This window comes from Acidovorax sp. 99 (assembly GCF_003096455.1).
Lineage (GTDB): Bacteria > Pseudomonadota > Gammaproteobacteria > Burkholderiales > Burkholderiaceae_C > Acidovorax > Acidovorax delafieldii.
The window spans coordinates 1-223,101 of record NZ_QEKU01000001.1 but is presented as its reverse complement, the minus strand read 5'-3'; the positions used below and the strand labels follow the sequence as shown (position 1 = coordinate 223,101).

Annotated in this window: 215 protein-coding genes, 9 tRNA genes, 4 pseudogenes and 1 riboswitch (1 of these 229 only partly in view); of the genes and pseudogenes, 139 read left to right on the top strand and 89 right to left on the bottom strand. The window is 63.7% G+C overall.

Features of this window, described 5'->3' with window-relative positions:
- The 4 genes from C8C95_RS01160 to C8C95_RS01145 all read right to left on the bottom strand — a co-directional run.
- Positions 1-543: the beginning of a M14 family zinc carboxypeptidase gene (locus C8C95_RS01160; RefSeq protein WP_207780555.1), read on the bottom strand. 1,332 nt of this gene lie to the left of the window's left edge; the window shows 543 of its 1,875 coding nt (coding positions 1-543); the start codon lies at positions 541-543; the stop codon falls past the left edge of the window.
- Between the two features lie 138 nt (positions 544-681).
- Complete coding sequence (locus tag C8C95_RS01155; protein ID WP_108499337.1) at positions 682-1,770, bottom strand: endonuclease/exonuclease/phosphatase family protein; 1,089 nt, start codon at positions 1,768-1,770, stop codon at positions 682-684.
- Between the two features lie 45 nt (positions 1,771-1,815).
- Entirely contained in the window at positions 1,816-2,520 is a 705-nt protein-coding gene (locus tag C8C95_RS01150) for a nucleoside-diphosphate sugar epimerase (RefSeq protein ID WP_116747361.1), read from the bottom strand.
- A complete protein-coding gene (locus tag C8C95_RS01145) occupies positions 2,432-4,228 on the bottom strand; it encodes a DEAD/DEAH box helicase (RefSeq protein WP_116747360.1) in 1,797 nt (598 codons plus the stop codon). Before C8C95_RS01145 ends, C8C95_RS01150 begins: the two co-directional genes overlap by 89 nt.
- Positions 4,229-4,526: 298 nt before the next feature.
- Between C8C95_RS01145 and ettA the strand changes: the two genes are divergently transcribed.
- Positions 4,527-6,188, top strand: a complete 1,662-nt coding sequence (ettA, locus tag C8C95_RS01140; protein ID WP_056064117.1) for an energy-dependent translational throttle protein EttA — start codon at positions 4,527-4,529, stop codon at positions 6,186-6,188.
- Positions 6,189-6,247: 59 nt separating this feature from the next.
- Complete coding sequence (locus tag C8C95_RS01135; protein ID WP_056064115.1) at positions 6,248-8,776, top strand: DUF1631 family protein; 2,529 nt, start codon at positions 6,248-6,250, stop codon at positions 8,774-8,776.
- Between the two features lie 69 nt (positions 8,777-8,845).
- Here C8C95_RS01135 and C8C95_RS01130 read toward each other — a convergent pair whose 3' ends face one another.
- From C8C95_RS01130 to C8C95_RS01120, 3 genes are all read right to left on the bottom strand, one after another.
- On the bottom strand, positions 8,846-10,267 hold the full coding sequence (locus C8C95_RS01130) for a TAXI family TRAP transporter solute-binding subunit (RefSeq protein ID WP_056064112.1): 1,422 nt from the start codon (positions 10,265-10,267) through the stop codon (positions 8,846-8,848).
- Between the two features lie 216 nt (positions 10,268-10,483).
- Entirely contained in the window at positions 10,484-10,981 is a 498-nt protein-coding gene (locus C8C95_RS01125) for an EF-hand domain-containing protein (protein WP_116747359.1), read from the bottom strand.
- A gap of 9 nt (positions 10,982-10,990) precedes the next feature.
- The gene (locus C8C95_RS01120; protein ID WP_056064106.1) at positions 10,991-11,788 is read right to left on the bottom strand and encodes a lectin; all 798 of its coding nucleotides are present in this window, start codon (positions 11,786-11,788) and stop codon (positions 10,991-10,993) included.
- Between the two features lie 237 nt (positions 11,789-12,025).
- On the opposite strand from C8C95_RS01120, the gene C8C95_RS01115 reads away from it, so the two are divergent.
- Positions 12,026-13,609: an EAL domain-containing protein gene (locus C8C95_RS01115; RefSeq protein ID WP_165836500.1), complete on the top strand. Its 1,584-nt coding sequence runs from the start codon at positions 12,026-12,028 to the stop codon at positions 13,607-13,609.
- A gap of 39 nt (positions 13,610-13,648) precedes the next feature.
- Here C8C95_RS01115 and C8C95_RS23975 read toward each other — a convergent pair whose 3' ends face one another.
- Complete coding sequence (locus tag C8C95_RS23975; RefSeq protein ID WP_116747357.1) at positions 13,649-15,238, bottom strand: methyl-accepting chemotaxis protein; 1,590 nt, start codon at positions 15,236-15,238, stop codon at positions 13,649-13,651.
- Positions 15,239-15,540: 302 nt separating this feature from the next.
- Entirely contained in the window at positions 15,541-16,398 is an 858-nt protein-coding gene (locus C8C95_RS01105) for a LysR family transcriptional regulator (protein WP_116747356.1), read from the bottom strand.
- Between the two features lie 84 nt (positions 16,399-16,482).
- On the opposite strand from C8C95_RS01105, the gene C8C95_RS01100 reads away from it, so the two are divergent.
- Positions 16,483-16,863 (top strand): tautomerase family protein, encoded by a 381-nt coding sequence (locus C8C95_RS01100; protein WP_116747355.1) that lies wholly within the window; start codon positions 16,483-16,485, stop codon positions 16,861-16,863.
- A 138-nt stretch (positions 16,864-17,001) separates the two neighbouring features.
- Here the strand turns inward: C8C95_RS01100 and C8C95_RS01095 are convergent, their stop codons facing one another.
- The 8 genes from C8C95_RS01095 to C8C95_RS01060 form a co-directional block, all read right to left on the bottom strand.
- Positions 17,002-18,009, bottom strand: coding sequence for a P1 family peptidase (locus C8C95_RS01095; RefSeq protein ID WP_116747354.1), 1,008 nt, complete (start codon positions 18,007-18,009; stop codon positions 17,002-17,004).
- Between the two features lie 77 nt (positions 18,010-18,086).
- A complete protein-coding gene (locus C8C95_RS01090; protein ID WP_116747353.1) occupies positions 18,087-18,458 on the bottom strand; it encodes a copper-binding protein in 372 nt (123 codons plus the stop codon).
- Entirely contained in the window at positions 18,455-19,003 is a 549-nt protein-coding gene (locus C8C95_RS01085) for a DUF411 domain-containing protein (RefSeq protein ID WP_233584231.1), read from the bottom strand. Before C8C95_RS01085 ends, C8C95_RS01090 begins: the two co-directional genes overlap by 4 nt.
- A gap of 16 nt (positions 19,004-19,019) precedes the next feature.
- Positions 19,020-19,526 carry a cupredoxin family protein gene (locus C8C95_RS01080; RefSeq protein WP_116750092.1) on the bottom strand — a complete coding sequence of 169 codons (507 nt, stop codon included), beginning with the start codon at positions 19,524-19,526 and terminating at the stop codon, positions 19,020-19,022.
- Positions 19,527-19,540: 14 nt separating this feature from the next.
- Entirely contained in the window at positions 19,541-20,923 is a 1,383-nt protein-coding gene (locus C8C95_RS01075; RefSeq protein ID WP_116747351.1) for a copper oxidase, read from the bottom strand.
- Between the two features lies 1 nt (position 20,924).
- On the bottom strand, positions 20,925-22,352 hold the full coding sequence (locus tag C8C95_RS01070; RefSeq protein WP_116747350.1) for a TolC family protein: 1,428 nt from the start codon (positions 22,350-22,352) through the stop codon (positions 20,925-20,927).
- Positions 22,349-22,807 carry a hypothetical protein gene (locus tag C8C95_RS01065; protein WP_133246197.1) on the bottom strand — a complete coding sequence of 153 codons (459 nt, stop codon included), beginning with the start codon at positions 22,805-22,807 and terminating at the stop codon, positions 22,349-22,351. The genes C8C95_RS01070 and C8C95_RS01065 overlap by 4 nt, the downstream gene beginning before the upstream one ends.
- 104 nt (positions 22,808-22,911) lie before the next feature.
- The gene (locus tag C8C95_RS01060) at positions 22,912-23,421 is read right to left on the bottom strand and encodes a hypothetical protein (protein WP_116747348.1); all 510 of its coding nucleotides are present in this window, start codon (positions 23,419-23,421) and stop codon (positions 22,912-22,914) included.
- A gap of 228 nt (positions 23,422-23,649) precedes the next feature.
- On the opposite strand from C8C95_RS01060, the gene C8C95_RS01055 reads away from it, so the two are divergent.
- Entirely contained in the window at positions 23,650-27,174 is a 3,525-nt protein-coding gene (locus tag C8C95_RS01055) for an EAL domain-containing protein (RefSeq protein ID WP_243415608.1), read from the top strand.
- 43 nt (positions 27,175-27,217) lie between these two features.
- Here the strand turns inward: C8C95_RS01055 and C8C95_RS01050 are convergent, their stop codons facing one another.
- The 3 genes from C8C95_RS01050 to C8C95_RS01040 form a co-directional block, all read right to left on the bottom strand.
- Positions 27,218-27,856, bottom strand: a complete 639-nt coding sequence (locus C8C95_RS01050; protein WP_116747346.1) for a YitT family protein — start codon at positions 27,854-27,856, stop codon at positions 27,218-27,220.
- 185 nt (positions 27,857-28,041) lie between these two features.
- A complete protein-coding gene (locus C8C95_RS01045) occupies positions 28,042-28,923 on the bottom strand; it encodes a DUF3703 domain-containing protein (protein ID WP_116747345.1) in 882 nt (293 codons plus the stop codon).
- A 3-nt stretch (positions 28,924-28,926) separates the two neighbouring features.
- The gene (locus C8C95_RS01040; RefSeq protein ID WP_116747344.1) at positions 28,927-29,589 is read right to left on the bottom strand and encodes a cation transporter; all 663 of its coding nucleotides are present in this window, start codon (positions 29,587-29,589) and stop codon (positions 28,927-28,929) included.
- Positions 29,590-29,662: 73 nt separating this feature from the next.
- On the opposite strand from C8C95_RS01040, the gene C8C95_RS01035 reads away from it, so the two are divergent.
- The 4 genes from C8C95_RS01035 to C8C95_RS01020 all read left to right on the top strand — a co-directional run bounded on the left by C8C95_RS01035 (position 29,663) and on the right by C8C95_RS01020 (position 32,825).
- Positions 29,663-30,127 (top strand): Cd(II)/Pb(II)-responsive transcriptional regulator, encoded by a 465-nt coding sequence (locus tag C8C95_RS01035; protein WP_116750091.1) that lies wholly within the window; start codon positions 29,663-29,665, stop codon positions 30,125-30,127.
- A 157-nt stretch (positions 30,128-30,284) separates the two neighbouring features.
- Positions 30,285-31,085, top strand: a complete 801-nt coding sequence (locus tag C8C95_RS01030) for an ABC transporter permease (RefSeq protein WP_116747343.1) — start codon at positions 30,285-30,287, stop codon at positions 31,083-31,085.
- 40 nt (positions 31,086-31,125) lie between these two features.
- Positions 31,126-32,139 carry an MlaD family protein gene (locus tag C8C95_RS01025; RefSeq protein WP_116747342.1) on the top strand — a complete coding sequence of 338 codons (1,014 nt, stop codon included), beginning with the start codon at positions 31,126-31,128 and terminating at the stop codon, positions 32,137-32,139.
- Between the two features lie 107 nt (positions 32,140-32,246).
- Positions 32,247-32,825, top strand: coding sequence for a hypothetical protein (locus tag C8C95_RS01020; RefSeq protein WP_207780635.1), 579 nt, complete (start codon positions 32,247-32,249; stop codon positions 32,823-32,825).
- A 139-nt stretch (positions 32,826-32,964) separates the two neighbouring features.
- Here the strand turns inward: C8C95_RS01020 and C8C95_RS01015 are convergent, their stop codons facing one another.
- The gene (locus C8C95_RS01015) at positions 32,965-33,342 is read right to left on the bottom strand and encodes a hypothetical protein (protein ID WP_082522467.1); all 378 of its coding nucleotides are present in this window, start codon (positions 33,340-33,342) and stop codon (positions 32,965-32,967) included.
- Between the two features lie 147 nt (positions 33,343-33,489).
- A complete protein-coding gene (locus C8C95_RS01010) occupies positions 33,490-33,675 on the bottom strand; it encodes a hypothetical protein (protein ID WP_056064060.1) in 186 nt (61 codons plus the stop codon).
- A gap of 962 nt (positions 33,676-34,637) precedes the next feature.
- Between C8C95_RS01010 and C8C95_RS01005 the strand changes: the two genes are divergently transcribed.
- From C8C95_RS01005 to C8C95_RS23450, 11 genes are all read left to right on the top strand, one after another.
- Entirely contained in the window at positions 34,638-35,876 is a 1,239-nt protein-coding gene (locus C8C95_RS01005) for a site-specific integrase (RefSeq protein ID WP_116747341.1), read from the top strand.
- A gap of 254 nt (positions 35,877-36,130) precedes the next feature.
- Positions 36,131-36,337 carry a hypothetical protein gene (locus C8C95_RS01000; RefSeq protein WP_116747340.1) on the top strand — a complete coding sequence of 69 codons (207 nt, stop codon included), beginning with the start codon at positions 36,131-36,133 and terminating at the stop codon, positions 36,335-36,337.
- Positions 36,338-36,441: 104 nt separating this feature from the next.
- Positions 36,442-36,669: a hypothetical protein gene (locus C8C95_RS00995; protein WP_116747339.1), complete on the top strand. Its 228-nt coding sequence runs from the start codon at positions 36,442-36,444 to the stop codon at positions 36,667-36,669.
- A 120-nt stretch (positions 36,670-36,789) separates the two neighbouring features.
- Positions 36,790-37,800 carry a hypothetical protein gene (locus tag C8C95_RS00990; RefSeq protein ID WP_133246196.1) on the top strand — a complete coding sequence of 337 codons (1,011 nt, stop codon included), beginning with the start codon at positions 36,790-36,792 and terminating at the stop codon, positions 37,798-37,800.
- A gap of 723 nt (positions 37,801-38,523) precedes the next feature.
- A complete protein-coding gene (locus C8C95_RS00980) occupies positions 38,524-40,680 on the top strand; it encodes a hypothetical protein (RefSeq protein WP_133246195.1) in 2,157 nt (718 codons plus the stop codon).
- Between the two features lie 141 nt (positions 40,681-40,821).
- Positions 40,822-41,034, top strand: coding sequence for a helix-turn-helix domain-containing protein (locus C8C95_RS00975; RefSeq protein ID WP_243415607.1), 213 nt, complete (start codon positions 40,822-40,824; stop codon positions 41,032-41,034).
- The gene (locus C8C95_RS00970) at positions 41,031-41,258 is read left to right on the top strand and encodes an AlpA family phage regulatory protein (RefSeq protein WP_116747336.1); all 228 of its coding nucleotides are present in this window, start codon (positions 41,031-41,033) and stop codon (positions 41,256-41,258) included. Before C8C95_RS00975 ends, C8C95_RS00970 begins: the two co-directional genes overlap by 4 nt.
- The gene (locus tag C8C95_RS00965; protein WP_116747335.1) at positions 41,255-41,605 is read left to right on the top strand and encodes a hypothetical protein; all 351 of its coding nucleotides are present in this window, start codon (positions 41,255-41,257) and stop codon (positions 41,603-41,605) included. Before C8C95_RS00970 ends, C8C95_RS00965 begins: the two co-directional genes overlap by 4 nt.
- A 585-nt stretch (positions 41,606-42,190) precedes the next feature.
- On the top strand, positions 42,191-42,634 hold the full coding sequence (locus C8C95_RS00955) for a hypothetical protein (protein WP_243415606.1): 444 nt from the start codon (positions 42,191-42,193) through the stop codon (positions 42,632-42,634).
- A gap of 10 nt (positions 42,635-42,644) precedes the next feature.
- Complete coding sequence (locus C8C95_RS23455; protein ID WP_133246194.1) at positions 42,645-42,851, top strand: hypothetical protein; 207 nt, start codon at positions 42,645-42,647, stop codon at positions 42,849-42,851.
- Positions 42,852-43,161: 310 nt separating this feature from the next.
- The gene (locus tag C8C95_RS23450) at positions 43,162-43,446 is read left to right on the top strand and encodes a hypothetical protein (RefSeq protein WP_133246193.1); all 285 of its coding nucleotides are present in this window, start codon (positions 43,162-43,164) and stop codon (positions 43,444-43,446) included.
- A 20-nt stretch (positions 43,447-43,466) separates the two neighbouring features.
- Here the strand turns inward: C8C95_RS23450 and istB are convergent, their stop codons facing one another.
- The 3 genes from istB to C8C95_RS00940 all read right to left on the bottom strand — a co-directional run bounded on the left by istB (position 43,467) and on the right by C8C95_RS00940 (position 46,226).
- Positions 43,467-44,213, bottom strand: coding sequence for an IS21-like element helper ATPase IstB (gene istB, locus C8C95_RS00950; protein WP_066785918.1), 747 nt, complete (start codon positions 44,211-44,213; stop codon positions 43,467-43,469).
- Positions 44,210-45,748: an IS21 family transposase gene (istA, locus tag C8C95_RS00945; protein ID WP_116747334.1), complete on the bottom strand. Its 1,539-nt coding sequence runs from the start codon at positions 45,746-45,748 to the stop codon at positions 44,210-44,212. The genes istB and istA overlap by 4 nt, the downstream gene beginning before the upstream one ends.
- Positions 45,749-45,944: 196 nt before the next feature.
- The gene (locus C8C95_RS00940; protein WP_207780553.1) at positions 45,945-46,226 is read right to left on the bottom strand and encodes a hypothetical protein; all 282 of its coding nucleotides are present in this window, start codon (positions 46,224-46,226) and stop codon (positions 45,945-45,947) included.
- A gap of 35 nt (positions 46,227-46,261) precedes the next feature.
- On the opposite strand from C8C95_RS00940, the gene C8C95_RS00935 reads away from it, so the two are divergent.
- Complete coding sequence (locus tag C8C95_RS00935) at positions 46,262-47,170, top strand: hypothetical protein (protein ID WP_133246192.1); 909 nt, start codon at positions 46,262-46,264, stop codon at positions 47,168-47,170.
- A 6-nt stretch (positions 47,171-47,176) separates the two neighbouring features.
- Here the strand turns inward: C8C95_RS00935 and C8C95_RS00930 are convergent, their stop codons facing one another.
- The gene (locus tag C8C95_RS00930; protein ID WP_243415605.1) at positions 47,177-47,659 is read right to left on the bottom strand and encodes an HAD domain-containing protein; all 483 of its coding nucleotides are present in this window, start codon (positions 47,657-47,659) and stop codon (positions 47,177-47,179) included.
- Positions 47,660-47,743: 84 nt separating this feature from the next.
- Between C8C95_RS00930 and C8C95_RS00925 the strand changes: the two genes are divergently transcribed.
- Positions 47,744-48,046: a helix-turn-helix transcriptional regulator gene (locus tag C8C95_RS00925; protein WP_207780552.1), complete on the top strand. Its 303-nt coding sequence runs from the start codon at positions 47,744-47,746 to the stop codon at positions 48,044-48,046.
- On the opposite strand, the gene C8C95_RS00920 is transcribed toward C8C95_RS00925, so the two are convergent.
- Entirely contained in the window at positions 48,043-48,483 is a 441-nt protein-coding gene (locus tag C8C95_RS00920) for a hypothetical protein (protein WP_116747333.1), read from the bottom strand. The two genes, C8C95_RS00925 and C8C95_RS00920, sit on opposite strands and share 4 nt — an antisense overlap.
- A 177-nt stretch (positions 48,484-48,660) precedes the next feature.
- Between C8C95_RS00920 and C8C95_RS00915 the strand changes: the two genes are divergently transcribed.
- The gene (locus tag C8C95_RS00915) at positions 48,661-49,098 is read left to right on the top strand and encodes a helix-turn-helix domain-containing protein (RefSeq protein WP_116747332.1); all 438 of its coding nucleotides are present in this window, start codon (positions 48,661-48,663) and stop codon (positions 49,096-49,098) included.
- Positions 49,099-49,314: 216 nt separating this feature from the next.
- On the opposite strand, the gene C8C95_RS00910 is transcribed toward C8C95_RS00915, so the two are convergent.
- From C8C95_RS00910 to C8C95_RS00885, 6 genes are all read right to left on the bottom strand, one after another.
- The gene (locus C8C95_RS00910) at positions 49,315-49,749 is read right to left on the bottom strand and encodes an EamA family transporter (protein ID WP_116747331.1); all 435 of its coding nucleotides are present in this window, start codon (positions 49,747-49,749) and stop codon (positions 49,315-49,317) included.
- A 15-nt stretch (positions 49,750-49,764) separates the two neighbouring features.
- Positions 49,765-50,088, bottom strand: a complete 324-nt coding sequence (locus tag C8C95_RS00905; protein WP_066785905.1) for a DUF190 domain-containing protein — start codon at positions 50,086-50,088, stop codon at positions 49,765-49,767.
- A 9-nt stretch (positions 50,089-50,097) separates the two neighbouring features.
- Entirely contained in the window at positions 50,098-50,484 is a 387-nt protein-coding gene (gene crcB, locus C8C95_RS00900) for a fluoride efflux transporter CrcB (RefSeq protein ID WP_066785901.1), read from the bottom strand.
- 18 nt (positions 50,485-50,502) lie between these two features.
- Positions 50,503-50,841: a DUF190 domain-containing protein gene (locus C8C95_RS00895; RefSeq protein ID WP_066785900.1), complete on the bottom strand. Its 339-nt coding sequence runs from the start codon at positions 50,839-50,841 to the stop codon at positions 50,503-50,505.
- Between the two features lie 9 nt (positions 50,842-50,850).
- Positions 50,851-52,164 (bottom strand): voltage-gated chloride channel family protein, encoded by a 1,314-nt coding sequence (locus C8C95_RS00890; RefSeq protein WP_116747330.1) that lies wholly within the window; start codon positions 52,162-52,164, stop codon positions 50,851-50,853.
- 95 nt (positions 52,165-52,259) lie between these two features.
- A riboswitch (Fluoride riboswitch) is annotated at positions 52,260-52,336 on the bottom strand.
- A gap of 22 nt (positions 52,337-52,358) precedes the next feature.
- Positions 52,359-52,754 carry a LysR family transcriptional regulator gene (locus C8C95_RS00885; RefSeq protein ID WP_066785898.1) on the bottom strand — a complete coding sequence of 132 codons (396 nt, stop codon included), beginning with the start codon at positions 52,752-52,754 and terminating at the stop codon, positions 52,359-52,361.
- Positions 52,755-52,906: 152 nt separating this feature from the next.
- On the opposite strand from C8C95_RS00885, the gene modA reads away from it, so the two are divergent.
- The 4 genes from modA (at position 52,907) to C8C95_RS00865 (ending at position 56,893) form a co-directional block, all read left to right on the top strand.
- Entirely contained in the window at positions 52,907-53,698 is a 792-nt protein-coding gene (modA, locus tag C8C95_RS00880; RefSeq protein ID WP_116747329.1) for a molybdate ABC transporter substrate-binding protein, read from the top strand.
- Positions 53,699-53,716: 18 nt separating this feature from the next.
- Positions 53,717-54,382: a molybdate ABC transporter permease subunit gene (modB, locus tag C8C95_RS00875; protein ID WP_116747328.1), complete on the top strand. Its 666-nt coding sequence runs from the start codon at positions 53,717-53,719 to the stop codon at positions 54,380-54,382.
- A complete protein-coding gene (locus C8C95_RS00870; RefSeq protein ID WP_116747327.1) occupies positions 54,379-55,521 on the top strand; it encodes an ABC transporter ATP-binding protein in 1,143 nt (380 codons plus the stop codon). Before modB ends, C8C95_RS00870 begins: the two co-directional genes overlap by 4 nt.
- 115 nt (positions 55,522-55,636) lie before the next feature.
- The gene (locus C8C95_RS00865; RefSeq protein WP_066785890.1) at positions 55,637-56,893 is read left to right on the top strand and encodes a putative Na+/H+ antiporter; all 1,257 of its coding nucleotides are present in this window, start codon (positions 55,637-55,639) and stop codon (positions 56,891-56,893) included.
- Between the two features lie 24 nt (positions 56,894-56,917).
- Here the strand turns inward: C8C95_RS00865 and C8C95_RS00860 are convergent, their stop codons facing one another.
- The 4 genes from C8C95_RS00860 to C8C95_RS00845 all read right to left on the bottom strand — a co-directional run bounded on the left by C8C95_RS00860 (position 56,918) and on the right by C8C95_RS00845 (position 60,126).
- Entirely contained in the window at positions 56,918-57,343 is a 426-nt protein-coding gene (locus tag C8C95_RS00860; RefSeq protein WP_066785885.1) for an EamA family transporter, read from the bottom strand.
- Between the two features lie 46 nt (positions 57,344-57,389).
- Positions 57,390-57,710, bottom strand: a complete 321-nt coding sequence (locus tag C8C95_RS00855) for a multidrug efflux SMR transporter (RefSeq protein WP_066785884.1) — start codon at positions 57,708-57,710, stop codon at positions 57,390-57,392.
- A gap of 68 nt (positions 57,711-57,778) precedes the next feature.
- A complete protein-coding gene (locus C8C95_RS00850) occupies positions 57,779-58,636 on the bottom strand; it encodes a universal stress protein (RefSeq protein WP_066785880.1) in 858 nt (285 codons plus the stop codon).
- Positions 58,637-58,647: 11 nt separating this feature from the next.
- Positions 58,648-60,126: a SulP family inorganic anion transporter gene (locus tag C8C95_RS00845; protein ID WP_066785878.1), complete on the bottom strand. Its 1,479-nt coding sequence runs from the start codon at positions 60,124-60,126 to the stop codon at positions 58,648-58,650.
- A gap of 537 nt (positions 60,127-60,663) precedes the next feature.
- On the opposite strand from C8C95_RS00845, the gene C8C95_RS00840 reads away from it, so the two are divergent.
- The 7 genes from C8C95_RS00840 (at position 60,664) to C8C95_RS00805 (ending at position 65,127) form a co-directional block, all read left to right on the top strand.
- Positions 60,664-60,945, top strand: coding sequence for an AlpA family transcriptional regulator (locus tag C8C95_RS00840; protein ID WP_347707477.1), 282 nt, complete (start codon positions 60,664-60,666; stop codon positions 60,943-60,945).
- Complete coding sequence (locus tag C8C95_RS00835; RefSeq protein WP_116747325.1) at positions 60,942-61,409, top strand: hypothetical protein; 468 nt, start codon at positions 60,942-60,944, stop codon at positions 61,407-61,409. The genes C8C95_RS00840 and C8C95_RS00835 overlap by 4 nt, the downstream gene beginning before the upstream one ends.
- Positions 61,410-61,412: 3 nt before the next feature.
- Positions 61,413-62,177, top strand: a complete 765-nt coding sequence (locus tag C8C95_RS00830; protein WP_133246191.1) for a hypothetical protein — start codon at positions 61,413-61,415, stop codon at positions 62,175-62,177.
- Positions 62,178-62,242: 65 nt separating this feature from the next.
- A complete protein-coding gene (locus C8C95_RS23615; protein WP_165836499.1) occupies positions 62,243-62,944 on the top strand; it encodes a hypothetical protein in 702 nt (233 codons plus the stop codon).
- A 391-nt stretch (positions 62,945-63,335) separates the two neighbouring features.
- Positions 63,336-63,845 carry a hypothetical protein gene (locus C8C95_RS00815; RefSeq protein ID WP_116747321.1) on the top strand — a complete coding sequence of 170 codons (510 nt, stop codon included), beginning with the start codon at positions 63,336-63,338 and terminating at the stop codon, positions 63,843-63,845.
- Positions 63,842-64,669 (top strand): hypothetical protein, encoded by an 828-nt coding sequence (locus C8C95_RS00810; protein WP_116747320.1) that lies wholly within the window; start codon positions 63,842-63,844, stop codon positions 64,667-64,669. Before C8C95_RS00815 ends, C8C95_RS00810 begins: the two co-directional genes overlap by 4 nt.
- 29 nt (positions 64,670-64,698) lie before the next feature.
- Positions 64,699-65,127 carry a hypothetical protein gene (locus C8C95_RS00805; protein WP_133246190.1) on the top strand — a complete coding sequence of 143 codons (429 nt, stop codon included), beginning with the start codon at positions 64,699-64,701 and terminating at the stop codon, positions 65,125-65,127.
- Between the two features lie 1,680 nt (positions 65,128-66,807).
- Here the strand turns inward: C8C95_RS00805 and C8C95_RS00790 are convergent.
- The 3 genes from C8C95_RS00790 to C8C95_RS00780 all read right to left on the bottom strand — a co-directional run bounded on the left by C8C95_RS00790 (position 66,808) and on the right by C8C95_RS00780 (position 68,367).
- A tRNA-Ser gene (locus tag C8C95_RS00790) sits at positions 66,808-66,897 on the bottom strand.
- An 85-nt stretch (positions 66,898-66,982) separates the two neighbouring features.
- Positions 66,983-67,900 carry a stomatin-like protein gene (locus C8C95_RS00785; RefSeq protein WP_056746586.1) on the bottom strand — a complete coding sequence of 306 codons (918 nt, stop codon included), beginning with the start codon at positions 67,898-67,900 and terminating at the stop codon, positions 66,983-66,985.
- Between the two features lie 41 nt (positions 67,901-67,941).
- Positions 67,942-68,367, bottom strand: a complete 426-nt coding sequence (locus C8C95_RS00780; RefSeq protein WP_099730573.1) for an NfeD family protein — start codon at positions 68,365-68,367, stop codon at positions 67,942-67,944.
- A 146-nt stretch (positions 68,368-68,513) separates the two neighbouring features.
- On the opposite strand from C8C95_RS00780, the gene C8C95_RS00775 reads away from it, so the two are divergent.
- Together C8C95_RS00775 and C8C95_RS00770 are read left to right on the top strand one after the other, a co-directional pair.
- A complete protein-coding gene (locus C8C95_RS00775) occupies positions 68,514-70,880 on the top strand; it encodes an arginine/lysine/ornithine decarboxylase (RefSeq protein WP_056064046.1) in 2,367 nt (788 codons plus the stop codon).
- A gap of 180 nt (positions 70,881-71,060) precedes the next feature.
- The gene (locus tag C8C95_RS00770; protein WP_116747316.1) at positions 71,061-71,621 is read left to right on the top strand and encodes a fasciclin domain-containing protein; all 561 of its coding nucleotides are present in this window, start codon (positions 71,061-71,063) and stop codon (positions 71,619-71,621) included.
- A gap of 95 nt (positions 71,622-71,716) precedes the next feature.
- Here the strand turns inward: C8C95_RS00770 and C8C95_RS00765 are convergent, their stop codons facing one another.
- On the bottom strand, positions 71,717-72,580 hold the full coding sequence (locus C8C95_RS00765; protein WP_116747315.1) for a DNA ligase: 864 nt from the start codon (positions 72,578-72,580) through the stop codon (positions 71,717-71,719).
- Between the two features lie 95 nt (positions 72,581-72,675).
- Positions 72,676-73,476 carry an enoyl-ACP reductase FabI gene (fabI, locus tag C8C95_RS00760; protein ID WP_015014680.1) on the bottom strand — a complete coding sequence of 267 codons (801 nt, stop codon included), beginning with the start codon at positions 73,474-73,476 and terminating at the stop codon, positions 72,676-72,678.
- Between the two features lie 104 nt (positions 73,477-73,580).
- On the opposite strand from fabI, the gene C8C95_RS00755 reads away from it, so the two are divergent.
- The 4 genes from C8C95_RS00755 to C8C95_RS00740 all read left to right on the top strand — a co-directional run bounded on the left by C8C95_RS00755 (position 73,581) and on the right by C8C95_RS00740 (position 79,309).
- On the top strand, positions 73,581-75,380 hold the full coding sequence (locus tag C8C95_RS00755) for an extracellular solute-binding protein (protein ID WP_116747314.1): 1,800 nt from the start codon (positions 73,581-73,583) through the stop codon (positions 75,378-75,380).
- Positions 75,381-75,499: 119 nt separating this feature from the next.
- Positions 75,500-76,534, top strand: a complete 1,035-nt coding sequence (locus C8C95_RS00750; protein WP_116747313.1) for an ABC transporter permease subunit — start codon at positions 75,500-75,502, stop codon at positions 76,532-76,534.
- A 22-nt stretch (positions 76,535-76,556) separates the two neighbouring features.
- Positions 76,557-77,603 (top strand): ABC transporter permease, encoded by a 1,047-nt coding sequence (locus C8C95_RS00745; RefSeq protein WP_116750085.1) that lies wholly within the window; start codon positions 76,557-76,559, stop codon positions 77,601-77,603.
- Positions 77,600-79,309 (top strand): dipeptide ABC transporter ATP-binding protein, encoded by a 1,710-nt coding sequence (locus tag C8C95_RS00740; protein ID WP_243415604.1) that lies wholly within the window; start codon positions 77,600-77,602, stop codon positions 79,307-79,309. Before C8C95_RS00745 ends, C8C95_RS00740 begins: the two co-directional genes overlap by 4 nt.
- Before the next feature lie 130 nt (positions 79,310-79,439).
- Here C8C95_RS00740 and C8C95_RS00735 read toward each other — a convergent pair whose 3' ends face one another.
- Entirely contained in the window at positions 79,440-80,039 is a 600-nt protein-coding gene (locus tag C8C95_RS00735) for a lipocalin family protein (protein ID WP_056064024.1), read from the bottom strand.
- Between the two features lie 329 nt (positions 80,040-80,368).
- Here C8C95_RS00735 and C8C95_RS00730 point away from each other — a divergent pair, with 329 nt between their 5' ends.
- Positions 80,369-80,992, top strand: a complete 624-nt coding sequence (locus C8C95_RS00730; RefSeq protein WP_207780551.1) for a hypothetical protein — start codon at positions 80,369-80,371, stop codon at positions 80,990-80,992.
- A gap of 63 nt (positions 80,993-81,055) precedes the next feature.
- Here C8C95_RS00730 and C8C95_RS00725 read toward each other — a convergent pair whose 3' ends face one another.
- Positions 81,056-81,406 carry a FlxA-like family protein gene (locus tag C8C95_RS00725; protein WP_056064021.1) on the bottom strand — a complete coding sequence of 117 codons (351 nt, stop codon included), beginning with the start codon at positions 81,404-81,406 and terminating at the stop codon, positions 81,056-81,058.
- Between the two features lie 69 nt (positions 81,407-81,475).
- A complete protein-coding gene (locus C8C95_RS00720) occupies positions 81,476-82,375 on the bottom strand; it encodes a LysR substrate-binding domain-containing protein (protein ID WP_116747311.1) in 900 nt (299 codons plus the stop codon).
- A 125-nt stretch (positions 82,376-82,500) separates the two neighbouring features.
- On the opposite strand from C8C95_RS00720, the gene C8C95_RS00715 reads away from it, so the two are divergent.
- From C8C95_RS00715 to C8C95_RS00680, 8 genes are all read left to right on the top strand, one after another.
- Positions 82,501-83,490, top strand: a complete 990-nt coding sequence (locus C8C95_RS00715; protein ID WP_116747310.1) for a tripartite tricarboxylate transporter substrate binding protein — start codon at positions 82,501-82,503, stop codon at positions 83,488-83,490.
- Positions 83,491-83,522: 32 nt separating this feature from the next.
- Positions 83,523-84,434 carry an alpha/beta hydrolase gene (locus C8C95_RS00710; RefSeq protein WP_116747309.1) on the top strand — a complete coding sequence of 304 codons (912 nt, stop codon included), beginning with the start codon at positions 83,523-83,525 and terminating at the stop codon, positions 84,432-84,434.
- A 33-nt stretch (positions 84,435-84,467) separates the two neighbouring features.
- Positions 84,468-85,886 carry a 3-isopropylmalate dehydratase large subunit gene (leuC, locus tag C8C95_RS00705; protein ID WP_116747308.1) on the top strand — a complete coding sequence of 473 codons (1,419 nt, stop codon included), beginning with the start codon at positions 84,468-84,470 and terminating at the stop codon, positions 85,884-85,886.
- Complete coding sequence (gene leuD / locus C8C95_RS00700) at positions 85,883-86,548, top strand: 3-isopropylmalate dehydratase small subunit (RefSeq protein ID WP_116747307.1); 666 nt, start codon at positions 85,883-85,885, stop codon at positions 86,546-86,548. Before leuC ends, leuD begins: the two co-directional genes overlap by 4 nt.
- Positions 86,549-86,722: 174 nt before the next feature.
- Positions 86,723-87,577, top strand: a complete 855-nt coding sequence (locus C8C95_RS00695; RefSeq protein ID WP_116747306.1) for a hypothetical protein — start codon at positions 86,723-86,725, stop codon at positions 87,575-87,577.
- A 23-nt stretch (positions 87,578-87,600) separates the two neighbouring features.
- A complete protein-coding gene (locus C8C95_RS00690) occupies positions 87,601-88,080 on the top strand; it encodes a hypothetical protein (RefSeq protein ID WP_116747305.1) in 480 nt (159 codons plus the stop codon).
- Positions 88,081-88,207: 127 nt separating this feature from the next.
- The gene (locus C8C95_RS00685; RefSeq protein ID WP_116750084.1) at positions 88,208-89,443 is read left to right on the top strand and encodes a hypothetical protein; all 1,236 of its coding nucleotides are present in this window, start codon (positions 88,208-88,210) and stop codon (positions 89,441-89,443) included.
- Entirely contained in the window at positions 89,428-91,644 is a 2,217-nt protein-coding gene (locus C8C95_RS00680; RefSeq protein WP_116747304.1) for an ATP-binding protein, read from the top strand. The genes C8C95_RS00685 and C8C95_RS00680 overlap by 16 nt, the downstream gene beginning before the upstream one ends.
- A gap of 115 nt (positions 91,645-91,759) precedes the next feature.
- On the opposite strand, the gene C8C95_RS00675 is transcribed toward C8C95_RS00680, so the two are convergent.
- Positions 91,760-92,653 (bottom strand): LysR family transcriptional regulator, encoded by an 894-nt coding sequence (locus tag C8C95_RS00675; RefSeq protein WP_116747303.1) that lies wholly within the window; start codon positions 92,651-92,653, stop codon positions 91,760-91,762.
- Between the two features lie 105 nt (positions 92,654-92,758).
- Here C8C95_RS00675 and C8C95_RS00670 point away from each other — a divergent pair, with 105 nt between their 5' ends.
- From C8C95_RS00670 to C8C95_RS00635, 6 genes and pseudogenes are all read left to right on the top strand, one after another.
- A complete protein-coding gene (locus C8C95_RS00670; RefSeq protein ID WP_116747302.1) occupies positions 92,759-94,123 on the top strand; it encodes an acyclic terpene utilization AtuA family protein in 1,365 nt (454 codons plus the stop codon).
- A 14-nt stretch (positions 94,124-94,137) separates the two neighbouring features.
- Entirely contained in the window at positions 94,138-94,500 is a 363-nt protein-coding gene (locus C8C95_RS00665) for a hypothetical protein (protein ID WP_116747301.1), read from the top strand.
- A 46-nt stretch (positions 94,501-94,546) separates the two neighbouring features.
- On the top strand, positions 94,547-95,539 hold the full coding sequence (locus tag C8C95_RS00660) for a tripartite tricarboxylate transporter substrate binding protein (protein WP_116747300.1): 993 nt from the start codon (positions 94,547-94,549) through the stop codon (positions 95,537-95,539).
- 173 nt (positions 95,540-95,712) lie between these two features.
- Positions 95,713-96,027: pseudogene (locus tag C8C95_RS00655) on the top strand (hypothetical protein); the annotation flags it as partial.
- Between the two features lie 270 nt (positions 96,028-96,297).
- A pseudogene (locus C8C95_RS00645) lies at positions 96,298-96,597 on the top strand (hypothetical protein); the annotation flags it as partial.
- Between the two features lie 277 nt (positions 96,598-96,874).
- Positions 96,875-98,371 (top strand): annotated as a pseudogene (locus C8C95_RS00635) (alpha/beta hydrolase domain-containing protein); the annotation flags it as partial.
- 174 nt (positions 98,372-98,545) lie between these two features.
- Here C8C95_RS00635 and C8C95_RS00630 read toward each other — a convergent pair.
- The gene (locus C8C95_RS00630) at positions 98,546-99,439 is read right to left on the bottom strand and encodes a LysR family transcriptional regulator (RefSeq protein ID WP_116747299.1); all 894 of its coding nucleotides are present in this window, start codon (positions 99,437-99,439) and stop codon (positions 98,546-98,548) included.
- 124 nt (positions 99,440-99,563) lie between these two features.
- Between C8C95_RS00630 and C8C95_RS00625 the strand changes: the two genes are divergently transcribed.
- Positions 99,564-100,430 carry an MBL fold metallo-hydrolase gene (locus C8C95_RS00625; RefSeq protein ID WP_116747298.1) on the top strand — a complete coding sequence of 289 codons (867 nt, stop codon included), beginning with the start codon at positions 99,564-99,566 and terminating at the stop codon, positions 100,428-100,430.
- Positions 100,431-100,449: 19 nt separating this feature from the next.
- On the opposite strand, the gene C8C95_RS23610 is transcribed toward C8C95_RS00625, so the two are convergent.
- Positions 100,450-100,812 (bottom strand): hypothetical protein, encoded by a 363-nt coding sequence (locus C8C95_RS23610; RefSeq protein ID WP_165836498.1) that lies wholly within the window; start codon positions 100,810-100,812, stop codon positions 100,450-100,452.
- Positions 100,813-100,885: 73 nt separating this feature from the next.
- Here C8C95_RS23610 and C8C95_RS00615 point away from each other — a divergent pair, with 73 nt between their 5' ends.
- A complete protein-coding gene (locus C8C95_RS00615) occupies positions 100,886-101,080 on the top strand; it encodes a hypothetical protein (protein ID WP_116747297.1) in 195 nt (64 codons plus the stop codon).
- Between the two features lie 3 nt (positions 101,081-101,083).
- Positions 101,084-101,740, top strand: a complete 657-nt coding sequence (locus C8C95_RS00610; RefSeq protein WP_116747296.1) for a DsbA family protein — start codon at positions 101,084-101,086, stop codon at positions 101,738-101,740.
- A 78-nt stretch (positions 101,741-101,818) separates the two neighbouring features.
- Here C8C95_RS00610 and C8C95_RS00605 read toward each other — a convergent pair whose 3' ends face one another.
- The 3 genes from C8C95_RS00605 to C8C95_RS00595 form a co-directional block, all read right to left on the bottom strand.
- Positions 101,819-102,385 (bottom strand): ATP-binding protein, encoded by a 567-nt coding sequence (locus C8C95_RS00605; protein WP_243415603.1) that lies wholly within the window; start codon positions 102,383-102,385, stop codon positions 101,819-101,821.
- Positions 102,386-102,597: 212 nt separating this feature from the next.
- The gene (locus tag C8C95_RS00600; protein WP_116747294.1) at positions 102,598-103,563 is read right to left on the bottom strand and encodes an alpha/beta hydrolase; all 966 of its coding nucleotides are present in this window, start codon (positions 103,561-103,563) and stop codon (positions 102,598-102,600) included.
- 235 nt (positions 103,564-103,798) lie between these two features.
- Positions 103,799-104,743: a LysR family transcriptional regulator gene (locus C8C95_RS00595; RefSeq protein WP_116750083.1), complete on the bottom strand. Its 945-nt coding sequence runs from the start codon at positions 104,741-104,743 to the stop codon at positions 103,799-103,801.
- Between the two features lie 117 nt (positions 104,744-104,860).
- Between C8C95_RS00595 and C8C95_RS00590 the strand changes: the two genes are divergently transcribed.
- On the top strand, positions 104,861-105,253 hold the full coding sequence (locus tag C8C95_RS00590; RefSeq protein WP_116747293.1) for a 4-oxalocrotonate tautomerase family protein: 393 nt from the start codon (positions 104,861-104,863) through the stop codon (positions 105,251-105,253).
- 63 nt (positions 105,254-105,316) lie between these two features.
- Positions 105,317-105,790, top strand: a complete 474-nt coding sequence (locus tag C8C95_RS00585) for a cupin domain-containing protein (RefSeq protein WP_116747292.1) — start codon at positions 105,317-105,319, stop codon at positions 105,788-105,790.
- 419 nt (positions 105,791-106,209) lie between these two features.
- Here the strand turns inward: C8C95_RS00585 and C8C95_RS00580 are convergent, their stop codons facing one another.
- Positions 106,210-108,099: a DUF262 domain-containing protein gene (locus C8C95_RS00580; RefSeq protein ID WP_116747291.1), complete on the bottom strand. Its 1,890-nt coding sequence runs from the start codon at positions 108,097-108,099 to the stop codon at positions 106,210-106,212.
- Positions 108,100-108,436: 337 nt separating this feature from the next.
- On the opposite strand from C8C95_RS00580, the gene C8C95_RS00575 reads away from it, so the two are divergent.
- From C8C95_RS00575 to C8C95_RS00465, 23 genes are all read left to right on the top strand, one after another.
- A complete protein-coding gene (locus tag C8C95_RS00575; RefSeq protein WP_116750082.1) occupies positions 108,437-109,636 on the top strand; it encodes an ROK family transcriptional regulator in 1,200 nt (399 codons plus the stop codon).
- Positions 109,633-111,123, top strand: coding sequence for a sugar ABC transporter ATP-binding protein (locus C8C95_RS00570; protein WP_116747290.1), 1,491 nt, complete (start codon positions 109,633-109,635; stop codon positions 111,121-111,123). Before C8C95_RS00575 ends, C8C95_RS00570 begins: the two co-directional genes overlap by 4 nt.
- Positions 111,104-112,165, top strand: a complete 1,062-nt coding sequence (locus C8C95_RS00565) for an ABC transporter permease (protein ID WP_207780550.1) — start codon at positions 111,104-111,106, stop codon at positions 112,163-112,165. The genes C8C95_RS00570 and C8C95_RS00565 overlap by 20 nt, the downstream gene beginning before the upstream one ends.
- A gap of 193 nt (positions 112,166-112,358) precedes the next feature.
- Positions 112,359-113,339, top strand: coding sequence for a substrate-binding domain-containing protein (locus tag C8C95_RS00560; RefSeq protein ID WP_116747289.1), 981 nt, complete (start codon positions 112,359-112,361; stop codon positions 113,337-113,339).
- Positions 113,340-113,452: 113 nt separating this feature from the next.
- Positions 113,453-114,463, top strand: a complete 1,011-nt coding sequence (locus C8C95_RS00555; protein WP_116747288.1) for a sugar phosphate isomerase/epimerase — start codon at positions 113,453-113,455, stop codon at positions 114,461-114,463.
- 57 nt (positions 114,464-114,520) lie between these two features.
- On the top strand, positions 114,521-115,684 hold the full coding sequence (locus C8C95_RS00550; protein ID WP_116747287.1) for a Gfo/Idh/MocA family oxidoreductase: 1,164 nt from the start codon (positions 114,521-114,523) through the stop codon (positions 115,682-115,684).
- Between the two features lie 678 nt (positions 115,685-116,362).
- Positions 116,363-117,220, top strand: a complete 858-nt coding sequence (locus C8C95_RS00545; protein WP_110961226.1) for a prepilin-type N-terminal cleavage/methylation domain-containing protein — start codon at positions 116,363-116,365, stop codon at positions 117,218-117,220.
- A 22-nt stretch (positions 117,221-117,242) separates the two neighbouring features.
- Positions 117,243-118,076, top strand: coding sequence for a prepilin-type N-terminal cleavage/methylation domain-containing protein (locus C8C95_RS00540; protein ID WP_110961227.1), 834 nt, complete (start codon positions 117,243-117,245; stop codon positions 118,074-118,076).
- Positions 118,077-118,139: 63 nt separating this feature from the next.
- Positions 118,140-119,066, top strand: coding sequence for a prepilin-type N-terminal cleavage/methylation domain-containing protein (locus tag C8C95_RS00535; protein WP_116747286.1), 927 nt, complete (start codon positions 118,140-118,142; stop codon positions 119,064-119,066).
- On the top strand, positions 119,067-119,570 hold the full coding sequence (locus C8C95_RS00530; RefSeq protein WP_116747285.1) for a hypothetical protein: 504 nt from the start codon (positions 119,067-119,069) through the stop codon (positions 119,568-119,570). It begins immediately after the preceding gene.
- Complete coding sequence (locus C8C95_RS00525; protein ID WP_116747284.1) at positions 119,567-120,880, top strand: hypothetical protein; 1,314 nt, start codon at positions 119,567-119,569, stop codon at positions 120,878-120,880. The genes C8C95_RS00530 and C8C95_RS00525 overlap by 4 nt, the downstream gene beginning before the upstream one ends.
- The gene (locus tag C8C95_RS00520) at positions 120,877-121,464 is read left to right on the top strand and encodes a hypothetical protein (protein WP_116747283.1); all 588 of its coding nucleotides are present in this window, start codon (positions 120,877-120,879) and stop codon (positions 121,462-121,464) included. The genes C8C95_RS00525 and C8C95_RS00520 overlap by 4 nt, the downstream gene beginning before the upstream one ends.
- Positions 121,465-121,596: 132 nt before the next feature.
- Positions 121,597-123,387 carry a pilus (MSHA type) biogenesis protein MshL gene (gene mshL, locus C8C95_RS00515; protein WP_116747282.1) on the top strand — a complete coding sequence of 597 codons (1,791 nt, stop codon included), beginning with the start codon at positions 121,597-121,599 and terminating at the stop codon, positions 123,385-123,387.
- Positions 123,388-123,443: 56 nt separating this feature from the next.
- Complete coding sequence (locus C8C95_RS00510) at positions 123,444-124,394, top strand: tetratricopeptide repeat protein (protein ID WP_165836497.1); 951 nt, start codon at positions 123,444-123,446, stop codon at positions 124,392-124,394.
- Entirely contained in the window at positions 124,391-125,896 is a 1,506-nt protein-coding gene (locus C8C95_RS00505; RefSeq protein ID WP_116747280.1) for an ExeA family protein, read from the top strand. Before C8C95_RS00510 ends, C8C95_RS00505 begins: the two co-directional genes overlap by 4 nt.
- Positions 125,880-127,625, top strand: a complete 1,746-nt coding sequence (locus tag C8C95_RS00500; RefSeq protein ID WP_099730536.1) for a GspE/PulE family protein — start codon at positions 125,880-125,882, stop codon at positions 127,623-127,625. Before C8C95_RS00505 ends, C8C95_RS00500 begins: the two co-directional genes overlap by 17 nt.
- A gap of 22 nt (positions 127,626-127,647) precedes the next feature.
- A complete protein-coding gene (locus C8C95_RS00495) occupies positions 127,648-128,916 on the top strand; it encodes a type II secretion system F family protein (RefSeq protein WP_116747279.1) in 1,269 nt (422 codons plus the stop codon).
- A 331-nt stretch (positions 128,917-129,247) separates the two neighbouring features.
- The gene (locus C8C95_RS00490; RefSeq protein WP_133246188.1) at positions 129,248-129,661 is read left to right on the top strand and encodes a hypothetical protein; all 414 of its coding nucleotides are present in this window, start codon (positions 129,248-129,250) and stop codon (positions 129,659-129,661) included.
- A complete protein-coding gene (locus tag C8C95_RS00485) occupies positions 129,661-130,446 on the top strand; it encodes a prepilin-type N-terminal cleavage/methylation domain-containing protein (protein ID WP_116747277.1) in 786 nt (261 codons plus the stop codon). Before C8C95_RS00490 ends, C8C95_RS00485 begins: the two co-directional genes overlap by 1 nt.
- A gap of 244 nt (positions 130,447-130,690) precedes the next feature.
- Complete coding sequence (locus C8C95_RS00480; protein ID WP_243415601.1) at positions 130,691-132,790, top strand: hypothetical protein; 2,100 nt, start codon at positions 130,691-130,693, stop codon at positions 132,788-132,790.
- Positions 132,787-134,016 carry a type II secretion system protein gene (locus C8C95_RS00475; RefSeq protein ID WP_116747275.1) on the top strand — a complete coding sequence of 410 codons (1,230 nt, stop codon included), beginning with the start codon at positions 132,787-132,789 and terminating at the stop codon, positions 134,014-134,016. Before C8C95_RS00480 ends, C8C95_RS00475 begins: the two co-directional genes overlap by 4 nt.
- Positions 134,013-135,323, top strand: a complete 1,311-nt coding sequence (locus C8C95_RS00470) for a prepilin-type cleavage/methylation domain-containing protein (RefSeq protein ID WP_116747274.1) — start codon at positions 134,013-134,015, stop codon at positions 135,321-135,323. Before C8C95_RS00475 ends, C8C95_RS00470 begins: the two co-directional genes overlap by 4 nt.
- 27 nt (positions 135,324-135,350) lie before the next feature.
- Positions 135,351-136,082 (top strand): prepilin-type N-terminal cleavage/methylation domain-containing protein, encoded by a 732-nt coding sequence (locus C8C95_RS00465; protein ID WP_116747273.1) that lies wholly within the window; start codon positions 135,351-135,353, stop codon positions 136,080-136,082.
- Between the two features lie 80 nt (positions 136,083-136,162).
- Here C8C95_RS00465 and C8C95_RS00460 read toward each other — a convergent pair whose 3' ends face one another.
- Positions 136,163-136,513, bottom strand: a complete 351-nt coding sequence (locus tag C8C95_RS00460) for a hypothetical protein (RefSeq protein ID WP_116747272.1) — start codon at positions 136,511-136,513, stop codon at positions 136,163-136,165.
- 287 nt (positions 136,514-136,800) lie between these two features.
- The gene (locus C8C95_RS00455; RefSeq protein WP_116750080.1) at positions 136,801-138,294 is read right to left on the bottom strand and encodes a PLP-dependent aminotransferase family protein; all 1,494 of its coding nucleotides are present in this window, start codon (positions 138,292-138,294) and stop codon (positions 136,801-136,803) included.
- 141 nt (positions 138,295-138,435) lie between these two features.
- On the opposite strand from C8C95_RS00455, the gene C8C95_RS00450 reads away from it, so the two are divergent.
- From C8C95_RS00450 to C8C95_RS00395, 12 genes are all read left to right on the top strand, one after another.
- A complete protein-coding gene (locus C8C95_RS00450; RefSeq protein WP_116747271.1) occupies positions 138,436-139,248 on the top strand; it encodes a c-type cytochrome in 813 nt (270 codons plus the stop codon).
- Positions 139,249-139,262: 14 nt separating this feature from the next.
- Positions 139,263-140,543 carry a cytochrome c gene (locus tag C8C95_RS00445; RefSeq protein ID WP_116747270.1) on the top strand — a complete coding sequence of 427 codons (1,281 nt, stop codon included), beginning with the start codon at positions 139,263-139,265 and terminating at the stop codon, positions 140,541-140,543.
- 59 nt (positions 140,544-140,602) lie between these two features.
- Positions 140,603-141,004 carry a thioredoxin family protein gene (locus C8C95_RS00440; protein WP_116747269.1) on the top strand — a complete coding sequence of 134 codons (402 nt, stop codon included), beginning with the start codon at positions 140,603-140,605 and terminating at the stop codon, positions 141,002-141,004.
- Positions 141,005-141,204: 200 nt separating this feature from the next.
- The gene (locus C8C95_RS00435; RefSeq protein ID WP_116750079.1) at positions 141,205-144,558 is read left to right on the top strand and encodes a DEAD/DEAH box helicase; all 3,354 of its coding nucleotides are present in this window, start codon (positions 141,205-141,207) and stop codon (positions 144,556-144,558) included.
- Between the two features lie 376 nt (positions 144,559-144,934).
- Complete coding sequence (gene rimP / locus C8C95_RS00430; protein ID WP_056063893.1) at positions 144,935-145,531, top strand: ribosome maturation factor RimP; 597 nt, start codon at positions 144,935-144,937, stop codon at positions 145,529-145,531.
- Between the two features lie 80 nt (positions 145,532-145,611).
- Positions 145,612-147,096, top strand: a complete 1,485-nt coding sequence (nusA, locus tag C8C95_RS00425) for a transcription termination factor NusA (RefSeq protein ID WP_056063891.1) — start codon at positions 145,612-145,614, stop codon at positions 147,094-147,096.
- Positions 147,097-147,120: 24 nt separating this feature from the next.
- Positions 147,121-149,994: a translation initiation factor IF-2 gene (gene infB, locus C8C95_RS00420; RefSeq protein WP_056746494.1), complete on the top strand. Its 2,874-nt coding sequence runs from the start codon at positions 147,121-147,123 to the stop codon at positions 149,992-149,994.
- An 18-nt stretch (positions 149,995-150,012) separates the two neighbouring features.
- Complete coding sequence (rbfA, locus tag C8C95_RS00415; RefSeq protein ID WP_008904004.1) at positions 150,013-150,384, top strand: 30S ribosome-binding factor RbfA; 372 nt, start codon at positions 150,013-150,015, stop codon at positions 150,382-150,384.
- 3 nt (positions 150,385-150,387) lie between these two features.
- On the top strand, positions 150,388-151,389 hold the full coding sequence (truB, locus tag C8C95_RS00410) for a tRNA pseudouridine(55) synthase TruB (RefSeq protein WP_116747268.1): 1,002 nt from the start codon (positions 150,388-150,390) through the stop codon (positions 151,387-151,389).
- A complete protein-coding gene (gene typA / locus C8C95_RS00405) occupies positions 151,386-153,209 on the top strand; it encodes a translational GTPase TypA (RefSeq protein ID WP_056063883.1) in 1,824 nt (607 codons plus the stop codon). The genes truB and typA overlap by 4 nt, the downstream gene beginning before the upstream one ends.
- A gap of 70 nt (positions 153,210-153,279) precedes the next feature.
- Positions 153,280-154,155, top strand: coding sequence for a DMT family transporter (locus C8C95_RS00400; protein ID WP_056063881.1), 876 nt, complete (start codon positions 153,280-153,282; stop codon positions 154,153-154,155).
- Complete coding sequence (locus C8C95_RS00395) at positions 154,152-155,246, top strand: enoyl-CoA hydratase/isomerase family protein (protein WP_116747267.1); 1,095 nt, start codon at positions 154,152-154,154, stop codon at positions 155,244-155,246. The genes C8C95_RS00400 and C8C95_RS00395 overlap by 4 nt, the downstream gene beginning before the upstream one ends.
- Positions 155,247-155,286: 40 nt before the next feature.
- On the opposite strand, the gene C8C95_RS00390 is transcribed toward C8C95_RS00395, so the two are convergent.
- The 4 genes from C8C95_RS00390 to smpB all read right to left on the bottom strand — a co-directional run bounded on the left by C8C95_RS00390 (position 155,287) and on the right by smpB (position 157,873).
- Positions 155,287-156,192, bottom strand: coding sequence for an anti-sigma factor (locus tag C8C95_RS00390; RefSeq protein ID WP_116747266.1), 906 nt, complete (start codon positions 156,190-156,192; stop codon positions 155,287-155,289).
- A 23-nt stretch (positions 156,193-156,215) separates the two neighbouring features.
- Positions 156,216-156,773 (bottom strand): RNA polymerase sigma factor, encoded by a 558-nt coding sequence (locus tag C8C95_RS00385; RefSeq protein ID WP_056746488.1) that lies wholly within the window; start codon positions 156,771-156,773, stop codon positions 156,216-156,218.
- 34 nt (positions 156,774-156,807) lie between these two features.
- On the bottom strand, positions 156,808-157,179 hold the full coding sequence (locus C8C95_RS00380) for a hypothetical protein (protein ID WP_116747265.1): 372 nt from the start codon (positions 157,177-157,179) through the stop codon (positions 156,808-156,810).
- 220 nt (positions 157,180-157,399) lie between these two features.
- Entirely contained in the window at positions 157,400-157,873 is a 474-nt protein-coding gene (gene smpB / locus C8C95_RS00375; RefSeq protein ID WP_056746487.1) for an SsrA-binding protein SmpB, read from the bottom strand.
- Between the two features lie 130 nt (positions 157,874-158,003).
- On the opposite strand from smpB, the gene C8C95_RS00370 reads away from it, so the two are divergent.
- Positions 158,004-158,444 carry a type II toxin-antitoxin system RatA family toxin gene (locus C8C95_RS00370; protein WP_108500088.1) on the top strand — a complete coding sequence of 147 codons (441 nt, stop codon included), beginning with the start codon at positions 158,004-158,006 and terminating at the stop codon, positions 158,442-158,444.
- Entirely contained in the window at positions 158,437-158,802 is a 366-nt protein-coding gene (locus C8C95_RS00365) for an RnfH family protein (protein WP_116747264.1), read from the top strand. Before C8C95_RS00370 ends, C8C95_RS00365 begins: the two co-directional genes overlap by 8 nt.
- Before the next feature lie 42 nt (positions 158,803-158,844).
- Here C8C95_RS00365 and C8C95_RS00360 read toward each other — a convergent pair whose 3' ends face one another.
- The gene (locus C8C95_RS00360; RefSeq protein ID WP_056746481.1) at positions 158,845-159,372 is read right to left on the bottom strand and encodes a DUF4124 domain-containing protein; all 528 of its coding nucleotides are present in this window, start codon (positions 159,370-159,372) and stop codon (positions 158,845-158,847) included.
- Positions 159,373-159,480: 108 nt separating this feature from the next.
- On the opposite strand from C8C95_RS00360, the gene guaB reads away from it, so the two are divergent.
- The 6 genes from guaB (at position 159,481) to C8C95_RS00330 (ending at position 165,211) form a co-directional block, all read left to right on the top strand.
- Entirely contained in the window at positions 159,481-160,956 is a 1,476-nt protein-coding gene (gene guaB / locus C8C95_RS00355) for an IMP dehydrogenase (RefSeq protein ID WP_055398151.1), read from the top strand.
- Between the two features lie 92 nt (positions 160,957-161,048).
- Positions 161,049-161,306: a type II toxin-antitoxin system prevent-host-death family antitoxin gene (locus tag C8C95_RS00350; RefSeq protein ID WP_116747263.1), complete on the top strand. Its 258-nt coding sequence runs from the start codon at positions 161,049-161,051 to the stop codon at positions 161,304-161,306.
- Complete coding sequence (locus C8C95_RS00345; RefSeq protein WP_116747262.1) at positions 161,303-161,737, top strand: type II toxin-antitoxin system VapC family toxin; 435 nt, start codon at positions 161,303-161,305, stop codon at positions 161,735-161,737. The genes C8C95_RS00350 and C8C95_RS00345 overlap by 4 nt, the downstream gene beginning before the upstream one ends.
- Positions 161,738-161,749: 12 nt before the next feature.
- Entirely contained in the window at positions 161,750-163,366 is a 1,617-nt protein-coding gene (guaA, locus tag C8C95_RS00340; RefSeq protein WP_108500092.1) for a glutamine-hydrolyzing GMP synthase, read from the top strand.
- Positions 163,367-163,444: 78 nt separating this feature from the next.
- Entirely contained in the window at positions 163,445-164,035 is a 591-nt protein-coding gene (locus C8C95_RS00335; RefSeq protein ID WP_116747261.1) for a 2'-5' RNA ligase family protein, read from the top strand.
- Positions 164,036-164,140: 105 nt separating this feature from the next.
- Complete coding sequence (locus C8C95_RS00330) at positions 164,141-165,211, top strand: DUF6352 family protein (protein ID WP_116747260.1); 1,071 nt, start codon at positions 164,141-164,143, stop codon at positions 165,209-165,211.
- 100 nt (positions 165,212-165,311) lie between these two features.
- Here C8C95_RS00330 and putA read toward each other — a convergent pair whose 3' ends face one another.
- The gene (putA, locus tag C8C95_RS00325) at positions 165,312-169,058 is read right to left on the bottom strand and encodes a trifunctional transcriptional regulator/proline dehydrogenase/L-glutamate gamma-semialdehyde dehydrogenase (protein WP_116750078.1); all 3,747 of its coding nucleotides are present in this window, start codon (positions 169,056-169,058) and stop codon (positions 165,312-165,314) included.
- A gap of 139 nt (positions 169,059-169,197) precedes the next feature.
- On the opposite strand from putA, the gene C8C95_RS00320 reads away from it, so the two are divergent.
- The 3 genes from C8C95_RS00320 (at position 169,198) to rlmD (ending at position 171,582) form a co-directional block, all read left to right on the top strand.
- Positions 169,198-169,671, top strand: coding sequence for an Lrp/AsnC ligand binding domain-containing protein (locus C8C95_RS00320; protein ID WP_116747259.1), 474 nt, complete (start codon positions 169,198-169,200; stop codon positions 169,669-169,671).
- A gap of 92 nt (positions 169,672-169,763) precedes the next feature.
- Positions 169,764-170,060 (top strand): hypothetical protein, encoded by a 297-nt coding sequence (locus tag C8C95_RS00315; RefSeq protein WP_116747258.1) that lies wholly within the window; start codon positions 169,764-169,766, stop codon positions 170,058-170,060.
- Between the two features lie 58 nt (positions 170,061-170,118).
- Positions 170,119-171,582, top strand: a complete 1,464-nt coding sequence (rlmD, locus tag C8C95_RS00310; protein ID WP_116747257.1) for a 23S rRNA (uracil(1939)-C(5))-methyltransferase RlmD — start codon at positions 170,119-170,121, stop codon at positions 171,580-171,582.
- A 78-nt stretch (positions 171,583-171,660) separates the two neighbouring features.
- On the opposite strand, the gene C8C95_RS00305 is transcribed toward rlmD, so the two are convergent.
- Together C8C95_RS00305 and C8C95_RS00300 are read right to left on the bottom strand one after the other, a co-directional pair.
- Positions 171,661-172,035 (bottom strand): hypothetical protein, encoded by a 375-nt coding sequence (locus C8C95_RS00305; RefSeq protein ID WP_056063836.1) that lies wholly within the window; start codon positions 172,033-172,035, stop codon positions 171,661-171,663.
- A 113-nt stretch (positions 172,036-172,148) separates the two neighbouring features.
- The gene (locus C8C95_RS00300; protein WP_015014565.1) at positions 172,149-172,844 is read right to left on the bottom strand and encodes a Bax inhibitor-1/YccA family protein; all 696 of its coding nucleotides are present in this window, start codon (positions 172,842-172,844) and stop codon (positions 172,149-172,151) included.
- A gap of 222 nt (positions 172,845-173,066) precedes the next feature.
- Between C8C95_RS00300 and C8C95_RS00295 the strand changes: the two genes are divergently transcribed.
- Positions 173,067-173,474, top strand: a complete 408-nt coding sequence (locus C8C95_RS00295) for a heme-binding protein (RefSeq protein WP_015014564.1) — start codon at positions 173,067-173,069, stop codon at positions 173,472-173,474.
- A gap of 251 nt (positions 173,475-173,725) precedes the next feature.
- Here the strand turns inward: C8C95_RS00295 and C8C95_RS00290 are convergent, their stop codons facing one another.
- The 9 genes from C8C95_RS00290 to C8C95_RS00250 form a co-directional block, all read right to left on the bottom strand.
- Positions 173,726-173,950 carry a hemin uptake protein HemP gene (locus tag C8C95_RS00290; RefSeq protein ID WP_056065088.1) on the bottom strand — a complete coding sequence of 75 codons (225 nt, stop codon included), beginning with the start codon at positions 173,948-173,950 and terminating at the stop codon, positions 173,726-173,728.
- A 293-nt stretch (positions 173,951-174,243) separates the two neighbouring features.
- Positions 174,244-174,657 carry a biopolymer transporter ExbD gene (locus C8C95_RS00285; RefSeq protein ID WP_015014562.1) on the bottom strand — a complete coding sequence of 138 codons (414 nt, stop codon included), beginning with the start codon at positions 174,655-174,657 and terminating at the stop codon, positions 174,244-174,246.
- Between the two features lie 3 nt (positions 174,658-174,660).
- Entirely contained in the window at positions 174,661-175,377 is a 717-nt protein-coding gene (locus C8C95_RS00280) for a MotA/TolQ/ExbB proton channel family protein (RefSeq protein ID WP_056063831.1), read from the bottom strand.
- 25 nt (positions 175,378-175,402) lie between these two features.
- Positions 175,403-176,092, bottom strand: coding sequence for an energy transducer TonB (locus C8C95_RS00275; protein ID WP_116747256.1), 690 nt, complete (start codon positions 176,090-176,092; stop codon positions 175,403-175,405).
- 103 nt (positions 176,093-176,195) lie between these two features.
- Entirely contained in the window at positions 176,196-176,468 is a 273-nt protein-coding gene (locus C8C95_RS00270) for a (2Fe-2S)-binding protein (RefSeq protein WP_015014559.1), read from the bottom strand.
- Between the two features lie 136 nt (positions 176,469-176,604).
- Positions 176,605-177,747, bottom strand: a complete 1,143-nt coding sequence (locus C8C95_RS00265; protein WP_116747255.1) for an alpha-hydroxy acid oxidase — start codon at positions 177,745-177,747, stop codon at positions 176,605-176,607.
- Between the two features lie 115 nt (positions 177,748-177,862).
- Positions 177,863-178,555: a Fe2+-dependent dioxygenase gene (locus C8C95_RS00260; protein ID WP_056063818.1), complete on the bottom strand. Its 693-nt coding sequence runs from the start codon at positions 178,553-178,555 to the stop codon at positions 177,863-177,865.
- Positions 178,556-178,621: 66 nt separating this feature from the next.
- Positions 178,622-180,844 carry a TonB-dependent siderophore receptor gene (locus tag C8C95_RS00255; protein WP_116750077.1) on the bottom strand — a complete coding sequence of 741 codons (2,223 nt, stop codon included), beginning with the start codon at positions 180,842-180,844 and terminating at the stop codon, positions 178,622-178,624.
- Positions 180,845-181,114: 270 nt separating this feature from the next.
- Entirely contained in the window at positions 181,115-181,435 is a 321-nt protein-coding gene (locus C8C95_RS00250) for an SWIB/MDM2 domain-containing protein (protein WP_015014555.1), read from the bottom strand.
- Between the two features lie 434 nt (positions 181,436-181,869).
- On the opposite strand from C8C95_RS00250, the gene rraA reads away from it, so the two are divergent.
- The gene (rraA, locus tag C8C95_RS00245; protein WP_056063808.1) at positions 181,870-182,391 is read left to right on the top strand and encodes a ribonuclease E activity regulator RraA; all 522 of its coding nucleotides are present in this window, start codon (positions 181,870-181,872) and stop codon (positions 182,389-182,391) included.
- A 67-nt stretch (positions 182,392-182,458) separates the two neighbouring features.
- On the opposite strand, the gene C8C95_RS00240 is transcribed toward rraA, so the two are convergent.
- Complete coding sequence (locus tag C8C95_RS00240; protein ID WP_116747254.1) at positions 182,459-183,424, bottom strand: DMT family transporter; 966 nt, start codon at positions 183,422-183,424, stop codon at positions 182,459-182,461.
- Positions 183,425-183,463: 39 nt separating this feature from the next.
- Between C8C95_RS00240 and C8C95_RS00235 the strand changes: the two genes are divergently transcribed.
- The 12 genes from C8C95_RS00235 to C8C95_RS00180 all read left to right on the top strand — a co-directional run bounded on the left by C8C95_RS00235 (position 183,464) and on the right by C8C95_RS00180 (position 194,373).
- Positions 183,464-183,886, top strand: a complete 423-nt coding sequence (locus C8C95_RS00235) for a gamma-glutamylcyclotransferase family protein (protein ID WP_116747253.1) — start codon at positions 183,464-183,466, stop codon at positions 183,884-183,886.
- Positions 183,887-184,138: 252 nt separating this feature from the next.
- A complete protein-coding gene (gene aceA / locus C8C95_RS00230; RefSeq protein WP_055402695.1) occupies positions 184,139-185,470 on the top strand; it encodes an isocitrate lyase in 1,332 nt (443 codons plus the stop codon).
- Positions 185,471-185,786: 316 nt separating this feature from the next.
- Entirely contained in the window at positions 185,787-187,706 is a 1,920-nt protein-coding gene (thrS, locus tag C8C95_RS00225) for a threonine--tRNA ligase (protein WP_116747252.1), read from the top strand.
- Between the two features lie 81 nt (positions 187,707-187,787).
- On the top strand, positions 187,788-188,396 hold the full coding sequence (gene infC / locus C8C95_RS00220; protein WP_082522461.1) for a translation initiation factor IF-3: 609 nt from the start codon (positions 187,788-187,790) through the stop codon (positions 188,394-188,396).
- 183 nt (positions 188,397-188,579) lie between these two features.
- The gene (gene rpmI, locus C8C95_RS00215) at positions 188,580-188,783 is read left to right on the top strand and encodes a 50S ribosomal protein L35 (RefSeq protein WP_008904041.1); all 204 of its coding nucleotides are present in this window, start codon (positions 188,580-188,582) and stop codon (positions 188,781-188,783) included.
- 26 nt (positions 188,784-188,809) lie between these two features.
- Positions 188,810-189,169 carry a 50S ribosomal protein L20 gene (rplT, locus tag C8C95_RS00210; RefSeq protein WP_005795139.1) on the top strand — a complete coding sequence of 120 codons (360 nt, stop codon included), beginning with the start codon at positions 188,810-188,812 and terminating at the stop codon, positions 189,167-189,169.
- Between the two features lie 101 nt (positions 189,170-189,270).
- Positions 189,271-190,323 (top strand): phenylalanine--tRNA ligase subunit alpha, encoded by a 1,053-nt coding sequence (pheS, locus tag C8C95_RS00205; protein WP_056063795.1) that lies wholly within the window; start codon positions 189,271-189,273, stop codon positions 190,321-190,323.
- 72 nt (positions 190,324-190,395) lie between these two features.
- Positions 190,396-192,843 (top strand): phenylalanine--tRNA ligase subunit beta, encoded by a 2,448-nt coding sequence (pheT, locus tag C8C95_RS00200; RefSeq protein WP_116747251.1) that lies wholly within the window; start codon positions 190,396-190,398, stop codon positions 192,841-192,843.
- Positions 192,844-192,868: 25 nt separating this feature from the next.
- Complete coding sequence (locus C8C95_RS00195) at positions 192,869-193,195, top strand: integration host factor subunit alpha (RefSeq protein WP_056063789.1); 327 nt, start codon at positions 192,869-192,871, stop codon at positions 193,193-193,195.
- 97 nt (positions 193,196-193,292) lie between these two features.
- Positions 193,293-193,727 (top strand): MerR family transcriptional regulator, encoded by a 435-nt coding sequence (locus C8C95_RS00190; protein WP_116747250.1) that lies wholly within the window; start codon positions 193,293-193,295, stop codon positions 193,725-193,727.
- A gap of 30 nt (positions 193,728-193,757) precedes the next feature.
- Positions 193,758-193,834 (top strand) — tRNA-Pro (locus C8C95_RS00185).
- 227 nt (positions 193,835-194,061) lie between these two features.
- The gene (locus tag C8C95_RS00180; protein ID WP_056746726.1) at positions 194,062-194,373 is read left to right on the top strand and encodes a single-stranded DNA-binding protein; all 312 of its coding nucleotides are present in this window, start codon (positions 194,062-194,064) and stop codon (positions 194,371-194,373) included.
- Between the two features lie 81 nt (positions 194,374-194,454).
- Here the strand turns inward: C8C95_RS00180 and C8C95_RS00175 are convergent, their stop codons facing one another.
- From C8C95_RS00175 to C8C95_RS00140, 7 genes are all read right to left on the bottom strand, one after another.
- Positions 194,455-194,637, bottom strand: coding sequence for a hypothetical protein (locus tag C8C95_RS00175; RefSeq protein ID WP_056746441.1), 183 nt, complete (start codon positions 194,635-194,637; stop codon positions 194,455-194,457).
- A 382-nt stretch (positions 194,638-195,019) separates the two neighbouring features.
- Positions 195,020-195,095, bottom strand: a tRNA-Thr gene (locus C8C95_RS00165).
- 11 nt (positions 195,096-195,106) lie between these two features.
- Positions 195,107-196,114 (bottom strand): class 1 fructose-bisphosphatase, encoded by a 1,008-nt coding sequence (locus C8C95_RS00160; protein ID WP_063460605.1) that lies wholly within the window; start codon positions 196,112-196,114, stop codon positions 195,107-195,109.
- A 23-nt stretch (positions 196,115-196,137) separates the two neighbouring features.
- Positions 196,138-198,894 (bottom strand): aminopeptidase N, encoded by a 2,757-nt coding sequence (gene pepN, locus C8C95_RS00155; protein ID WP_116747248.1) that lies wholly within the window; start codon positions 198,892-198,894, stop codon positions 196,138-196,140.
- Positions 198,878-199,552: an HAD family phosphatase gene (locus C8C95_RS00150; protein WP_056746407.1), complete on the bottom strand. Its 675-nt coding sequence runs from the start codon at positions 199,550-199,552 to the stop codon at positions 198,878-198,880. Before C8C95_RS00150 ends, pepN begins: the two co-directional genes overlap by 17 nt.
- 9 nt (positions 199,553-199,561) lie before the next feature.
- Positions 199,562-200,666, bottom strand: a protein-coding gene (gene prfB / locus C8C95_RS00145) for a peptide chain release factor 2 (protein ID WP_099730502.1) whose coding sequence is annotated in 2 segments (ribosomal slippage) — positions 199,562-200,584 and positions 200,586-200,666 — 1,104 coding nt in all. Because the reading frame shifts where the segments join, the coding sequence is not laid out codon by codon here.
- A gap of 201 nt (positions 200,667-200,867) precedes the next feature.
- Entirely contained in the window at positions 200,868-201,776 is a 909-nt protein-coding gene (locus C8C95_RS00140; RefSeq protein WP_116747247.1) for an alpha/beta hydrolase, read from the bottom strand.
- 157 nt (positions 201,777-201,933) lie between these two features.
- On the opposite strand from C8C95_RS00140, the gene C8C95_RS00135 reads away from it, so the two are divergent.
- Positions 201,934-202,995, top strand: coding sequence for an aldo/keto reductase (locus tag C8C95_RS00135; protein WP_116747246.1), 1,062 nt, complete (start codon positions 201,934-201,936; stop codon positions 202,993-202,995).
- A gap of 93 nt (positions 202,996-203,088) precedes the next feature.
- On the opposite strand, the gene C8C95_RS00130 is transcribed toward C8C95_RS00135, so the two are convergent.
- From C8C95_RS00130 to C8C95_RS00125, 3 genes are read right to left on the bottom strand one after another with little or no spacing between them, the layout of a single operon-like run.
- Complete coding sequence (locus C8C95_RS00130; RefSeq protein ID WP_116747245.1) at positions 203,089-204,513, bottom strand: M20 family metallopeptidase; 1,425 nt, start codon at positions 204,511-204,513, stop codon at positions 203,089-203,091.
- 25 nt (positions 204,514-204,538) lie between these two features.
- Entirely contained in the window at positions 204,539-204,706 is a 168-nt protein-coding gene (locus C8C95_RS24040) for a hypothetical protein (RefSeq protein WP_347707476.1), read from the bottom strand.
- Between the two features lie 18 nt (positions 204,707-204,724).
- A complete protein-coding gene (locus tag C8C95_RS00125) occupies positions 204,725-205,537 on the bottom strand; it encodes a tripartite tricarboxylate transporter substrate binding protein (RefSeq protein WP_347707475.1) in 813 nt (270 codons plus the stop codon).
- A gap of 177 nt (positions 205,538-205,714) precedes the next feature.
- Here C8C95_RS00125 and C8C95_RS00120 point away from each other — a divergent pair, with 177 nt between their 5' ends.
- The 3 genes from C8C95_RS00120 to plsY all read left to right on the top strand — a co-directional run bounded on the left by C8C95_RS00120 (position 205,715) and on the right by plsY (position 207,987).
- Positions 205,715-206,674 carry a LysR family transcriptional regulator gene (locus C8C95_RS00120; protein ID WP_116747244.1) on the top strand — a complete coding sequence of 320 codons (960 nt, stop codon included), beginning with the start codon at positions 205,715-205,717 and terminating at the stop codon, positions 206,672-206,674.
- A gap of 71 nt (positions 206,675-206,745) precedes the next feature.
- Entirely contained in the window at positions 206,746-207,237 is a 492-nt protein-coding gene (locus tag C8C95_RS00115) for an aminoacyl-tRNA deacylase (protein WP_056063754.1), read from the top strand.
- 57 nt (positions 207,238-207,294) lie between these two features.
- Entirely contained in the window at positions 207,295-207,987 is a 693-nt protein-coding gene (gene plsY, locus C8C95_RS00110) for a glycerol-3-phosphate 1-O-acyltransferase PlsY (protein WP_116747243.1), read from the top strand.
- Positions 207,988-208,021: 34 nt separating this feature from the next.
- Here the strand turns inward: plsY and C8C95_RS00105 are convergent, their stop codons facing one another.
- Genes C8C95_RS00105 through C8C95_RS00095 form a run of 3 tightly spaced genes read right to left on the bottom strand, consistent with a single transcriptional unit; the run spans position 208,022 to position 210,315 of the window.
- On the bottom strand, positions 208,022-209,041 hold the full coding sequence (locus tag C8C95_RS00105; protein WP_056063748.1) for an HD domain-containing phosphohydrolase: 1,020 nt from the start codon (positions 209,039-209,041) through the stop codon (positions 208,022-208,024).
- A gap of 16 nt (positions 209,042-209,057) precedes the next feature.
- The gene (locus tag C8C95_RS00100) at positions 209,058-209,828 is read right to left on the bottom strand and encodes a retropepsin-like aspartic protease (RefSeq protein WP_243415600.1); all 771 of its coding nucleotides are present in this window, start codon (positions 209,826-209,828) and stop codon (positions 209,058-209,060) included.
- 1 nt (position 209,829) lies between these two features.
- Positions 209,830-210,315: a YajQ family cyclic di-GMP-binding protein gene (locus tag C8C95_RS00095; protein ID WP_056063745.1), complete on the bottom strand. Its 486-nt coding sequence runs from the start codon at positions 210,313-210,315 to the stop codon at positions 209,830-209,832.
- An 85-nt stretch (positions 210,316-210,400) separates the two neighbouring features.
- Here C8C95_RS00095 and murB point away from each other — a divergent pair, with 85 nt between their 5' ends.
- Positions 210,401-211,474 (top strand): UDP-N-acetylmuramate dehydrogenase, encoded by a 1,074-nt coding sequence (murB, locus tag C8C95_RS00090; protein ID WP_116747242.1) that lies wholly within the window; start codon positions 210,401-210,403, stop codon positions 211,472-211,474.
- A gap of 219 nt (positions 211,475-211,693) precedes the next feature.
- Here murB and argG read toward each other — a convergent pair whose 3' ends face one another.
- The 4 genes from argG to C8C95_RS00070 all read right to left on the bottom strand — a co-directional run bounded on the left by argG (position 211,694) and on the right by C8C95_RS00070 (position 214,780).
- Positions 211,694-213,031: an argininosuccinate synthase gene (gene argG, locus C8C95_RS00085; RefSeq protein ID WP_056063739.1), complete on the bottom strand. Its 1,338-nt coding sequence runs from the start codon at positions 213,029-213,031 to the stop codon at positions 211,694-211,696.
- Positions 213,032-213,116: 85 nt separating this feature from the next.
- Positions 213,117-213,434: a pyrimidine/purine nucleoside phosphorylase gene (locus tag C8C95_RS00080; RefSeq protein WP_015014470.1), complete on the bottom strand. Its 318-nt coding sequence runs from the start codon at positions 213,432-213,434 to the stop codon at positions 213,117-213,119.
- Positions 213,435-213,598: 164 nt separating this feature from the next.
- Positions 213,599-214,261, bottom strand: a complete 663-nt coding sequence (locus C8C95_RS00075; protein WP_056063736.1) for a glycine zipper 2TM domain-containing protein — start codon at positions 214,259-214,261, stop codon at positions 213,599-213,601.
- A gap of 135 nt (positions 214,262-214,396) precedes the next feature.
- On the bottom strand, positions 214,397-214,780 hold the full coding sequence (locus C8C95_RS00070) for an arsenate reductase (RefSeq protein ID WP_116750075.1): 384 nt from the start codon (positions 214,778-214,780) through the stop codon (positions 214,397-214,399).
- 61 nt (positions 214,781-214,841) lie between these two features.
- On the opposite strand from C8C95_RS00070, the gene folC reads away from it, so the two are divergent.
- The 14 genes and pseudogenes from folC (at position 214,842) to C8C95_RS23785 (ending at position 222,940) form a co-directional block, all read left to right on the top strand.
- Complete coding sequence (folC, locus tag C8C95_RS00065) at positions 214,842-216,167, top strand: bifunctional tetrahydrofolate synthase/dihydrofolate synthase (RefSeq protein WP_116747241.1); 1,326 nt, start codon at positions 214,842-214,844, stop codon at positions 216,165-216,167.
- Positions 216,168-216,189: 22 nt separating this feature from the next.
- On the top strand, positions 216,190-217,032 hold the full coding sequence (locus tag C8C95_RS00060; RefSeq protein WP_116747240.1) for an SPOR domain-containing protein: 843 nt from the start codon (positions 216,190-216,192) through the stop codon (positions 217,030-217,032).
- 25 nt (positions 217,033-217,057) lie between these two features.
- Positions 217,058-217,546, top strand: a complete 489-nt coding sequence (locus C8C95_RS00055; RefSeq protein WP_116747239.1) for a CvpA family protein — start codon at positions 217,058-217,060, stop codon at positions 217,544-217,546.
- A gap of 78 nt (positions 217,547-217,624) precedes the next feature.
- Positions 217,625-219,130 carry an amidophosphoribosyltransferase gene (purF, locus tag C8C95_RS00050; protein WP_056746391.1) on the top strand — a complete coding sequence of 502 codons (1,506 nt, stop codon included), beginning with the start codon at positions 217,625-217,627 and terminating at the stop codon, positions 219,128-219,130.
- A 144-nt stretch (positions 219,131-219,274) separates the two neighbouring features.
- Positions 219,275-220,696, top strand: coding sequence for a glutamate--tRNA ligase (gene gltX / locus C8C95_RS00045; protein ID WP_116747238.1), 1,422 nt, complete (start codon positions 219,275-219,277; stop codon positions 220,694-220,696).
- Positions 220,697-220,761: 65 nt separating this feature from the next.
- Positions 220,762-220,837: transfer RNA gene (locus C8C95_RS00040), tRNA-Ala, on the top strand.
- 32 nt (positions 220,838-220,869) lie between these two features.
- Positions 220,870-220,945 (top strand) — tRNA-Glu (locus tag C8C95_RS00035).
- Positions 220,946-220,998: 53 nt separating this feature from the next.
- Positions 220,999-221,075: transfer RNA gene (locus tag C8C95_RS00030), tRNA-Asp, on the top strand.
- 65 nt (positions 221,076-221,140) lie between these two features.
- Positions 221,141-221,216, top strand: a tRNA-Ala gene (locus C8C95_RS00025).
- Between the two features lie 37 nt (positions 221,217-221,253).
- Positions 221,254-221,329, top strand: a tRNA-Glu gene (locus C8C95_RS00020).
- A 53-nt stretch (positions 221,330-221,382) separates the two neighbouring features.
- Positions 221,383-221,459, top strand: a tRNA-Asp gene (locus tag C8C95_RS00015).
- A gap of 295 nt (positions 221,460-221,754) precedes the next feature.
- Positions 221,755-222,246, top strand: a pseudogene (locus C8C95_RS23970) (MASE3 domain-containing protein); the annotation flags it as partial.
- 70 nt (positions 222,247-222,316) lie between these two features.
- Positions 222,317-222,649 (top strand): MASE3 domain-containing protein, encoded by a 333-nt coding sequence (locus C8C95_RS23965; protein ID WP_279323189.1) that lies wholly within the window; start codon positions 222,317-222,319, stop codon positions 222,647-222,649.
- Positions 222,650-222,736: 87 nt separating this feature from the next.
- The gene (locus C8C95_RS23785; protein WP_243415599.1) at positions 222,737-222,940 is read left to right on the top strand and encodes a hypothetical protein; all 204 of its coding nucleotides are present in this window, start codon (positions 222,737-222,739) and stop codon (positions 222,938-222,940) included.
- Positions 222,941-223,101: the final 161 nt, after the last annotated feature.

Here is a 223,101-nt window from a genome sequence, read left to right as displayed (position 1 = left end):
GCCCTGGATGGGCTCGCCGCGTTGCGAGGTGCCAATCTGCAGCAACTGCGCGCGTGTGCCGCCACGGGGCACGCCGTCGCTCAGCCCGCGCAGCCATTGGCCCAGCTCGGCATTGGTGGTGAAGGCCCTGCGGTCGGCACCCAGGCCGGGTGTGCTGTAGACCACAGAAGGGTTGGGGAACCGCGCGGCCACCGCATCGCCATAGGGCGGCGCCATGGGCGCCTCGTCGCGCACCAAGAGCGGCGCGGACGGGGGCAGGGGGCTGGCCACCACGGCAGCCCGTTGTGGCGGCAGCTGCGAGGGCGTCTGCTGTCCCAGCGGTGCGGGTACCACCGTACCTTGTTGTACGCGCGGCAGTGGCGCGGGGGCGCTGCGCTGCTGGGCAGTGGGGGTGGATGGCCAAGGGGGCAGCGGGGTGCTGCCGCAGGCTGTCAGCAGCAGTGCTGCCAGCGTGGCCGGGGCGGCCCAGCGCGCAATCCGTGGTTCAGGACGGGAAAGCGGGGCAGTATCGGCGCTGCGGCGCAGGAAATTGTGCTGGGTCATGGTGTGGGCTGCCAGAGAGAGCCCCTGGTGTGGGGCGAGTGGGGCGCTTTGTACGTGGATGTTACCTGCGCGCACCCGCCTCTCATTGTCAGCGTACATCCCGTTGCAAACCCGTGGCGCCCTGGGCTGCCGCAGTGATCAGCGAGGGGCGTCACTGGGTGCGCTAACGTCGGTCGGCGGCGGCGAGATGCTCTGGGCCAGAGGAGAACTGGGCAGTTTCAGGCGCAGCAAGGCGCGCACAAAGCCGTGGTCCGAGCGCGTGCGGTCGCGTCCCTCATGCAGGTGGTCGTTGAAATAATCCACCCGGCGCACATCGCCCACGCTGTTGCGCCCATTGGGAAGGAACTCCTCGCTGACCAGGATCTGGTCCAGCACATAGGGCGCGCCCTGGTGGATGTGGGAGTAGGCCACGTCCTTTTTCAAGGCGAAATCTCCCTGCAGGTCGTACGCATTGAACAGGGCCACATCACGGGCTGACCGGTCGTAGGCGATGTCGGTGGTGGCGCAGATCAATTGCGTGGTCACGCTGTCGGGGGTGTCGTTGAAGTCGCCCAGCACCACCAGGGGCACGCTGGTGCGGTGCAGTAGGTCGATCACCAGGCACCGCAGCGCCATGGCCTCGGCGCCGCGCATGATCAGCGAGCGCAGCGATGCCAGTGCGACCACCTTGCGGTCGTCCCTGTCCTCGGTGGGCTGGCCTAGGGCATCCTGCAGAAATTTGGGGCGCTTGGATTTGAGGTGCGCGGTAAGGACGTTGAGGGTTTGGCCATGCTTCATCCGCAACGTGGCCACGAGGGGTGGGCGCTCGAAACGCGTGTGTTGGCCAATGCCAGGCACATCCACCTGAAAGCCCGGTGGGAAGTCGGCAAAGGACTGCAATGCCTCGACCTTGAGCCGCGTGGCCAGGCCCACACGGGGCGTTCCCTGTGCGCCCTGTTGGGTGTCGTTGTTCTCTGCCCCTGGCACGGCGACAAAGTCGTAGCGCAAGCCACCCCGACCCAGCGCCCCTTTGAAGGCCGCGTCGTCCCAGACCTCCTGCACCGCCAGTACATCGGCGTTCAGTGCCCGAAAGCGCTCGCCCAGCCAGGTGATCTTGCGTTCAAACTCGGTCTGGCTGTAGGGGTCCTGGTTCTCGTAGAACAGGCGTCCCGGATTGGCCAGGTTGAGCACATTGCAAGTGGCCACCATGAGGGTGTCCAGCGGTTGGGGGAGTTCGTTGGGGCGCATGAAGGGCGTGCAGCGTAGGCGGGGTCACGACGGCTGCACCCTGTATCAACTGGCCTGCAGCGCGCGGCCGGACAGCACTTGCAGCCCGGGTCGGCCCAACTGTACGGCACGGACGAGCGCACGGGCCACCTCCGCCCCGGGGCGGGCACGGTAGTTGGCGGGCAGGAGCGGGTTCAGCCACTGAAACAGTTTGAGCGACAGGGACTCCGCGGGCCGGTGGGCCTGTTGCAGCGCCCGGCGTTCGCCCATCAGCAGGGATGGGCGTGCAATGACCAGCGTCTCAAAACCCAGCTGCTGAAGGTCGCGCTCGACCTCACCTTTGACGCGGTTGTAAAAAATGCGCGATTGCGCATTGGCCCCCATGGCGGTGACCACGCCACAGCGGGTGGCGCCCGCCGCGCGCGCTGCGCGGGCCGTGGCCATCACGGCGTCATAGTCCACCGCACGGAACGCGCTCTGGCTGCCGGCTGCAGCCATGGTGGTGCCCAGGGTGATGTAAACATCATCGACGTGCGGCAAGGCGGGCATCGCCGCAAAATCCACCGCGTGCAGTTGCAGGCGGGGATGGTTCAGCGCTGGCGCACGCCGCCCTTTGGCGTGCAGCACATGGATGCTGGCGCCCGCTGCGTCCGTGGTGTTGGCAGGGGGCGCTTTGCGCGTCTCAGCGGTTAAAAGAGCCGCGAGGACCGCCTGGCCCACGAGGCCCGTTGCCCCGGCCACCACCGCCACCCGTGCCTGATCCGCCACCATGGCCGCCACCTCCAGAGTTGCGATACCCGCCACCACCACCACCGCCGCCACGGCGGCCGCGTTCAGCCATGCTGTCCACGCTGGTGCGCATGGGGTCGGGCTGACCGCCCGCACCATGGCCCGAGCTGCGATGGCCTGGGTTGCTGTGACCCAGGTGTGTGCCCAGGTGCGCATTGGCGCGGGGGGGTTGTGCGTCATCGTAGCGATGACCACCGCCGCCTTCGGGGCGTGGGCCTCGGCTGCGCGCAGGTGCCTGGGTGGCGCCGTCACGGGCACCACCCCGACCACCACCCTGGCCTCCGCGGCCGCCGCCGGCTGGACCCTGGGCGTTGCGTGGAGCTCCGCCACCGGAACGGCCACCACCGCCACCACCGTTGCCTGCACGGGGGCCGCGCTCCCCACCTTGGCCGCCGCCCTGGCCTGCCTTGTTGGTGCGGATGCGCTCCATCATTTCGCTGCGGGCGGCCTTGGCGGCTGCCTGCATCACATCACGGCTCGGGGGCTTGCCTGCGCCGCCCCAGATGGTCTGGCGGCCCATGGCGATGGGTTCCGCCTTCTCGCCGGGTTCTGGGCCAAAACCTTCGATCACTTGGACAGGAATCTGCTGCTTGGTAAAGCGCTCGATGTCCATCATGAAACCTTCTTCGTCCATGCAGACCAGGCTCACGGCTTCGCCCGTAGCGCCTGCGCGGCCCGTGCGGCCGATGCGGTGCACGTAGTCTTCGGAGACGTTCGGGATTTCGTAGTTGACGACGTGCGGCAGGTCATCGATGTCGATGCCACGTGCGGCGATGTCGGTGGCCACCAGGGCACGGATCTCGCCACTCTTGAAGCCCGCCAAGGCCTGCGTACGGGCACTCTGGCTCTTGTTGCCGTGCAAGGCCATGGCCTGCACACCGTTCTTGGTCAGGAACTCGGCCACGTTGTTGGCGCCGAACTTGGTGCGCGTGAACACCAGCACCTGGCTCCAGTTGTGTTGCTGGATGATGTGCAGCAGCACCTGCTTTTTCTTGCCGCGGCCCACGGGGTGGATCACTTGCGAAATACGCTGCACCGTGGTGTTGCGCGGGGTGACCTGGATGCTTTGCGGGTTCTTGAGCAGGGTGTTGGCCAGCTCGCGGATCTCGTCGCTGAAGGTGGCCGAGAACAGCAGGCTTTGCTTGTCCTTGGGCACCAGGGCCAGCACCTTCTTCACGTCGTGGATGAAGCCCATGTCGAGCATGCGGTCGGCTTCGTCAAGCACCAGCACCTGCACGGTGGAGAGGTCCAGGAAGCCCTGTTGCTGCAGGTCCAGCAGACGGCCAGGGGTGGCCACCAGGATGTCCACGCCGCGCTTGATGCGGTCGATCTGCGGGTTCATGCCCACACCACCGAAGACCACGGTGGAGTTGATGTCCAGGTACTTGCCGTATTCGCGCACCGATTCTTCGACCTGGGCTGCGAGCTCACGGGTGGGGGTCAGCACCAGGGCGCGGATGCCCTTGCCGCCAAACTTGTTCTTGGGTGCCGTGCCTTGCGAGAGGCGGTGCAGCATGGGCAGGGTGAACGCAGCGGTCTTGCCGGTGCCAGTCTGCGCGCCGGCCAGAAGGTCGTGGCCTTCCAGAACGGCGGGAATGGCCTGGGCCTGAATGGGCGTGGGGGTTTCATAGCCCGTTTCGTGCACGGCCTTCAGGATGGCAGGAGCCAGGTTCAGTTCGTCAAATGTCATGTCGTTGGATGCGCCCGTCCGGGGCGCTGGGTATCCGCCTGTCGTGCAACCGGGAGGTTGCTGAGCCAGTCTCAGGCTGATGAGGTTCAGGATTGGGAGCCCGGAAGCGTGTCTTCCTTCGTCCCCAGCAGTGTGCTGATGTGGCGGGCAACTGGAGCCCACAACGGGGGTATTGTCGCATGGACCGATAATCTAGGGTTTGAGAGCGCGTTCGGCGTCTTTTTGGAATGCTCCAAATGGCCCTCTGAACCTGCTCGGATGCAGACTTCCTGCCCACTTTCGCAAGCTAGAACCCTCCATGGCCCAATACGTTTATTCGATGAATCGCGTCTCTAAGACCGTGCCGCCCAAGCGGCAGATCTTGAAGGACATCTCCCTGAGCTTTTTCCCGGGCGCCAAGATTGGTGTGCTGGGTCTGAACGGCTCGGGCAAATCCACGCTGCTCAAGATCATGGCCGGCGTGGACAAGGAAATCGAAGGCGAAGCCATTCCGATGCCGGGCATCAAGATCGGCTATCTGCCCCAGGAGCCTCAGCTCAACTCGGAGCACACAGTCCGCGAAAGCGTGGAAGAGGCCATGGGCGAGGTGTTTGCCGCCAAGGCCAAGCTGGAAGAGGTGTACGCCGCCTACGCCGAGGCCGATGCAGACTTTGACGCACTGGCCGCTGAACAGGCTCGCCTGGAAGCCATCATTGCGACGGCGGGGACTGACTCCGAGCACCAGCTCGAAATCGCTGCCGATGCCCTGCGCCTGCCTCCTTGGGACGCCAAGGTCGGGCTGCTGTCTGGTGGCGAAAAGCGCCGCATTGCGCTGTGCCGCCTGCTGTTGTCCAAGCCTGACATGCTGCTGCTCGACGAACCCACCAACCACTTGGACGCTGAATCGGTGGACTGGCTGGAGCAGTTCCTGCACCGCTTTCCGGGCACCGTGGTGGCCATCACCCACGATCGCTACTTCCTCGATAACGCCGCGGAGTGGATTTTGGAACTGGACCGCGGCTACGGTCACCCCTACAAGGGCAACTACAGCACCTGGCTGGACCAGAAGCAGGCCCGTCTGGAATCTGAAAACAAGGGTGAGGAGGCACGCGCCAAGGCCCTGAAGAAGGAACTGGAATGGGTGCGCCAGAACGCCAAGGGCCGTCAGGCCAAGAGCAAGGCGCGTATCGCCCGTTTCGAGGAACTGAGCGACTACGAATACCAAAAGCGCAACGAAACCCAGGAAATCTTCATTCCTGTGGCTGAGCGCCTGGGCACCCAGGTCATTGAGTTCCACAACGTCACCAAGTCTTTCGGCGACCGTGTGCTCATCGACAACCTGTCCATGACCATCCCTGCGGGTGCCATCGTGGGCATCATCGGTCCGAACGGGGCCGGTAAATCGACCCTGTTCAAGCTCATCGCGGGCCGCGAGCAGCCGGATAGCGGTGAGGTGGTGATCGGCTCGACCGTGAAGATGGCCTTTGTGGACCAGCACCGCGATGCCCTGTCGGACGACAAGACCGTGTGGGAAGACATCTCCGGCGGCCTGGACATGATCAACATCGGCAAGTTCACCATGGCCAGCCGTGCTTACGCCGGGCGCTTCAACTTCAACGGTGGCGACCAGCAAAAGAAGGTGGGCATGCTGTCGGGCGGTGAGCGTGGCCGTCTGCACTTGGCCAAGACACTGATTGCTGGCGGCAACGTGCTGCTGCTGGACGAGCCTTCGAACGACCTGGACGTGGAAACCCTGCGCGCGCTGGAAGACGCTTTGCTCGAATACGCGGGCACAGTGTTGGTTATCAGCCACGATCGCTGGTTCCTGGACCGGATCGCCACGCACATTCTGGCCGCCGAAGGTGACAGCCAGTGGACGTTCTTTGACGGCAATTACCAGGAGTACGAGGCCGACAAGAAAAAGCGGCTGGGTGAAGAAGGTGCAAAGCCCAAGCGGATGCGTTTCAAGGCCCTCAAATAAAGGCCGAGGTCAAGTAGGATTGCATCTGGAAACCTCTTGTCCGATTCCTCCCTCCCACCATGTCCCTGCCCGCATCGCGTCTGAGAGCCGTTTTCCGCGCCTGCGTTGTCAACGCCGTTCGCGGTGGCGAGGCCTTGATGGGGCAGCTCGTCAAGGTCACCCAAAGTGCCTTGACTAGCGAGGAGTCGGCCAGCCGCAACATCCAACAGCGCAATTTGTTCAGTGATGCACTGCGGCTGCTCAACGAGCACGAGGCTGCGCTGGTCAAGGGCTATCCCATGGCCTTGCTGGAAATATTTGCCGAAGGCCCTGCGGTAGCCAAGGGGCGCAGTTCGGCCGATGACACCGGCATGGACTTTGGCGAGCTTTCGCTCATGGACGAAAGCGAGATGCAGGCCCAGGTGGAACTGTCCAAGGCCCAGCAGTCTGCGCTGCATGCTACCGACGCCGTACTGGCCGAACTCAACACCCTGGTGAGCGCTGCGCAAGGTTTGCGCAGCGTGCAACCCGAGCGCAACCCTCTGCGGCCCGAGAGCTACATCCGTGCATTGCAGCAGGTGGTGGGTGAGACCGGCGTCTCGGCCGAGGTACGGCAGCTGTGGATGCAGCACATGCGCGACCTGCTCGGGAAGCTGCTGGCCGAAGAATACAAAAAAACCGCCCAGAGCTTGCGTGAGCATGGCGTACAGCCGGTGGGCTACGCAGTGCTGGGCACGCCTGCGGGCGGCGGTCGCGGCCAAGGCACCGGTTACGGTGGGTCTGGCTATGGCGGGCCCGGTACGGGTTACGGGGGCGGTTATTCCGGGTACGGCCCCTCAATGAACGCGCCCATGAGCGACTATGGCAACACAGGTTATGGGCGTGGTATGGGTCCCAGCACAGGCTGGAGCGGCGACTCCCAGCAGGGTGCCATGGTGCCTGTGCCCGTGGACGCTGCCGAAGAGGCATTGCTCACGGTCGGCATCCTGCGCCAGATGTTGGCGGGCGGTGATCCATTTGCCCCTCCTCCGGTCTACGGCGCCGTGCCCGCACAGGCGGTGGTCATGCCCAGCGGCGCGGGTCAGCCGGGCTGGGTGGACCCCCGCGCGGGAGCCGCCAGCGCTCAGTCATCGTTGGCCGGGGGCTACTACCCGTCGGGTGCGGCCGCTGAAGCGATTGAAGACATGGCGCAGCTGGAGCGCCTGGTGGGCCGTCTTGCCGGTGGGGGCACGGTCAGCCAGGCGGGCTCTTTGCCCGTGCCTCTCGCAGGCTGGCGTGGGCCTGGCGTTGCGCCGGTGGTCTATGCAGCCATGCCCATGGAGGCTGCTACCCAGTCCACCGCCATGGCGGTGGAGGTGGTGGGGCGCATGATGGCCAACATCTCCCAGGACGCCCGTTTGCTGCCCCCTGTGCAGCAGGCCGTCAAGAGCCTGGAGCCTGCGCTCAAGCAATTGGTGCACCACGACGGCCGGTTTTTTACCGACAGCAGCCACCCTGCGCGCCGCCTGCTTGACGAGCTTACGCAGCGCAGCTTGGCATTCACCGCCGAGACAGAGCCTGGCTTCAGCCGCTTCATGCGACTGGTGACCGAGGCTGTGGGCCACCTGTCTGCCCATGAGGTCAAGGACGCGGGGCCGTTCGACACCGTGCTCAAGGCGCTGCAGTCTGCCTGGGACACCCAGGAGCAAAAGATCAAGGCCCAGCAGGAGGCCGAGCAGAAAGCCAAATTGCAGGCGGAGCAGCGCGAACTGCTGGCCGAGAAGATCGCAGCCGATATCCGCAAGCTGCCGGATGTGGACAAGGTGCCGTCGGACGTGCTGGATTTTGCGGCGGGCCCCTGGGCTGACGTGGTGGCGCTGGCGCAGGTGATGCGCAGTGACGATAGCCAGGAAGATGACCCCAGCGGTTACCTGGCGCTGGTTCCGGTGTTGCTGTGGACTGCGCAGCCTGACCTCACGCGCCAGGAGACGGACCGGCTCAACGAAGCCATCCCCGGCCTGCTGGCCAAGCTGCGCAAGGGCCTCAAGACCATCAACTACCCGGCGGTGCAGACCAGCGCATTCTTGCAGCGGCTTGTGGCGTTGCACCAGGCCGCTTTTGAAAAACCGGCTCCTGCCCCAGTGTCCGCCCCTGCGGGAGAGCCCGAAGTGGCCCCGGAGGCGACAGAGCCGTCCGAATCGGCAGAGGCGTCCGCTCCTGCACCGCAGGACAGTGCCCAGGCGCCGCTGGACACCCCGGACCCTTACGCTGATTTTGTCATCGGGGCCTGGGTGGAGCTGGTGACCAATGGCCGGGTGGTGCGCACCCAGCTGACCTGGGCCAGCCCGCATGGCACCCTGTTTTTGTTCACTGCGCCGGATGCCAGCACCCAATCCATGACCCGCCGCATGCGCGACAAGCTGGCGGCCGAAGGCTCGCTGCGCGTGGTGCCGGCCCAGCCGCCCAAGCCTGCCAAGCCTGCGATCCGCGCTTCGGGCTCTACGGAAACGGGCGGGGCAGATCGCAAGTCGTCCGAGGGCCGTACGGGCTTCGGCTCCAAAATGGCGCCGCTGTCCAAATCCGCCCCCCTGGCCCCGGCTTCGGGTGCCAAGTCGCCCAAGAATCGCTGATCGCACAGACACGCGCGCTGCGCGTGCCACCTTGAGGCCGCGAGCGGCCTTGTGCAGCTGTAGAGCTGGTCAACGCCCAGTTCCTGCTGCACTCCCTGTTTCCGTCACGCTATTGTTCGTCATCCCTTCGCCCGGCGTGCTGTGGTCAGCAGATCCACCAGCCCCTTCCGACGCGCGCAGCAGTTTTTTGCGCACCAGGTGGATGTGGTTGCGCAGGGCATACAGCTCGTCCGCGTACGACAGAGGCACGCTCACCTTTTCGGCCTGGGCTTCCAGTCCGTCGAGGGTGCGCAGCAGGGTTGAGGGGTCGCTTTTGCCCATTTCCAGGTCGTTTTCGATCTCGCGCAGGCGGCCATACCAGCGAAACACCCGCGACCGCACGCGGAACTGGTAGAGCGGCGGCACGATGCGCGACAGCGGCAGCATGATGGCCAGCAAGATGCCCAGCACCAGCCACATGCGCTCAATCAGGTTGGCCATCCAGAACGGCAGGTAGCGTTGCAGCATGGGCACCGGCTCGTTCATGGCGCGGTCGCCCTCCTTGGCAATCGGCAGCTCGCTGCCGCGCGTGTTGGGAAACTCACGCGCCCGGTTGAACCAGCCTGCGCCGCTGTGCAGCTTTTGTGCGTTCTGGGCAAACAGGGTCAGTAGGGCGGGGTGCGTGCCGTCGCGCGCCAGCAGGGACGTGGTGGTGGCCACGAGCCGAACATCGCGCTGGGGCACGTTGGCCGCGAGGTCCACCACCCCGCGTGGCAAGGTCACGGGGGTGAGAAACGGAAACCGCCGTGCGTAGGCCTCGTGCTGCGCAAAATCCAGCAGCTGCACGCCAGGCGTTTGCAGCAGCATCTGCACCATCAGGGATTCAGGCGCCGAGGCAAATACCAAGGCGTCGAGCCTCCCCGCCAAAAACTCCACCGTCGCGGGCGTCTGTTCCAGGCGCGATAGCTTGACTGCGCTGGGCTCCACCTTGTTGGCCTGCAGCAGCCGCTCGATCAGCGTGGGCACGCCGCTGCCCTCCGACCCCACATTGACCCGCCAGCCGCGTAGCTGCCGCAGGCCATCGAGCCGGGGTGCGTTGTGCATGCGCTCTGCTGCATCGGTGCGGTAGAACAGCCACAGCGGCTCTACAAACAGGCTGCCCAGCGATACTAGGTTGTCCGGATCATCGGGTTGCAGTTCGGCTGTGCCACCCTGTACAAAAGCGACATCGGCCTGGCCGTCGCGCAGAAGCTGCAGGTTGTGCGATGAGCCCTCGCTGGGCAGCAGAACCACATCAATGCCGTCGGCCGCCAGCGCCTTCTGGTAGCGCTTGCCAAACTCCTCATAGGCACTTTGGGCAGGGCCTGTGGCCAGGGTCACCGTCTTGGGGGGATTGGGGTTGAGCCACCAATAGGCCAGCACCAGCAGCCCGACCGCCAAGAAGGCGAGGGGGCCTGCTGACACAATCAGATCGCGCAGAGTGAGGAAAGTGTTGCGAAAGGCCTGGGGCATGGGGGATGGACAAACAGAGCGAAACGGGGCGGCGGTATGCCTGGATGGGGTGACGCGGCCCCTGGGTGGACCCGGAGCCATATCTCGCTATCAGCGAGCCGGTGGATTATCCAGGCAGGCGTGGCGGCGACGCGCACCAGCTCCGGGCATCCCGCACCGGGAGTCGCCCAGGTCTCAGATAGCTGGAGGACTGAAACCGCCGGCCAGCGAGGGCTCCTACTGCGGCAGGCGCCTGCGTTGGCGCTCATAGGCCATGCATTCCTGCAGCGAGAGCATGTCGTTCTGGTCCACATCCGCTGCCTCAAAGTAGGCCATGCGTGCCTGCACCACCTCCTTGAACGACAGCTTTCCGTCCCCGTCCTTGTCGGCTGCCGCCAGCCGCCTCAGTTGGCCTTTGCCGATGCGGGGCAATTGGCCCAGCTGGGAGAGATGGACGTAGCCCTCTGCATCGGGCCCCAGGCTGTGCCAGCTCTGCACGATGTCCTGGTGGAACTCGTCCAGCGACACGTTGCCGTCATGATTGAGATCGGCTGCCGAGCAGATGGCCTGCAGCCGGTGGGTGAGGGTTGGCGCCACCGGTTTGTGCGCCTTGGCAGGGCGTGGTGGCGTGGTGGGCGACGATATGGAGGTGTCGGCCGCATTGGCCGCGTGCGTCGTTGTTGCCAGCACCAGGGCGCAGGCGCCTGCACAGATCCAGTGAAGAGTTGTTTGCATGGGACCTCCTTACCACCACCAGCGTTGGCTGGGGCTGCGGTTGCAGGGCCAGACCATGGTGTGTGCCCCAGGGCGGACCTGGCCTGCGTCTACATCCAGGCATTTGCCGGTGAGCTGGCTCACGATCTGCCCGCCCAGGGTCGACCAGCTCTGGCTACGCGAGCCCGAGCAGGACCACAGCACCACCCGTGCACCGTCCCGTGGGTCGCCACGGTCCACGTCCACGCACAGGTCGCGCACCCGGATCTCGCCGCCGCGCCCCACCGCAAAACGCTGGGACGCTGTCCCGTTGCATTCGTACACCTGCAGGGTGGTGCCGGGCTGGAATTTGCCACCCCTCACGTCGAGGCACAGGCGGCCGTCCACCCGGATCTCGCGCCCCCAGTCCCCGCCCTGGCCGGGGTAGTCCGGGTACTCGGGGCGACGGTCGTTGTCGTGCCGGTTGTGGTTGGCCAGCAACGCGATGCCGGCAATGGCCGCCACGGCCGCCACAGCTGCTCCGGCATTGGAGCCGCTGCTGCTACCGGATGCATAGGTGCGTGTGATCTTGAAACGTCCCCCGCAACCACCGTTGGTCCACAGCTCGCGATTGGTCAGGTCGTAGCCCCAGGTGCGGTTGAAGCGGCAGGCCCCCTGGGTTTGTTCCACCAGATCCACCTGGGTCACGTCGTCCGCGAGGCGGTAGGAGGTGTAGCCGCCGCTGGACTGCAAATCCACCAACTGGTCCTGCGCCTGTGCCGCCGGGGTGCTCACGAGCAATGGCAGGCATAGCAGCCATGCATGTTTCCGAAAGGCCTGGTCTCTCATGGGTTCACTCTCCTTGTTCCGATCAGGGGCCATGGGGATGGGTGTAGTGCCGTGGGCCCCGGCCCAGGGCACCAACCGTCACCGGCATCATAGGACGGTCTGATGCTTGTGCGCCCGGCGACAGGGGCGCCATCGGTTGAAATCTCGCTGGAGCAGCGGGGGCTGTTCGTGCATGATGGCATCGCGCTGGGGCAGCCCCTTGTCTGCCTGTGTACTACCCACCCACTGCCGTGTCCGATGAAACGCTTCTATGTCGTTGCCTCCATCCCACTGCTGCTGGCGGCGCTCATCCCCATTGCTGCATCCCTGTGGGTGGCCCACCGCCAGGCCAAGGAAGACCAGGTCGCCTATCTGACCTCGTTGGCGGACGAGGTGCTGCGACGCGGCGTGGCCTCGCGCCAGCAGCTGGTGGCGGCGCTCAACGATCTGGACGGAGATCCGCACCCCGCTTGCAGCCAGGCCAGCCTCACACGCATGCAGCAGCTGGTGGGCACCTCGTTCTATCTGCAGGGCATGGGGGCGGTCAGGGACGGAGCGTTGGTCTGCAGTACCCTCACCGCGGGCAATGAGGTGGTACCGCTCACCGGCAACCACATGGTCACCTCGACGGGTATCTCCACCTGGATTGGCGCCCGCCTGCCCTTTGCCCCGGAGCAGCCTTTCAACATCTACGCCCGCAACGGCCATGCGGTGATCATTCACCCGGGCATCGTGATTGACATGCCTGTGCTTCATGCGGATGTCGCGCTGGGGCTTCTGATCAGCACGCCCCGCGCGCTGATCCGGTCCAAAGGTCCGCTGGATACCCGGTGGCTGAACCTCTACACGCCCCATGTGAACAACGTGGCTGAAAGCGAGACCCACTACATCGTCTTTCGGGTGTCGAAGGAAAACAATGTGGCGGCGGTCGCGGCGGCTCCCAAGGCGCTGGCCCACGAAGGGCTCAAGGCCCAGGCGCTGATCCTGGCACCCCTGGGGCTGGTGGCCAGTGCCCTGTTTGCGCTGGGCGTGGCGATGCTCACCCGGTGGCAGTTGTCGCCACGCGTCAGACTGCGGGCGGCCCTGCGCCGGCACGAGTTCTTCGTGCTCTATCAGCCCATCGTGGATCTGGAAACCGGCCAGTGGGTGGGGGCGGAGGCTCTGCTGCGCTGGCGTCGCCGCAACGGCACCCTGGTGCCCCCGGATGAATTCATTGCAGAAGCGGAGAAGGCCGGTGTGATCGCGCACATCACGCGGTACGTGATGGATGTGGTGCTGGCCGACTTGCCCGAGATGCTCAAGGCACGCCCGGGTTTTCATGTGAGTTTGAACCTCTCGCCCCAGGATCTGGTGGCCGACGGACCCGTGCAGTACCTGCAGCGGCGCTTCAGCGCCATGGAGATGCCGCCGGGCGCGCTCATGCTGGAGGTTACCGAGCGCGGGCTGGTGGACATCGAGGCTGCACGGCCCGCGCTACGGGCTGCGCGGCAGATCGGTGCATCGATTGCGCTGGATGACTTCGGTACGGGTTACTCCAGCCTGTCCATGCTGGAGTCCATCGACATCGACACCCTCAAGATTGATCGCATCTTCATCGCCAGCATCGGCGCGCAAGCCGCCATCAGCCCGGTGACTACCCACATCATCGAAATGGCCCACATGCTCAAGCTGGCACTGATTGCCGAGGGCGTCGAGACTCAGGACCAGGTGGACTTCCTGATTGCCCGGGGTGTGCGCCAGGCCCAGGGTTGGAAGTTTGCCCGTGCCATGCCGCTGAATGATCTGCTGGCCGGCATGCGCCCGCAGCCAGCCGTTTCACCACGTGGCTCGGTGCAAGATTGATCCCGCCCCGTTGGATGGCGCGGCAGGGGATGGGGGACGCTACTTGATCAGCAGCGCCGATCCGCTGCCGTGAATACGAAACACCGCCACAGCACTCACAAGGTCATCGGCCTGCCCACGCAGGCTGGATGCAGCAGCAGCCATCTCCTCCACAAGGGCCGCATTCTGCTGCGTGGCCTGGTCCATCAGCGTGACGGCCTCGCTCACCTGCGTGACCCCCGAGCTTTGCTCAGAGCTGGCAGCACTGATCTCCCCCATGAGGTGGGTGACGTTGCGTATGCTGGCAACCACCTCTGTCATGGTGTGGCCGGCCTTGTCCACGAGAGCCGTGCCGTGTTCCACGCGGCCGACACTTTCCGTGATCAACTGCTTGATCTCCTTGGCCGCAGCCGCGCTGCGCTGGGCCAGGTTGCGAACCTCGCTGGCCACCACGGCAAAGCCCCGCCCCTGGTCACCGGCACGGGCAGCCTCCACGGCCGCGTTCAGCGCCAGGATGTTGGTCTGGAATGCAATGCCGTCGATCACGCTGATGATGTCATTGATCTTGCGGCTGGAGTCGTTGATGTCCTTCATGGTGGCCACCACCATGGCCACCACGTCACCGCCTTGTTGCGCAACGGTCGACGCTGAATGCGCCAGGCGGTTGGCATGAATCGCGTTGTCTGCGTTCTGCTTCACGGTGGAGCCCAGTTGCTCCATGGAGGCAGCGGTTTGCTGCAGCGCGCTAGCCTGTTGTTCCGTGCGCATCGACAGGTTGTGGTTGCCTTGCGCGATCTCGGCGCTGGCGGTCGATACGCTTTCTGATCCCTGGCGCACCCCTGCCACCAGGTTGGAAAGACTCAGCCGCATGGCTTCCATCGAAGTGACTACCGAAGCAATTTCGTTCTTGCCCTGCGCCACCAGTGGGGTGGCCAGGTTGCCCCGCGCAAACTCCCGCGTCGCCTGGCTTGCCTCGTTCAGGGGCCGGACGATGGAGCGGGTGGTGGCCACACCCAGCACGCAGGCAAACACCACCATGGCCACGCTGAGCAAGACCAGCTGTAGCCGCAGCGATTCAAACTGGCGCATCGATTCCTGGCTGGCACGTTTGCTGATGGCGTCGCTCTCGGCCAGGAAGGCTTCGATGTCGGCCACCAGCCTGGTCAGCAGGGGGCGGCATTGCTCGTTGATTTTCTTGATCGCCGCATCTTTTTCCCCTTGGCTCCCCAGTCGGGTGATCTCCAGCGCCACGGGGCCATAGGCCGCTTCGGTGTTCTTGATCTGGGCCAGCAGCTTGTTGAGGGGGGCGGTTTCAGGCGGGCCGACCTTGAGGGCATCTTCGACTCCCTGGAGTGCCTTGCCCATGCCTTCATGTGCGACTCCAATGCGACGTGTTTCCGCGTCGGCATCTTCCTTGGAGCCCGCGATCACCAGGTTGCGGGCAGACACGGCCCTCGCATTGGCTGTATCCAGCACCCGGTTGCCCAGGCTTTTGATCACGTTCAGGTGATTGACCTGGTTGTCCAGGCTCTCCTGTGTCATGGACTCGCCACGGATACCCATGATGGCGACCAGGATCAGTGCACAGGTCAGGACAACATATCCAATACCAAGACGCGTCTTGATGCTCAGGTTCTGCAGGACATTCATGCGATGGACCCTCCAGCTGGTGATACGGGATGAGGCGCTTTTTCGGAGCACGCAGGAGCGGCAGGAAACCGGTGTTTACCATTTCGTAACGTGGGGCGCAACACGTTGCCACCGCCACCCTGCGGCGTTCTGGCGATATCGATGCGGCGGTGCGCAGCCGCCGCCTTGGGCGCACGATGGTGCACAGGCCCTGATCTTCTGGGGGTTCCGGCGCGCGTCAAGAAGTTTTTGACCGAAAGGTGCGGATGGCGCGCTGGGCGCCCTGCGTGTGCAGGGGTAAGCGAGGGCGGGCGTGACCCGCCCTAACCGCGCACCGCACTTCTGAATGCGGCAGACAGTGCTGCAATGGCATCGCTGGGTCGGCCATCCGGGGCCCGGCTGTGAAGCACCACCGGCAGGCTTGGCAGTGCAGGAAGCCCAAGCCGGGCACCTACGTCCACCGCGCCCCAGGGCAACATGCGGGGTGCCAGTGCGGCTACGCCCAGCCCTGCAACAACGGCTGCGGACACTGCCGCCACGCCGCCGCCCACAAACACCTCGCGCCAGGGGATGGCGGCTGCATCCAGCAGTTTTCCAGCCATCGCACGCACGCCGCAGGGCTCTGCCAGGGTGGCCAGCGGCAGGGGGTAACCAGTGCGGTGCTGCCAGTGCGGCGCGGCAAACCAGCCAAATCGCTCTTCGGCCAGCACTTCGCCATCGCTGCGCCCGGCATGCATGCGGACCATGGCCGCGTCGAGTTCGCGCCGGTCAAAGCTTTGCAGCAGGTCGCCCGACGAGCCGATCCGGATGTCGATCAACAGCTGAGGGTCTTGTGCGTTCATGCGAGCAATCAGTGCAGGCAGTTCAGGCCCGGCGACGTGGTCACTGATGCCGATGGCCAAACGCTGCGGTGCTTCACCCAGTGCAGCCAGGGCACGCTCATGTGCAGCAAGCAGTGCGCGGCCATGGTCCAGGAAGGCGGCTCCCTGGGCTGACAGTTCCACATACCGGGGGGTGCGCTCCAGCAGCCGGGAGCCCAGCCGGTCCTCCAGCCGCTTGAGCTTGAGGCTCACAGCGGCCTGGCTGGTCTGCATGGCCTCGGCTGCTCGGGTAAAGCTCTCCAGCTCGGCAACACGGACAAAAGCCTCGACGGCATCCAGATCCAGAGGGCGTTGCATGATATGTTTTTGTTATTTTTGATATAAGTATCAATAGCATATCAATATGGATAGCATGGCACCAGCTTTTTCACAAAAGGACCCTCCATGCCGCTCATCCACATTGCCATGCGTGCTGGCAAGCCCGCTGCCTACCGGCAAGCGATTTTCGACATGCTGTACCGCGCCATGCGCGAGACCTTCAATGTGCCCGAGGACGATCAGTTCATGACCCTGACCGAGCACGATGCCGCGAATTTCCGCTACAGCCCGTCGTACCTGGGTGTGGCACGCAGCGACGATGTGGTGTTCATCCAGATCACTGCCAACAACACACGCACGCTGGAACAGAAGAAGGCGCTGTTTCAGCGCATCGCCCAGCTTCTGGGCGAAAGCCCTGGCCTCAGGCCGGAAGATGTGTTCGTGAACATTGTTGAGGTGGCCAAGGAGAACTGGTCCTTCGGCCACGGGCTGGCGCAATACGCCTGAGGGCTGGCGCGGGGGGCAGAAATCGCCAGCTCCAGGGCATGGGACGAAGCCGGCAACAGACGCCAGTCAACGCCAGCCGGTGCCAACGGGAAGGAGACGCCACGCACTGTCTGCGTGGCGCATGCCGATTTTTGCGCTTCAGCCCAGATCGGCGGCCGAGGGCAGGTACAACCCCTCGGCGGTAGTGATGGCGCGCGCAGCCCGTGCTGCCCGCGCCGTGGCGATGGCTGTGGCCTCGGCCGCCATGGTGGCCAGCACCATCATGCCCGGGCTCTTGCCGCTGCGGCCCGTGCCCAGGCTGAAGAGGGTGTCGCCGTCCGACATGGTGTGCACGGGGTTGATGCTGCGGGCCAGCCCGTCGTGCGCGGCCACGGCCAGGCGGTGGGCCTGCACCTTTGTGATGACCGCGTCAGTGGCGACCACACCGATGGTGGTGTTGGTGCCCGCCAGCAGGGGCTGGGGCGGGTCGCCGCGCAGCAGGGCGCGGCGCGTGTCGCGCAAACGCAGGCCGTCGTCGGTGCGGGCCCCGGCAATCACTTGCGCGGTGTCGGGGTCGATCACGTCGCCCAGCGCATTGCAGGCGATGAGGGCACCCACCGTGACGCCGTCCACGGTGACGGAGGCGGTGCCGATGCCACCCTTCATCGCACGCTGGATGCCAAAAATCTTGCCCAGCGCCGCACCGGTGCCCGCGCCCACGTTACCTTCGGCCGGGTCTGCGGTGGAGGCGGCCTCGCATGCCGCGTAGCCCGCCGCAGCATCGGGGCGCACGCGCATGTCGCCCACCAGCAGGTCGAACAGCACGGCGGCGGGCACGATGGGCAGGCGGCCCACGGCCACGTCGAAACCCACGCCGCGCTCTTCCAGCCAGCGCACGGCGCCGGTGGCGGCATCCAGCCCCCAGGCGCTGCCGCCCGCGAGCATGATGGCGTGCACCTTGTCCACCAGGTTGGAGGGGTGGAGCAAATCCGTCTCGCGCGTACCGGGTGCGGCACCGCGCACATCCACCCCGGCCACAGCGCCCTCGCGGGTGATGATGACGGTGCAGCCCGTGGGGCGGCGGGTTTCGGTGAAGTGGCCGACCTCGATGCCGGCCACGCGAGTGATGCTGCCAGCGTCGCCAGCCAGTGTGTTGGAGGAAGTCATGGCCGTTGATTATGGTGCCCTGGGGCAGGGCGACAGTTGCGCAGCATCAGGGCCCTGGCGCTGCACGTGGAGTCGCGTCAGGGCGCTTTCTCGATCCGTTGGACGTGGTAGGCACCGCTGACCTGTTCGGCCCGAAAGCGTACCTTGTCACCCGGTTTCAGGTCGCCGACTACGCTGGCGTCTGCCACGCGGAACACCATGGTCATGGGCGGCATCTCCAGGTTCTTGATCTCTCCGTGTTTGAGGGTCAGGCGCAGGGTGCGCGGGTCCCAGCGGGTGATTTCGCCTTCGCTCAGCTCCGCCTGTGGCGCGGACGGTGCGGTGGCGGCGGGGTGGTGGCTGCTGTGGCTGTCTGCGGCAGCCCCTGCGGGCGCCTGCGCCAGGGCTGGCCCTGCAACCAGGACAAACAGGGCGGCAGCCAGCGGGATGGAGAAGAAGTGCTGGGTCATGTGGATGCCTTTTTGTTGTAGCTGTTGAAGATGCGCGTGCTGCCGTCGTGGGCCACCAGCAGCACGTCGTACGGGTCGCGCCGGTCGCCATACACGGCGCCGTCCATGCCTGGCGATCCCACGGGCATGCCCGGCACGGCCAGGCCCAGGGCCTTGGGCTTTTGCTGCAGCAGCTTGCGCACATCGCTGGCGGGCACGTGGCCTTCCACCAGGTAGCCGCCCACCAGCGCGGTGTGGCACGAACCCAGTTTTGGCGGCAGTCCCAGGCGGGCACGCACGGCGTTGTTGCCGGTGGCATGCACCTTCACGGTAAAGCCGTTGGCTTGCATGTGGTCCACCCAGTCCTGGCAGCAGCCGCAGTTGGGGTCTTTCCACACTTCCAGCGGTGTGGGCGTGTTGGTGGCGGCGCGGGACCCAACCGGCAGCAAAGCGACGGCCAACCCCGCGCCCAGCAGAGGCAGAGTAGTGGCCAGCCATTGGCGGCGGGCAGGGCTGGGGAGCGCGGTCATGGATGCGGATGCAGCCCGAGGGCGTTGGAGGGTCATGGTGTTTCTCCTGGCGTTATGGATGGCGGGGCAGCACGGTGATGGTGCCGGTCATGCCGGCCTGGTAATGGCCGGGGATGAGGCAGGCAAAGTCAAAGCTGCCTGCGCGGTTGAAGTGCCACACGATGTCGCCGGCCTTGCCCGCCGCCACATGGGCCATGTAAGGCTCGTCGTGTTCCATGCCCGGGTGCTTTTTCATCATCTCGGCGTGCTGGTCCAGCTCCGCCTTGGTGCCGATCACGATCTCGTGCAGCACCTGGCCTTTGTTCTGTGCGCGCAGCCGCACGGTGTCGCCCTCGCGCACTTCGATGTGGCGGGGGCTGAACCGCATGTCGTCGCCCATGCGCACGGTGATCGTGCGGCGCACCTGCTGGGCATCGCCTGCAATGCCCCAGTCTTTTTGCTCTTTGACCACGGGGGCTGTGGAGGTGCGGTGGGGCATGTTTTCATGCCCATAGGCAGAAAAAGTGCCGAATGCGCTAGTGCATATTGCCCAGGCAGCTATGAATTTAATAGTGTTCATGGTGATCGTTGGCATCAATGTTGGTGGCCGCTGGCAGCGGGCTTGCGTGCATTGGCCGCGCCTGGGGCGGTGCCTGGGGTGTCGGTGCGTGCAGGGCGTGGTGTGGCGGCCGGTGCGCCTTGCCATTCAAAGGCCTGGGTGCCGCGTGGCTGCCTGAAGTCGCCGGGGTCGGCATAGCCGCCTGCGGGTTGGTCAGCGCGCACCTTGAGCGTGGTGAACATGCCGCCCATCTCCAGCGGGCCGAAGGGGCCGGTGCCGGTCATCATCGGGAAGGTGTTGTCGGGCAGCGGCATCTCCATGGAGCCCATGTCGGCCATGCCGCGCTCGCCCATCACCATGTAGTCGGGCACGATCTTCTGGATCTTGCCGACCAGGCCCCGGTGGTCCACGCCGATCATGGTGGGCACGGCGTGCCCCATGGCGCCCATGGTGTGGTGGCTCTTGTGGCAGTGCAGGGCCCAGTCGCCGGGTTCGTCGGCTATGAACTCCACCTGCCGCATCTGTCCTACCGCCACGTCGGTGGTCACCTCGGGCCAGCGCGCGCTTTTGGGCACGGGCCCGCCGTCGGTGCCGGTCACTTCAAACTCGTGCCCGTGCAGATGGATGGGGTGGTTGGTCATGGTGAGGTTGCCCACGCGGATGCGCACGCGCTCGCCCTGGCGCGCCACCAGCGGGCTGATGGCGGGGAACACGCGGCTGTTCCAGCACCAGATGTTGTGGTCCAGCATGGTGTTGACCTTGGGGGTCATGCTGCCAGGCTCCACGTCAAAGGCGTTGAGCAGAAACGCGTAGTCGCGCTGCACCTTGGCGATCTGCGGATGGCTGCCCTTGGGGTGGGTGATCCACAGGCCCATCATGCCCATGGCCATCTGCACCATCTCGTCGGCATGCGGGTGGTACATGAAGGTGCCGGGGCGGCGCGCCACAAACTCGTACACGAAGGTCTTGCCGGGCTGGATGGCGGGCTGGGTGAGGCCACCGACGCCGTCCATGCCGTTGGGCAGGCGCTGGCCGTGCCAGTGGATGGTTGTGTGCTCGGGCAGGCGGTTGGTGACGAAGATGCGAACGCGGTCGCCCTCGACCACCTCGATGGTGGGGCCGGGGCTCTGGCCGTTGTAGCCCCACATGTTGACTATGAAGCCGGGCGCCACCTCACGCACCACGGGCTCGGCCACCAGGTGGAACTCCTTGACGCCCGCGTTCATGCGCCAGGGGGCGGTCCAGCCGTTCAGGGTGACCACGGGGTTGTAGGGGCGGCCGGTGGGCGGGTGCAGCGGTGGCGCGGTGTCGGCGCTGGACTGTGTGGCGGGCTCGGGCAGCGCGGCCAGGGCCACGCGGCTGACGGAGGCTGCGGCCACGGCCGTGGCGGCGCCAGAAAAGAAATTGCGGCGATTCATGTCAGTGGCCTTGTGGGGGGGTGGAGGCTGCGGCGCCGGAGGCGAGGCCCTGCAGTGCGCCGGGCGAGGTGCCGGTCAGCGCCAGTTGCAGGTCGGTCTCGGCCAGCCAGAAGTCGCGCTGCGCTTCGATGGCGTTGGCCACGGCCTGTGTGCTGTTGCGCGCTTCGGCCAGCATGTCCCACACGCTGGCCAGCATGCCGTTGTAGCGCAGCGTGGTCTCGTCGGCGATGAGCTGGCGCAGGGGCACCACTTCAGCCTGCTGCTGGCGCGCCAGGTCGAGGGCCGTGCGGTAGGTGAGCCAGGCGGCGCGCACCTCGCTGCGGGCGCGCACGGCGGTGTCTTGCAGCTGGGCGGCGCTTTGCTCCACCTCGGCCTGGGCGCGGGTGCGGGCTGCACCACCCCAGTCGAACAGGGGCAGGGGCAGCTCGATCTCCCAGCCGCGCTTGATGTCGCTGCGGCCGGTGTCACGTTCGGTCGCGGTGTTGCGGCTGTATGCCAGCCCAATGTCACCAAACACGGCGCCCGCACGGCTCCAGCCCTGGCGCGTGGCCTGGGTGTCCAGCTGGCGGCGGGCAGCTTGCATGTCCAGCCGCTCGCGCAGCGCGGAGGCTTCGATGCCATCGGCGGGTAAGGCGGTGGTGGGCAGGGGCGGCAGTTGCTGGGCCAGCTGGTATTGGGTTTGCTGCCCCCACAGGCCCATGCGGCGGTTGAGCTGCTCACGCTCGGTGGCGGCGGCCAGGCGGGCGCGGGCACGCTGGCGGGTGGCCTCGTGCAGCACGGCCTGTTCGCGGGCTTGTTGCAGGCGGCTCCAGTTGCCCACCTGCGCCATGCGGCGCGCCAGCTCGGCCCCGGCCTCGGCGGCTTCCACCATGCGGTCGTGCGTGGCGGCCACCTGCTCGGCCGCCACCGCCCGCAGCGAGGCGCGGCGGGTGTCTGCGGCCAGTTGCACCACGTCCTGCGCGGCCTGCAGCGTGGCAATCTGCAGGCGCTCGGCCTCGCGCTGGGTGCGCCAGGGCAGGGTGATGAGGTCCATCAGGCCAAAGGCCAGGGTGCGTTCGATCTCGCGTTCCTGGCTGTTGGTGAAGCGCCCCAGGGTCAGGTGCGGGTTGGGCAGCGTGATGGCCTGCACCCGCTCGGCATCGGCCACGCCCAGCGCGGCCAGCCGGGCTTGCAAGCCGGGGTTGTTGAGCAGGGTAATGCGTACGGCGGCGTCTTGTGTCAGGGGTTGTGCGAGCCAGCCGTCGATGGACTGCTGGGCCTTTGCGCGGGCGCTCGGGTCCATCGCGGGCAAGGCCGCCTGGGGCACACCGGCGGTACGGCCCGCAGTGAGGGCCGCGACATCACTGCGCAGGCCATCGGGCGACACGCTGGCGCAGCCCGCCAGCAGGGCGGCGGCAGCCAGTATGGAGAGGCGATGGGTGCTGATCATGGCTTGCCCTTCTGCTCGGGGTGGTGGGCGGGGTGGGCACTCCCTGGGCTTCCGTGATGCATTTCATGGCGTGTGCCGTGCTGCTTCCCATGCGGCATGCCCTGGTGGTGGTGTGGCCTGGGAGCAGCCGTGGAGGCTGCGGGCGTGGGAGAAGGTGCCGAGCCTTTTTGCGCCTCCCAGGCCACGATGTCCGCATGGCCGCGCGGGAAAGCGCCCACGGCCTCGTGCGCCTGGCGCCAGGCCTGGGGTGTGGGCAAGGCGTCCACCAGCGGGGGTTGCGGCGGCATGGCCGTGTACGGCAGGGGGGCCGTGAGCGCATCGGCGCGGGTAGCGTCGGATGCAGATGGGCCATGGGCTTGCGCCAGCAAGGGCGACAACAGGGCAAGACAAGCCAATCGCATCGGCCACGATGGCCCGGGCGACGGCGAGGAGAGAAAAATGGCAGGGGCGCGCATGGCGATCTCCAGACAACGAACGAAAAAACACGGCGCTGCCGCCCGATGGGCCCCGTGTCTCGGGGTCAGTCAGGCAATGGCAGACGCACTTCGGGCGTCGGAGATCAGGCGATGGGTGGTTTGATGGCCAGCGCTGCGGGGGCGCTGTCAAACTGCGCGGAGGCCAGGGGCTGCAGGGCTCCGGCGGGCAGGGGGGCGGGGGTCAGCGATGCGGGCAGGCCCAGCATGGCCGAATGGCAGATTTCGCAGGCCGAGCAACTGGCGCTGTGGTGGTCGTGGTCGTCGCCCGATTTGCAGCCCGCATCGGGGTTCTGGCAGGCCGCAGAGTGGCTGGCGGTGTGGTCGATGCCGGGCTCAGCGGCGGGGGCGCCATGGTGGGCATGGGCGTCGGCGGGTGCCACGCCCTCCGCCTGCGCAAGGGTTGCGGAATGATCGTGGGGATGGCCCTGGTCGTGGTCGTGGGCCATGCCTTCCGCCGTGGGCTGATGGGCCTCGGTGTGCTGTGCGGCGCCTGCAGGAAGCAGCGGAGCCACAATACCCGCCGCCATGGCCGTGCCCGTCAGGCCCCGAAGGACCAGCACCACCATCAGCAGGAAGAAAAAGCCGCGACGCATCCTTCAATGATACGGCGGAGCCGCTCAAGGTTCCGCAGGTAACCACTTTCTGGCGCTGCGGGCAACCCTGCGCAAATCGTGAATGCCTTTTCCAACCATGGGCAGTAACATGTGACGAAACATGTCTGCCCGTTTGTCAGCGGCTGTCGGCAGATATGTGCTCAAGCGTTCTTTCTCTTGCACAGAAAGGTCGGTATGCCCTCATGGGTCGCTGGAATGTGGAGCACCTTGTCCGCGCGGATTCGCTGGCTGGTGCTGTGGGCCACGCTGCCAGCGGTGCTGCTGGTGGTGTACCAGGCACGGGCCCACCGCACAGACGCGATTGCTGTGGCAGAAGAACGCGCGCTGCAGACCCTGCAGTCGGTGGCTGGCACCCAGCAGCGGCTGATCCAGAACACCCGCCAGTTTCTGCAGCAGCTGGCCGCCATGCCGCAGGTGCACGACCCTTCAGCGTCCCAGTGTGGGCGTTACCTGGCCGAAGTGCTGTCGCTCAATGCCACCTACGTCAACATTGGCGTGCCACGGGCGGACGGCGAGCTGCTGTGCAATGCGCGTCCGCTCAAGGCGCCTGTCAACGTCGCCAACCGCCCATATTTTCAGCAGACGATTTCGGGGCGGGACTTTGCGGTGGGCAGCTTCCAGGTGGACCGTGCCGCCCAGGTGGCCAGTGTCAACTTTGCCTACCCGGTGATACCGCCCGGCACGCAGGAGGTGGTGGCGGCCGCCGTGGCGGTGGTGTCGCTGGAGTGGTGGAGCCGGCGGCTCACCGACCTGGGGCTGCCGGACGGCGCGGTGGCCCGGGTGTCCGACCCTGAGGGGCGCGTGCTGGCGCGCTACCCGCCCGATGCCAGCGAGCTGGGGGCTCCATTTGCCGATGGCGAGTTCCGCGCCCTGGTGCTGCAGACCCCGCAGGGGCAGCGCCAGCGCACGCGCGCGGATGGCACCCCTGAGCTGGTGGTGTTCCAGCCACTCATCGAGGCGGGCGGTAAACCCGTGGCCACCATGAGTTTGACGGTGCCGCTGGACAACTTGTACGCCGAAGCCAACCGCCGCATGTGGACCGAGATGGCGTTCTTGCTGGGGGGCCTGGTGCTGTCATTTGCCGTGGCGCAGGTGGGCGTGCGGCGCGGCGTGATGCGGCCCCTGAGGCGCCTGATGCACGCCACGGACGAGCTGGCCGAGGGGCGCTATGTATCGCGCGTTCCCGCCACGGGCCTGCAGGAGCTGACCGAGCTGGGCCGCCGGTTTGACCGCATGGCCCTGACGCGACAGAAAGCCGAGGCCGAACTGCGCCAGAGCGAAGAAAACCTGGCCATCACGCTGCTTTCCATCGGCGATGGCGTGATCGCCACCGATGCGCAAGGCCGCATCACCCGCATGAACGTGGTGGCCGAGCGCCTGACAGGCTGGCCGTTGGCACAGGCCATGGGCCAGCCGTTGCCCGAGGTTTTCCACATCGTCAACGCCGGCACCCGCGAGCCGCAGATAGACCCGGTGCAGCTGGTGATGGACCGGGGCCAGGTGGTGGCATTGAGCAACCACACCACCTTGCTGGCCCGGCATGGCGCCGAGTACCACATTGCCGACAGCGCCGCCCCCATTCGCAACGCGCAGGGGCAGATCGTGGGCGTGGTGCTGGTGTTCAGCGACGTGAGCGAGTCCTACCGGGTGCGCCGCAAGCTGGAGGACAACGAGGCGCGGTTTCGCACCCTCACCGCGTTGTCGTCCGACTGGTATTGGGAGCAGGACGCGCAGTTTCGGCTCACGCATGTCGAAGGCCGGGCCGATGACCGGGTGGTGCAGGAGGCCGCGCTGCACATGGGCAAGACCCGCTGGGAGCTGGCCGCACCGGGCATGAGCGATGCGCTGTGGGAAGAGCACCGTGCGCTGCTGGAGCGCCACCAGGAGTTCCGCGACTTTGAGTTCGAGCGCCGCGACCAGCAGGGCTGCTCGTACTGGGTGTCCATCAGCGGCACGCCCGTGTTTGATGACGACGGTGTGTTTTGCGGCTACCGGGGCGTGGGCAAGGACATCTCGGCCCGCAAGCGCGACGAGAACGAACTGCGCATCGCCGCCATTGCGTTCGAGTCGCAAGAAGGCATGATCGTCACCGACGCGGACACGCTCATCCTGCGCACCAACCGTGCGTTCAGCCGCATCACCGGCTACAGCGCCGACGAGGTGGTGGGCCGCAGCACCAGCCTGCTGGCCTCGGGCCACCATGACAAGGCGTTTTTTGATGCCATGTGGGCCAGCCTGGCCAGCACCGGCGAGTGGAAGGGCGAGTTGTGGAACCGCTGCAAGAGCGGTGAGGTGAACCTGCACTTCATGGCCATCACCGCCGTCACGGACCAGCACAGGGTACTGACGCACTACGTGGCCACCCTCAGCGACATCACCCAGCGCGCGGCGGCGGCGCGGGAGATTGAGCACCTGGCGTTCTACGACCCGCTCACCCACCTGCCCAACCGCCGCCTGATGATGGACCGCCTGCAACAGGCGTTTGCCACCAGTGCGCGCGCGGGCCTGCAAGGGGCTCTGCTGTGCCTGGACCTCGACCACTTCAAGACCCTGAACGACACCCTGGGCCACGACATGGGCGACGTGCTGCTGCAGCAGGTGGCCCAGCGGCTCACGGCCTGCGTGCGAGAGGGCGACACCGTGGCGCGGCTGGGCGGCGACGAGTTTCTGGTGCTGCTGGAAGACCTGGGCGCCCTTGCCACCGACGCGGCCGAGCAGGCGCAGGCGGTGGGTGAAAAAATTCTGGCCGCGCTCAACCAGCCCTACCAGCTCGCATCGCACCATGTGCACAGCACTACCAGTGTGGGCGCCGTGCTGTTCAGCGGCCAGGGACAGACGGTGGAAGATGTGGTCAAGCATGCCGACCTGGCCATGTATGCCGCCAAGACCGCAGGGCGCAACGGCATCCGCTTTTTTGACCCGCGCATGCAGGCCGCCGTCACTGCCCGCGCGGCGCTGGAGAACGACCTGCGCACGGCGCTGGAACAGGGCCAGTTCACGCTGCACTACCAGGTGCAGGTAGGCTGCGGCAAGCATGTGGTGGGGGCCGAGGTGCTGATCCGCTGGAACCACCCGGCGCGCGGTATGGTGCCGCCGTTCGAGTTCATCCCGCTGGCCGAAGAGACCGGGCTGATCCTACCTATCGGGCTGTGGGTGCTGCAGACTGCCTGCACCCAGCTGCGCCGCTGGCAGGACGACCCGGCCACCGCCCACCTGCAACTGGCGGTGAACGTGAGCGCCCGCCAGTTCCGCCAGGCCGACTTCATGGAGCAGGTGGTGGCCGTGCTGCGACAGACCGGCGCGCGGCCCGACCGCCTGAAGCTGGAGCTGACCGAGAGCCTGGCGCTGGACAACGTGGACGACACCATCGCCAAGATGAACGCGCTGCGCGCGCTGGGTCTGCGCTTTTCGATGGACGACTTTGGCACCGGCCAGTCGTCGCTGTCGTACCTGACGCGGTTGCCGCTGGACCAGCTCAAGATCGACCAGAGCTTTGTGCGCAACATCGGCATCCAGCACACCGACGCGCTCATCGTGCAGACCATCATCGGCATGGCGCAGAGCCTGGGCATCGACGTGATTGCCGAGGGGGTGGAGACCGAGGCGCAGCGCGCGTTTCTGGAGCGCCACGGCTGCACGCTGTGGCAGGGCTACCTGTTCAGCCGCCCGGTACCCATCGAGGTGCTGGAGCACCGGCTGCACAGTGGGCTGGGCTGGCAGGTGTCCACGTAGAAGGTGTGTCTCTGCAGGGCGCTCAACCGCCCTTGGCCGGGGCCTACACCGCCATGTAGCGGCCCGGCCGGTGGTTCATGGCCAGCACCAGGTTGAGCGCCACGGCGCCCGCAATGGACCAAGCCACGCGCACGGGCTCCACCGTCCACAGGGCCAGCAGCACGATGCAGCAGTCCACCGCCATCTGCACCTTGCCTGCGCGCCAGCCGTAGCGGTCCTGCAGGTACAGCGCCGCAATGCCCACGCCGCCCAGGCTGCAGCGGTGGCGGAACAGCACCAGAAACCCCGTGCCCGTGATCAGCCCGCCCGCAATGGCGGCATACAGCGGCTGCAACTGCGCGAACTGCAGCAGTTGCGACTGCAGCTCGGTCAGCAGCGACAACAGCAGCACCGCGATGAAAGTCTTGACGGTGAAGGCCCGGCCCAGCTTGCGCAGCGCCAGCCAGTAAAACGGCAGGTTGAGCACAAAGAAGATCTTGCCAAAGCCGATGCCCGTGGCGTAGTGCAGCAAAAACGCCAGCCCCGCCGTGCCACCTGTGAGCAACCCCGCGCTGGTGAAAAACGCCACCCCCACCGAGATGAGCAACACCCCGGTGAAGATGGCCACGGCGTCTTCCGTCAGGCTGTGGGGCACGCCCAGCGGGGCAGGGGTTGCGGGGGCGGCAGGGGCGCGGGAGGGCATGGGCGACAAGCAAAAGGAATGAGGGCTGTGCCCGCGGCCCCCGGGGCAGAGGGCGGCGCACAGGTTGTGGATTGGACCATGCAAGCCCCATGCCGGGCTTGTCGTGCGTCAAATTCCGGGTGCCCGGCGGCCGCACTGTTCGTTGGTTGTTTACTCCTGATTTGATAGCTGTAAGCGCTTATAGATCAAGCGCTATCGCCAGTTTTTTGCAGAAATGGGACGGGCTGCAGGCGCGCAGCGGCCATGGCCCCGTCAATCAGCCGCGTGATGTGTGACTGCGGCGCCATAGGCGCCAAGGCACTCACCCGTGCCCGCCCCGTGTTGCCAATGGGCAGCCGCGCCAGCGCATGGCCCAGCGGCACCAGGGCCAGCCGCAGCACCTGTCCACCGGACTCGCGCAGGTCGCGCAACTGCAGGGCGTAGCGCAGCATGGCTGTGTGCGACCGCCAATGCAGGGACAGCGTGGTCTGCCCCAGTACATGCGCGGCCTCCAGCCAGCGCCAGCGGGTGGCGGGCGGTGCGTCGGCATCGCTCGCAAATGCTGCCAGCAGGTGGTCGAACGCGCGCTGCGTGTGCAAGGGGGCAGCCATGGGATCTGCCGCGTGGCGCGCCGCCAGCTGGCGCCAGCGCCGCTGTCGGTGCCGGTAGAACACCTGGGCAAACGCCGCGCTCAGGGGCGTCATCAGCCAGGGCAGGTGGCGCGCGACCACGTCGATGTCGTCGGTATAGAGCGTGCGGCCGTCCGGCAGCGGCTGCAGCGTGATGCGGTGGTCCCAGCGCCGCATCAGCGTGCCCTCGCCGTTGTCGCGCAGCGTGGGCCATGCGCCGGACTGGGCAGATGGCTCGATGGAGATGCGCACGGTTTGGGAGCCCATGGGCAGCAGCCCCAGCAGCCGCATCTGCAACGGCAGATCACCGGGAGACCAGTGGGTGGGCCAGGGCGCGCCGCCAGGGCGCTTGAACCGCACCAGAGGCGCCGTGATGTGGCGAAACACAGCGGTGCTTTGCAGTTGCGCAGCCACCCATTCGGGCGGTGCATGGAGCGGTGTGGACAGGCGTACGCGCATGGATCAGTGCCCGTGTGCTGCGGGGGCGCCGGCGGTGCTGGCCAGCTCCTGCCGCGCGTGGCGGATCACGCTCCAGCCGCCGCTGATGGCCAGGCCGGCCATGATGGCTGCCACCACCAGGTCGGGCCAGGCCGTGCCTGTGCCCAGCACCCCCAGCGCAGCGGCCATCACGGCCAGGTTGCCCAGCGCGTCGTTGCGCGTGCACAGCCACACGCCGCGCATGTTGGCGTCACCCTCGCGCCAGGCGTAGAGCAGGGCGGCCACACCCAGGTTGGCCGCCAGCGCCAGCAGGCCCACGCCACCCATGGTGAAGGGCTCGGGCGGAACCCCTTGCCACACCCCCCAGGCCACCCGGCCGATCACGAACACGCCAAACGCCAGCATGCTGGCGCCTTTGAGCAGGGCGGCGCGTGCGCGCCAGGTCAGCGCCATGGCCAGCACCCACAGCGACAGGCCATAGTTGGCCGCATCGCCCAGAAAGTCGATGGCGTCGGCCAGCAGCGACGCCGAGCCCGAGTGGGTGCCCGCGCCCAGTTCCACCACAAACATGGCGGCGTTGACGACGAGCGCAATCCACAGGATGCGGCGGTAGCGCGGGTCTGCGCTGGCGGGGGCATCGTGGCTGTGGCCGGGGGCGCTGTGGTCGTGATGGCAATGGGCGGACATGGTGTTTTCTCCTGGCGGTTTTGGAAAGCGATGGCATCATTGGAAACCTTAAAGTCACTTGAAGGTCAAGCCCATGGATCCCCACGCTGCACACTTCCGCATTGGCGAGGCCGCCCAGCAGTCCGGCGTGTCGGCCGCCAACATCCGGTACTACGAAAAAGAGGGGCTGCTGCCGCCCGGTGCGCGCGGCGACAACAGCTACCGCCTGTACAGCAGCGCCGACGTGCACCAGCTGCGTTTCATCCGCCTGTGCCGCGCCATGGACATGTCGCTGGACGAGGTCAGGACCTTGCTGGCGCTGGACTGGGACAGCAAGACCGACTGCCACGCCGCCTGCGACACGCTGGATGCACACCTGGTGCATGTGCGCACCCGCCTGGCCGAGCTGCAGGCGCTGGAGGCCGACCTGCAGGCGCTGCGCAGCCGTTGCGATGGCGCGGACGCCACCTGCCACATCATCGAAGCACTGCATGCGCGGGCTGACGCGCAGCCCATGGGCGTCAACGCCCCTCCCGGCCAGGGCAAGCGCCATGTGTGAGCAGTTGTTGTACGGCGTGGCTGCGTGTGTGCTATTTGCTATCTAATTGATAGCTGCTTGGGCATATGTTTGTAGCGCTATCGCCCGAAAATGGCCCAAATATCTCCAGACGCCTGCCATGGGCTGCCCTGGCGCATGCCCCCGCTATGATCCGCCCATGATCTCGCGCCTTCACGGCCTCTCCCTGCCCGAACGTGTGTGGAACACGGCGCGGCGCTGGGCGGTGGCCTGGTGGCGCATCCTGTATCTGGGCGCGGTGGTGCTGGTGCTGGTGTTGTCGCCGTCCAGCTACGGCAAGGGCACCCGCCGCGCGCTGGCCCGGCACCTGTATCTGGACACGGCGCCGGTGCTGCTGGGCTTCACGGTGCTGGCGGCGCTCATCAGCCTGGTGCTCACGCGCATTGTTGTGGTCACGGCGCTGAGCTACGGGCTGTCGCGCTATGCGCTGGAGATGGTGATCCGCGTGCTGGTGCTGGAGCTCATCCCGCTCACAGCCGCCTTGTTTGTGGCCATGCGCTGCACCATTCCCAACGGCTCGCAACTGGCGCACCTGCGGCTCACGGGCCGGTTCGAGGCGCTGCGCCGCCAGGGCTCTGACCCCGTGCGCATCGAACTGCTGCCCCGCGTGATTGCCGGGGTGTTTGCCTGCGTCACGCTGGCTGCGCTCAGTTGCGTGGTGGCGCTGGTGCTGGCGTACCTGGGGGTGTACGGCTTCAACATGGCGGGGCTGCCGAGCTACACGCGCATGTTCGGCCAGGTGTTTTCGCCCAGCGTGACCATGGTGTTTGTGCTCAAGACCCTGTTCTTCAGCCTGGCCGTGGCGCTGATCCCCATGGCTGCCGGGCTGTATGACAGCGGCGAACGCACCCAGCCCGACTCGGAACTGGGCGGCCTGGCCCGCATGTTTGCGGTGCTGCTGCTGATCGAGGTGGCCTCGCTCATGGGCAACTACTACTGACGGCCCGCGCCGGTCGCACCCACCCGCATAAACCCACGACATGAACGACCATCCTCCTCACCCATCGCATGGCCCCGCCGGGGCCGACGCGCCTCCGGTCGAGACCCTGCGCCCGGTGGCCTATCTGGAACTCAAGGCTGCGGCGCTGCTGCTGTTCACCCTGGCCCTCATCGTGGGTTCGGGCCTGTACCTGTTGTATGCGCGGGGCGCTTTTGAGCCCACGCAGACGCTGGTGCTGACGGCCGATGACTCCGAGGGCGTGGTAGTGGGCATGGACATGACCTTCTCGGGCTTTCCCATTGGCCGCGTGCGGCGCATCGAGCTGGCCGAATCGGGCAATGCCCGCATCCTGGTGGATGTGCCCCGCAAGGACGCGCACTGGCTGCGCGAGTCCAGCGTGTTCACGCTGGTACGCGGTCTGGTGGGGGGCACCAACATCCGGGCGTACTCCGGCATCCTGACCGACCCCGCACTGCCCGATGGCGCCGTGCGGCCGGTGTTGCGCGGGGATGCCACGGCGGAGATCCCGCAGCTCATGGCCACCGCGCGCGAGCTGCTGACCAACCTGAACGCCCTGACGTCGCCCGACGCCGCGCTGGGCAACACCCTGATCAACGTCAAGGCCCTCACGGAGCGCCTGAACGGGCCGGGCGGCGCCCTGGGCGTGCTGATGGGTAACGAAGCCGATGCGAAGAAGATTGTGGCCACGCTGGAGCGCACCAACGCGCTGCTGGCGCGCCTGGACGGCATGGCCGCCCGCGCCGACAAGCAGGTGTTTGGCAGCGAGGGCAACAAGGACGCGCTGGTGCCTGAGGTGCGCGCCACCGTGGCCCAGTTCAATGGTTTGTTGTCCGACACCCGCACCAGCCTCAAGAAGGTGGATGCCGTGCTGGTGGAGGCCCAGGCCATCGGCGCCAATGCCCGCGAAGCCACGACGGACTTGGGCGCGCTGCGCGCCGAGGTGGAAAGCAATCTGCGCAAGGTGGAAAGCCTGGTCAACGAGATCAACCGCAAATGGCCCTTTGCACGCGACACGGAGTTGAAGCTGCCATGAACCCCTCTGCTGCACCTCGTTTGCGGGCTGCATTGCGGCTCCTGTCCATCGGCTGTGCCTTCGCATTGGCTGCGTGTTCCCGCCAACCCCCGGTGCCTGACTGGCAGATGAATGCCCAGGGCGCGTCCCAGAAGGCCATCGAGGCCTACCTGTCCGGCAACGCGCGCGTGGAGAAGCTCGAATGGGACCGGGCCCGCGCCGAAGTGGCGCGCACGGGTCGCCCCGATCTGATGGCGCGCCTGGAGCTGATGCGCTGCGCGGCCCAGGTGGCGAGTCTGGTCACTGAACCGTGCGAGCGTTTTGAGGCCTTGCGCTCCGACGCCGCAGCGCCCGAGCAGGCCTACGCCGACTATCTGGCGGGCCGCGTGCAGGCCGGCCAGGTGGCTTTCTTGCCACCGGCGCAGCGTGCGGTCGCCACGGCAGGCAACGCTGCCAGCTTGGCGGGCATTGCCGACCCCCTTTCGCGCCTAGTGGCGGCGGGCGTGTTGTTGCAGACGGGGCACGCCAGCCCCGCAGTCATCACCACAGCCACCGACACTGCGTCCGCGCAGGGCTGGCGCAGGCCGCTGATGGCATGGTTGCTGCTGCAGGTGCAAAGGGCAGAGGCTACCGGGGACACTGCGGCAGCCGACGCATTGCGCCGTCGCGTGGGGGTGGTGGAGCAGTCGGGGTCTACGTCTCGATAGCGTTGGCCGCCACGCTAGGGAGGAGGCCGGTAACGAGCGGTGGCGGGGGCACAAAAAGCTGCCCCAGTTGCTTCAGCAACCGCTACTCAAGCCATTGACCAGGCTGCCAGAAGCTGCATTGCCGCTGCTGGTGGCGTCGTCAGCGCAGGCGAGCCTGCAACTGGGTCTCGATGTCGTCCCGCTCCATGGCGAACTGCTGGGGGCTGATTTCGTTGGACTCCAGCTTGCGGGCTACAGACAGCAGCAACACGGTGTTTTCAAGGCGCGTGTCCTGCTGCAGCGAGGGGGGCAGGGCGGTGAGGCGGTCAAAGCTTTGCTTGTAAAGCTCGCTCCAGCTCATGGCCCCTGCCTGCGCCTGGGCCCTGGCACCGTCGTACCAGCGCGAGAACTCGTCCAAGGCATTGTCGCGGGGGCTTGAACAGCCCGCCACAGCGGCCAGCAACACCATCGAGCCCCAGAATTTCGGGGAGTGAATCAAGAAAAAACGGTTTGCAGAGATGCGAAAACGTGTGGTCACGATCGTCCTCCATTCCAGAATGCCACCGAAAAGTCCCGGTGTGCAGCGCCGAATGGTACTCCGATGCTATGCTTTTTGCTACTGTGTTGCTGTTTGGACCCACACGCGCTGCAGCGCAGCGCCAGCCACTCCTGCACGCATCACAACTCAGTGGTCCAGAAAGCTGGTGGACAAAATCTGGTCGAGCCCGGTAAGCCCGTGCGACATCGAATCCACAGACTGCACGGCCACGTCCGGCATCAGCAATGACACCGCCGCCAGCACTGCCAGCACCACGGTTCCGATGAACGCTATCAACGCGCGCGCTCCCGGCGGTAAGGAATGGCGTTTCATGGTGAAGTCCTTTTGAAAAAAGGGGTGGGGGCCGCAATGACCTCCCGGCGCAACCTCAATGGCTGCTGGCTAGGATTTCAGCAAAGTGCCGCAGTTCCGCGTGTAAGACAAGTGCCATAACAGGGCTCCATGGGCAACTGTTACGGCCTGTTGCCTTTACAAACCTGCCAGAAACGTTCCGCGCCTTGCAAGCGTCCGGAGGTCCGGTTCAGGGCCTTGAGTGGGAGGCGGATGGAGTGCTAAGCGGACGAACTGCTGAGGGCTCCCGTGGAGCCGTCCAGCGGTCATCGCGGCATGCATAGATCAGGGCGCGGGCGTCTGAATCCACGCGGTGATCTGGGCAATGGCCTCCTGCTCGATGCCAATGAAGCCGTGCCAATCTTGGCCAGCACACTCATCAGCGACGGGGTAGGTGCAGCCATGGACTACCGTCAGCTTTTTGACCGGCGCCCGCGCCAGCCCTCTCAGAATGGCGGGCGTGTCGCTGGCCTAGCAGTGTCTGCAGCCGTCCCTGGCATGGTGGTAGATCAGCACCGGGACCTGTATGGCCTGCAGGTCCTGTGTGGGCACTGCACCCGGTGTGCTCCTGCGCACCACGCTGAGGTCAGCACCAGCCCCGCAATCGCTGGGTCGTTGACATGAATGGCCATGGCTGTCGCAGACACTGTCAGGCGCCGAGCGGGGCGCACAGTCGCTGATGTTCAGCCCAAAGCGCCGGGGTCCTGTGTGCAAAAAGCCAGCCCCCACAACAAAAAACCCAGGTGACCGGAATCACCTGGGTTGATATGTGGCGGAGAGGGCGGAAGCCATTTTTCTGCATCATAAAGTCTCTTTTCGTCTCACTTTTGCCATCTTCCCTATGGGAAATGCTCGTCTATCGCTTCATAATGAATCAAGATGGCTCAGAAGTTCGCACCTAAACTGATGGGTGTGAGGATGGGTTAACTGATTGGGGGTTTTAGATGGCAAGAAGAGCTAAACCTTTAAGCGCTTTTAGCGTTGCTCGATTAACAGAGCCTGGACTGCACTTCGTTGGTGATGTGCCGGGGCTCGCGCTGCAGGTGCTTCCAAGCGGTGCAAGAACGTGGATTCTGCGGGCGATGATGGGCACCAAACGCCGTGACATGGGCTTGGGCGGGTATCCGGCTGTGACCCTTGCAGGTGCGCGCGATGCGGCCAGGGTTGCGCGCGCCAAGATTAAAGAAGGCATCGACCCCATCAATGAGGCCCGAGCAAAGCAAAGTGCGCTTCGTGCCTCGGCTAGTTCTGCTATTTCTTTCGAGGAATGTGCGGAGCGCTTCGTGGCTTCTCACTCAGCAGGGCTGAAAAACGCCAAGAGCGAAATGCAGTGGCGTAACACGCTGGCGAAATATGCCTACCCGGTTATGGGGAAACTCTTGGTCCGCGATGTGTCGATGACCCACGTCTTGCAGGTGCTGGAACCTATCTGGCACACCAAAACCGAGACGGCTTCGCGCTTGCGTGGACGCATCGAGGCGGTTCTGGATTGGGCTACGGTGCGCGGCTACAGGGATGGAGCGAACCCAGCGCGGTGGAAGGGGCACCTGGATAAAGCGCTGCCTGCCGCTGAAAAAATATCGAAGACCAAGCACCACCCCGCGCTGCCGGTCTCCGATATCGGCGCATTCATGAAGAAGCTGCGGACCTTGGACGGGGTTGGAGCGAGTGCCCTCGAATTCCTCATCCTCACAGCCACCCGCTCAGGGGAGGTGCGTGGGGCTCAGTGGTCCGAGTTTGATTTGGCTGCGGGGTTGTGGACTATTCCCGCAGAGCGCATGAAGATGAAAAAGCCCCATCGGGTTCCGCTCTCATCCAGGGCGGTGGAGTTGGTCAAAGCACAGCCCAAGCGCTCAGATTCTGAGTATGTCTTCGCCGCCTTGCGCGGGGGGATGCTGTCGGATATGACACTGAACGCGGTGGTGCGACGCCTGGAGGCCCCGGCAGTCCCACATGGCTTTCGCTCTACCTTCCGGGACTGGGCCGCTGAGCATACGAACTACCCGCGCGACGTTGCCGAGATGGCGCTGGCCCATGCAATCGGTGACAAGGTGGAGGCGGCCTACAGGCGGGGCGACCTGTTCCAGAAACGGGCGCGGATGATGGCGGACTGGGCAGCGTTCTGCGATATCGTCCAACCCCCCGGGGCGGTCATTCCCATCAATCGTGCGAGCGAAGCCTAGAGGGGCGGAATGGTCAAGGTTTGGGTAACTGGGCCCTGTGGATAACTTTCTCAACTGAAATGCTTAAATTTTCATCATTGTGGAAGATGGCGCTAGGCCCTTGTGCAGCCTTGTTTTCCGAGCTTGGCGCGTGAAGTTGTCCACAAGGGGATTCAGATACGACGGGCGTTATGTTCAATAGTGTGCTGTTTAATTTGATTCTTTCACATTTACGGGCGTTGATGGCACAATAGCCCAACCGGCAAAGGTAGCGAATGACGATTGATGAGTTTGATACGGCGCTGGTAGCACTGGGCTGGAAGGTGAGCGACTTTTGCAGGGCCACGGGGCTGCACAGAAACACCCCTGGCCGATGGCGAAACGAGGGCGTTGAAATCCCCGAGTGGGTCGAAAAACATCTGGCGCTTTTGCAGGAGGTGAAGCGGCTCCATGCGCAGTATCTGGAAGTGCCGAAAGACTAACGCGAAGCCCTGGCGCGTCTCATCCAGGGGAAAAAGACGGGGCCGGGAGGTGCTGCAAACACCGACCAGCCCCTGACCATCAATCACTGTTTAGGAGTGAGCAAATGGCTAAGCAAACTGTAAATCAATCGCTCAGTAGCGAAGACCTGACCAATATTGACGACCTCAGCAAGAAGTCGGCACAACTGGACGCCCTCATGTACATGACTTACGGGGAAGGCGGTGAAGTGTTTCGCAGGAGCTCGGACAAGGTTCAAGAGAACTATCTTTGGGCATGCGCCGAAATTGCATCCGAGGTCAGAGCCTTATCCGAAAAGCTCGCCCTGGCGTAACGGGCCCCATATCCCGGCACTGGGCCCGAATTGGGGCCATTGAGTCGGAAAAAGACGGGTAGCAAAGGTGTGTCACCACCTATGCCACCCTGACCAAGCCAACCTATTCAGGAGGTCAGCATGGCTTATTCGATTGTCCCCCAAAGCAATCCTTCCACTGCGTTACTCGATGGCGTCTTTCGGTCAGAGGGGCACTACTTCGACGCCTTCGAAGGCTCGATTGGCGCTCTGGTTAATGCGGGATTGATAACGCCTGCCGAGCTTGAGCCCCAAGAGAGGCGCGCCCCTGGCTACACCGCATTTCTTCCTGGCGGGCAGTCGTGCCCGCCTGGCAAGAAGGCATGGCGCACCCCTGGGTATCGAGCGATTCGCCAGCGTGAGTGCGGCACGATTCGCGTTGAAATCACTGTCTCAAAAGAAGTGCAGGCGGAACGCAGAGCCGCCAAGCGCGCCCAAGAATACGAAGCTGAACAGGCTCGAATCAATGACGAGATAGAGCAGCGGGGCCATCTGTTCCGAGGCTGGGAGTTAGCCCAATTCGTTGGCAGCCGGGGGGAAAGCTGGGAGGGCACCAAGACGCAATTGCAGGCCGCTGGGTTGGGGGTTGGTATGCAGTACCCCGGCGAGCCAGGGGCAAAGAAACAGGCGCTGTTCCGTTGTCCTCTTGGCTTTGAATTTCGTGTCTCACTGCCACTAGACCGGGCAAAGGCTGCCGCTGGAATCTACTTGGCATTGAGTGATTTCGCGCCAGGGGAAACACAAGAGCAGCGGCGCGAGGTTCGTCAGGCTGTGAACAACGCGGGCAAATCGAGTGCCGTTTTCAGAGCGGAACGTGCAGATTTTGCCGAGCTGGCACTCAAGCTAATTTGGCGTGAGGTGTTCTGTAAGGCAGATGGCGCTATTCGGTTTGACCTACCAGAAGACGGGGCGATTTATGCCAGCCTTGGCGAAGCCTTCCAGACGGTGCGGGACGCAATCAAGCAAGCTCCCATCATCTCGGATGCGCAACTTGAGGCAGCTCTAAGGGCCAAGGTTGGGGCAGCAGCGGCTAGAAACGACTCTGTGCTGCAGGCAGTGCTTCGTGAAGCCATGAAGCCAAGCATTCCAGCGCCTTTGTCGGATGCAGGCTGAGGTTTGCCATGTCAGCCGAAAAGTTACTCCAGCGGCCAATCTATGGCGGCGCTTTTGGTGACGATGGCAGGTACTCCCTGGCTAGCGTTCCCTGCGTTTCTAGGGGCCTGCACGCAACTCGCTACATGGTGGTTCAGGCCCAAGCTGGTTTGGTGCTCAGCGTGTCGGAGGACAAAACCGAAGCGCTTGCCCTGGCCCGTCAGCGATTGAGCGCGGCTAACGACAAGCGCCAGCCGCCAAACCTTGCGACTGAACAAGGGGAGCTATGGCCCGATGAGCCGCTACTAAGCCCCGTTCCGGCTCCTGCTCCATACGTTTCCCGGCGCAGGCGGGAGATTTTCGAGCGCTCGCTGGGGCTGTGCCACTACTGCCGCACACCAATTGAGCTGTTCGGTAAGTGGCACATTGAACATCAACTACCTCGCGCACTGGGCGGGGGTGACGATGCATTGAATCTAGTCGCCGCTTGTGTTCCGTGCAACCTCAGAAAGAGCGACAGCACTGCCATCGAGTTCGTGACGCAGGGGGCTGGCGCCGCATAGACTAGGTTTGCCCCAGCTAGGCCCGCGAACCGAAGAGCGGGACTCCCTGCCCGCCTGCTGGGGCTTCATTCAGGGCTCGCTTAGGGAAGCGATGACATATCTACCAAGGCTGGCAAGCGTCGCGCAAGCGTGCGAATGGCTAGCAAGCGAAACGGGCGAGGAGTGGACGCTGCAGAGGCTCATGGAGTACCGGTTGCGCCCTTATTTCTGGCTAGAGCATCACCCAGATATCCCACAGCTCACGGGCGGTAGGCCTGAGGGTGTGATGGTGGAGATGGTGTTCGCTGGAGACATTCAGCGGCTTGAGTTCGATGGGGCCAAACCATTCGTAACGATGTTTAGGACTCAGGATGGGCGGTTGCTCAAAACAGAACCTGGATTTCACGTACCTCTTGATGAGCTGCGATTCAAACGAGAAGAAGTCGAAAGCGCTGCATCTAAATCCGTCGATGGCAGGGAAATGATGAAGCAGTTGGACGGCGCAAATTTGGAGCGGCCTATCGCGGACCGGGCCGCAGATGAAAAGCTACCGTTCAGTGTGTACGTGCAGGAGGGGGAGCTTATTGACTTCGCTGCACTACCGCACATCGTGGCGAAAGCCATGTACCCGGGGGACTCTGACCTTAACCAATATGCCGTAACTCGGCTCAACCTGGATGACGAGCTTTTGAATGCGGTTAAGCAAGGGGAGCTGATTGTCCGTAGCCGCTCGGGTATGGGGGAAATCAAATGGGCTATACCAAGGCAGCTAGAGGGTGGGGTGTTGCTGCCCTTCGAGCTTCGCTCGTATCTCCGAAAGAGGGGCATACAGCTCGTTCTTTTGCCTCATGGTAGCGGCCCGAAATACTGGACTATTGAAAACGCGGCAGGCGCGATAGCGCTGCAAGAGGGGATGCACGACGAGGCCAGGGGAAGTCTTCTCGACGCCATGGTGGATGCGGCCAATGCAGACGATATGACGGTGCGCGACCCTCACACTTGCTTGCCGTCGCGCCCGAAGCTCGTCAGGCCGTTTTACGAGTTGGTTACCCATGACGATGTGAATTCTTGGCTAGGACGAAGCGGCGCCCCTTATCAATGGATGAGCGAGGAACCAACCAGCCCAGTCCCACAAGGCCCAGTAGTCGTTATGGTGGATGGGCGCGCTGCGTTACCTGTTCGCGCCATTCCCTACATCACCGGATGGGGGTTGCCTCCCGACGAGATTGCAAAGAACCTGGCGCGGAAGACGGATGCGTTCGCGCGTATGCAGCACACGGTAGCGTTTCATCTGGTTGGCAATACCCCCGTGAAGATGCAGCCCGTTGAATGGGATGCCTTTGCGGTGAAGCTTGATGCATTTGCGGCAGAGCTACGCGCGCGACTTCCAGATGATGAGCCAGCAGACCAGCGAGGCTACGCGGAGTGGCGTCAGAAGGCGGTAGTTCTGCTTCCCGCTGGCGTATTTGTGTGGTTCGATGAGTATGAAAGGGACCACCGCAGAGATTTCTCTGTTGATACCGTTTCTTTCACCGACGAGCGAGGCGGAGAGCGTGCACTGAACCTCGCCCCTTATATGGACGCGGCCACCCTGGCAACGGTCTTAGAAGGCTTTGAGGCATGCCATCAACGCCAAGGCGCAGCTGGCACCCAACCAGCTTCGGACGACTTGATTGAATTCCGGGCATGGTGTGACGCTACGCTGAATGCGGCCGACTGGTGGGCCCTGTCCGACCTTCAGCCAAGTGAAGCGGCGATGCTTCTTTGCCAACAAGACCCACACGCAGCGCCTGAGCCTGAAAAGACCACAACTTCAGAAACGACACCTCTCGACTATCGCAAGTTGCTCCGAGCATTCGAGGATGTCGCGAAAAGCCAGCCTGGCCCCAAAGCCCTGAGCGATTGGCATCAACATGCGAGAGCCGGGAGATTGAAGTATCACAGCTGGATTGATAGGTATTCAATGTCCGTGGAGACGGGCAGCAACGCTGTTGACGAACAACAAGCAGCCGCGAGTACGGAAGGGGGGAAAGTCCCGGTGCCCGACTTCAAGCTGTTAGCCACCAGAGAGCAGCTCATAGAAGCGTACGGTAGGTTCACAGGCATGGATGCATCATGGTTCAGCAACCTCAAAGACGTCCCGGCTCTATTGGCGGCTAGAAAGGTTGCTGGACAGGGAGGCCGTGGGCGTATTGCCGAGCCGTTGTTCTGTCCATTTGAGGTAATGAGATGGCTCTCTGATAGCAAGCGGCGAAAAGGCAGGCCATTGCAGGCGGAAAAAGCTTGGGAGCTGTTCGAAAAAAACTTCCCAACTGTCTACAACGTCCACTCGGTTGCCGACCCCCGCACAGGCGATTGACCGGGGCAAAAACCCATATTGGGCGGGGTTTGGGGCACAAATTGGCCGGGGTTACAGAGTGAATTTGCCCGGGGTTTGCTAGGCACAAGTTACCCCGCCATCGCAATACAGCCATGTTCAACAAACCCAAGGGGTTCTGAAGTGGCTGCAAAGACTATTCAACTTACGCCATTGGCTCAGGAGGTGCGCTCAGCGCTGCCGACTCCTGAAGCCGCTGTGCACCTGAACCGCTCCCAACAAACGCTGCGTCTGTGGTCGATGCGCAAGGATGGGCCATTGGTCCCGCTGCGAATCAATGGGCGGCTGGCTTGGCCTGTTTCCGAACTGCGCCGGGTTCTGGAGGTGGCGCAATGAGTGCATCCAATACAACCAGTTTCGATGCACTGCCCGCTACGGGATTCATCCGGCAGGCCCAGCTGATTCCACATGTTGTGCCGTTCTCTTCGGCAACGCTCTGGAGGCGCTGTAAGTCTGGGGAGTTCCCTAAGCCTGTGAAGCTTTCTGAGCGGGTTACCGCCTGGCGCGTTGGCGACGTGCGGGAATTCCTTGATGCGCAGCAAAAGGGGGGCCGGAAATGAAAACGCCCGACCCCACCAAAGCAGAATCGAGCGCCCCGAACAGCGCAAAGTTTACAGGCACTGACAACCCGCGTCACCTGCGCGCAATCGACGCACTCCTGCGCCGCCCAATCCCCCGTGAAGCACTGGACCGCATTGCAGGGGCCAGCAACTCGCCAGAGCTTGTTGCAGAGCTGCGGCGCCGTGGTCTGGAGATTCCGTGCGAGCGCATCAGCTTCACCGACCGCGACGGCAAGGAGTGCCGCCCTGGCGTCTACAGCCTGACCAAAGCCGACCGCCGAAAAATCTACCAGTGGATGGCACGCCGCATCCGTGGAGGTTGCGGGCATGGCAAACGGACGCTCTAAGAGCGGCAAGGGCGATTCAGGGCGAGATTCCGGGGGCTTCATCGCTCTGCCGTGGTCTGTCCTGGATTGCCCCGCCTACAACCGTCTATCCATGCACGCACGCGCCTTACTCCTGGAGGTGGCCAGGCAATTCGTCCGCGACAACAACGGGCGGTTGTTGCTCTCACGGGCCCACATGCAAACCAGGGGCTGGAAGTCGGCAGACATGCTGAGCAAGGCCAAGCGCGAGCTGCTGGAAGCGGGATTCATCTACGAGACGGTGAAGGGCCAGCGCCCCAACAAGGCGAGTTGGTACGCCGTCACCTGGCGAATGCTGGACAGACATCCCGGCTACGACATGGGCGCGGTTGAGGGCTTTGTGCGGGGTGCGTATCGCAATGCGAGCGCATCCAAAAACACAACCCTTAGCCCGCCCCACGGTACAGGGAGGCTTTCCATAGTACCGCCCCACGGTACAGGCGAGCCCCTCTCTGTACCGCCCCACGGACCTATGAGGGCCAGTTTTGATGCCCTCTCTGTACCGCCACACGGACACCATCTAGATATGCCATCTGCAGTTGCAAGTTAGGCAGCAAAGGAGCAAGCATGCAAACCAAACTCACTCATCACGACCTGGTCGCTGAAGAAGTAAACGACGAACACGGGCGTGCAATTCTGTTGACCCAACAGGACGGGCTTGAAGAGCCGCGTTCGGTAATTGTTCACCCCTGGCAACTGCGGGCGGTCTGCGAAGAGTTCGGAATCGTCGCCAGCGATGAGCAGGCCGCAAAGACTATCCACACCCTGCAGCGGCGCATGACGGGCCTCCTAGGCCGTATTGAGCACCTTGCCGGGTGGATGACGAACCACAGCGACCAGCGACATGCGGACCTCACCTACGAAATAACGCAGTTGCAGGCACTCCACGACCTCGCAAGCGAATGGTGCGCGGAGTTTGCGGACAACGTGCGGACACATTGCGGACAGGATGCGCAGGCCTCTTCGCGGGGTGGAGCCGCGCCGCAGCAACCCGGCTTGCCAGGTCTATAAGGGGTGCGCCATGAATGACCATGCGCAGCAAGTAGAGCGGGCCTTCCGGTTTGGCTTCACCTCTGGCATAGCGGCTGCAGCTTCAAGGCTGACGCTGACGCAGCAGCAACTTAGAGCGATGGAGGTGTGGCACTCGCGGCTGCAGGTGTGGCGAGATGAGCCTGTCGAGTACCCCGAAAAGTGCTGGCCGGATATTGATGAAGGGGCAGGACGATGACCAATAGACCACCACCGCCTGAGTGCCTAGCCTTGGGACGATATGTCGCCGCGCCGGTGGAAAAGTCCCAGCGACCACGAGGCCGCCCCAAGACCAGGACGGACGAGCACTACGCAGCACTACATGCGGAATACCAGCGCATCAGCGAGTGGTTTACAGCTTTTGTCGGCAGACCAGCGAAATCGGATTCCGAACTGTTGTTGGCATTCTTTGGAGAGCACTATGCGGAAACCGGTCACTATTGAACACTCAATCCACTTCGACCTAAACACCCAATCCGGTTCAACCTGAACACTCACTCTGAATCGTCGTGAACACCGCGCCGCTGCTCATGGTCAACGGTCCGACGTCGCAGACATGGGTATTGCGTCATGGACAAGAGTTCAGCATTACGATCAGGGTACCGGCGTCGCAAACGGGAGGCGTGCAACATGAACGCTGGTTCGGCACGGTAGACAGCAAGCCGGTTTCGCAAGCACGGTTCTGTTCTTCTGAACATCGGTCCGGCACGATGATCAACGTGCATGCATCTTGCGCGGCAGTTCAGCGCGAAGAATACCGGACCGGCGTCGCAGACGCTGTTCTTGCGTCGTGAACACCGGTCCGGCAACGTGATCAGCTGGTCATCAGCTTCTTCGCTTTGAGCTTGCGCATCGATTCCCCCTTGAGGGAAACGCGATGTGCTTGGTGGACAACACGATCAAGAACTGCGTCGGCGAGCGTCGGATCTGGGAAGAAGGAATGCCACTGATCAGTTGGAAACTGGCTGGTAATCAGAAGTGATCCCGTTCGCATCCGGTGGTCAACCACATCAAGCAGCACCTGCGCGGCCTGCGGGGTGATTTCACCTAACCCAAAGTCGTCCAGGACCAGCAAACTTGGTTTGACCAAGCGAATCTTCAACGTTGCCAGGGAACCATCCAGGATGGCAGTGCCGACCTCTTCGTAGAGGTCACTTGCCTTCACAAACATTGTTGGGAGTCCCATGCGGCACATCTGGGTTCCAAAAGCACAGGCGAGCCATGTTTTGCCTACCCCAGTGGGGCCCGACACGATCAGATTGAGTCGCTGGCGAACCCATTCGCCACTCGCAAGCGTGGCAATGAGTGATTTCTCAAGGCCTCTGGTCGGTCGGTAGTCAGCATCCTCCAGCGATGCTTTTTCTGGGAACCCTGCAGCTCGAATCAGCCGATTTAGCTTCTTGGATTCACGCTCCGAGGCTTCGCGTTCCACCAACAGTGCAAAGCGATCGTCAAAACTCAGTTCGTGAAGCTTGGGCTGCTGTTGCTGGAGTGCGTAGGCTTCGGCCATGTGCGCCAGTCGCAGGTCGCGCAATCGATTGATGGTCAACTGGAAGCTCATGCGGCACCTCCGAAGTACCCCGCGCCGCGCAGGTTGTCATGGCTGGGACGGAGAGCTGCCGGGACTGTCTTATTGACGCCCTTGTCGGGAGATTTTTTCAAGATCGATTCGATGCTGCGCAGCGCCGTGATGTTCAGAGGGAGTGCATATGCGCAAACCTCTTCAAACCTTGTTTCCCCATGGATTCGCGCCATGTCGCGCATTCGCCGTGCGGCCCTCAACCCGTTCGTCAGGTCGCTCCGATCTTGCAAGTGATGCTGGAGCATCTTCTGCGTGTTCGGACCCACTGTATCGGCCCACAGCAAGAGCGCTTTGGGCTCTCCTTCGAGGACGCGCGTGTGCGCAATAGGTCGATGCTCAGGAAAGGTTTTTACCGAACCTTCGCCATCCGCCAGGCTATGCAGTGCGACACGACGCCCCCGCGACATGATTTCCAGTTGCGAAGCTGTGATGCGCAAATCCACGCGTTCACCACGCAGCTCGTAGGGCGTCGAGTAGAAGTTCCTTTCGTGCTCGACGTGGTAGTCATCCCCAACGCGCACGCCGTATCGCCAATCGCTCATTTCGAACGGGGCTTCCGGCAGCGGCTGCAAAGCAGCGCGTTCCGTTTCTTCGAAGCGCTGGAGCCGACTGCCGCTCATCTTTTTGAAGAGGCGAGCATTCACGATTTTCGTTCGTCGCTTCAGTTCAGCGTTCAACTCGGCAACGCTGAAGAAATCAAAGTCGCGAATGCGAAATAGCACGAGGCGCTGAACGATCTGAACGCCCACTTCCGCTTTTGCTTTTTCCTTTGGCTTGCGGGCACCCGTCGGTAAAGCCGCCGTACCAAAGTGGGTCAAACAAGCTCGGTACGACGGATTGAGCGTCACTTGGCCCTCTGCTCGTCGGATCACTGCGGCTTTGAGGTTGTCGGTAACGACCCACTTTGGCACGCCCCCCAGATTGGCGAAGCAAGCATCGTGGCACTCCAGCCAATGGGGTACCGTCTGCGACGGGACCGCGTGCATGAAGATGTAGTTTGAATAGCCAAGGACTGCGACGAAGATTTGCGCCTCGATGGAAGGGCCCCCGTCTCGCGAGCGCACTGTCACGGTCGTACCGGCGAAATCGACGAAGAGTTTTTCGCCTGGAACATGGACCTTGCGAAACACTATGTGTTGCTGCCTCGTCCACTTGCGAAAATTTTCTGTGAACTGCGAGTAGCCAATGCCTTCAGGGCAGATGGCACGCCACTCCTGCCATAACGCTTCCAATGTGGCATCCGGGCGCTGCATTTGCTCGTAGACCCAGTTCCAGTCCGGCGCCTGCTTTCGCTGGGCAACGCCTCTATCCTCGTTGCCAAGGGCCGCAGTCCAGGCGTCGTCGTCTAGATCGAAGAGGTTTTGTGGGATGTCTCTGGTGGTGAGAAGTGTGCGTAGAGCAATGATGGAGTTCGTTGAAACGCCGACCACGCGGCTGATCGCGCGGCTCGATTGCTTGAGGTCGTAAAAATGCAAACGCGCGATTTCGCGCTGTAGGTGGATAGGCAGACGCAAGGAAAAACTCCTGACAAAAGACCCGGCGGTACTGGCCGGGTAGGGCGAGTTCACCCCGCACGCCCTCACTCGACGATTGACGAGTGAAGAAGCGCAGCCCATAATGCCTTCACAAGTCCTCACTTGTCCGGCAGAAATGCTGGCGCGACGCCCGAGCAGCCCCTCGGGCGTTTGCGTTTGGGGTGGAGAAAACTGTTTAAGGGGGCGACGCATCCCTTTCTTCTTTGGCCACTTCGCTACGCATGTCGGCGAGCCAATCCGCGACGTCCAGCGTCAGCGCAAACCACCCCCGCCGATTCGGCACCGTGAACAGTGGAACGGCCACTTGACCACGACGCCGCGCCTGTCTCAGCGACGCAGCGGTTCGGTGCCCCAGCGCCGCTGTCAACGCCTGTCCGCCCAACAAAGGACCGTGCAGCCGCAGCATGGATTCGCGCATTTGCTGCTGCAGTAATGGGACGTTGGATGGTTGGGACACGGGGCTAATCCGGGACGAGATACACAAGTCACGCAGTGTTCGCTACCAGCCGGCTTAGCGCCACCCGCACCGATAATCTGAATTTCTCTACTCCAGACAGCAAAATGGCTTTCATGCCGACGGTGACCAAGCCTGGGCCAGGGCGTCCACCCAAAAACCCAGTTGACAAGATCAGAACGCGCCTGTGGATCTGCTGGCTTAAGCAGGTATCAGGGCTGCGCTCGGCATACGCCATCGAAATGGCCCTTGACGGCGATCGCGTGAAACGGCGTGCCACCGATGTGAACCGCCCTCGCAAGTGGGACGGCTACGAGAAAGGAACAACGGTTCCTTCGACAGCGCCTGGGCCGCGCAACGCCATTGCGCAAGCTGAGGCGCGGTTTCCAGGTGCTGCGCGCTACTTTTTCAGCCCACTGTGGAGCTACCTGAAAGGTGAGCTTGTAGGCGCCGCCCAATTTGCACAGGCGATCCAGATGCTGGACGCCGACGTCGTTTCCCTTCTGTTCGAGGACACGCCCCCCAGTCCGGGAATGCCTGTGCGTCCAAAACCGTTTGACGATTCCAGGGCCCAGCGGTTGTGCGCACTGGGCAGTTTTGATGCCATGGTGGCAGCGGTGTTGTTGGCTGGCTTGGCAGAGTCAATTGCATCGCAAGAACTCCGGGTGCGGGCGCTGAGCGCCTATTTGGAGCTTCAGGTCCGGGTCCGACAGATTCCCATCCTAGCGACCCTCGCGCCGGAGCTGTTTATGTTGATTGACCAACATTGCAAGCACTGGGCTTACCCGTCGCCCAGTGAGCGGGTCGAGATCGTGATTTTTTCTCAGGAGATGCCCACTGGGAAGGACTTGGAAGACTTCCTGCGCTCTGCCGTGGCCCCCAATGACGAGGCCCCGGCCTCGATTCCCGCGCCATTCCTTTTTGGTGACCCACAACAGGTGGGTTGAGGGGCCTCAAAGAAGTTGTTGGAGACGTGTTACTAACTGCGCCCCGTCGGCGCCGGTAAGTCCTGTGGCGCCATCTACCAAGAGCAGTGAGCTGCAGAAGGGACGGTAATTCCAAGATCGGTCATCGAGTGCCAGCCATGGCAAATGCTGCACTCCATTGGTCCACCGCCACGCATGGCACTCTGCCTCCCTTGGGTAGCTGACCAAGGTATCCGGCACATGTTTCAGATCGCTGAATGTCGGCGTGACACCAGCAATCCTTGCCGCTATATCCCGAGAAAACCTTTGCCGCAGGGCGTCGAGGGATTGTTCCAGGCGCCATGTGCTGGTGATCACGACTTGGCATTCGGGCACCTGCTGCAATGCACCCTCCAGGATAGGCATGCAGCAGAAGTGCTTGGACTCATGACAATGCTCGGGGTGCAAAACGCCATCAATATCAAGAAACAGGATGGGTATGTCCTGGCCTCTTGAACAGATTTCCAACATAGGCGGATTTTTCTACGACAGTAGCCTGTCAATGGGACTAGTTGGTCGTGGTCTTTTTGGTCTCATTGGGAGGAAATCGGATGAATGTCTTCCCGAAAGCGTGTTCCACCCCAAGCCGACTTTGGTCGGGCGCTGCAGCAACTGCGCGCTGCTCGGGGACTGGTGCAGGAAGACATGTTGCTGGCCACCAGCCGCCGCCACATCAGTCGCATTGAACAGGGTCATCAGGTACCCAGTATCCGCACCATTGAAGTGCTGGCCGAGCAGATGCAAATTCATCCATTGACACTGGTCGCTGCCGCCTACTGTCCGGATCTCGACGCCGCCTCGGTCAGCGAACTCCTCAAGACCATCAAAACGGACTTCCAGGGCATGGCGTCGGATTAGGCGTGGCAAGCCGAATCGGCTTGCTCCCTGGCGTCTTGAATCAGCATTTGAAGACCTTGTATCAGCCCGGTGCCAATGGGAGTGGCGTCTTGGCGCTGTAGCATGCGATTGACGATCTCCCGATCAACGGCGGTGCTGAGCAAGCACAGCGCCTCCTGCAGAGTTGCCATGCCGACCTCCAGACTGTCGCCCGAGCGTTTTGCGCCCGCCTTGGACAGGAGCAGTAGGGCAAGGGGCAAGGCTGCACGAGTCGGGTCGTGATCCCCGTTCCAGCTAACACCAGACAGAAGATCTCTGAACTGGTCTGACACCAGCAGCAATTGCTTGTCATCCAGCGCATCCGGCAAGATCGCTTCCCATCCCCTCGACATGATCAGGCTCATCATGTCCTGTGCTCCAAATTTTCCGAGAGTCGCTTTTTCCAAACGCAGCATCATTCTTCATTCAAGTTAATATGAGACCAATTAGTCCCGTTCTGGGCCGTGGCGTGCGAAGATAGCGGAGCAGGGATGCCATTTCTGTGTTCTAAGTACGCACTCCTCTGAATGGAAACAATCAGGTTGCCCTATTGCGCTTGAGGAGGCAACCAGCCTGTTGCCTCAGATCTTTTCACCTTGAAAAACCGCCTGAATCTCACCCGCTTGGCCGAACTTGACAGACAGTTTTGCGATTTCGCGAAGCTGCAGCCAGCTGCCGCGCCAAGGTGCGGCTGGACAAAGACGGTCCGATTGGCGCTGGGCATGAGTTCCCAAGCACTGGGAGAGCGTTTGGGAGTGTCAGCTCAGGGGGCCCGTAAACTGGAGCAGGCCGAGGCAAACGGGAACATTACGCTGAACACCCTAGCGCGTCTGGCACATGGACTGGATTGCGAAGTGCGCTACGTGTTTGTTCCTCGGACCAGCTTGGTGGAACAGGTGCTCAGACGTACCCATGAAGTGGCCGGGTTCCCGATGCCGTCAGTGTTTGCTGCGACCGATGCTCTGACGGAGGCGCAAAGACTGCAAGCCCTGTCCGTCGTACTTGCCCAAGTGAATAAGCGAGGTCTCTGGTGAGTCAGACGAGCCTCGACGTGCAAATTGAAAACAACACGCGCGTGTTAGCAACCATGCGCCTGATACATGCCCCTAAAAGGCAGGCATCGCTCTGGCACTGGCCGTTGTTGATATCGTCGACGCAAAGCAAGCCTCCGTTGTCACCTCTGCGAAAGCATGCCCCACCGGGGCGTCGTCTTTTTGGGCGGCAGCGGATCGCGCTCGGGCTGTTTTGCATCAGCGCTTGAACGCCAGCACCAATACGCCTGACGCAACCAGCGCGATCCCTGACCACTCCCGCAGGGATGGCCTCTCACCCAAAAAGAGGACGGCAAACAGGGCGACCAGCACCAGGCTGAATTTGTCTACTGGCGCGACCTTGGATGCATCGCCAATCTTGAGTGCCCGGAAGTAGCACACCCAGGACGCCCCGGTGGCCAGTCCCGACAGGCCCAGGAAGAGCCAGGTCTTCGGAGGCAGACCCATGGGGTTGGTCCATTTGCCCGTCAACACCACAAAGACAGAGAGCACGACGATGATGATGGCCGTGCGGATGAGTGTGGCCAGATCCGAATCCACACCCTGGATGCCAATCTTGGCAAAGATGGCGGTGAGCGCTGCGAACACTGCGGATAGTGCCGCCCAGTAAAACCAGCCCGTCGAAGTTGTCATGTCAGCCTCCTGTCCTTATTCAGCTTGCGGTCCGGTCATGCCGAACTCAATCGGCGTCTTGACGTAGAACACGTTGATTTTTTCATCCCGTAGACGCTGGAAAAATCGCTCAGCGTCGGGTGTGCTCACGGCCATGGTGACCTCGATGGGCTGGTCTGCCAAGTCGAAGAAGTGGGCCGAATGCAAGCGGCCGTCATGGCCCACACCCTCGCTCGCAGCGATGAGCGTGACCCCATTGATGCCCATCTCGCGCGCTGTCTCGACCAACCACTGCGCCAGAGGCTTCCAGCCGTGCCGACGGTCTTGTTGGGTAAAGAATGTCAGTTGATAGCCTTGCATGCAGTGCTCCTAAGGAAGTGGTTTGAAGGTGGCAACGGTGGCCAAGCCCAGCAAGGTCATGGCCAGCGAGCCCAGAACGTGCGCAGAAATAGCGGCGCAGGCCCACAGCCAGCGGTTTTGCTGGATCTGTGCGGTGACTTCTGCTGAGAACGTTGAGAAGGTGGTCAGTCCGCCGAGGAAACCGGTGACGATGATCAGCCGCCACTCTGCTGACAGGCCCGTGTGCTGCCCAAAGAAGGCGAGCGCGATGCCCATAAGGTACCCACCCAGCAGGTTTGCCAGCCAGGTACCGGGCGGAACAAGCGGGAAAAGTGCGTTGAATGCGTTGCCAAGTGCCCAGCGCAACACCGCCCCCACCGAGGCGCCCATCGAAATGGCTAACAGCGAGCGGATCATGTCGATTCCGTCGTGTTGCTACAAGGCCAGCTCACACTGGAACAGCACCGCGTGCACATGACGTAGCTCCTGCGTATGCTCTTTCACAAAGTGCCGCAGCCGGTCTTCGCTATCGATCAACTCCATGCACAGCGGATGATGCGCCGACGTGGATTCGATGTGGTGGTGGGTGAGCTTTTTGCCAGGCAAGTAGCCCGCGTGCACGTTGTGCACGATGGCCTGGTGGATGCCCGCCAGGCGCGCTGCTTTCAATAGATGGTGACTCAGCGCGGGGGCGGACAGGTGGTGCCAAAACCGCGTGGGCTTGGCGCGGGCTGACTGGGGGAAATACAAGCGCAGTGCGGTCATGTTCTGCATGGAAGGGCCTCAGAGTTCTCGGGATTCGGTGCTGGCGCGTTCACGCTCGGCCTTGCGATATGCAGGTAGCTCGCCCAGCTTGATGCCCTCGGGGGCGTGGCGGTGCTTGGCGTGACCCACCCGTTGCGAGCGGTAGATGCCGGTATGGCCCGAGAACAGATAACTCACCATGCACGCGATGGCCGCATAGACACCGATCTCCGTGCTGAACAGTTCCATGGCCATCAGGGTGGAGGCAATGGGGGTGTTGGCAGCGCCCGCGAACACGGCCACAAAGCCAATGCCAGCGAGCAACGCCACCGGCATGTTGAAGAGCGGCGCCAGTGCGTTGCCCAGGGTGGCGCCGATGTAGAACAGCGGCGTGACCTCCCCGCCCTTGAAGCCCGTGCCCAGCGAGGCAATGGTGAACGCCATTTTGGCGGCAAAGTCGTAGGGCGCCAGCGGTTGCTGGAAGGCCTCCACAATCGTGGGAATGCCCAGTCCGATATAGCGGTCGGCGCCCAGGTACCACGCAGCGGCAGCCACCACAGCGCCGCCCAGGAAGGGGCGCAGCGGTGCGTAGCGCACATGCTTCTTGACCCAGGCGCTCAGTGCATGGGTTGCATCGGCAAAAATCTTGCCTGTGAGCCCGAACAGTGCTCCCGCGATGATCATGACCGCCAGCGGCCACAGGGCGATGGGGGGAATGGCACCCATCGCGTAGTGGGTGTGATGCACTCCCCACAGCAGTCCGACCTGATCGGCCACGATGGCTGCAACCAGGCAAGGGAACAGTGCGTCGTAGCGCAGTCGCCCAATGGCCAGGACCTCCAGCCCAAAAATGGCACCTGCGAGCGGCGTACCGAAGACCGATGCAAAACCTGCGCTGATGCCCGCCATCAGGATGATGCGGCGATCCTCGTGCTTGAGCTTGAAGACGTGGGTGAACTGATCTGCCAGCGCCCCGCCCATCTGCACAGCGGTGCCTTCACGCCCCACGGAGGCACCAAACAAATGGGAGATGACGGTGCCTCCCAAAACAAGCGGAGCCATCCGCAGCGGGATGACCTTTTTGGGATCGTGAATTTCGTCAATCAACAGGTTGTTGCCTGCCTCGACATGTTGGCCAAAGCGCAGGTAGAGCCAGCCCACTGCAAAGCCTGCCAAGGGCAGCAACCCGATGAGCCAGCGGTTGGCTATCCGGGTCCCCGTGGCCCAGTCCAACGCAAAAAGGAAGAAGGCCGATGCTGACCCGGCCAGGGCGGCCACGGCACTGGCGAGCACCAGCCATTTGCCCAGATAGGGCAGCAAATCGAATAGTTCGGGGCGTCCGGAAGGCTTCATTTACGTCCTGTTGTTGTCTATGTTGCGAAAGCACAGACAAACCCGGACGAGTGGCCATTGCGTGGACGCGAGCCTACATCACCCCCCGAGCGGGAATGTCTGTAGGCATCATCAGCACTTCTGCCCGTGGGCAGGAGGCGGTTGAAGGAGGAATGCCATCTCCAAGTTCGTAATCGTACCAGCCATTGGAGAGTTCAGGTGGAATCCTTCAAACCGGCATCTGGGCGGATCAGCTTCACCAATTCGGGCAACCGCTTGGCCACTGCCTGCTCAGCCTCCAGCGCGATGCTGGTGTAGACCTTCAACACCTTGGCCCCGGTCGGGGTGAGCTGCGCCCCGCCACCTGCATTGCCCCCGCGCTGCGTGAGAACCAGCGGCTCGATGAAGTCGTTGTTCATGGCCCGCACCAGTGACCACACCCGTTGGTAGCTCATGCCCAGGCGGCGACCGGACTCTGCAATCGAGCCCGTTTCTACAATCGCCTGCAGCACATCGGCCTTGCCCGGACCAATCGCCACCGCGTGCTTGAGCTGTACCCGGAAGCGTGTTTTGGACTCCAGCGGGGATGAACTGAGGGTGGGTTTGATCATCGTCAGATTGTCGCCGAGCGTGCTCGGCAGCCTCCGCAGTGCGGTCGTTATACTTTCGATTGGATATCGCTCGCTGCAGATATCGCCCGACTCCTTGGTGGGTTTCGATGCCCCCGATCAGCCCATCAGTCCCGTTTCTGCAAGGACCTCCCATGCGCACGCTCTTGTCCCTGATTCGCTCCTGGTGCGCTACTGCGCTCATCGGCCTGGCCATCGCGGCACCGCTGCATGCCCAGACAGTGCAACCCACGGTGGCGGCTGCGTCCGATCTCAAGTTCGCGGTGGAAGAAGTCGCTGCCCGGTTCGAGAAAGAGACAGGTCACAAGCTGCGGCTGGTCTTCGGCTCATCGGGCAACTTCAAGACGCAAATTCTGCAGAACGCCCCGTTCCACCTGTTTATGTCGGCCGACGAGGGTTTTGTGTACGAGCTGGCCGATGCGGGCAAGACCGTGGACCGAGGCCGGGCCTACGCGCTGGGGCGGATCGGCATCATCGTTCCCGCTGGCTCGGCGCTCAAAGCCGATGGCGAGTTCAAGGACTTGGCTGCGGCGATCAAGGACGGCCGCCTGCAGAAGTTCGCAATTGCCAACCCTGAGCACGCCCCCTACGGTGCGCGTGCCAAAGAAGCTTTGCAGCATGCCGGACTGTGGGATGCCGTGCAGCCCAAGCTGGTGCTTGGCGAGAATATCTCCCAGACCGCCCAGTTCGCCACCTCGGGCTCAACCCAGGGGGGCATCATTGCCCTGTCACTGGCGCTGTCCCCCTCCGTGGCCAAGCTCGGTACGTTCCAGCTCATCCCTGAGGCATGGCACCAGCCCCTCAAGCAGCGCATGGTGCTGGTCAAAGGCGCACCGCCCGCTGCCCGCGCGTTCTACGAGTACATTTCGACGCCCGCCGCGCAGGAGATTATGGTGCGCTACGGCTTTGCAATGCCCAAGGAATAAAGGTTCGGTGCACCCCTCATGGATTGGCAGGCCCTGGTACTTTCTGTGGAACTGGCGGCGGCGACGCTGCTGGTGCTGTTGCCCGCCGGTCTGCTGCTAGCCCGCTGGCTGGCCTATACGGGGTTCAAGGGCAAGTCCTGGGTCGAGGCCCTGGTGGTGCTGCCCCTGGTTCTGCCGCCGACCGTGCTGGGGTACTACCTGCTGGTGTCTCTGGGGGGCGGCTCGGCAATTGGCCGTTGGATGGTCGACACCCTGGGGGTGCGGCTGACGTTCAACTTCTTAGGGCTGCTGATTGCCTCGGTGGTGTTCAACATCCCATTTCTGGTCCAGCCCGTGCAGCGGGCCTTTGAGGCCATTCCGCGCAATTTGAGCGAGGCGGCTGCAGTGAGTGGGTTGAACGCTTGGCAGACCTTCTGGCGCGTGGAACTGCCGCTGGCTTGGCCTGGGATTCTGTCGGCCATGGTGCTGACGTTTGTGCATACCCTGGGCGAGTTCGGCGTGGTGCTGATGGTGGGCGGCAGCATCCCCGGAGAGACCAAGACCATTGCGATCTCCATCTACGACCGGGTGCAGTCCTTTGATCTGGCGGGGGCCAACCAGATGGCCTTGGTGCTGGTGCTGTTCTCTCTGGTGGCGGTAGGAGCCTCGTTCTTTGCCTCTGCGCGTCTGGCGGTGCGCCGATGAGCACTACGGGAGCAGCCGTGGCGCTGGAGCTTGAAGTCGAACAAACGCTACCCATGCCACTCAGTGGCAGCCTGCGCTGTGGGCCGGGTGAACTGGTGGCGCTGGTGGGGCCTTCGGGTGCGGGCAAGACCTCCATGATGCGGGTGCTGGCGGGCCTGATGCGGCCCGAACGGGGGCGTATTGTGGTCGGCCAGGAGGTGTGGTGCGACACCGCCCAGGGCATTTTTGTGCCGCCCCAACGCCGCCATGTGGGCCTAGTGTTCCAGAACTATGCCTTGATGCCGCACCTGAGCGCGCTGGGCAACGTGGCGCTGTCGCTGCTGCATCTGCCCTCAACCGAGCGTGCGGTCCAGGCGCGGCGATGGCTGGACCATGTGGGTTTGACCCAGGAGCAACAGTCGCGCAGACCCTCGCAGTTGTCGGGAGGGCAGCAGCAGCGCGTGGCGGTGGCCCGTGCGCTGGCGCGTGAGCCCAGGCTGATGCTGCTCGATGAGCCGTTTTCTGCGGTAGATCAGATGAACCGGCAGGGCCTGTATCGCCTGTTGGCCGACCTGCGCCGCGAGCTGTCCGTGCCCATCGTGCTGGTCACACATGACCTCAATGAAGCCCGCATGCTGGCCGACCGGCTGGTGGTCATGGACGCCGGACAGGTGCTGCAGCAAGGAACGCCAGCCTCCATCCACAATGCCCCGCGCAATGCCCGTGTGGCGGACTTGGTGGGAATCCAGAACCGCTATCGAGGGCAGTGGCTAGGCGCGATGGATGGCGCCCCAGGCTATGGGCGCATGCTTTGGATGGGCGGTGACGAAACGAGCGAGGCCCCCATCCTGACCGTGCGGGACAAAGGGAAGATCCAATCAGGCCAGGCCGTGCACTGGATCATCCCCAGCGATGGAATCACGCTGGTTGATTCGACCGCCCCTCGCATGATCGACGCCAGCGATTGGGACGCCCAAGTGCTGGAGGCTCGCCACTTGGGGGAGATATCTCTCATCACACTGGCACTCAAAGCTGTTCCGGACGCCCGACTGCTGCTAACGCTATCTGGCCCTCAGCGCCAAGGAGTGGGCGTGGGGGGTGTTGTCAGAGTGCGGCTGGACTTGAGCCGGGTGCATGTCATGCCGATGCGTTCACGCTGAGGTATCTGCCGAGATTGCCTTCGCTGCCAGATATACTCACCGCAGGGTGTCGCGGCCACTAAGGCGCGGCAGGTTCATGCGAAGGTCGGGCCGCCTCGCGGTTTTTCTACGACCTATGAACCCCTCTCTGATTCAGATCATTGGCGCCGTGCTGTTTGCGCTGGCCGTCGCCCACACCTTCTCCACCAAGTTTTTCGAGCAACTGGCTCACAAGCAAACGCGCCATGCGGGCATATGGCATTTGCTGGGTGAGGTGGAGGTCGTTTTTGGATTCTGGGCTATGGTGTTGATGCTGTTCATGTTCGCCATCAACGGCAAGCAGGACGCCACGGCCTATCTGGATTCCCGAAATTTCACCGAGCCTCTTTTTGTGTTCGCGATCATGGTGGTCGCCGGTACCAAACCCATCCTTCAGCTCGCCGGATCGCTGATTCGATTTATCGCACGGTACACCCCGCTGCCGCGTGGCATGGCTCTGTACTTTCTGATCCTCTCTGCGGTGCCGCTGCTGGGATCGTTCATCACAGAGCCTGCCGCAATGACGCTTGCCGCGCTCATGCTGCGCGATACGCTGTTTTCTCGGGACGTGTCCACACGCCTCAAGTACGTCACCCTGGGGGTGCTGTTTGTGAACGTGTCGATTGGCGGGACGCTGACCCCGTTTGCCGCGCCTCCCGTCCTGATGGTCGCGGCCAAATGGAACTGGGACATCTGGTTCATGATCGCCAACTTTGGCTGGAAGGCAGCTATCGCCGTCTTGATCAATGCGGGCTCGGCCATGCTGCTGTTTCGCAATCAACTGGGCCACCTGGCCGCAAAACCCAAGAGCGATGAGGCCACGGTCCCGGTAGCCGTGATTTTGGTACACCTGATGTTCTTGGTGCTGGTGGTCGTCTTTGCGCACCATCCCGCCGTGTTTTTGGGATTGTTTCTGTTCTTCCTGGGCTTTGCCACAGCGTATCAGCGCCACCAGAACCCCTTGATTCTGCGTGAGGCCATGCTGGTCGCTTTCTTCTTGGCCGGGTTGGTGGTGCTGGGAGGAATGCAGCAATGGTGGCTGGAGCCGGTGCTCATGGGGATGGATGCCAACGCGGTCTTCTTTGGCGCAACGGCCCTTACGGCGATCACCGACAACGCAGCGCTTACCTACCTAGGCTCCCTGGTGGAGGGTCTGAGCCTGGAGTTCAAGACGGCACTGGTTGCGGGCGCCGTGACAGGTGGAGGGTTGACGCTGATAGCCAATGCGCCCAATCCCGCTGGGGCGGCCATTCTCAAGGAAAAGTTCTCGGATGGCGCCATCCAGCCTCTCGGCTTGTTGATTGCTGCGCTTCCTCCGACGATTGTGGCGATTCTGGCTTTCAGGCTCCTCTGACGGAGCACAAGGCCCACTGCTGCTCTACGGCTTCTTGGCGATGACCAGCAACCCAGCCACGATCAGAGCCGCGCCAATCGCCATGCGCAGTGTGATGACCTCGCGCAGCAAGACCCAGGCGAGCAACATGGCCACCACCACGCTGCCCTTGTCGATCAGTGCGATCGTGGCCACATCGCCCACCTTGAGCGCCTTGTAGTAGAAAATCCACGACAACGAGGTCGTGACCCCGGACAGTCCAAGCCACAGGAGGTTCTTGCCGGTGACCGTGGACAGCTCCTGCATGGGTACGGCCCAGGCAGCAAACATCAGCACGAAGCCAAAGACAAACAATGTGCGAATGGTGAGGCCAAGCTCGCCGGAGATGCCATTCAATCCTATCTTGGCAATCACCGATGTGAAGCCCGCAAAAAACATGGAAATGACGGCGTAGGTAATCCACTTGTCCATGGCTAACACTTTCCTTCAGAAAGGGTGACACGCACCCCACCGCCTCTCACTTGGCCGAGAGCAGCTTGAGCCCAACAATGCCCGCAATGATGAGCCCGAAGCACAGCACGCGCAAAACGCTGCTGTCCTCGCCCAGCACCACCACCCCATAGACCGCAGTGCCTACGGCGCCAATGCCTACCCACACCGCATACGCGGTGCCCACGGGGATACTCCGGGTGGCCAGCGACAGCAGATACATGCTCAGCGCGATGAACACGCCGCAAAAAACGCTGGGCCAGAGGCGAGTGAACCCATCCGTGCGCGGCATGGCGGCGGCGTAGAAAATCTCGCAAACACCTGCAGCCACCAAATAGACCCACCCCATCCATCACCTCCTGTTCACGGGCTGCGGTAGGCAAGCCCGTCATGCACCGGATTGTCGCGTCCCAGTCGTCAGCGCATGACCAGCACGGGTACTTTGCTCATGCGCAGTAGCGTTGTCGTTGTGCTCCCAATCACCAGGTGGCGGATACGTGAGTGCCCGTAGGCGCCCATGACCAGCAAGGCAGCGCCTTGCAACTGCGGCAGCTGAGGGAGTGTGTTGTCGGGATCGCCTGGCAGCAGCGTTGCCTCCACTGCGAACCCGGCTTCCTCCAGCAGACCCTTGGCCACGCCCAACTGCGCGTGTGCCGCAGGTGTGTCTGCCGCACACATGGCCACCAACGCAGGCAGTCCCTTGAGCATCGGGCTGCGGGCCACCGTCTCCGCCATCTTGAGGGCCGTCGGGCTGCCGTCATAGGCCAGCACGAACCGCTCAGGCGGCAAAAAATGCTCTGCTGTCGCCACCAGAACCGGTCGTTTGACTGCACGGATCACCCGCTCAAGGTGATGGTCCAGATGCAGCCTGCTGCCAGCAGTCGCCTGGTAGTGCTCGCCCAACACGAACAGGCGGGCGTCGGGCTCCAGCTCGGTGACCGTATCCACAAAATCGCCATGGCGCATGCGTCCATCCACCTGCTGCACCCCGAGGGCCGTGGCGCGCGCCTGGGCGCTGGCCAGCATCTGGCGCCCAGCCTCCTGGGCCAGCTTGCCCCGCTGGGCATCCAAGTCGCTCAGTTGCTGAAGCAGCATCTCTTGTGCGCCCAAGCCGATGGCCCCGCTGAAGTCAGTGACGGCGGTGCTGTCCGGGTCGCGCTCCAGCACATGCAGCAGTTCCAGCGGAACGCCCAGGCGATTGGCGGACCATGCGGCCCAGTCGATCACGGCAGTGCTTGTCTTCAAGCCATCAATACAGGCATAGACCTTGTTCATGGGGTGTCTCCTCAATGCATGAGTTGTTCAACGGCGCCGGGCTTGTCGTGGATGGCAAAGCGATCCACCAGCGTGGCACTGGCTTCATTCATACCGATCACCTCGACCTCGGTTCCTTCCCGGCGGAATTTGAGAACTGCCTTGTCCAGCGCGCTCACGCCGGTGATGTCCCAGAAATGCGCGCGACTCACGTCGATTTGCACCTTGGGCACTACCTCCTTGAAGTCAAACCCGGCGATGAACGCCTCGGACGACGCAAAGAACACCTGGCCCACTACACGGTATACGCGTGTGTTGCCGCCGTCCTCACTGGCGCTGTCCACTCGCAGCACGCGGCCCACCTTGTGCGCGAAGAAAATGCCTGACAGCAGCACACCCACGAACACGCCCTTGGCGAGGTCATGGGTAGACACCGTGACTACCACCGTGGCGATCATGACGATGGACGAGCTGGGCGGGTGCTCACGCAACTTGCGTACCGAATCCCAGCTGAACGTGCCGATACTCACCATGATCATCACAGCCACCAGCGCGGCCATCGGAATCTGGCTGACCCAGCGGCCCAGAAAGACCACCATCAACAGCAGGATGACACCCGCCGACAAAGTGGAAAGACGGCTGCGGCCACCCGACTTCACGTTAATGACCGATTGCCCAATCATGGCGCAGCCCGCCATGCCGCCGATAAAGCCCGTGGCAATATTGGCCACGCCCTGGCCCATGCACTCACGGTTCTTGTTGCTGGGGGTATCCGTGAGATCGTCCACGATGGAGGCCGTCATCATCGACTCCAGCAAGCCCACCACGGCCAGCGTCACCGCGTAGGGGAAGATGATCTTCAGGGTTTCCAGGTTCAGCGGCACATCAGGCAGCAAGAACACCGGCAGACTGCTGGGCAGCTCGCCCATGTCGCCCACGGTGCGGATATCCAGGCCCATCGCCATCGATATGGCTGTGAGCACCACAATGGTCACCAACGGCGAGGGAATAGCCTTGGTGATGTACGGAAAGCCATAAATGATGGCCAGGCCAGCAGCGGTCATCGCATACACCACCCAGCTCACATTGGTCAGTTCCGGCAACTGCGCCATGAAGATCAGGATGGCAAGCGCATTGACAAAGCCCGTGATCACCGACCGCGACACAAACCGCATAAGCGCGCCCAGCTTCAGCACACCGGCCAGGATCTGCAGTACCCCGGTGAGTACCGTGGCGGCCAGCAGGTACTGCAGGCCATGCTCTTTGACCAGGGTGACCATCACCAACGCCATGGCGCCCGTGGCGGCGGAGATCATGCCGGGGCGCCCACCTGCAAAAGCGATGATTACGCAGATGCTGAACGAGGCGTAGAGCCCGACCTTGGGGTCCACCCCCGCAATGATGGAAAACGCGATGGCCTCCGGGATAAGTGCCAAGGCAACGACGATACCGGCCAGCAGATCGCCCCGGATGTTGGAAAACCAAGTTTGCTTGATGGATGAAAAATTCATAGGCATAGGAAACGCGACCAGCACATGCTGATGCGTTTGAGACGGAGAAAACAGAGAAAGCTGCGCCACCGAAGCCGTGTACACGGCTCAGCGGCGAGAAAGACAGTCGAGGCGAGAATCCGCTAGCGCGGCGCCTGAAGAAGCGGGACTACGGCGGTGTCACCGAGCAGAAATACCCAAGCGGCAGCTCACGGTTTGGCACAAAAACCGTGGCTTCGGAGCATTTTTGGATAAGTTCGGACACGGGGAGATTGTAGCTGGGCACTGTCTGAAAGCTGCTTTTCTCCAGGTCCTTACATGCCCGATGTTGGACTCCACCGGTCATGATCAACAGTCAAGCAGTTCAAGTCTCCAGACTCCGCGTTCAAGTGGACCGGGATACGCACACTACGAGCGCGAGGGCTTAAGGCGCAGCCGAGTGTCTGCCAACGACTTCGAGGGCAGGATGAAGACGCTGCGCAATGAGCTTTCCCTCGCTCGAACGTGGTGGCGTACGTCCTCGTAAATCTCCCACTAAATCTGGTTTTAGTGGGACAAATGACGCTCCAAACTGGCGTGCAAGCAAGACCAAAGAAGGGCCTACTAATGCACGCAAGTTCAGCCATCGAAGCGAGTGGCACCCGGATTCTCCGGCTGCCCGATACCCTCAAAAAGACCGGACTCTCGAAGTCCGGCATTTACCAACGCATCCGCGCCCGCACTTTCCCTCAGCCCGTGAGGTTGGGTGCGCGGGCTGTGGGATTCGTCGAGCGAGAGGTAGACGCCTTTCTGTCTGAGCTGATGGCGAAAAGAACCCACGCAGAGGGGGCTAAACGATGAGCGACCAAGCTCAGGAATTGCAAACCGTCTGCTCGGCACGCGAGCGCGTTGAACGCCTTGAGGCGGCAATGATGGGGCTCCCCCAAACCGATTGCCCAGTAAGACACCATTTTGCCCCGGGCGTGTACGCGCGGGAAATCACCATCCCTAAAGACACGGTGCTAGTTGGAGTGGTCCATAAGCGCGACAACCTCGTAGTGCTGTCTGCAGGACGCTTGCGGCTGGTGACTGACGAGGGCACCGTGGAGATAGCCGCACCCCATACGCGCATGTGCAAGGCGGGCACAAAAAACGCCGCTGTCGCGCTTGAGGATTCGGTGTGGACAAACTTCTTTGCGACCGATGAGACCGACACCGACAAGCTCGTAGAGCTGCTTACCGAATCCACTGCCGACGAATTGCTAGGCGGGTCCAAAAACAAACAGTTGGCCGCCCACCGCGCAGCCACACTTTCGCAGGAGTAAACCATGTCATTTGCAGCAATTGCAGGGCCTGTTGCGGGCGCAGTCGTTGGCGGTCTCATGTCTGACGGCGGAGGGGGCTCGCAAACCGCGTCCAAGACCCCTTGGGAACCGGCTATCAAGCCCCTGACCAACTCGCTTGAGACGGGCCAGGCCCTGGAGCGCTACTACCAGCAAAACCCGTTCAACCAGATGCAGCGCACTGGGTATCAAAACCTGTATGCGGACCTAGACCAGTTCCGCAATCAGATTGCCCCCGGAATGATGCAGTTCGCCAACAGCATGATGCAGTCCAACTACCAGCGCGGGCCGCGTCAGTCGCAGATGGAGGCGATGCAAGGCCAGATGCCCATGCAGAACACCAAGCAGCCCATGATGATGCAGCAGGGCCAGGATGGTGTGTATTCCACCAAGCCCATGCAGCAGGGCGGCGCTGGTGGTTTGCTGTCCGCAATGGGCCAAGCTGGCATGTCGCCCATCAACCCCAATCAGTCCATGGCGGGCGCGATGCAGGGCGGGAATATGTCCTATCAGGGCTCTATGCCTCAAGGTCTGCTGGCAAACATCCCACAAGGCCCATTCCAAGCCCCGACACCCGGCAGCTACGGCCTGTTGGATTGGGTGCAAAACAACCCCTTCACCGCAACCAATGGCATTCCTGTGACCCCAGTAGCGGAGAAGCCGACTGACAAATCCCCCGAAGACCTAGCCCGTGAAGAGTGGGAACGACGCCGCATGTCGGGAGAGGGCTACCGAGGCGAAGGGGCCTAAATCGAGCCCCTCGGCCTTGCTTAAACAATGAATATCAATGCGCGGCCTGTCCCGCTGGGGGTTGGATGAAAACTGAGAAGGTGGCAAAGCAAGCGCAGGTAAGCGGGAAAGACGTTCTCCAAGTCGCGGGCCGTGCAGGGATATCGCAAGAGAGGCAGCTGGCAGACCTAGGGGCTGATGGCATCGTCTCCAATGCGATGACCGCCAGGGCTTTCCTAAACCCCTCACAGCCCAACCTATCCATTACGGAGCTGGTGGCAAGCGTGAAGGCCCACGGGGAGAAGGTGAACGGCAACGACCTAGCCGCAGCAGAGCAGATGCTGGTGGCCCAGGCTATCGCCCTGAACAGCATCTTTGCAGAGATGGCTCGGCGGTCGGCCCTCAATATGGGCGACTATCTCGACGCCACAGACCGCTACATGCGTCTGGCACTCAAAGCCCAGGGCCAATGCCGCGCCACTCTGGAGACCCTGGCCGCCATCAAGAACCCGCCCGTAGTGTTTGCCCGCCAAGCCAACATCGCCCACGGTCCGCAGCAGGTGAACAACGGAGTAGCCCCCGAGCGAGCGAAAGGGGCTCCAGCACACGCACACGAGCAAACGGTAATTAGGTCAAACGAACTTTTGGAGATGGAAGATGGCAAACGGTTGGACGCAGGAGCGCAGGGAACGGCAGGCCTTGCTAATCCGAGGCTGGCAGCCGTGGGCACAGTCAACAGGGCCACGGTCGGCCGATGGACGCGCCAGAGCCGCGCAAAACAGCTTTAAGCATGGCGCCAGGTCGGCGGAGGCGAAAGCATTTCAGCGCGATTTGAGCGTCCTTTTGAGAGAAGTCCGCCCGCGGCGGCTGGCATGACTAAAGTACACCCCGCGGAAATGGTAGTCTTGCGTGGCAGCTCGGCGTGGTGCCGATGCGCAGTGCAAGGAGCAGCCGTTGGAACTGCCTGTTGTCGAACTAATTTCCGGCACGGAGACGCCGGTTGGGACAGGGGTCACGGGCGCCCAACGGGCGCTAGTCCGATACCCAGACGGCAACGCGCGGGCAGCCATCGTCAAGCGGATGGATACGCGCGCTATCGCCGCGGAATGCTTTTGTTCTTTGCTGTTGCGCAGGTGGGGCTTGAATGTGCCCGACCCAGCAATCGTAGGAAGCCCGCCTATGGCCTTCGCTTGCATTGATGTGAGCTATCCGAACCTGCTACAGCGTGTGGGGTGGAGTGCAAACCTTCCGCCTGAGATGCGCGTCGTGCTTGAGCACGCTGCGGCGAAGCTCGTTGCCAGCTTCGCGCAGACCCCCCTGGCGCTCGCGGCGGATGAGGCAATAAAAAATTTAGACCGAAACCTGGGAAACATTCTCTGGAACGGCAACGATGTCGCATGGGTTGACCATGAGCGCGCGCTGGACGCGTGCCCTGAACCTATGGCGGATGTGAACAAGCTAGCGGCCCTAGCGGTCATGAGCGGTGAACAAGACCGCATCGCCGCTGCCGCGGTTACTGCTTCATTCACCCTAAGCCCTATAGCGGTCGCTGAGGCTGAGCGCATCTGTTCCGCTGGCGAGGACTCAGCCGGGTTCGCTGCTGTGGTTAGCGACAGGCTCAGACACCTTGCAAACGCTGTTCTAGCGCGGTTTCCTAGACCTAGCGACCTGCTGGAGGAAATATCGTGACGCTTGCGAAATGGCGCCCCTTGTTTTGGGAGCCAGTCGAGGGAACCGGCGAGCGGCTCATGGCTGGTGTAGTCGTGCAGTGTGCCGGAGAGCTTGTCGCCCGGCGTGTCATCAGAGACGACGTACTCGACAGCCTATATGGCGCTGACTCCGCACGGCCGCGTGTGCTTATTGAGGAGGCGCTCAATGTCTTTAGGAGCATTGCCGAGGCGGGTGGCGACGAGGGGCTCTCCTTGCTAGAAGTGCCCATCATGGGACTACACCCCGGGCCGCTCCGGCAGACGGACGTCTTGAGTATTGGAGACGCTATCCGGCAATCCGTGCTTCTTTACTCAAGTCTTGCTCAGTTGGACATCGCAGACGATGAGGATGACGGAACTGTTCAGCCCGAAGAGGTGAATCGCCGCTTTGCAACAGAGGTTCGAGACGCTGTGCTGATACAAGCCCCCGCTTTGGCGCGCTTCTTTAACCGCCCGGCGAGCTTGCATAAAGGCGGTTCTCTTGTGCGATTCGGCTACCTCTCGGATAAGGCAGTCATGCATTTCTCAACCGTGAGCGCCGTTCGACAAAGTGCCAGTGTGAGCTACGCGCGTGCAAAGCTCTGGGAGCTCGCACGAGCTAAAGAATTTGCAGGCCTTCGGGTTGCCGCACTGGTGACGGCGGTCCCTAAGGCTGACGACCTTACGCTCGGACCCAAACAGCGGTCGAAGTTGGCCACCAATCTACAAGAGATTGAGCGTGAGGCGGAGGACGGTGATATCCGCTTCGTGCCCGTAGACTCTATCCAGCAAGCAGTCGAGCGAGTCCTTGAACTGAGCGACTGACGGGAGCGGAGATGCCAAGCTCAGAGCAATTGGAAATCTACAAGCAGCACAGCGCTGCTAACGACAAATACACTTATTTTCTGCTTGCGGCTGTAGGAGCCGCCATTGCGCTGACCATTAATCAGACGCAAACCGCAAAGCTCTCTTTTTCGCAAGCTCCACTGGGCGTTGCCGTCCTACTTTGGGGGCTGAGTTTCTATCTCGGTTGCCGTCATCTGAGTTTCGTAAAGGCCACGCTCCACGCAAACGGCGCACTTCTTAGGGTCCAGGATGGGGAACACCCAATGGCGGGCCGGAACGCGGAGGCTATCGGTATTGCTTCCGATGTTCTTCGAGAAATCATCGACAAGCACTCTGACAGAGCGGCCATATCCGCGGTCTGGCAGTTCCGATGTTTGGTGCTGGGTGGAGTCTCCTATCTCACCTGGCACATCTACGAAATGTGGCTTCGTACTTAGGATGCGATGGTTGCAGTCCCGGTCATGTGGGGGTTGGAACGTTCCGCGCGCGTGCGCGAGGCTGCGCGCTTTGTATGAGTGATTGACTGGCCTGCAAGTGCCCCGTTTTCGGTACTGTTTCCAGGGAAAAACGGGACTGTTGTCCGGGGCCCCCCGGAAAAACGGGGGAGTTATCGGGAAAAACGGGGGAGTTTGGTGCTGGTGTAAGTGGCCCGTTTTCGGGGGGCTTTGCGGCTGGGAGTCGAGGGCTTACTATGGCTCGGAACAGGTAGCAAGCCGGAGGGGCCGTGGCAGTAAATATGTTTGAAGGCGCTCGACGTATAGCGCTTGCAATTGGGGCTACTTGGACCCTTGGGTGTGTGGCCTACGCTGTGCTGCAGAAGCCTTATGCACCACTGTTCTTTTCAGTTGAGTCCCCGGGCTCGGAGCCCAAACCCGCTGAGCAATGCGGCACTGACGATGCTAGGGAGTACATCTCTCGCGAATTTGAGCCCGGGACGCCAATTAGTGTGACGCTTTGCTTCGCCGCTCATCGGGCGGACAACGGTCGAATGCTCATCCCGTATGCAAGGGTAACGAGCGTAGAGCTACCGGACGGACGAATTCTGCAGAATGTTCCCTTGGACATAACGCAGGCGGAGCTGCTAGCCAAACTCAAGGCAAACGGTATCGAGATTTCTCGCTTGGCTGGTACATCTGGGCCCAGCTGGGAACCGCTTTGGCGCACTCATTGGAATATGGGTGAGCCCTACAGCACCGAGGTATCCGTCTACACCCAACGCGTTGCCGATGGCTTCAGTTTGACGCGGCAAAGCCAAGAGACTGCCGCTAGCCAACTTTGGCAGGCGAGACTTCGCCATTGGAAAGAGTCGTTTCAGGTGCTCGTTGTCGGTTTGCTGCTCGGCTGGGCTCTCACCGCTCTCATAGGCTGGATTGCCCGTGGCTTTCTGGGCATACCACGCGGCAAAGACCATCGCCCTGCATAGAGCGACCTTCGAAAGGAATTCGACATGATGAGAAAGGCTGCGCTTCTTCTTGCGGCGATGTGCTCGTTGACCGCCTGCGGCTTGGGGGGGAATTACGCGAGCGAGGTCGGTTGGCGTGAGGGTGGCAAGGAGCGTTGGAACATCTCCGGGGACTTCTCGTCCCTCGATGCATGTCGCACCGCCGCTATCTCCGAATACAACAGCATCAATGCTCGAAACCCCGGACAGGCTTTTTCGTGGGCCTGTTTGAAGAAAAATTCAGACGGCAGCTACGAAAGCCGACACCGCTAGGAGTTCAGAAGCCAAACCCGGTGAAATCCCAGCGGGTTGGAGGGTCTTTTACCGGGAGGCCGCAGCGCTGATGTGCACTGGCCGTGCAGGCTGGCAACTTCTGTGGCGCAAAGCTAAGAATCTTCAGATGGATTCGACAGCCTCCGCCGAGTTCTCCTATGGAAGAGGCCAGATTGCAGGCCCGCACCCATCGTCTAGCCCATTAATCGATTCACCCGCGATGCTGGGTGTTTAGGGTGGGGTTTTTTTAGATGACCCGTGCCAACCAGCGACCTGATGCTTTTTAGGGCTGCAGCGCGGGTGATGGCTTCACACCGCTTCAAGAGTTCGCACCTAAACTGATGGGCCTAATGATGGGTATGAAAGCAAAACGGGCCCAGAGGGCCCGTATTTACTATGTCAATGGCGGAGAGGGCGGGATTCGAACCCGCGGTGGGGATTAGCCCACACACGCTTTCCAGGCGTGCGACTTAAACCGCTCATCCACCTCTCCGAAGCCCTCGATTATAGCCACAGGATTGGGTGCATTCCGGTCACTGATCGGTATCGCCTGAAAATTTCAGTGGGCCGCCACTTTGTCAGCCTGCCTTGTTGGATGTCTGCACCATCTTCATCGCCGAGCCGATCAGCGCCGACACCTCGGTCATGTTGCTGGGCACGATGAGGGTGGTGGTGGCGTCCGACGCGACTTGGCTGTAGGCATCCACGGCTTTTTCAGCCACCTTGAGCTGCACGGCCTGCTCGCCGCCGGGCTGGCGGATGGCTGCAGCCACGCGTTCGATGGCCTGGGCGTTGGCTTCGGCCACGGCCTTGATGGATTCGGCCTCGCCCTGGGCCTTGTTGATGACGGCCTGTTTTTCGCCCTCGGAGCGGGCGATGAAGGCCTCACGCTCGCCGGTGGCGATGTTGATCTGCTCCTGGCGGCGGCCTTCTGAGGCGGCAATCAGTGCGCGCTTCTCCCGCTCCGCAGTGATCTGGGCCTGCATGGCGTGCAGGATTTCCTTGGGCGGGGTCAGGTCCTTGATTTCATAACGCAGCACCTTCACGCCCCAGTTCAGGGCGGCTTCGTCGATGGCCTGCACCACCTGCGCGTTGATGATGTCGCGCTCTTCGAAGGTCTTGTCGAGTTCGAGCTTGCCGATGACCGAGCGCAGCGAGGTCTGCGCCAGCTGGGTCACGGCCATGATGTAGTTGCTCGACCCATAGCTGGCGCGCATGGGGTCGGTGACCTGAAAGTACAGGATGCCGTCCACCTGCAGCTGCGTGTTGTCGCGCGTGATGCAGACCTGGCTGGGCACATCGAGCGGAATTTCCTTCAGGCTGTGTTTGTAGGCGACCTTGTCCACAAAGGGGATCAGAAAGTTCAGCCCGGGGGTCAGCGTGCCCGCATATTTGCCCAGGCGTTCCTTGACCCAGGCGTTTTGCTGGGGCACGACCTTGACCGAGCGGGCGATGAAGATCACGGCAATGATCAGGATGACGATGGCAATTTCCATGGGAAGCCTTTCTTGGGTGATCGACAGGGAGTCTTCGGTGTTTACAGCGGGTCCACCAGCAGGCGGTTGCCCACCAGCTCGGCGACGCGATGCATGCCAGTAGACGGGGTGACGCCGGGGCGGTGCATGGCCGTCCATTGGGCGCCCCGGTACTTCACGGTGGTCGTGCCGTCGGGGCTCCAGCTTTCGATGAGGATGGTTTCGCCTACGTCCATGTTTACGCTGCGGTCCGCACGTGCAGACGGATCGCCGGGGCGCTTTCTCCGCAGCAGGTAGCAGGCCACGACAGCCCCGCCGCCCACAATGGCGGCAGACACCATCTGCATCGCGGACGCCAGGCCCAGGTGGGCGGCCAGGGCGGCGGCTACCAGCCCCAGGGCCACCATCAGCAAATAGAACGTGCCGGTGAGCAGTTCTGCCACGACCACGGCCCCTGCTGCCAGCCACCAGATGGTGGATGCCTCCATGTAGAACCTCCTTGTGTGGTTGTGTTTAGTGCACCACATTCTGGGTCAAAAGGATGGCAGTTCAAAGGCGCGTCAACGTTATTCCTTACACTTCGCGCCTATTTCGTTTTTTGGCCGGGCAGGCCACGGCTCCTTGGAGGCTGCGCATGAAGTTTCGCTTTCCCATCATCATCATCGATGAAGACTATCGTTCCGAGAACACCTCGGGGCTTGGCATTCGTGCGCTTGCACAGGCCATTGAGGCCGAGGGCTTTGAAGTGGTCGGGGTCACCAGCTATGGCGACCTCTCGCAGTTTGCGCAGCAGCAAAGCCGCGCCAGTGCCTTCATCTTGTCCATCGACGATGAAGAATTCTCCGAGGGCGAAGGGCTGGACCCCATCGTGCTGAGCCTGCGCAACTTCATTGGCGAGGTGCGCCGCAAGAACGCCGAAGTGCCCATCTATGTGCACGGCGAAACCAAGACCAGCCGCCACCTGCCCAACGACATCCTGCGCGAGCTGCACGGCTTCATCCACATGTTCGAGGACACCCCCGAATTCGTGGCGCGCCACATCATCCGCGAGGCCAAGAGCTACCTGGAGAGCGTGCAGCCACCGTTCTTCAAGGCGCTGCTGGACTACGCCGAAGACGGCTCGTACAGCTGGCACTGCCCCGGTCACTCCGGCGGCGTTGCGTTCCTGAAGAGCCCCGTGGGCCAGATGTACCACCAGTTCTATGGTGAAAACATGCTGCGCGCCGACGTGTGCAACGCGGTGGAAGAGTTGGGCCAGCTGCTGGACCACAACGGCGCCATTGGCGAGAGCGAGCGCAACGCCGCGCGCATCTTCAATGCCGACCACTGCTTCTTTGTGACCAACGGCACGTCCACATCCAACAAGATGGTGTGGCACCACACTGTGGCACCCGGGGATGTGGTGGTCGTGGACCGCAACTGCCACAAGTCCATCCTGCACAGCATCATCATGACCGGGGCCGTCCCTGTGTTCATGAAGCCCACGCGCAACCACTTCGGCATCATCGGCCCCATCCCGCAAAGCGAGTTCGAGCCCAAGGCGATCGAGGCAAAAATCAAGGCCAACCCCCTGCTCAAAGGCGTGGATGCCAAGAAGGTCAAGCCCCGCGTGCTGACGCTCACGCAGTCCACCTACGACGGCGTGCTGTACAACACCGAGACCATCAAGGGCATGCTCGACGGCTATGTGGACAACCTGCACTTTGACGAGGCCTGGCTGCCGCACGCGGCGTTCCACCCGTTCTATGGCAGCTACCACGCCATGGGCAAAAAGCGCACACGCCCCAAGCACTCGGTGACGTACGCCACACAGTCCATCCACAAGCTACTCGCCGGTATCAGCCAGGCATCGCATGTGCTGGTGCAGGACTCGCAGACCACCAAGCTCGACCGCCACCTGTTCAACGAGGCCTATCTGATGCACACCAGCACCAGCCCTCAGTACAGCATCATCGCCAGCTGCGATGTGGCCGCCGCGATGATGGAGCCACCTGGCGGCACCGCGCTGGTGGAAGAAAGCATCCTGGAGGCACTGGACTTCCGCCGTGCCATGCGCCAGGTGGAGGAGGAGTTCGGCAAGAACGATTGGTGGTTCAAGGTCTGGGGCCCTGAAAAGCTCACCGACGAGGGTATTGGTCGCGCGGAAGACTGGATCATCCGCAGCGACAGCAAGAGCAAGAAGGGCAGCAAGTGGCACGGCTTCGGCCAGCTGGCTGACGGCTTCAATATGCTGGACCCGATCAAGTCCACCATCGTCACGCCGGGCCTGAGCCTGGACGGCAAGTTCGACAAGACTGGCATCCCCGCGTCCATCGTGACCAAGTACTTGGCCGAGCACGGCGTGGTGGTGGAGAAGACGGGCCTGTACAGCTTCTTCATCATGTTCACCATCGGCATCACCAAGGGCCGCTGGAACACGCTGCTGACTGCGCTGCAGCAGTTCAAGGACGACTACGAGAAGAACCAGCCCATGTGGCGCATCCTTCCCGAGTTCTGCCAGCAGCACAAGCGCTACGAACGCATGGGCCTCAAGGACCTGTGCCAGCACGTGCATGAGATGTACGCCAAGTACGACATCGCGCGCCTGACCACCGAGATGTACCTGTCGGACCTCACGCCCGCCATGAAGCCCTCGGATGCGTACGCGCACATTGCGCACCGCACCACCGAGCGCGTGGAGATCGACCACCTGGAAGGCCGCATCACCGTGGGCCTGGTCACACCGTACCCCCCAGGCATTCCGCTGCTGATTCCGGGCGAGGTGTTCAACAAGAAGATCGTGGACTACCTCAAGTTCGCGCGCGAATTCGCCAAGCTGTGCCCGGGCTTTGAGACCGATATCCACGGCCTGGTGGAAGTGGAAGACGAGAACGGCCAGGTGCGCTACTACGCCGACTGCGTGGCAGAGCAAGGCAAGACCGGCAAGAACCCCAAGCCACTGGCGACCGCCAAGAACCTGGTGCAGGTGGGCGACGACGGCCCGTACGGGCGCAACGTGTAAGCACGTCTTCGCGCTGGTGTGTGGGTGCACCAGCGTCTCGAAAATCGCTCCCCCGGCATGGCTGGCGGAGCGATTTTTTTGTGCATTTGAATCCGCTGTTGTGGTGCTGCCGTATTGACTGTCAGCCGCGTGGTTTTCATGCGGTGACGACTGTCTTCACACACCTCTCAGGAGATTCCCATGACCCTTCGATTCAACGCCCGCCTTGCCACCATCGCCCTCACCGCAGCCATGGCCGCTGCCGCAATGCCTGCCGCAGCACAGGTCATGGTGGGCGGTGCGCCCATGCTGGCCAGCAAGGACATCATCGACAACGCCGTGAACTCCAAGGACCACACCACCCTGGTGGCGGCGGTCAAGGCGGCAGGCCTTGTTGAGACGCTGAAGGGCCCCGGTCCGTTCACCGTGTTTGCGCCCACCAATGCGGCGTTTGCCGCATTGCCCGCCGGCACGGTGGACACGCTGCTCAAGCCCGAGAGCAAGCCCACCCTGACCAAGGTGCTCACCTACCACGTGGTGGCGGGCAAGTACGACGCTGCTGCGTTGTCCAAGATGATTGCTGACGGCAAAGGCATGGCCAGCCTCAAGACGGTGGCGGGCGGTACGCTCACCGCCAAGGCCAGCGGCAATGCCGTCATGGTGACGGACGAAAAGGGCGGTACGGCGACGGTGACGATTGCCGACGTGTACCAGTCCAACGGCGTGATCCACGTGGTGGACAAGGTGTTGTTGCCCAACTGATTGGGCAACGGATAGGAGCGAGGCGGCATGCGCTGCCGCGCTCAGCTCGCGTATCGCCACCTCGTCGAAATCAGCTCGGGTTTGCGGTGGCCCCGTCAGCGGGTGGGCGGCATGTCGTCGCGCACCCGCACAAAACTCGCGAAGCGTGGCACGCCGCTGTCGTGGGTGCCTCTGAAGCGGTAGGTCACCCAGCTACCCACGGGCGGCGGGTGGTCGCGCTCCGCGTCGGTCAACCCTGCGCCCAGTCGAAACCGCTGGCCCGAAGGCATCTCCACCACCAGGGCGCCCAGCCGCCCGGCGTGGCGGCCTTGGCCGGGCAGATGGGCGACCACCTTGGCCTCGGTGTCTTCGTGGGTCTTGACCTTGATGAGATCGTCACTGCGACCTGCGCGGTACATCGATGCGCCCCGGTGCAGCATCAGCCCTTCGCCGCCCGCGCGCACAGTGCGCAGCAGCAGCTTTTGCAAAGCGGCGTCGCTGGCTACGCGCTGCTGGGGCACCGCCTGCACCCATGGCTGGTCCAGCGACTCTACGAGCTTGTTCAATGCGGGCAGGCGCTGGTCAAACGTGCCGCCGTGCGCAGGCAGGTCAAACACCATAAAGTGCATCTCGCGCCATGCGGCATCGTCCGGCTGCTGCTGGCGCACGGTGGACTGGGCGTGGCTGAATCGGCCGCGTCCTGCCCACAGCTCGCCGTCCATGGGCGTGTCGGGCCAGCCGGCGGTGAACCATGCCGGGGCCGCCACGGTCTCTCCACCCCGCGTGCGCAGCGTGTGGCCGTCCCAATAGCCGCGCACGCCATCGTATTTTTCGCTCACCCAGTAGTCCGCGAGGCGCATGCCGGGGCGGTACACATTGGCCAGCAACAGGGCGGGTGCATCGCCGGCCCAGGCCTGGGGGGTGGTCAGTGCGGCCAGGGGTGCGAGGCCCAGCAAAGCCAGGCAGTGTCTGCGGAGCATGATGGAGGTGCTATCAAAAAAATAGCTTCTAGCGCATGTTCTATCAGCGCTAGAAGCCTGTTTGGTTCAAAAATGCGGTGAGCCCGCTTGGCGGATTACACCTGGTCGGCGCTCAGGCCAGCGGTCTGGCTGAAGCCGCCGTCCACATAGGTGATCTCAGCCGTCATGCCCGATGCCAGGTCCGACAGCAGGAAGGCCGCCACATTGCCCACGTCTTCAATCGTCACATTGCGGCGCAGGGGCGAGGCGTCGGCCACACGGCTCAGCAGCTTGCCAAAGTCCTTGATGCCGCTGGCAGCCAGGGTCTTGATGGGGCCGGCACTGATGCCGTTGGCCCGGATGCTGCGGCCGTCTTCGGTGCGGCCCACGGCCTCGGCCAGGTAGCGCACGCTGGCCTCCAGGCTGGCCTTGGCCAGGCCCATGGTGTTGTAGTTGGGGATGGAGCGCAGCGCGCCCAGGTAGCTCAGGGTCAGCAGCGACGACTTGTCGTTCAGGTAGGGCAGGGCGGCCTTGGCCATGGCCGGGAAGCTGTAGGCGCTGATGTCGTGGGCAATGCGGAAGCCTTCGCGGCTCAGGCCGTCCAGAAAGTTGCCCGCAATGGCCTCGCGCGGTGCAAAGCCGATGCTGTGCACAAAGCCGTCAAACTTCGGCCAAGTCTGCGACAGGTCTGCAAACATGCGCGCGATCTGCTCGTCGCTGGCCACGTCGCAGTCAAACACCAGCTTGGAGTTGAACTCGGCTGCAAAGTCGGTGATGCGGTCCTTGAAGCGCTCGCCCACGTAGCTGAACGCCAGCTCGGCACCTTGCTCGTGGCAGGCCTTGGCAATGCCGTAGGCGATGGAGCGGTTGGACAGCACGCCCGTGATGAGCAGCTTCTTGCCGGTCAGAAAACCCATGTGAAATCTCCTTGTGGAATAGCGGAATGCAGGCTTGGCGCCCGGTGCATGTGGATATGCGGCTTTGGCTGCAAGCCCCTGCGAACGTAGTGCAGAATTGTCGCATGCGGTTTTGGCTGGCTTTGTTGCTGATGGGGAGTGCTGTTCCAGCGTGGGCAGCACATGCGTATGCCTTGTGGGGCGCGCCGCGCTATCCGGCGGGCTTTGCGCATTTCGACTATGTGAATCCCGAGGCCCCCAAGGGCGGTGAGTTGCGGCTGGTCAGCAACTTGCGCACGTCCACCTTTGACAAATACAACCCGTTCACCATCAAGGGCAACGCACCGGCCTACCTGTCGTCGCTGATGTTCGACTCGCTGCTGGTGGGCTCCATGGACGAGACCGCAACCGGCTATGGTCTGCTGGCCGAGGACGTGGAAGTCGCTCCCGATGGGCTGTCTGCCACCTTCCGCCTACGGCCCGAGGCGCGGTTTCACAACGGCAAGCCCGTGCTGGCCCAGGACGTGAAGCACAGCTACGAAACGCTGGTGGGTCCCTTCACCTCGCCTGCGTACAAGACTTTGCTGATCGAGGTGGCGGGCGTGGATGTGATCAACGACCGCACCGTGCGCTACCGCTTCAAGCAACCCAACCGCGAGCTTCCCATCACCGTGGGCGGCTTGCCCGTGTTCAGTCGCGACTGGGGCGTGGAAAACGGCAAGGCCAAGCCCTTTGACCAGGTGGTGATGGACATCCCCATCGGCAGCGGCCCCTACAAGATCGGGCCCGTGCGGTTTGGCAAGGACATCACCTATGTGCGCGACCCGCAGTACTGGGCGCGCGACCTCAATGTGCGCAAGGGCACGGCCAACTTCGACCGCATCCTGGTCAAGATCTACAAGGACAACACCGCGCGGCTGGAGGCCCTGAAGGCGGGCGAGTTCGACCTCATGCGGTTCTTCAGTGCGGGCGACTGGGCCCGCCGCGTCACGGGCAAAAAATTCGACACCGGCGAGCTGGTCAAGGGCGAGTTCAAGCACAAGCTGCCGTCGGGCTTTCAGAGCTACGTGCTCAACACCCGCCGCCCGCTGCTGCAGGATGCGCGCGTGCGAGAGGCCCTGGGCCTGGCGATGGACTATGAGTGGATGAACCGCCAGATGTTCTACGGCGCCTACCAGCGCGTGAACGGCCTGTTTGGCAACACCGCGTGCGAAACCAGGGGCAGTCCGTCGCCCGAGGAGCTTGCGCTGATGGAGCCCTACCGCAAAGACATTCCCGCAACCGCCTTTGGCCCCATGACCGTGCCCCCGCGCACCGACGGCGATTCGTCATTGCGTGCCAACCTGCGCCGCGCGCAGGCCCTGCTCAAAGAGGCGGGCTGGGAGGTGCGCGATGGCGCCCTGCGCAACGCGAAGGGCGAGGCCATGGTGCTGGAATACATGGACAGCAACGAAGGTGGAGTGCGCACCATCACCCCCTGGATGCGCAACCTCGAAAAGATCGGTGTCACCTTGCGCTTCCGCTCCGTGGACTTTGCGCTGTACCAGCAGCGCCTGCAGAAGTTTGACTTCGACATCACCTCGATGGCCTTCCAGGGCACCCACAACCCGGGGCAGGAGTTTGCCGACATGTTCGGCAGCCAGGCGGCCGACGTGGAGGACTCCGGCAACTTTGCGGGCGTGAAGAACCCTGCGGTGGACGCCATGATCAAGGCCATGACCTCGGCCAAAACCGAAGCCCAGCTGCTGCCCGCCTGCCACGCGCTGGAGCGCATCATTGCGCACAGCCACTACCTCATTCCGCAATGGACGGCGGCCACGCACCGCATGGCCTACAACGCCTGGAGACTGGCCAAGCCCGCCACGGTGCCGCCGTACTCCAGCGGCGAGGGCTGGGTCATTGACACCTGGTGGGCAAAAAAATGAGGCCCCCACGCTCCGCCGTTCCACGGGTCGCTGCCCCCCAAGGGGGTTGGCCTTGCTTGGGGCGGCCCGGCGCGGCGGCCCGCCGCCTCGCGGTAAGAAAAATGGGTTGATTCATCCATATGTTTGCCTACATCCTCAAACGCGTGTTGCTGATGCTCCCTACCTTGCTGGGCGTGCTGCTGCTGACCTTTGTGGTGATCCAGTTTGTGCCGGGCGGTCCCGTGGAGCAGTACATGGCCGAAGCCAAGGCTGGTGTTGGCGGGGGCGGTGGTGCCGAAGGCGGCGGCCTGAGCTACCGGGGCGCGCAGGGCGTGGACCCCAAGCGGCTGGAGCAGATCAAGGCCTTGTACGGCTTTGACAAACCAGCGCATGAACGCTTCATCCAGATGCTGGGCCAGTTCGCGCGTTTTGATCTGGGCAAGAGCTTTTTCCAGAACAAGGACGTGTGGCAACTGGTGGCAGAGAAGCTGCCGGTCTCCATCAGCCTGGGCCTCTGGACCTTCTTCATCAGCTACCTCGTCGCCGTGCCGCTGGGCGTGGCCAAGGCGGTGCGTGCCGGGTCGCGGTTTGACCTGGTGACCACGCTGCTCATCCTGCTGGGTTATGCCATCCCGGGCTTTGTGCTGGGCGTGGCGCTGCTGGTCATTTTTGGCGGGCAGCTGCAGTGGTTTCCGCTGCGGGGGCTCACGTCGGCCAACTGGGACGAGCTGAGCTGGGGCGCGCGCATCGTGGACTATCTTTGGCACATCACGCTGCCCGTCACAGCCATGGTGCTGGGCAGCTTTGCCGTCACTGCCATGCTGACCAAGAACGCGTTCCTCGAAGAGATCCGCAAGCAGTACGTGCTCACGGCCCGCGCCAAGGGCCTGAGCGAGCGCCAGGTGCTGTGGAAGCATGTGTTCCGTAACGCGCTCATCCCCATCATCACGGGGTTTCCCGCCGCCTTCATCGGCGCGTTCTTTGCAGGTTCCCTGCTTATCGAAACCCTGTTCTCGCTCGACGGCCTGGGCCTGCTCAGCTACGAGAGCGTGATCCGCCGCGACTACCCCGTGGTGCTGGGCACGCTGTATTTGTTCACGCTGATCGGGTTGGTCACCAAGCTCATCAGCGACCTTTGTTATGTGTGGGTGGACCCGCGCGTGAAGTTTGACTAGCCCGAACGAACCCATGGCCCTGATGAGTTCTGCTCCCGCATCGCCTTCGCTCTCGCCCTCCCGCCGCGCGTGGCTGCGCTTCAAGCGCAATCGCCTGGGGTACTGGAGCCTGCTGATCTTCTGCGCCCTGGTGCTGGTGAGCCTGTGCGCCGAGCTGGTCAGCAACGACAAGCCTCTTATCGTGCGCTACGAGGGGCAAACCTACTTCCCCATGCTCAAGGACTACCCCGAAAAGACCTTCGGCGGAGACTTCGAGACACCAACCGATTACCTGGATCCCTTCATCAAGGAGCGCCTCTCTGCTGGCAGCAACTGGGCGCTTTACACCTTGAATCCCTACGGTCCCAACACGCTCAATTACTTCGCCAAGGCGCCCAACCCCTCGGCGCCCACGTCAGACAACTGGCTGGGTACGGACGACCGCGGACGTGACCTGCTGGCGCAGCTGCTGTACGGATTCCGTGTGAGTGTGCTGTTTGGTCTGGCGCTCACCATCACAGGCGTGTTGCTGGGCATGCTCACCGGCGCCATCCAGGGATTTTTTGGCGGCAAGACCGACCTGGCGTTCCAGCGCTTCATCGAAATCTGGGGCTCCATGCCCGAGCTGTATCTGCTCATCATCTTCAGCGCGGTATTCGCGCCCAGCATTGCGCTGCTGCTCATCTTGCTGAGCCTGTTTGGCTGGATGGGGCTGTCGGACTATGTGCGGGCCGAGTTCTTGCGCAACCGCCAGCTTGACTATGTGAAGGCGGCGCGCGCCCTGGGGGTGAGCAATGCCCAGATCATCTGGCGTCACATCCTGCCCAACAGCTTGACGCCCGTGGTCACGTTTTTGCCCTTCCGCATGAGCGGGGCCATCCTGGCGCTCACATCGCTGGATTTTCTGGGCCTGGGCGTGCCGCCCGGCACGCCCTCGCTGGGCGAGTTGCTCAGCCAGGGCAAGAACAGCATTGATGCGTGGTGGATATCGTTGTCCACCTTCGGCGTGCTGGTGGTCACCTTGTTGTTGCTGACCTTCATGGGGGACGCGCTGCGCGATGCCCTCGACCCGCGAAAGGCAGACCAATGACGTCCCCCACGCTCGGCACTGGCGTGTCCTCGCTGCCCCCCGAGGGGGCTCTCGCCTCCTTGGGGCGGCCCGGCGGCGGCTCGGCTGCAGGTCTGCCGCTGTTGAGTGTCCACGACCTGCATGTGCGCTTCGGCTCCAAAGAGGTGGTGCGCGGCGTCAATTTCACGTTGGCTGCGGGCGAAAAGCTGGCACTGGTGGGCGAGTCCGGCTCGGGCAAGACCATCACGGCGTTGAGCCTGCTGCGGTTGGCGGGCAATGCCGCCATCACCGGCCAGGCTTTGCTGCAAGGGCGGGGCGACCTTCTGGCGATGACCGAGCGCGAGATGCGTGGCGTGCGCGGCGGCGACATCGCCATGGTGTTCCAGGAGCCCATGACCGCGCTCAACCCGCTGATGACGATAGGCCAGCAGATCGCCGAAATCCTGCTGCTCAAGAAGGGACTCACCGGCGCCCAGTGCGCGCAAGCCGCCATCGAGCTGCTGGCGCAAACCGGCATCCCAGAGCCCGCGCGCCGCGCCAACAGCTTTCCACACCAGCTCTCGGGCGGCCAGCGCCAGCGCGCCATGATCGCCATGGCCCTGGCCAGCGCGCCGAAGCTCTTGCTGGCCGACGAGCCCACCACCGCACTGGACGTGACCTTGCGCGGCCAGATCCTGGACCTGCTGAGCGACTTGCAGCGCCAGACGGGCATGGCGGTGCTGCTGATCACGCACGACCTGAACCTGGTGCGCCGCTTTGCCGACCGCGTGGCCGTGATGGAGCAAGGGGTGTTGGTAGAGCAGGGCCCAGTGGCCGACGTGTTCGGCGCCCCCCAGCATGCCTACACCCGTCGCCTGATCGCCAGTCAGCCGCGCCGCGATGTGGTCGAGGCCGCCCCACCCGCAAGCACTGCGTCGGTGGTGCAGACACAGGATCTGCGCGTGGTCTACCCCACGCCATTGCCGGGCATCAGGGGCTGGTTCAAGAAGGGCGAGTTTGTGGCGGTGCAAGGCGCCACGCTGCAACTGCTGCCCGGCCAGACACTGGGCGTGGTGGGCGAATCCGGCTCGGGCAAGTCCACGCTGGCACAGGCCATCCTGGGACTGCTGCCATACGCGGGTGAGTTGCAGGTGGGAGGGCAGGCGTGGCAACAGCCCGCCACGCGCAACACCCCTGCCAACCAGCAGCTGCGCCGCCGGGTGCAGGTGGTGTTCCAGGACCCGTTCTCATCGCTGTCACCGCGCCTCACAGTCGAAGAGATCGTGGGCGAGGGCCTGAAGGTACACGAGCCCACACTGACCGTGGCCCAGCGCCGCGTGCGCGTCGAGGCCGCGCTGGACGAGGTGGGCCTGGCCGAGACCCAGTACCCGCGTTTGCTCGAGCGTTACCCGCATGAATTCTCCGGCGGCCAGCGCCAGCGGCTGGCCATTGCGCGCGCCCTGATCGTGCAGCCCCAGGTGCTGGTGCTCGACGAGCCCACCAGCGCGCTCGATGTGACCATCCAGCAGCAGGTGCTGGGCCTGCTGCAGCGCCTGCAAAAAGAAAAGGGCCTGAGCTACTTGCTCATCACCCACGACGTGGATGTGATCCGCGCCATGGCGCACGATGTGGTGGTGATGAAGGACGGCGCGGTGCTAGAAAGTGGCAGCGTGGCCGATGTGCTGGATGCCCCCCAGCACCCGTACACCCAGCGTCTGGTAGCTGCCGCCACAGTGCCTGGTGGGTGAGTTTCAGGCCAAATCTGCCGCAGGCGCTAGTGCAACATGCGCTGGCTGCTATCAATTTTGATTGTCTGGTGCCGTCGGCGCCGAGCTGTTCACTGGGCGCCGCAAGCCTTCAGGCCCCGCTGCGCTGTCATCAGGTCCTGACCGCCACCCGGCGCGCATGTTGCTCTGCACCGGGCTGCGCCCAGACGATCTTGCTCACATCCACTCCCAGGGCCCTCGCACGCTCCATCAGGTGTTCGCGCACATGCCAGGGCAGGGTGGGGGTGCGTGACAGTACCCACAGGTAGTCGGTGCTGGAGCCCACCACCATCGCCCACTGGTAGTTTTCGTCCAGCGCCACCACGTTGTAGCCGCCATAGAACGGTCCGAAGAACGACACCTTGAGTGCGGCCCGGTCGGGGCTGTCCACAAACTCTGCCCGGCCTTCGGCCTCTCTCCACTGCTTGCGCACCGGGTCGTACCCTCGGTTCACCACCTTGATGGTGTTGTCCGCGTTGCGGCTGTACGTGGCGCTGGCCTGGGTCAGCCCCCGCTCAAACGAGTTTTCAATGCGCGCCAGCTCGTGCCAGTGCCCTGCATACCGGTCCACGTCAAAGCCCGTGACGGGTTGCACGCCATCCGGTGTGCGTGGCGTCGAGCACGCTGACAGCACCAGCACGCCCATCAACGCAGCCGCGCCCACGATGAGCGGCCAGGGGGAGCGGCGAGGTGCGGTGCGGATGGCTTGCATGGTGGGTTCTCCTGTGGGTGGGTTCTGGTGGTGGGGCCACCGCGCTGGCTGTGCCCTTCTCCTCGCAACCGACTGTAGGGACCGTGGAATGCGCCCGGTGTAGGAAGGCGCTGGCGCACGGTGTCGGCGGTGTGGCGGGTCTGGTGTCCCTGTCCGGTTGTTGTCGCCGTGGCGTGGGCGTTGAGCAGCCCGCGTGTGGCATGTCCTGTGCGTTGTCATCGATGTATGCATGCAGCCTGCCCCGTGCGGGGTTAGAGTGCTGCAGGGCAACGGCAGTGGGGCCTCTCCACCCCTCCCGCGTTCGGCCGTTATGTTGTCAAGGAGGTCCCGTGAACCATCCCAGCTCTCCATCCCTTTCTGCGCTCCCTGCCGCCTCGGCACACGCGCAGCAACACAGTCTTGCTGCCGACGACCCGGCCACACGCAGCTACCAGCAGGCGCAGCGCAACGGCCTGCCGGGTGCATGGAGCTGTGGCTTGCACCTGGGGCCTCACCAGGTGCTCTGGGCTGCGGGGGCAGATACCCCCATGCCGTCCGTGCGGCTGAGTCTGCCGCTGGGTGGCGAGCGCACGGCGCGCCAGTTTTTCCGCCATGCCGTGCCCACACCTCTGGAACTGGAGAACGCCATTGCCGTAGTGGAGGATGAGGTCCATGTGGGCCACCAGCAACTGCAAGGCCTGTTGCCCGGCGGGCAGGTGTGGGCACCATGGTCTGCAGATGCGGCGTTGCATGACCTGGCCACCTTGGCGGGCGTGCCGCCGGGGGCCCAGCGCGTGCTGACGCTGGAGGTCATGGAGCGTCTTTTCAACCGCCTGGCCGCTGTGGCCGAAGGGCGCCCGGCCGCACACGAAGGCCTGCCGGAGGATCCTGTCTTTGCGGGCACGCTGCTGGTGTTGCGCGAGCTGATGCACCACCTGCCGTTTGCCACGCTGACCCTGATGAACAGGCCCTAGCCGTTATCCAAGACGGCGTGACGCTGCACGCTCCGCAGCATGTCCTCGCGCAGTGCCATAGCACTAAGCAAAGGTATCGACCGACTCTCCCAACCCCGGCAGGCTCTGCGGCTTGTTCGCCGGGGTGGATCGTGGCTGCTGGCTGGCCTTGGCCTGTTGCTGTGCCTGGGCTCGGTCCATCTGCTCTTGCTGCATCTGGCGCTGGATGGCTGCTATCTGTTGCTGCACCATCTGGATCTGGGCCTGCAGCAGTTTGACCTTCTCCTGCTTGGCCTTGGGCTCCATGTCCTGTCCGGCGACGTTGCGCAGTTCGTCGGTCAGTTCGCGCATCCGTTTTTGCAGCTTGTTGATGTTGCTGGCTGCACTGGCGCTGGACGCTGTGCCCGTCGAAGGGGTTGCACTTGAGATCTGCATGCTGTGTTATCGGCACATCCGCAGAAATCTCAAGCCGTGGCCCGTGCGATGACTTCAGCCTGCGGGCTTTCATACATGAGGCGGTGCCGAGAACCACTCCCGCAGGAAGTCCGTCAGCGCGCGCATCTTGGCCGACAGATCGCTGCGTGTGGGGTAGACCAGCGTCACGTCGGCCGCCGGCAGCGACCATGTTGGCAGCACGCGCAGCAAGCGGCCTGCAGAAAGGTGGACCGCCACGTCCCATTCGGATCGCATCAGCACGCCGTGGCCCTCCAGCGCCCAGGTGGTGGCAGCTGCGCCATCGTTGGTGCTCAGCATGCCGCGCACCTTCACCGTCTCCTGGCGCTCGCCCTGGCGCAGATGCCAGGTGCCGTAGGTCTCGTCGCTTTCGCGGATCACGATGCACTGGTGGGCCAGCAGGTCCGCCGGTTGCACGGGCTCGCCTGCCTGGGCAAGGTAGGTGGGCGATGCGCACAGCACACGCCGGTTGGCGAGCAGTTTGCGGGCCGTGAGGCGTGAGTCCGGCAGGTCACCAAATCGCACGGCGGCGTCAAAGCCTTGTTCCACCAGATTCACGGGCCGGTCGGTCAGGTGCAGCTGCACCTCCACCTCGGGGTAGGCGCGTGCAAACGCCGACAGGGCGGGGGCAATGTGCATTCGGCCAAAACCCAGCGTGGCTGCCAGCTTGATGAGCCCGCGTGGCGAACTGCGCGCTCCAGCCACGGTGCGCTCCAGCGCATCCAGGTCGCCGAGGATGCGCGTGCCGTCGAGCAGGTAGGTCTCACCCTCGGGCGTCAGGCTCATGCGTCGCGTGGTGCGGCGCAGCAGCCGCACACCCAGCCGCCGTTCCAGCTGCGCCAGGCGCCTGCTGGCGGCCGGCGGAGTGATGCCCATCTGCTGGGCGGCAGCCGCGAGGCTGCCTTCCTTCATCAGCAGTGCAAAAAACCGCAAGTCGGAAAAAGCGTCCATGGGCTTGTGGGTGATTAGTGTGTTTGATTTACGAATGAAGTAATTTTGAATGACTTTATGTGAATCCTGCTCACTCATAAGATGCCACTGCAACACAACACAAGAACCTTGCAGGAGACAAACCCATGAACACATCCCATCCCCGGCGGGCACGAACATGGCGTGCCGTGGCCACGGCCGCGCTGGCCTTGTCTGCCGCCGCTGGCGCATGGGCCCAGGCATACCCCGCCAAGGTCATCAAGCTCGTGGTGCCCTATGCACCCGGCGGTAGCGCGGACATTGCGGCCCGCCTGATCACCGACGAATGGGGCAAGGCCCTGGGCGGCTCGCTGTTCATCGAGAACAAGGGCGGCGCGGGCGGCAACATCGGCGTGGACATGGTGGCCAAGTCCGCACCGGACGGTTACACCATCGGCCTGCAGACCGTGTCCCTGGCCATCAACCCCAGCCTGACGGCCAAGATGCCCTACGACACCCTGAAGGACCTGGCCCCCATCGGCATGGTGGCCAGTTCGCAGCATGTGCTGGTGGTCAACAACGCGTTGCCAGCCAAGAACGTCAAGGAACTGGTGGCCCTGCTCAAGGCCAAGCCGGGGCAATACTCCTATGGTTCAGCGGGGGCGGGCAGCACCTTCCACATGTCGGCCGAGCTGTTCAAGGCCGTGGCAGGCACGCCCATCGTGCACATCCCCTACCGTGGTGGCGGCCCGGCCATGATCGACACCATGTCCGGCCAGGTGGCCATGAGCTTCCCGGTGCTGTCTGCAGCGCAGCCGCATGTGCAGGCGGGCAAGCTGCGTGCATTGGGCGTCACGGGCACGAAACGTTCACCACTGATGCCCGATGTGCCCACCATTGCCGAGGCAGGTCTGCCGGGCTACACGTTTGAAACCTGGTTCATCGTGTTTGCGCCGGCCGGCACACCCAAGCCAGTCATCGATAAGCTCAACACCAGCCTGAACCAGGCGCTCAACACCCCCGCTTTGAGAGAACGCATGGCCAGGGATGGATTCGACCCGACGCCTTCGACGCCAGAGCAGGCCCGCGCCCGGCTGGAGCAGGAAATGCCGCAATGGGCCAAGCTCATCAAGGAGCGGGGCATCACGGCAGAGTGAACACGCCTGCGCTGCAATACCCACCGACACCCATGACCACGACCACGACGACCCCGCTTTTCCCGGGCTTCACCGCCCACCGCCTGCCCACGCCCGACGGCCAGCACATCCACACGCTGGTGGGCGGCACCGGTCCGGCCTTGCTACTGCTGCACGGGCACCCGCAGACCTCGGCCATCTGGCACAAGGTGGCGCCAAAGCTGGTGCAGCATTTCACGCTGGTGCTGGCGGACCTGCGTGGGTATGGCGATTCGGCGAAGCCCGAGGGCGACGCGGAGCACCTGCTCTACAGCAAACGCACCATGGCCGCCGACATGCTGGCTGTGATGCAGCACCTGGGCCACCCTCGCTTCACCGTGCTGGCCCATGACCGGGGCGCCCGCGTGGCGCACCGCCTGGCGGCCGACCGCCCAGCGGCCGTGCAGCGCATGGTGCTGCTGGACATAGCGCCCACCTTGGCCATGTACCAACAAACCAGCAATGCCTTCGCCCGCGCCTACTGGCACTGGTTCTTCCTGATCCAGCCCGCGCCGCTGCCCGAGCGCCTGATCGAGGCCGACCCTGCCGCCTATGTGCGCGACGTGATGGGTCGGCGCAGCGCGGGCCTGGCCCCGTTCGATCCACGCGCCTTGGCCGAGTACGTGCGCTGCCTGACCTTGCCCGGCACAGCCCACGGCATCTGCGAGGACTACCGTGCCTCTGCGGGCATCGACCTGGTGCACGACCGTGCCGACCGCGATGCGTGCCGCCAGTTGCCCATGCCTTTGCTGGCGCTGTGGGGCGAGCAGGGCGTGGTGCACCAGTGCTTCCAGCCCCTGGCCGAGTGGCAGCGCGTGGCGGCCGACGTGCGCGGCCATGCACTGCCTTGCGGCCACTACATCGCCGAGGAGGCCCCTGATGCGCTGCTCGACGCGGCGCTGCCCTTCCTGCTGGCCGACCGGTAAGGCCGCACCCAACGACAACCCCCGACGCTGACCATGACCACTCCCTCAACGCTCTACCAGAAGCTGGTGGCATCGCACACCGTGGCCGTTCTGGACGAACAGAACGTGCTGCTGTTCTGCGACCTGCACCTGATGAACGAATACACCAGCCCCCAGGCCTTCGCCGGCCTGCACGAGGCGGGGCGCGGCGTGCCCGTGCCGGGGCAGAACGTGGCGGTGGTGAGCCACATCATCCCCACGCACCCGGTGCGCTGGCGCACCATCCAGGACCCGCCCTCGGCCCTGCAGGCCACTAACCTCAAGGCCAACTGCGACCGCCACGGCATCCCGCTGTTCGACACCAACGACCCGTTGCAGGGCATCGAGCACGTGATCGCGCCCGAACACGGCATGGTGCGCCCGGGCATGGTCATCATCTGCGGCGACAGCCACACTACCACCTACGGGGCACTGGGTGCCTTGGGTTTTGGCATCGGAACCTCGGAGGTCGAGCATGTGCTGGCCACCCAGACGCTGGTCTACCGCCTGGCCAAGGACATGCGCATCCGTGTGGACGGCGTGCTGCCCAGGGGCACCACGGCCAAGGACCTGATCCTCATGGTCATCAGCCGCATCGGTGCGCAGGGCGCACGCGGCTACGTGGTGGAGTTCTGCGGCAGCGCCATTGGCGCGCTGTCGGTGGAGGCGCGCTTCACGCTGTGCAACATGGCCGTGGAGGCGGGAGCGCGCGGCGCACTGATCGCACCCGACGCCACCGCTATTGACTACGTGCTGGCCAAGGCCCCCGACATTGCGGGCGACGTGCGCGCGCAGGCACTGGCGCACTGGGCCACCCTGCACAGTGACGAGGGCGCGGCATTCGATGCGGAACATGTGTTTGACGCGGCTGACGTCGCCCCGTTCGTCACCTGGGGCACCAGCCCCGACCAGGCCATGGCCATCAACGCCACGGTTCCCCGTCCCCAAGAACTGGCCGATGCCGTGCAGCGCAGCAGCGCCGAGCAAGCGCTGCGCTACACCGGGCTCGTCGCTGGCCAGTCCTTGCAGGGTGTGCCCGTGCAGCATGTTTTCATCGGCTCCTGCACCAATGCGCGCATCGAGGACCTGCGCGAGGTGGACCGCATTGTGGGCAGCCGCCACGTGGCCCACGGCGTGCGCGCCATGGTGGTGCCCGGCTCCGGCGCAGTGAAGGCCCAGGCCGAGGCGGAAGGCATTGCCGAGCGCCTGGTGGCTGCAGGCTTTGAGTGGCGCCAGCCCGGCTGCTCCATGTGCCTGGCCATGAACGACGACGTGCTCGCCCCCGGCCAGCGCTGCGCATCCACCACCAACCGCAATTTCGAAGGCCGCCAGGGCCGGGGCGCCATCACCCACCTGGTGAGCCCGGCCATGGCTGCAGCAGCCGCCGTCACCGGTTGCATCACCGACGTCCGTACCCTGGAGGTGCCAGCATGAGCGCCGATCACCACACCATCGTGCACGGCCAGGCGGCCCTGCTCGACATTGCCAACCTCGACACCGACCAGATCATGCCCAAGCAGTTCCTGCGCGGTATCGACAAGTCGGGCCTGGCTCCCGGTCTGTTTTACGACCTGCGTTTTGACGGGGAAGGATTGCCACGCCCGGATTTCGTCCTCAACCAGGCGGCTTTCCAGGGGGTGGACGTGCTCATTGCGGGCTCTAACTATGGCTGCGGCTCCAGCCGCGAGCACGCGGTGTGGGGCATGCAGCAGTACGGCTTCAGGGCCGTGGTGGCGTCAAGCTTCGGCGAAATCTTCTACTCCAATGCGCTCAACAACCGCCTGCTGCTGGCCATGGTTTCCGAGGCGGATGTGCAGGCCTTCAAGGCGCAGGCTGCGCAGCTGCGGGGCCCCCTGGCAATTACCATCGATGTGCAGCAGCGCATGGTGCGCAGCGCGGGGCACAGCGCGCAGTTTGTGCTGTCCGACCGGCACCAGAGCATGTTCCTGCAGGGACAAGATGTGATCGGCGCATCGCTGGCGTATGCCGATCAGATACAGGCCTTTGCCCAGCGCCACTGGGCTGCCCAACCCTGGGTGAAGGACGTGGCGCTGCGCACGCGGGCGCGCCTACAGGCCCAGCGCACACAGGACTGAGCGCGCCGGGGGCGCCGCACCTGCGGGCGGTGTGGGCGGCTTGGGTGGTGTGGGCGGTTGACATCCTGTCCAGTGCACAGGGTGTGGGGGGTGGACAACGTCGCGAGGGACAGGTCCTGATCGGGCGGTAACAATTCGTGCACTTTCACACGGACCCACCCCATCCCCAGAGCCATGTCGCAAAACACCCATACCCTGCACCTGTTCTTCGAAGACCCGATCAAGCTCAAGATGGGCCAGTTGGTCTACCAGTACCTTGCCACGGGCAACACCGAGCAGGCACGGCGCTGGGCCGACAAGCTCGGTGGCGCCGATCTCGATGCGCTGTGGGATGCCCAATGGTTCAACCATGAGGCGGTTGCCGAACCCGGTCACCTCACGCTGCGGTTCGACACCGGCACGCACGACGACCTGCCGCTGCGCGCGTTGGAGACCCTGTTTGCCCACGGCCTGCGGGCTGCGGTGCTGGAGGTGTTCTACGACCAGGTCGGTGAAACCGAGCGCATGCACTTTGACCGGGGCCAGTGGGTGTCGCGCCGGGCGTTCATGGACGCCAACCCGCAGTGGCGCGCTGTGGTGGAGCCCGCGCACCAGGACGGCGAAAGCCAGGATGGGGAGGCCGAAGACCGCTACGCCTGTTCCAAAGACCCGGCCAAGCCGCTGGCTGTGGCCAAGCTGCGCCTGCAGGAAGAAAAGCGCAAGCGCGAGGCCCAGGAGGCGGCCGAAGCGTTTGTCGAGATGGCGAAGGCGATGGGCAAAAGCGGCAAGTCGCCCGTGCAGGGCCTGATGGCCGTGCTGCTGTTGCGCGCCGGGCTCAAGGGGCTAGTGCACGCAGTGGTCTTCACGGTGGTCACCGTGCTGCTGTTCAAGGGCTTCTGGCTGTGGATGGGCCTGGGGCTGGTGCTGGCCGTGGCGCTGCCGCTGTACTACATGGCCACCGAACACAAGGCGCTGCGCGGGGACGACGGAGACGATGACGCCGCCCCGCCTGGCGACGACGGCCCCGCCACGGTGATGGCACCCCAGTAAAAGCATCTCAGGAGAACAACAACATGCTGACGCAAATCGAATGGTGGGGTGGGGTGATCTTTGTGCTGGGGGCGCTGACCTACCGCATGGTCATGGGGGCGCTGGAAAGGCCGACGGACGGCATTCCCTGGTACCGGCTCATGATGCACGTGTTCTTTCTGGCCCCGGCCGCTCTGCTGGCGGGCTACTTCTATCCGCTCACGCAGCCCGCGCTGCAATACGGCTACCTGGCGCTGCTGGCCGTCTCGCTGCTGGTGGTGGCCGTGATGCTGGTGCAGGAGATGACCGGCGATTCGGGCGAGGGCCAAGAAGAGGGGCGCAGCAAGGAGCCCTTGAAGGAGGGCGCGACAGCCAAGGCAGACGATACCGACGATACCGACGAGTACGAAGAGCCCGGCTGGCTGATGTCGGTGGTCGGCGCCATGGTGCTGTACAGCCCGGTGCTCACGGCCTGTGGCCTCGCCAGCTATAAAGCCTGGCCCATGGTGCAGCGCCTGGCGTAGTGCATCCGCAGTGCGCAGTGGGATGGCAGCGGTCTGGCAAGGCTGACAATGCCTGTCCACCATCCCCATGTTTTTCGCAGCCCTTGGTTTTGGCTCGGTGTACCCGCCTTCGTTAGTCCACAACTCCATGTCCCCCGATTCCTTTGCCGATCTTCTGTCGGTCTACATGCGCCGCATCCGCGCCAGCGCCTCCGGCGTGGCCACCGAAATTGGCCTGAGCCGTGAGGCCGTCAACAACTGGCGCAACGGCATCTCGGTGCCCAACCCGCGCTCGCGCGACAAGCTGGTGGCCTGCACCCGGTACCTGCGCCTGACGGAGAGTGAGGCCAACCGCCTGCTCAGCGCCGCAGGGTTTGCGCCAGAGTTTCCGCTGCAGGCCGAATCCACCGGTGCGCAGCCGTTTGCCGCGTTCCAGGACAAGGTGTTTGCGCAACTGGCCCAGGCGGTGCCATACCCCATCTCGCTGCTGCTGTCGCCCGCGCACTGGGGGCAGCCGCCGTTTCGGCACGAGCTGCTGCAGCGCGCCCGCGCGCAGTACGGCGAAGGCTCGGTGCTGCACATCCAGCCGCCCTACAGCGTGAGCACGGTGCCTGCCGAATACTTCGCGGCCATCGGCCGCCAATGCGGGCTGGGCGATGTGGCGTCGGACTACGAGTTTGAATCCGCGCTGGAGCGCCGCCTGCTGGCGGGCGAGCGCATCTTCTGCCTGGTCAGCCGATTCGAGCAGGGCACGCCCGCGCTGCGCGAAACCCTGGCGGGCATTTTGCGCAGCCTGAGCGAAATGCACAGCGGCCGCCTGCACCTGCTGCTGTGCGGAGGGCAGGCGCTGGCCGACCTCAAGTACCGCAGTGGCGACCTGTCGCTGCTCAACATCGCCCAGGTCCACCACTGGCCCGACCCGTCGCTTGCCGACCTGCTGCAACTGGCCCGCCACCGCTGGCCCGAGCAGCCCTGGTCCGAGCCGGTGGTGGCTGCACTGCAGGCCCTGAGCGGCGGCCATCCCGCGCTGTTTGAAGAAGGCCTGCAATGGCTGTTGGACCACCCCGGCGCGGGCACCAGCCTGCACGAAGGCCAGCCCGCCTTCAGCGCCCTGCGCACCCACCTGGCCAGCAGCCCGCGCCTGTGGCAAACGTTTCTGCCGCTGGCGCAGGTGCCAGCCAGCCGGGCCCGCCTGCAGCAGTTGCTGGGCGCGGACGACCTCGGCCGCGCACGACCCTACCTGCAGGACGACGACCTGCGCAGCCTGTTCTGGGGCAACCTCATCCTTGCGCGCGGCGTGGGGGACGCAGCGCGGCTTCACTGGCGCAGCCCCACGGTGCGCGAGGCCGGCTGGATGGTGCTGGATTCATGCTCGGCCGACTGACGCCCTGGCTGTCCCGGCCCGTGGTGCGCGCCGTGGTCATTGCGGTGGTCACGCTGTTTGTGGCCAGCGCCGTGTTCCTGCCGCAGCACAACCCGGCCACGCGGGGCCGGTTCATGGCGGCGATGAATGTGGGGCCGCTGTGGGGCGAGCTGGTGCAGTGGCGTGTGGCCATGGTCAACGCCCGCAACGAGCTGGATGCCTGGCCCACCGACATTCAGAAGTACGCGCCGCCCATTGCCAACCCGCAGCTGCGCGTTACTTCCCCGCGCCCCAATGTGCTGCAGGCCGACATTGCCCACAACCCCGAATTTGGCAAGCTGGCAGGCACGCAGGTGGTGGTGGAGCTGCAGCCCGGCACCCACACCTGGACCTGCCGCCCCGGCAGCCCGCCCATCCCGCAGGGCTACCTGCCCATCAACTGCCAGCAAGGCAGTACCGACGATTTCGAGCCCGCCAAGCCCGCGCCAGACGCCGACCCCTTCGGCTGGATGCGCTCGCTCATCACGTGGTGCGCGGTCATTTTTGGCGTGGGTGCAGTGCTGTGGGTGGTGCGCCACCCGCTCATCGGTGCGGGCCAGCTGCGCCCTGCGCGCCTGCGCCGCACGCCGTTGGCGCGACTGCCGCAGATCGACCGGCTGCTGCGCTGGCTGCGGCGGCTGGAACCCACGCTGCAGGCCGCTGATGTCCGCCTGGTGGACTGGCGCCGCGCGGTGGCCTGCGCCCAGGCCACGGGCAGCGAGCGCGCCCCGGCCCTGGCCCGCGCGCTGGCCGAACGCGTGTCCGCCCGCTGCCAGCCCAGCACCGACTGGGCGCTGCCCGGTGCGGTGTTTGAGTGGTCGTTCCCGCCCGACCTGCCCGTGTCGCTGGACCGTTGCCTGGTCTTTGTGCCCACGCACGGCATCGACGAAGCCACCGTGCTGCGCCAGCTGCGCGCCGTGCAGACCGGCAGCGACGTGCTGCTGATCCTGAGCGAACACAGCGTGGACACCCCCTGGCCGCTGCTGCACGCCCACGCACAAGACCGCGCCAACCTGCATGTGATGGCCGACAGCGCCAGCCAGACCGAATGGCTGATCGGCGGCGACGCCCTGCAAGTGCTGCTGCGCCTGCTGGCTGCGCAGCTGCGCATCACCCGCATCTCGCCCTACCAGACGCGCGGCGGTGTCACGCGCGAAGGCGCCTTCTTCGGCCGCGCGCAACTGCTGGCCCGCGTCATCAATCGCGAGCCCGCCAACTACCTTGTGGTGGGTGGGCGCCAGCTGGGCAAAAGCAGCCTGCTCAAGGCCGTGCAGCGCCGCATGGCGGGCCACCCGCACACCGTGTGCCACTACGTCTCGCTGCGCGACCACCGCCTGGCACCGCGCATGGCGCTGCAGTTTGGCCTGGCGGCCGACACCCCGCTCGAAGCCATCGTGGACCACCTGCAGGCGCAGTACCAGGGCAAGCGCCTGGTGCTGCTCATCGACGAGGCCGACCTGTTCTTCCGTGACGAATCGTCCAACGGCTACGTGCAGCTGTCCACCCTGCGCGCGCTCAGCGAAGAGGGCCGTTGCTGGTTCATGCTGGCGGGCTTTTGGGATTTGTACGCCACGGCCATGCTCGACTACCAAAGCCCGCTGCGCAACTTTGGCGAGGTGCTGACTATCGGCGGCCTGGAGCGCGATGCCTGCCGCGAACTGGCCACCGAGCCGTTGCGCAAGCTGCGCCTGGGCTTTGACAACGAGCACCTGGTGAGCCGCCTGGTGGACGCCAGCGGCCAGCGCGCCAACCTCGTCGCCATCCTGTGCCAGGAATGCCTGGAGGCGCTAGCGCCCGGCGAGCGCGTAATCGAAAAGCGCCACCTCGACCAGGCCCTGGCCTCGCAGGCCGTGCAGGACGCCCTGGCCGGATGGGGCCGTCTGAGCCACGACGAAGCCGCCTGCCGCGTCGACCGCATCGTGGTCTATCACACCGCCCAGGCGGGGCAGTCCAGCCTGGTCACGCTGGCCCAGCTGCTGCAAAGCTATGGCATCGCAGGCGACGCACAGGCCCTGCGCTTGTCGCTGGCGCGCCTGCAGCTGGCCTATGTGCTGCGCAAACACGAGGGCGGCGAATACCGCTTTGCCATCCCGCTGCTGCAGGACCAGTTTGAACCGGCGGAGGTGGAACTGCTGCTGCACCAGGAGCTGGCGGTGCTGGCGCGCGACCGTGATCCGGATTGAGCAGCGCATGGGGTGCTGCGAAGCCATTGCTGCAAAATTTTGAGTCAAATGACCGCTAGGCGCTTATTCAATATGCCCTGGGAGCTATTGAATAGATAGCAGATGGCGGGCCGTCTCAAGGCCGCTGCGCCATCACCAGCGCATACAGCGCCTGCGCCGCCACCGACAGGCTCTGGTCCCGCCGCCGCACCAGGTAGATCTGCCGCGTCAGCCCCGGCAGCGACAGCGGCCGCGTGACCAGCCCCGGCTGCTCAAAGTGAAACAGCGTGAGCGCCGGCACCACGCTGATGCCCAGGCCCGCGCGCACCATGCCCATCACGGTGGCGAGCTGCTCCACCTCCATCAGCGTGTGCATGGCCTGCGGATGCAGGGCGGCCTCCAGGTACTGGCGCACGCTGCTGGTGCGCGCCAGGTGGATGAAGGGCCACGCGGCCAGGTCCTGCGCGGTGATGGCTTTGCGCCTGCGCGCCAGCGGGTGGTCGGCTGGGCACACGAGGTAGAAGTCGTCGCTGCAAAACGGCTCGGCCTGCAGCGCGGGCGTGTCGGCGCGGATGGCGGCCAGCGCAAAGTCGGCATGGCCACTGGCCACGCGGTCGATGCAGGGCTCGGACAGCACATCGGCAATGTCGATCTCGATGCCCGGGTGGGCCGCGCGGTACTGCGCCAGCACGCCCGGCAGCCAGCCGGCCGCCAGCGAGGGCAGCAGCGCCACGGCCACACGCCCGCGTTGCAGCGTGGCGGCGTCGCGCACGGCGGCCAGGGCGCTGGTGATCTCGGCGCGGATGCGGCGGGCCGAATCCAGAAAGTTCTGCCCCTCGGGCGTCAGGTCCACATGCCGCGTGCTGCGGTCAAACAGGCGCAGGCCCAGGTCGTCCTCCAGAGCGCGGATCAGGGCGCTGAACGCGGGCTGCGACAGGTGGCACAACGTAGCGGCGCGCGTGAAGCTGCGCTGCTCGGCCAGCGCGAGGAAGGCGTCAAGCTGGCGGCTGGAGAGGTGAGGGGCGCTCATGCAGGGCGGGGGTAATTCATCTGGTTTCCAGATGGATTCATCTTAACAATCGATTTCACAGAATACCGCAGCCTGCCTACAGTGGGCGCAGGAGACAACGATTCCATGGCGAACAAGGCTGACAAAAAACTGCTGGTGGGCTGCGCCGCCGGCTTCTCGGGCGACCGCACCGACGCGGCCCTGCCTGTGGTGCAGGCGCTCATCGCCAGCGGCCAGCCTGCGGTGCTCATCTTCGAGACGCTGGCCGAGCGCACGCTGGCGCTCGCCCAGCTGGCGCGCCGCACAGACCCCGATGCGGGGTATGAACCCCTGCTGGTGGACCTGCTGCGCCCCGTGCTGGCACAGTGCCTGGCGCACGGCGTGCGCATCGTCAGCAACTTTGGCGCGGCCAACCCGCAAGGCGCCGCGCACCGCATCCACGCGCTGGCGGCCGAGCTGGGCCTGCGCTGCCCGCGCATAGCTGTGGTGAAGGGCGACGATCTGAGCGGCCCAGAACACCGTGCGCTGCTGCAGGATGCCCTGGGCAGCGCGATGCCCACCGAGCCCATCGTCAGCGCCAACGCCTACATTGGCGCGCAGGCCGTTGCCGATGCGCTGCGCGCGGGCGCCGACATCGTGGTCTGTGGCCGCGTGGCCGACCCTTCGCTGGTGCTGGGCCCCGCGCTGGCGCACTACGGCTGGGCGCTCGACGACTGGGTCCGGCTGGCCCGCGCCACCATGGCCGGGCATCTGCTCGAATGCGGCGCGCAGGTGTCGGGCGGCTACTTTGCCGACCCTGGCTACAAGGACGTGCCGGGCCTGGCGCAACTGGGCTACCCGATTGCCGAGATCGACGCTGATGGCCACTGCACCATCACCAAGCCGCCGGGCACGGGTGGCTGCATCACCGAACGCACGGTGAAGGAACAACTGCTGTACGAGCTGCACGACCCGGCCGCCTACCTGACGCCTGATGTGGTGGCCGACATCACCACTGCCCGCGTGACCACCGTGGGCAACGACGCCGTGCGTCTGGAAGGCGTGCAGGGCCACGCGCGGCCCGCCACGCTCAAGGTCAACGTGTGTTTTGAATCCGGCTGGTTTGCCGAGGGCGAAATCTCCTACGCCGGCCCGCGCGCCGAAGCCCGCGCGCGCCTGGCGGGCGAGGTGCTGCGCGAGCGCTTGCAGGGCCTGGGCCCGTTGCGCATCGACCTGATTGGCGTGACCAGCATCTTTGGCGACGACACCAGCCGCTGGCTGGATGCGTCCGCTAGCGACAGCCGTGACACCCGCGATGTGCGCCTGCGCGTGGCCCTGCAGCACCGCGACCACGCCAGCGCCCAGCGCCTGGTGCGCGAGGTGACCGCTCTCTACACCTGTGGCCCCGCAGGCGGCGGCGGCGTGCGCACTGCCATGCGGCCGCGCCTGGGCACGGTTTCGTGCCTAGTGCCGCGTGAGGCGGTAGCCGTGCGTTTCGAGATGGTGGATTGAGGAGTACACACAACATGACAACCACCATCACCGTTCCCCTCTATCGCCTAGCCCACAGCCGCACCGGTGACAAAGGCAACCGCTCCAACATCAGCGTCATCGCCTGGCACCCCGCGCTGTGGGATGTGCTGGTCGAACAAGTCACCGAGGCCGCCGTGGCGCATCAGTTTGCCCAGCGCCAACCGCGCAAGGTCACGCGTTACCTGCTGCCCCAGTTGCAGGCCATGAACATCGTGCTGGACGACGTGCTCGACGGCGGCGTGAACGACTCGCTCAACCTCGACAGCCACGGCAAGGCACTGAGCTATCTGCTGCTCGATATGCCCGTCACGGTGCCCGCGCACTTGGCGCCGCACTTTGGCGGCCCGACGGCCTAGCCACCCCGTTTCGCTTTTTTCATCCATACCAACACAAGGAGACAACATGACCCATTCATCCACCCGCCGCGCTCTGCTCGCCACCTCTGCCGTGCTGGCGCTCGGCACACTGCACGCCCCGGCAGCCTTGGCCCAGGCGGCCGGTGCCTACCCCGCCAAGGCCATCACCTTCGTCGTGCCTTTTGCCGCAGGCAGCGCCACCGACCAGTTGGCGCGCGCGCTGGGCCAGTCCATCACCAACGACACCAAGCAGCCCGTGGTCATCGACAACAAGGCAGGCGCCAGCGGCATGATCGCCGCGTCGGCCGTGGCCAAGTCGGCGGCCGATGGCTACAGCGTGCTCATCACCACCAACACCACCCACGCCGCCAACGAGCATCTGTACAAGAAGCTCTCGTACGACCCGGTGAAGGACTTTGCCCCCGTCACCGGCCTGGGCAAGGGCGGCCAGGTGCTGGTGGTCAACGCCAGCGCGCCGTACAAGAACGTGGGCGAGTTGCTGGCCTTTGCCAAGAAGAACCCCGGCAAGCTCAGCTTTGGCAGCGGCAGCTCATCGAGCCGCATGGCGGGTGAAATGCTCAAGCAACTGGCGGGCGTGGACATCCTGCACGTGCCCTACAAGAGCAACCCGCTGGCCATCACCGACCTGCTGGGCGGGCAGATCGACTTGATGATCACCGACACCTCCACCGGCGTGCCGCAGGTCAAGGCGGGCAAGCTGCGTGCGCTGGGCTACTCCACGCAAAAGCGCAGCGCGCAATTGCCCGATGTGCCCACGCTGGACGAAGCGGGCGTGAAGGGCTATGACATGGGCTACTGGTTTGCGGCCTACGTGCCCGCAGGCACGCCCGCGCCGGTGGTGGCGCGCTTGAACGAGCTGCTCACGGCTGCCACCAAGAGCGCAGCGGCCAAGAGCTTCTATGACAACGCAGGCTCCGAAGCCTGGACCACCACGCCCGATGAACTCGCCAAGTTCCAGGCCGCCGAAACCCAGAAGTGGGGCAAGGTGATCAAGGCCGCAGGTATCGAGGCCGAATAAGCCACCGGCCCATCCGCCGGGCCGTCTCAACCCCTTTCGCGCTTCTAGCAGCCTGCCTTCATAGGCAGGTCTGGGCGAAGCCTTGCCCGCGCGCGGCGCAACAGACGCTGCCGTTTTTGTTCCAGAGCCGCCCAAGCGGCCCGCACCACTATCCATCCAAGGAGACAGACACCATGAAACCTCTTCGTGCATTCGGAAAACTCGCGCTCACGGCCGCCGCTGCAGCTGCCATCACGGCCTGCGGGGGCTCCAGCAACGATGCGCCCAAGGGCCCCGCGCTCAAGCTGGCCATCACCGCCACCGAGGCCTTCCCCGGCACCTATGGCGACGTGGGCGAATACGAGCGCGTGACCGGCACCATCAGCGGCGAGGTGGACCCCAAGGACCCCAAGAACGCCGTCATCCAGGACCTGGCCCTGGCGCCCACCAACGCCAACGGCATGGTCGAGTACCAGGCCGACTTCGTCATGCTCCAGCCCAAGAACATGGATGGAACCTGCTCAGTGTCTTTTTGAAGTTGCACAAGTCGCTTTTCGGGATGGGATGCAAGACGCGGGGCGCAGCCGATAGCCCGTGCTATCGGCAAGCGCCGTAACGCCGCAGACCGCCCGGCAAGGCACTTGCCCGAAGGGTTGGAGTGAAATCGGGCGATTGGACGCCCCGGCTGCTTGCATGGGCATGAGCCCATGCGGCGCATCCGAAGCATCCACTCATCCCGATTGCACTCCAATGCAACTCCAAAAAGACGCTGAACAGGTTCCCAGGCCAGCGGCGTGCTGCGCTACGACGCACCCAATCGCGGCAACATCCTCACCATGCTCAACCCCACGGCCACGCCCAGCGATGCGGTGTACCTGGAGCGCGGCTATGTGATGCTCTATTCCGCCTGGCAGGGCGATGTGCCCAAGAGCACCGCCGCGCGCCTGACGGTGACGGTGCCCGTGGCCAAGAACAAGCACGGCAGCAGCATCACCGGCCCCTACCGCGCCGAGCTGGTGCCCACCGCCGCCAGCCCCGCGATGACATTGACCGGCGGCGTGTTCCACGGCACCATGATTCTGTAGAACGTGTTCCCGGTATATCCGGGGTCGCGCAAGTCCCTTTTCGGGATGGGATGCAAGGCGCGGTGCGCAGTGGATAGCACCGCTATCCACAAGCGCCGCAACGCTGCAGACCGCCCGAAAAGGCACTTGCCCGAAGGGTTGGGGCGAAATCGGGCGATTGAACGCCCCGGCTGCTTGCATGGGCATAAGCCCATGCGGCGCACCCGGAGCATTCACTCATCCCGATTGCGCCGCAACGCGACCCCGGATATACCGGGAACACGTTCTTGCACCCGCCAGCCTGGACAACACCCAGCCCGGCTACTCGCTCACCCGCCGCGCCAATGAGACCGATGCACGCGTGCCCGTGCCTGCCAGCGACTGGAAGTTCGCTACCTGCGACACCGGCACCAACGCCTTCCCTGGCACACCCAGCCCCACCAGCGTGTGCCTGAAGGGCGGATTCGACCCAGCCTATCTGTACGAGCTGGTCTACGTTGCCAAAGACCCGAAGGTGATGGGCGTGGGCCTGGCTGCGCTGCGTGATACGGTCAGCTTCTTCCGCAGCAAGGCCGCCGATTCGAATGGCACGCCGAACCCCTTGGCTGGCCGCATCACCCACACGCTGGGGCAGGGCACCTCGCAGTCGGGCAACGCCATGAAGACCTTCCTGCACCTGGGCTTCAACCAGGCGCTGGATGGCGGCAAGGTGTTCGACGGCATGTACGCCCACGTCGCGGCGCGCCAGACCAACATCAACACCCGCTTTGCCGTGCCCGGCGGCGGTGGTGGCCTGCGCACCGACCACACCGCCTTCGGCCAGACGGCACCGCGCGGGCTGGACAAGGACTACATGGACGACATCAGCGGCCGCCAGGGCGGCGTGATGAAGCGCTGCGCCGCCACCAACACCTGCCCAAAGTTCTTCCTGGGCCTGTCGGGCACCGAGTTCTGGCAGCTGCAGGGCTCGCCCGTGCTGACCGACGCCACCGGCACCAAGGACCTGGTGCAGCCCGACAACGCACGCATCTACTACTACGCCAGCACCCAGCACGGCGGGGCAGGGGGCACGGGCAGCATTGCCTATGCGCCCACCCGCGCCACCTACCCCACGGGCACGGTGGTTCACTTCAACGACACCTTCCGTGCGCTGTTCCTCAACCTGGAAGACTGGGTGGTGCGCGGCATGCAACCGCCCGCCAGCCAGATGCCCAAGCTGGCGGACGGGACGCTGGTGCGGCCCGAGGCGCTGAGCTTTCCGGCCATGAAGGGGCTGACCTGGGCGGTGGGCGGCGTGCAGACGCCCATTCCGGACTTCAGCTATCGCGGCCTGTACAACAACTTCCCGCTGTTCGACTTTGGCCCGCAGTACATCCCGCAGGACGAGGCTGGCATTGCCACCGTGCTGCCCCCGCGCAATCTGGGCCGCGACTACGCCATCCTTGTGCCGCAGGTCGATGCCAGCACAGGCCTGACGCGTGCGGGCATCCGCAGCGTGGAAGCGCGTGCACCGCTGGGCACCAGCATTGAGTTCAACTACGTGGCCACGCCCGGCATTACCGATCTGGCCAACCTCACGGGCAGCTTTATCCCCTTCCACAAGACGCGTGCCGCGCGGCTGGCGGCGGGCGACGCACGGCCGTCGCTGGAGGAGCTGTATGGCACGCAGGATGGGTATGTGGCTGCGGTGACACAGGCCGCGAACGACCTGGTGGCCCAGCGCCTGCTGTTGCAGCGCGATGCGGACCTGCAGATTGCGCGTGCCAAGGCCGCTGCCGTGCTGCCCTGATGTGACGTGACGTGACTGCACGCACGGCCCCGTGCCGTGCTGTCCCCTGCAGGCCCCCAAACCCTCTCGCACGAGGGTTGGGGGCATTTTTTTAGCCAAAGTGGCCGGATGCGCTAGAGAAATATGCCTGAGCAGCTATCAAAAGCGTAGCGTTTTCTGGCCGTTCTGCCACCCTCACCACGGCACCCCCGCAAACCGGGCCACCAAAAAATCCAGCAGCGCCCGCACCGCAGGCGACAAGTGCCGGCGCGACGGGTACAGCGCATAGATCGTCATCACCGGCAAGTCCCAGCCCGGCAGCACGGCCTGCAGCTCTCCGCTGTGCAGGTAGGGGTTGACCAGATATGTCGGTTGCATTGCAATGCCGCCGCCCGCCAGCGCGGCGCGCATCAGCGTTGTGGCCTCGTTGGCGCTGAAATGGCCGCTCACGCCCACGCGCTCCACCACCTCGCCGCGCGTCAGCTGCCACACGCTTTTGCCAAAGTTGGCGTAGCTCAGGCACCGGTGCTGCCCCAGGTCGGCAGGTTGCTGCGGCACACCGTGCGCGGCCAGGTAGGCGGGCGATGCCACCAGTGCCGAGTCGCACCGCGCCAGAGGCCGGCCGATGAGCAGCGGGTCGGGCTCGGCGCTGATGCGGATGGCCAGGTCGATGCGCTTTTCCACCAGGTTCAGCGACCCCTCGCTCGCGTCCAGGTCGATCTTGAGCTGCGGGTGTTGCGCCAGAAAGTCCGCAATCGCCGCGCCCATCTGCGCAAACGCAAACGACACGCTGCAGGTCAGCCGCAGCTGCCCGCGCAATGCGCCCTCGGTGGTGGTGGCTGTTTCTTCTTCCAGGTCTTGCGTCAGCGCCAGCATCTGCTGGCAGCGGCGCAGCGCGTGTTCGCCCGCATCGGTCAGCGTCACGCTGCGGGTGGTGCGCTGCAGCAGGCGGGCCTGCAGCCACTGCTCCATCTCGCCCACGTAGCGCGTGACCATGGCCCGCGACATCTCCAGTTTGTCGGCCGTGGCGCTGAAGCTGCCGCTGGTGGCAACTTCGGCAAACACATGCATTGCGGTCAGGCGGTCCATAAGGGGTTATTTGATCGATTTGTGAAACAAATATGCGCGAATTATCGGGTTTATTGGATCGATTGGCGCAAATAAACTTCATTCCGTCATCTGCACAACCTCTCAAAACCCTGGAGAAACCACCATGTTCCGCACCACCCTCATCGCCGCCACCCTCGCCGTTGCCTTCACCGGCGCCCAGGCCGCCCAGCCGCTGCAGGTCAAGGTCTACAACGCCGACGGCAACAGCTTCAACGTCAACTCCACGCTGGTCTATGGCGAGAAGGAAGCCATGGTCATCGACGCCGGCTTTACCCGTGCCGACGCGCTGCGCATCGCCGCCAATGTGCTCGACACGGGCAAAGAGCTGAAAACCATCTACGTGAGCCAGGCCGACCCGGACTATTACTTTGGCGTCGAGACGCTGAAAGAAATCTTCCCCCAAGCCGACGTGGTGACCACGCCCGCCGTGCTGGAGAAGATCAACGCCAAGCTGGCTGGCAAGCTCGCCTTCTGGGGCCCCAAGATGGGCGCCAACGCACCGCGCACGCCCTTGCTGCCCAAGGCGATTGCTGGCAACACGCTGAGCGTGGACGGCCAGGCGGTCGAGATCCGTGGCACCACCGGCCTGCTGGCGCACCGCCCGTATGCGTGGATTCCGTCCATCAAGGCCGTGGTGGGCACCATCGGCGTGTTTGGCACCAACACCCATGTGTGGACGGCCGACACGCAAACGGTGGCCGAGCGCAGCGCCTGGGTGGCCCAGCTCGACGAAATGGCCGCCCTGCAGCCCACCGTGGTGGTGCCCGGCCACATGCCCGCCGGTGGCGCGCTGGATGCCGCCAACATCAGCTACACCAAGGGCTACCTGCAAGCGTTTGAGAAGAACGCCGCCGCCACCAAGACCAGCGCCGAACTCATCGACGCGATGAAGAAGGCCTACCCCGCAGCGCCCATGGGCTTGTCGCTGGACATCGGCGCCAAGGTGAACAAGGGCGAGATGAAGTGGTGAGATGACGTGCTGAAAGCTGTCAAAGCAAGTTGTTGAAAGGAACCAGACCGTGACCACGCACCCGCTCCAACAAGTCCTGCAGCACCTGCACGCCGGGCGCTGGAATGCGGCGCACGATCTGGTGCAGCACGACCGCTCCATGCTCGGCGCCTGGCTTCACGGCATCCTGCACCTGCAAGAGGGCGACCTGGAAGATGCCCAGAGCCTGTTTGCTATCTCCCAGGGGTCGCGCAGTGGTCTTTGCGGGATGGGTTGCAAGGCGCGGTGCGCAGCCAATAGCTCGGCTATTGGCAAGCGCCGCAACGCCGCAGACCACCCGCAAAGACCACTGCCCGAAGGGTTGGAGCGAAATCGGGCGATTGGACGCCCCGACTGCTTGCATGGGCAAGAGCCCATGCGGCGCATCCGAAGCATCCACTCATCCCGATTGCGCTCCAACGCGATCCCCTGCGAGATTGCAAACAGGCTCTGCCAACTGGTACGACCGCGCCGCCCGCCATTTCCGCAGCCGGGGCACGCTGGCCGAAGAAATTGCAGCGTTTGAAGCTGCGCTGGCCGCACACATGGCCCAACTTGCCCAGGCTGCGCCCCCAGGGGCACCAGCCGCCGCCACACCGCCTGATCCTGAACATTCTGAAGAGAGACCCTGATCCATGCCCTCCACGCCCACCGTCACCGTGACGTACCTGTTCGACCCCCTGTGCGGCTGGTGCTACGCCGCCGCACCCGTGCTGGCCCGCTTGCAAACCACGCCCGGCGTGCAGGTGGTGCTGGCGCCCACGGGCTTGTTTGCAGGCGCAGGCGCCCGGCCCATGGACGCGCAATTTGCCGCCTACGCATGGGCCAACGACCAGCGCATCGCGCAGCTCACCGGCCAGCCGTTCAGCCAGGCCTATCGCGATCAGGTGCTGGGCCAGCCGGCCGGGCGTTTTGACTCGGGCCCCGCCACGCTGGCCCTCACCGCCGTGGCGCAGACCGAGCCCGCGCGCGAGCTGGAGGCACTGCACTCCTTCCAACGCGCACGGTATGTGGACGGGCGCGACACCACGGCGCCCACCGTGCTGGCCGATGTGCTGAGCGCCCTGGGACTGCATGCAGCCGCAGAGTTGGTGCGCGAGCCCACCGATGCCCTGCGCGCCGCCATGCTGCAGCGCGTGGCCGCCGCCCGTGCCGACATGCAAGCCCTGGGAGCACAAGGCGTGCCACAACTGGCAGTCGGCGACGCCGCCACCGGCCGCCGCCGTGTGCTGGGCAGCCAGGCCCTGCACGGCAACTTCGACGCATTGCTGCAGCAGGTGGCCCAGGCCTGAGCGGCGCGGTTGGCACGGCGCGGCTCGGGCTGCACCGTTGCCCGCACTGCAAATTGCAGCCAGGCCAGCGCCATGTCTTCAAGCCCCGTGGTCCGCCACGGGCACCCACACCACGGTGTGGTTCGCGCACTCCACTTCGTCCGGCGGCTGCCACAGGTCGCTGGCCAGCTCAAAGATGTGCGGTGGCACCACCATCGAAAACGTTGCGCCCTGTTCAGCGTTGCGCCGCAACACACGCGCGCGCCGCACCTCGCGCGGTGCGTCCAGCACATACACCACCGTGGCATCGGCCCACGGCCCCATGCGGGCGTAAAACGCGTCGCGCTGGTGCTGCTGGATCAGGCCCACCTCCAGCACCACATCGCCACCCGCGTTCAGCACGGCCTCGGCCGTCTTCCAGATCTGCGCCAAGCAACGCAGCGTGCGGGGCACATACCAGGCCATGACGTCCGCCGCATCGGGCCGATCGGCCGAAAACAGCGTGGCCATCCAGTCGTCCAGGTTCAGCGGCACTGCGCGGTGCTGCTTCACCAATTGGCGGGCAAAGGTGGACTTGCCCGCACCCACCGGCCCGATGACCAGGTGGATGCGCGGGGAGGGGGCGGCGGCGCCTGCGGGGGCTGTGTGTGTGGAAGTGGCGTGCATAAAAAAGGGCTCCAGAAATGCAAAAAGCCCTCTCTGCAAGCAGGGAGAGCCTTCAATGCGATGGACCAAAAAGAAAAGCCCTCAACGGTGGTGGAGGGCTTTGCGGATCGCTTCCGATCCAAAGATCAAGAAGCAAGTGGGGCAGTGTAGGCGGCTGGCGGAGGTTGGGTCAACCTACGGGCTTGGGAGGCCCGGAGAATGCCGCGCCGCGCTCAGGGCGCTTTGGCTACAGCGATGTGCCGCTGAAAGAACGCCACCACCTGCGCATTGAACCCTTGGTGAAATGCAGCCCGGTCAAACCCCGGCGCATCGCGGCAGATATCGGGCGCCACTTCTGCCAGCGCGGGCGAGCAGGGCGCCAGAAAGGCATAGTGCCTTGCGTGGGCGGCCACCTGCCATTCGGGTGCGCGGGGCAAGCCATTGCGCACCACCTCTACGCTCTGGGGCGTGACGCCATCACCGCCCAGCGCCGAGGCCCACAGCTGCACGGGCGTGCTGACCTGCCCCAGCCCCTTGGCATCGAACACGCTCAGCGGGTCCACGATGACCGCCGCCCGGATGCGTGGGTCCGGTGCGGGCGTGGCGGGGACCTCATTGCGCCGAATCTCGCCGCAGAGGGGGCGCATGGACAGCGCCGGGCACAGGTCCGGGCGCAGCGTCCAGTCTGGCTTGGCACCGATGGCCACCAGCCCCGTGTAGCCGCCGCGCGAATAGCCAAAAAAGCCCACCTTGTCCGCGTCAAGCTGCGCGCGCTGGGGCCATGTGCCCAGCATGTAGTCCGTCAGTCGCCGCATGTCCACCGGCCGCGTGGCAAAGGCCGACAGGTGGCCCTGGCGGCTCATGTCCTGGAAGTTGTCGCCCGGGTGGTTGATGGCGGCTACCACATAGCCCGCATCGGCCAGCGTGGCCGCCGTGTCGTGGTGCCCCAAGGCCGAGCCACCCGCGCCGTGCGACACCACCACCAGCGGCAGGCCTTGCCCGGCAATGGGGCAGTCGCGCGTGCCTTGCAGCACCAGCGGCGCCAGGTCGATGCGACCCGGTGGCGTGCTGCAGGGCGACCACACCGCACCGCGCAGCGCGGGGCCGTCCTTGTCCGCAGGCACCTCGATGAAGGCAAAGCCTGCTGCCTGGGCCACGGTCGCGGCGCAGCCAAGCGCTGCGGCCAATAGCCAGCGCATGCGGAGACCGATGCGTGAAGGAGAGCTGGAACGAAGGCGAAGCAGCGATGAAAAGGTCATGGTGATGTGCTGGCGCGGTGGAAAATCACAGGGGCTTTGCCCACCGAGTTTGCCGCAGCTTGCGCGCCAGGACTTCACCCATCTTGCATCGAGCGCTGGCCGTCGGAGTAATGGCCGCCACATGCTGCCGCGCAGCGGGGCAGCCAACGCCCGTGCCAGCCGTTTGCGTCAACCTTCAACGCACAGGCGCCAGCGCCCACCGGTCCTTCGACGCCTTCACCAGAAAATCAATCACCGCCTTCACCCTGGCCGCATTGCGCCGGCCCGGTGATGACACCGCGTACAGCGTGTGCACGGTGCGGGACGCAAAAGGCGCCAGCACCTCCACCAACCGGCCTTGCGCCACATCGGCCGCCGCGAGCGGGCTAGACAGCATGCCGATGCCCGCGCCACTCACCAGCGCGTGGTGCACCAGGGCCGAACTGCTGGCGGCCAGGCGCGAGCGCACGGTTACCTCCAGCGGCTTGCCTTGTGCGTTGCCTTTTGGATTGTGAAAAGCCCAGGTCACCGCAGGCCCCTGCGCGGTGTGCGTGACGGTGTGGTGCTGCTGCAGCTCGCTAGGCTCGGCGGGCGTGCCGTGCTGTTCCAAATATCCAGGGGCCGCGTACAGGCGCCGCTCAAACCGCCCCAGCGCGCGCGCCACCACCAGGTCGCTGTGGCCCACGGTGGTGCGCAGCGCCACGTCGATGCCCTCCGTCACCAGGTCGGCCACACGGTCATCGGCCAACAGCTCCACCCGCAGCGCGGGGTAGCGCGCGTGCAGGTCCGCCAGGTGGGGCAGCACCAGCGCCTCGCAAATCTCCTGGCTGGAGGCCAGGCGCAGGGTGCCCGCCACGCGGCTGCGCTGGTCCGACAGCGAAGCCCCAATGTCCTCCAGCTGCGCCAGCAAGGCACGCGCTTCCTGCGCCAGCTCTGCGCCCTCGGGCGTGGCCGACAGGCCATGCGTGGACCGGCGCAGCAAGCGCACGCCGTAGCCGGCCTCCAGCCGGTCCACACCTCGCGCCACCACCGACACCGCCACATCCATTTCACGCGCCGCTGCAGAAAACGAGCGCAGGTCGAGCGACCGCACCAGCCACCGCAGGTCGGCCGGATCGGGGAGGAAGAAAGCGTTTTTCATCAAGCGCGCCTTTGCGTGCGGAGCAAAAGCCATTATCGCCACGGGCGGTTTCCTTGGCGGGGCGCGATTTCTACAGTGAAGGCTCGTTCAACCCAATGCTTTCAACAGGAGCCCTCCATGCCCATCCTCAACGTCAAAGTGTCTGCCCAACGCACGCCCGAGCTGTCTGCCCGCATTGCAGAAACGCTGCTCGACCTGACCACCCGCGTGCTCGGCAAGCGGCGCGACCTCACCGCCGTGGTCATCACCTTTGTGGACCCGGCCGACTGGTACGTCGCCGGCCGGTCGCTGGCCGACCTGAAGCAGTCGAGCTTCTACTTCGACGTCAAGGTGGTGGACGAGACCAACACCAAGGCCGAAAAGGCGCGCTACATCGCCGAGGCGTTCGCAGCCTTCGAAGGCCTGCTGGGCGCGCTGCACCCCGAAAGCTATGTCTACGTGCAGGACGTGCGCGCCACCGCCTACGGCTTTGGCGGCCGCACGCAGGAATACCGCCACCAGCACCCCTAGCAATAAGCAGGCAAGCAATTAATCAAGCCATCAACCAATAGCTACTTACCCAGGAGCACCGACATGACAATGACGACAACGAACAACCACCTTGCCGAAGTGATCGTGGCCCAGACGCTGGAGCGCGCAGGCCTGGCGGACTGGATCCCTGAAGGCGAAGGCAAGTGGTCCCTGCCCATTCAGTTCCTGCCCGACGACGCTGGGTGGGTAGAGCTGATGCGCCTGTCGCCCGGCACGCGGCTGGGCCTGCACCGGCACACGGGCGAAGTGCACGCCCTGACGCTGGCGGGCGAGCGCCGCCTGAACGATGGCCGCGTGGTGCGGCCGGGCGACTACATCCACGAGCCTGCTGGCAATGTGGACTGGTGGGAGGCGACGGGCACCGAAACGCTGCTGGTGCATGTGATGGTGAAGGGCAGCGTGGAATACCTGGGGTCGCATCACACAGTGCTGCAGCGGATCACCACGGCGGATCGGCGGGCGGACTACCACCGGTGGTGCGAAGCTGTGGGCGTGTCGGCGCGTGATCTCTGCTAGCCCGGCCAGTCGAGGCACTCTATGCAGCGGAGGCAAGCACATTCCCCGCAGAAATATGAGTGAAAAAGGCTGGAGTGCTTATTGGTAAAGCGCTGATAGCTATTAAATGCAGAGCAAACTTTCCAGGCCCTCAGTCGCTTCCTGGTGGTGGGCGGAGGCGGCAAGCGGGAGTTAGAGGACATGGCACTGGTGCACCTCGGCTGGCGCTTTGACGGCATGGACCCCAGCTAGCCCATGGTGGACTTGGCGACGCAGCGGCTGCAAAGCGCTCGTGTGTCAGACAGTGTGGCCTGCATCAAGGCAATCTGTAGAGCGCACCGGCCTGGCCGTTTGACGGCGCTACGTGTTTGCTGAATTTTCTGACGAAAAATTAGCTGCGCCGGGATATTTTTGAGTAGCGGTCGCTCGACGTTGATTAATTAGCGCGGCCAGATCGAGCATATCGCTTCACCCAAAATTTTGCTACGTACCGATATGGCCTGTTCGTCCCACTCTTTGCAATTCGAAAAGTAGCGATTCAATCTGAGTATCGAATTTCGGTATTCATCGAGTTTTATCGTGAATGCTTGGTTGCTCCCTGCGGGGTTGAGGTGTCTATTGACCAGGGACAGGTTTCCAAGCATGTGAATCGCGCTATTTCGCTGTCTGATCGATTCTTCAAAATATTTAAACTCAAGGTATTTCTCGTCAGTGGCGTAATACGGATATCTGCCAATAAGCTCAGGGATCGCCTTGCCTTGCAACGACCAGTGTGTCCACCAAGTCTGCGGTAGCACGTGTTCGATCTGGAGATTTGGCTCTATCTCCATTTTTTCTGTTTTTTTGTTCCTTTGACTTAACTCTAGGCGCTCCAAAATTAATCGTAAGGCAGAGGTGCTCAAAACGTTATACACAGGTTTGCTAATCGCGTGCTCTACTACCTCCTGGTCGGTCGGCCAGCGCCGCGTTCCTCCTCCGCCCGAGAGTAATTTTGTGCGTAGTGCGGGAGCCACATCGTCTCCGCGCTTCCCCAGCAAATTGCCCACGATCTCAACGAAGAACTTGTTGTATTCGCGATTCTCATCGTTCAAGAACACGCGTCGTGCGATGAAGGACTCCACCATCGCTAGGCATTTGGACAGTTGTTGGTCATCGAGCCCGGCTTCTAGCTCTAGGAACATTACCAGAGGTAATGCAGTCGATACATCAAAGTCCGCGAAGATTCTGCGTAGGTCTGTGGAAGGCAACGTTGAAGTAGGCGACGACTCATACCTCGCATATACGTCTCCGTGTTTCACAAAATCAGCTAGCTCGTCACGAACACTAGCGTATCGAGGGGGCTTTGATGAGATCCACTGCCGGTACTCCTCATTGACACGGCGCGCGTCAATAAGTTGTCCAGTTTTGGCAATCAAAAAATATCGGAGACCGAGATCTAAACGCGAATAACTCCGGCCAGCGCGCTTCACTTCCAGGCTCCAAAATGGAGTCTCGAACTTACTCCAGTATTCGTCAAATATTTGGTCCCGATTCTGTTTTTCCTTCTCTGCGCGCATAAAAATCAGGCTTCGGAGAAGATCAGATTGCGAAAGTGGACGGCCTTGGGAATTAAGCGAGTAGAAAATTTCCTGCGAATCATCACCATCCGACAAAGTGATCTCCACGACCGAAAAATCCTCCTGCACGGCCTGAAGGAGGTTGAATGCCACAGTCTCTGCATCGCTCGCAGCAGTCAACACAGTGGTGTCGATCCACGAAGAAATTTGATTGTGAAAATAGAGATAGGCTTCAACGAGATTGCTGCGCGGTTCCGGCTTTCGCTTTCGCCCAATAAATACTAGCGGGTGACGCTTAGCGACTTCAGCTTTGCTCCCCGAAGTGAGAACACTTTTATAAATTTCGCGGTTGAGGGTAGTCGGCCACAGTTTGAATACCTCCTCCTCCGGTCTATCCATAACATCGGGATCCGCGTTTTCGAGGTAGCGCGTGAGCGGCTTGTCAATGCTTTTCCAGTCGAGCTGGCGCGCGAGATCGCGAAACGCGCAAAGGAGTAGCTGGAGGGTAGTCAGGCGCTGTTGGCCGTCAATGACCAAGAAACGCTTGACCTCACGGGGCGAGGTGGGCTTAACCCCTTCAATAATTAACGCTCCGAGATAGTGAGGACTAGTCTCTTTTTTGGCGATACGAAGAGCTGCCTTTTCTGCTACGTCTTCCCATAAAGTCTCCCACTGAGGCGACTGCTGCCAGACATAGAGCCTCTGGAACATTGGAACTACATAGCGGAGCTGGGAATTAAATAGCTCGCTGATGCTTCGCGGATTTGCTTGCATTCTGTCCTCCTCCTTTATGTCAATGGTACCCGAGCGATTTCGGCACAAACTGCATGAGCCGTCATGCCGGTCTGGGCTGACGGCCAATCAGTTGGGTCGGAGGATATGCGGCGCCATATCAAAGCGTATGGGTCCGTTGAACCTGAGCTTGAGCCGGCCAAATTCCAGGATAGGCCTGCTTATTTCGGCTTGTTTTAGGTCAAAGTTCAGTCTTGCCCGGCCAAAGTAGACCGCATAGCATCCCTGTCAAGCACCCACCCCATGAGGTGCTGCATACGAAAACGACAGGAGACAAGCCTTGCCATCCACCCGCTGGAGTCACTGCGGCACCGAAGACCTGAGCGTCTTGCAGACCATCTTCTGGTCCGCTGGCGCGTCGCGCAATGCGCTGGCGCAACGCCTCGCGTATTCCAAGAGCAAGGCCAACGCCATGGTGGCGGCGTTGTTAGATGAAGGCTTGCTCGACGAGGTGGGCCTGCAGGAATCCTCTGGCGGCCGCCGTGCCGAAACCCTTCGACTGAGCGAAACCCTGGGCGTGGTGATTGGCGCCGACCTGGGTGCGACCAGCATGCAGATAGCGGTGATGCGGCCCGACATGACGGTGCTGGCGCGGCACCGCGAGCCGATTGATGTGCGCCATGGGCCGGGCGTGATCCTGGCGCGGGTGCGGGGGCTGATGCGGGAGCTGCTGGCGCGCTGCGGGCTGGCCCCCAACCAGGTGATCGCCATTGGCATGGGCGTGCCGGGGCCGGTGGATTTTGAAAGCGGGCAGCTCGTCAACCCGCCGCTGATGCCCGACTGGGACGGCTTTTCCATCCGCGACTACCTGCGCGAGGCGTTTGCCGCGCCGGTGTTTGTGGACAACGACGTGAACCTGATGGCGCTGGGCGAGATGTACCGGCTGCAGCGCAATCTGCCCAACTTCCTCGTGATCAAGGTGGGCACGGGCATTGGCTGCGGCATCGTGTGCCATGGGCAGGTGTACCGGGGCGCCAATGGCTCGGCGGGCGATGTGGGCCACATCTGTGTGGACCAGCATGGCCCGCGCTGCCACTGCGGCAACCAGGGCTGTGTGGAGGCGATGGCCGCAGCGCCCGCCATGGCGCGCATGGCCACCGAGGCCGCGCAGCGCGGCGAGAGCGCGCTGCTGGCCGAGCGGCTGCAAAGCACGGGCACGCTGACCATTGAAGACGTGGCCCAGGCCAGCCGCACGGGCGATGTGGCGGCCAACGCCATCATCCAGCGCGCGGGCAGCCTGGTGGGGCAGATGCTGGCGTCCATCGTCAACTTCTTCAACCCGTCGCATGTGTTCATTGCAGGGCGGGTGACGGACATGGGGCCGCTGTTCCTCGCGTCGGTGCGGCAAAGCGTGTACCACCGCTCGCTGGCGCTATCGACGCGACACCTGGAGATTCAATATGCGCCGCTGGCCGACGATGCCGGTGTGGTGGGCGCGGGCGTGCTGGCGATGCAGGAGAGCCTGTCGCGCGCGGGCTCGGTGGTGAGCGCCGGTGCGGGTGCGGGGGTGGCGCGATGAGCGTGGCCGTCGAGTTCCGCAATGTGACCAAGGAGTTTGGCCCGGTGCGCGTGCTGCACGGCGTGGGCTTTGCGCTGCAGCCGGGCCGCGTATACGGCCTGCTGGGCGAGAACGGCGCGGGCAAGTCCACGCTGATGAAGATTCTGGCCGGGTACGAGAGCCCCACCACCGGCGAGGTGGTGGTGGACGGCGCGGTGCGCGCCCCGGGCGGCGGCTCGCGCGCGGCGGAGGCGCAGGGCATCGTGCTGATCCACCAGGAGTTCAACCTGGCGGACGATCTGACGATTGCGCAGAACATCTTCCTGGGGCATGAGATCCGCAAGGGGCTTTTCCTTGACGACAAGGCGATGCGCGAGAAGACGCGCGAGGCGCTTGCCAAAGTGGGCTTGCCGCTGGACCCGGACACGCGGGTGCGCAAGCTCATCGTGGCCGAAAAGCAGCTGGTGGAGATTGCCCGCGCGCTGGCCCGCAATGCGCGCCTGCTCATCATGGACGAGCCCACCGCCACGCTGACCCCGGGCGAGACGGAGCGCCTGTTCGCGCTGATGGCCGGGCTCAAGGCCGCGGGCGTGACCATCATCTACATATCGCACAAGCTCGACGAAGTGGAGCGCACCACCGATGAGGTGGTGGTGATGCGCGACGGCCTGCTGGTGGCGCGCGAGGCCACGGCCAGCGTGACGCGGCGGCAGATGGCCAACCTGATGGTGGGCCGCGAGCTGGCGGATTTGTTCCCGCCCAAGCTGCCTGCGCCGGAGGGTGGCGCACCGGCCATCAAGGTGCGCGGCCTCACGGTGCCTGGGTGGGCCGAGGACATTGGCTTTGAAGTGCGGCGCGGCGAGATTCTGGGCTTTGCCGGGCTGGTGGGCGCAGGGCGCACGGAGCTGTTTGAAGGCCTGCTGGGCCTGCGTCCGCGTACGGCGGGCACGGTGGAGATAGCGGGCCAGCACGTGCAGCTGAAAAGCCCGCGCGATGCGGCGCGCCACGGCTTGACCTATCTGAGTGAAGACCGCAAGGGCAAGGGCCTGCATGTGCACTTTGGCCTGCGGCCCAATCTGACGCTGATGGCGCTGGAGCGCTATGCCAAGCCCTGGCTCGACCCCGCGGCCGAGCAGGCCGCGCTGCGCGATGCGGTGCAGGAGTTCGGCATCCGCACCGGCTCGCTGGAGGTGCGTGCGTCATCGCTGTCGGGCGGCAACCAGCAGAAGCTGGCGCTGGCCAAGGTGCTGCACCCCGGCCCCAGCGTGGTGGTGCTCGACGAGCCCACGCGCGGCGTGGACGTGGGCGCCAAGCGCGAGGTCTATCACCTGGTGCAGCGCCTGGCAGCGCAGGGGCTGGCGGTGGTCGTGATTTCGTCCGAACTGATGGAGCTGATCGGCCTGTGCCACCGCGTGGCGGTGATGCGCGCCGGGCGGCTGCAGACCACGCTACAAGCGCCGCATTTGACCGAAGAGGAGTTGATCGCCCATGCCACAGGCACCCGTTAACGTACCGGCGGAAAACGCCGCAGCCCCGCAGGCAGGCGGCAGCCGCCATGCCGCAGCCACTGCGGCGGGAGCCACCGGTGTCAGCGCCTGGTGGGGCAAGCTGCACGGCCTGGGCCCGGTCATCGGCCTGGTGCTGCTGTGCATTGCGGGCACGCTGCTCAACAGCAACTTCGCCACCTACGACAACGTGATGAACGTGCTCACGCGCACGGCCTTCATTGGCATCATCGCGGTGGGCATGTGCTTTGTGATCATCTCAGGCGGCATCGACCTGTCGGTGGGGTCGATGGCGGCGCTGATCGCGGGCTCGGTCATCCTGTTCATGAACGCGATGGCACCCGTGCTGGGCTCGCCCATGGCGGCCGTGGTGGTGGGCATGCTGCTGGCGGTGGTGCTGGGCGCGGTGTTCGGGCTGGTGCACGGCCTCTTGATCACCAAGGGCCGCATCGAGCCTTTCATCGTGACGCTGGGCACGCTGGGCATCTTCCGCGCGTACCTCACGTATTTTTCGAACGGCGGCGCTATCACGCTGGAGAACGACCTGTCGGACATCTACAGCCCGGTGTACTACGCCAACCTGCTGGGCGTGCCGATTCCGGTGTGGGTCTTTCTGCTGGCCGCCATCGTGGGCGGCGTCATCCTGAACCGCACGGCCTACGGCCGCTATGTGCAGGCCATCGGCTCCAACGAGCAGGTGGCGCAGTACGCGGCGGTGGACGTGCACAAGATCAAGATCCTCACGTACATGCTGCTCGGGGTGTGCGTGGGCATTGCCACGCTGCTCTACGTGCCGCGCCTGGGCTCCGCATCGCCCACCACGGGCCTGCTGTGGGAGCTGGAGGCGATTGCCGCCGTCATTGTGGGCGGCACGGTGTTGAAGGGCGGGGCGGGCAGCATCACCGGCACGGTGGTGGGCGCGATCCTGCTGTCGGTCATCAGCAACATCCTCAACCTCACCAGCATCATCAGCGTGTACCTGAACGCGGCGGTCCAGGGCTTCGTGATCATTGCGGTTGCCTTCATGCAGAGGGGCAAGCGGTGATGGAGTGGCTGGAACAACTCTCCTGGCGTTGTTGCTGTGTCTTGCCGTGCTATTCGCACTGTCTGCGACACAGCGCCTAGCCAGGACCGCTTCGCTGAGTTTTCCAGCCACTCTTTGCGTGCATTTGTTTTTCAAGGTGTTCCCCAGCCGGCCAGCTTCTATGGCCATATTCCAAAGCAACAGGAGACAACGCATGAACAGCCAACTTTCTTCTTTCACCCGCCGCCTGGCCCTATCGGCCGTGGGCGCCGCTGCCTTCGCATTGGCCGCCCCCGCCGTGGCGCAGGCCAACAAGACGGTGGTGGGCGTGGCCATTCCGTCGGCCACGCACGGCTTCACGGGTGGCATCGTGTACTGGGCCAACCAGGCCAAGAAGGACCTGGAGAAGGCCCACCCCGGCCTGCAGGTGATCGTGAAGACCGCAGGCGGCGCGCCCGAACAGGCCAACCAGTTGCAGGATCTGGTCACGGTGAACAAGATCAACGCCCTGGTCATCTTCCCGTTCGAATCGGCGGCGCTGACCAAGCCCGTGGCCCAGGTCAAGGCCAAGGGCGTGTACGTGACGGTGGTGGACCGGGGCCTGACCGACACCAGCGCGCAGGACGCGTATGTGGCCGGTGACAACACGGCGTTTGGCAAGATTCCGGCCGAGTACATCGCCAAGGCGCTGGGCGGCAAGGGCAACGTGGTGGCCATGCGCGGCATTGCGACCACGCTGGACAACGAGCGCATGGATGCGTTCAACAGCGTGCTGAAGAACCACCCCGGCATCAAGCTGCTGGACGCCAAGTACGCCAACTGGAACCGCGACGACGCCTTCAAGGTGATGCAGGACTACCTGACCCGCTTCCCGCAGATCGACGCGGTGTGGGCCGCCGACGACGACATGGCCGTGGGCGTGCTCAAGGCCATCGAGCAGGCCAAGCGCAAGGACATCAAGCTGGTGTTTGGCGGCGCGGGTGCCAAGGGCATGATCAAGACGCTGATGGACGGCAGCAACCCTCTCATCCAGGCCAACGTGTCGTACAGCCCCAAGTTCATCTACGACTCGATCAAGCTCACGGCCGAGGCGCGCATCAAGGGCGAGAAGCTGCCCGCCAACACCATCATTCCGTCGGTGCTGATCACCAAGGAAACGGCGAAGGACTTCTACTTCCCCGACTCGCCGTTCTGATGGTGTTTTGAATCAAATAGGCCTGTAGCTCCTATTCATCAAGCGCAAGCAGCTATAAAAAGAGTAGCTGTTTGCCGCTTCGCATCTGCAACCCAACGCCCCTTGGAGCCACCATGCCAAGACCCGTCACCCTCTTCACCGGCCAGTGGGCCGACCTGCCTTTGGCTGAACTCGCGCCCTTGGCCAAAAGCATGGGCTACGACGGCCTGGAGCTGGCCTGCTGGGGCGACCATTTCAACGTGCAAGAGGCGCTGTCGTCGCCCCAGTACGTCAAAGACAAACACGCACTGCTGGCCCAGCATGGCCTGCAGTGTTTTGCCATCGGCAATCACCTGGTGGGCCAGGCCGTGTGCGATTTGATCGACGAGCGCCACCAATCCATCCTGCCGCCGCATGTGTGGGGCGATGGCGAACCCGAAGGCGTGCGCCAGCGCGCAGCGGCCGAGCTGGCCGACACGGCGCGCGCGGCCGCGAAGTTTGGCGTGAAGACGGTGACGGGCTTCACGGGCTCGTCGGTGTGGCACTCGATCTATGCCTTCCCGCCCACTACGCAGGCGTATTGGGACAAAGGCTTTGCTGACTTCGCCCAGCGCTTCGGCCCCATCCTCGATGTGTTCGAGCAGCACGACATCAACTTCGCGCTCGAAGTGCACCCCACCGAGATCGCATTCGACATCGCCTCTGCCGAGCGGGCGATTGCGGCGGTGGGCGGCAACAAGCGCTTCGGCTTTAACTACGACCCGAGCCACCTGGCCTACCAGGGCGTGGACTACATCAGGTTCATCCGCCAGTTTGGCCATCGCATCTACAACGCCCACATTAAGGACGTGTGGTGGGGCAAGGGCGACGGCACGGTGGGCGTGTTCGGCGGCCACACCAGCTTTGGCGATGCGCGGCGGAACTGGGACTTTCGCAGCGTGGGGCGCGGGATGATCGACTTTGAATCCATCATCGTCGCGCTGAACGACATCGGCTACCAGGGCCCGCTCTCGGTGGAGTGGGAAGACAGCCGCATGGACCGCGTCCACGGCGCCACAGAGAGCGCTGCGTTCTGCAAGCGGCTGGATTTCAAGCCCGCCGCCGGTGCGTTCGACGCTGTGTTTGCACGCGACAAGCAGGCCTAGCCGCTGCCCGTTTCTAAAACCCATAACAACAACACACCGCGAGCAAAGGCGTTTAGTATGTCCAGTCCTCAAAAGCTCCGCTACGCCATGGTGGGCGGCGGCCACGGCGCGTTCATCGGCGCGGTGCACCGCAAGGCCATGGCGCTTGACGGCCAGTTCGAACTGGTGGCGGGCGCGCTCTCATCCTCGCCCGAGCGCGCCCGTGCATCCGGCGCGGAACTGGACCTGGCCGACGACCGCAACCACGGCACTTGGCAAGACCTGCTGGCCGACGAACTGCGCCGCCCCGCGCATGAGCGCATCGACCTGGTGAGCATCGTCACCCCCAACCATGTGCACCACCCGGTGGCCCTGGCGTTTGTGCAGGCAGGCTTTCATGTGGTGTGCGACAAGCCGCTGGTGCACACCCGCGCGCAGGCCGACGAGCTGGTGGCGGCCGTGAAGAAGGCGGGCACCGTGTTCGGCGTGACCTACAACTACACCGGCTACCCCATGGTGCGCGAGGCGCGCCACCTGGTGCAGAGCGGTGCGCTGGGCACACTGCGCAAGATCACGGTCGAATACAACCAGGGCTGGCTGGCCACCGCAGTGGAAGAGGGCGGTGCCAACAAACAGGCGGATTGGCGGCTGGACCCGGCGCGCAGCGGCAGCGCGGGCACGCTGGGCGACATCGGGTCGCACGCCGAGAATCTGGCCGCCACTGTCACCGGCCAGCACCCCGCCTGGGTATGCGCCGACCTCACCACCTTTGGCGCCGGGCGCAGGCTGGACGACGACGCCCAGCTGCTACTGCGCTACGACAGCGGCGCACGCGGCTTCATCGTGGCATCGCAAGTGGCTGCGGGGCTGGAGAACGACCTGCGCCTGCAGGTATCGGGCACGCTCGGCACCATCACTTGGCGGCAGGAAGAACCCAACCAGCTCATCCACTCCCCGGTGGACGGCCCACGCCGCATCCTCACGCGCGGCTCACCGTGGCTCAGCCCGGCCGCGCTGCATGCCGGGCGCATTCCAGCGGGCCACCCCGAGGCCTTCATCGAAGCCTTTGCCAACGTCTACCTGGGCGTGGCGGCGGACATCCGCGCACGGCAGGCGGGCACAGCGCCCGACCCGCTGCACGCCGACTACCCGCGCGTGGAAGACGGCGCGCGCGGCGTGCGCTTTATCGAGCGGGTGGTTGCCTCTGCGGCCAGCGAGCAGAAGTGGACGGCGTTGCGTTGAGCAACGCTGCCGTCACACCGCATGGGATCTTCTGCATCTGCGATCAAAGAGATGAAACAGTGTTGAGAAGGGGCGCAACGCGCATACACCCCTGGTTTGTTATGCCGGTGGTTTACACCCACACGCATGCCTCGCAGCTGCACCCTGCGAGGGTTGGGTAGCCGCGACCATCTCCGCCCCGACCTTTGGCGGGAGGTTCTGCGCTCGCTAAATGTTGCTCACTTTGCGGAGCCTTTCCGCCTGCCTGTCCGTGTGAGGTTGGCGCAAACGCCAGGCCTGTTGGCAAGTTCTGAATTCCCTGGATTTTTTGGTCAGGAAAACCCTGAGCTTGTCGATAGCTGTTAGCTATTGAAAAGCATGACTAATTGTTTGTTTTTGTTGCTGTTGTGTCACTAATACATACGCACTATGGCTATGCGAGGGCACTTGCGCGATGCTTGCGCACCATCTTCTGAAGTTGGTGGTTAGACAAAGAATGGCCGTAAGCCATTGATTCAAATCAAAAAAATAGATGGATGGGATGCGGGTCGGATGCCACCCAACAAGCGTTGCCAGCAGTGCCGCAAGGCAGTTGAGGGATGCAAAACGCGTGGATCGCTGACGCCAATTTTTAATTGTTTACTTTCGTTACGTTTAGTAATCTCCGCGCTCACTCTTCTTTCAACGCCTGAGGAAATCATGCGATCACTTTTCTCCGTCCTGCCTGCTCGGCGCGCACACTGTTCTCCCGGTTCCCGAGCGACACAGGGTGGTTTTACCTTGGTGGAATTGGCTGTTGTGTTGGCCGTCATCGGCTTGATCATCGGCGCCGTGGCCATCGGCAAGGATGTGCAGCGCAATGCCGAGTACACGAAGATCAAGAACAAGTTCATTGACCAGTGGGAGCAGGCGTACAACCAGTACTACCAGCGCACCGGCGTGGTGGTGGGCGATAGCCAGACGGCGCCCCGCATCATGGTCAACGGTGCCGCTTATGTGGCGACCGGCAATAACCCGACTTCTGGCGGGAACATGGCAACGCTAGTTGCGGCCGGTGCAGAGCCAGCACCCGTTTGCGCGCGCAATCCGGAAGCTGGTGTTATGCGCTCCAACAACCCATTTACGGCAAATGTCAATGACCTCCGTGCGTACATGACCCGGGCAGGCATTCGCATGCCCCCAGGGCGTGCCGAGGGCCAGGAAGACGTCTACGTCTACACCGATACGAATGGCTCTCCTCAGGAGGTTCAAGTGTGTTTCCAGTGGAACCGCCCTACCTCGCCGGAAGGGGCTGGCAACGTGATGGTCATCTCGGGGCTGACTCCTGATCTCGCTCGAATGCTGGATCAAATGATCGATGGCAAGCCCGATGCGCAAGAAGGCCGTTTCCGATTGAGGGGTGTGGCCAACGGAACGCCCAATGGACCAGGGGTGGAGTGGTCTGCCAATAACACCTACGGGCGTGGAGCGGGTGCTACCACCGCCGCCGGCGCGGGCAACACTCGGGACGAAGAGCAGGTCATCACCCTGACCGCCATCTACAAGATGAACCAGTAATCAGGGCGAGGGATACAACATCATGAAATACGTATTCAAGAACATGACGCTTCGGCCGCGTTCAGTGGGACAGCAGGGTTTCACTTTGGTTGAGCTGGCCGTCGTTCTGGCTGTCATCGGTCTCATCATCGGCGCCGTGGCCATCGGCAAGGATGTGCAGCGCAATGCCGAGTACACCAAGATCAAGAACAAGTTCATTGACCAGTGGGAGCAGGCCTACAACCAGTACTACCAGCGCACTGGCGTGGTACTGGGAGATAGCCAGACAGCGCCCCAGAACATGGTCAACGGCGAGCGATATCTGGCCGGTGGTACACGTTCTGGGCGCAATATGACTGGTGTCACGCCACCAAACGCCATTTGCCGTGCAGCGCGAGGGCAGGGCATGACGCGAGGATTCACCGCTGGTACGGATCCTGACCTGCGTGCCCTGATGACGCGTGCCGGTATCCGCATGCCTCCCGGCCGTGCGGAAGGTCTGGAAGACCGCTATGTCTATCTAGACACCAATGGCAACCCACAAGAAGTCCAGGTGTGCTTCCAGTGGAACGTGCCGCTCGGTAATGGCTCTGCCGCGAATGCAGTGGGTGATGGCATGGGCAACGTAATGGTCATCACCGGCCTGACGCCTGACCTGGCACGCGCGCTGGATCAAATGATCGACGGCAAGCCTGATGAACGCGAAGGCCGTTTCCGTCGCCAGGGCGTGCTGAACAACGCTGGTGGCACCAATCCCAATGCGCCGGGGCAGGAGTGGCAAGCCTCCAACCGTGACCAGATCGGCACGACCAATGATCGTGCTTTTGACGAAGACCAGATCGCCATCGTCACGGCCATCTACCGCATGAATCAGTGATGTGGCGTGAGCCCTTCCACCATTGACTCTTTAAACAACTTATTTCCCTCGTCGGAGGTTTCAATGAAAAAGATGCACTCGTTTCGTGGGCTGGGCCGTAAGGTCCAGCAAGGTTTCACTTTGGTCGAACTGGCCATCGTGCTGGCAGTCATCGGCCTGATCATCGGTGCTGTAGCTATTGCCAAGGATGTTCAGCGCAATGCCGAATATCAGAAGGCCGTCAACAAGTTTGCCTATCAGTGGAAGATGGCCTACGACCAGTACTACCAGCGGACGGGTGTGGTGGTGGGCGACTGCCAGCAAGCGCCGACTTACATGGTGGATGGCACGGAAACTTCGATCAACGGTGGCAATGCATGTACCCGCGCGGGCTCCATGAATGTTCCAGGCATTCCAGCCAGCTTCACGGACCGCGGCCGCAAAATTTGCTCCGGTCAAGGTTATGCAGCCAACACGGTGGGTACTGGCGATGCCGCGCTGGCCACCGCGAACCTGCGCGAACTGATGACCCGTGCCGGTGTGCGTATGCCCCCTGGCCGCGGCGAAGGTCACGAGGATCGCTTCCTGTACATCGACTCCAATGGCAACCCTGCGGAGCTTCAAGTGTGCTTCCAGTTCAACGATGCTGGCGTTGCCAGCGGCGCGGGGAACGTCATGGTGATTCGCGGCTTGACGCCTGATCTGGCGCGCTTCATGGATCAGGTGATTGATGGCAAGCCGGATTCCCGCGAAGGCCGTTTCCGTATCCAAGGTCGTCTCCAGCAGACTGCTGCCAACCAAGCCAATGCGCCCGGCAATCAGTGGGAAGCCAACAACACGCAGGGCGTCGCCATCAACGTGGGTAGCGGGAACAGCACTCAGATGAACAACAGCGATGCGCGTGCGGGTATTGACAACAATTCCGGTAGCGCAGCGGGGACTGTAACCGGCCGCACCTTTGACGAAGACCAGGTCATCTTGCTGACCGCCCACTGGATCATGGAGCAGTAATTGAACGGCACCCGTACGCTCAAGCTGGCCTGTCTGGCGCTGGCCACTGCCCTGCTGGGCGGTGGAGCCTGGCTGGCGCAACGCGGTCTCAAGCAACTGGCTTGGGAGCGCCAGCAATTCGCGCAGTTGCAGCAGGGGCTCGAAAGCGCCCGCAGTCTTGTGCCTGAAGTGCAGCGGCGCGAGCAACTGGTGCGTTCTATCAAAGACGTTTCTCAGCAGGTGGAGCGCATGGGCTTTGACCCGTCCCAATGGGGCGAACGCCGGTTGCGCCGTGCCGTAGCCCCGGCGACGCGGGTCGAGGCGGCTCAGTTCCTGGGCGAACTGGGTCGTGGCGGAGCAGGGCAGATTTTTGTGGCGGACGTGTTCGAGATCGGCACGGTGTCGCCGGAAGCCAGCCTGTTCCAACCCCCGCTGCCTGGCGACCAAGGGCTTTTGCTGGGCGTCACGGGCACGCTGCACTTTCAGACGGCGTCTGTTTCTCCATCGCCGAAGGTGACTCCATGAGTGCAGAACATGTGTATCGCGTAGCCAGTTCCGGCTGGTTGCACTGCCACGGGCATCAGGTCGAAGAAGTTCCTGCATGGCCGCGTCTGACCCACAGCGCGCTGGTGGTGTTGGACATGGACGACGTCTATACCGACGTCTGGCGTTTCGAGGGCAAGACCGAATACGCAGCCGCTTTGGTTGAAAAGCGTGTGCGCACGCAAGGCCTCGTCGAAGGCGCGGCCCATGTCGTGGTGCACCGGCTGGTCAAATTGCCGGGCGGCTTTCAGGTGTTCTTCTCGGCGATTTCGCTGGATCTGTGGCAGCGTTGCACGCAATGGGCCAAGGAGCAGGACGACCACTGCCTGGTGATGATGGCTAGCGGGCTCCTGTGTGACGGCGTGGCGTCTGGCAGTGCGCGCGTCGTGCTGTCCCAGCGGCGGCTGATGTGTTTTGTGCAATCCGAAGAAGGCATGGTTTTTGGCTCTACCCAGGCGCTGGGTTCTGGGCCATCTGCCATGGCCAGTGCGGCCCAGGTGCTGACCAGCAACCACAGTACCTTGTTGATGCGGCTGGGTGCGGAGGCTGTGGAGTGGTGCACGCTGTGGTCTACGCAGCCTGCGGATGTGGACACCTGCCTCGCAGCTGTACGCAGCGTAGTGGGCGGGGCGCCAGTGATCATGCATGCGCAAGAGATGACGCTGGCTGCTGAGCGGGTACATACCGTGATGCCGACATTGGCGCGCAAGGCTGCAGGCCGCCATGCACTGAATCCTAGTCTGGAGCGGGTGGCGTGGCGTGCCGAGCGCTGGGTGGCTCCTATCACCGTGGTAACGGCGCTCGTCGGCATCGTTCTGGCCATCGTGGGCGTGCTGGTCGGGCAACTGGCGGATCAGCAGCGCAATGCGGGAATGAACCAGCGCGCTGAGCTGGAGGCGCTGCAAAGCCGAATCCAGGCGGTGTCGTTGGTGGAAGCTCCGGGGAAGCTGCTGCCGGTGGCCGAGTTCTCGCGCACGCTGGATGAGGGCGCGCGCCATGACCCAGTGGCGTTCATGGCAGTGTTGAAAGCTGCCTCCAACAAGGACATTCGGATCCAGCGAGTACGTCTGGAAACGACGAGCTCTTTAGGGAGTGCACAACCCGGTAAAAAAGCCTTCCGTGTAGACGGCGTGGTCGCACCCGGTGCCTCGGCTTCTGTGACACGCTGGGTCTCCCAGATGGCAGCGGCTGGCTGGACGCTCCGGGCAGTGGATCCCACCTTCACGCTGCCAGGTTCTTTCTCGTATGAGCTGGTGGCCAATGCAGCTGCTCCAGGAAATGTGAAACCATGAAATACGCGGCTTTACTTCTCAATGGGCTTGCCATTCTTTTGCTCGGCTGGGGGCTCTATGGCGTGTTTCAGCTCACTCAAGCGCGCACTCCGTCGATGCGTCCCGTGACCGTGGAGCTGGCGCCCTTGCCAGCCGCTTTGCGCACGGATCAGGAGCGCGTGACCGAGGCCTTTGGCGCCATGTCTCGCATCCAGGCGCAGACGATGGCGGCAGGCACCGATCCGCAGCGTCTGATCGCGCTGCCAGTGCCTGGCAGTGATGTGGTGGGCAGTGTGCAAATGCCGCGCCGCTCCCTGTCATTGCATTTGGACGATCTGGCCTCTGAGCGGCAGTCTGTGGTGATTGACGGCCAACTGGCACGCCAGGGTGCACGGCTGGAGGGCGGTGGGCGTGTTGTGCAGGTGCGCCCCAGCGAGGCGGTGGTTACCGAGCGGCTGGGGCGTCAGACTTTGACGCTGCCTCAGGGGGAACTGCGGGTGGGAACGCTGCGCTGGCCTGACGGATCGCTGGCAAGCATTAATACCCAGGAGTTCCGCTCGGGTCTGCCGGGCGGACAACCTGGCCCTATCAAGAGCTTGCCATGACCACGAAGGTCCGCTGGCAGCAGACAGACAACGTGACTCGCGGTTCGGCGTGTGCATCGCGTTGTGGGCCCCCGTTGGCTTCTCCTCATGACCATTTCAAGAAATCACGCTAGTAGCGCCAAGGACAGCGACATGAACAATCCTCCATTTTTCAAGCCATTGGCGCTGGTATGTGCCGCCCTGGTGCTGGCTGGTTGCGCCAGCCCTTCGCCCCGCAGCGCTTCCAGCCTCCCGCCGCCAGATACCACTGCAGCAGACCAGATGCGCGAGCACGCTGCGCAAGAGGCCCAGCGTTTGCTGGTACATCAGCAGATGTTGCTGGCCGAAATCAACAAGACGGCAGCGGCACCGGTCATCGCTCCGGTGGCCCCGGTGTTTGATCCGCTGGAAGGCAAGCTGATCAATGTGGCCATGTCCCGAGCCAGCATCAGCCAGATCTTGAGTGCGTTTGCCGACGCAGGAAACCTGAACTTGATCGTTGATCCCAATGTGCTGAAGGGCGGGCAGCTTGCCGACATGCACTTGCGCCAGGTGACACTGCGCGAAGGCTTCAACGAAGTGCTGCGCACCTATGACGTGGCTGGCGAGTTCCGTGGCAATACGCTGCGCGTGAACCTTACCGAGGAGAAGTTCTTTTCATTGAACTTTCTCAACACCAAGACCAGCATCCAGATGGGCTCTGGCGGTAACGTTTTCGGCAGCTCCAATTCGGGCGGCGGGGGCGGAAGCGGGAGTGGGAGCAGCGGGGGCGGCGGATCTGGTGCCCAACAGGGCAGCCTGACCATGTCGGGCTCTGGCGGCGGAAGTACGGATCCGTACCTGGAAATCGAAACCGCCCTCAAGTCGGTATTGGGTGACTCGCACCAAGACCGCCTGGCCCAGCAGCAGCAGAACCTGAGCATGACGACCCCGGGCTCGTCCTCGTCGCCTTGGATTGGGAGTGGGGCCAACCCAACACGTCCCGCCCAGTTGCCGCAAGCGCCCTTGGCCACGATGAATGAAGACAGCGGCTTCACATTGAACAAGATGACTGGCACGCTGTACGTAAAAGCCCGTCCCTCCAAGATGCGCGCCGTCGAGAAGATGTTGGCCCAGGTGCACAAGGTGCTGGGCAAGCAGGTGTATGTCGAGGCGCAGCTGATCGATGTACAGCTGTCTGACAACTTCGAGTTCGGTGTGGACTGGACGTCTTTGCGCAGCCGTCTGGCGGCAGGCTTTGGTTCGTCGCCCATGCAGCTGGGTGGCAGCTCGGGTACGTTGCCGAATGCCGGCACGGGCTACCCTTCGCGGGCCATTTCCATCCCCGCAGCGCTGATCGGTAGCGTGGCTGGGCCTGCACTGGGCATGTCTTACCAAGGCAGCAACTATGGCATTGTGATCAACGCACTGCGCTCCTACGGAAATCTGAAGGTACTGTCCAATCCCAACGTGCAAGTGCGCAACGGCACGCCTGCATTGCTGTCCGTTGGCACTAGCTCGCGCTACGTGTCGCAGTCCGCATCCACGCAAACCGTTCCTGGTGGCGGTGCGTCCACCACATCTTCCAGCGTACAGACTGACACCGTGTTCTCCGGTGTCATGGTGGGGGTGCTGCCCATGGTCCGTGACGATGGCCGCATCGAGCTGTTGCTGAATCCCATGCAGAGCGATGTCGACCCTGCCAGCCTGCAACTGGTGGCTGTGGGGGGAGACAACCTCGTCTCCCTTCCCAAGGTGAGCTACAAGGGGCTGACCACGACCTTGAACGTGGGCGATGGCGACGTGGTAGTGGTCGGGGGGTTGATCGACCAGCGCAGCTCCAATAACGACCGTGGAGCACCTGGGGTGTCTGACGTGCCTTTGCTGGGCAAGCTGTTCGGCAATGAGAACAAAGTGCACGGAAGTCGTGAGCTGGTGATCGTCTTGCGGGTGCGTGTGCTATGAGCCTCATCCACGACGCGCTGAAATCCATGGATGCGCCTCAAGATTCCAAGCCTGCCATGGCAAGGGCTTCCAAGGCGGCGGTGCGTGGCCGTCCAGCATGGCTGGATGCCATGCTGGCTTTCGCCGTCGTATTGGGGGCGGGGATTCTGGGGTGGTTTGTCTGGCAGACCCAGATGAAGCCCAAGGCATTGCCGCCGCCGATGGCTGCTGCGCCAAGTCCGGCCCCCGCTGCAGCGCCAGCCCCGGTGGCGGTCGCTTCGCCCGTCGCTGAAACGGCTGCGCCTGCTGCGGCGTTGCCAACGCCAGTGACGGTATCCGCTGCTGACCCTGCTGCGGCCGCCAACTCTGCCATGGCTGCTGCTCCTGCACCGGTAGTTCCTGCGCCTGTTGCCGTGCCAGCTCCAGCAGTCGCTGTGGCTGCTCCCGCAGCTGCGCCCGTGCAGTCAGCGACTCCCGCTCCGGCTGTTGCCATGGAGCCCGCTGCGCCCAAGATGGTCGTGGCAACCAGCCCACGCAGTGGTGTTGCTACGCACGCACCGGCTGCGGTGACCCGCAGCAGTGCGATGCGACAGGCGCATGGTGCAAACCGCTCCAATACGGCGACTGCGCCCGCGGTGGCGACGGCCCCGGCCGTGGATGACACTCCGGTGGAGCTGCGCTTTGCCCGTTTCGTCGCCGCCATGAAAGAGTCACGTACGGCCGATGCTGAACGTGAATTGGCTGCGTTGAAGGAGCGTCTGCCGGCAGGGTCTTTGGGACTGTTGCGCGCGCAAGCCTGGTTTGACCTGCGCGCCGGCCGCGATGCTGCTGCTGCAGACGGTTATCGCGTCATTCTTGAGCGGCTGCCTGGCGATGAAGAAGCTGCCATCAACCTGGCCAGCATTCAGTCGCGCCAGCAAAAGACTGAAGAAGCCCGCGCAACCCTTGATGCCGCATCGCGACTGCAACCAGATTCGGCTGCGTTGCGGGCCGCATTGGCCCAGTTCACCCCTGCTGCACGCCAATGACGGCCAATTCCATCTATGCCACGCTGGGGTTGTCACGCAACCCGTTTCCGCCGACGCCGGATGCGGGTTCGTACTTCTTCACGCCTCGGCTGGAGGAGGATTTCGCGGAGATCGTGCACTGCATCGAGGCGCGCAAGGGCTTTGTTCTTCTGACAGGAGAAGTCGGGCTGGGCAAGAGCACTTTGGTGCGACGCCTGCTGGACACCCTCAGTGGCAAGAACTGCCACTCAGCGCTGATCCTGAACACCTTTTTGCAAGACAGTGCTCTGTTGTCCGCCATACAGTCGGACTTCGGTTTGCCCCCCTCGGACTCCGTGGAGCAGGGACTGGCGCGACTGACCGAGTTCCTGATCGCGGGGCACCAGGCAGGCGAGATCAGCTTGCTGGTGATCGATGATGCGCAGAACCTCAGTGTGGAATCGCTCGAGCTGGTGCGCTTGTTGTGCAATTTGGAAACCGGCCAGGAAAAGCTGTTGCAGATCCTGCTGGTCGGACAGTCCGAGCTGGAGGAAACCCTGGCGACGCCGGAGTTGCGTCAGCTCAAGAGTCGCATCATCAAACACGCTCGGCTGTCGGGTCTGCAAAAGGATGAAGTCACCCGTTACTTCGACTTTCGCGTGAACGCTGCGGGCGCAGAGGGGCGCCTCTCCATCGAACCTGCAGCTGCGGACGTTTTGCACCGGGCCACGCAGGGAAACCTGCGGCGCATCCATCTGGTGCTGGACCGTTGTCTGTATGGTTTGGCGAGTACCAGAGCATCTGTGGTGACCGAGTCCCTGGTTCAGCGTGCGGTGGCGGATCTGCCTGCATTGGGGGATGAAGCCGCAGTGTTCGCCAAGGTGACTGGTAGCCATCGCGGTCGCAAGGCCTGGGTGCTCGCCGGCCTGCTGGCGGGCACGACAGCAACAGTCGCGCTGGCCAGCTGGGGGTTGGCTACCCAACCCAGCGAGCATGTATCGCCAGCAGCCCCCGTGGTGGCAGCTCCCGCCCCCGAGGTAGTTCGGCCAACGGTGTCGGGCGAGGCCTCAGCCTTATCGCCCAATGGCAGCTCTGCGACCGCCTTCGTGGCGACTGCACCGACACCCAAGGCGCAGCCTGCGGCTGCGGTACCTGCTCGCCAAGCCTGTGAAAACCAGCTCAAGGCGGCCGCTGCTGCGGACGAAGTGGTGCATGTTTACCGCCTGCCCGATGGCATGGCCGACAGCCTGAAACCGTCGACTCGCCTGTGCCGCTTCAGTGTGGACAAGGAGTCCTGGGTCGCATGGCTGAGTCGCAACAACACCCGCAACATCGAGGCCGCCGAGCAGGTCACGCGCAAGGTACAGGGCAAGCTCAAGGGCATGGGCCTTCTGGACAAGCGTGAGCCTGACGACGGTTTTTTTGGTTCGAAGACTGGAGAGGCGTTCGCCCGCTTTCAACTGCAGCAGGGTCTGCCGCCGACTGGCAAGCCCGACGAACTGACCTTCTTACTTCTGGAGCATCAGGATGCATCCCCCCGCTGAATCATTGCTAGAGGCCTCGGGCCAGTTGCAGCCCGCAGGCCCTACGGCCGAGGATCGCCTGGCGGTGCTGCGTGACAAGAGTCCTTCCCTGGGCGCTGCATTGGTCAATGCCGGCCTTGTGTCTGCAGTCGCCATCGACTATGTGTTGCAAAAACAGAAGATCGAGAAGGTGCCTATGGGCAACCTTCTGGTGGAGCTGGGTTTCGCAAGTGCCAACGAGGTCGCACGCCAGCTTGCTGGCCAGCGCGGACTGCGCTTTGTCAACGCCGATGAAATGCCGGAACCCGATACTGCGGTAGCGGGCATCTTTAACCGATCGTTGTGCCTGACTTATGGCTTTCTGCCTGTGCGGGAAAACGACGAAGGCCTGATCGAGGTAGTGCTTGGCGACGCACAGCCTGATACGGTGACCGAACTTGTGCAGCGCAAGCTGGGCAAGGGATGCCATTTTTTCCAAGGTGAATTCGATAGTGTTGCCCAGGCCATCCAGCAGCACTATTACTTCGCAGAGCACCCGCCGGCACGCCTGATAGAGAGCGAGGTCCGTAAGCTTGAAGCCGACGTGGATCGTGCTTACAGCCCCGCCCGTTTGCTGGAACACATGCTCCACCTGGCGGTGCGCGAACGGGCGACGGATATCCATCTGGCGCCCACGGCGCGTAGCCGTTCGGTGCTGCTGCGCGTAGACGGTGTTTTGCGTCCGGTGTTCGCGCTCTCGCCGGCCCTGGACCGCCTGGTGGTCTACGTCAAGCTGCAGGCCGACATGGATGCCAGCGAACAGCGCCTGCCCCAGGACGGTAGCTTTACGGCACAGGTGATGGAGCACAACTTCACCATCCGTGTCTCCACCTTGATCTCTGAATTTGGCGAGCGCATGGTGCTGCGCCTTTTGCCCGAACGCAGCAACCTGGACAAGCTGGCAGACCTCGGTTTTCTGGAGGAGGATGTCGCCGTCATGGCCAAGGCGTTCTCGCGGCCGCACGGCCTCATCCTGATCACAGGCCCTACCGGCTCAGGCAAGAGCACGACGCTGCACGCCGCGCTGCGCATGCAACCTTTGATTGAGCGCAACGTGTTGACTGTGGAGGATCCGGTGGAATACCGTGTCCCGGTCGCCTGCCAGACCGAAGTCAACCGCCGTGCGGGCTACGAGTTTGCCAACGCCATGCGGCACTTTCTGCGGCATGACCCCGACATCATCCTGGTGGGTGAAATCCGGGACTCCGAGACTGCACGTGCAGCGCTCGACGCATCCTCTACCGGGCACCTGGTGTTGTCTACCTTGCACGTGGGCAGCATTTTTGGGGTGATGCCTCGCCTCAAGCTGCTAGGCGTGGACACAGAAACGATTGCCGAAAACCTGGTGGCAGTGATCAACCAGCGCCTTGTGCGCCGCATTTGTCCACACTGCGCCAAGCCACGTCTTGCGACTGACGATGAGCGCCGCTGGCTGGGGCAGGGCGCTGCGGGCGAAATGCTGCAGGTGTTCCATGGTGCCGGCTGCCATCACTGCCGCGACACAGGGTATCTGGGCCGCCTGCCGGTGTACGAAATGCTGGTGGTTAACCGTGATCTGGCGGACGCCATCGCCTCTGATGCCACGCGGGCCGAAATGCGGCAACGCGCACTGGCAGCAGGCATGCGCCCCATCTTGACGTTGGCGCGACACCGCGTGTTGGCAGGTGAGACCACGATGGAGGAAATCCTCCGCACCGTGGGCGAGGACTGAGCCGCTTTGGCGGAAGCATTGAATGGCCAATCTCAACACTTATTACTACCGCGTACTGCTGCCCCATGGCGGGGTGCGCTCGGGTCTGTTGCGCCTGGCAGTCAAGCGCGACTTATCGGCTCGCATGCGGCTGGAGGCCGACACTGACGGCACGGTGATCAGCCTGTGGCGTTTTCCGGCCTGGCTTGCAGTGGTGGCCGATGCGCTGTTGCATCTGTTCCGAAAGCAAGTGCGCGGCGAGGACCTTGCGGGCTTCCTTCGCGACTTGGGCCTCATGATGCGCGCAGGCGTTCCCGCCCTTGATGCGCTGACCACCCTGGTGGAAGAAAGCCATAGTGTTGGCAACCCTGCCATGGCGTCCGTTGCACGCAACATGCTGGACGACCTGAACGCGGGTGTGGGCATGACCGAAGCTTTCAACCGGCACCCCAATGTGTTCCCTGAGACGGTGCGTAACCTCATCTCCATCGGGGACCAGACAGGTACTCTGGACCGCATGCTCGGCGAAGCGGCGGAGCACGTGGAGCGCATGATCAATATCCGGCGCGATATCAAGACTGCTCTGATCTATCCGGCGTTTGTGTTCGCCTCCATCATTGGCGTCGCCATCTTCTGGATCTACTACGTTGTGCCCAACATGGCGCGCCTGTTCAAGCAGCTGCAGGCGAAACTGCCACCCATCACAGAAGGGCTGGTGGCCTTTGCGAACTTGCTGTCCACCCATCTGCCCTGGGTGCTGCTGGTCACGGTCATCGTGGTGTCGATCGGCGTCATTGCCTTCAGGCGGTCCGAGCGATTCCAGCTTGCAACCTATACCTTCATGCACCGTTTGCCGATTGCTCGTACGTTGCTGGTGTCTTCCGGCATGGCACATATCACCGAGCATCTCTCGATCCTCGTACGTGCGGGGGTAGACATGGTGTCCAGCCTGCGCGTTCTGGGGCGGGCCACCAAGAACCGCTACTACCGCACCCGTCTCATCCATGTGGCGGAATCGGTTTCGCGTGGGGAGTCCGTGTCTTCATCGATGCGGCGTGTGGGCGGTTTTCCTGCGATGGCAGTTCGCATGATTTCCGTAGGGGAAGAGTCCGGTAGCCTGGATCAGCAGCTCTCTCACCTTGCAGCGGACTATCGCAAGCGCCTCGAGGTGTTGGTCAAGTCGCTCGCGGAAATCCTCAAGCCTCTGATCATCTTGGTTGCAGGGGGCTTGTTTCTTTTCCTGATCGTTGCGCTGTTGTTGCCTGTTTACGACCTGGTGCGGCAGTCGGTCACTCAAAGCATGGGTGGTTGAAGATGCGTAGCGTTGCGATGTCCACCGCTTATCGTGGCCAGCGAGAAGCACGGTTGGGTGGTTTCTTGGATGCAAAGGCGTGCTTTGCGCTCAACCAGTGCAGTCAGTTGATGTTGGCGGGGTGGCCATGAAAAGGCCTGTCTTGATCGGCGGCGGCTTGGCCGTACTGGTACTGGTTGTCGTGTTCTTCGCCGGCTGGGCTGTAGGAGGGCGGGACGGCTCTGTGGCGGTGGGATCTGTCCCACAGTCGACCACGGGTTTGCCGGCTCGGTCGGAGCCACCGGGCTCGGCCGGTAGTTTGTCGGGCTTTGCGAGTGAGCCGCCTTCGTCGATGACTCCCCAGATTGCCGGGACGCAGGCGCCTGCTGCTGTGGTTCCGATCACGGCTGACGAACGCCGCAAGCGTTTGGCCCAGGTGCGCTCTGACATTTCGGCCATGATGGCTAGCGGAGCACTCGGCTCACCCGAGAAGGCGCTCCCGCTTATCAACGAGCTGGAGCAACTGTCGCAGGGGAGTGCCGATCCACGCTATTTCCAGGCGCTTCGGAGCATGCTGGATAGCACAACCAAGGTCCAGGCGCTTAGCGCGGAACTCCAGAAGATATCGGGAAGCTCAAAGCCCGAGGACATTGCGCGTCGCCAGGAGGTACTGAGTCAGTTGCAGCAGCTCAGCACACGCATCAGTGCGGAGGCCGCCGATCTGCAATCCGGCGCGCGGCGCGCAGCCAACGCGGGGAAGTCGTGATGACTGGTGCAAGGTTGCAATTGCTTCAAAGGCGTGGTCGCAAATCGCAGGCGGGCCTGTCGATGATTGAGTTGTCCGTAGCGTTGGTCGTGGCGGGACTTTTGTCCTGGGCCTCGTTCAGCGCTTATGAGACTATCTCCCAGCAGCAGCAGATCGAGAGAGGTCGCGCACAGGCGCAACAGTTGCAGTCAATATTGCGTGCTTTTGCGTTGCGCAATGGGCGCCTGCCGTGTCCCGACGTAAGCGCTGTGGCAACCGGGTACGAGTCGTTCACTGCGGGGGCTTGTTCGAGTGGAAACCAGCTGGGTTGGTTTCCCTACGTGAGCCTCGGGCTTGAAATTCCTACCCAGGAGCTGCGAGCGCGCTATGCCGTATTTCGCGCCTCCAACGCCAATGTCTTGCTGGACGCAGACCTTGCCGTTTCCAAAGAACGCACCGGTGACTCCGTCAGCGAGGCCAATTATCTGGATGTCACCGACTTGATCGCGGCGCTGGTGAATGCATCTGCACTCCCTTTGTCGACCGCGCGGGCCTACCTGACGGGGGATGGAGGGGCCGCTGGGGCCATTGATTGCGTTTCCAACGCAGTTATGTCTGCTGCCTATTGGGTGGTTGTGCCATTGCAAGACCGCGACAACGATGGCAGCCGTCTGGACCCCCCCCACACGATGACCAGCCTCTGTGCAGCCAGCCCTTCTGCTCCGTTGCGGTTTGCCTCCGATGACGTGGTCGTGGCCGAGTCACCGGCACAGCTGGCTGGCTGGTTGCGTGCGAGTCTGCCGTAGCCGAATTCGGGACTGATAACTCATGTTCATGTTGATACTTGCCGTTGCTCAGCTTATGCCGAAGCCGTCGCAGACTGCTTCTGGCTCAGGCGCTGGCATTGTGGAACCGCAAGGGCAGACCCTCGGGGGGAGCCGTTTGCCTCAGGTGGCCAGTGAGTGCTGCGGTTTCTTTGGGGCTCGTTCACGCGGCTTTGGGATGGTGCAGGTCTTGCTCCTCATCGCCGTTCTGGCGGGCCTCGCGACCATGGGCTACTTGCAATGGCGCGAGCGGTCGGCGGTGGATTCTTCACGCCAGGAGCGGCAAGCGCTCTCGCAAGCAGACCGCGCCATTGTTACCTTTGCTACGGTAATGCGGCGGCTGCCTTGTCCTGACACCAACCGTGACGGTATCGAGGACTGTGGTGCTGCTGACCAGAAAGGCTGGTTGCCTTCCGTGTCGCTTCGTTTGGCCGGTGCAGACCCAGGCGTGGATGTGGGGCAGTTGCGCTATCTGGTTCAACGAGGCGGTGGGAAAAATGATCTGACCTTACTGGATGACGCCTGGCGGCCTCTCGAATATGACACCACGGGCAAGACATACGCCAGCATGCGTGCTACCACCGCGACCGGAGGGGATTACCAAGCAGATATTCTCACCTTGACGGACCTCTGCCAGCGCCTGGATGATGGGCGTACGACCCCATTTGCGATTGGCATGGCCGAAGTGCGGTCGTCGCCGGTACGCACCACTGCGTACGCGCTTGTCCACCCGGGTAACGATGACGCAGACGGAGACGGATCGCTCTTCGATGGGGCGAATGCGTCCGCCGACAGTGCCGTGGAAGATCCGACCCTTCGGCCTTTGCTGTCCCGTTACAACGACATCGTGCTGGAGCGTTCCTATGCGAGCCTTCTGGCCGGGCTGCACTGTGCTCCGCTGATCGACTCCATCAACACCGTGGCGTTGGCGCATGACGTGGTCTTGCAGGTGGATGACCTGAAGACCGGAAACATTGCTGCCGCAAAACAAGCTATCGTTTTTGCCGCGCTGGGGGCTGCGATCACGGCAGCGGATATGACGGGCACGATTCTGGGCGGAATTGCAGATGCCGGGAATGCGGCCGTAGAGTGGGCGCTCTGCGCCGCAACGCTGGGGCTTGCGGTAAACGCCTGCGCCGCGGCTCCGCAACATACCGCTGCCGTTGCGCTGACCGGCGGTGTGCTGTACGCCAACGGCGTCTCCGTGGGGCTGAACGTCGTGGCAGCCATCATGGCCGGCAATGCGCTGGCGCTGGCAGACAGTTCGGTGGATTCGTCCACTCTCACATGCCCATCCACTGATTACACGCAGGCACTCACCGCAGCAAAGAAGGAGTGGGACGACGCTGTGGCGGCTCGCGATGCGCTCATCACCAAAATCAATGACAAGACCAATGAGTTGAATGCAGCCAACATCGCGCGCACCAATGCCATCAACAATCTGGTGGCGCAGGTGCGCGCCGGTGGCAGCAGCACCAGCATTGACTCGCGCATACAGCCGGCTCTGGATGCGGCAACCACCTGGGAGTCCAGTTCGTTCTCCCTGAATGCAGCCACACAGCGCCGCGATAACTACCAAACGGCAGTGACGCAGTGGACCAACCAGGTGGCGACCTATGCTGACATGCTGGCCAACCGGACCACGCTGATCACCCAGCTCAATACGGACATCGCCGCGCTGGATGCCCAGATCGCTGCCACCACCGACCCCGCAGTGAAGGCCACGCTGCAAAAACAAAGGCTCGAGAAGACTTCGCAGCTCACGCTTCTGAACGACCCTGTTGCACTGCAAGGTGAATATGACAAGGCGGTCACCGAACGGAACAATGCGCAAGCCAACCTCAATGCAGCGCAGGCCGATCTGTCGGCGGCTCAAGCGAGCGTTGGGTCGGCGCAAACGAGTTTCCAAACGGCTTATTCCAACTTGCGCAATGCGGGGCGCTACACCATTTTTGTGGGGGCGTCACCTGCAGCGATTGGCTGCACGACCACAGCCAGCGGTGTTTGCCAAGCGGGCGACATCGTGACGTCTGGTGGTATCCAGGGGGCGTTGGTGGACCTCTTTGGCGGTTCATCAGTCAGCCCAGATCCGGATGCCAAGTACCTGAAGCCCATCAAGCTGCAGAGGGAGCTCAATGCCCTTCAGAGCCAGCTGGGCGAGGCCAACAAACGAGTGACTGATGCACAGAACATATACAACCAACTCAAGACCCAGGCTGACAATCCGCCCCCTTGCAACATCACTGGAAAGGGCGTGACACCCATGCCCCCTAGTGCTGCTTTGGATATCCTCATCAAGGTGGACCAGAAAGGGGGCACGCGATGAAGCGCTCCCTGCGGAAGGAGAATGGTTTCTCCATGGTGGAGTTGGCCGTGGTTCTTGCGATTGTCGGAATCATCGGTATTTTTGTATGGCGCTGGGTGGTGTCTACCCGTGAACCGATGCAGAGGCCTGCGATGTTGCGGCAGCTGGGCGAGGCGCAAGCGGCTGTGGAGGGCTTTGTGCTCGCGCATCACCGACTGCCTTGTCCGGCATCCAATTCGGGTGGCGGTGAAGCCTGCAGTGATCCCACCGCAGTGCGACTGCCTTGGAAAAGCCTGGGGTTGAGCAGCCCCTTTGGCCAACTTCACTACGGTGTCAATCGAGGCGGCAGCGTGGATCTTGCGGTTGCGCCAGTGGCGTCCGTGTCTCCAGACCTGAATATCGATTTCACGGACATGCCGGTGATACCGACATACCCTACGTTCTCGCCACCTATCGCGGCGTCGGCGACCGTCAACGCAGCCGCTGCTCGCGCAACGGCCGCCATCACGGCTGCCAGCGCGCGCCGTGTTGTGGCGAATGGACTGGATTGGTGCCATGGACTGCGTCGGTTTGCTGCCAACCCGGCAGCGGCCGGCATTCTGAGTGCTGGCAATGTGTCCGACAGCATGCCAGTTGCCTATATCTTGGTTCATCCGGGAGAGAACAATCAGTTTGACGGCAATAACGCAGTGGGGGCCAGCGCCACCTGGCGATTCGATTTCCCGGGACGGCCGCAAGACGCAAGCTATGACGACTTGACTGTCGCTGTGGGGGCTTCGGATCTGGATGCACGCATTGGATGCGTGGGACGGCTGAGTGAAATGCAGGCCACTGCACAAGGGGCTTACGCGGCGTACGACAGTGCGCGCGTCATGCAGGAATATTGGTCGTTGCGTGTGTTCGACATCACCGCGGCAGAGTCTGCCGTGCAGTCGGCAGAGTCGGGAGTTGCCACAGCGGCCCTGGCCCTGGCGGTGGCCACTGCTAGCGGTGTGATCAGCATTGCATCTGCGGCCAACTCGGAAGGGGTCACCGCTTTTGTGGTGGGTATTGCTGCAGCCAACTTGGCGGTGGCCATTGCCCAAACCGTGTATGCGGCCAAGGCGTTGGACGAAGCAAAGGCTGCACTGCAGGTGGCTAAAGAAAAGCAGGCGGCCACCGATGCCTACGCTGCAAAGGTGTACGACACGTTTACGCAGGCACTGTCCAGTGCCACCAAGCTGGATGTGAAGGGACTCAACCCATGAAGCGCAGCATGCAAGGGTTCACCCTGGTCGAGGTTTCGGTCATCCTGCTTGCGCTGGGTTTGATATTGCCCGGTGCTATTGTCTTCTGGCAGCTTTCGGAACGTCAGCGCGTCACCACTGTGCAGGTGGATGTTCAGCAGCAAACACGCGATGCCCTGGTGGGTTATCTGCACTCGAACTATCGCCTTCCCTGCCCCGCTGCGGATACAGCAGGTGTGGAGTCATGCACCGAGGGCGGTGGCTTGCGCCAGGTGGGCTTCGTTCCATGGCGCACGCTGGGACTTCCCCGGCCGGAGGCGGGTGCTTTGCGCTACGGTGTCTACCGTGAACCATCGGCCACCCCGCATGAAGACAGGGATCTGGCCAGCGCCGTTGACCGCATGAATCCGCTGCGCGTGCGTACCCCCAACCCCAAGCCGCAGAACCAGGACGCGCCTAACGGAAAGGCGCCTCCAATCCCTTCCGTGTCCACGGTTCAGTTGGGGATGACTCAGTCCGGCAACGACGCTGCTCCTCTGAACACTGCGTGCAACGCTGCTGATAGCCCACCTTGTCCACTGGGTGTTGCGAGGGCGGTTAACCTGGTGGATGTATGTCTCGCGCTGAACACCGCCAATGACGCGTTGGTTGCACCTGCGGGTCGGTTGGGCGCGAAGATGCTGGGAACCCGGCGCTCGATAGCCTTTGCCCTGGTTGCTCCCGGCATGCTGGACGCAGACGGCGACGGCAAGGCTTTCGACGGTGCGAATGCCACTGCCAGTTCGGCAGATCCTACCTTCGAGGCACCAGGTACCGTTGCGACCAGCATCTATGACGACTCTGTGGTGGCACCCAGCCATGCGGAACTCTTTGGCGAACTGCACTGTGGCGCTGCGTTGTCTGCCATATCGCATGCGCATTTCAACGCAGCCACGGGTGCGTTCGTCATGGAGCGGGCTTTGTATGACTACCGAGACCAGTTGTTCGTGGCCGTCAAACTGGCAGAAGCTAACGAGGCAGCCGCCTTTGCAGGGGTTGCCGGTGCCGCGGCTGGCGTTTTGAGTGCGGCCAAGGAGATGGTGTCAGCCACTGCGGACACCACGATGAGCGCTGGCGCCCGGGCTGTGCAAATCGGACTGGCTGCCGCAGGCATCGTGGCGGCCGCTGTGGGTGCGGGCTTGTCCGTGGTGACGACGGGGCTGGCAACAGCTGCACTGATCGAGGCCAAGCAGGTGCACTCGGACTTCGCTACGCGAACCACTGCCATGACGGAACTCGCCATCTCTATCAACAACAACACGCTGAAGGCGGATGCCATTGGCTATTGAGACCTTTCGGTCAAAGAGCGACATACCATGACAACGAAACCAACGAACTATGGGGTTATGCCTGCGAGGCGGCAGCGCGGCTTTTCGCTTCTTGAATTGAGCATTGCGTTGGTCGTGATTGGCCTCGTACTGGGTGCGGTGGCGGTAGGACGGGACTTGCAGCGGTCTGCTGCCAACCAGCGTCTGTCCACCGACTTCATCCAGGGGTGGCAACTGGCTTACGAGGCATTCTTCAACGGTGTGGGCTACCCTCCCGGTGACAACCCCACCAATCCCACGGGCCGAGTCAATGGCAACAGTGTCACGCCGGGCTCGGAGCTGTGTGGCGACGCGATGATCAACGCCTTTCTGGCAGCCGGTATTCGTTTACCTGCGGGGCGTACAGAAGGGCAGCAGGACCGTTATGTGTACCTCGACAGCAACGGGAACCCGCAGGAAGCGCGGGTGTGTTTCCAGAGCGTGAATTGGGCGGAGCCTGATGTCACCGTTGGCAACTATGTCACACGTTCCCGCAACGTGATGGTTATTCGTGGTGCCACGTTCTCGTTGGCGGCTGCATTGGACCAGCAGATTGATGGCAACAGCGACGCACGGTTCGGGCGTCTTCGCGACGTTTCCCTTGCGAACGACGTCACGGCCAATACGCCCGGCAAAATCTGGCCTATCGACGACCGCATGGCGTTTGGTAGCACTACGCCCACGTCGCTGGATGAATCGCAGGTCGCCATCACCACCGCGCTCTTTAAGATGATGCGCTGACTCTCGGACCATACCCGGCATGGCGCCACAACCGGGCCTTCTTTCGGCCTACATGCGCCAGGCCGGATGGGGTTAATGAGTCACATGCCTGCCAGCTGAAACCGCTGGTCAAAGTTCATCTTGCCCAGCACGCGCAGCGCCGCGTTGCGGGTGGCGTTGTCCACCTTGCTGATGTCCAGGCTGTAGCGCTTGGCGGTGGACACCACGTCCACACACTTGTGACCCCATTGCACCGCCACGAGCAGGGCGGGGCGCTGGCCTGCCTCGGCGCCGACTGATACGCCGCGCTGCTCGGGCCGCAGCATGAATTCGAGGTGGGGGGTGCGCACCAGGGTGAGGCGGTCGGCACCTTGCGGACCCAGGGCGAACGAGACCACCCAGTCGTCTTCGTCTTCCACCATCACAAACGGAACATGCTGGGGTGCGGCCATGGTGCTGGGCGTTGGGGTTGTAAGGCGGGGCGGGTGGACCGCCGTGGTGCATCGCCCGGAGTGCGGGCGGGCGCCAGTATGCCGCTGCAAGTGCTGTGCCTGCTGCGGGAGAACCCGAGGTTGGGCCTTTCCAACGCGCGGTGTCGGTGTCAGCCCGGTGCAAGGCTGGCGCGGTGTGTGCTGGGTTGTGCGATGCAGTGTGGTCGGGCGAGGGGGCTGCACGCCGGGTTTGGGGTCAGGGTTTTGATAACAATCGGCCTGTGCGCTAGTTCGGTATGTCTTTGTAGCTATTGTTTGGATAGCATTTTTGGCCGCGATGGCCTCCCTGCCACGGCGGTCGCCAAGCCCGTGGCCAGTTGGCCCACGGTGCGCAGCGCTGGTTCCAGCCGTCCCTGCGCTGGATGCCCGTAGTTGATGCGTACGCAGTGCGCAAACCGCTGGTCGGCCGAGAAGATCTGCCCGGGCGCGATGCTAATGCCCTGCTGCAGTGCCAGTCGGTGCAGTTCCAGCGCGTTCACTTCAGGCGGCAGCTCCACCCACAAGAAGTACCCACCCTCAGGCCGCGATACGCGGGTGCCGGGTGGGAAGTGCTGCGCTAGGGCCGCCAGGGCCATCGCCTGCTGCTCGGCCAGGCTGCGGCGCAGCTGGCGCAGGTGCCGGTCGTAGCCGCCCTGGGCCAGGTATTCCGACAGCGCCTGCTGTGACGGCGTGGCGGTCGACAGCGTGGTCATGAGCTTGAGCCGCTGCACCGCCGTCGCAAACCGGCCCGCCGCCACCCAGCCCACGCGGTAGCCGGGCGCCAGGCTTTTGCTGAACGAGCTGCAGTGCATCACCAGCCCTTCGGTATCAAACGCCTTGGCTGGGGGCGGGCGCTGGGGGCCAAAGTGCAGCTCGCCATACACGTCGTCCTCGATCAGCGGCACGCCGTGGCGCGCCAGCAGGGCGACCAGCTCGCGCTTCTTGTCCTCGGGCATCAGGCTGCCCAGCGGGTTCTGAAAACTGGGCATGAGCCAGCAGGCCTTGATGGGCTGGTGGGGCTTGTGCGAGGACTGGCGCTCCAGCGCCTCGGCCAGCGCGGTCAGGTCAATGCCATCGCGCGGGTGGGTGGCGACTTCCAGCGCCTGCAGGTTCAGCCGCTCCAGGGCCTGTAACGCGGCGTAGAAGGTGGGCGATTCGACCACCACCACGTCGCCGGGCTGGGTGACGGCCTCCAGGCAGAGGTTGAGCGCCTCCATGGCCCCGTTGGTGATGATGATTTCTTCAACATCCACCGCCATGCCGTGCACGCCGTAGCGCAGTGCAATCTGCTGGCGCAGGCGTTCGTCGCCGGGCGGCAGGCTTTGCACGATGGTCCACGGGTCGAGCTTGCGCAGGCCGCTGCCCAGGCAGCGCGCCAGGCGCTCCAGTGGAAACAGCTCCAGCCCTGGAAAGGCCGAGCCCAGCGGCACCAGGTCGCGGTCGCGCGCCAGGCCCAGCACCTCGAACACCAGGTCGCTGATGGCCACGCCGGTGGAGGTGGCGGCGGGCTGCGAGGGCTGGGGCTCCGCGGGTCGAACCTCGGCCGTACCCGGTAGCCGGGCGCTGACGTAGTAGCCCGAGCGCGGGCGCGCATGGATCAGGCCCTGGGCCTCCAGCAGGTAATACGCCTCGAACACGGTGGACGGGCTGATGCCCCGTGTGCGGCTGGCCTCGCGCACTGAGGGCACGCGGTCGCCAGGGCGCAGTGCGCCGCTGTGGATGAGCTGGGCGATGGCGTCGGCGTGGCGTTCGTAGCGCTTCATGGGCAGGGCGAGGTTGATGCAGGGCAAACTGATCTGTATTTTTAACTCGAAACTGAATCTGTACTGTTTTTATGGTCGGGCGTAGAGTGGCGGACTGTGTGGGCGCACGCCCACCGACTGTTTCCCCAGAGATAAAAAGCCATGATCGATTGCCTGCGCAGCCTGCTGCGCCCCGTTGCCTTCCTGCCTGCGGCCGCTGCCGTGCTGGCGCTGGCCTTGAGCGCTGGCGCTGTGGCCCAGACCGTGCCTGCCAGCACCACCCCTGCAACCCCGGTGGCCACTGCATCCACTGCGGCCGCGGTGCCCGTGTCTTCCATGTCTTCACGCGTGCTGGCCTGCACCGCCTGCCACGGCAAGGAAGGCCGTGCCACGCCCGATGGCTACTTTCCGCGCATTGCGGGCAAGCCGGCGGGCTATCTGGCCAACCAGCTGCTCAACTTTCGGGACGGGCGGCGCAGCTACCCGCAGATGGGCTACCTCATCGAGCACCTGACGGACGATTACCTGCGCGAGATGGCCGAGCACTTTGCCGCGCTCGACTTGCCGTACCCACCGCCGCCTGCACCACAAGCACCCGCTGCCGCGCTGGAGCAGGGCCGCCAGCTGGTTCAGCAGGGCGACGCGGCGCGCCGCATTCCCGCCTGCGTGGCCTGCCACGGTGCGGCCATGACGGGCGTGGCACCGTCCATCCCCGGCCTGCTGGGCCTGCCGCGTGACTACCTCAACAGCCAGCTGGGCGCCTGGAAGACCGGCCAGCGCCGCGCGCATGTGCCCGACTGCATGGCCGATATTGCCCGCCAGCTCACGCCCGATGACGTGAGCGCTGTCTCGGCCTGGCTGGCCGCCCAGCCCGTGGCGGCGGGTGGCAAGCCGGCCCGCACGCTGCCCGCCGCCATGCCGGCGCGCTGCGGCGGTGTGGCGGAGGTTCCCGTCGCTGCTGCAGCGGCACGCTGAGAAGGGATGCACCGATGAAACGCATCCTCTGGACGATTTCTTCCGTTCTGGCCGCCTTGGGCATTGCGGCAGCACTGCTGATCAGCCTGAACCTGCGTGGCGAAGAGCCTCTGCCCGCCACCGAGACGCTGCAATCCACGCCCGTGCTGGTGCAGCGCGGCGAATACCTGGCCCGCGTCGGCAACTGCATGGCCTGCCACACCACCCAGGGCGGCGCGCCGTTTGCAGGCGGGCGCGGCATCGAGACGCCGTTTGGCGTGGTGCACAGCTCCAACCTCACGCCCGACAGGGTGCAAGGCATTGGCAGCTGGACCTCGGCCGAGTTCTGGCGCGCCATGCACCATGGCCGCAGCAAGGACGGGCGGCTGCTGTACCCGGCCTTCCCGTACCCCAACTACACGCAGGTGACGCGCGAGGATTCGGACGCCATCTTTGCCTATCTGCAAAGCGTGCCCGCTGCGCCAGATACCAACCGCGCCCATGCGCTGCGTTTTCCGTACAACACGCAGGCGGCATTGGCCGTGTGGCGTGCGCTGTTCTTCGCACCCGGAACGCCTCCCACCGAACCCACGCAGACGGCTGAATACAACCGGGGCGCCTATCTGGTCAACGGCCTGGGCCACTGCACCGCCTGCCACACGCCCCGCAATGCACTGGGCGCCACGACGGACGCCAAGGCCTTCACCGGCGGATTGATCCCGGTGCAGAACTGGTATGCCCCCGCACTCAATGCGGCGCACGAGGCGGGCGTGAAGGAGTGGCGCACCGACGACGTGGTGGCACTGCTCAAGACGGGCGTGGCCCCGCAGGGCTCGGTGCTGGGCCCCATGGCGGAGGTGGTGTTTCGCAGCACGCAGTACCTGAGCGACGCCGATGCGCGCGCCATGGCCGTGTACCTGCAGGGCCTGCCGCAGCAGGATCGCAAGGCGCCTGCCACCGTGGCCGCCCCCCCGGCCAGCGCGATGGCGCGGGGCGGCAAGGTGTACGAGCAGCAGTGCGCGCAGTGCCACGGCGACCGGGGGCAGGGCGAACCCGGCGCGTTTCCGGCACTGGCGGGCAACCGCGCCATCACGCTGGCCGATCCCACCAACCTGGTGCGCGTGGTGCTGCAGGGCGGCTACCTGCCCGCCACCGCAGGCAACCCGCGTCCGCACGGCATGCCGCCGTTTCAGCAGACCTTGTCGGACGAGGAGGTGGCGGAGGTCACCACGTTTGTGCGCAACAGCTGGGGCAACCAGGCGCCAGGTGTGGGTACCATCGAGGTCTATCGCGCGCGTGAGCGCCGCGGCATGTAGCGCCAGGCCCGGGGCCCGCGCCCGCCGCCCCGCAGCGCGGCCCTCCAGGAGCCCTTTTGATGTCCAGTCCCGCCGCACTGCCCGAACCCACCCCCACGAGCCCTGGTGCCGCCACGCCCAGCGGCTGGTGGGCCGTGTGCCTGTGTGCAGCGTGGTGTGGCACCTGCGGCATTTATCGCCCCTTGTTCGACGAATTGGCCCGTGCACACCCGGACGTGCGGTTTGAATGGGTGGACATCGAAGACGAATCCGATCTGGTCGGGGACCTGGATGTGGAAACCTTTCCCACCCTGCTGATTGCCGACGGCGAGCGAGCCCTGTTCCTGGGCCCGTTGTTGCCGCAGGCGCCAGTGCTCACGCGGTTGTTGACCAGCCTGCAGGCGGCAGCGCCCGGCAGTGCCGGGGCGGGGGACGAGGCCCAGAGCGTTTTCGAGCGGGTGCGCGCAGGACGCCGCGCCTAGCGGGCGGGCTTGCGGGCTGGCAGCGGTGGTTACCGCACCTTCGTCCACATCTTGAATACTCTTTTTTTGATAGCTGACGGCGCATGATTCACTAGCGCTACAGCCACTTTTGCTCGAAATCTGTGTCCACACCCCATCCACCCTGGTTCCCGCTCAACTCGCTGCAGGCCCAGTGCGACAAGGGCACCTGGGAGCGGGGCATGGAGCTGTACCGCCAGGCAGATGTGGTGCGCGTGGGGCTCCAGCAACAGGCCGAGGGCCGCTGGGCCTTGGCGGGTGAAGTGCAGGGCAGCTCGCCCGATCCGTACGAAGTGTCCGTGCAACTGGTACTTGCGCCCAATGGCCAGGTCAAGCAATGGTCGGGCGATTGCAGTTGCCCCGTGGGGGCAGATTGCAAGCACGCTGTGGCCCTGACCCTGGAGGCCGCGCACCGCGACCCGGCGCAGGGCCCGTCGTCCACGCGGGCCGCCGATGCGCTCAAGACCATGCAGGAGCGCAAAGAGGCCCTGGCGCGCGCCGAGGCCGAGGCGCGGCTGGTGCACTGGCTGCAGGAGTGGGACCGCGCTCTGGGCGGTGCTGTGCCGCAGGAGCCAGTCGCACGACCGGGGCGGCCCGAGTGTTATCTCTATCTTGTCTCTACCGTAGGGCGGGCGCGCACCAGCGTGCCGCAGTTGCAGCTGGAGGCCGTGGTGTCGTACCCCAAGCTCACGGGGGGGTGGGCCAAGCCGCAACAGATCCGCACCCAGCCCGCGCCCGGCCAGGCGGTGTACGACCGCGCCAGCGACGCCGACCGCCAGGTGCTGCAGCTGCTGCGTGCCATGCCCCGCAGCGTGGGGTACTACTCGGCCTACAGCGTCGCGCCCATTGGGGTGCTGGAGGGTGCGGTGGGCTTGCTGGCGCTGGAGCAGGCTGCGGCCACAGGCCGCCTGTTTGTGGATGCGGGTGGGTCCACCGTGGGTGAGCCTTTGCGATGGGGCGGCGACCCGTTGCCGATCACGCGGGCATGGCAGGCGTCTACGCCTGCGCAAGGCGGCGAGGCTGTCTGGGGGCTACAGGCACAGCTGCCGGGCGACACCGCCATGCTGTGCGACAACCACCCGCCGCTGTACCTGGACGCCGTCCAGGGCGTTTGCGGCCCGGTGCACGCGGAGGGCCTGAGCCCGGCCCAGGTGGCCATGCTGTTCAAGGCGCCCGCGCTCACTGCTGCGGCCCTGCAAAAGCACCATGCCGAGGTGGTGCGCCGCATTGACGGCGTGTTGCCGTTGCCTCCGGCGCTGGGGCCGCTCACGCAGGTGCGGGGGCTGAAGCCCGTGGCGCGCTTGCATTTGGCACCGTCGCCTGCCGACAGGGTGGCCGAAATGGGGCTCATCACCGCGCAGTTGCGGTTTGACTACCAGGGCCATGTGGGCTGGTGGGCTGGGCAGGAACTGGCGGTGCTGGTGCCCGGTGCCGACGGCGGCCAGGTGCTGCTGCAGCGCGATGCGGTGGCTGAACGCCATGCCGTCGAGCGTCTGGAAGGTCTGGGTCTCCTGGCCACTGACGACGGCCTGTTCGGCATCCCTGGTGAGCGTGCGCAGGACGACTGGATGCATTGGGCGGACAACGGCTTTGCAGGGCTGTGCGAAGCGGGTTTTGATGTGACGCTGGACGCGGCGCTGCATGGCTGGGTGCAACACGCCGACCGACTGGATGTGGTGCTGCAGCCTGAGGGGGATGACGCGACCACATCGCCCTGGTTTGCGCTGTCGCTGGGCATGGAGATCGATGGCGTGCGCCACAACGTCCTGCCCTGGCTGCCCGATCTGATTGCCGCCGCGGCGGCGCAGCCGCTGGACCCTGCGACGGGCTTGCCCCAGCTGCCGGAACATGTCTACATGCCGTCGTTGACCGGTGCCGGGTTTGTGCGCCTGCCGACAGATACCCTGCGGCCCTGGATGGCAGCGCTGCTCGATCTCGCGGGCGACCGCGCGCGTGACTTCAACGCCGACCGCCTGAAGCTCTCGCGCCTGGACGCCCTGCGCACCAGTGCTGCGCTGGGCGAGGGCGCGGTGTGGCAGGGCGCCGGTGCCTTGCGCGACATGCTGGCCCAGCTGCGGGGCGCCAGCGCCTTGCCCGAGGTGCCGCTGCCCGCCAGCGTGCGTGCCACGCTGCGGCCCTACCAGCAGCAAGGCCTGAACTGGCTGCAGTTTTTGCGGGCCCACGGCCTGGCTGGTGTGCTGGCCGACGACATGGGCCTGGGCAAGACCCTGCAGACCCTGGCGCACATCCAGGTCGAAAAAGACGCTGGGCGGCTGACGTGCCCTGCGCTGGTCATTGCGCCCGTGAGCCTGATGGGCAACTGGCAGCGCGAGGCCGCTCGCTTTTGCCCGGGCCTGCGGTGCCTGGTGCTGCATGGCGCGGATCGCCATGAAGTGGCCGATGAAGTCACCGAGCACGACCTGGTCATCGCGCCGTATTCACTGCTGCAACGCGACCGAGACCGCTGGCTGGCGCACCAGTGGCACCTGATGGTGCTGGACGAGGCCCAGAACATCAAGAACGCCAGCAGCCAGGCCGCACAGGTGGTCAGCGAACTGCAGGCGCGCCACCGGCTGTGCTTGTCGGGTACGCCCATGGAAAACCACCTGGGCGAGGTCTGGAGCCTGTTTCACTTCTTGATGCCGGGCTTTTTGGGCAGCCAAACGCGCTTCAAGGAGGTGTTTCGTACGCCCATCGAAAAGCAGGGCGACGGCGCGCGCATGGCCCAGTTGCGCGCCCGCATCACCCCCTTCATGCTGCGGCGGACCAAGGCGCTGGTGGCAGGGGAGCTGCCGCCCAAGGTCGAATCGGTCATGCCTGTGGAGCTGACCGGCGCGCAGGCGGACCTGTACGAAACCATCCGCCTGGGCATGGAGAAGACCGTGCGCGAAGCGCTGCAGTCTAAGGGGCTGGCGCCATCGCAGATCACCATCCTGGATGCGCTGCTCAAGCTGCGGCAGGTGTGCTGCCACCCGCAACTGGTGCCGCTGGACGCAGCCAAGGCCGTGGAGACCTCGGCCAAGCTGGACCATTTGATGACGCTGCTGCCCGAAATGTTGGCCGAGGGGCGGCGCATTTTGCTGTTCTCGCAGTTCACCAGCATGCTCAGGCTGATAGAGACCGAGCTGAAAAAGCGCGACCTGCCCTGGGTCAAGCTCACGGGGCAGAGCCAAAAGCGCGACGCGATCATCGAGCAGTTCACCAGTGGTCAAGTGCCTTTGTTTCTCATCAGCCTCAAGGCGGGCGGGGTGGGGCTGAACCTGCCGCAGGCCGACACGGTGATCCATTTCGACCCTTGGTGGAACCCAGCGGTGGAAAACCAGGCCACCGACCGCGCCCACCGCATGGGTCAGACGCAGAGCGTGTGGGTGATCAAGCTGGTGGCGCGGGGGACGATCGAGGAGCGCATCCTGGCCCTGCAGGAGCGCAAGGCGCAGCTGGCGGGCAGCCTGTACAGCGGAGCTGCTGCCCGCAAGGAGCCGCTCTTCACCGAAAGCGATCTGGCAGAACTGCTGCAGCCGCTATCACTGTCATAGCTGCTGGTGCAGGTTGGACAAGCGCGTGGTGCCATCGAGGCAGGGCACCGCCCGGAGGGCCGCATGGACGCTGGCTTGGGCGTCCTGCCTGAGCGTGTTGACAACAGTTTTCCCTGTCTGCGCCTTTGCAAATCAACACTTTGCACGCTACAATACGAATCTCACGACCAAACGGGCGGGTACCAACCGCCCGTTTTTTTTGGTCGAACGCTTTTGGAGCTCGAAGCTGTCGGGGAAGAGTCTCCGGGGGTTATCGGGTTTTTTGTTTTGGATTTGCGCAAATGCGGGGGCACAAGCAGTGCTCCCGGTGGGCAGGCTGGTGGCTTGGTCCTGATTGGCGCAAGTTGTGTGGTTTATCCGGGATTGAACTGAACACGTGGCATTGCAGCAAGTCGTTGAACAAATTGTGACGGGACTGGGATATGACCTGGTGGAGATCGAGCGCTCTGCCGGCGGCCTGTTGCGCGTCACCATCGACTTGCCTTGGGTGCAGCCGGCCGCTGACGCACCCCAGCCCGTGATCGAGCAGTTCGTGACGGTCGAGGATTGCGAGAAGGTCACCCGCCAGCTGCAGTTTGCGCTGGAGGTCGATGGCGTCGAGTACAAGCGCCTCGAAGTGTCATCCCCTGGTATCGACCGGCCCTTGCGCCACGAGCAAGACTTCGTGCGCTTTGAAGGCTCTGTCATCGACATCACCCTGAAGGCGCCCATCGGCGCCGCAGCAGCGGGAGGCCAGGTCAACGCCACCCGCAAGAAATTTCGCGGCACGCTGGAGCGGGCCGAGGCCGGAGGCTGGCAGATCGTCTGGAGCGACGAGCCGCCGGTCAAGCCAGGACAAAGAGTTAGCAAGAAACGCGTGCCCGCCCCGTTGCAGGCGATGGGCTTCACCTTGGACGAATGCCGGGATGTGCGCCTTGCGCCGATCGTGGACTTCAAGGGGCGCGCAGGCAAGGCCGGGGCTGCACCTGCCTGATTTGCTGCTGAAAATTGTGGGGTGGGTGGCTGCAGTGCGTTGCCTTGCCCTCGGGTGATTGAAAACAGGAGAGTCGTCGCATGAATCGCGAATTGTTGATGTTGGTTGAGGCCATTTCGCGCGAAAAGAACGTGGAGCGTGATGTGGTCTTGGGCGCCGTGGAGTCGGCCCTGGCCCAGGCTACCAAGAAGCTGTACCAGGGCGAGGTGGACATTCGCGTGTCCGTGGATCGCGACAGCGGCAACTACGAGACTTTCCGTCGCTGGCTGGTGGTGCCCGACGATGCGGGCCTGCAAAACCCCGAAGCCGAAGAGCTGCTGATGGATGCGAAGGATCGCATCCCAGACATCGAAGTCGGCGAGTACATCGAAGAGGGTGTCGAGTCGGTGCCTATCGGTCGCATCGGCGCCATGGCTGCCAAGCAGGTCATCCTGCAGAAGATCCGCGACGCTGAGCGGGAAATGTTGCTCAACGACTTCATGTCGCGCGGCGAGAAGATCTTCACCGGCACCGTCAAGCGCATGGACAAGGGCGACATCATTGTCGAGTCCGGCCGCGTGGAAGGCCGTCTGCGCCGCAGCGAAATGATCCCCAAGGAAAACCTGCGCAGCGGCGACCGCGTGCGGGCCATGATCATGGAAGTGGACCTGACGCTGCGCGGCGCTCCCATCATCCTGTCGCGTTCGGCGCCCGAGTTCATGATCGAACTCTTCCGCCAGGAAGTGCCCGAGATCGAGCAAGGCCTGCTGGAGATCAAATCCTGCGCCCGTGACCCCGGCTCGCGTGCCAAGATCGCCGTGCTGTCCCATGACAAGCGCGTGGACCCCATCGGCACCTGCGTCGGCGTGCGTGGCACCCGTGTGAATGCGGTGACCAACGAGCTTGCTGGCGAGCGCGTGGACATCGTGCTGTGGTCCGAAGACCCCGCACAGTTCGTGATTGGCGCGCTGGCTCCGGCCAACGTGTCCTCCATCGTGGTCGATGAAGAAAAGCACGCCATGGATGTGGTCGTGGACGAGGAAAACCTCGCCATCGCCATCGGCCGTGGCGGTCAAAACGTGCGCCTGGCGTCCGACCTGACCGGCTGGAAGATCAACATCATGGACGCCGCTGAAAGCGCGCAAAAGCAGGCCAACGAGACCGATACGGCCCGCAAGCTGTTCATGGAAAAGCTCGATGTGGACGAGGAAATCGCCGACATCCTGATCTCCGAAGGCTTCAACAGCCTCGAAGAAGTGGCCTACGTTCCCCTGCAGGAAATGCTGGAGATCGAAAGCTTCGATGAAGACACCGTCAACGAGCTGCGGGCCCGTGCCAAGGACGCGCTGCTCACCATGGAAATTGCCCGTGAGGAAAGCGTGGAAGAGGTCTCCCAGGACCTGCGCGACCTCGAAGGCCTCACCCCTGAGCTGATTGCCAAATTGGCCGAAGGCGGTGTGCACACACGTGACGACCTGGCCGATCTGGCCATTGATGAACTGACCGACCTGACCGGACAGTCTGAAGAGGAAGCCAAAGCCTTGATCATGAAGGCGCGCGAACACTGGTTCGCGGGGCAAGAGTAAAGGTCAGGGAGGCACGAACCACATATGTCCAGTAACACTGTCGCCGAGTTCGCTACCGAACTCAAAAAATCGCCTGAAACCCTGCTCGACCAGCTCAAGGCTGCGGGCGTGGGCAAGGCTGCTCCCTCTGACGCGTTGACCGAGTCGGACAAGCAAAAGCTGCTTGCTTACCTGCAGGCCAGCCACGGCACGGCCTCGGCCGATCGCAAGAAGATCACGCTGGTCAAGAAGTCCACCAGCGAAATCAAGCAGGCGGACGCTACGGGCAAGGCCCGTACCATCCAGGTGGAAGTGCGCAAGAAGCGCACGTTCATTCAGCGCGACGAAGGTGCAGAGGCTGCTGCAGAGTCGCACGCCCCCGCGGCGGTGGAAGAACCCGCTGTGTCGAGTGAAGACCTAGAGCTGTCCCGCCGCGAGGAAGAAGCCCGCCGCCAGGCCGAGCTGATCCGCCGCCAGGAGGCGGAATTGGCCGAAAAACGTGCCGAGCGCGAAGCCCGCGAAAAGCGCGAGCGCGAAGCCGAAGAGCGTGCTGCCGCCTACGCTGCTCAGGAAGCCGAGAAGAAGGCCCAGGCTTCTGCCGTCAAGCAGGAAGCCACCCGCGAGCAGGCTGCCGAAGCCGCTGCGCGCACGGCAGCACAGAACGAAGCCCGCGAAAAGGCTGCTGCCGAATCCAAGGCCCGCTCTGACGAAGAAGCCGCCCGTGCGGCCGACTTGGATGCACGTCGCCGCAAGGCCGAGGCAGAAGCTGCCGCCATTCGCTCCATGATGGCCACGCCCAAGAAGGCGGTCATGGTCGCCAAGAAGCCCGAGGAACCCAAGCCAGTGGCCAAGCCTGCTGCCGTGGGCGACGCCAAGAAGGGCACGCTGCACAAGCCGGCAGTCGGTACTGGCGTGGCGCGCGCCGGTGCTCCCGCTGCTGCTGGAGCGGGCGCGGGTGCGCCTGGTGCTGGCAAGGAAGTGAAGTCGGCCAAGCTGTCCTCCAGCTGGGCCAATGACACGGCCAAGAAAAAAGAAATCAAGACCCGCGGCGACAGCAGCGGCGGTGTCGGTCGCAACAACTGGCGTGGTGGCCCGCGTGGCCGCCGTGGCGACAACCGCGACCACCGTGATGATCACCAGCAGGCCGCACCGGTCGAAGCACGCATCATCGAAGTGCATGTGCCCGAGACCATTACCGTGGCTGAACTGGCGCACAAGATGTCCATCAAGGCCAACGAGGTCATCAAGGCGCTGATGAAGATGGGCCAGATGGTCACCATCAACCAGCCGCTGGACCAGGACACGGCCATGATTGTGGTGGAAGAGCTGGGCCACAAGGCCGTCGTGGCTGCGCTGGACGACCCGGAAGCCTTCACCGACGAAGATGCAGGCCAGCAAAACGCAGAGCTGCTGCCGCGCGCTCCGGTCGTGACCGTGATGGGTCACGTGGACCATGGCAAGACCTCGCTGCTGGATTACATCCGCCGCGCCAAGGTGGCTGCGGGTGAAGCCGGTGGCATTACCCAGCACATCGGTGCCTACCACGTGGAAACGCCACGCGGCATGGTGTCGTTCCTCGACACCCCAGGTCACGAGGCTTTCACGGCCATGCGTGCCCGTGGTGCACAGGCCACCGACATCGTGATTCTGGTAGTGGCCGCCGATGACGGCGTCATGCCCCAGACCAAGGAAGCCATCAAGCACGCCAAGGCTGCTGGCGTACCGATCGTGGTGGCCATCACCAAGGCTGACAAGCCTGATGCCAACCCCGACCGCGTCAAGCAGGAGCTGGTGGTCGAAGAGGTGGTGCCTGAAGAATACGGTGGCGATTCGCCCTTTGTGCCCGTGTCCTCCAAGACCGGCATGGGCATCGACACCCTGCTGGAGCAAGTGCTGCTGCAGGCCGAAGTGCTGGAGCTCAAGGCGCCGGTGGATTCGCTGGCCAAGGGTCTCGTGATCGAAGCCCAGCTGGACAAGGGCCGCGGTCCTGTGGCCACGGTGCTGGTGCAGTCCGGTACGCTGAAGGTGGGCGATGTGGTGCTGGCTGGCCAGACCTATGGCCGCGTGCGCGCCATGCTGGACGAAAACGGCAAGGTCGCCAAGACGGCTGGTCCATCGATTCCTGTCGAAATCCAGGGTCTGACGGAAGTGCCGCAGGCGGGTGACGAATTCATGGTGTTGACGGACGAGCGCCGTGCCCGTGAGATCGCGACGTACCGTGCAGGCAAGTTCCGCAACACCAAGCTGGCCAAGCAGCAGGCAGCTAAGCTGGAAAACATGTTCGCCGACATGACGGCGGGTGAGGTCAAGACCCTGCCCATCATCGTCAAGGCGGACGTGCAAGGCTCGCAGGAAGCGCTGGCCCAGTCGCTGCTCAAGCTCTCGACCGACGAGGTCAAGGTGCAACTGGTGTACGCCGCTGTGGGCGCCATCAGCGAGTCCGACATCAACCTGGCGATCGCCTCCAAGGCCATCGTGATCGGCTTCAACGTGCGTGCCGATGCCGGTGCGCGCAAGCTGGCCGAAGGCAATGGCGTGGACCTGCATTACTACAGCATCATTTACGACGCTGTGGACGAGTTGCGTGTGGCGATGTCCGGCATGCTGGCTCCCGAGCAGCGCGAAGAAGTCATTGGTACGGCCGAGATCCGCACCGTGTTCGTGGCCTCCAAGATCGGTACTGTGGCGGGTTCGTACATCACGTCCGGCATGGTCCATCGCAACGCCAAGTTCCGTCTGCTGCGCGACAACGTGGTGGTCTACACCGGCGAAGTCGACTCGATCAAGCGCCTCAAGGACGATGTCAAGGATGTCAAGGAAGGCTTTGAGTGCGGTATCAAGCTCAAGAACTACAACGACATCAAGGAAGGCGATCAACTCGAGTTCTTTGACATCAAGGAAATCGCCCGGACGCTGTAAAGCCTCGGTGACGACGATATGGCTGCGAAGAAATCTTCCACCCCCAACCGCGCCTTCAAGGTGGCCGACCAGATCCAGCGTGATCTGACGGAGCTGATCGCGCGCGAGTTGAAAGACCCGCGCGTGGGCATGGTGACGCTGCAGGGCGTGGAGGTGACTCCCGACTACGCACATGCCAAGGTGTTCTTCAGCCTGTTGACGGGCGACCCTGTGGAAACGCAGGCGGCGCTCAACCAGGCGGCTGGGTTCCTGCGCAATGGCTTGTTCAAGCGCCTGCACATCCACACCGTGCCTACGCTGCATTTTGTGTTCGACCGCACCTCCGAGCGTGCGGCCGACATGAACGCCTTGATCGCCAAGGCGGTGTCTTCGCGCGCCAAAGAGGATTAGTCCATGCACGCGCCACGCACCAGGGTGCAGCGGCGCCCTGTGCATGGGGTGTTGCTGCTCGACAAACCGCTCGGCCTTTCGAGCAATGACGCCTTGCAAAAGGCGAAATGGCTGCTGCGCGCCGAGAAAGCGGGCCATACGGGCACGCTGGATCCGCTTGCCACGGGCGTGTTGCCTCTGTGTTTCGGCGCCGCCACCAAGTTCAGCCAGCTGCAGCTGGATGCCGCCAAGACCTACGAGGCGATTGCGCTGCTCGGCGCCACCACGACCACCGGCGATGCCGAGGGGGACGTGGTGCAACGCTGCGATGTAGATGCTGCCCAACTCACGCCAGAGCGCTTGGCGGCTGTGCAGCAACAGTTCACGGGTCCCATCCGCCAGGTGCCGCCGATGCACAGCGCGCTCAAGAAGGACGGCAAGGCGCTGTATGAATATGCACGCGCCGGTGTCACGGTGGAGCGCGAAGCACGGGACGTGATCATCCATGCCCTCAAGCTGACGCTGGTGCAGACGGATCAAGCGCAGGCAGCTATTAAAATGATAGTGACCTGCAGCAAGGGCACCTACATCCGTACGTTGGGTGAAGACATTGGTGCGGCGTTGGGCTGCGGGGCTCATCTGACTTTCTTGCGCCGCATCGACACTGGGGGCATTGGTGTGGAGCGCTGTGTCACGCTGGCGCAGCTGGAGGCCATGCCCGAGGCAGAACGCCTGGCCAGTCTGGAAGCGCCCGAGTCACTGCTGGCACAACACATGCGTGTCACGCTGGACGGTGAGAATGCAGCCCGATTCCTGTCGGGCGTGCGTCGCCGTGGCAACTGGCCCGATGCCAGTGCCGTGGCGGTGTTTGGCGAGAATCCCCCGGCGCTGCTGGGGGTGGGCCACATCGTGGGCGGGGAGCTGGTGCCGGACAGGCTCCTGAGTCCGCTGGAAATTCAACAAATTTTGGAAAGCACGCCGCATTCCGCGTCCATGGCGCACAGCGGCATATTGGAAAAACTATGACTAAACAAATCCGCAATATCGCCATCATTGCCCACGTTGACCATGGCAAAACCACCATGGTGGACCAGCTGCTGCGCCAGTCCGGCACCTTCGCCGACCACGAAAAGGTCGTCGATACCGTGATGGACAACAACGCGATCGAAAAGGAACGCGGCATCACCATCCTGGCCAAGAACTGCGCCGTGAGCTGGAAGGGCACGCACATCAACATCGTGGACACCCCCGGCCACGCGGACTTCGGTGGCGAAGTGGAACGTGCGCTGTCCATGGTGGACAGCGTGGTGCTGCTGATCGATGCGCAAGAAGGCCCCATGCCCCAGACGCGTTTCGTGACCAAGAAGGCCCTGGCGCTGGGCCTGCGCCCCATCCTGGTGGTGAACAAGGTGGACAAGCCCGGTGCCAACCCCGACAAGGTGGTGAACGCCGCGTTCGACCTGTTCGACAAGCTCGGTGCTACTGATGAACAGCTCGACTTCCCCGTGGTGTACGCCTCGGGCATCAACGGCTGGTCGTCGCTGGAAGAAGGTGCGCCCGGTGAGCAGTGGGGCCCCGACATGTCGGCCCTGTTCGACACCATCCTCTCGCACGTTCCACCCAACACGGGCGATGCCAATGCGCCGCTGCAGCTGCAGATCTCTGCGCTGGACTTCTCCAGCTTCGTGGGCCGCATCGGCGTGGGCCGCATCAGCCAGGGTACCCTGAAGCCCATGCAGGACGTGATCGTCATGGAAGGCCCTGATGGCAAGGCCGTGAAGGGCCGTGTGAACCAGGTGCTGACATTCCAGGGCCTCGATCGCATGCAGACCCCCTTGGCGGGCCCTGGCGACATCGTGCTGATCAACGGCATTGAAGACATCGGTATCGGCGTGACCGTGACCGACCCCGCCAACCCCGCGCCGCTGCCCATGCTGAAGGTGGATGAGCCCACGCTGACCATGAACTTCTGCGTGAACACCAGCCCGCTGGCCGGCCGCGAAGGCAAGTTCGTGACCAGCCGCCAGATCTGGGACCGCCTGCAAAAGGAACTGCAGCACAACGTGGCCCTGCGTGTGAACGAAACCGACGAAGAAGGCATCTTCGAAGTGATGGGCCGTGGTGAACTGCACCTGACCATCCTCTTGGAAAACATGCGCCGCGAAGGTTACGAGCTGGCCGTGTCCAAGCCCCGCGTGGTGTTCAAGGACATCGACGGTGTCAAGCACGAGCCTATCGAGCTGGTGACGGCCGACATCGAAGAAGGCCACCAGGGCGGCGTGATGCAGGCCCTGGGCGAGCGCAAGGGCGAGCTGGTGAACATGGAGTCCGACGGCCGTGGCCGCGTTCGCCTGGAGTACCGCATCCCGGCCCGTGGCCTGATCGGTTTCACCAACGAATTCCTGAACCTGACGCGCGGCTCCGGCCTCATCAGCAACATCTTCGACAGCTACGAACCGCACAAGGGTGACATCGGCGGCCGCAAGAACGGCGTGCTGATCTCCATGGACGACGGTGAAATCTTCACCTACGCGCTGGGCAAGCTGGACGACCGTGGTCGCATGTTCGTGAAGGCCAACGACCCTGTGTATGAAGGCATGATCGTCGGCATCCACAGCCGTGATAACGACCTGGTGGTGAACGCCACACGTACCAAGCAGCTGACCAACTTCCGTGTGTCCGGCAAGGAAGACGCGATCAAGATCACGCCTCCGATCGACCTCACGCTCGAATACGGCGTGGAGTTCATCGAGGACGACGAACTGGTCGAAATCACGCCCAAGTCCGTGCGCCTGCGCAAGCGCTATCTGACCGAAAACGAGCGCAAGCGCGCCTCCCGTTCTTGATAAGCTCAGCGTTTTCGAAAGGGCCACTGCCACGCAGTGGCCTTTTTTCCGTCTGAACCCTCCACAAACCATGTTGAAACTCACCCATACCCGGGCGGTGCTGCTGATGGTGGCGGTGACCCTGATGTGGTCCATCGCCGGCGTGGTCACGCGCCACCTGGAGCATGCGGCAAGTTTTGAAGTGACCTTCTGGCGCAGCTTTTTCACGTTGCTGTCGCTGCTGGTCATCTTGCCCGCGCTGCAGGGCAGGGCGGTGTTTGCCTCCATGCGCCACAGTGGCCGTGCGTTGTGGATCTCTGGCGTGTGCTGGAGCGTGATGTTCACGGCGTTCATGGTGGCGCTGGTTCTCATGCCGGTGGCCAATGTGCTGGTCACGATGGCCGTGGGGCCGCTGCTCACAGCGCTGTTTGCAAGGGTGTTCATCGGCCATCACATCGCCCCGCGCACCTGGGCTGCGATTGCTGTGGCGGGGCTGGGTATTGCGTGGATGTATGGTTCGCAGATGGCGGGCCTCCCTCTGGCGGGCACGCTGGTGGCGCTGTGTGTGCCTGTGGCTGCCGCCATTAACTGGACGGTGGTACAACATTCGCAGCGCCATGGCCATGCGGTGGACCTGGTGCCTGCGGTGCTGGTCGGCGCAGTGATTTCGGTGGTGGCCACGCTGCCACTGGCGTTGCCTTTTCAGGCGTCGGCCCACGACCTGGGCCTGCTGGCCTTGCTGGGCGTGGTGCAATTGGCCATCCCTTGTGTGCTGGCCGTGCGCTGCGGGCGCGTGCTCAAGGCGCCCGAGATGGCGCTGCTCGGGCTGCTTGAAGTGATCTTTGGCATCTTGCTGGCATGGCTGGGTGCGGGCGAAAAGCCTGGCACGGCGGTGCTGACGGGGGGCGCACTGGTGATCGGTGCGCTGGTTTTCAATGAACTGTTGGGTTGGAAGGAACAAAAATGACGGAGACTGTCGTGTCTGAAGTGTTGAGCGAAGTGCGTGGCCAGGTGGGCTTCATTACCCTGAACCGCCCGCGTGCGCTCAATGCCTTGTCGCTGGGTATGGTGCGTGACCTGATGGGCATCCTGCTGGCATGGCAGAACGATGCGCGGGTGCTGGCCGTGGCCATCCGTGGCAGCAACAAGGAAGGCCCGTTTGGTGCTTTCTGCGCAGGCGGCGATATCCGCTTTCTGCACCAGGCGGGTAGCCAGGGCAACCCGCTGATCGAGGACTTCTTCACCGAGGAATACGCGCTCAACCACCTGATCCACAACTACGCCAAGCCCTACATCGCCTTCATGGATGGCATCGTGATGGGGGGCGGCATGGGCATCAGCCAGGGCGCCGCCCTGCGCGTAGTGACCGAGCGCACCAAGATGGCCATGCCCGAAACGGCGATTGGCCTGTTCCCGGACGTGGGTGGGGGTTACTTCCTGAGCCGCTGCCCGGGCCGCGTGGGCGAGTGGCTGGCGCTGACCGGCGACACCATTGGCGCGGGAGATGCCATTGCCTACCAGCTGGCCGATGGCTGCCTGCCGTCAGACCGGCAGGCAACGGTGTGGGATGCGCTGGCTACCCAAAACTTTGCAGATGGCGCGGCCATCAAGGCCTATGTTGCTTCTCAATTTGTAGCATCTCAGGCAAGCGGTACTGGCGCTCTGGCCGATATTGACAAATATTTTGCGCTGCCGACCGTCGGCGAGATCGTGCGGGCACTCGAGGCCGCCGACAGCGACTGGGCACGCACCACGGCCGCCACGCTGCGCAAGCGTTCGCCACTGATGCTGCATGTGGTGCTGGAGCAGATTCGCCGCGCCCGTGCGATGGGCCTGGCCGACGACCTGCGCATGGAGCGCGATATGGTGCGTCACTGCTTTTTCCTGCGCCCAGGACAGAGTGAGACCGTGGAAGGCATCCGCGCCCTGGCCGTGGACAAGGACCATGCGCCTCAGTGGAATCCAGGCCGCATTGAAGATGTGACGCCGGAGATGGTGGCACCGTTCTTTGCCAGCCCCTGGCCCGTACACGCCCATCCGCTGGCCCATTTGTCCTGACCGCATCCGGACATGGTCGGGCCGGGCCCCCGGCGGCGCGTCAAGGGTTCAGCTGCTGATAAACCGCTGTGGACAGGCTCAATAACTCGGGGCGTGACAACTGTCCGCTCAGGGCGTAGCCAAAGCCGGCATCCGTCCAGTAAAAGCCCGGCACCGGACCTTCGTGTGTGAACTGGAACGCGGTGGTGGGTGCTGCCGCCGGTGCTTCCGTGCGCGCTTTGGTGCCGCCCTGGTTGTCATTGGCAGGGCGGGGCGGGGTGGGAGCTAGAGCGCCCAGGTACAGCGTGATTCGCTGGCCTGCGCTGTTCTGGTACATGAACTGCGCGCGCACTCCGGTATCGCCGGGCAACAACCGGCCTCCCACCAGTTCATAGCCCTGGGCGCCCAGCACAGGGACTTTCAGCGGTCGGTCCAGCCGTTTGGACAGCCATTGCACCAGGTGGTCTTGCTGGGCAGCCGTGACCTCTACGGGGTGACGCACTTCGGGTTGGTACACCGCATGGGCCACAGAGGCCTGCTGTGCGAAGCGCTGTGCCGGTTCGGCTGTCACCAGCGCGGCTCCTTGGCCAGTCGCCAGCGTTTTGCCGGGTAGCCCTGCGGGCCACTGGCTGCGGCCCGTCCAGCCCAGCACAAAGGCCAGCAGGACCGATGCAGCCATGCCACCCCAACGCCACCACTGCGCCTGTTGCTCCCTGCGGTCTGTGGCGCGCAATGCTGCGGCCAGCAAGGCATCGGGAACGGGGGCGTGGAGAAGGTCCTGGTGCAGGTCGTGCAGCCGCTGCCGCTGCGCCTGCCAGTGGGCCAGTGTGGCCTGTGCCTCCTCATCGTCCCGCAGTTGCTCGCGCAGCGCCTGTGCCTGGGCGGGCGGCAACTGGCCGTCCAAAAGGGCATGCCAGGCGCCGCTCTCTTCTGCGCGTGCTGGGGGGGCTGGGTATGTCGGGTCCATGGTGGAGGATCGGGTCAGGGTGGCTATTTGAGACGGCGCAGTGCAGGCGTCGTGCCTGCGGCGGCGGCTGCGCCCGCCTGGGCGGCCGGTACAGCCGGTGCGGTGCCCGATGTGGGCTCCCGGTCCATCAGCACTCGCAGGCGCATGCGGGCCCGCGACAGGCGTGACATGACGGTACCCACCGGAATGCTCAGGATGCGCGCGGTGTCTTCGTAGCTCATGTCCTCCATCGCCACCAGCAGCAGCACCGCCCGCTGGTCGGCGGGCAGGCGCTGCAGGCAGCGCTCCAGGTCCAGGGCGTCATCCGAGGGCGCACGGGCGCCTTGCAGCTGGTCTTGAACCTCATCGATGTCCAGAGGGGGCAGCGCGGGCAACGCGCGGCGTTGGTTGAGATACAGGTTGTGCATCAGGGTGAACAACCATGCGCGCAGGTCGCTGCCGGTGCGCCACAGCAGCCATTTGCTGCAGGCCCGCTCCAGTGTGTCCTGCACGAGGTCATCAGCCGCCCAGGCATCGCCCGTCAGCACCCGCGCGTAGCGACGCAGGCCCGGCAGCTGTTCGATGACCTGGGAGCGATTCATGCCGTGCGGGGCCTGTGTTGCGCTGTGCGTGCTCTTACGGCCGTGCGGTGCGCCACACCTGGTTCACGCCTTCGCCCGTCTTGTCTCCGGGCTTGGTGTCCTTGATCCAGTAGTACAGCGGCTTGCCCTTGTAGGCCAGCTGGGTCTTGCCATCGTCGCGGGTGACGACGCTGTAGTCGCCGCCAGGGGCCTTGCTGGCCATCAGCGGCGGCCAGTTGGTGGCGCAGGGGCCGTTGCACACTGACTTGCCACTGCCTGCAGCATCGCGGTCAAACGTATAGAGCGTCATGCCGCCCGCGCCGACCAGTACGCCGTCCATGGTCTTCACGGGCGAGTCGTCCATGGTGGCGCAGCCAGCCAGTGCAGCGGCTGCGACGAATGCGGCCATCGAGATCAGTTTCTTCATGGGTTTCTCCAGAGGGTGGTGCAGGCGTAGGCGAATGCTGCCTTGCACCGGGATGAACACCCGGACGTGGTGATTTATTCCATCACAACTGAAAAAATAGTGACCAGTAGCGCGCAGGGCTTTCGAAACTGGCACGGCCCGGGCCGGCGCATCCGTTCAAGGCTGCTCTGCCTCCCCGTATGCGGTCCTCTTGGGGGACATCGCTCAGCGACTTTGGGGACTATTTGTTCCTGCTCTTCATGGCGCGCTCCACCTCGCGCTTGCCTTCACGGTCTTTGATGGTGTCGCGCTTGTCGTGCTCGGCCTTGCCTTTGGCCAGGGCAATCTCGCACTTCACGAAGCCGTTCTTCCAGTGCAGGTTGATGGGTACCAGCGTGTAGCCCTTTTGCTCGACCTTGCCGATCAGGCGCTTGATGTCGTCCTTCTTGAGCAGCAGCTTCTTGGTGCGTGCCGATTCGGGGTTGACATGGGTGGACGCTGTCTTGAGCGGCATGATCAGGCAGCCGAGCAGATACAGCTCGCCATCGCGGATCAGCACGTAGCCATCGGTCAGCTGCACCTTGCCTTCGCGCAGCGCCTTGACCTCCCAGCCGTGCAGCACCATGCCCGCCTCGTGGCGCTCCTCGAAGAAGTAGTTGTAGGCCGCTTTCTTGTTGTCGGCAATGCGGGAGGTGGGATCGGGTTTTTTGGCCATGTAGATCAGATGCGGCGCCCTGCGGGAGATAAAAGGTCTCCCTACATACAATTGTGGCCGTTCAGAGACCCGTGATTCTAGTTTCCCCGGCCCGCCTTTCCCCTTCGAAAGCCCCGCGCCAGCTGCCTGCATGAAAACCGTCCACAAGTCCGTCCTCATTTGGTACAGCCCCGAAGAGATGTTTGCCCTGGTCACCGGGGTGGAGCACTACCCGCAGTTCCTGCCCTGGTGCGACCGCGCCGCAGTGCTGGAGCAGACCGACGAGGGCATGACCGCCGAGGTGGGCATTGCATTCGGCGGCATTCGCCAGACCTTTGTCACGAGCAACACGCACGAAGTGGGCAGGCGTGTGCAGATGCATCTGGTGAAAGGACCGTTCTCACGGCTGGACGGGGATTGGCACTTTCATCCCGTGGGGGACGGCACGCAGCGTGCGTGCAAGGTGGAGTTGATGCTGAACTATGGGTTTGACAGTGCTGCGTTGGCCACGCTGGTGGGGCCGGTGTTTGACCGCATCGCAGGGAGCATGGTCGATGCCTTCGTCAAGCGAGCGGAACAGGTCTATGGCTGAGGTGGGTGGAGGTGCCTCGGCGACCATCGCTATCACCGTCGTCGTCTGCCTGGCTCCGCGCGAGGTGCGTGAGTGGACTCTGGATTTGCCGGTGGGCGCCACGGTAGCGGATGCCCTGCACGCCAGCTGCGGTACGGCCACGCTGTCCGCGCTGGAGGAGGGGGGCGCACCGTGCGTCGGTATCTGGGGCCATGCTGCCAATCTGGATGGGGTGTTGCAGCCCCAGGACCGCGTAGAAATCTACCGACCTTTGAAGGTGGACCCCAAAGTAGCACGGCGGGAGCGCTTTGCCCGACAAGGGGCGCGCACTACAGGACTCTTTGCGCGCCGCCGACCAGGGGGCAAGTCAGGCTACTGATACTGCTGAGTTGATCCGCGCGGTAGCGGAGCAGCATGCAGCTCAGCGTACGCAGTCGGCCGCGACAATCTCGTCGATGCGCTTGGCTTCGGCCGCGCGGGCGGGGCCGTCCAGGAAGATTTTTTCGCCCTGGGCGTTCGCTTGTGTGATGGGCTTGCCAGCATCGAACGCCGCTTTGGCTGCGCGTGCGCGGGTGCAGTTTTCAGCCTTGGCCTTGGCGATCTTTTCGTCCTCGGCCTTTTTCTTGGCGGCTTCTGCGGCCTCGGCCTGGGCTTTCTTCTCTTCCAGCTCCTTGTCCTTGCCTGCACCTGGGGCGCTGGCAGCGGTCTTGGGGGCTGCAGCAGCTGCTGCGGGCGCTGCGTCAGAGGCTGCTGGCGCGGCCGGCACTGCAGTGCGTACCGGGCGGTTGCCCCCAGGCTGTTTCAGGATGCTTTTTTCGGGGATATCGGGTGGTGGTGGACGATCGCTGAAGACTTTGCGCCCGTCTTTGTCTGTCCACTGCCATTGCGCCGCCGCGCCCATGGCCCAGGTGCAGGCCACGGCCAGCAGGAGAAGCTTGTGCATTTTCATGCGGACAAGTTTATCCATGTGATTCCCCCCCCGCCAGTGCGTTGCAGACGGGGGGGCGCGTTTTCACCACACGCGGCGCGGGTACAATCCGTTTTTTGGAGCTTTCTCATGCGCCTTCTTGGAAAAGCGCTCACCTTCGACGATGTGTTGCTGGTGCCAGCGTACTCCCAGGTCCTGCCCAAGGACACGTCCCTCGCGACGAAACTCTCCCGCAATATCCAACTGAACCTGCCGCTTGTGTCCGCCGCCATGGACACCGTGACCGAGGCGCGTCTGGCCATTGCCATTGCCCAGGAGGGCGGCATCGGCATCGTGCACAAGAACCTCACGGCGCAAGAGCAGGCTGCTCATGTGGCCAAGGTCAAGCGCTACGAGTCTGGCGTGCTGCGTGATCCCGTGGTCATCACCCCCGAGCACACGGTGCTGCAGGTGCTCCAGCTGTCCGAACAACTGGGCATCTCTGGCTTTCCCGTGTGCGACGGCGGCAAGGTGGTGGGTATCGTTACCGGCCGCGACCTGCGCTTCGAGACCCGTTACGACGTCAAGGTCCACCAGATCATGACCCCGCGCGAGAAGCTCATCACGGTCAATGAAAAAGAGGGCACCACGCCGGCCGAAGCCAAGGCGCTGCTCAACAAGCACAAACTCGAACGCATCCTGGTCGTGAACGACGCCTTTGAACTCAAGGGCCTGATCACGGTGAAGGACATCACCAAGCAGACCAGCTTTCCCAACGCGGCCCGCGATGCCGCAGGCCGCCTGCGCGTAGGCGCGGCGGTGGGTGTGGGTGAGGGTACCGAAGAACGCGTCGAAGCCCTGGTCAAGGCCGGTGTGGATGCCATCGTGGTGGACACTGCCCACGGCCACAGCAAGGGCGTGATCGACCGCGTGCGCTGGGTCAAGCAGAACTACCCGCAGATCGACGTGATCGGCGGCAACATCGCGACCGGCGCTGCAGCCCTGGCACTGGTTGAGGCCGGTGCGGATGCGGTCAAGGTCGGTATCGGCCCCGGTTCCATCTGCACCACCCGCATCGTGGCCGGTGTGGGCGTGCCCCAGATCATGGCCATCGACAACGTGGCCACGGCCCTCAAGGGCACGGGCGTGCCGCTGATCGCGGACGGCGGTATTCGCTACAGCGGCGACATAGCTAAGGCCCTGGCCGCTGGCGCTGGGACGGTGATGATGGGCGGTATGTTTGCGGGCACTGAAGAAGCGCCGGGCGAAGTCATCCTGTTCCAGGGCCGCAGCTACAAGAGCTACCGCGGCATGGGCTCCATTGGCGCCATGCAGCAGGGCAGTGCGGACCGCTACTTCCAGGAATCGAGCACCGGCAATCCCAATGCCGACAAGCTGGTGCCTGAAGGCATCGAAGGTCGCGTGCCCTACAAGGGCTCCATGGTCAGCATCGTCTACCAGATGGCTGGCGGCGTGCGTGCCTCCATGGGCTACTGCGGTTGCGCCACGATCGAAGAGATGAACAACAAGGCCGAGTTCGTCGAGATCACCACTGCTGGTATCCGCGAAAGCCACGTGCACGATGTGCAGATCACCAAGGAAGCGCCGAACTACCGCGCCGACTGATCGTTGCAAACCGATCTGGCCTGATTGAAAAAATCTGGTCAGACTGATATAGTCTGGTCTGAATTCACCATTCAGGCCAGACTTTTTTATTTATGCAGTCCGTTGGCATCTACGAAGCAAAAAGCAAGTTCTCTGCCTTGATCGAACTGGTCGAGCAGGGCGAGGAAGTGCGCATCACCCGCCATGGCAAAGAGGTGGTGCGCATGCTGCCGGTGCGCCGCCGCCCAGTGATTTCTGACGAACAGATTGCGCGCGAACTGGGCCAGATGGATGTGTTGCATGCCAGCATTCAACCCGCTGGGTCAACAACGGTGGATGGCTTGCGCCGTGCAGGGCGGACCACTGTATGACCGCTTTCGTGCTTGATGCCTCGGTCACTGCCGCCTGGTTGTTGCCGGACGCGGCCAGCGAACACACCCGCCGCCTGTACGCCCTGATCCGCCGCGATGAGGTCGAGCCGCAGGCGCCCAACCTCTGGTACTGGGAGTGCCACAACATACTGGCCACCGGTGTGAACAGCGGGCGCATTCCAGCCGCTTCCGTCGAAGGCCTGTGGGGCGTGCTCGAAGCCATTCGTCACCGCGTCGAATTGCACGAACTGGCCCCTGCCCAGCACAAAGCCGTGCTCGATGTGGCATTGGAAACCGGCCTGCCCACCTTTGATGCTGCGTACCTGTGGCTGGCGCGCTCGCTGCGCCTGCCTTTGGCCACCTTTGATTCTCACCAGATCGCTGCCGCCCAGCGCAGCGGCGTCCCGCTTCTTGATCTCTCCAGCCTCTGACGGACCACCACCATGCAACACCAGAAAATCCTCATCCTCGATTTCGGCTCGCAAGTCACCCAGCTCATCGCCCGCCGCGTGCGCGAGGCCCATGTGTACTGCGAGGTGCACCCCTGCGACGTGACCGACGAGTGGATCCGCGACTACGCCAAGGACGGCTCGCTCAAGGGCGTGATCCTGTCGGGCAGCCACGCCAGTGTGTACGAGGTGGATGACAAGGCGCCGGATGCGGTGTTTGAACTCGGCATCCCCGTGCTGGGCATCTGCTACGGCATGCAGACCATGGCCCAGCAGTTGGGCGGCAAGGTCGAGGGTTCCAACACCCGCGAATTTGGCTACGCCGAAGTGCGCGCCCATGGCCACACCGAACTGCTCAAAGGCATCGAAGACTTCGCCACGCCCGAAGGCCACGGCATGCTCAAGGTGTGGATGAGCCACGGCGACAAGGTCACTGCCTTGCCCCCGGGCTTCAAGGTGATGTGCTCCACACCCTCGTGCCCCATCGCTGGCATGGCCGACGAAAGCCGCCACTACTACGCCGTGCAGTTCCACCCTGAAGTCACACACACCGTTCAGGGCCGCGCCTTGCTGGAGCGTTTTGTGCTGGGCATCTGCGGCACCCGTGCCGACTGGGTCATGGGCGACTACATCGAAGAGGCTGTGCAAAAGATTCGCGAGCAGGTGGGCGATGAGGAGGTGATCCTCGGCCTGTCGGGCGGCGTGGATTCGTCCGTGGCTGCCGCGCTGATCCACCGCGCCATTGGTGACCAGCTCACCTGCGTGTTTGTGGACCACGGCCTGCTGCGCCTGAACGAAGGCGACATGGTCATGGACATGTTCGAGGGCAAGCTGCACGCCAAGGTCATCCGCGTGGACGCCAGCGACCTGTTCCTGGGCAAGCTGGCCGGGGTGAGCGAGCCCGAGCAAAAGCGCAAGATCATCGGCGGCCTGTTTGTGGACGTGTTCAAGGCCGAGGCCGCCAAGCTCAAGGCAGGCACCGGTGGCCACAAGGGTGCCACCTTCCTGGCCCAGGGCACGATCTACCCCGACGTGATCGAGAGCGGCGGGGCCAAGAGCAAGAAGGCCGTCACCATCAAGAGCCACCACAACGTGGGCGGTCTGCCCGAGCAACTGGGCCTCAAGCTGCTGGAGCCCCTGCGCGATTTGTTCAAGGACGAAGTGCGCGAACTGGGCGTAGCCCTGGGCCTGCCGCCCGACATGGTCTACCGCCACCCCTTCCCCGGCCCCGGCCTGGGCGTGCGCATCCTGGGCGAGGTGAAGAAGGAATACGCCGACCTGCTGCGCCGTGCCGACGCGATCTTTATCGAAGAGCTGCGTAACTTCAAGGACGAAGCTACAGGAAAGACCTGGTACGACCTCACCAGCCAGGCCTTCACTGTGTTCCTGCCCGTCAAGAGCGTGGGCGTGATGGGCGATGGCCGCACCTATGACTACGTGGTGGCCCTGCGCGCCGTGCAGACCAGCGACTTCATGACCGCCGACTGGGCTGAACTGCCTTATGCGCTGCTCAAGAAGGTGTCCGGCCGCATCATCAACGAGGTGCGTGGCATCAACCGTGTGACATACGACGTGAGCAGCAAGCCGCCAGCGACGATTGAGTGGGAGTGAGTGGGGGTAAATCAAAATACTGGTTATTTAAACAGTATTAGCGCACAATGCGACGGATCTTCCGGAGCTTTGTGCGCCATGTCCCAGCTTCACGATCTCTACTATTTTCTTTCCCCTACGCCGCTTGCCGCCGAGATGGCCAAGAGGTTACTGCAGCGCCGCCTCCAAGGACCCTGTGGGGCGGGCAGAGGCGGGCCCATGCCCTTGGATCGGCTGCACATCACGCTCCATTACCTGGGGCGCTTCCTGAACAGCATCCCCCGAGAGGTAATCGACTTGGCGCTGGCGGCGGGTAGCGCCATGGACTACGAACCGTTTGGGGTCCGCCTCGACGTGCTGCAGTCCCGGGGCGGCTTTGAAAAGGGGACTTTCGGCACCGTCGAGCTGGCGCCACAAGCGGGCGCTGCGCGTGAATTGCGAGGATTTCAACATGCGCTTGGCAACACGATGCGCCGCATGGGGTTTGCAGAAACTCAGATCCGCAGCCATTTCCACCCGCACATGACTTTGCACTACAAGCACGCACGCATTGACCCAATGGTGGTTGCTCCCGTGGCGTGGACCGTGACGCAGTTTGCCTTGGTAGACAGCCTCTACGGCCTGAGCAGGCATGATGTGCTCGCGCACTGGACCTTGAAGGCACGGCAACAGGTCTTTCTTGACTGGTGATGTTGCGAAGCAAGCGGATCCCAATGCGTACTCGCTGTGCTGCGTCGTGGTGCGGAAGCTTCCGCGGCTACCATCCTCTGAGGTCATTGGCTCTCTCATTTCTTCATGACGACACTTCACGATTTCTGGCCCGGTTGTGGTTTCCAAACGCTGGATCGCGATGCCCGTGGCTGGCTGCCCCCCACCGACGGATACCTGCGTTGGCTGCTGGCCCGACCAGAGCTGGCGCTGGTGCCGGAGTCGTGCGCTGCAGAGATCGCACTGCATGAATCGCTCAAGGTGTCACCCGCGCGGGCGGTCACCTCGGCGGAGCTGGCTGCATTGCAGGACGACGACGCCCGCGAAAACTACACCGTGTTCCTGCGCTTTCGCGATGGCCTGCTGGCCACCGGCACGCTGGAGGCTTATTACCTGCAGCTCATGCGCAGTGGCGCGGTGAACGTGCCCGCCGTGTTTATCGACGCCGTGGTGCAGGCCCTGTTGCGCAATGTGCTGGATGACTGCAACGATGCCTTTGAAGCCCGCGCCGCCGAGATGCTGTTTCGGCCCCAGCGCATCACATTGCAAGACGGGCAAATGCTGGCAGGCGACCGGGAAACGCTCGACATGCTCAATGAGACTGCGGGTTTGGGCGAGGTGGGGCGCTTGTTGCTGCAGAGCGGCGCACTGCAGCCCACAGCGCAGGTCAAGGTGCTGTCTGCCGACAAGGCGGCGCAATATTGGCAGGAGAGCGATCGCCATCACTTTCTGCTCGACCTGACCCATGAGCTGACGCAGGACCTGAGCCACGGTCTGACCTTCAAGATGACCCGCGCCCGTTCGGGCCTGAAAGCCCTGGCCCGCGTGTTGGAGCGCTGGGTGGCGCATCTGTTGGGCGTACAGGTGCAGATCGAACCTGTACATCAGGTCACCGACAGCGCCTGGCGCTGGCACGTGGGGCTGGATGTGGAGTCCACCGCCATCCTCAACGACCTGTACCAGGACCGCCCGGTGGAGGCCGAGCGCATGCAGCGCCTGGTGAGCCTGTTCACGCTGACCTTCGCCAACCCGGCCGAGATGCGGGCCGATGTGGCGGGCAAGCCGGTGTACCTGGGGCTGGCCACCAACGCCGAGGGCGTGGTGCGCATCAAGCCGCAGAACCTGTTGCTCAATCTGCCGTTGGCATCGGCATCTTGACTGCTATTGAATCGGTAGCTGCTGGCGCATGATGAATAAGCGCTAGCGGCCTATTTGATTCAAAAACGCTTTCCTCGGTTGGTAGCCCGGTAACAGGACCTCATCCAATCGTCATCAGGCTTGCGTTTCCGCCCGCTGCTGCGGTGTTCACGCTCAGCGCCCGCTCGATCAGCAGGCGCTCCAGCGGGATGTCCGTGGCGCCTGGCGGCAGCGCGGTCACGCCCACGATGGGCCCGGGGCGGCGGGCGAGGGCGGTGCACACCGCCTGCAGCGATGCGGCGTCGCCATGGTGCAGTACGGCGTCCAGTGCCACGGAGTCATCGCTCAGCGCGTTGTCTTGCAGCATGACCTGGGCCTGCACGTGGGTGGGCAGCTTTGCGCGCAGCCCTGCATGGGCGTGGGGCCACAGGGCTGTCCCTCCGCTGGCGAGCACCGCCGCCGTTTGCACCAGCAGGTCGTCCGCGCTTTGCGCCATGCACAGCGCGCGGGCGCGGGGGGCCAAGGTGTAGACATTGCGCTCGCCCGTGGGGCCGGGCAGGGTGCGGGCGGTGCCGCTCTGCGTTTCTTGCGCAAAACGCTGGCAGTGGCCCGCCAGGGCCAGGTTGCCCTGGTTGTGCGCCCATTGCTGCAAGGTGCCCAGCGGGGCCAGCTGACGCTCGCGCCGCTCGGTATCGGGCGGGCTGGTGCGGTCAGCCTCGGCAAAGGTGCGGGCCAGCGCATCGGCGGGCCGCTGCGACAGCAGGCGCAGCAGGTACAGCGGCCCGCCCGCCTTGGGGCCCGTGCCCGACAGGCCTTCGCCACCAAACGGCTGCACGCCCACCACGGCGCCGACCATGTTGCGGTTCACGTACACGTTGCCCGCATGGGCGCGGTTGACCACGCGGGCAATGGTTTCGTCGATGCGGGTGTGCACGCCTTGGGTGAGGCCGTAGCCGGTCGCGTTGATCTGGTCGAGCAACTGGTCCAGGTCGTTGCGGACATAGCGCACCAGATGCAGCACGGGGCCGAAGACTTCGCGTTGCAGCTCGCCGATGTGGTTCAGCTCGATCAGCGTGGGCGGCACAAAAGTGCCCGGTGCTGCGGCTGCCGACACATGGTTCGGGTGCTGGAACACGCGGTGACTTTGGGCCTTGAATTTTTCGATGTGTTGGGTGATGCCTGCCTGCGCCTCTGCATCAATGACGGGGCCCACATCCACACGCAGCGCGCCGGGGTTGCCCACGCGCAGCTCGCCCATGGCGCCCTGCAGCATCTCGACGACGCGGTCGGCGGCTTCTTCTTGCACGCACAGCACGCGCAGGGCGGAGCAGCGCTGGCCTGCGCTGTCAAAGGCGGACGACACCGCGTCGCCAACCACCTGCTCGACCAATGCGGACGAGTCCACGATCATCGCGTTCTGCCCACCGGTTTCTGCAATCAGCGGGATGGGGCGGCCTGCGGTATCCAAGCGCCCGGCCACGGTGCGCTGCAGGATGCGTGCCACTTCGGTGGAGCCGGTGAACATCACGCCCATCACGCGGGCGTCGCCAATCAGGCGGGCACCTACCGTCTCGCCCTGGCCGGGCAGCAGTTGCACGGCGGCGCGGGGCACACCGGCCTGCCACAGCAGGCGCACGGCCTCGGCGGCGATCAGTGGGGTCTGCTCGGCAGGCTTGGCCAGCACCGGGTTGCCTGCGGCCAATGCGGCGGCGACTTGCCCCATGAAGATGGCGAGCGGGAAGTTCCAGGGGCTGATGCAGGCCACGGGGCCGAGGGGGATGTGGGTGGCGTTGTCGAAGGTGCTTTGCACCTGCGCGGCGTAGTAGCGCAAAAAGTCCACCGCCTCGCGTACTTCGGCCACAGCGTTGCTGGCGCTCTTGCCTGCCTCGCGCATCAAAAGGCCCATGAGGGGCTGGATGCGCCCCTCCAGCAAGTCGGCCGTGCGCCGCAGGGTTGCAGCGCGCTCGGCGGGTGGCGTGGCGGCCCAGGGGGCTTCTGCGGCCTGGGCGTGGGCCAGGGCCTGGTCTACGTCGGCGGTGGTGGCCTCTTGCACCTGGCCCACCACATCGCTGTGGTCAGCAGGATTGCGCACGGGCTGGGTGGTGCCTGCGGGCAAGTCAGTAGCCAGCAGGGGCGCTGCCGTCCAGGCGTGGCTTGCCGTGGCTTGCAGGGCGACGGTCAGTTCGGCCAGCGTGTTTTCGTTCGACAGGTCCAGCCCGCGCGAGTTGGTGCGGTGGGCGCCATACAGGCCCTGCGGCGTGGCAATGCGCGGGTGGGGCAGGCCAGCGGCGCCTTCCACGGCAGCTTGCTGGTCCACCACTTGCACGGGGCTGCGTACCAGCTCATCCAGCGCAATCGTTTCATCGGCAATGCGGTTCACAAACGAGGTGTTGGCGCCGTTTTCGAGCAAACGGCGCACCAGGTAGGCCAGCAGGGTTTCGTGCGTGCCCACTGGGGCGTAGATGCGGCACGGGCGGCCCAATTTACCGGCGGTGATGGCCCCCACCACCTGCTCATACAGCGGCTCGCCCATGCCGTGCAGGCACTGGAACTCGTACTGCCCGGCGTAGTAGTTGCTGCCCGCCAGTTGGTAGATGGTGGCCACCGTCTCGGCGTTGTGGGTGGCGAACTGGGGGTACACGGCCTCGGGCGCGGCCAGCAGCTTCTTGGCGCAGGCGATGTACGAGATGTCGGTGTGCACCTTACGGGTATAGACGGGGTAGTCCTCCAGCCCATCGACCTGGGCACGCTTGATTTCGCTGTCCCAGTACGCGCCCTTCACCAAGCGCACCATCAGCCGGCGCTGGGTGCTGCGGGCGAGTTGAACCACGTAGTCGATGACGAACGGGCAGCGCTTTTGGTAGGCCTGGATGACGAACCCAATGCCGTTCCAGCCCGCCAGGGTGGGCTCGTGGCACAGGCGCTCCAGCAGGTCCAGCGACAGCTCCAGGCGGTCGGTTTCTTCAGCGTCGATGTTCAGGCCAATGTCGTACTGCTTGGCCAGGGCTGTGAGGCGCAGCACCAGCGGGTACAGCTCGTCCATCACGCGGCCAAATTGCGCACGGCTGTAGCGCGGGTGCAGGGCCGAGAGCTTGATGGAGATGCCAGGTCCTTCGTAAATGCCGCGCCCGGCAGAGGCCTTGCCAATCGCGTGGATGGCCTGCTCATACGACGCGTAGTAGCGCTTGGCGTCTTCGCTGGTCAGCGCCGCTTCGCCCAGCATGTCGTACGAATAGCGAAAGCCCTCGGCCTCCATCGTGCGGGCGTTGCGCAGGGCTTCGTCGATGGTTTCACCGGTCACAAATTGCTCGCCCATCATGCGCATCGCCATGTCCACGCCCTTGCGGATCAGCGGCTCGCCGCCCTTGCCGATCAGGCGGCTGAGCGAGTTGCCCAGGCTGCCTTCGCTGTGCGTGGCCACCAGCTTGCCGGTGATGAGCAGGCCCCAGGTGGCAGCGTTGACGAACAGCGAGGGGCTTTTGCCCAGGTGGGCATCCCACTGGCCGTGGCTGATCTTGTCGCGGATCAGCGCATCGCGTGTGGCCTTGTCGGGGATGCGCAGCAGGGCCTCGGCCAGGCACATCAGCGCCACGCCTTCTTGCGACGACAGCGAAAACTCCTGCAGCAGCCCCTGCACGATGCCTGCGCGCCCGGCGCTGGCCTTGCGTTCGCGCAGCGCCTTGGCAATGCGCAGCGCCAATTGCTCGGCGGACGCCGCTTGATCGGCAGGCAGGCGGGCCTGGGCCAGCAGCGGGGCCAGGGCCTCGGGCTCGGGGCGGCGGGTGGCGGCGGTGATGGCGGCGCGCAGCGGGTTGCTCAGCGTGGTGCGGGGAGCGAAGTCGGCAAACGGGGCGGAGGGCTGCGTCATGGCGGTGTCTTTCAGGGATTTGGCGGGGCCCAACACGGTGGGAAGTGTTGGTTGGGCGCGTTATTGGCGATGATCCTTGGGTTGGCGATGAATAAATGGTCGAAAATTGGCATTGAAGCCGAATAAAACTCTAATCGACATGCAAACAGAACCCGATCTGGACCGGATTGACCGCAAGATCCTGTCAATCCTGCAGGAGGACGGTCGTATTGCCAACCTCAAGCTGGCCGAGGTGGTGGCCCTGTCGCCCACGGCCGTGCTGGCGCGCGTGCAGCGCCTTACGCGGGACGGCTTCATCCTGGGCTACGAGGCGCGTCTGAACCCCCTGAAACTGGGCGCGGGCATGTTGGTGTTTGTGGAGGTGCTGCTGGACCGCACCACGCCCAACGTGTTCGACCAATTCAAGGCCGCCGTACAGGTGCACCCCGAGATCATGGAGTGCCACATGGTGGCGGGCGGGTTTGACTACCTGCTCAAGACGCGATCGGCCGATATGAATGCCTACCGCGTGTTTGCGGGCAATGTGCTGTGGCAACTGCCCGGCGTGCGCGAGACGCGGACCTATGCGGTGATGGAAGAGGTCAAGCACACCAACCACCTGTACCTGCGCTGACTCCACACCATGCGCGTACACCCACCGGATTGGCGGTGCTGGCAGAAGCCCGCATAATTCTCGGCAGATCTGCTTGCATGAGGAGCCATACCATGACGACCGCTTTCCCCTATGCCGCCGCAGCCCTGGTGGCTGCCCTGTTCAGCCAGACGGCCGCTGCATCCTGCTACGTCGTCTATGGCCCTGACAAGGACATCGTGTACCGCGCTCAGGTGCCGCCAGTAGATATGTCACGGCAGATCCACGAAACCCTGCCCCTGGTGGCCCCGGGCTCGACCCTCGTGTTTTCGCCCGACAACTTTGGCTGCGAACTCACCATCAACAAGCTGCCACTCACGGCTGTGTCCGCGCCCGGGGGTATGCGGCCTGCGCGCGCTGACCGGGGCTGAAACGGACAGTTCGCAGGGGTGCGGCCAGTGGGCGTGCCGCGCCTGAGACAATCGGGGGATGAGCGAACCGAAAGAACTATCCCCCTCGTTTGAACCCACCGAGCAGAATTCCCAAAGCGACCTGCCCGAAGGCTGGCTGCACGTGCAGTCCATGGACCTGGACGCCCAGGGCGTTGCCCGCAAGCCCGATGGCAAGGTGGTCTTCATCGATGGTGCCCTGCCATTCGAGCTGGTCACCGCCAACACCCACCGCAAGAAGAACAACTGGGAGCAGGCCAGCCTGGTAGCGATCCACCGCGAGTCGTCCCAGCGCGTGCGGCCGGATTGCCTCCACTTTGGCCTGCACGCAGGTGCCTGTGGCGGCTGCAAGATGCAGCACTTGCACGTGGGCGCTCAGGTGGCCGTCAAGCAGCGGGTGCTGGAAGACAACCTCTGGCACCTGGGCAAGGTCAAGGCCGAGACCATGCTGCGTCCCATCGAGGGGCCCGCCTGGGGCTACCGTTACCGCGCCCGCCTGGCGGTGCGCCACGTGATCAAGAAGGGCCAGGTCCTGGTGGGCTTTCATGAGCGCAAGAGCCGCTACATCGCCGACATGCAGACCTGCAAGATCTTGCCCCCGCATGTCGATGCCATGCTGATGCCCCTGCGCGCACTGATTGCCAGCCTGGATGCCCGCGATACCTGCCCACAGATCGAGCTGGCCTGCGGTGACACCGTGACCGCGCTGGTGCTGCGCCACCTGGAGCCGCTGAGCACCGATGACATCGCCCGGCTGCGCGCCTTTGCGGCGGAGCACCATGTGCAATGGTGGCTGCAGCCCAAGGGCCCGGACACGGTGAAGCTGCTGGACGAGGGCGGCGAGCAGCTGTCGTACGCACTGCCGGACTTCGGCATCACCATGCCTTTCAAGCCCACGGACTTCACCCAGGTGAACCCGCACATCAACCGCGTGCTGGTGAGCCGCGCGCTGCGCCTGCTGGACGTGCAGCCCCACGAACGCGTGATCGACTGGTTCTGTGGCCTGGGCAACTTCACGCTGCCCCTGGCCACGCAGGCGCGCGAGGTGCTGGGCATCGAGGGCAGTGAGGCCCTGGTGGCCCGCTCGCGTGAGAACTATGCATTGAATCAGGCCCAGGCGCCGGACCATAAAGCGCTGGCAGCTACGGATTTTGTAGCGCGTAACCTGTTCGAGATGACACCGGAGATGCTGGTGGCCGACGGCGCTGCCGACAAATGGCTGGTGGACCCACCCCGCGAAGGGGCGTTTGCTCTGGCCAAGGCGTTGGCGGACATCGAGCAGGCCCGCATTGGCGCCGAGGGCGCTGGCCCCTTGCCTGCAGGGGCCGAAGGCTGGACGCCCCCGAAGCGCATTGTGTACGTGAGCTGCAACCCAGCCACCCTGGCGCGCGATGCCGGGCTGCTGGTGCATCTGGCCGGCTACCGGTGCACGGCGGCGGGCATGATCAACATGTTCCCGCACACGGCCCATGTGGAGAGCATGGCGGTGTTCGAGCGGGTCTGAGTCCGGTTGCCAGAAAGAGGCCTCAGGAAGGGGAGGGCGCAGCCCTCCGTCCCGCGGCCTTGCCTCCCCCGCGCAATATCAGCTGCGGTTGCGGCTGGCTGCGGGGTCGCGGGGTTCGGTTTCGATGTCGGGCGCGCGTTCGCTGCGTTCGGGCTTTTCCACCTTGCCCAGCACCGAGGGCGTGCCCTCGATCTTGTTCTCACGCATGTAGGCGTCCATGTCCTTCCAGCCCGCAAACACCGAGGCCTTGGAGGCCTTGGGGTTGAGGGTGTAGCAGTCTTCCAGCCCCCGCAGTGCGTGTCGGCAGGCACCGCCGATGGCCTTGGCCTCGGCATCGCGTTGGGCCACGCGCGGGTCAGGGCCCAGGCCCGGGATCTTGTCGCAGCCTGCAAGCAGCAACAGGCCCGCCAGAACCATCAGGCGCAATGCGGTGGAAGGGCTTTGTGGATACATGTACTTGCATTATCGGCACACTGGCCGCGCTATTGAGGCTTGATCCTGGGCGGCGACCCACAAAAAAGGCTCCCGAGGGAGCCTTTTGATGGAGGTCAAGGGACTGGCAGGGCTCAGTCGCGCTCGCCGCCCATGATGCCCAGCAGTGCCAGCAGGCTCTGGAAAACGTTGAAGATGTCCAGGTACAGGGCCAGCGTGGCGCTGATGTAGTTGGTTTCGCCGCCGTCCAGGATCTGCTTCAGGTCATACAGCATGTAGGCGCTGAAGATGCCGATGGCCAGCATCGAGATCACCATCATGCCCACGCCAGAGCCGACGAACACGTTGATGATGCCGCCGACCATGAGCACCAGCGCGCCCACCATCAGCCACTTGCCCATGCCCGAGAGGTCGCGCTTGATGACGCTGGCCAGGCTGGCCATCACGAAGAACACACCGGCCGTGCCGGCAAAGGCCGTCATGATGAGGTCGGTGCCGTTCTTGAAGCCCAGCACCATGCCGATCATGCGCGACAGCATCAGGCCCATGAAGAACGTGAAGGCCAGCAGCACCGGCACGCCTGCGGCCGAGCGCTTGGTCTTTTCGATGGCGAACATGAACCCGAACGCGCCGCCCAGGAACACGATCAGGCCCAGGCCGCCAGTCAGCGAGCGGGTGATGCCGGTGGCCACGCCGATCCAGGCGCCCAGCACCGTGGGGATCATGCTCAGGGCCAGCAGCCAGTACGTATTGCGAAGCACCTTGTGGCGCTCTTCCTGCGAGATGCCATAGCCCGCAGAGTGGCCCAGGGTGGTGACTTGGTCATTCATCTTGTGTCTCTCCTTGTTGGCCTGCACGACGCAGACATCACAAATTCTAGGTGGTGATGCTTTTTTGCTTTGCAATGACCGCACCCGGTCACCTACTTTTGGTAAGGATACTTTCACCCTGGCTGGGGGCAACGGCGCCGGGGATGCCGGTATGCTCGGTTCTCTTTGCGTGCCGGGGCGGCCTGTGCGGCCCGGTTTCCTCTCCCACTTTCGGATCCTTTCATGAAAACCAAGCACGAACTCGAACTGGCCGACGTCAAGGCCGTGGCCGCCGCCGCTGAAGCCGAAGCCCTCAAGAACAACTGGGCCGTGACCATCGCCATCGTGGACGATGGCGGCCACCTGCTTTGGCTGCAGCGTCTGGATGGCGCAGCAGCCGTGTCATCGCACATCGCCCCTTCCAAGGCCCGCACGGCCGCTCTGGGCCGCCGCGAAAGCAAGGTCTACGAGGACGTGATCAACGGCGGCCGTACCTCGTTCCTGAGCGCGCCCACCATTGACGGCCTGCTCGAAGGCGGCGTGCCGATCATGAAGGACGGCCAGTGCCTGGGTGCCGTGGGCGTGAGCGGCGTGAAGTCCACCGAAGATGCACAGATCGCCCGCGCGGGCATTGCAGCCCTGGGCCTCTGATTCGGGGGCTCCCGGCAGGGAGTGCATTTGCTATCATTTTAATAGCTGTGAGCGTATGTTCCACTTGCGCATGGGGCTGAAAACGCTTCAAAACCCTCTGGGAGCATGAAAAAACCGGCCTGTGGGCCGGTTTTTTGTTGGCAGGGTCGGGGGCAGCAAAAAAAGCCTGGCTACGCGGGAGCAAACCCGTTGGCTGGCAAAAACGACCCTTGCGAGCTTGTTGCAAGCCCGGGAGTCGCCCCACGATGAAACTATTTGGTCAGGATGAGCTTGCCCAGCTTGGTGGCCTGCAGGCGGTACACCGAGCCGTTGTGGCTGATGGCGACGGTCTTGTGCCCTTGCAGCAGCACGCTGCTGTCCAGCGCAGCAGTGGCGCAATGCGCGCCGGACGACGGGGCCTCGCCAGATGCCGATGCGTCTGCGGAGTCAGCCGGCACGGCGCGGCGGAGCGGGGCGGAGGTCAGGGAGGCTTGCATGGAGTTTTCCTGGGTCATTGCAGTGCGTTTTGTTAATGATAACGATTCGCAATTACAAGTCAAGCGAACGGTGTGTTTCTTTTTGTTCTTGGTTCCGCCCCGCATCAGGTGCAAGGGCGAGGCGTTGAGCAGCGCCCTGGGCGCGGGGCAAAGGTCCGTGCGCCCTGGGCGCAGTGCAGGGGGCTGCGAGCCTGCTGCACGGGCCCTGCCTTCCCTGGCACCGGCCAGTGCGCCCACGACGGGTGGGCTGGCCAAGATGCGCAGGGACCGGGCCGGTGACTTTCGCCGTGTCTTTACTGGCCCTGCGGGTCGGTCACAAACCCGATCTTGCGCACGCCAGCGCGTTGCGCGGCCGCCATGGCCTGGGCCACGAATTCATAGCGCACGTTCTTGTCGCCACGGATGTGGAGGTCTGGCTGGGGCTCCTTGGCGGCCTCGGCCTGCAGGCGGGGGAAGAGTTCCTCTTCCGACACCTGGGACTCGTTCCAGAAGAACTTGCCATCGGCCGACACCGACAGGCGCACGGTCTCGGGCTTGACGTTCTCGGGCTGGTTGGTGGCGCGGGGCAGGTCCACGTTCACCGCGTGTTTCATCACCGGCACGGTGATGATGAAGATGATGAGCAGCACCAGCATGACGTCCACCAGGGGCGTCATGTTGATCTCGTTCATCACGTCATCGGTGTCGTCTTGGGTTCCAAAGGCCATGGCTTAGCCGCCTTTCTTCATGGGCAGCACCTTGCCGGGCTCGCCAGCGTTCACGCGGGCGCCGGTCACAAAGTAGGCGTGCAGGTCATGGGCAAAGCTGTTCAGGCCATTCAGGATGGACTTGTTGCCGCGTACCAGCGCGTTGTAGCCCAGCACCGCCGGGATGGCCACGGCCAGGCCCAGGGCGGTCATGATCAGCGCTTCACCGATGGGGCCGGCCACCTTGTCGATGGTGGACTGGCCCGAGGTGCCGATGGCCAGCAGCGCATGGTAGATGCCCCACACGGTGCCGAACAGGCCGATGAATGGGGCGGTGGAGCCCACCGACGCCAGGATGGCCAGGCCCGAGGACAGGCGGGCGGTGAACTCGTCGATGCAGTTGCGCAGGCAGCGGGTCACCCAGTCGCTCACGTCCAGGCTGTCGTGCAGGTGGGCCTTGGTGTTGCGGTGGTGGGCAGTGGCTTCGCGGCCTTCCAGCGCCAGGTGGCGGAAGGGGTTGGTCGGGTCGGCGCCCAGCTTGGTCAAGCCCGCGGCAAAGTCCTCGCTGTGCCAGAAGTCCTGGGCGGCGCGGGCGTGTTTTTTGAACTTGATGATGTCCAGTGCCTTGATGAGGATGACGATCCACGAGGCCAGCGACATGGCCAGCAGCAGGATGGCGACGGCGCGGGTGACAAAGTCACCCTGGATCCAGACGTTGGCGATGCCGAATTGCGATTCCATGAAAACTCCCTGAGCGGTGATTGGTTTATTCGAGAACAAAGTTGACGGGGACGAGGTTCCACATGGCCTCGGGCACGCCGTTGCGTTTGCCGGGCACAAAGCGCCAGCGCATCACGGCGTCCTGGGCCTGGCGGTCCAGCCGGTCAAAGCCGCTGGACTTGTTGACCTCGACCTTCTGCGGCACGCCGTCGGTGCCGATGAGCACCCGCAGCACCACCTTGCCTTGCTCGCCCATGCGTTTGCTGATGGCGGGGTAGCTGGGCTTGGGGTTGTTGAGGTAGGCCGCGTCGCTGGACGGCAGCTCGATCTTGGGCGGTGCAGGCGGTGCCGGTGGCGCAGGCGCGGGGGCCGGGGGCGCCACAGGGGCCTCGATGGGCGGGGCGGGCGGCTGGGGCGTGGTGATGCCGGTGGGGGCATTGGGCGCTGGCGTGGGGTCGGCAATGGCGACTGGCATTGGTGCCGGGCGCGGCGCGGCCTTGGGCGCTGGCTTGGGAGGGGGCGGTGGTGCCAGTGGCGGCGGGGTGACCTTGGGCGGGGCGGGCGGCGCGATGAATTCGCTGAGCAGTTCGGCCGGCACGATCACCTCGGCCGCCTTGCGCACCAGGCCGGACTGCAGGGCCCAGATGCCCGCCACATGCAGCGCCACCACGGAGCCGACGATCACGGCATTGCGGCTCACACCGCCAGGGGGGGCGAAACGATCAGGGTGAGACATAAATAGAAAGGAAGGGCAGCGCCGCCCCTAGCATTGGGCGGACGCTGCCGGGTAAACCCGGATTATTTGCGAAAGATCCACCAGGCCGATCCTGCGACCAGGATCAGGCTGCCTGCGAGGGTTGAGAGGAGTTCCATGACTTGCTTTCCAGGATGGAGCTGGCAAGCTGGATCGCCTGTGGCGCCGCGTCGTTCCGCAAGGCGGCTACCGGTTGCGAAGCACTGCACTGCGCCACCACGTCGCGGGCGCAGCTTTCGCAGCATCCGCATTGGGTGGCCACGCCCAGCTCGAACTGGATCTCATCAAAGCTCATGCCGGCACGGGCATGGCGGGCAATCTCACGGTCCGAAACCCGGCGGCAAACACAGACGATCATGGCGGCAGGCAGTGTGGCTGGCTGTTGAAAGGATGATTGAGATTATAAATACGAATCTATCGCATTTGCAATAAATCATTCCTGCCGACAGGGGGAAGGCACACCTGCCCGTGTGGAGCTGCCGACACCCCGGGCCTCAGATCGCGCCCGCTGCAGGCTCGTCGTGGCTGTCCAACAGCGCGGAAGTCGCTTCGGCAAGGGTGGAGCAGCCGGTCAAGGCCATGGCGACCTCCAATTCGTCGCGCAGCAGGCGCAGCACATGGGCCACGCCCGCCGCGCCCGCATTGGCCAGGCCCCAAATGGCAGGGCGACCCACCAGCACGGCGGAGGCGCCCAGCGCCATGGCCTTGAGCACATCGGTGCCGCGCCGGATGCCGCCGTCCACCAGCACCGGCACCTTGCCCTGCACGGCCTGCACCACACGGGGCAGCGCGGTGGCGGTGGCAGGGGCCGTGTCCAGCGTGCGCCCGCCATGGTTGGACACGATGAGGCCCGCAGCGCCAAGCGACACGGCCTGGCGCGCGTCGGCGGGGTGCAGCACACCCTTGAGCAGCACCGGCAGCCGGGTGATGGACTGCAGCCACGCGATGTCGTCCCACGTGGGCGCATGGTGGAGCAGGCCGTCGAACAGGGCACTCTGGCCGGGGCCCAATGCGGAAGGGGCAGGTGCCTGCAGGCCCGCCAGGTTGACCGAGCCCACGCCGGGCGGCAGCCGAAAGCCCGCACGCCGTTCGCGGTCGCGCACGCCGCTGGTGGGGGCATCCACCGTGAGCACCAGGGCCTCGTAGCCGGCCGCTTCGGCACGCTGCACCAGTGCCTGGGTGAAGCCACGGTCGGGTTGCAGGTAGAGCTGAAACCACAGCGGGCCGCGCCCCGGGTCGGGCAGGACGGCCTGGGCCACGCTCTCCAGCGACACGCTGGCCTGGGTGCTGAGCACCACGCCCGCGCCCAGCGCCGCTGCGGCATAGGCCATGGCCAGTTCGCCGTCGGGGTGCGCCAGGCGCTGGAAGGCCACGGGTGCGAGCAGGATGGGGTGCGCCAGCGTGCGGCCCAGCAGGGGCACCCGGGCGTGCCCACCCGCCAGCGGCCGCAGCACGCGGGGCCACAGGGGCAGGGCGTCCCAGGCGCTGCGGTTGGCGTGCAGACTGATCTCGTCGGCCGCGCCGCCGCTGAAGTACGCCCAGGCGTTGTCGTCCAGCTGCGTGCGTGCGTGTTGCTCGTGGTCGGCCAGGGTGACCAGGCCCGGGGGGATGGTGTGGCGTGCAGGAAATGGGGTCATACAAACAAAAATAGCACCAAGCGCTAGTGGATCATGCGCTGGGTGCTATCAAAATAATAGCTTTTGTGGGGGTGCCTCATACCCCGATCACAGCAGTGGGGTAGAGACCTGCGGTTCACACATCGGCCCACATGCGCAGCAGGTTGTGGTACGTGCCCGACAGCGCGATGGCCGACGGGTCGGTGTCGCCGTGGGTCTGGCGCAGCTTGAGCAGGGCCATGTCCATGTCGAACAGCAACTGGCGTTGCTCCAGCCCGCGCACCATGCTCTCCACCCAGAAGAAGCTGCTCACGCGGTGCCCGCGCGTGACCGGCGCGACCTGGTGCACGGTGCTGCTGGGGTACAGGATCATGTCGCCCGCAGGCAGCTTGATGCGCTTCTCGCCCAGGGCCTCGGCAATCACCAGTTCGCCACCGTCGTAGTCGTCGGGCGGCGTGAGGAACAGCGTGCACGACAGGTCGCTGCGCACCCAGCAGCTGTCGGCGCGGGAGTGCATGACGGCGCTGTCCACATGGTTGCCATAGTAGTTGGCGCCATCGCCATACTTGTTGAACAGCGGGTTGTAGATGCGGCGCGGCAGTGCGGCCGAAAAGAAGAGGGCGTTGCGATTCAACGCGGCCTTGACCAGGCCCTGGAGCTGGGCGGACAGCTCGCTGGCTTGTGCGAGCTGCAGGTTGTTTTTCTGGTGCACCGCCTGGCCGCCCGCGCTGCGGGCGCCGTCCACCCAGGGGGCGTCGGCCGCCCAGAGCTTTTGCCGGAAGAACGCGACCTCGTCGGCGGTGAGAACGTCTTGGATGTGCAGAAACATGGAGCCATTGTGAACCGGCCCCGGGCAGTGCCGGGGCCGGTTCATGCGAGGGACTTCAGAGGTGCGTCAGAAGCGTGTCTTCAGCGTCAGCTGCACAGCGCGCGGGGCGCCGGGCGTGTAGAAGCCGCGGTACAGGCCTTCGGCATACGTGCGGTCGAACAGGTTGCTGACGTTCAGTTTCAGCGAGGTCTTGTCGTCAAACGCGTACTCGGCCATGGCGTCCACCACCGCAAAGCCGCTGGCGTACACGGCGCGCGAGCCCTCGGGGTTCTGCTTGGCGCGGTATGTCAGGCCAGCACCCACACGCAGCTTGGAGGTGACGGCGTAGGTGCTCCACACGCTGCCGCTGTGCTTGGGCGTGAGGCCGGGTCGGTCACCCTGCACCTGCGCGCCGCCGCCGTTGGCGGCCAGCACCACGTTGCTCTTGTCGATCTTGGCCGACGGGATCCAGGTGTGGTTGAAGAACAGTTCCCATTGGGGCGTGAGGCGGCCCGCCAGGTTGAACTCCATGCCGGTGGCGTGGCGCTTGCCCGAGAGCAGTTCTTGCGCGGCAGCGGTGTCGGGGTCGGTGTTGCGCTCGTTGTACTTCTGGCTGTAGAAGGCGGCCACACCCAGCAGGGCGCGGCGCTCGAACAGCTCAAACTTGCCGCCGACTTCGATGTTGCGGCTCTTTTCTGGATCGGTGTTGGCGGTGCGCGCCGTGGTGGTGCCGGGGTTGCCAAACTGGTAGGTGTCGCCCGAGGTGTTGTACGAAGTGCCGTACGACAGGTAGTACGAGGTCAGCTCGTCAGGCTGGAAGATCATGCCTACGCGGGGGCTGAACAGGCTGTCGGAGCGCGAGTTGCTCAGGCTGCCTGCGGCGTTGTGGTACGCGGCGCGGAAGTTGTCGTAGCGCAGGCCGCCGACCAGCTTGAGCGTGTCGCTCAGCGAGACCGTGTCCTGGAAGTACAGGCCCAGGTTGCGCGATGCGAACGTGTTCCACTGCACCGGCGCACGGCCGTCGGCCACCCACGCGCCGTCGTTGGGCGTGCCCACCGTGGTGGTGGGGCGGGTGGTGGTGTTGGCGTAGTTCTGGTTGCGCTTGGCGTCGTCGTCGTAGTAGTCCACGCCGGTCAGCACCGCGTGCTTCTTGCCACCCCAGTTGTAGGTGTTGCTGTAGTCGCTTTGCACCTGCAGCACATTGCTCTCGCCCACGCGGCCCTTGGAGCCACGGGTCAGCACGGTGTTGCTGTTGATCTGGTCCAGCGTGATGGCGCTGTTCTGGAAGCCGATGGTGCTGGCCAGCAGGTCGCGCTCGTACTTGCCGTAGCGCAGGCGCGTGGTCAGCTCGCCGCTGTCGTCAAAGCGGTGGATGTGGCCCAGCGTGACGTACTGCGATGTGGTGTCGTTGTGGTCGCTGGCCAGGCCGTAGTACTTGCCGGCTTCCAGCGGCATGTTGATCTTGCCGTCGGCCGAGAGGCGCCAGGGGTGGTTGTAGAGCGGGCGGCCCTTGGATTCGAGGTAGTACAGCCCGACGGAGAACTCGTCGCGCGTGCCGATGCCCCAGGCAAAGGTGGGTGCAATGCCGCGCTTGTCCTGCTTGGCGCCGTCGTTGTCGTACTCCTGCACCATGGCGTTCAGGCGGAAGGCCGAGTTCTCGCCCGTCACCCAGTTGAAGTCGCCGGTGGCGCGGTGGTACTTGCCGGTGCCCAGCGTGTAGCCGGCTTCGTGCTGGTCGATCAGCAGCGGGTACTTGTTGACCTGGTTGACCACGCCGCCGGTCGAGCCCTTGCCGAACAGCATGGAGGCCGAGCCCTTGAGCACTTCGATGCGGTCGTTGTTGAAGGTGTCGCGCTCGATCAGCGGGGCGTCCTTCATGCCGTCCACATAGATGTCGCCCGCCAGGCCCAGCGAGAAGCCGCGCAGGCGCACGTCTTCTTCACCGGTCTCGCCGGACTGGAAGGTCACGCCCGCCGTGGTGCGCAGCACTTCGCGGAAGTCGTCCTGGTTGCGGTCGTTCATCAGCTTTTCGGTGAACACCGTCACGGACTGGGGGATGTCCTTGATGTCTTGCTTGCCCTTGCCCACGGTGGTCTTCTTGATGAGCAGGGTGTCCTTGCCCTGGACTTCAGCGGCTTCCTTCACCGTCACGGTGGACAGGGTGGTCTCGGACGTGCCGGTCTGCGCCATGGCGCCCATCGAGGCGGCCAGCATCAGCGCGCCCAGTGGCAGCAAAGCCCTGTCGGATTGCGAAGCCGGGGGCGACAGGGTGGCGGGAGAAGCAACGAATGCGGGAGAAGAACGCAGCATGCCGCTGCGGCGCTGGGCGCGAGATTTAGCCAAGAGGGCCTCCATCAATAGGGGTGTGCAGGTGGCGCGCAGGGGCACCAAGAGCAGGCGAGAGGCAGTGGCTAGATCAACATGGCTGTGCGTCGTCGTGCAGCTTTATGTTACATCAAATGCGGGTCATTCTCATTTGCATTGATGCGGGCGCGCCACACTTCGACAGGGTATGGGCGTAAAAAAACCGGCAGAGCCGGTTCTTTTACGGGTGCGACGCGGGTCGCAAAGCGCCAGGGCTTACTTGACGTGCTTGCCAATCAGGCCAGCCAGTTCAAACATGGAGACCTGGGGCTTGCCGAACAGCTCCTTGAGCTTGGCGTCGGCGTTGATGTTGCGCTTGTTGGTGGCGTCCTGCAGGTTGTTGGCCTTGATGTAGACCCACAGCTTGCTGATGATCTCCGTGCGCGGCAGAGGTGCCGAGCCCACCACAGCGGCCAGCGCAGGGCTGGGCGTGAGCGCCTTCATGAAAGCGGCGTTAGGGGTCCGCTTCTTGGCGGGTGCAGCGGCCTTCTTGGCTGCTGGGGCTGTGGTTGCCGGAGCTTTTTTTGCAGTTGCCATGTTGGGTTGTCCTTGTTGGGAATAAATTTTTACCAGCGAAAACGACGCTTTCCCACTGGCAGGCTGATGCTAATGGGAAAAAAACGCGTTTCCAAGGGAGAAACGGCTTTTTTTGCCTCGATTTGTAGCGGTGGCGCCGCGCACCCCGCAGCAATAGGCCGCCAAGGCGCGCCAGGCTTGACAAACACGCGGCAGAGGGCGGGTTTCAAGTGCAGTACCCCGGGGGTATCTTCTGGGGGCGGCGTTGGGCACCGCGTCTGGGGTGGGTGCTGCTGCAGCACAATCTTGCACAACAGATTTGCCGCTCAACGAACGCGGCTGGCCCGCAGGCGTGTACCCCCGGCGGGGGCGTTCGGTGTGGGGTTCGTGCTCGCCGCTGCCGTTGGTGCGGGTTTGATTGTTGAAACCGTCTGATTGACTGAAAGGATCTTGGAATGGCTGCAGCTTCGCCTCTTCCCCTCACGCCGTTTGCCACCTGCGACTTTTGTGACGTCCACAAAGGCGACACCAGCGGTGCGTTCCGCGTGCTGCCCCCGGTGTTCCAGAGCTTTGGGGGCGTTGCCGCGTTTGCGGGCCCCGTCACCACCGTCAAGTGCCACGAGGACAACACCCAGGTCAAGGCGGCTGTCGAGTCAGCAGGCGAGGGCCGGGTGCTGGTGGTGGATGGCGGCGGTTCGCTGCGCCGGGCCCTGGTGGGCGGCAACCTGGCGGCAGCCGCCGCCCGCAATGGCTGGGCCGGCATCGTGGTGGACGGCTGTGTGCGTGACGTGGCCGAGCTGAACGCGGAAGCCGTCGGCATCCGCGCGCTGGCGCTGATGCCGCTGCCCACCGAGCGGCGTGGCGAGGGGCAACGCGATGTGGCTGTGTCGATCCAGGGCGTGCCCGTGCGCCCCGGCGACTGGCTGTATGCCGATGCCGATGGCATCGTGGTCAGTGCGCAGCCCTTGCACGGCTGAGGTGGGGCTGCTCGCGGCCCGTCCAGCTTCCATGGCGGGACGGTGAAGACGGTTGCCGAAGGGCAGGTCAGTCGGCGCTGCCGCCCCGCCGCCCTACGCGCAGCGCCGCGCGCGAGGGCAGGGTGGCCAGCAACACGCTGGCCAGGGCAATGACAAAGGCGACCAGTTGCAGGCCCGTCAATACCTCGCCCAAAAACAGCACGCCCACCAGCGCAGCACTCACCGGCAGCATGACCGAGAAGACACCGCCTTGCGCAGCGGGCACGGCCTTGAGCCCGGTCATCCACAGCCACACCGTCCACATGCAGGCGGCCAGCGCATAAAACAGCAGCAATAGCCAGGTGCCCCATCCCACCGAGGCAAACGGGAAGTCCAGCGCCAGGTACAGGCCAAACGGTGTCGTCAGCACAAAGCCCCACAGGTTGATGAGCGAGGTGATGCGCTTGGGCCCCAGGCTGCCGGTGAGCTTCTTGCCGATCACCGTGTAGGCGGCCTCGCAAATCACTGCCCCCAGCAGCAGCATTTGGCCCCACCAGGCATCGTTTGCAGTGTTTTTGGCTCCAAGCGCAGGTTCCATATGCGCTGCGTGCTCTGGTTTTGATAGTGAGAACAGGGCAATGCCCACCACGGCGCAAAGCACTGCCATCCAGGTGCGGGGCGCCACCCGCTCGCCCAAAAATGCCCAGCCCATCAACGCCACCGCAGCAGGAATGGCCGCCATGGTGACGCCTGCCGAAACCGCATCGGTCAGGCTCACGCCGTAGATCATGCAGATGGTGAACAGAAAGTTGCCCAGAAAGGACTCCAGGAACAACAGCCGTTTCGTCTGTGGTGACAGTGGCGGCTCGTTGCCGGGCTTCTTGAGCCAGTGCAGCATGGCGATGCCCCCGATGCCAAAGCGCATCCAGGCCAGCAAGAGCACGGGCAGCACGGCCGCGAGCGGTTTGGAGAGCGCCACATAACTGCCCACCAGCGACATGCTGAGGGCCAGACACAGATAGGCGAAAGGGCGGCTGGGCGGGGGCGTATTCACTAGACTGGGACGTTGTTCAAACAAAAAAGACTGCGCATCATGCCCGAGCCTTCTTCGCCAATTGCAGCCCCACGCCATGTGTTTGTGTACGGCACCTTGCGCCGTGGCGGGTCGAACGACATTACGCGCTTGTTGCCTGCGCCGCGCTGGGTGGGGTTTGCGCAAGTTGCAGGGATGCTGTTCCACCTGGGGGCTTACCCCGGCATGACCCTGGGCGGCGACCGGCCGGTGCATGGCGAGGTGTACGTCATCGAGCCTGCGCTGGAGACCGTTCTCGATGCCATCGAAGGACTGGGCGGGGATCACCCGACCGATGAGTACCTCAAGCGCGAAATTGCGGTGACGGTGGAGGGCCAAGCGCTGTCTTGTCTGGTGTACGAGATCCATCCCCGATATGCGCAGGGCGCACGCCAGATCGAGCATGGTGACTGGCTCAGGGCAGTTGGCGCTACACCCATCTGAATTCTCACAATACGAAAGTTGAATTTCTTGATGTGGGATGCGATAGATGTTGCATTGCCGCAATTTTTCTCGATATGAGAAATCAATTTCTGTATTGAGAAATCACGTGTTTAAGTGGTTGTTTTGAAAGAAGAAAATTTATCTCTTCTATAAGACATAAGAGCTTGCGCAAGTCTTATAGAAGACTTAAAGTTGTCTTCAAGGGCGGCACACAGCAGCCCGGCGTTTTCAACCAACCCCTGGAGTGATCTCATGCCCCAATCCCTCAACGAACAACTGAGCCGCGAACAGCAAATTGCCGCCCTGGAAAAAGACTGGGCGACCAACCCCCGCTGGAAGGGTGTGAAGCGCGGTTACTCCGCTGCCGACGTGGTGCGTCTGCGTGGTTCGCTGCCCATCGAGCACACGTTGGCCAAGCGCGGCGCTGAAAAGCTCTGGGACAAGATCAACGGCGGTGCCAAGAAAGGCTACGTCAACGCTTTCGGCGCCATCTCTGCCGGTCAAGCCATGCAGCAGGCCAAGGCCGGCCTCGAAGCCGTGTACCTGTCGGGCTGGCAAGTCGCCGCTGACGGCAACACATCCGAAACCATGTACCCCGACCAGTCGCTGTATGCGTATGACTCGGTGCCCACCATGGTTCGCCGCATCAACAACACCTTCAAGCGCGCCGACGAAATCCAGTGGGGCCGTGGCATCAACCCCGGCGACAAGGAATTCATCGACTACTTCCTGCCCATCGTGGCGGACGCGGAAGCCGGTTTCGGCGGCGTGCTGAACGCCTTCGAACTCATGAAGAATATGATCCAATCGGGCGCTGCCGGCGTGCACTTCGAAGACCAACTCGCTGCCGTGAAGAAGTGCGGCCACATGGGTGGCAAGGTGCTGGTGCCTACGCAGGAAGCCTGCGAAAAGCTGATCTCCGCACGTTTTGCTGCTGACGTGATGGGCGTGTCCACCATCGTGCTGGCCCGCACCGACGCAGAAGCCGCCAACCTGATCACGTCCGACCACGACGCCAACGACAAGCCCTTCCTGACCGGCGAGCGCACGCAAGAAGGCTTTTACCGCGTGAAGAACGGCCTGGAACAAGCCATCAGCCGCGGCGTGGCCTACGCTCCCTATGCCGACCTGGTGTGGTGCGAAACCGGCGTGCCAGACATCGGCTTCGCCCGTGAATTTGCGCAAGCTGTGCACGCTGCCTGCCCTGGCAAGCTGCTGTCGTACAACTGCTCGCCTTCGTTCAACTGGAAGAAGAACCTCAACGACAAGCAGATCGCGTCGTTCCAGGAAGACCTGTCGGCTCTGGGCTACAAGTACCAGTTCATCACGCTGGCCGGTATCCACATCAACTGGTTCAACACCTTCCAGTTCGCCCATGCATACGCCCAAGGCGAAGGCATGAAGCACTACACCGAGATGGTGCAGGAACCTGAATTCGCAGCACGCGAAAAGGGTTACACCTTTGTGTCGCACCAGCAGGAAGTGGGCGCAGGCTACTTCGACGACGTGACCACGGTGATCCAGGGCGGCTCGTCCTCCGTGAAGGCCCTGACGGGTTCGACCGAAGAAGAGCAGTTCCACTGATCTGCGGGGCTCAGCGCCGCTTCGTTGTGGCGCCAAATGCACTCGAAAAAGCCCGAAGCAGATGCTTCGGGCTTTTTTTCTGGGTGCTAGGGTTAAAATCTGGCGAAATTCACTGCACAAGAGCGAGAAAGGCAATCTGGTTATGACACCGCGAACTACATCGGAGATGTTGACCGGCCGTTGAGGCTGGCTGTTCGCGCCTGCACGAGATTGCACACACCTCCAAAAAGCGCGGACCTGTTCCGCGCTTTTTTGTTTCCTGGGCCTGGCGCGTGCCCGCACCCATTGCACTGATCACAGAGAAAGAGTTGCTCCCATGATTCACATCACGCTTCCCGACGGTTCACAGCGCGAGTTTCCGGGCCCAGTCACCGTGGCCGAGGTGGCCGCCTCCATTGGCGCCGGTCTGGCCAAAGCCGCCCTGGCGGGCAAGATCGGCGACAAGGTGGTGGACACCAGCTACCAGATCACGGCTGACAGCGCGCTGTCCATCGTGACGGCCAAGGATGCGGATGGCCTGGAGGTGATTCGTCACTCCACCGCTCACTTGCTGGCCTACGCGGTCAAGGAACTGTTCCCTGACGCGCAGGTCACCATCGGCCCGGTGATCGAAAACGGCTTTTATTACGACTTTGCCTACAAGCGCCCCTTTACACCTGAAGACCTGGTGGCGATTGAAAAGCGCATGGCCGAACTGGCATCCAAGGACGAGCCCGTGGTGCGCCGAGTGCTGCCGCGTGACGACGCCGTGGCGTATTTCAAGGACCTGGGTGAGCACTACAAGGCCGAGATCATCGCAAGCATTCCCAGCAACGAAGACGTGAGCCTGTACCGCGAAGGCAATTTCGAAGATCTGTGCCGCGGCCCTCATGTGCCCAGCACCGGCAAGCTCAAGTTCTTCAAGCTCATGAAGGTGGCGGGCGCCTACTGGCGTGGTGATCATCGCAATGAGATGCTGCAGCGGGTCTATGGCACGGCCTGGGCTACCAAGGATGAGCTGCAGCAGTATTTGACGATGCTGGAGGAGGCCGAAAAGCGCGACCACCGTAAACTCGGCCGCGAGCTGGATCTGTTCCACATCGACGAACACTCCCCTGGCACAGTGTTCTGGCACCCCAAGGGCTGGACGGTGTGGCAGGAGGTGGAGCAATACATGCGCCGCGTGTACCGCGACAACGGCTACCAGGAGGTCAAGGGGCCGCAGATCCTGGACCAGGGCCTGTGGGAGAAAACAGGGCACTGGGACAAATACCGCGAGAACATGTTTGTCACGGAGTCGGAAAAGCGCGACTACGCACTCAAGCCGATGAACTGCCCCGGGCACATCATCATCTTCAAACAAGGTATCAAGAGCTACCGCGACCTGCCTTTGCGGTTTGGCGAGTTCGGCCAATGCCACCGCAATGAGCCGACCGGGGGGCTGCACGGCATCATGCGCGTGCGTGCTTTCACACAGGACGACGGCCACATCTTCTGTACCGAAGACCAGATCCAGTCTGAAGTCGTGGCGTTCACCACGTTGCTGCAGAAGGTTTACAAGGACTTCGGGTTCACGGACATCATCTACAAGCTGTCCACACGGCCTGAGAAGCGAATCGGTAGTGAGGAAAGCTGGGACCGCGCCGAGAACGCCTTGGCGGAGGGTCTAAGGGCATCCGGTTGCGAATTTGAATACCTGCCCGGAGAGGGCGCCTTTTACGGTCCCAAGATCGAGTACACGCTCAAGGACGCGCTGGGGCGCCCCTGGCAGTGCGGCACGATTCAGGTGGATCCGAATATGCCCGAGCGCTTGGACGCAGAGTTTGTGGGTGAAGATGGCGCCCGCCATCGGCCCATCATGCTGCATCGCGCCATCGTTGGTAGCTTGGAGCGCTTCATTGGCATTCTGATCGAGCAGCACGCGGGTGCCTTGCCTACATGGCTCGCTCCCGTGCAGGTTTCGGTGCTCAACATCACGGACGCTCAGTCCGATTACTGTCGTGAAATCGCAGCAAAACTGCAAAAAGCGCTGCCCAATCAAGGCCTTAGGGTGGCCCTGGATCTGCGCAATGAGAAGATTACGTATAAAATACGGGAGCATTCGATGCAAAAGCTGCCCTACATCCTCGTCGCAGGCGACAAGGAAAAGGCAGCCGGCGCCGTCGCAGTGCGAGCCCGAGGTAATCGTGATCTCGGCGTGATGTCTGTGGATGCGTTCATTGAATTGATCGCTAACGACATCGCCACCAAAGCCTGATTTTGAACACAAAAACTGCTTTGCCGCTCGCGGACTGTGCGGAAGTAGCTACTTTATTTGTAGCATTTTGATTCAAGGAAGATAGCCATCGCTACTGAATTTCGTGATCGTCGCCACCGGGAAGAGCGCAAGCACCGCCTGAACCGTGAAATCATGGCCCCGGAAGTCCGCCTTTCCGGGCCAGACAACGAGCCTTTGGGTGTTGTCAGCCTCATGGAGGCCTTGCGCATGGCCGGTGAGCTGGACGTGGATCTGGTGGAAATCGCCGCTACGGCTAATCCGCCGGTATGCCGCCTCATGGACTATGGCAAGTTCAAGTACCAAGAGCAAAAGCGTGCGGCAGAAGCCAAAGCCAAGCAGACGGTCATTGAGATCAAGGAAGTCAAGTTCCGCCCCGGAACGGACGATGGCGACTACAACATCAAGATGCGCAACATCCGCCGCTTTTTGGCGGATGGAGACAAGTGCAAGATCACGCTGCGGTTCCGCGGTCGTGAAATCACGCACCAGGAACTCGGCTTGGCTTTGCTGAACCGGATTCGTGACGAGTTGGCTGACAGCATCATCATTGAGCAGTTTCCTAAGTTGGAAGGCCGCCAGATGATCATGATGATTGCTCCGGGCAAGAAGAAGCCCGCGGCCAAGCCAGCGGCTGAAGGCGCTGCCCCTGCAACGGGTGCGGCGGCGTAGGTTTGCCAGTCAGTGTCAGATTTCGAGCGCCACGCCCGAAGGGGCGGGGTGTTTGAAAAGGTGGGGCTTTCGAGCACTGCCGACCGGAAGGTGAAAGCCTTTCGATAAAAGTGGCTCGGGGCCAACAAGTTTGCAGATCGGTTTGCAAACGCCTCACGAGCACAACGAAAAAGGAGCATTCACATGCCCAAAATGAAGACCAAGAGCAGCGCGAAAAAACGTTTCCGCGTTCGTCCAGGTGGTACCGTCAAGCGCGGTCAAGCCTTCAAACGTCACATCTTGACCAAGAAGACCACCAAGAACAAGCGCCATCTGCGTGGTGCGGTTGCTGTGCACGAGACCAATATGGGCTCGATTTCACAGATGCTGCCCGGCATGGGCGTTTAATTTACTGACGAACAAGGAGTACATACATGCCTCGCGTCAAACGTGGTGTAACGGCCCGTGCCCGTCACAAGAAAGTTCTCGCCCTTGCCAAGGGTTTCCGTGGTCGCCGCGGTAACGTCTTCCGTATCGCCAAACAGGCGGTAATGAAGGCTGGGCAATATGCCTACCGTGACCGCCGCACCAAGAAGCGCGTGTTCCGCCAGTTGTGGATCGCCCGTATCAACGCCGCTGCCCGTGAACTGGGCCTGACCTACAGCCAGTTCGCCAACGGCCTGAAGAAGGCATCCATCGAGATCGACCGCAAGATGCTGGCCGACCTCGCAGTGCACGACAAGGCTGCCTTTGGCAGCATCGTGGAGCAAGTCAAGGCCAAGCTGGCTGCTTGAGTTCACGATGAGCGGCTATCGTTCTGATAGCTGCTTGCGCAATAACAGCAAGGGCTAGGGCTTGAAAAGGCACTAGCCCTTGTTCATTTTCAAGAGTCGATATGAACGAGTTGGATTCCCTGGTCGAGAGCGCGACGCAACTGTTTGCCCAAAGCGCAACCCCTGCTGACCTCGAAAACGCCAAGGCGCAGTTTCTGGGCAAGTCAGGTCGCGTGACCGAGCTCATGAAGGGCATGGCGCAGCTGTCCGTCGAGGAAAAGAAATCCCGCGGCGCAGCCATCAACGTTGCCAAGCAGGCCATCGAGGCTGCACTGACCGCTCGCCGCCAAGCTCTGGCCGATGCCGAACTTCAATTGCAGCTCAAGGCCGAAGCACTGGACGTGAGCCTGCCAGGCCGCCAGCGCGGGCAGGGTGGCTTGCACCCGGTGTCGCTCACGCTTGAGCGCATCCAGGGCATCTTCGGTTCCATGGGTTTCGACGTCGCCGAAGGCCCCGAGATCGAGACCGACTGGTTCAACTTCACAGCATTGAACACGCCGGAAGACCATCCTGCGCGTTCCATGCATGACACGTTCTATGTGGAGGGCGGCACTGCCACCGCTCCCAACCTGCTGCGCACACACACCAGCCCCATGCAGATCCGCCATGCGGTCCAGCATGTCAAAAAGCACCGGGCTGCGCTCGATGCAGGTCAGGCGATGCCCGAGATCCGCGTCATTGCACCCGGCCGTACCTACCGCGTGGACAGCGACGCTACGCACTCGCCCATGTTTCACCAGTGCGAAGGTCTCTGGATTGGTGAGAACGTGAGTTTCAAGGACCTGAAAGTCATCTTCACGGATTTCTGCCGCACGTTCTTCGAGAGCGATGATCTCGTGTTGCGCTTCCGTCCCAGTTTCTTCCCGTTCACAGAGCCCAGCGCCGAGATCGATATCCAGTTCCAGACGGGCCCGCTGGCAGGCCGTTGGCTCGAAGTGGCTGGCTCGGGCCAGGTGCACCCCAACGTGGTGCGCAACATGGGTCTTGACCCTGAGAAGTACATCGGCTTTGCATTCGGCATGGGACCCGACCGCCTGACCATGCTGCGCTATGGCGTCAATGACCTGCGCCTGTTCTTTGACGGCGACATCCGCTTCCTGTCGCAGTTCCAGTAAAGCCCGCCGACTTCGCGCCGTGCGCGTGCCCTGTGGCCGTGCTGCGCACCTTCCGTACAAGAGTGTCCGACTATGCAATTTCCTGAATCCTGGTTGCGTGAGTTCTGCAACCCCCCTTTGACGACGGCCGAGCTGGCCGAAACGCTGACGATGGCCGGCCTCGAGGTGGAGGAGCTGCGCCCCGTGGCCCCGCCTTTCACCAAGATCGTGGTGGGTGAGATCAAGGAGGCGGTACAGCACCCAGACGCCGACCGCCTGCGTGTGTGCCAGGTGGACGTGGGGCAGGACGCCCTGCTGAACATCGTTTGTGGTGCGCCCAATGCCCGCGTGGGTATCAAGGTGCCTTGTGCACTGGTGGGTGCCGAGCTCCCGCCGGGTGACGATGGCAAACCTTTCCTCATCAAGGTGGGCAAACTGCGCGGCGTGGAAAGCCAAGGCATGTTGTGCTCCGCCCGTGAGCTCAAACTGTCAGAGGACCATGGAGGCCTGCTGGAGCTGGATGCCTCAGCCCCCGTGGGCCAGGACATCCGCGAACACCTGAACCTGGACGACACGCTGTTCACGCTCAAGCTCACGCCCAATCTTGCGCATTGCCTGAGCGTCTATGGCATCGCGCGAGAAGTGTCCGCATTGACGGGTACGCCGCTGAAAAATCCATCGTTCCCTGCCGTGGCCGCAAAGCTGGCGGACAAACTGCCCGTCAAAGTGAACGCGCCTGACCTGTGTGGCCGTTTCTCCGGCCGTATCGTGCGCAACGTGAATACGCGGGCTGCCACGCCTCAGTGGATGCTCGATCGCCTGGCACGCTGTGGCCAGCGTGGTGTGTCGCCGCTGGTAGACATTTCCAACTATGTGATGTTTGAGTTGGGGCGTCCTTCGCACATTTTTGACCTGGACAAGATCCATGGTGGCCTAGACGTGCGCTGGGGAAAGCCGGGTGAGCAGCTGAAGCTGCTCAATGGCAACACCATCACAGTGGATGACAAGGTGGGCGTGATCGCCGATGACAGCCAGGTGGAATCGCTGGCGGGCATCATGGGCGGAGACGCCACGGCGGTGTCTGATGACACCCGGAACATCTATATCGAGGCGGCTTTCTGGTGGCCCAAGGCGGTGGCAGGCCGTTCGCGCCGCTTCAACTTCTCGACGGATGCCGGCCATCGTTTTGAGCGCGGCGTGGATCCGAGCCTGACGGTGGAGCACATCGAGCGCATTACCCAGCTCGTCATCGACATCTGCGGTACGGCCGATACAGCATGCGGCCCTATGGACGACCAAGTGGTCAACTTGCCTGTGCCACAGCCCGTCACGCTGCGCGTGGCGCGTGCTGCCAAGGTCATCGGCATGCCGCTGACGCAGGTGCAATGCGCCGACGCGCTGACCCGCCTGGGCCTGCCGGTGGTGCAGGGCGAAGGTGCGCTCACGGTCACGCCGCCGTCATTCCGTTTCGATATCACCATCGAGGAAGACCTGATCGAAGAAGTGGCCCGTATGGTGGGCTACAACAACCTTCCGACCACTCCACCGCTGGCACCCATCACGCCTAAGCTGGCGCTCGAGGCCACGCGCAGCCCGTTTGCGGTGCGCCGTTCGCTGGCAGCCCTGGGGTATCAGGAAACGATCAATTTCAGCTTTGTGGAAGAGCGTTGGGAGCACGAGTTGGCCGCCAACCCGCAACCCATCAAGCTGCTCAATCCGATCGCAAGTCAGATGAGCGTGATGCGCTCGACTTTATTGGGTTCTCTGCTACAAGTTTTGAAGTTCAACCTGGACCGCAAGGCCGAGCGGGTGCGCGTCTTCGAACTGGGCCGTGTGTTCCTGCGCGACGGCGGCGTGCGCAACACCGACACCACGGTCGAAGGCTTTCACCAGCCCATGCGCGTGTCGGGCCTGGCGTATGGTCCGAACGACATGCTGCAGTGGGGGCGCAAGGACCAGGCCATCGACTTCTTTGATGTGAAGGGGGACGTGGAAGCGCTTCTGGCCCCCCTGCGCGCAACGTTCGAGCCCGGCACCCACCCTGCCATGCACCCTGGCCGTTGCGCCCGCGTGCTGGTCGATGGGCGTGCTATTGGCTTCGTGGGCGAATTGCATCCACAGTGGCGCCAGTCGTGGGACCTGCCTCAGGCGCCTGTGATGTTCGAACTGGAGCTTGACGCCGTGCTGAAGCGTGTGGTGCCTCAGTTCAAGCCGGTGACCAAACACCAGGCTGTCGAGCGCGATTTGGCCGTGGTGGTGGCAGAGCGCGTGACGCACGCCGACATCATGGGTGCGGTAGAGCAGGCCGTTCCGGGTGGCATGCTCCGCTCTGCCGTGCTGTTTGACGTGTATCGGCCTAAGGCGCTGCGGGCGGGCGAAGAGGCGCCTGCGAGTGGCTTGGCCCCCGGCGAGAAGAGCCTGGCCGTGCGCCTCACTCTGGGGCGCGATGAAGCCACGCTCACCGAGGCGGAAATCGACGCAGCGATGCAATCCGTGATCACTCAGTTGACGCAGCGCACGGGCGCCCGTCTGCGGGTGTGATGATGTCCAAGGGGAGTGACGAGCCATGATCGAATTCGCAGTTGAAAGCCTGGAAACACCGGCACTGACCAAGGCGCAGTTGGCGGATCTGTTGTTCGATCAGATCGGCTTGAACAAGCGCGAGTCCAAGGACATGATCGATGCCTTCTTCGACTTGATTGCCCAAAGCCTTGTCGAAGGCAAGGACGTGAAGCTTTCGGGGTTTGGTAACTTTCAGATCCGGACCAAGGCTCCCCGTCCCGGGCGCAATCCCCGCACGGGCGAGGCCATACCCATCAAGGCGCGTCGCGTGGTGACTTTCCATGCCAGCAGCAAGCTCAAGGAGCAGATTCAGACGGCCGCTGTTGCGTGAGTTTGTGCTGTTTTTGTTGCCAAGATGTTCTTGGTGGCTGGCGGTGCAGGCTGGTCTGCAGTACGCTTGAAAGCTTTCCCGTTTGAACACGCATCTCATGGGCACCACCCTCCCTTCCATTCCCGCCAAGCGATACTTCACGATTGGTGAGGTTGCGGAGCTGTGCGGCGTCAAACCGCATGTTTTGCGTTACTGGGAGCAGGAGTTCACGCAGCTGCGGCCCATGAAGCGGCGTGGCAATCGGCGTTATTACCAGCACCATGAGGTGCTGATGATTCGCCGCATCCGTGATCTGCTGTACGACCAGGGCTTCACCATCAGTGGAGCGCGCAATCGCCTGCAAGAGCTTGCACATACTGCGCGAGAAGTTGTTGGGTCGGACGAGGCTTCTCTGTCGCAGGACGCAGAGCCACCCAGCATGCTGGTGGATAGCGCGCGCGACCTTTCTATTGTTGCCGCGGGCTTCTCCCTGGACTCCAACGCAGTGCGCCAAGAATTATTTGAAATTCGTGCGCTACTTTCTCTGAACTGAGCTTTTTTCTGCATATAATCTAAGTCTTGTCGGCGTGTAGCGCAGCCTGGTAGCGCACTTGCATGGGGTGCAAGGGGTCGCGAGTTCGAATCCCGCCACGCCGACCATTGATAGCAAAAGCCCAGAGCCGAAAGGTTCTGGGCTTTTTTGCTTTTCTCCTCCGCTGGTTTTAACGGCGTCAGCGTTGCGGTTCGGTGGTGGCGCATCGCTCCATGCACACACTGTGCTCGCGTGCGGCGACGTCAGGCGCCCTTGCCGGTGGCATCGGCAGTGCAGTGATGACGGGGCCTGGGAGGGGCGCAACAACACGCCCACGATGGGCATGGAGACCTTCATGATTGATGGCTTGGTAGCCGGACGGCTTTACGGTGAGGCGGAGCGCCGCACGGACAAAGCGGGCAAGGCCTACACCTTGGCGAAGGTGAGAGCCAGCACGGCGGAGGGCGAAGTGCTTTTCATCAACGTCATCGCCTTTGACGAGGGTCTCTGCGCGTCGCTTCACCAGTTGCGCGACGGTGATTCAGTGGCGCTTTCTGGCAGCTTGAATCCTCGTGTCTGGACGGACAAACAAGGCAACGCGAGGCCCGCGCTGGATATGGTGGCACACCGGTTGATCAGCCTGCCGCTCTCTGGCATCGAGCAGTAGGCATATGCGGCGCAAGCTGTGTCACGGGATGACAGGCGGAGCAGTGCGCGCCCACAAGCGCACCCGGACTAGGCGCTGTACCTAGCCTGTCTTGCGAGGGCTGCCTTTGGGTGTGGGCGCGAAGCCCAATGCTTTGAGCTCATCCTCGCTCATGTGTAGCTCTGTCAATTCGGGCTGGCGCGCCTCGATGGCTCGGCGCCGCTCGAAATTGGTGGGAGGACCTTTTTCTTCCTGGCGGCGATCCTTGCCGGTGCGGCGGTCCATGCTGCCTCTGCGTTCGACACTCATGATGGTGCTGGTAGTGGAGGTGTGAGACTTTGGTGTGCGGTCTGTTGCCAGTTGACCAAGCAACCTGTGGTGGCAACCTGAAGCGCACAGTCTGCATCAGTTGCCGATGTTTGCAAACACCTAAGCTGCCATCTGGCGGATGCAACACACGCGCGACACCATTGTTGACGATGGCGGTGGCCGCACCAAGTGGCGGCGCTTCCAGTTGGCAACGCTGTATCGCATGTTCCGGCAGTGGGTTGATCTGCGCCACCCATTGGTCGCACCGCCAGTTCTTGTTGTCCAGCGGTGGGCGAAGTTGTTGCTCCGGAGCGGCCAATGAAAAAGCCCTGACTCTTGCGAATCAGGGCTTTTCATTTGGTGCCGGAGAGATGAATCGAACACCCGACCTTCTCATTACGAATGAGCTGCTCTACCGACTGAGCTACACCGGCTTAGCCTTGGATTATAGCGTGGAATGGTAGCTGGTCACGCGCTCCACCTCATTTTTTGAGCCGAGGATCACGCTGACGCGCTCATGGAGCTGGGTGGGCTGGATATCGAGGATGCGTTGCTTGCCATTGGTGGCTGCACCACCGGCTTGTTCTACCAGCCAGCCCATGGGGTTGGCCTCGTACATCAGGCGCAGCTTGCCAGGCTTGTTGGGCTCGCGTTTGTCCCACGGGTACATGAAGACGCCACCACGGGTCAGGATGCGGTGCACGTCGGCCACCATGCTGGCGATCCAGCGCATGTTGAAGTCCTTGCCGCGCGGGCCTTCCTTGCCCTGCAGGCATTCGTCGATGTAGCGCTTCACAGGCTCGTCCCAGTGGCGCATGTTGCTCATGTTGATCGCGAATTCCTTGGTGTCCTCGGGAATGCGGATGTTCTCTTCGGTCAGCACGAAGGAGCCTTGTTCGCGGTCCAGCGTGAACATCGCTACGCCGTCACCCACGGTGAGCACCAGCGTGGTCTGCGGGCCGTAGATGCAGTAGCCCGCGGCCACTTGCTGGGTGCCGGGCTGCAGGAAGTCGCCTTCCTCCACGCCACGGTCGCCATCGGGTTTTTTCAGCACGCTGAAGATGGTGCCGATGCTCACGTTCACGTCGATGTTGCTGGAGCCGTCCAGGGGATCAAACAGCAGCAGGTATTCGCCTTGCGGATAGCGGTTGGGCACCAGGTAGATGCCGTCCATTTCTTCCGAGGCCATGGCGGCCAGGTGACCGCCCCATTCGTTGGCTTCGATCAGCACTTCGTTGGCGATGATGTCGAGCTTCTTCTGGATCTCGCCCTGCACGTTTTCGCTGCTGGCCGTGCCCAGCACGCCGCCCAGTGCGCCCTTGTTCACGGCGTGGCTGATGCTTTTGCAGGCGCGGGCCACCACTTCCAGCAGCAGGCGCAGTTGCGAGGGAATGAGTCCGTCGACCCGTTGTTGTTCAACAAGGTAGCGGGTCAGGCTGATGCTTTTTGCCATGTCAGTCTCTTCTGGGGCGTGGTTTATTCGGCGAGTGCGCGGGTCACTACCTCGCGCACATCGTTGGACAGATCAGGCTTGGCGGCCACACGAGCAATGGCCTCGCGCGCGGCGCTGCGCCAGGGGGCCGCCAGCTTCTTCCAGCGGTCGAGCGCGCGCGCGAGGCGGGCCGCAACCTGCGGGTTGATGGCGTCCAGCTCGATCACGCGGTCGCTCCAGAACACGTAGCCCGCAGCGTCCGACCGGTGGAAAGCACCGGGGTTGGCGCTGCAGTAGCTGAAGATCACGCTGCGTGCCCGGTTGGGGTTCTTGAGGCTGAAGTCCGGGTGCGAAATGAGCTGGCGCACGGCGGGCAATACGTTGCCGCCACGGTCTGGCGCACCCGCTTGCAGTGCAAACCACTTGTCGATGACCAGGGGCTCGTCCTTGAACAGTGCATGGAAGCGGGCGAGGGCGGGTGTGGCCAGTTCGCTGCCGCTGGCCACCAGGGCCGTGAGGGCGTTGAACCGGTCGGTCATGTTGCCCGCGACCTTGAAGCGCTGGTACGCCTTGCCAGGCCAGACCACATCGCCTGTCTTCTGCGCGGCAATGCACAGCATGTGCAGCGCCAGGCCACTGAGTGCGCGGCGGCCGGAGGAGACGGGGTCGGGGCGATAGCCGCCGGTGTCCTGGTTCTGTTCCCAGACGGTTTCCCAGTCGGCCTGCAGCGCCAGCGCCAGTTCCTCGCGCATGGCTTCACGCACTGCGTGGATGCGCTGCGGGTCCACCACATCCAGTTGCTCGGCGATGTACGTCTCGGATGGCAGCGTGAGCACCAGCTCCTTGAACGCAGCGTCCAGGGCCGGGGCGCGCAGCACGCTGCGCATGGCCTCTACAAACGCTGTCGACAGGATAGTTTGCTCAAATCGGCCGGTAGCGCCGGTTGTATATGCTTCATTTGCTATTGTATTAATAGCAATTCGCAGTGCCAGGCGCTGCCCAGCTTCCCAGCGGTTGAAAGCGTCGGCGTCATGCGCCAGCAGCGTGAGCAACTGCGCGTCGGTGTAGTCGATGTCCAGCACAACGGGGGCACTGAACCCGCGCAGCAGCGACGGCACCGGCTCTGCATCCAGATTGGTGAAGGTCAGGGTCTGCGATGCCTCGGTTAGCACCACCACCCGTGAGGTGGTGGGGGCTGCGCCTTCTGCAGCGCCGTCACCTGCGAGGTGCAAGGGCAGGGCGGCACCGGTAGTGGCATCGATCAGGCCCAGTTCCACCGGGATGACGAAGGGCTGCTTCTCGCTTTGGCCGGGCGTAGGGGCGCAGCTTTGCGACAGCGTGAGTGCATAGCAGCGCGTGGCAGCGTCGTAGCGGCCCGTGGCGCGCACGCGGGGCGTACCGGCCTGGCTGTACCAGCGCTTGAACTGCCCAAGGTGCTGCGTGAGCGGACTGCCCGGGTTGGCATCGGCTATTGATTGCACAAAATCGTCGCAGGTCACGGCCTGGCCGTCGTGGCGCTCGAAGTACAGCTTCATGCCCTTGGCAAAGCCTTCGCGGCCCACCAGGTTGTGCTGCATGCGCACCACTTCCGCGCCCTTTTCGTAGATGGTGACGGTGTAGAAGTTGTTGATCTCGACGTAGCTGTCGGGCCGCACCGGGTGGGCCATGGGGCCCGCGTCTTCGGGGAACTGGGCAGTGCGCAGCACGCGCACGTCCTCGATGCGCTTGACGGCGCGGGCGGACGGGCTGCCCGCGAGGTCCATGCTGAATTCCTGGTCGCGGAAGACCGTGAGGCCTTCCTTCAGGCTGAGCTGGAACCAGTCGCGGCAGGTCACGCGGTTGCCCGTCCAGTTGTGGAAGTACTCGTGGCCGACCACGCTTTCGATGTTGGCAAAGTCGGTGTCGGTGGCCGTGGATTCGCTGGCCAGAACGTACTTCGTGTTGAAGATGTTCAGGCCCTTGTTCTCCATGGCGCCCATGTTGAAGTCGCTGGTGGCGACGATCATGAAGCGCTCCAGGTCCAGCGGCAGGCCGAAGCGGGCTTCGTCCCAGGCCACGCTGTACATTAGCGAGTTCATGGCGTGTTCGGTCTTGCCCAGATCGCCGGGGCGCACGTAGACCTGCAGCAGGTGGTCGGTGCCCGAGCGGCTCTTGATCTTCTGCTCGCGGGCCACCAGCTTGCCTGCGACCAGGGCGAACAGGTAGCAGGGCTTCTTGTGCGGGTCCACCCACTTGGCAAAGTGGCGGCCGTCTTCCAGGTCGCCGCTGTCCACCAGGTTGCCGTTGGACAGCAGCACCGGGTACTGGGCCTTGTCGGCGCGCAGCGTGACGGTATAGCTGGCCATCACGTCCGGGCGGTCCAGGAAGTAGGTGATGCGGCGAAAGCCCTCGGCCTCGCACTGCGTGAAGAAGGTGCCCTGGCTCACATACAGGCCCATCAGCTGCGTGTTCTTGGCGGGGCAGCAGGTGGTGAAGATTTCGAGCGCAAAGGGCTCGGCGCCTTCCGGCAGGTTCTCCAGCACCAGGCGGGTGCCTTCCATCTTGAACGAGGTGCCCTGGCCGTTGACCAGTACACGTGCCAGGTTCAGGTCATCGCCATCGAGCTTGAGCGGCTGCGCGGCCACGTCGGGGTTGCGGCGCAGCGTCATGCGGTTGAGCACGCGTGTCTTGTTCGGGTCCAGGTCGAAGGTCAGCTCGACGCTGTCGATCCAGTAGGCGGGGGCGGTGTAGTCCTCGCGGCGGATGGCGATGGCCGGGGCCGCGCCGTCTCCGCTTCCGTCGGCTTTATGCAGTTGCAACATGGATGCTCTCCAGAAAGTCGGTGTTCATGAGTTCGGTGTAGTCGCGCACGGCGGCCAGCACATGGGGCCCGGCCAGTTGTTCGGGCGTGTGGGTGCTGCAGATGGCCACGGCACGCATGCCCGCGCGGCGCGCTGCCTCGATGCCGAAAGGCGCGTCTTCAAAGACGATGCAATGCTCGGGGGCTGCCGCGATGCGGCGTGCCGCCTCCAGGAAGATCGCGGGCTGGGGCTTGCCGGGCAGGCCCTCATCGCCACGCACGATGGCCTGGGGCGCGGGTTCCAGGCCCAGGTGGCCCAGTGCGAATTCCACGTTGCCGATGTCACCCGCGGTGCCCACCGCCACCTTGAGACCACGCGCGCGCACCTGGGCCGCAAACTGGCGAAAGCCCGCCACTTCGGAGAAACGCGGGGCGAACAGCTCGCGGTAGATGGTTTCTTTTTCGTGCGTGAGCGCGTCGGCCTCGTCCTGCGACACGGGGCGCCCCAACAGTTCCACGATGCACTCGGTGCCATTGCGGCCCGTGGTGCGGGCCATGAGGTCGGGCACGTCGATGTCCATGCCCCGGCGGCGCGCGAACTCGACCCACGCCTGGGCGTGCCAGGGCATGGAGTCGATCATGGTGCCGTCCATGTCGAAGATGATGGCGTCGGTGCGCATCCGCATCGCTCAGACGCCTTGCTTCAACGAAGCTTCGATGAAGGCGTCCAGGTCGCCGTCCAGCACCTTCTGTGTGGCCGAGATTTCAACGTTGGTGCGCAGGTCCTTGATGCGGCTGTTGTCCAGCACGTAGCTGCGGATCTGGTGTCCCCAGCCCACGTCGGTCTTGGTATCTTCCAATTTCTGTTGCTCTTCCATGCGCTTGCGCATCTCGAAGTCGTACAGGCGGCTGCGCAGGCGCTGCCATGCCACGTCGCGGTTGCTGTGCTGGCTGCGACCGTCCTGGCACTGCACCACGATGCCGGTGGGGATGTGCGTGAGTCGCACGGCCGAGTCGGTCTTGTTGATGTGCTGGCCGCCCGCGCCCGATGCGCGGAAGGTGTCGGTGCGCACGTCGGCGGGGTTGATGTTGATCTCGATGGAGTCGTCGATTTCGGGGTACACGAACAGCGAGGCGAACGATGTGTGGCGGCCGCCTGAACTGTCGAACGGGCTCTTGCGCACCAGGCGGTGCACACCGGTTTCGGTGCGCAGCAGGCCGAAGGCGTACTCACCCTCGATCTTGATCGTGGCGCTCTTGATGCCGGCCACGTCGCCGGGGGTTTCTTCTTCGACCGTGGCCTTGAAGCCCTTGCGTTCGGCGTACTTGAGGTACTGGCGCAGCAGCATGCTGGCCCAGTCGCAGGCCTCGGTGCCGCCAGCACCTGCCTGGATGTCCACAAAGCAATTGAGCGGATCCGCCTCGTTGCGGAACATGCGGCGGAACTCCAGCTCTTCCACCGCTGCGCGCATCGTGGCGGCTTCCGACTCGATGGTCAAAAGGCCGGCTTCATCGCCTTCCTCTTTGCTCATCTCATACAGCTCGGCGTTGTCGGCCAGATCGCGGGTGAGCTTGTCCAGCGTGACCACCACGCTGGAGAGCGACTTTTGTTCCTTGCCCAGCTCCTGGGCCTTCTTGGGGTCGTTCCAGACGGAGGGGTCTTCCAACGATGCGTTTACCGTGCGCAGGCGTTCAAATTTGGCATCGAAGTCAAAGATACCTCCGTAACTCTTGCGTGCGCAGAGCCAGGTCGCTGAGGGTGGTGCCGATGAGGTTGATGCGTTCTGCGTCCATGATTCTTGTCCTGCGTGTTCTGTGGAATAACCCACGATTTTCTCATGGGAAGGGCAAGAGCCCTGGCAATGCCCTTTGCGCCGGGCGGTCGCCGCAGTGGCGCGTGAAGCCCGTCGGGCAATCCACCGGGAAAATGTCAAAAATGATAGCTAATCAGGCAATATCCACTAGCGCTTGCGGGCGCAAGGACTTCAAATTGCCTCAGGCAGCACCCAAAAACGCTTCGATCAGCTGGGCCACCTGCTCCGGCTGGTCATGGTGCAGCATGTGGCCCGCGTCTTGCACGACGGCGGTGCTGCAGGTACGCACATGGGTCAGGCGCTGGTGGTATTCGTCCAGGGTGTACCGGCCGTTCCACCACTGGCCCAGGCTGTCGCCGTCGGCCTCGATGGCCAGCACGGGGGCCGCAATGCGCTCGTAGATGGCCAGGGCCTCGTCCGCGCGGTACAGCTGCGCGCTGGTGATCTTGTGGGCGGGGTCGCCCAGGATTTCCCACTGCCCCTGCGCGTTGGGTCGCGCCCAGTGCTGGGCCAGCCATTGGGCCTTGTCTTCGGACAGGCGGGGGTTGGTCTTCATCAGGCGGCGGGCGACGCCGTCGGCACTGTCATAGGTCTTGAGCTCCTTGGTGCCCTGGTGCAGCTGCTTGATTTCGTCGATCCATTGCGCGTAGCGGGTGGGCGCCTGCGCGGGGCGTGTGGCGGGCAGGCCAAAACCTTCCAGGTTGACGAGCTTGCGCACGCGCTCGGGCCGCACACCGCCATACATCATGGCCACGTTGCCGCCCATGCTGTGGCCCACCAGGTCGATGGCTTCGCCGGGGGCATAGTGGTCCAGCAGCAGGTCCAGGTCGGCCAGGTAGTCGGCAAACACATAGTGGTCCACCGGTGCACCGGTGGTGAGGCCAAAACCGCGCCAGTCCGGCGCGATGATGCGGCGTGGTTGCCGCAGCGCGTCCACCGTGAACTGGTAGGAGGCACTGACGTCCATCCAGCCATGCAGAAGCACCAGCGTGGGCAGGTCGCTTTGCTCGGGGCCCCAGTGGCGGACGTGGTAGTTGAGGTGCCGCAGCGCCAGTGTGCTGCTGCGCGAAGGGGTGAGGACTTGGTACATGCTGTGCCAATGTTACGTTGCCGCCACGCTGGCGGGGCGCCCTGCGGTGTCACCAAGGAGTCCGGCGTCCGGCAGGTTTTGGCGATCGCTTGTACCATCGCCAGCCGGGGCCGCAGCAGGCCCTGATTACTTTTCCACCTTCTGGAGCCTTCACCGCATGAACACCGTCCGCTTGGGTCAGAGTGACCTGCTTGTCACCCCCATTTGCCTGGGCACCATGACCTTCGGCGAGCAGGTCAATGAGGCCGACTCGCATGCCATCCTGAGCCAGTCGCTTGCGCGCGGCGTGAACTTCATCGACACGGCCGAGATGTACGCTGTGCCCGCCAAGGCCGAGACCTTTGGTGCCACCGAGACCATCATCGGCAACTGGTTTGCCAAGAACCCTGGCGCGCGCCAGAAGCTGGTGGTGGCGACCAAGGTGGCCGGCCCCTCGCGCGGCATGCCCTGGGTGCGCGAGGGCAAGGGCATGACCCCGGCTGACATCGTGGCGTCGTGCGAGGCCAGCCTGCGTCGCCTGCAGACCGATGTGATCGACCTCTACCAGATCCACTGGCCCGAGCGCCATGTGCCAGCGTTCGGCAACCTGTATTACGACCCTTCCAAGGAAACCTCGCAAACCCCCATTCGTGAGCAATTGGAAGCGCTGGCCGGGCTGGTGAAGGCGGGCAAGGTGCGCTACATCGGCCTGTCCAACGAAACCCCTTATGGCGTGCACGAGTTCGTGCGCCTGGCCGAGCAGCATGGCCTGCCGCGTGTGGCCACGGTGCAGAACCCGTACTGCCTGATCAACCGCACCTGGGAAAACGGACTGGATGAAACCTGCCACCGCCTGGATGTGTCTCTGCTGGCCTATTCGCCCCTGGGTTTTGGCCTGCTGACGGGCAAGTACGACGAAAGCGGCATTACTGGGCCCAATGCCCCGCAGGGTGCGCGCATTGCATCGTATGAATCCGTGCGCAAACAGCGCTGGGGCCGCCCCGAGGCGCTGGAGGCATCGCGCCGCTACAACGCGCTTGCCCGCGCCAACGGCATGACGCCCACGCAGATGGCCCTGGCGTTCTGCTACACCAAGTGGCAGGTGGCCAGCACCATCATCGGCGTGACGTCGGTGGCGCAGCTGGAGGAAGACCTGAATGCCTGGGGCACCACGCTGTCGCCCGAGGTACTTAAGGCCATCGACGCGATTCGCTGGGAGCAGCGCGACCCTGCTTTATGACCGAGGCGGCGCATGGCCCTGTGACTCTGCAAGAGCAAAACAAAGGGGCCCGCAGGGCCCCTTTGTTTATTGCCGAATCGTCGTGCGCAGCCGTCAGGCCGTCGCCTCTTGCCGGGCGGTGCGCCCTTCAACCCACGGCGTCCCTTGGGGCTCGCCCAGGTCCCAGAACAACCCGGCCATCACCGCAAGCCCTTCGCGCGCCACGGTCGCCAGCAAATGCTCGTTAGGCGCATGTTGGGCACAAGCGGGGTATGAGTGGGGCACCCACAGCGTGGGCAGGCCCAGCTGGTCGGCAAAGATGTCGTTGGGCAGCGAGCCTGCCAGGTTGGGCAGCAGCGTGGCCGGCTGGCCTGCGCTGGCCTGCAGCGAGGCCATCGTCCAATCCACCCAGGGGTTGTGCAGATCGAGCCGCGTGGCGCCGCAGTGCATGCCCATGGTGATCTCGACCTGGCTGAAGCCATGAGCGTCCAGGTGCTCGCGCAGCGTGGCCTGCACGTTCTGCCAGTCGGTGCCCACCACAAAGCGCAGCTGGCAATGCGCCACCGCCTGCGCGGGGATGGCGTTGATGGGCCGCTGCGCGTTGCCCGCGCCCAGCGCCAGCACTTCCAGCGTGTTCCAGCCCACCAGTTGCTCGGCGGGGGTGAGGCCGGGCTCGCCCCAGCCGGGCGTGAGCGCGGGGTCATCGGCACCGGTGCCAATCACCACGTCCTGGAGGGCGGTGCGCAGCTTGTCGGGCACCGAAGGCGGCAGCAGGCCTTTGACCAGGATGCGGCCCTTCGCGTCCACCAGTGTGGCCAGCGCGTGCGTGAGCACCGTGGCCGGGTTGGCCAGCACGCCACCCCAGTTGCCCGAGTGGTAGGCCTTGTCGCGGCTGCGCACGGCGAGCGAGAAATTGATCGCACCGCGCGACCCCAGAAAGAGGGTGGGGTGGCCCGCATTCACACGGGGGCCGTCGCTGGCCACGAACAGGTCGGCCTTCAATGCATCGCGGTGTTGCTCACAGAAGGCGCCCAGGCCGGGCGAGCCAGCCTCTTCGCCCATCTCCATGAGCAGCGTCACGTTGTAGCCCAGGCGGCCGCCCCGGGCCTCGATGGTGTGGGCCAGTGCGGCCAGGCTCACGGTGTGCTGGCCTTTGTTGTCGGCCGTGCCTCGGCCATACCAGCGCTCGCCTTCGATGGTGAGCTCCCAGGGCGAGAGGCCCTCGCGCCATTGCGCGTCCTGTCCGTTGACCACATCGCCGTGGCCGTAGGTGAGCACGGTGGGGAGCGCAGGGTCTTCCACGCGGCGGGCCACCAAGAAGGGGCCGCCTTGTGGCGACGGGTTGTCGAGCACCTCGCATTCAAAACCCAGGGGCGCGAACCAGGGCACCATTTCGTCGGTGAGGTAGGTGTGCAGTTCGGGCGGCACCTTGCCAGTGTCGCTTTCGGTGCGCCAGGCCACACGGCGGCGCAGGTCGGTGGCGAAGCGGCCATCGTCAAAGTAGCGCTGGACGTCTTGAATCAGTTGTTGGCGGTTCATCGTGCAGGTCCTTGTTGGGTGTTCGTCAGTCCACCACGATCTTGGCGCGGTGGGCCAGCGCGCGGTAGCGGCCGATCTCGTCATCGATCATGGCGCGCGTGGCCACGGGGCCCAGGTGCACGGGTTCCATGCCCTGGGTGCGCATCTGTTCCTGCAGACCACTGTCGCGGGTGACGGCTTCCACGTCGGTCACCAGCTTTCGGATGACAGACTATGGCGTCTTGGCGGGGGCGGCGATGGCATACCAGGCGTCGAACACGGCGTCTGGCAGTTTGAGTTCCTCCACGGTGGGCACCCCCGGCAGCATGCTGGAGCGCGACTTGCCCGCAATGGCCAGGGCGCGCAGCTTGCCGGCCTTCACTTGCGGCGCCGCAGCGGCCACGGTGTCGATACCCAACTGGATTTCGCCGCCCATGAGGGCGATCAGCGACTGGCTGCTGCCGCGATAGGGCACGTCCTGCAGCTGGATGCCCGCGGCCTGCTCCAGCAGCGCGCCCGCCAGGTGCGGGCCAGAGCCCGAGCCGAAGGTGGCGTAGTGGATGCTCTTGGGCTTTGCCTTGGCTGCGGCGATCAGTGCGTTCAGGTCCTTGTACGGCGCGCTGGCGCTGACGACCAGCACCAGGGGTGCCCGGGCCACGGTGGCCACGGGCACGAGGTCCTTGGCAGGGTCGTAGGGCAGCTTGCTGCGCAAGGCAGGGTTGACCGTGTAGCTGGTGGAGCCCGAAACCAGCAGCGTGTAGCCGTCGGGGTCGGCACGCACCACGGCTTCGGTGCCGATGATGGTGGAGGCACCCGGCTTGTTGTCGATCACCACCGGCGTGCCCAGGCGGCTGGCCAGCTTCTGTGCGAGCGCGCGTGCCACCACGTCGGTGCCGCCGCCGGGCGGGAAGGGCACCACCATGCGCACGGGGCGCTGGGGCCAGGCGTCGGCAGGGGCTGCTGCCTGGGCGCAGGCCAGGCTGGCATGGCCGACAAGAACTGCCAGGGTGGCAGACAGGAAAGAGGCTCGAACAAGGCGTTTCATGCGGACTCCGGTGGTAGGGCCCCGGCAGCGGGCGGCGTGGGAGCAATGACCACGTGGCGCCCGCGCAAGGGCATGGGTGAATTGGAGCCTCAAGCCATGCAAGATGGATGCTGGTTTACCATTGCTTTGAATAGAGATTCGGCAACTGACCGTTGCCTTTTTGTGATTTAAACAGCCATGGCCATTTCACTGCTCAGCCTGCCCTTGCGCTACTTTCTGGAGGTGGCGCGCACCGGCTCCGTCAACCAGGCCGCGCAGCGCCTGCACGTGGCCGCTTCGGCCGTGAGCCGACAGCTGGGCAAGCTGGAAGACAGCCTGGGTGTGGTGCTGTTCGAGCGCCAGGCGCGCGGCATGAACCTGACCGAGGCGGGCACCCGCTTGCTGGCCCACGCCAGTGCACACGATGCGCAGGCGCTGGAGCTGTTCGAGCAATTGCAGGATCTGTCGGCCCAAGGTGCCCTGCGGGTGCGGCTGGCCTGCACCGAAGGGTTTGCGGCAGCCTTCATGCCGCTGGTCATGGCGGGGTTTCGGCAGGCGCACCCGCAGGTGCAGCTGCAGTTGCAGGTGGCCGTGCCGCAGGAGGTGTCGGCCCTGGTGCTGCGCGGCGAGGCCGATCTGGCGCTGAAGTACAGCACGGCGCCCGAGAAGGGCCTGCAGGTGCTGCACTCGGCCATCGCACCCATTTATGCCGTCATGCCCGCACAGCACCCGCTGGCGCGCCAGCGCAGTGTGAGCGTGGCTGACGTGGTGCGCTACCCGCTGCTGCTGGGGGCCGCCAACACCACGGGGCGGCAGCTGTTTGACCTGAGCTGTGCGGTGCAGGGCCTGCGCTATGTGCCTGCTGTGGAGAGCAATTTTTCGTCGGCCTTGTTGCCGCTGCTGAGCGGGCAGGACGTGGTGCTGGCCAGCTACCTCACGGCGGCGCGCTGGGTGGAGGCGGGCCTGCTGGCTGCCCGGCCATTTGACGAAACCCAGCTGCAGCAACGGCGCCTGCAGGTGCTGGCAGCCGAGGGCCGTAGCCAGTCCGCCCTGGTGCAGCAGTTCACGCAAGCGCTGGTGATCGCCATCGAGGAATACGGCAAGCGCAAGGTCGGGCGGCGCCGCAAGGCTACCCCAGCGCCTGCCTCGGTGTTCTGACACATTGCCGCAGATTCCAGCACGCTCACATTTGGATACGGATACCATCGGTGCCCTATCCGCACCACACCATGGCCAAGAAAGAACACGTTTCCGAGACCCAAGCCACCCAGCTGCTCAAGGCGAACAAGGTGGCGTTCACCGAACACCCGTATGAGTACCTGGAGCACGGCGGCGCGATGCACAGCGCCGAGGTGCTGGGTCTGGACCCGTTCACCGTGGTCAAGACCCTCGTCATGCAGGACCAGGACGCCAAGCCGCTCCTGGTGCTGATGCATGGCAACCGCAAGGTCTCCACCAAGAACCTCGCACGCCAGATCGGCGCCAAGTCGGTCGAGCCCTGTGCCCCCGAGGTCGCCAACCGGCACAGTGGCTACCTGGTGGGGGGGACGTCTCCGTTTGGCACGCGGCGCACCATGCCGGTTTACATCGAAGAAACCATCCTCGCGTTGCCCCGCATTGCTATCAACGGCGGGCGCCGGGGCTTTCTGGTGCAGCTGGACCCGCAGGTGTGTGTGCAGTTGCTGGGCGCCAAACCGGTGCAGTGCGCGCTGGCAGAATAGGCCGCCGCGCGATACAGCCCGTCAGAAGGCTGACCATTTGATTTCCAAGGAGTTGCTTTGACCGCCGTCTATCCCGTTCTTGCCACCGTGGCCGCCTACCTGTTGGGCTCGCTGTCGTTTGCCGTCATCGTGACGCGTGTCATGGGCCTGAGCGATCCGCGCACCTATGGCAGCAAGAACCCCGGAGCCACCAATGTGCTGCGCTCGGGCAGCAAGGCGGCGGCCATCGTGACCCTGCTGCTCGATGCGATGAAGGGCTGGCTGCCCGTGGCGCTGGTGATGTGGTTTGGCCACCCTTATGGGCTCGAAGACGGCACCGTGGCGCTGGTGGGGTTGGCCGCGTTCCTGGGGCACCTGTGGCCAGTGTTTTTCCGGTTTGAGGGCGGCAAGGGCGTGGCGACGGCACTGGGCGTGCTGGTGGGCATCAGCGGTTGGCTGGGTCTGGCCACGGCGGCCACCTGGCTCATCATTGCGTTCTTCTTCCGCTACTCGTCGCTCGCCTCGCTGGTGGCCGCCGCGTTTGCTCCGGTGTACTACTTGCTGGTGGATGGTGTGGTCTGGTATGCCGAAGGCACGATTGCCGCCTCGATCGTGGTGATGGCGCTGCTGCTGGCCTGGCGGCACCGCGAGAACATCCAGCGCCTGATTGCCGGCACGGAATCACGCCTGGGCAGCAAGAAGGCGAAACCTGCCGAGGGTGAAGAGAGCGCCAAGGCAAAGCCCGCAGCAAAAGCCAAGGCCAAACACTGATATAGCACGCGCCCGGTTGGGCGCGTGCCCTGTGTCAGAGCGCGCCGGGCGCCGTCACCAGCCCGCGCAGCCCCGCGCTGTGCTGCGCGGCGTACAGCCCCAGCCGCACCATGGTGCGGTGGTTGAGTTCCAGGCTCACTGCGGACCGGGCCAGGGCAGACTGGATGCGGGGCTTGCCGCTCGCGGTCTGGTACAGGCTGGGCTGGCTGCGGTGGTTGCCGGTGCTGTCCAGCAGGCTGGCCACCAACGGGTGGTTGGCCTTGTCGCTGCGGCGCAGCACGATGGCGGTTTCGCCGTTGTCCAGTTTGACAAACGTACCTGGGGGGCACAGGCCGATGGACCGCACCAGGGTGTAGCTGACCTCGTCGCGCTGGTCCACCTCTTGTCCCACGATGGCGCGCACCGAATCGGTGGCGCTGCGCCCGGCGCGGGATTTGCGCGGGCTGATCATGGCGGCATACCGGTCAATGGTGCCGAGGATGCGGGTGAGCCGGTCTATCGGCTCCTGGTTGGCCAAAGGCACGCGTTCGGCAATGCTGGCATGGTGTTGCCCCACCACGTCCAGCCAGAGCGGATCGTTGATGAACAGGCGTTCCAGCAGCAGCATGCTGTCTTCGGGGTGGCTCTTGATGGCCTCCTGCTGCTCCGCCGTGGGGCGCTCGCGCTGCACGGCCAGTTCGTCCTGCAGTGTCGTCATGCCAATGTTCATGGTGAGTGCCGCCCGCACCAGGCTGTCGCGCTCACGCTGCGGCAGCTTGAGCTCCAGCGCCATGATGTGGCACAGCGTGCCGCACACCAGCGCGTGCGATGCGCTGTAGCCCACGGTGGATGTGGAGGCGTGCTGGAACATCAGGTACAGCGCCGCGTCGATGTCGTGCGCCACCAGGTCTTGCAGCCAGGCATCGAACTGCCGCACCTTGCCCGGAAAGTCCTGCACCTGCAGCGGCCGGCTCAGCAGCACCGACAGGGCTGACTCCAGGTCGGACCAGAGGCTGAGCAGGTCTTCGTACTCCCCTTCGGAGTGCGCGTGGGTGGAGGAGGGGTGTGCGGACATTGCAGGTGTACAGGCGTCAGTGGCGCTTTTCGAGCACCATCTGGTCGTTGGTGCGGGTCATCTGGAACTCGTTCAGGAAGCTGTTGCCCAGCAGCACATAGGGCATGGGCTGCGAGGTGATGATGGCCTCTACCCCAAAGACCTCGACGTCGCCGATGCGGATGGAGTCGAGCTTCATGCGCCAGCCCTGGGCGACGCCATTGGCCGTGTTCACGCGCACCGGCTGGCCGCTTTGGTAGTTGAGGCCCATACGCTCTGCATCCGGCCGTCCGATGGCGACGGTGGAGGCCCCGGTGTCCACCATGTACTGCATCACCTGCCCGTTGATGGTGCCGCTGTTCACAAAATGGCCTCTGCCATCTGCCACCAGCAAAATGCGTTTGCCGCTGCCACTGCGTCCGCCCACGCTCACGGGCGCCTCGCCCAGTCGCAGCGTGCGCCGTGCGCCCTGGATCTCCACGGTGGCTTCGTCCTTGGCGACGGCGATGACTTTCACCCCCTGGAACTCATCCCCCGCGCCCACCGCCTTGGGCGGGTTGGCATTCACCACGATCAGCGCCTTGCTGCCCAGTACACCCGCCAGCGCCACAGCCTGCGCATGCGCCCAGGTGGGGCCCAGCAGCAACCCGATGCACAGGGCGAGGAGGCGCTGATACCGGCGCAGCCCCGGTGAGAGCCGCCGCGCAAGGGCCGCCCCGCCGCGCTGGCGACGTCCCCCTGCCTGCAGCGCTCCGGGCTGCGAGAGCGGGGGGAGGGCCCGCAGGACCTCAGCGGGGTGTCGCTTCATATCAGTCGCGGAAGTTGTCGAACGACAGCGGCACGTCCGTCACATCCTTGCGGATCAAGGCCATGGCGGCCTGCAGGTCGTCGCGCTTGGCACCAGTCACGCGCACCTTGTCTTCCTGAATAGCGCCTTGCACCTTGAGCTTGCTTTCCTTGAGCAGCTTCTGGATCTTCTTGGCCAGCTCGCTCTCGATGCCGTTGCGCACCTTGATGACCTGCTTGACTTTGTCGCCGCCCATTTTCTGCACATCGCCCATGTCCAGAAAACGCACATCCACGCTGCGTTTGGTGAGCTTGTTGCGCAGAACATCTTCAATCTGGGTGAGCTGGAAATCAGCATCGCCGATCAGCGTGATGTCCTTGTCCTTGATCTCGATGCTGGCAGAGGTGCCCTTGAAGTCGAAACGGGTGGCGATTTCCTTGGCGGTGTTCTCGACGGCGTTTTTCACTTCAACCAGATTGGCTTCGCAGACGGTGTCAAAAGATGGCATGGTGGGTCTCTATCTCGGGGAAAACAGGTGCAGATATGGGTGCGGATCGCAGGGAGCCAAAAGGCCGGGTGCGACAATCGGGCCAATGGTAGTCGAGAAAAACGCCCCTTTACAGCCCTGCAACACCTTCGGCATTGCCGCGCGCGCCCAAACCCTGGTGCGAGTGCATTCGGTGGACGACCTGCGGGCTGTGCTGGCAGACCCCCAGCTCGCGCCCGCACCGAAATTTGTGCTGGGCGGCGGCAGCAACATCATCCTGACCGGTGACGTGAAGTCCGTCGTGCTCAAGATGGAAATCAAGGGCCTGCGCCTGGTGGGTGAAACGCCCAAGGCCTGGATCGTGGAGGCGGGTGCTGGCGAGGTCTGGCACGACGCCGTGGCCTGGACGCTGGCGCACGGCTATCCCGGGTTGGAGAACCTGGCCCTTATCCCGGGCACGGTGGGGGCATCGCCCGTCCAGAACATTGGCGCGTATGGCGTGGAGCTGCAGGACCGTTTTGAGTCTCTCGACGCCATCGACCTGGCTACGGGCCAGTCGTTCAGCCTGGATGCTGCGCAATGCGGTTTTGGCTACCGTGATTCCGTTTTCAAGCATGCGCCTTCCGAAGCGCAGGACGGCAGCGGGCTGCCGCGCGGCATGGGTCTGGCAGGCCGGGCGGTGATCACCCATGTGCGCTTTCGACTGCCCAAGCCCTGGAAGCCGGTGCTGGGCTACCTGGACCTGGAGCGCCGCCGCGCCGAGGCGGGGGTGGAACACCCCAGTGCCCAGCAAATTTTTGACTGGGTCTGCGACATCCGCCGCGCGAAACTACCCGACCCTGCCGTGGTGGGCAACGCGGGCAGCTTCTTCAAGAACCCCACCGTGTCGCCCGACCAGTGCGCCGACATCATCGCCCGCGAGCCCAAGATCGTGCACTACCCCATGCCCGATGGCAGCATCAAGCTGGCGGCGGGCTGGCTGATCGATGCCTGCGGCTGGAAGGGTAAATCCATCGGCAAGGCCGGGGTGTACGAGAAGCAGGCCCTCGTGCTGGTCAACCGGGGGCAGGGCGCTGACAGCGTGACAGGGGGCGAGGTCATGACCCTGGCCAAGGCCATCCAGACGAGTGTGTACGAGCGCTTTGGCATCCGGCTGGAGCCCGAGCCGGTGGTCGTGTAGCGCGAAGTCAGAGGCGACCCCTGCGCCTCGAAAGGGCCGGTGTCGCGCCTGGTACGAGACCCCAATGAAAAAGCCACCCCAAGGGTGGCTTTTGCTCATCTATTGATAGCTGAAGAGGCAATTGCACTAGCGCTACCAGCCATTTTTGCTCCCAATGAGCCGCCAAGCAGCTTCCGGTGGCAACCCGGGAGGCTTGGGGCCCATGGGGCGAGTACCGCCTTACTTGCGGTCGTTGTCCAGCTGCGCCAGGGCTGCATTGCCTCCCAGCGACAGCAGGCCCGCGCGCGAGTACACGCCCAGCTTGCCGCGCGTGTCCGAGATGTCCAGGTTGCGCATGGTCAGCTGGCCAATGCGGTCCAGCGGGCTGAACGGCGCGTCTTCCACCTTTTCCATCGACAGGCGCTCGGGGGCGTAGGTCAGGTTGGGCGACTCGGTATTCAGCAGCGAATAGTCGTTGCCACGGCGCAGTTCCAGCGTCACGGTGCCGGTCACGGCGCGGGCCACCCAGCGCTGGGCGGTTTCGCGCAGCATGATGGCCTGGGGGTCGAACCAGCGGCCCTGGTACAGCAGGCGGCCCAGCTTCAGGCCATTCATGCGGTACTGCTCGATGGTGTCTTCGTTGTGGATGCCGGTCACCAGGCGCTCGTAGGCGATGTGCAGCAGCGCGAGGCCAGGGGCTTCGTAGATGCCGCGGCTCTTGGCTTCGATGATGCGGTTTTCGATCTGGTCGCTCATGCCCAGGCCATGGCGGCCGCCGATGCGGTTGGCTTCAAGGATCAGCTCGACGGGGTCGTTGAACTCCTTGCCGTTCAGCGCCACGGGCTGGCCTTCGTTAAAGGTCACGGACACTTCCTCGGCCTTCACTTCGACCTCGGGCTTCCAGAACGCCACGCCCATGATGGGGTTGACGATGCGGATGCCGCTGGACAGGAACTCCAGGTCCTTGGCCTCGTGTGTGGCGCCCAGCATGTTGCTGTCGGTGCTGTAGGCCTTCTCGGCGCTCATCTTGTAGCCAAAGCCGGCCTGCGTCATGAACGCCGACATTTCGGCGCGGCCGCCCAGCTCGTCGATGAACAGTTGGTCCAGCCACGGCTTGTAGATCTTGAGCGAGGGGTTGGTCAGCAGGCCGTAGCGGTAGAAGCGCTCGATGTCGTTGCCCTTGAAGGTCGATCCGTCGCCCCAGATGTTGACGTCGTCCTCCTTCATCGCGGCCACCAGCATGGTGCCGGTCACGGCGCGGCCCAGGGGGGTGGTGTTGAAGTAGGTCAGGCCGCCGGTGCTGATGTGGAAGGCGCCAGCCTGCAGGGCGGCAATGCCTTCGTGGGCCAGTTGCGTGCGGCAGTCCACCAGGCGGGCCTTCTCGGCGCCGTATTCCATGGCCTTGCGCGGGATGGCGTCGTAGTCGGGCTCGTCGGGCTGGCCCAGGTTGGCGGTGTAGGCGTAGGGCACGGCGCCCTTGAGCTTCATCCAGTGCAGTGCGGCGCTGGTGTCCAGGCCGCCGGAGAAGGCGATGCCGACCTTTTGGCCGAGGGGGAGGTTCTGGAGGATGGTTGCCATGGAGTCTTCTTCAAAAATGATAGCTGCCAGCGCATTGTGGACTAACGCTAGAGGCCAAAATCAATCAAATTTCAGCCCGAACATCTCAGCCGAAATGGCAGATGTAGTGGTAGGCCTCGGTCACGCGGATGTCGAACTTGGAATTGCCGGGCACGCTGAACTTCTCGCCTGCGGACGATTTCACCCATGCATCGGTACCGGCCAGCTTGTATTCGCACGAGCCCGCCACGCATTCCATGATTTCAGGGGCGCCGGTGTTGAACGTGAGCGTTGCGGGCAGCACCACGCCCACCGACTTCTTCGTGCCGTCCGGGAAGGTGATGCCGTGGCTCACGCACTTGCCGTCAAAGTACACATTGGCCTGGGTGGTGACGGACACGCCGTCGATTTTTTCGGTGGTCATGGATGCGCGGGTAGGAATGGAGGAAACCCGCGATTTTAGGGCAGGGTGCTGATGCCTCGGCCCTCGTGTGCCCACAAACCCGATGTGCTCGGTGGAAGGTCTGACGAAAAAAGAGCCCCAAGGGGCTCTTTGCTTTGCGGTGACGGTGCCTTGAAGGCCCACACTCAACGCCAGTAGGGGTTGCGATGATGGGGGTAGTAGGGGCGTCCGCTGTCGTAGCCGTATTCAATCACCGTCACCGGGGGCGTCACATAGGTGGGAGGCGCCTGGTACACCGGCTGCACGGGGTAGGTGGAGGTCACCACACCCGGTTGGCTGTAAACACCCTGGGCCGCATACGGGTCGGGTTGTGTGGAATAGGTCTGGCCAGCGGGCTGCACATTCACCGGGATCCAGCGGCCTGGGTCGTTCTGGGTGCGGGTGGTGTACTGGCGGCCTGCGTATTCATACACCACGTTGTAGCCTACGGTACGGTTTTCGTAGTACGTCTCGGTGGAGCAACGCTGCACGTTCTGGTACTGCGGCTGGCCGTTGCCCTCGATCTGGTTGCCTACTACGGCGCCACCCAGCACCCCGATGGCGGTGGCTGCTGCGCGACCGCTGCCCTTGCCGATGGTGTTGCCCACAGCGCCCCCGGCAATCGCGCCAATCACAGCGCCGGCGCCCGTCGTGCGGTTGCCGTTGTAGACGGTCTCGTTGCCACACACCTGCTGCGGAACGCCGACCTGCTGAATGATGGGCGTGGCAGACAGCACACGGCCTTGTTCCTGAGCGCTGGCCACGACGGCGACGGCTGCCAGGGCAGAAAAAATGACGATCTTTTTCATGGAGAAACTCCTTTCGGGTCGGTACATAACGCACCAGACTGCGGAAAAGTTTAGGCCCGCAAGGTCAATTCGGGGCCCGGACGCCGTAAATCTGCGTAAAGATTTGTGCGATTTTCCCGCGTTCCCCGTCCCAAGTCAGCCCTTGGATGCGCCATTCGGCCCGCCAGGCCACTGCTCCGGCACAAATCCGACGGTCACATGCAGGCCATGGGCGTCCTGCCACTGCACCACGGGGCGCTTGATCACACTGGGTTGTTGCTGCATCAGCGCACTGGCGCTCGCGTCGTCCTGCACCGATGCCTGTGTGGCTGAGTCCAGCTTGCGCCAGGTGGTCCCTTGACGATTGACCAGCTTTTGCCAGCCGACTGCCTTCAACCAGCCAGGGAGCAGCTCGGTGGGAACGCCTTGCTTTTTGAAGTCATGAAACTGGACTTCCAGCCCTTGTTCTGCAAACCAGGCGCGGGATTTTTTGACGGTATCGCAATTGGGGATGCCGTAGACGGTGATGGCGGTATTCATGCCGCGCATCATCCTCGAAATCGCGGGGGTGAATGCTGGCTCGGCGACAATCCCCGGCTGTATGCAAACCAAACCCCACACCCTGGAAGGCTGGCTGCGCCATTGCGAGCAGCTGCACCCCCGCAACATTGATATGGGCCTGGATCGGGTCGCCGAAGTCGCCCGCCGCATGGCGCTGCGGTTCGAGTGCCCGGTGATCACGGTGGCGGGCACCAACGGAAAAGGATCGACCTGCGCCATGCTCGAAGCGGTGGCGCTGCAGGCGGGTTATCGCACCGGCGTGTACACCTCACCGCATTTGGTGCACTTTGAGGAGCGCTGCCGTGTGCATGGCGAAATCGTGTCGGCGGCGGACCTGGTACCCCATTTCGAGGCGGTGGAGAGCGCCAGAACCCAGAACGGCAACGAGGTGTCTCTCACCTACTTTGAGTTCACCACCCTGGCCATCCTGCGATTGATGAGCCATGCGTTGCTGGATGTGGCAATTCTCGAAGTCGGCCTCGGAGGGCGCCTGGATGCCACGAACGCGATCGACACCGACTGCGCCATCATCACCAGCATCGATATCGACCACACAGAATTTCTGGGCCCGGACCGCGAGAGCATTGGCCGCGAAAAGGCGGGCATCATGCGCACGGGGCGCCCAGCCATCGTGAGCGATCCCATGGCGCCGCAGAGCGTGGTCGACCACGCGCGGGAGATCGGCGCCGATTTGTGGAGTTTCGGGCGCGATTTCAATTTCTCGGGCGACAAGCAGCAGTGGAGCTGGGCTGGCCGGGGGCGGCGCTATGCCGGGCTGGCCTACCCATCGTTGCGGGGGGCCAACCAGCTGGTGAACGCCTCGGGCGTGCTCGCCGCTTTTGAGGCATTGCGCGATCGGCTGCCGGTGACCGCCCAGGCCGTGCGCAACGGCATGGCCATGGTGGAGTTGCCGGGACGCTTTCAGATTGTGCCGGGGCAACCGACCCTGGTGCTGGATGTGGCGCACAACCCGCACTCCGTGGCGGCGCTCACGGCCAACCTGGATGCGATGGGGTTCTTCCCCGTCACCCACGCGGTGTTTGGCGCCATGGCGGACAAGGATCTGGCGCCCATGCTGGCCAAGGTCGGGCCTCTGGTGGACCGTTGGTATTTCACCGATCTGCCCACTCCGCGCGCTGAGTCGGCCGCCGTGTTGCAGCAGAAGTGGAATGCCGTGCATATGGTGGCGGGCGGTCGCCGGGACGTTGCATCCAGCTTGCATGCCGACCCACTGCAGGCCTTGCAGGCGGCGGTGGCCGCCGCAGACCCCGCTGATAGAATCATGGTCTTTGGCTCGTTCTACACGGTGGGGGGGGTGTTGATCAATGGAACACCCCGCTTGCACGCCAAACATATGGGCGCTTGAGCGCCTCACGAGTCCTTAGTCCATGGCATTTTTCAAGTTCCGGTGGCCCGGTCAGGGTGAGCAGCAACAGGCCGAAAAGCCGTCCAAGCGCCCGCGCACACCACAGGCTGAGAGCATCGAAGTGATGCGCCGCCGCGCCCGGCACCGTTTGATCGGCGCTGCAGTGCTGGTACTGGTGGGGGTCATCGGGTTTCCGTTGCTGTTTGATACCCAGCCACGGCCTATCCCTGTGGACATTCCCATCGAGATCCCAGACCGCAACAAGGTGGCTCCCCTGGTGGTGCCTGCTCCAGTGGCTGAAACTACCGCGGCCAAGCCTGCTGCGCCCTCCACCCCAGAGCCAGCGCCGACGGCTGCTGCGCAGCGGCCTGCGCCCTCGCGCACTGCCGCAGCCAATGGCTTGGCGGATGGTGAAGAACTGGTGCCTAGCGCTCGTACTGCAGCGGCCAAACCTGCGCCAGCCCCAGCGGTTGCCCCCCCAAAGCCCGAGGTGAAACACGAGGCCAAGCCGCCTGCTGCTCCCGCACCTTCTCCCGTCCCTGAACCCAAGCCTGCACGTGCTGACGATTCGGCACGTGCCCGCGCCCTGTTGGAAGGCCGCAGCACCGAGGCGCCAGCCGTCGTCAGTGCCGAGGAGGCGCGCTTCATTGTGCAGGTGGGGGCCTTTGCAGATGCCGAAAAGGCCCGCGAAGCACGCACCAAGGTGGAACGGGCGGGTCTCAAGACCTATACGCAGGTGGTGGACACCAAGGACGGAAAGCGCACCCGGGTGCGTGTGGGTCCGTTCACCAACCGGGCAGAGGCAGACAAGGCGGCGGCGCGCATCAAGTCGCTGGACCTGTCGGCGTCGGTGCTCACCCTGTAAACATTCATCAGGCTGCCGCTTGTCCATGGCTGCGTTGGATTGGGTGTTTGTGGCCGTGTTGCTGGCCTCCATGCTGATAGGTGCGTGGCGCGGACTGGTGTTTGAAGTGCTGTCGGTGTTGGGCTGGGTGGCGTCTTTTTTTGTGGCGCAATGGTTTGCGGCCGATGCAGCGGCCTTGTTGCCCATGGGTGGGTCGGGCGAGTCGCTGCGGTATGCAGCCGGTTTTGTCGTGGTGTTTGTGGCTTCGGTTTTTGCCTGTGGTTTTCTGGCATGGCTGGCCAAGAAGCTGGTGGAAGCTGTAGGGCTGCGCCCGGCGGACCGCACCCTCGGCGCCGTCTTTGGTGTGTTGCGCGGCCTCGTTTTGTTGCTTGCTGTGGCCGTGGTGGCTGGCATCACCCCCGTGCAAGAGGCACAGTGGTGGCAAGAGTCGCGGGGCGCGCCGGTCTTGGCCGAAGTGCTCAAGGGGTTGAAACCGGCGCTGCCGGACGAATTTGGAAGGCATCTGCCTTCGTGAGATCGAAGCGGCAGCGGCCAGAAGCTGCTGCCGTTGGATGACCGCGGGGCTGTTCCCGCAAACGGATGGAATACAACTATGTGTGGAATCGTCGGCGTCGTCAGTCCTGCGCCCGTCAATCAGCTGATTTATGACGCTTTGCTGCTTTTGCAGCATCGTGGCCAGGATGCTGCTGGCATCGTGACCCAGCAGGGCCGCAAATTCTTCATGCACAAGGCCAAGGGCATGGTGCGCGACGTTTTTCGCACGCGCAACATGCGCGCTCTGCCGGGCAATGTGGGGCTGGGCCAGGTGCGTTACCCCACCGCCGGCAACGCCTACAGCGAAGAAGAGGCGCAACCGTTTTACGTCAATGCCCCGTTCGGCATCGTGTTGGTGCACAACGGCAATCTGACGAACGCCCGCGAACTGCGCACCGAGCTGTTCCAGACGGACCACCGCCACACCAACACGGAAAGTGATTCGGAAGTCCTGCTGAACGTGTTTGCGCACGAACTGGAACGCGCCACGCGGGGCGTGCCTCTGCAGCCCGAGGACGTTTTCACTGCCGTGCGTGCGGTGCACAAGCGCATCAAGGGTTCCTATGCTGTGATCGCGCTGATCGCAGGCCACGGTCTGCTGGCCTTCCGCGACCCGCACGGCATCCGCCCGCTGGCCATGGGCCGCAGCCAGGACGGCACCGTGATGGTGGGCAGTGAGTCGGTGGCGCTGGAGGGCACCTCCCACGTGTTCGAACGCAACATCAATCCGGGCGAAGCGATTTTCATCACGCTGGACGGACAGGTTCACGCCAGCCAGTGCGCAGAGAACCCGCAGCTCAACCCTTGCATCTTCGAGTTTGTGTACCTCGCGCGGCCCGATTCGGTGCTTGACGGCATCTCGGTCTACCAGGCCCGTCTGAACCTGGGTGAAGCCTTGGCCAAGCGCGTGGTGTCCACCGTGCCGCCCAACGAGATCGATGTGATCATCCCCATCCCCGAGTCCAGCCGCCCCAGCGCTACCCAGCTGGCACATCTGCTTGGCGTCCCGTACCGGGAAGGTTTCGTCAAGAACCGGTACGTGGGCCGCACCTTCATCATGCCCGGGCAGGGCGTGCGCAAAAAGTCGGTGCGCCAGAAGCTCAATGTGATTGGCAGCGAATTCAAAGGCCGCAACGTGCTGCTGGTGGATGACTCTATTGTGCGCGGCACCACCAGCCGCGAGATCGTGCAGATGGCACGCGACGCGGGGGCCCGCAAGGTGTACTTGGCCAGTGCGGCGCCGCCCGTGCGCTACCCCAACGTGTATGGCATCGACATGCCCACCAGCAGCGAACTGGTGGCCCATGGCCGCACGGTGGAAGAGATTCGCCAGGCCATCGGCTGCGACGCTCTCATCTATCAGGATGTAGATGGCATGAAGAGGGCTGTGGGTGCGCTCAACAGTGCGATTGTCGGGTTCGATGCGTCGTGTTTTGACGGCGTGTACGTGACGGGTGACATCACTGCGGAAGGGATTGCCAGCCTGAATGAGGGGCGTGTAGGTGCAGAGGAGGGCGAGGAAGATACCTCGCGCCTTGCTTTACCCAATGCGCAGGAAGCGTAGCCAAGGGCTTGCCCAGCCACCGCAGACCATCGCACGCGATGCTGTGCCCCCGGTTGTGCGCGTGATGCCCTAGCCGGGTCTGGCTGCGCCCCACGGATTGATCCTAGTTTGAACTGGCCCCATGGAGGGCCAGCATTGATTGTTATGACTGACACCACTGCCACCAGCACGGGCCGCATACGCACCCGTTTTGCTCCGTCTCCCACCGGCTTCATCCACCTGGGCAATATCCGCTCGGCGCTGTATCCCTGGGCGTTTGCCCGTGCCACGGGGGGGGATTTCATTTTGCGCATCGAGGACACCGACCTGGAGCGCTCCAGCCAGGCGGCGGTGGACGTCATCATCGAGGGCATGGCCTGGTTGGGTCTGAACCACGACGAAGGCCCGTTCTATCAGATGCAGCGCATGGATCGCTACAAGGCGGTCCTGGCAGAGTTGCAGGCCGCCGGTCACGTGTATCCCTGCTACATGAGCGTGGCTGAGCTGGATGCGCTGCGCGAGCGGCAGATGGCTGCCAAGGAGAAGCCTCGCTACGACGGCACATGGCGTCCTGAAGTCGGCAAGACCTTGCCAGCCATTCCTGAAGGCGTACAGCCGGTGCTGCGCTTCAAGAACCCACAGGGCGGCGTTGTGGCCTGGGACGACAAGGTCAAGGGCCGCATTGAGATCAGCAATGATGAGCTGGATGACCTGGTCATCGCACGGCCCGATGGCACGCCCACCTACAACTTCTGCGTGGTGGTCGACGATATCGACATGGCGATCACGCACGTGATCCGAGGCGATGACCATGTGAACAACACGCCGCGCCAGATCAACATCTTCCGCGCCCTGGGTAAGGAACCCCCGGTGTATGCCCACTTGCCCACTGTGCTCAACGAGCAGGGCGAGAAGATGAGCAAGCGCAATGGTGCCAAGCCGGTGACGCAATACCGCGATGAAGGTTATCTGCCCGATGCCATGGTGAACTATCTGGCGCGCCTGGGCTGGAGTCACGGCGACGATGAGATCTTCAGCCGCGAGCAGTTTCTGCAGTGGTTCAACCTCGACCATCTGGGCCGCAGCGCTGCGCAGTTCGATGAAGCCAAGCTGCGCTGGGTGAATGCCCAGCACCTGAAAGCCATGGCTGACGACGCTTTGGCCGCGCTGGTTGCTCCGCAATTGCAGGCGCGCGGTGTTTCGGCTGAGGCGCTGGCCGACGGGCGTCTGCCCCGGATCTGTGCGCTGTTCAAAGACCGGTGTGACACCACCGTCGTGCTTGCCAACTGGGCGCAGGTGTTCTATGGCGACGTGACTCCGGTGGATGCAGAGCGCGCTCAGCATGTCACGGATGCCATTGCGCCCGCTCTGGACGCACTGGCTGAAGCGCTGTCCGCCTGCGAGTGGGACAAGGCATCCATCAGCGTGGCATTCAAGCAGGTGCTTACCGCTCAGGGTCTGAAGATGCCCCAGCTGGCAATGCCTGCGCGTGTCCTGACGGTCGGAACCGCCCACACGCCATCGGTCGATGCTGTGCTGGAACTGGTCGGACGTGAAAAAGTTATAGCGCGTTTGCGAAACCGCTAAAAATCTGTCTATAATTCAAGGCTCAGGTGATGACAACAAATACAAAGTGTTTGAAGTCATTCAGTGGGGGTATAGCTCAGCTGGGAGAGCGCTTGCATGGCATGCAAGAGGTCATCGGTTCGATCCCGTTTACCTCCACCACGTCGCTTGATAACGGTTAGTTCCAAGGTTTTGACCCTATCGTCTAGAGGCCTAGGACATCACCCTTTCACGGTGAGTACCGGGGTTCGAATCCCCGTAGGGTCGCCAAGTTTGTAGCACTTGGCTTGTGTTGATAAATACAAGCGAAAAGCTGCCTGCCAGGAGTGGTAGTTCAGTTGGTTAGAATACCGGCCTGTCACGCCGGGGGTCGCGGGTTCGAGTCCCGTCCACTCCGCCAGTCATAAGCCTTTGCAGTTCTTTTGGGTGCACTGGTTTTTTCTTTGGCATTAGCCAAAGAAGTTTGGGGGTATAGCTCAGCTGGGAGAGCGCTTGCATGGCATGCAAGAGGTCATCGGTTCGATCCCGTTTACCTCCACCAAATTTGTTAGTGGTAGTTCGGTTAGTTCCAAGGTTTTGACCCCATCGTCTAGAGGCCTAGGACATCACCCTTTCACGGTGAGTACCGGGGTTCGAATCCCCGTGGGGTCGCCAAGTTTGTAGCACTTGGCTTGTGTTGATAAATACAAGCGAAAAGCTGCCTGCCAGGAGTGGTAGTTCAGTTGGTTAGAATACCGGCCTGTCACGCCGGGGGTCGCGGGTTCGAGTCCCGTCCACTCCGCCAGATATCAACCGCTGCAGTCGCAAGGCTGCAGCGGTTTTTTTATGCCTTGTTTTGATACGCCCTGCGCTGGCAGGCTGTGCAGGCAGCGTGAGGCGGGGCCGCTATTGGGATTCGACCTGTTACAAGTGGTGGGGCCTGTGCAAGAATCGTTGGTACCCGGCCGCGCCGCCATGCCGCTCAGGCGGTCCTCACAGATCCATCCAGCGCCCATGAACCTTATTCGGCTGCAGATCCACTCACAGCACCTGGCCAGCTTCAAAGCCGTGGCGCCGGTGCTTTCCCTGTTAACCGGTGGGTGATCGCAGCGTGGGTCTATTTTTCGGTGGCCAGCCCACAGCGGGTGGGGCATTACCTCACGTTGCACCAAGTGCTGGAGACGCTGTCCATTGCAGTGTCTGCCCTGGTGTTTGCGGTGGGGTGGAAGGCGCACAGTCTCAATCCGCAGCGCAACGTGCTCATCCTGGCCTGCGGCTTCCTGGGCGTGGCGATCCTGGATTTTTCGCACATGCTGTCATTCGCCGGCATGCCCGACTACATCACGCCCAACTCGGTAGCCAAAGGCATCAATTTCTGGTTACCCGCCAGATACCTGGGGGCGCTGACGCTCCTGGCTGCGGTGACGCTGCACTGGCGCGTGCCTGGCGATGCGGCCGCACCCGGCCCTGGCAGATTTGTGGTGCTGATGCTGGTATTGGCTGCAGTGGCCGCCATTCATGCTGTTTTCTTCTGGTTTCCTCAGTGGTACCCGCAGACCTATGACGCCCAGGGGCTCACGCGGTTCAAGATCGCCTCCGAGTACGGCGTGGTGGCCTTGTATGCAGCATCGCTGGGCGCGCTGCTGCACTGGGCGCGGGAGCGTGCTCTTCGCGGCCGTGTGGGTGATGGCCCTGAGCGAATTCTTTTTCACGTTCTACATCATCGCTACCGATCCATTCAATCTGCTGGGCCACATATACAAGGTGGTGGGGTACTACTACCTCTACCGGGCCATCTTTGTGGGCACCATCGAGGCGCCGTATCGGGTGCTCAAGCAGTCCGACAAAGCCATGCGCGCTGTGCTGGATGCAGTGCCCGACCTGATGTTCGAAGTGACCCGCGATGGCCACTACGTGCAGATCCATACCCGCCAGCCCGAGCTGTTGCTGATGCCAGCCAGCGAGGTGGTGGGCCGCTCTATCCACGACATCTAGCCCCCAGCGGCCGCAGCGGTAGCCCAAGCTGCGATCAATACGGCGGCTAAACAGGGCCTGGCCCGTGACTTCCAGTACGCGCTGGACTTGCCCGATGGCAAGCACTGGTTTGAGCTGTCTGTGGCGCGCAAGGTGATGGACGATGAAGCGGACGATCACTTTGTGGTGCTGTCGCGTGACATCACACAGCGCGTTCAGACGCTCGATACTTTGCGCAAGCTTCGCCATGCCGTGGAGCAGGCGCCCAATTCCATCTTCATTGCGGCGCTGATGGCAACATCGAATACGTGAACCCTGCGTTCACCGCCACGACGGGCTACAGCCCCGAGAGGCGATAGGCCGCAACCCGCGCCTGCTCAGCGCAGGGCCACGCCAGCCAGCGTGTATGCTGACCTGTGGGCGCATTTGACGTCAGGCCGTCCGTGGCGCGGCGAGTTCGTGAACCGGCGCAA

What these genes read in the sequence shown, in the direction of transcription:
- C8C95_RS01155 (WP_108499337.1), bottom strand. Translation starts at nt 1,770, where the DNA reads ATGCGCCCCAACGAACTCCCCCAACCGCTGGACACCCTCATGGTGGCC.
- C8C95_RS01150 (WP_116747361.1), bottom strand. Translation starts at nt 2,520, where the DNA reads ATGGTGGCGGATCAGGCACGGGTGGCGGTGGTGGCCGGGGCAACGGGC.
- C8C95_RS01145 (WP_116747360.1), bottom strand. Translation starts at nt 4,228, where the DNA reads ATGACATTTGACGAACTGAACCTGGCTCCTGCCATCCTGAAGGCCGTG.
- ettA (WP_056064117.1), top strand. Translation starts at nt 4,527, where the DNA reads ATGGCCCAATACGTTTATTCGATGAATCGCGTCTCTAAGACCGTGCCG.
- C8C95_RS01135 (WP_056064115.1), top strand. Translation starts at nt 6,248, where the DNA reads ATGTCCCTGCCCGCATCGCGTCTGAGAGCCGTTTTCCGCGCCTGCGTT.
- C8C95_RS01130 (WP_056064112.1), bottom strand. Translation starts at nt 10,267, where the DNA reads ATGCCCCAGGCCTTTCGCAACACTTTCCTCACTCTGCGCGATCTGATT.
- C8C95_RS01125 (WP_116747359.1), bottom strand. Translation starts at nt 10,981, where the DNA reads ATGCAAACAACTCTTCACTGGATCTGTGCAGGCGCCTGCGCCCTGGTG.
- C8C95_RS01120 (WP_056064106.1), bottom strand. Translation starts at nt 11,788, where the DNA reads ATGAGAGACCAGGCCTTTCGGAAACATGCATGGCTGCTATGCCTGCCA.
- C8C95_RS01115 (WP_165836500.1), top strand. Translation starts at nt 12,026, where the DNA reads ATGAAACGCTTCTATGTCGTTGCCTCCATCCCACTGCTGCTGGCGGCG.
- C8C95_RS23975 (WP_116747357.1), bottom strand. Translation starts at nt 15,238, where the DNA reads ATGAATGTCCTGCAGAACCTGAGCATCAAGACGCGTCTTGGTATTGGA.
- C8C95_RS01100 (WP_116747355.1), top strand. Translation starts at nt 16,483, where the DNA reads ATGCCGCTCATCCACATTGCCATGCGTGCTGGCAAGCCCGCTGCCTAC.
- C8C95_RS01095 (WP_116747354.1), bottom strand. Translation starts at nt 18,009, where the DNA reads ATGACTTCCTCCAACACACTGGCTGGCGACGCTGGCAGCATCACTCGC.
- C8C95_RS01090 (WP_116747353.1), bottom strand. Translation starts at nt 18,458, where the DNA reads ATGACCCAGCACTTCTTCTCCATCCCGCTGGCTGCCGCCCTGTTTGTC.
- C8C95_RS01085 (WP_233584231.1), bottom strand. Translation starts at nt 19,003, where the DNA reads ATGACCCTCCAACGCCCTCGGGCTGCATCCGCATCCATGACCGCGCTC.
- C8C95_RS01080 (WP_116750092.1), bottom strand. Translation starts at nt 19,526, where the DNA reads ATGAACACTATTAAATTCATAGCTGCCTGGGCAATATGCACTAGCGCA.
- C8C95_RS01075 (WP_116747351.1), bottom strand. Translation starts at nt 20,923, where the DNA reads ATGAATCGCCGCAATTTCTTTTCTGGCGCCGCCACGGCCGTGGCCGCA.
- C8C95_RS01070 (WP_116747350.1), bottom strand. Translation starts at nt 22,352, where the DNA reads ATGATCAGCACCCATCGCCTCTCCATACTGGCTGCCGCCGCCCTGCTG.
- C8C95_RS01065 (WP_133246197.1), bottom strand. Translation starts at nt 22,807, where the DNA reads ATGCGCGCCCCTGCCATTTTTCTCTCCTCGCCGTCGCCCGGGCCATCG.
- C8C95_RS01060 (WP_116747348.1), bottom strand. Translation starts at nt 23,421, where the DNA reads ATGCGTCGCGGCTTTTTCTTCCTGCTGATGGTGGTGCTGGTCCTTCGG.
- C8C95_RS01050 (WP_116747346.1), bottom strand. Translation starts at nt 27,856, where the DNA reads ATGCCCTCCCGCGCCCCTGCCGCCCCCGCAACCCCTGCCCCGCTGGGC.
- C8C95_RS01045 (WP_116747345.1), bottom strand. Translation starts at nt 28,923, where the DNA reads ATGCGCGTACGCCTGTCCACACCGCTCCATGCACCGCCCGAATGGGTG.
- C8C95_RS01040 (WP_116747344.1), bottom strand. Translation starts at nt 29,589, where the DNA reads ATGTCCGCCCATTGCCATCACGACCACAGCGCCCCCGGCCACAGCCAC.
- C8C95_RS01035 (WP_116750091.1), top strand. Translation starts at nt 29,663, where the DNA reads ATGGATCCCCACGCTGCACACTTCCGCATTGGCGAGGCCGCCCAGCAG.
- C8C95_RS01030 (WP_116747343.1), top strand. Translation starts at nt 30,285, where the DNA reads ATGATCTCGCGCCTTCACGGCCTCTCCCTGCCCGAACGTGTGTGGAAC.
- C8C95_RS01025 (WP_116747342.1), top strand. Translation starts at nt 31,126, where the DNA reads ATGAACGACCATCCTCCTCACCCATCGCATGGCCCCGCCGGGGCCGAC.
- C8C95_RS01020 (WP_207780635.1), top strand. Translation starts at nt 32,247, where the DNA reads ATGAATGCCCAGGGCGCGTCCCAGAAGGCCATCGAGGCCTACCTGTCC.
- C8C95_RS01010 (WP_056064060.1), bottom strand. Translation starts at nt 33,675, where the DNA reads ATGAAACGCCATTCCTTACCGCCGGGAGCGCGCGCGTTGATAGCGTTC.
- C8C95_RS01005 (WP_116747341.1), top strand. Translation starts at nt 34,638, where the DNA reads ATGGCAAGAAGAGCTAAACCTTTAAGCGCTTTTAGCGTTGCTCGATTA.
- C8C95_RS01000 (WP_116747340.1), top strand. Translation starts at nt 36,131, where the DNA reads ATGACGATTGATGAGTTTGATACGGCGCTGGTAGCACTGGGCTGGAAG.
- C8C95_RS00995 (WP_116747339.1), top strand. Translation starts at nt 36,442, where the DNA reads ATGGCTAAGCAAACTGTAAATCAATCGCTCAGTAGCGAAGACCTGACC.
- C8C95_RS00990 (WP_133246196.1), top strand. Translation starts at nt 36,790, where the DNA reads ATGGCTTATTCGATTGTCCCCCAAAGCAATCCTTCCACTGCGTTACTC.
- C8C95_RS00980 (WP_133246195.1), top strand. Translation starts at nt 38,524, where the DNA reads ATGGAGTACCGGTTGCGCCCTTATTTCTGGCTAGAGCATCACCCAGAT.
- C8C95_RS00970 (WP_116747336.1), top strand. Translation starts at nt 41,031, where the DNA reads ATGAGTGCATCCAATACAACCAGTTTCGATGCACTGCCCGCTACGGGA.
- C8C95_RS00965 (WP_116747335.1), top strand. Translation starts at nt 41,255, where the DNA reads ATGAAAACGCCCGACCCCACCAAAGCAGAATCGAGCGCCCCGAACAGC.
- C8C95_RS00955 (WP_243415606.1), top strand. Translation starts at nt 42,191, where the DNA reads ATGCAAACCAAACTCACTCATCACGACCTGGTCGCTGAAGAAGTAAAC.
- C8C95_RS23455 (WP_133246194.1), top strand. Translation starts at nt 42,645, where the DNA reads ATGAATGACCATGCGCAGCAAGTAGAGCGGGCCTTCCGGTTTGGCTTC.
- istB (WP_066785918.1), bottom strand. Translation starts at nt 44,213, where the DNA reads ATGAGCTTCCAGTTGACCATCAATCGATTGCGCGACCTGCGACTGGCG.
- C8C95_RS00930 (WP_243415605.1), bottom strand. Translation starts at nt 47,659, where the DNA reads ATGTTGGAAATCTGTTCAAGAGGCCAGGACATACCCATCCTGTTTCTT.
- C8C95_RS00925 (WP_207780552.1), top strand. Translation starts at nt 47,744, where the DNA reads ATGTCTTCCCGAAAGCGTGTTCCACCCCAAGCCGACTTTGGTCGGGCG.
- C8C95_RS00920 (WP_116747333.1), bottom strand. Translation starts at nt 48,483, where the DNA reads ATGATGCTGCGTTTGGAAAAAGCGACTCTCGGAAAATTTGGAGCACAG.
- C8C95_RS00910 (WP_116747331.1), bottom strand. Translation starts at nt 49,749, where the DNA reads ATGACAACTTCGACGGGCTGGTTTTACTGGGCGGCACTATCCGCAGTG.
- C8C95_RS00905 (WP_066785905.1), bottom strand. Translation starts at nt 50,088, where the DNA reads ATGCAAGGCTATCAACTGACATTCTTTACCCAACAAGACCGTCGGCAC.
- crcB (WP_066785901.1), bottom strand. Translation starts at nt 50,484, where the DNA reads ATGATCCGCTCGCTGTTAGCCATTTCGATGGGCGCCTCGGTGGGGGCG.
- C8C95_RS00895 (WP_066785900.1), bottom strand. Translation starts at nt 50,841, where the DNA reads ATGCAGAACATGACCGCACTGCGCTTGTATTTCCCCCAGTCAGCCCGC.
- C8C95_RS00890 (WP_116747330.1), bottom strand. Translation starts at nt 52,164, where the DNA reads ATGAAGCCTTCCGGACGCCCCGAACTATTCGATTTGCTGCCCTATCTG.
- C8C95_RS00885 (WP_066785898.1), bottom strand. Translation starts at nt 52,754, where the DNA reads ATGATCAAACCCACCCTCAGTTCATCCCCGCTGGAGTCCAAAACACGC.
- modA (WP_116747329.1), top strand. Translation starts at nt 52,907, where the DNA reads ATGCGCACGCTCTTGTCCCTGATTCGCTCCTGGTGCGCTACTGCGCTC.
- modB (WP_116747328.1), top strand. Translation starts at nt 53,717, where the DNA reads ATGGATTGGCAGGCCCTGGTACTTTCTGTGGAACTGGCGGCGGCGACG.
- C8C95_RS00870 (WP_116747327.1), top strand. Translation starts at nt 54,379, where the DNA reads ATGAGCACTACGGGAGCAGCCGTGGCGCTGGAGCTTGAAGTCGAACAA.
- C8C95_RS00865 (WP_066785890.1), top strand. Translation starts at nt 55,637, where the DNA reads ATGAACCCCTCTCTGATTCAGATCATTGGCGCCGTGCTGTTTGCGCTG.
- C8C95_RS00860 (WP_066785885.1), bottom strand. Translation starts at nt 57,343, where the DNA reads ATGGACAAGTGGATTACCTACGCCGTCATTTCCATGTTTTTTGCGGGC.
- C8C95_RS00855 (WP_066785884.1), bottom strand. Translation starts at nt 57,710, where the DNA reads ATGGGGTGGGTCTATTTGGTGGCTGCAGGTGTTTGCGAGATTTTCTAC.
- C8C95_RS00850 (WP_066785880.1), bottom strand. Translation starts at nt 58,636, where the DNA reads ATGAACAAGGTCTATGCCTGTATTGATGGCTTGAAGACAAGCACTGCC.
- C8C95_RS00845 (WP_066785878.1), bottom strand. Translation starts at nt 60,126, where the DNA reads ATGAATTTTTCATCCATCAAGCAAACTTGGTTTTCCAACATCCGGGGC.
- C8C95_RS00840 (WP_347707477.1), top strand. Translation starts at nt 60,664, where the DNA reads ATGACGCTCCAAACTGGCGTGCAAGCAAGACCAAAGAAGGGCCTACTA.
- C8C95_RS00835 (WP_116747325.1), top strand. Translation starts at nt 60,942, where the DNA reads ATGAGCGACCAAGCTCAGGAATTGCAAACCGTCTGCTCGGCACGCGAG.
- C8C95_RS00830 (WP_133246191.1), top strand. Translation starts at nt 61,413, where the DNA reads ATGTCATTTGCAGCAATTGCAGGGCCTGTTGCGGGCGCAGTCGTTGGC.
- C8C95_RS23615 (WP_165836499.1), top strand. Translation starts at nt 62,243, where the DNA reads ATGAAAACTGAGAAGGTGGCAAAGCAAGCGCAGGTAAGCGGGAAAGAC.
- C8C95_RS00815 (WP_116747321.1), top strand. Translation starts at nt 63,336, where the DNA reads ATGGCCTTCGCTTGCATTGATGTGAGCTATCCGAACCTGCTACAGCGT.
- C8C95_RS00785 (WP_056746586.1), bottom strand. Translation starts at nt 67,900, where the DNA reads ATGGAAATTGCCATCGTCATCCTGATCATTGCCGTGATCTTCATCGCC.
- C8C95_RS00780 (WP_099730573.1), bottom strand. Translation starts at nt 68,367, where the DNA reads ATGGAGGCATCCACCATCTGGTGGCTGGCAGCAGGGGCCGTGGTCGTG.
- C8C95_RS00775 (WP_056064046.1), top strand. Translation starts at nt 68,514, where the DNA reads ATGAAGTTTCGCTTTCCCATCATCATCATCGATGAAGACTATCGTTCC.
- C8C95_RS00770 (WP_116747316.1), top strand. Translation starts at nt 71,061, where the DNA reads ATGACCCTTCGATTCAACGCCCGCCTTGCCACCATCGCCCTCACCGCA.
- C8C95_RS00765 (WP_116747315.1), bottom strand. Translation starts at nt 72,580, where the DNA reads ATGCTCCGCAGACACTGCCTGGCTTTGCTGGGCCTCGCACCCCTGGCC.
- fabI (WP_015014680.1), bottom strand. Translation starts at nt 73,476, where the DNA reads ATGGGTTTTCTGACCGGCAAGAAGCTGCTCATCACGGGCGTGCTGTCC.
- C8C95_RS00755 (WP_116747314.1), top strand. Translation starts at nt 73,581, where the DNA reads ATGCGGTTTTGGCTGGCTTTGTTGCTGATGGGGAGTGCTGTTCCAGCG.
- C8C95_RS00750 (WP_116747313.1), top strand. Translation starts at nt 75,500, where the DNA reads ATGTTTGCCTACATCCTCAAACGCGTGTTGCTGATGCTCCCTACCTTG.
- C8C95_RS00745 (WP_116750085.1), top strand. Translation starts at nt 76,557, where the DNA reads ATGAGTTCTGCTCCCGCATCGCCTTCGCTCTCGCCCTCCCGCCGCGCG.
- C8C95_RS00740 (WP_243415604.1), top strand. Translation starts at nt 77,600, where the DNA reads ATGACGTCCCCCACGCTCGGCACTGGCGTGTCCTCGCTGCCCCCCGAG.
- C8C95_RS00735 (WP_056064024.1), bottom strand. Translation starts at nt 80,039, where the DNA reads ATGCAAGCCATCCGCACCGCACCTCGCCGCTCCCCCTGGCCGCTCATC.
- C8C95_RS00725 (WP_056064021.1), bottom strand. Translation starts at nt 81,406, where the DNA reads ATGCAGATCTCAAGTGCAACCCCTTCGACGGGCACAGCGTCCAGCGCC.
- C8C95_RS00720 (WP_116747311.1), bottom strand. Translation starts at nt 82,375, where the DNA reads ATGGACGCTTTTTCCGACTTGCGGTTTTTTGCACTGCTGATGAAGGAA.
- C8C95_RS00715 (WP_116747310.1), top strand. Translation starts at nt 82,501, where the DNA reads ATGAACACATCCCATCCCCGGCGGGCACGAACATGGCGTGCCGTGGCC.
- C8C95_RS00710 (WP_116747309.1), top strand. Translation starts at nt 83,523, where the DNA reads ATGACCACGACCACGACGACCCCGCTTTTCCCGGGCTTCACCGCCCAC.
- leuC (WP_116747308.1), top strand. Translation starts at nt 84,468, where the DNA reads ATGACCACTCCCTCAACGCTCTACCAGAAGCTGGTGGCATCGCACACC.
- leuD (WP_116747307.1), top strand. Translation starts at nt 85,883, where the DNA reads ATGAGCGCCGATCACCACACCATCGTGCACGGCCAGGCGGCCCTGCTC.
- C8C95_RS00695 (WP_116747306.1), top strand. Translation starts at nt 86,723, where the DNA reads ATGTCGCAAAACACCCATACCCTGCACCTGTTCTTCGAAGACCCGATC.
- C8C95_RS00690 (WP_116747305.1), top strand. Translation starts at nt 87,601, where the DNA reads ATGCTGACGCAAATCGAATGGTGGGGTGGGGTGATCTTTGTGCTGGGG.
- C8C95_RS00685 (WP_116750084.1), top strand. Translation starts at nt 88,208, where the DNA reads ATGTCCCCCGATTCCTTTGCCGATCTTCTGTCGGTCTACATGCGCCGC.
- C8C95_RS00680 (WP_116747304.1), top strand. Translation starts at nt 89,428, where the DNA reads ATGCTCGGCCGACTGACGCCCTGGCTGTCCCGGCCCGTGGTGCGCGCC.
- C8C95_RS00675 (WP_116747303.1), bottom strand. Translation starts at nt 92,653, where the DNA reads ATGAGCGCCCCTCACCTCTCCAGCCGCCAGCTTGACGCCTTCCTCGCG.
- C8C95_RS00670 (WP_116747302.1), top strand. Translation starts at nt 92,759, where the DNA reads ATGGCGAACAAGGCTGACAAAAAACTGCTGGTGGGCTGCGCCGCCGGC.
- C8C95_RS00665 (WP_116747301.1), top strand. Translation starts at nt 94,138, where the DNA reads ATGACAACCACCATCACCGTTCCCCTCTATCGCCTAGCCCACAGCCGC.
- C8C95_RS00660 (WP_116747300.1), top strand. Translation starts at nt 94,547, where the DNA reads ATGACCCATTCATCCACCCGCCGCGCTCTGCTCGCCACCTCTGCCGTG.
- C8C95_RS00630 (WP_116747299.1), bottom strand. Translation starts at nt 99,439, where the DNA reads ATGGACCGCCTGACCGCAATGCATGTGTTTGCCGAAGTTGCCACCAGC.
- C8C95_RS00625 (WP_116747298.1), top strand. Translation starts at nt 99,564, where the DNA reads ATGTTCCGCACCACCCTCATCGCCGCCACCCTCGCCGTTGCCTTCACC.
- C8C95_RS23610 (WP_165836498.1), bottom strand. Translation starts at nt 100,812, where the DNA reads ATGCAAGCAGTCGGGGCGTCCAATCGCCCGATTTCGCTCCAACCCTTC.
- C8C95_RS00610 (WP_116747296.1), top strand. Translation starts at nt 101,084, where the DNA reads ATGCCCTCCACGCCCACCGTCACCGTGACGTACCTGTTCGACCCCCTG.
- C8C95_RS00605 (WP_243415603.1), bottom strand. Translation starts at nt 102,385, where the DNA reads ATGCACGCCACTTCCACACACACAGCCCCCGCAGGCGCCGCCGCCCCC.
- C8C95_RS00600 (WP_116747294.1), bottom strand. Translation starts at nt 103,563, where the DNA reads ATGCGCTGGCTATTGGCCGCAGCGCTTGGCTGCGCCGCGACCGTGGCC.
- C8C95_RS00595 (WP_116750083.1), bottom strand. Translation starts at nt 104,743, where the DNA reads ATGAAAAACGCTTTCTTCCTCCCCGATCCGGCCGACCTGCGGTGGCTG.
- C8C95_RS00590 (WP_116747293.1), top strand. Translation starts at nt 104,861, where the DNA reads ATGCCCATCCTCAACGTCAAAGTGTCTGCCCAACGCACGCCCGAGCTG.
- C8C95_RS00585 (WP_116747292.1), top strand. Translation starts at nt 105,317, where the DNA reads ATGACAATGACGACAACGAACAACCACCTTGCCGAAGTGATCGTGGCC.
- C8C95_RS00580 (WP_116747291.1), bottom strand. Translation starts at nt 108,099, where the DNA reads ATGCAAGCAAATCCGCGAAGCATCAGCGAGCTATTTAATTCCCAGCTC.
- C8C95_RS00570 (WP_116747290.1), top strand. Translation starts at nt 109,633, where the DNA reads ATGAGCGTGGCCGTCGAGTTCCGCAATGTGACCAAGGAGTTTGGCCCG.
- C8C95_RS00565 (WP_207780550.1), top strand. Translation starts at nt 111,104, where the DNA reads ATGCCACAGGCACCCGTTAACGTACCGGCGGAAAACGCCGCAGCCCCG.
- C8C95_RS00560 (WP_116747289.1), top strand. Translation starts at nt 112,359, where the DNA reads ATGAACAGCCAACTTTCTTCTTTCACCCGCCGCCTGGCCCTATCGGCC.
- C8C95_RS00555 (WP_116747288.1), top strand. Translation starts at nt 113,453, where the DNA reads ATGCCAAGACCCGTCACCCTCTTCACCGGCCAGTGGGCCGACCTGCCT.
- C8C95_RS00550 (WP_116747287.1), top strand. Translation starts at nt 114,521, where the DNA reads ATGTCCAGTCCTCAAAAGCTCCGCTACGCCATGGTGGGCGGCGGCCAC.
- C8C95_RS00545 (WP_110961226.1), top strand. Translation starts at nt 116,363, where the DNA reads ATGCGATCACTTTTCTCCGTCCTGCCTGCTCGGCGCGCACACTGTTCT.
- C8C95_RS00540 (WP_110961227.1), top strand. Translation starts at nt 117,243, where the DNA reads ATGAAATACGTATTCAAGAACATGACGCTTCGGCCGCGTTCAGTGGGA.
- C8C95_RS00535 (WP_116747286.1), top strand. Translation starts at nt 118,140, where the DNA reads ATGAAAAAGATGCACTCGTTTCGTGGGCTGGGCCGTAAGGTCCAGCAA.
- C8C95_RS00525 (WP_116747284.1), top strand. Translation starts at nt 119,567, where the DNA reads ATGAGTGCAGAACATGTGTATCGCGTAGCCAGTTCCGGCTGGTTGCAC.
- C8C95_RS00520 (WP_116747283.1), top strand. Translation starts at nt 120,877, where the DNA reads ATGAAATACGCGGCTTTACTTCTCAATGGGCTTGCCATTCTTTTGCTC.
- mshL (WP_116747282.1), top strand. Translation starts at nt 121,597, where the DNA reads ATGAACAATCCTCCATTTTTCAAGCCATTGGCGCTGGTATGTGCCGCC.
- C8C95_RS00510 (WP_165836497.1), top strand. Translation starts at nt 123,444, where the DNA reads ATGGCAAGGGCTTCCAAGGCGGCGGTGCGTGGCCGTCCAGCATGGCTG.
- C8C95_RS00505 (WP_116747280.1), top strand. Translation starts at nt 124,391, where the DNA reads ATGACGGCCAATTCCATCTATGCCACGCTGGGGTTGTCACGCAACCCG.
- C8C95_RS00500 (WP_099730536.1), top strand. Translation starts at nt 125,880, where the DNA reads ATGCATCCCCCCGCTGAATCATTGCTAGAGGCCTCGGGCCAGTTGCAG.
- C8C95_RS00495 (WP_116747279.1), top strand. Translation starts at nt 127,648, where the DNA reads ATGGCCAATCTCAACACTTATTACTACCGCGTACTGCTGCCCCATGGC.
- C8C95_RS00490 (WP_133246188.1), top strand. Translation starts at nt 129,248, where the DNA reads ATGACTCCCCAGATTGCCGGGACGCAGGCGCCTGCTGCTGTGGTTCCG.
- C8C95_RS00485 (WP_116747277.1), top strand. Translation starts at nt 129,661, where the DNA reads ATGACTGGTGCAAGGTTGCAATTGCTTCAAAGGCGTGGTCGCAAATCG.
- C8C95_RS00480 (WP_243415601.1), top strand. Translation starts at nt 130,691, where the DNA reads ATGGGCTACTTGCAATGGCGCGAGCGGTCGGCGGTGGATTCTTCACGC.
- C8C95_RS00475 (WP_116747275.1), top strand. Translation starts at nt 132,787, where the DNA reads ATGAAGCGCTCCCTGCGGAAGGAGAATGGTTTCTCCATGGTGGAGTTG.
- C8C95_RS00470 (WP_116747274.1), top strand. Translation starts at nt 134,013, where the DNA reads ATGAAGCGCAGCATGCAAGGGTTCACCCTGGTCGAGGTTTCGGTCATC.
- C8C95_RS00465 (WP_116747273.1), top strand. Translation starts at nt 135,351, where the DNA reads ATGACAACGAAACCAACGAACTATGGGGTTATGCCTGCGAGGCGGCAG.
- C8C95_RS00460 (WP_116747272.1), bottom strand. Translation starts at nt 136,513, where the DNA reads ATGGCCGCACCCCAGCATGTTCCGTTTGTGATGGTGGAAGACGAAGAC.
- C8C95_RS00455 (WP_116750080.1), bottom strand. Translation starts at nt 138,294, where the DNA reads ATGAAGCGCTACGAACGCCACGCCGACGCCATCGCCCAGCTCATCCAC.
- C8C95_RS00450 (WP_116747271.1), top strand. Translation starts at nt 138,436, where the DNA reads ATGATCGATTGCCTGCGCAGCCTGCTGCGCCCCGTTGCCTTCCTGCCT.
- C8C95_RS00445 (WP_116747270.1), top strand. Translation starts at nt 139,263, where the DNA reads ATGAAACGCATCCTCTGGACGATTTCTTCCGTTCTGGCCGCCTTGGGC.
- C8C95_RS00440 (WP_116747269.1), top strand. Translation starts at nt 140,603, where the DNA reads ATGTCCAGTCCCGCCGCACTGCCCGAACCCACCCCCACGAGCCCTGGT.
- C8C95_RS00435 (WP_116750079.1), top strand. Translation starts at nt 141,205, where the DNA reads ATGGAGCTGTACCGCCAGGCAGATGTGGTGCGCGTGGGGCTCCAGCAA.
- nusA (WP_056063891.1), top strand. Translation starts at nt 145,612, where the DNA reads ATGAATCGCGAATTGTTGATGTTGGTTGAGGCCATTTCGCGCGAAAAG.
- infB (WP_056746494.1), top strand. Translation starts at nt 147,121, where the DNA reads ATGTCCAGTAACACTGTCGCCGAGTTCGCTACCGAACTCAAAAAATCG.
- rbfA (WP_008904004.1), top strand. Translation starts at nt 150,013, where the DNA reads ATGGCTGCGAAGAAATCTTCCACCCCCAACCGCGCCTTCAAGGTGGCC.
- truB (WP_116747268.1), top strand. Translation starts at nt 150,388, where the DNA reads ATGCACGCGCCACGCACCAGGGTGCAGCGGCGCCCTGTGCATGGGGTG.
- typA (WP_056063883.1), top strand. Translation starts at nt 151,386, where the DNA reads ATGACTAAACAAATCCGCAATATCGCCATCATTGCCCACGTTGACCAT.
- C8C95_RS00400 (WP_056063881.1), top strand. Translation starts at nt 153,280, where the DNA reads ATGTTGAAACTCACCCATACCCGGGCGGTGCTGCTGATGGTGGCGGTG.
- C8C95_RS00395 (WP_116747267.1), top strand. Translation starts at nt 154,152, where the DNA reads ATGACGGAGACTGTCGTGTCTGAAGTGTTGAGCGAAGTGCGTGGCCAG.
- C8C95_RS00390 (WP_116747266.1), bottom strand. Translation starts at nt 156,192, where the DNA reads ATGGACCCGACATACCCAGCCCCCCCAGCACGCGCAGAAGAGAGCGGC.
- C8C95_RS00385 (WP_056746488.1), bottom strand. Translation starts at nt 156,773, where the DNA reads ATGAATCGCTCCCAGGTCATCGAACAGCTGCCGGGCCTGCGTCGCTAC.
- C8C95_RS00380 (WP_116747265.1), bottom strand. Translation starts at nt 157,179, where the DNA reads ATGAAGAAACTGATCTCGATGGCCGCATTCGTCGCAGCCGCTGCACTG.
- smpB (WP_056746487.1), bottom strand. Translation starts at nt 157,873, where the DNA reads ATGGCCAAAAAACCCGATCCCACCTCCCGCATTGCCGACAACAAGAAA.
- C8C95_RS00370 (WP_108500088.1), top strand. Translation starts at nt 158,004, where the DNA reads ATGAAAACCGTCCACAAGTCCGTCCTCATTTGGTACAGCCCCGAAGAG.
- C8C95_RS00365 (WP_116747264.1), top strand. Translation starts at nt 158,437, where the DNA reads ATGGCTGAGGTGGGTGGAGGTGCCTCGGCGACCATCGCTATCACCGTC.
- C8C95_RS00360 (WP_056746481.1), bottom strand. Translation starts at nt 159,372, where the DNA reads ATGAAAATGCACAAGCTTCTCCTGCTGGCCGTGGCCTGCACCTGGGCC.
- guaB (WP_055398151.1), top strand. Translation starts at nt 159,481, where the DNA reads ATGCGCCTTCTTGGAAAAGCGCTCACCTTCGACGATGTGTTGCTGGTG.
- C8C95_RS00350 (WP_116747263.1), top strand. Translation starts at nt 161,049, where the DNA reads ATGCAGTCCGTTGGCATCTACGAAGCAAAAAGCAAGTTCTCTGCCTTG.
- C8C95_RS00345 (WP_116747262.1), top strand. Translation starts at nt 161,303, where the DNA reads ATGACCGCTTTCGTGCTTGATGCCTCGGTCACTGCCGCCTGGTTGTTG.
- guaA (WP_108500092.1), top strand. Translation starts at nt 161,750, where the DNA reads ATGCAACACCAGAAAATCCTCATCCTCGATTTCGGCTCGCAAGTCACC.
- C8C95_RS00335 (WP_116747261.1), top strand. Translation starts at nt 163,445, where the DNA reads ATGTCCCAGCTTCACGATCTCTACTATTTTCTTTCCCCTACGCCGCTT.
- C8C95_RS00330 (WP_116747260.1), top strand. Translation starts at nt 164,141, where the DNA reads ATGACGACACTTCACGATTTCTGGCCCGGTTGTGGTTTCCAAACGCTG.
- putA (WP_116750078.1), bottom strand. Translation starts at nt 169,058, where the DNA reads ATGACGCAGCCCTCCGCCCCGTTTGCCGACTTCGCTCCCCGCACCACG.
- C8C95_RS00320 (WP_116747259.1), top strand. Translation starts at nt 169,198, where the DNA reads ATGCAAACAGAACCCGATCTGGACCGGATTGACCGCAAGATCCTGTCA.
- C8C95_RS00315 (WP_116747258.1), top strand. Translation starts at nt 169,764, where the DNA reads ATGACGACCGCTTTCCCCTATGCCGCCGCAGCCCTGGTGGCTGCCCTG.
- rlmD (WP_116747257.1), top strand. Translation starts at nt 170,119, where the DNA reads ATGAGCGAACCGAAAGAACTATCCCCCTCGTTTGAACCCACCGAGCAG.
- C8C95_RS00305 (WP_056063836.1), bottom strand. Translation starts at nt 172,035, where the DNA reads ATGTATCCACAAAGCCCTTCCACCGCATTGCGCCTGATGGTTCTGGCG.
- C8C95_RS00300 (WP_015014565.1), bottom strand. Translation starts at nt 172,844, where the DNA reads ATGAATGACCAAGTCACCACCCTGGGCCACTCTGCGGGCTATGGCATC.
- C8C95_RS00295 (WP_015014564.1), top strand. Translation starts at nt 173,067, where the DNA reads ATGAAAACCAAGCACGAACTCGAACTGGCCGACGTCAAGGCCGTGGCC.
- C8C95_RS00290 (WP_056065088.1), bottom strand. Translation starts at nt 173,950, where the DNA reads ATGCAAGCCTCCCTGACCTCCGCCCCGCTCCGCCGCGCCGTGCCGGCT.
- C8C95_RS00285 (WP_015014562.1), bottom strand. Translation starts at nt 174,657, where the DNA reads ATGGCCTTTGGAACCCAAGACGACACCGATGACGTGATGAACGAGATC.
- C8C95_RS00280 (WP_056063831.1), bottom strand. Translation starts at nt 175,377, where the DNA reads ATGGAATCGCAATTCGGCATCGCCAACGTCTGGATCCAGGGTGACTTT.
- C8C95_RS00275 (WP_116747256.1), bottom strand. Translation starts at nt 176,092, where the DNA reads ATGTCTCACCCTGATCGTTTCGCCCCCCCTGGCGGTGTGAGCCGCAAT.
- C8C95_RS00270 (WP_015014559.1), bottom strand. Translation starts at nt 176,468, where the DNA reads ATGATCGTCTGTGTTTGCCGCCGGGTTTCGGACCGTGAGATTGCCCGC.
- C8C95_RS00265 (WP_116747255.1), bottom strand. Translation starts at nt 177,747, where the DNA reads ATGACCCCATTTCCTGCACGCCACACCATCCCCCCGGGCCTGGTCACC.
- C8C95_RS00260 (WP_056063818.1), bottom strand. Translation starts at nt 178,555, where the DNA reads ATGTTTCTGCACATCCAAGACGTTCTCACCGCCGACGAGGTCGCGTTC.
- C8C95_RS00255 (WP_116750077.1), bottom strand. Translation starts at nt 180,844, where the DNA reads ATGCTGCGTTCTTCTCCCGCATTCGTTGCTTCTCCCGCCACCCTGTCG.
- C8C95_RS00250 (WP_015014555.1), bottom strand. Translation starts at nt 181,435, where the DNA reads ATGGCAACTGCAAAAAAAGCTCCGGCAACCACAGCCCCAGCAGCCAAG.
- rraA (WP_056063808.1), top strand. Translation starts at nt 181,870, where the DNA reads ATGGCTGCAGCTTCGCCTCTTCCCCTCACGCCGTTTGCCACCTGCGAC.
- C8C95_RS00235 (WP_116747253.1), top strand. Translation starts at nt 183,464, where the DNA reads ATGCCCGAGCCTTCTTCGCCAATTGCAGCCCCACGCCATGTGTTTGTG.
- aceA (WP_055402695.1), top strand. Translation starts at nt 184,139, where the DNA reads ATGCCCCAATCCCTCAACGAACAACTGAGCCGCGAACAGCAAATTGCC.
- thrS (WP_116747252.1), top strand. Translation starts at nt 185,787, where the DNA reads ATGATTCACATCACGCTTCCCGACGGTTCACAGCGCGAGTTTCCGGGC.
- rpmI (WP_008904041.1), top strand. Translation starts at nt 188,580, where the DNA reads ATGCCCAAAATGAAGACCAAGAGCAGCGCGAAAAAACGTTTCCGCGTT.
- rplT (WP_005795139.1), top strand. Translation starts at nt 188,810, where the DNA reads ATGCCTCGCGTCAAACGTGGTGTAACGGCCCGTGCCCGTCACAAGAAA.
- pheS (WP_056063795.1), top strand. Translation starts at nt 189,271, where the DNA reads ATGAACGAGTTGGATTCCCTGGTCGAGAGCGCGACGCAACTGTTTGCC.
- pheT (WP_116747251.1), top strand. Translation starts at nt 190,396, where the DNA reads ATGCAATTTCCTGAATCCTGGTTGCGTGAGTTCTGCAACCCCCCTTTG.
- C8C95_RS00195 (WP_056063789.1), top strand. Translation starts at nt 192,869, where the DNA reads ATGATCGAATTCGCAGTTGAAAGCCTGGAAACACCGGCACTGACCAAG.
- C8C95_RS00190 (WP_116747250.1), top strand. Translation starts at nt 193,293, where the DNA reads ATGGGCACCACCCTCCCTTCCATTCCCGCCAAGCGATACTTCACGATT.
- C8C95_RS00180 (WP_056746726.1), top strand. Translation starts at nt 194,062, where the DNA reads ATGATTGATGGCTTGGTAGCCGGACGGCTTTACGGTGAGGCGGAGCGC.
- C8C95_RS00175 (WP_056746441.1), bottom strand. Translation starts at nt 194,637, where the DNA reads ATGGACCGCCGCACCGGCAAGGATCGCCGCCAGGAAGAAAAAGGTCCT.
- C8C95_RS00160 (WP_063460605.1), bottom strand. Translation starts at nt 196,114, where the DNA reads ATGGCAAAAAGCATCAGCCTGACCCGCTACCTTGTTGAACAACAACGG.
- pepN (WP_116747248.1), bottom strand. Translation starts at nt 198,894, where the DNA reads ATGTTGCAACTGCATAAAGCCGACGGAAGCGGAGACGGCGCGGCCCCG.
- C8C95_RS00150 (WP_056746407.1), bottom strand. Translation starts at nt 199,552, where the DNA reads ATGCGCACCGACGCCATCATCTTCGACATGGACGGCACCATGATCGAC.
- C8C95_RS00140 (WP_116747247.1), bottom strand. Translation starts at nt 201,776, where the DNA reads ATGTACCAAGTCCTCACCCCTTCGCGCAGCAGCACACTGGCGCTGCGG.
- C8C95_RS00135 (WP_116747246.1), top strand. Translation starts at nt 201,934, where the DNA reads ATGAACACCGTCCGCTTGGGTCAGAGTGACCTGCTTGTCACCCCCATT.
- C8C95_RS00130 (WP_116747245.1), bottom strand. Translation starts at nt 204,513, where the DNA reads ATGAACCGCCAACAACTGATTCAAGACGTCCAGCGCTACTTTGACGAT.
- C8C95_RS00125 (WP_347707475.1), bottom strand. Translation starts at nt 205,537, where the DNA reads ATGAAACGCCTTGTTCGAGCCTCTTTCCTGTCTGCCACCCTGGCAGTT.
- C8C95_RS00120 (WP_116747244.1), top strand. Translation starts at nt 205,715, where the DNA reads ATGGCCATTTCACTGCTCAGCCTGCCCTTGCGCTACTTTCTGGAGGTG.
- C8C95_RS00115 (WP_056063754.1), top strand. Translation starts at nt 206,746, where the DNA reads ATGGCCAAGAAAGAACACGTTTCCGAGACCCAAGCCACCCAGCTGCTC.
- C8C95_RS00105 (WP_056063748.1), bottom strand. Translation starts at nt 209,041, where the DNA reads ATGTCCGCACACCCCTCCTCCACCCACGCGCACTCCGAAGGGGAGTAC.
- C8C95_RS00100 (WP_243415600.1), bottom strand. Translation starts at nt 209,828, where the DNA reads ATGAAGCGACACCCCGCTGAGGTCCTGCGGGCCCTCCCCCCGCTCTCG.
- C8C95_RS00095 (WP_056063745.1), bottom strand. Translation starts at nt 210,315, where the DNA reads ATGCCATCTTTTGACACCGTCTGCGAAGCCAATCTGGTTGAAGTGAAA.
- murB (WP_116747242.1), top strand. Translation starts at nt 210,401, where the DNA reads ATGGTAGTCGAGAAAAACGCCCCTTTACAGCCCTGCAACACCTTCGGC.
- argG (WP_056063739.1), bottom strand. Translation starts at nt 213,031, where the DNA reads ATGGCAACCATCCTCCAGAACCTCCCCCTCGGCCAAAAGGTCGGCATC.
- C8C95_RS00080 (WP_015014470.1), bottom strand. Translation starts at nt 213,434, where the DNA reads ATGACCACCGAAAAAATCGACGGCGTGTCCGTCACCACCCAGGCCAAT.
- C8C95_RS00075 (WP_056063736.1), bottom strand. Translation starts at nt 214,261, where the DNA reads ATGAAAAAGATCGTCATTTTTTCTGCCCTGGCAGCCGTCGCCGTCGTG.
- C8C95_RS00070 (WP_116750075.1), bottom strand. Translation starts at nt 214,780, where the DNA reads ATGAATACCGCCATCACCGTCTACGGCATCCCCAATTGCGATACCGTC.
- folC (WP_116747241.1), top strand. Translation starts at nt 214,842, where the DNA reads ATGCAAACCAAACCCCACACCCTGGAAGGCTGGCTGCGCCATTGCGAG.
- C8C95_RS00060 (WP_116747240.1), top strand. Translation starts at nt 216,190, where the DNA reads ATGGCATTTTTCAAGTTCCGGTGGCCCGGTCAGGGTGAGCAGCAACAG.
- C8C95_RS00055 (WP_116747239.1), top strand. Translation starts at nt 217,058, where the DNA reads ATGGCTGCGTTGGATTGGGTGTTTGTGGCCGTGTTGCTGGCCTCCATG.
- purF (WP_056746391.1), top strand. Translation starts at nt 217,625, where the DNA reads ATGTGTGGAATCGTCGGCGTCGTCAGTCCTGCGCCCGTCAATCAGCTG.
- gltX (WP_116747238.1), top strand. Translation starts at nt 219,275, where the DNA reads ATGACTGACACCACTGCCACCAGCACGGGCCGCATACGCACCCGTTTT.